This window comes from Bacteroides sp. 14(A) (assembly GCF_000526555.1).
In the GTDB taxonomy this organism is placed as follows: Bacteria; Bacteroidota; Bacteroidia; order Bacteroidales; family Bacteroidaceae; genus Bacteroides; species Bacteroides cellulosilyticus.
On record NZ_JAGH01000001.1, the window covers coordinates 922,746 to 1,153,431 of the forward strand.

The window sequence follows — 230,686 nt, forward strand, 5'->3', positions numbered from 1 at the left end:
GGGTCTACATCTATTTCCGCTACCACTTTTCCCGGTTCATTGTAGTCATAATAAAGGTCGCGTACAATACCTACACGAAAGCCATCGGCAAAGACCGGACTTGATTTGGTCAATCCATTAATGTTATGGAACTTGACGTAGAAATAGTTGGTAGGCTTAAACATATGAATGCCTTTCAGGTAGTTAATACCATATACCAATATGCAGAGAGCAATAATGCCCGCAATTCCTATTCTAACTTCTTTAGTAAGATACTTCATCATGATGTTATAGTCTTATTATTTATTTCTTTTCTTTTTAAATTCTTCGATAGCAGCGCTGACGCTTGTCTTCTTTCCGTTTTTGAAAGCAATGATAAATGCGTCTTTGAATTTTGGTGCTATCTCCCGTTTAGTTCGTAATACCTTATTATAATCGGTCGATGCACCGTATGTGTATTTACAAAGTCCGCCTTCCTGATAATACTCTACACCTTTCAGCCCTTTTAGTCGTTTGTCATTGGCGGCAAGCGGACGGGAAGAAGTAAGTATCTGTATTTTAAACACTGGAGCAGCACTATCGGTTTGCCTGTCAGCTACTTTTTCTGTATTTTGTTTGGTTTCGGTGTTATTGGAAACGGGGGATGCAGGTATCTCTTCTTCTACCCTACCGGCATCCGTATCCTCCGGTAGTAGGGTGCGGCTGCTTCCTGTCATCCGTATTTCATGTTCACGTTTATAAGACAGGAAAGCACGGAATATTCCGTTGGCAAGTGTGGTGGTTCCCGCTTCCGAATTGAGATAACGTTCTTCTTCCGGATTGGATATGAAACCGAGTTCTACCAGGATGCTGGGCATGGCACTTGCTTTCAATACAAGAAACCCCGCCTGGTGTACACCACGGTCTGCACGTTTACAGGTATGGCGGAATTCTTTCTGTACCAATGAGGCAAGGTGTACGCTCTGAGACATGTATTTATCTTGCATGAATTCAAAGATGATATAAGATTCGGCTGAGTTTGGATTGAATCCTGCGTACCGCGTCTTGTAATCACTTTCGTATAAAATTACGGAGTTCTCCCGTTTAGCGACTTCTAAATTGGCATCCGACTTGGCTAAACCGAGCGTCCATGTAGAGGCTCCTTTAACTGTTTTACCGCCCGCTACGGAATTGGTATGAATGGAAATGAATAAATCAGCTTTAGCATTATTGGCTATTTCCGCACGTCTGTCAAGTGGGATAAATACATCTCTTTCACGGGTATATACCACTTTTACATCAGGGCAATTCCTTTTTATCTGTTTGCCTAATTTGAGGGCAACATTCAGGTTGATAGTCTTTTCTTTGGAGATTCGGCCTAAAGCACCAGGGTCATGGCCACCATGTCCGGCGTCAATAACGACAACGAAGTCTTTTGCTTCGATGCTGGTAGTGCAAAAAGGAGAGATGAACAGCCCGAAGCAAATACAGATATATAATATGTGTCGTTTATATAGTTTCATACCCAAAAGTCGTTGCAAATGTAGTGGAAATTTATAGAAAACTCACGTTTTACATGAAGTTTTGTTACTTTTCCCCAGGATTTGTGAGAGATTTCTTTAAAACAGACTAACTTTGCACCCGCAAATTAAATAGAAAAAAGGTATGTTAGTTCGTTTTCTTAAGAACTGGACATTGCCACTGGCGATGCTTTCAGGTACTTTGGGATACTTTATTCTCGCAAATGTCCCTTTCTTGGCGCCTACCAAACCATATATTAATGATTTGATTGCGTATATTACTCCACTGCTGATCTTTGCCCAACTGTTGCTTACTTTTTGTAAAGTGGAAAAACTGAATGAACTGAAACCTAAAGCATGGCATGGCTGGTTGCTGCTGTTTCAGACAATTTCATGTCTGGCAATTGCCGCTTTGCTGGTATGCTGTCCGATGGATGAAATATATCGGGAAGTATTTGAGGGGGCGATGGTTTGTGTGATTTGTCCAACTGCGACTGCAGCGGCTGTCATCACTGGCAAGTTGGGAGGCAGTGCATCTACGTTGACTACTTATACCTTATTGTCTAATTTGCTGGCGGCAGTAGCGGTTCCTTTGGTTTTTCCGTTAGTGGAGCCTCATGCTGACATGACTTTCTTTGCTGCTTTCCTGAAAATCCTGAGTAAAGTGTTCCCGTTGTTGTTGTTCCCTTTCTTCCTGGCGTGGTTTCTGAGAGTGTTTATGCCCCGTGTGCACCATTTTTTATTGGGTTTCCATGATCTTGCTTTTTATTTGTGGGGCGTAGCGCTTGCTATTGTATCCGGGCAAACTGTTCGTTCCCTAGCAATCAGTGATGCACCGGTTTCAGTGGAAATACTGATAGCCTTTGCCGGATTAGTGGCTTGTTGCCTGCAATTCTTTCTGGGTAAGAATATAGGTGGACGTTATAATGACCGTATCAGTGGCGGGCAGGCACTGGGACAGAAAAATACGGTTCTTGCTATCTGGATGGCATATACTTATCTGAATCCACTTTCCTCCGTGGGACCGGGATCTTATGTCTTGTGGCAGAATCTGATCAATAGCTGGCAGCTATGGAAAAAGAGAAAGAGGGAAGAGGAAGAAGCGCAACATTAACGCAACAGCAATTCTTCCTCGTTATATCTTGGCCTGTTCTTTACTTCAATGTAGATTTTACCGATATATTCGCCTACAATTCCCAGGGATACCAATATTGTACCACCTACCAGCCAGAGGGAAATCATCAGAGATGACCATCCGGGCACAGTGTCGTGGAAGTAGTAAGCGCGTAGCGTCCAGATGGTGACGCATACGGCTATCAGTATAAAAATACAGCCCAGCCAGAAAACCATGCGGACAGGTTTGACAGAAAAAGATGTGATTCCGTCGATGGCAAAGTTTAACATCTTCTTGAATGGATATTTCGACTCTCCGGCAAAACGCTTGTCGCGATTATAGTAAACACAGGCGGTTTGGTAACCGATGAGAGGCACCAGCCCGCGCAAATAGAGATTGCGCTCGCGGAAACGGCAAAGTTGTTGGATAGCACGGCAACTCATCAAGCGATAATCCGCATGGTTATAAACCGACTTTACTCCCATTATTTTCATCAACTTGTAGAAAGCGAGGGCAGTGCTACGTTTGAAGAAAGTGTCGGTTTTACGTTCCCGGCGTACACCATAAACAATGTCACATCCCTCTCGGTAGCGTTCGAGCATTTCGGGAATGGCGTTGACGTCATCTTGCAAGTCGGCATCTATGGAAATGGCGACATCACATCGTTCTTTGACGGCATTCAGTCCAGCCATGAGTGCATTTTGGTGTCCCACATTTCCGGCTAGATTCAGCCCACAGGCATAGGGGGTATTTTGGTGTAAATCCTTGATGATAGGCCAAGTCTGATCTGTACTGCCATCATTTACATATAAGATATAACTATCCTGAGAGATGTGTCGTTCTGCTATCAGTTTATCCAATAGGAGACTGAGTCTTTTATGTGTTTCGTGTAATACAGCTTCTTCTTTGTAGCAAGGTACTACGATAGCGAGTACTGGAGATTTTTCCATAATCAATTATTCTTTTTGCAATATTCGTAAGAAATCGGGAGAAAAACAAATTATCTTTCTTTGTATTTGAAAACAAATCTCACTAGCAGGAAGTTTACCGGGATAGCGATGGTAAATACCGGTATGGGGGCGAAGGGTTTGGAAAAGCCTAACCAAAGGAACAGATTCAGTAAACTTATATGTAGGATATAGTTGATCAGATGGGCTCCCCCGAAGCCAAAAGCTTTCTTCCAAGATGGCTTCTTTCCGAAGGTAAAAAGGGCTGTCAGATAAAAATTAGCAATAAAGCTGAGTATGTAGCCTATGCTGTAGGCTATATTTACATTGATGAATCGCTGGAATATAAAATATAAACCATAGTGCAGAGCGGTTGCAAAGACGCCTACCATAATGAAACGAATAAATTCCGGCAGTTTTTTCAGTCTCTTCATATTCATAGAATTGAGAAGGCAAAGTTAGGGATTGTTGCAGAATAATTCGTACTTTTGCGCACAGAAATCACTAAAAACAGAAATATATGTCAGATGATAGGAAGAAAGCGTTCTGGTTTATAGCGCTACTCAGTATGCTTGTGATACTCCCTTTTCTGGGAGAAACCATTTTCTATTCTAAAGGGGAACCACGTGAGGCCATTGTTGCCTTTTCTATGTTAGAGAGTGGTAACTGGATACTTCCGGTGAATTATGGTACCGACATAGCTTATAAGCCTCCTTTCCTCTACTGGGCCATCGCTGCCATCTCTTCCCTTTTTGGAGGAGTGTCAGAGTATTCATCCCGTCTGCCGTCTGCTATTGCATTCCTGGCTATGCAGTTGGTGTTCTTCTCTTTTATAGCAAAACGTAAAGGGGTAAAAACGGCTTTTCTGACTTCTATTCTTCTTCTGTCTTCTTTTGAAGTACACCGGGCAGCGGTGGCGTGCCGTGTAGATATGTTGCAAGTGTCGCTTATTGTTATTTCATTGTGTTTGCTGTTTCGTTGGGATGAGAAGGAGTGCCGCGGTATTCCCTGGCTGGCTGTTTTACTGATGGGCTGTGCCACATTGACCAAAGGACCGGTAGGTTCTATATTCCCATGTGTCTGTATCGGTCTTTACCAATTGTTGCGTGGACGTTCTTTCTGGAAGACATTCTTCTTGTTATTGCTTGTAGGAATCCTTTCTCTGATTCCTTATGCAGCCTGGGCGGGCGCGGCTTATGCACAAGGCGGACAGTCTTTTGTCGATTTAATGTTGGAAGAGAATACCGGTCGCTTCATGGGAAAGATGTCCTACGGATCACATGAGAATCCGATATGGTATAATTTCCTGACTGTTATCTGGGGCTGGATACCCTGGACTTTGGTATTGCTGATCTCTCTCTTTGGACTGAAGTGGAAAAACATGCGTGTGTTACCTGAGGGGACATCTTTCGGCGAACGTATCGGGAAAGCCTGGAAAAAATTCCGTTCACAGTCGCCCTTACAATTGTTCACATGGGTGGTAATTCTCTTTATTTTCATATTTTATTGCATCCCCAAGAGTAAACGTAGCGTTTATCTGCTTCCCATCTATCCATTTATGGCAGTGCTGATAGCTGAATATTTATTGGCTTTGGTGCAGCGTGGGGCAAAAGTGTTTAAAATCTCTGCACATATATTTGCGTCTCTGTGTTTGATACTTACGGTAACTTTCATAGCGGTACGTTTAGGACTGATACCGGATAGTCTTTTTGGAACCGGCCGTCATGCTGCTGAAAATGTATCTTTTATGCATGCTTTGGAAGCGGTTTCTCTGTCTATTCCTAAATGGTGTCTGGTGGCGCTTCCTTTGATAGCGGCTGCCTGCACATGGATGGGAGTAGCGAAGCGGACCGGCGCTTACTCCTTATTATATAGTATTGCCGGATGTATGCTTTGTCTTTTTGTTTCTCTGGATGGGGTCTATCAACCTACAGTGTTGGCAGTTAAATCGGACAAGCACCTGGTTAACCAAATCAGGGAATATGTGCCGCAGGGAACAGTCTACTCATATGATGGCATGAGCTTCTATTGTGCAAACTTTTATATGAATGATCAGATGCGTCATTTTGAGAAGGATTTGCCGTCCGGTGAGGGATATGTTGTTTTGCCGGAGAGAGGAAAAGAACTGTTGTTTGAAGAATTTGGAAATACATACGACTTTGAAGAGATTTTCCTTACGAAGAAGCGCAGTTGCGATTTGCGTGATGAGATTTATATGTATAAGTTTAAAAAGAAATAAATGTCACCCGTTACAATCATCGATAAATATTATCCGGAGGATAATGAACGTAAACACATCTTGTTGGTGCATAGTCGTTTGGTGGCCGAGAAGGCTCTTTCAATTGCTGATCACCATCCGGAGCTTCAGTTGGATAAAGACTTTTTATATGAAGCCGGCATGCTGCATGATATAGGCATCTTTCTGACTAATGCTCCGGGTATCTTCTGTTTTGGAGATCAGCCCTATGTCTGTCATGGCTATTTAGGGGCGGATCTGATGCGTCAGGAAGGATATCCCCGTCATGCATTGGTATGTGAAAGGCATACGGGTGCAGGGCTATCTTTGGACGATATTATTTCGCAAAAGCTGCCAGTACCTCATCGGGATATGCTCCCGGTTAGCCTGGAAGAGCAAGTCGTTTGCTTTGCCGATAAGTTTTATTCCAAGACTCATCTGGAGCGGGAAAAAACAGTGGAGAAAGCCCGAAAAAGTCTTTCTAATTTCGGCAATGAAGGTTTGAAACGTTTTGATCGCTGGTGCGAACAGTTCTTGTAGCAATCTAAATTTCTTTAAAAAGGGAGATTATCCGTATAATTTACGTACTTTTGCCCCTTCAAGCGGAAACTATAAGTTGATTACGCCATTGAAAGCAAATACATTCATATCATTCATACTACTACTTGTCTTACTCCTGCTCTCCGGCGAGGCTTTTTCGCAACGTCGGCGTGGAAGAACTGTTCCCACAGGAAGCGAGCGGACAGATACCTTTAATATAGAAGGTGTACAAAGAGGAGACACTTTGTTGAAGGGAGATACTCTGCAAAACGATACGATACAATTGCAGCCTGCCGGTAAGAAAAAGCAGCCTTTGGATGCTCCGGTGATTTATGAAGCTACTGACTCTATTGTGTTCACTCAGAATGGCATTGCCAATTTATATGGAGATGGGAAGGTGAACTATCAGAAGATAGAGCTGGCTGCCGAGGTGATTACTATGAATATGGACAGTAGTACGGTTTTTGCCCATGGTGTGGAAGACTCATTAAAAGTCATAAAAGGAAGACCGGTCTTCAAAGATGGCGATACACCTTATGAGACGAATACGATTCGGTATAATTTTAAGAGTAAAAAGGGGCTGATCAGTAATGTAGTCAGTCAGCAAGGCGAAGGGTATGTGACTGGTAATAATGCTAAGAAGGGTATGAACGATGAGCTGTACATGAAGAGTGGCCGTTATACTACCTGTGATAATCACGATCATCCTCACTTCTACATGCAGATGACCTATGCCAAAGTACGCCCCAAGAAAAATGTAGTGACGGGCCCTGCTTATCTGGTTATTGAGGACGTCCCGCTACCTCTTGCCGTACCGTTTTTCTTCTTTCCTTTCTCCAGTAGTTATTCATCGGGTTTCATCATGCCAAGTTATATGGATGACTCTACCCGTGGATTTGGTTTGACGGATGGCGGTTACTATTTCGCTATCAGCGATAAGATGGATTTGAAGCTGCGCGGTGATATCTTTACAAAAGGTTCCTGGGCTTTGAATGCGGAAACCAATTATAATGTTCGTTATAAATTCTCCGGTCTGTTTCAAGCTAGTTATCAGGTGACTAAAACCGGTGATAAAGGCTTGGATGACTATGCAGTAGCAAAAGACTTCAAAGTTGTTTGGTCACATCGCCAGGATCCCAAAGCCAGCCCAAATTCGTCATTCTCGGCCAGTGTGAACTTCTCGTCCAGTAGCTATGAGCGTACTAATATCGGTAATATGTACAATTCGCAGGCTATGACGCAGAATACCAAAACATCCAGTGTCAGCTATTCACGTAACTTCCCCGATCAGAAACTTTCTATTGCAGCTACCGGTAATATTGCACAAAACATGAAGGACTCTTCGATTGCCGTAACTTTACCGGATTTGAACATTACCTTGAGTACTATTTTTCCTTTCAAACGGAAAAATGCTGTAGGTAATGAGAAATGGTATGAGAAGATTTCTCTTCGCTATAGTGGCCGCCTTTCTAACAGCATTACTACGAAAGATGATCTTCTGTTCAAATCCAATCTGGTGAAGGACTGGAAGAACGGAATGAAACATGAAATACCTATCAGCGCTACGTTTACATTGTTCAAGTACTTCAATGTAACTCCATCGGTGAGTTATACGGAGCGTTGGTATACACGTAAGGTGATGAAAGACTGGGATCCAAATATAGGTACCAGTGGGCGGGAAGTAGAAACTGATACTATTTATGGTTTCCATCGAGTATATAACTATAGTGCCAGTCTGGGTGTTAATACAAAAATTTATGGTATGTATAAACCTTTGTTTATGAAGAAAAAGGAAATACAGATTCGACATGTCATAACTCCTTCTGTCAGTATCAGTGCAGCTCCTGACTTTGGTTCTTCCCGCTATGGTTACTATGATACTTATATTAAACCCAATGCTGATGGAACACAAGATACGATCACTTATTCTCCATATGCCGGACAAATGTTCGGAGTGCCTGGACAAGGAAAATCTGGAAATATTTCATTCCAGATATCCAATAACTTGGAAATGAAATATAAGGATAAGAATGACTCAATACGCAAGGTCAGCCTGATTGATGAGTTGGGTGCGAGTATTTCTTATAATACGGCTGCTAAGGTGCGTCCATGGAGTAACCTGACATTAAATTTGCGTTTGAAATTGAGTAAGAACTATACCTTTAGTATGAGTTCAGTCTTTGCTACTTATGCTTATACCTTTGATAAAAACGGTAGGGTTGTAACGAGTGACCGCACGGAGTGGTCTTACGGACGTTTTGGACGTTTCCAAGGCTATGGGAACTCTTTCAGTTACACGCTTAATAACGATACATGGAAGAAGTGGAAAGCATTCTTTACCGGAGAGAAGAGTGAGGATGATGGAAAAGGAAACGAACAGACTGATGCGGACAGTGAAAGTAACGAAACTGATGATGCGGGAACAAGTAATACGCCTACCAAGCGGAAGAAGGAAAAAGCTGCTGTAGATGATGACGGTTATCAGGTTTTCAAAATGCCTTGGTCTATAAATCTGAGTACAGGCTTTAATATAACAGAAGATACTTCCAGACCAATCAACAGAGAGAGCATGCGTTATCCGTATAAGTTTAGTCTGAATGCGCTTAATATTAATGGTAATGTTAAGATTTCCAATAAGTGGGCAGTCAGCTTCAACTCCGGTTATGACTTTAATGCTAAAAAGATAGTGCAGACTTCTTTCAATATAACGCGTGACTTGCACTGTTTTAGTATGTCTGCCAGTCTTTCTCCATTTGGTACATGGAAGTACTATAGCTTCGTTATCCGTGCCAATGCCAGCATTCTGCAAGACTTGAAATATGATAAGAAGAGTCAGACACAGACTAATATTAAATGGTATTAAGAATCCATTTGATATTCCTTTTACTGCATTTGCTTTTTCATAAAAAATATCCCCTTCTATACTGTTGAAACGATTTATTTATCGGAATGCTTCAGTGTAGAAGGGGATATCTTTATTTCTGATTAGGAATTGCTTTTTACCATGCTATTTCTTGTTCTCCATGTTCTTTCAAATAGGCATTCGCTCTGCTAAAATGCTTATTTCCAAAGAAACCATTGTAGGCAGACAGGGGAGAGGGATGCGCAGAAGTCAGAACAAGATGCTTGCTCCGGTCAATGAATGCACCCTTACGCTGTGCATAAGATCCCCAGAGGATGAATACGAGGTGTTCACGCTGTTCGGCAAGGACACGTATGGCGGCGTCCGTAAAAGTCTCCCAGCCGCGGTTCTGATGAGAACCTGCCTGATGGGCACGGACAGTTAGGGTTGCATTCAGGAGCAGGACACCTTGCTCGGCCCAACGGGTCAGATTTCCAGTGGTGGGAGCATCTGTACCAATATCATCTTTTATTTCTTTGAATATATTAATCAATGAAGGAGGGAAACGAACTCCATCGTTCACAGAAAAGCATAAACCATGAGCTTGTCCGGGACCATGGTAAGGATCCTGACCGATGATAACTACTTTCACCTTATCGAATGGGCAAAGATTAAAAGCGTTGAATATGAGCTTTCCCGGAGGGTATATCGGATAATGACTGTATTCTTCCCGTACAAAATCCGTTAGTGTATGAAAATAATCTTTTTCAAATTCCGGTTCCAAACGTGCTTTCCAACTTTCTTCTATTTGAACGTTCATAATTTTGTGTGTTAAAAGTTTCGGATGCTAAGATACAATTTTAATCTGATTTCTGTAATAGAGCATTCTTTTTATTTCTTCGAACAGAGATAAACAGAAAAGGCAGAAATCATAAAATCTCTGCCTTTTCTATTTGTACCTGGATATTAAATCAAGTAAATATTGTGTTCTTTACATTCTTCACGCATATCTTCCGGCCAGATACTGGCTTGAATTTCGCCGATATGAGCTTTTCTTAAATAGAACATACAAAGACGTGATTGACCGATACCACCACCTATAGAAAGGGGCAATGTGTCATTCATCAGGCGTTTATGGAAATAGAGTTCCAGTCGTTTTTCTTCTCCCTCTTGTTTCAGCTGGCGTTGCAGGGCTTCCTTATCTACACGGATACCCATGGATGATAGCTCAATGCTGCGCTGCAATACATTATCCCATAATAAAAGGTCACCATTCAAGCCCGGAAGACCATTCAACCCTTCTGTGGTATAGTCATCATAGTCCGGGGCACGTCCGTCGTGTTTCTCTCCATCGCTTAGTTTACAGCCAATACCGATAATGAATACAGCACCATATTTTTTCGTAATGGCATGTTCGCGGCATTTGGGTTCCAGATTCGGATAAAGTTGACGTAACTCTTCCGCATGAATGAAATGTAACTTCTGAGGCAGGCAAGGCTTAATCTGAGGGTACATTTCATACACCATATATTCTGTACGTATCATGGCTGCATAAATACGGGTTACAATTTCTTTCAGGAAGTTCACGTTCCGGTCTTCGGTAGTGATGACACGTTCCCAGTCCCATTGGTCTACATAGAGAGAATGGAGATTTCCCAACTCTTCGTCTGAGCGTATGGCATTCATATCCGTATAAATACCATATCCGGATTCAATATTATAGTCTGCCAATGTCAATCGCTTCCATTTGGCAAGAGAATGTACTACTTCGGCTTGCGCATCTCCCAAATCTTTGATAGGAAATGATACGGCACGTTCTACGCCATTCAAATCATCATTAATACCCATACCTTTCAATACGAAAAGCGGGGCTGTGACGCGGCGCAAACGTAATTCCGATGAAAGGTTCAATTGGAAGAACTCTTTGATCTGTTTGATTCCTAATTCTGTTTGTTTTAAGTCCAATAAGGGTTTATAACCCTCTGGTTTTATCAGATAACTCATAAGTGTGTACTATGTTTTTGTCCGGCAAATATAGGTATAATATTTATATTTGCATCGTATTTGGCTAATTTTATGAGCAATTTGTTTCTTATTAACCAGTTGTGGCTCTCAAAATAATATTCTTATTTATAGGCTTTTACTGTAAAAAAAGACAAATCATTAGGAATGTGCCCGATTTTTTTATACTTTTGTCCCCGCATTTAAGGCTCCGTAGCTTAGTGAATAGAGCGTCAGATTCCGGTTCTGAAGGTCGTGCGTTTGAATCGCACCGGGGTCACACAACAAAAAGGGGGATACCATCACGGTGTCCCCCTTTTTCCCTTTCCAGTTGTAAAGTCAACTCTAATGTCCTACTTCCGTCATTTCTATCGGAAGAGTAGGATATATTCCTTTTAGTCCCTCTAGTTCTGTACCGGTAGCGTAAATAAATACGCATCTGTTTACAGCGGGAATCTGTATTTCTTTTACTTGTTCTTTCCATCTGCGTTTTACGTAAATGGTAGGGAGATAAGTTATCATGCCTTTATTTTCCAAAGTTTCTTTGGTTTTTCTTTCTTTTCGGGGCAATGTCAGTACAATGTACCAGTTTCGCGTTTCGTTAAGGCGGCTTTTAATGTCTTGGAGTATCATAATCAATTTTGATTGGCGTAATGATAAAATTGAAGGTATTGAAGAATTGTGGTTTATTGTCAACAACCATGGGAAGTGGTGAAACTTCCAGCCGTATGCTCTAATATTTCTTTTGGATTTTCATGCCATTTAGAGCTTACACAGCAATTTTTGTCTGTGTATTGAGCTTGTATAGTGGCAGGTAAAGCCAAAAACAATAAAATCAAGAAGCAATTCTGTCTTTTGTACTTTTTATAATCATTGTATATCCATAATAGAATTGTCAAGATACAAACAGGAATCGCTATAAGAATAAGAATCAGTAGAGTCATGGTAATTTGATTATTTATTGTTTATATCATTCTGCGACAAAAGTATCACAATTTATTTGATAAAACAAGTGAATTGTGAATAAATAGGTATTACAGGACAGATAAATTTTTATTTCACTTCCTCTAGGTTTGGATAATAAATCGTACCTTCATGGAAATGGAAAAGACTACTATATACATCGGTGAAGTTATAAAAAATGTCATGGTTGAAAAACTGGTGACAAAGGCTGAACTTGCAAGGAGACTGCAAGTTAAGCCTCAGAGTGTTGACTATATGTTGACACGAAAAAGTATTGATACAGATACTTTATATAATGTTTCAAAAGCTTTAGATTATGATTTTGCCCTGCTCTATTCTATCGATAAAGAACAGATGAATTATGATAGGGAAAATGAAGCTTATAAACTCTCTACTGCCAAGATTTTGATAGAGCTTGAGTTAAAACCTGATGAAATAATAAAGTTAAATTTAAGGAAAAAAATCAGTGAACTATTGAGATAAAATATTTTCTTTTCCATAAATAGTAAAGCGTCCGATTTCTTTATTCGAACGCTTTACGTAAGTTCTCCCAATTGTCGCAAAAATCCTGCATGGACGGGAATAATACATTTGCTCCGGCATCTAGTAAGACCTGTCCGTCAATGGGACCTGTGTTGACAGCTACTGTAAATATACCTGCTGCTGCACCGGCTTGTACGCCCATAGGCGCATTTTCTACTACGATAGCTTCATTGGGGGCTAATCCTCCTTTTTGTAAAGCCATCAGGTAAGGTTCCGGGTGTGGTTTCCCATATTTTACATCGAAGGCAGTTACCATCAGTTCGCGACGGAACATGCCGGGGAAGTTATGCGACAGGCGGTCTAATAGTGAGTGTTGTCCGGAACCAGTGACTACCATCGGTATCAGTCCGTCCGACTTTATTTTCTGTAGTACTTCCCATGCGCCGGGCATACGTTCCGGTTCGGGGTTACTGTTGAATTCTGCACTCTTTTCTGCATAAATGCTCTGTATCATTTCGGGAGTGGCATCTTTTCCATATTGCCGTTGATAGACGATATTGATAGTAGCAGCTCCGGTTCGTCCTTCATGCAGATAAGCTTCTTCACGGCTCAGGTGCAATCCATGGCGTTCCATTACCTTGTGCCAGGCATCGGCATGGTAAGGCATGGAATTGAATAATACACCGTCCATATCGAAAAGGACGGATTTCAATTGAATTCTGGAGTACCCGCTGGACTGAAGATAGCGGGAAATTGCTTCTTGAAACATAATACCTATTGTTTTATATCTGCAAAGATACAACAAAAAAACGAGGTGTGAATGATTAAATTCATCCACACCTCGTTTATCTATGGTTAACTGACTCTTACCTAGAGTCTTGCCTGAATAGCTTTTGACTCTTCTTCATATCCCGGTTTGTTCAGCAATGCAAACATATTCTTTTTGTATGCTTCTACGCCCGGTTGATTGAACGGATTCACGCCCAGCAGATAACCGCTGATACCGCATCCTATTTCAAAGAAGTAAAGTAGCTGACCGATATTGTATTCGTCCAGCTTCTCGATGATAATACGCATGTTGGGCACACCACCATCTACATGAGCCAACTGGGTACCCAGTTCAGCCATTTTGTTTACTTCGTCCACGCGCTTACCTGCAAGGAAGTTCAGACCGTCCAGATTTGCTTCGTCAGAAGGAACTTCCAGTTTATGGTTTACGTTCTCTACAGAAATTACGGTTTCGAAGATGGTGCGTTCACCTTCCTGAATCCATTGTCCCATAGAGTGCAGATCAGTAGAGAAGTCTACAGCTGCCGGGAAAATACCTTTGTTTTCCTTACCTTCAGATTCTCCGTACAATTGCTTCCACCATTCGCTTACATAGTGCAGTTTCGGGCAGAAGTTTACAAGGATTTCGATCTTCTTGCCATTCTTGTACAGCTCGTTACGAGTAGCAGCATATTGCGCAGCCAAATTCTCGGCAAACGGAACATTCACACCGCAAGCCTTTTCCATGTCAGCAGCACCGGCTACTAATTTCTCGATATCGAAACCGGCTATCGCTATCGGCAATAAACCAACCGGAGTCAGTACAGAGAAGCGTCCTCCCACATTATCGGGGATGATGAATGATTTGTAACCTTCCTTATCAGCAGTGATGCGGGCAGCGCCTTTCTTGGCATCTGTGATGGCAACGATAACTTTCTTTGCCATTTCCTTACCACGTTGGTCTTCGCATTGCTTTTTCAACAGACGGAAAGCGAGAGCGGTTTCGGTGGTAGTTCCGGATTTGGAGATATTGATGACGCCGAATTTCTTGTCTTTCAGGAATTCAGTCAGTTCATACAAATAATCTTCGCTGATATTGTGTCCTGCATAGATCATTACAGGAGCAGTTTTCTTTTCCTGCAACCAAGTGAAGCTGTTTGATAAAGCCTCGATGACTGCACGTGCGCCGAGATAGCTTCCGCCGATGCCGGCTACGATTACTACCTCACAGTTGTCGCGCAAAACTTGTGCAGTAGCTTTCAGGTCGGCCAAATGCTCTTGGCTGATAGATGAGGGGAGGTGCAACCAGCCCAGGAAGTCATTACCTTTTCCGGTACCGTTTTCCAATGCTTCCTGCGCAGCTTTTACCTGAGCTTCGTAAGCAGCAACAGATGCTTTGGAGATAAATCCAAAAGTCTTTTCGATGTTCAAACTAATCATAATATTCTAGGTTTTAAAAGCCTCTTACCTGCCTCCTTCCCTGTGGAAAAGGTAGGCTTGAGTTACTTTTGGTTTATAAGATTTATTTATAATATTCTTTTCTTTATATCGCAACTCTGGCTTTATTCTCCTCTTTGCGGAAGAGGAGTTAAGGGAGAGATTATCTTAGCGAATCAGTCAGCAACTTGATTTCTATCATGGGTGAAATGCGTTCGTACAGAATGTTATAGACAGCATCCAGTATCGGCATATTGACATGGTGATGCTTGTTGATTTCCTTGATACACTTTGTACCGTAATATCCTTCGGCAATCATCTCCATTTCTATTTGCGCGCTTTTTACAGAATACCCTTTACCAATCATAGTACCAAACGTGCGATTACGGCTGAAGTTGGAATATCCTGTCACCAACAAATCACCTAAATAAACAGAATCATTCACGTTTCTGTTCAGCGGATGTACTGTTTGTAGGAAACGGTTCATTTCTTGCACAGCGTTGGATATCAATACCGCCTGGAAATTATCACCGTACTTCAGACCGCTACAGATACCGGCGGCAATGGCGTACACGTTTTTCAGTACAGAACTGTATTCTATACCGGCTACGTCATTGCTGACGGATGTTTTGATAAATGAACTGGCCAGGCGGCGGGCGATGGTACATGCCTTGTCTGTGTCCGGACAAGCGATGGTGAGATAAGAGAGACGTTCTAAGGCTACTTCTTCCGCATGGCAGGGACCTGCCAGTACAGCAATATTTTCGGGTGGAACGCCGTATTCTTTTGTGAAGTACTCCGATACGATCAGATTGTCATCGGGTACGATTCCTTTTATAGCAGTAATGATGAATTTATCCCGTATCCGCGTTTTCAGCTTCTTCAGGTGAGCTTTGAGATAGGGGGAGGGGGTGACAAATATCAGCGTGTCAGACTCTTTTACTACATCGTTGATATTAGAGCTGAAGTTGATGCGCTTCATGTCGAATTTGACGCCCGTCAGGTAGGCAGGGTTATGGCCCAGTCGTTTAAAATCGGTTATACGATCATCTCGTCGCATATACCAGTTAATCGACTCAGCCTGAGCAAGTACCATTTTTGCAATGGCTGTAGCCCAGCTTCCTCCGCCCATTATGGCTATCTTTCCGGGTAGTTTCATATCGAAATTAATAATTAATAATTAAAAATTAAAAGGGGGAAAGGAAACTCCTTTCCCTCATTCGATCTTTAATCTTCTTATTTAATTTTTAATTCTTTAATTCTTAATTTTCTCAATCCAGCCTTCTACGTCGTTTACCGACGGGTTGGTCAGTTCCAGTTTGTATTTCTTGTTAATACCGCAAATGTCTTGGTGCAGTTTTTGCGGATTCACATCTTTCATATCTTCTATTGTGTTGTAGCCGGCTTTCTGAATAACGGGTACCCAGTCTTCGGCAATGCCCAGTTCCATATATTTGGCGGGAGCATCTTTCGGAGTGATCTTTTCGGGGCGCATTTGCGGGAAGAACAGTACTTCCTGAATATACGACTTGCCTGTCATCAGCATCGTCAGACGGTCAATACCGATACCGATACCTGATGTGGGAGGCATACCGAATTGCAGGGCACGCAGGAAATCCTGGTCGATGAACATTGCTTCATCGTCTCCTTTTTCACTCAATCGCAATTGATCTTTGAAACGTTCTTCCTGGTCGATGGGATCGTTCAACTCGCTATAAGCATTGGCAAGCTCTTTACCGTTCACCATCAGTTCAAAACGTTCGGTTAGTCCCGGTTTACTGCGGTGCATCTTGGTCAGCGGACTCATTTCAACAGGATAGTCAGTGATGAAAGTAGGCTGAATGAAAGTGCCTTCGCAGAATTCACCGAATATTTCATCTATCAACTTGCCTTTACCCATGGTGTCGTCAATTTCCATTTTCAGTTCTTTGCAGACCTGGCGGATTTCTTCTTCACTTTTACCATTGAGGTCGTAACCTGTCTTTTCCTTGATAGCGTCCAGGATGGGTAAGCGGCGGTATGGTGCCTTGAAGCTGATGGTCTTACCGTCGATGGTAGTTTCTTCGCTGCCGTTCACGGCAATGCAGATACGTTCCAGCAATTTCTCGGTGAAACTCATCATCCAGTTGTAATCCTTATATTGTACGTACAGTTCCATACAGGTGAATTCCGGGTTATGGTTCTTGTCCATACCTTCGTTGCGGAAGTTCTTTCCGATTTCGTACACACCTTCAAAACCACCAACGATCAAACGTTTCAGGTAAAGCTCGGTAGCGATACGCAGATACAGATCCATATTCAGTGAGTTGTGGTGAGTGATGAAAGGACGGGCACTTGCTCCACCTGCGATGGATTGCAGAATCGGAGTTTCCACTTCCGTGTAGCCGGCTTCGTCCAGTACGGCACGCATGGTCTTAATAACCGTGGCACGTTTCAGGAATGTTTCTTTTACGCCGTCATTCACTACAAGGTCAACGTAACGTTGGCGATAGCGGAGTTCGGGGTCTTCAAAGGAGTCATAAGCTACACCATCTTTGTATTTTACAATAGGCAACGGTTTGATGGATTTTGCCAGTACAGTCAGCTTTTGGGCATGGATACTGATTTCGCCCATTTGGGTACGGAATACAAAACCCTCGATTCCAATGAAATCGCCTAAGTCGAGCAGGCGTTTAAATACAGTGTTGTAGAGATCCTTGTCTTCTCCCGGACAGATATCGTCGCGGGTAATATATACCTGAATGCGACCTTTAGAGTCCTGCAATTCAATGAACGAAGCCTTACCCATCACGCGGCGTGTCATCATACGTCCGGCTACGGATACTTTGCGAGGTTCAGCGTCATCTTTGAATTCTGCTTTTATATCAGTGGAGAAAGCATTGGTTACATACTCTGCAGCGGGATAGGGCTCGATGCCCATCGCGCGAAGTTCATTCATACTATTACGTCGAATGATTTCCTGTTCACTTAGTTCTAATACATTCATTTCGTTGTACATTAACACAATTTGGGGGCAAAAATACGAAACATTTTTCATATAATGGCACGAAGGAGGGGAGAATTAGGAAAAGTTTAGGGCTAACGTGTGCGCTGTTATTCAAAAATGTTTTCTGTCTTAATGAACAGAATACACTCCACTGACAGAGTTTATGCGGTCTTGCTGAAGGAGAGGGGCTTATTGTAATACTGTTATAAATCAGATGAGGTAAGGAGTCTGCCGGTATAAGCAAATCGGTGAGCTAAACTTCCCCTACGACAGAGGCTATCATCAATGCCGATGATGCCTACCATCAATGCCATTGATGATAGGCATCAATGGCATTGATGGTAGGATCAGTCTTGAACTGTTTTTCACACACACCGAAGGGTAGCCCGGCTATCGTTTGATTTGTATGTTGCTAATGGGCGAAATCTACTTTGCTGTCAGTTGATGGTATTGATCATAGAACATGGCGGCTATTCCGAAAGCATAAGCTCTTTCGTTTACAATGCCTCTGTTATAATAATAATCTTTATCACCGATACAGGTACCGTCACAAATGTTTTTCATTTTCAGGTACTTCCCTACAGGTTGCAGACTGTTTGCTTCCAAACCGGCATAAGCACGGTCTATCATAGGCATATACTTGTCGGCGGGTAATATTCCCAGTGCAATGCCTTTTGCTGCGGCATAGGCATACATGGCAGTGCTTGAGCTTTCTATAAAGTTCCCTTCTTCTCCCGGATAGATGGGCAATTGATACCAGTGTCCCGTCTTTTCATCCTGCAATGGATATAATGTATTGATTTTCTGTGTGAGAGATGCTTTCAGATACGGATAGTTTTCATCATTTTCGGGAAGAAGTTCCATTAAATCTACCAGAGTCATTAGAATCCAACCATTGCCGCGTCCCCAGAACTCATTGTTTCTGCGGTTGGGATTTTCCGCCCAACCGGGTTGGCAGCAAGGGTCCTGCGAAGGAATTGTATCATTGTCCCAACCGTGATACCAGAGACCGGTTTCCGGATCTTCCAGTTTCTCCGCATGCTTTTTCAATTGGGAGATGGCTTCCAGGAGGAATTCTTTGTTGCCTGTCAGTTTGTACATCTGCATCAGGAACTCGCCTACCATATATACGGTATCATCCCATAATTCAATCACTTCTTCTCTGTGTGACACACCTCCGTTGGTGGCTCTGGGGATATTCTTATATTGTTCGAAAATCTCATAAGCTTTGTCTTTGTATCGGCTTTCACCGGTGGTCTGTGCCAGATAGGCCAGTCCTAATCCGGAGATAACAGCGTTCGGGTGATGACCGTTGGCGTCCCCGAAAGTGGAGTCGACAGCTGTTTGTATGTATGGAAACAGATAGCCTTTATCTATATTATTCTCACAACGTACAACGGCGGATTTCAAGAATACGGCTTCGTTCCAGTTCCAGATATAGTCCTTTGCAGGCATATATTCTTCTACTACATACTGGGTAAGTTTGTCTCCCCATCTATTAAATTCTTTTTCTGACGAACAAGAAAAGAGCGACATAATGCTCAAGAAACTTACACATGTGATGAAATTCTTTTTCATGATACTATTTCTTTTATTTGATATTAAATTTTCCTTCTAAGCGAATATCGGTTGAAGCGGCGCCAATCATGACTTTGAACATTCCCGGTTCTACAACGAATTTATTATTCTTGTCCCATAAACCGAGATCCTGGGGAGTCAGTATGAAAGTTACTTTTTTCGTTTCACCCGGATTTAATGTGATCCGCTCGAAGCCACGCAATACTTTCATATAGGTCGTTACGCTACTCACTTCATCGCGGAGATAGAGTTGCACCACTTCATCACCTGTACGGTCTCCGGTATTGGTTACTTCACAACTAACCGTGATTTCTCCTTGCGGACCTTGCTCTTCGGGTGTTATCTGTAGATTCTTATAACTGAATTTTGTATAGCTCAGTCCATAGCCGAAGGGATACAGCGCACCGTATACGGCTGTTTCACAGGGTTCGTCGGAACCGGGTTTAAAGGGGAAAGCGAATGGTATCTGCCCCACTGATTTCGGGAAGGTCACTGCCAGACGTCCGCCCGGATTATAATCTCCGAACAATGCTTCCGCAATAGCCGTTCCGGCAAATTCTCCCGGGAACCATGCGTGCAGAATGGCGGGTATGTATTGATTGGCATAATTGATGGTGGCAGCACGTCCGTCGAGCAGAACCAGTACAGTGGGCTTTCCGGTTGCGTGTATAGCCTGCATCAGCTCTTGTTGATGTCCCGGAAGATCCAGACTGGTGCGTGAACGGTCTTCGCGGACTGTCAGTTCAGAACCACCCAAAACAAGCACCACCACTTCCGCATTGCGGGCTGCGGCAACTGCCTCGTCCAGCATTTGCTGTTCTTCCGTTGTTTTTTCGAAAGGCAATATCTCACTTTCCGGAAAGTGGCTGTCTATGATTTCGCATCCTTTTCTATAAACGACTTCTGTTTCGGGCAGTAACTCTTTGATGCCTTGATAAACTGTTTTGATCGGTGCATTTGCCGGACCATACCGGCAGATAAGTTGGGTCTGTTCGTTTGCATTCGGCCCGATGACAGCTACGGATTTCACTGTTTTCTTTAGCGGTAGCAGTTGATTCTCATTCTTCAATAAAACCAATGATTGACGGGCTGCCTCAAGAGCGACTTGTTGATGTTCTTTGCAGTGCACTATCTTCTCCGCTTGTTTCTCGTCTCCCCGGTAGGGATTGTCGAACAAGCCCAACCAGAATTTTATTCTCAGGATATCGGCAACCCGACTGTTAATCGTTTCCGGAGATACTTTTCCTTCTTTTATAGCCTGACGTAAAGGGAGTACGAAATCTTCCGGTTTGGTAAAATGAGTACGAATATTCAAACCGGCATTTACGGCTTGTGCCACTCCTTCAACTTCATTTGAGACTACGTGATGCTTAGTCGTTATGAATTCGACAGCCTCACTGTCGGATACTACATAACCTTTAAAGCCATATTCCTGTCGGAGAATCTCAGTCAGAAAGTGGTGGCTGCCTGTAATCGGTTCTCCATCGTAGTCGTTATATGAGCTCATCACTCCCAGCGCTCCGGCTTCGCAGAAGGCACGCCGGAATGGCTCCAGATAAAGCGTACGCATTTCGCGTGGCGACACATGAGGGTCGGTACGTGTCTTCCCGTCTCGTCCTCCTACCGGGATACTATATACCGCAAAATGCTTGACGGTAGAGACTAAGCGGTGTTTTTGCAAGCTTTGAATCATTTGCTTGCCTAATTGTCCTACCAGATAGGGATCTTCACCGTAACATTCCACAGAACGTCCCCAACGGGGATCCTGGCAGATATCCAGAATGGGAGAATAGATATTGGTGTAGCCTAAAGCAACCGCTTCTTTGGCTTCCACTTCGCCGATGCGTGCTATTAATTCTTTATTCCAGGTGCTTCCTTGTCCGCTCTGTGAGGGAAAGAATGTAGCGCGGTCGTGGCACAGTCCTCGTATACCTTCATTGGTGAAGTCAACAGGAATTCCTAAACGGGTTTCTTCTACAAACCAACGTTGGATTTCATGTTTTGCTTTCACGTGCTTATTGTAGGGGAAAGAGTATTCAGAACCGAATGTCCCTAATCCATTATGTTCTTCATCAATGTTTCCGATTCCGTCTTTCCATAATGCCTGTTTCCAGTGTTCCTCCGGCAGTGCATCTTCCAGGACACGTCCCGAACCGTAAAGGGTAGCCATTTGGCAAGTCTTTTCTTCCAGAGTCATTTGCGAAAGCAGGTCTTTAACCCGTTCTTCCATAGGTGCGGAAGGGTCTTCATAGATGTCCATTTTCCCATTTTTGTTGAAGTCGATCCAACCTTTTCGGTATATATCTTTAGGTGGAGCGCTCCATACGGCCATGCTGGTGCATGCCAGGAGTATAAGGCTGTTCAGCCTGTATAAATACAGTTTCTTCATGATAAATATTTATTGATTTACTTGTACTAATAAATAATCCATTGCCTTGACAGAGGCAGATACAGGGTATTTCTTTCCTGTCATGATGTTCAGAACCGGGATCTTGAATTCTATTATCTGGTCTTCATCTGAGAAATTAACGATATAAATATATTGCTTACCGTTGGTATCTTTCAGTCCGGCAATCTCTACCAGCGGATGGTTACATTGAGCTGGAACCTTTATGGAAGAGTTACTGACAACTTCTTTCATAAGTTTGTCTGCAATGCTTTGTTCAGGTACGGTAGCCACGTAGTACACGATTCCTTTTCCATATTTGTTGCAAGTGATGGCAGGATAGCCTTTAAAGTAATTTCCACTGAATGAAGCTGTCGGAGAAGCCGTCTTTACTTCTATTTGGTCGAACCAGAAATGGCATTGACCGGTCTGATCTCCATAAGTTAAAGTATTACTTTTTCGTCCGAACAGTGCTTCCTGCCCTTTCACTTCGATGCCTGCCAGTTGTTGCAGACGGGAGGTGACCAAAGCATCCGTCTTGTGCAGATGAATATCACGTACCCCGCTGATACAAGTTAGAAGAATTGTAGCACCTTGCCGGGCGGCTTCTTCCAGGCGTTGGCAAAAATCAGGAGAAGCAATGGCCAGATAAGGCACTACAATCAAACTATAACCGCTCAAATCTGCCTGAGATGAGATAACATCAGCCATAATTGATTGAGAGCGCAGAGCATGATAGTACTTATATACTTCACGCAGGTATTTAAGGTCGGGGCAGAATGTATAACCATTCTCGAAAGTCCAATCCATTTGGAAATCACGGATTACTGCAGCTTTAGCTATCGGCAACATTTCACCTGTCCGGGCGTAAATCTCTTGTAATTCCTTGGCTATCTGTTGTGCTTCGTAGAATTTACTTCGCTTTACATTATCGGATTCCATGACTCCTGCCATCAGATGCTCGTGTCCGGAATCGAAAGAACGGAAGGGGAAGAAAGTGGATAAACGACATCCGTAAGCTAGTTGCTGATGGTTCCATAAACGGGGATATCCCTCTTTTACGATCTCCTTTTGTGTAAGGGCCGTACGTCCGATCTGTGCTTCCGGCACCCATATAGACCGTGATTTGCCTCCTCGTATTATCTGCATGGCAAAAGATGTCATGGCAGGATCGAAAGGGTGTCCGATGTCATTCCCATAGAGATGTTCCAAAGTTACATTTACAGGATAATTGTCGAACGACAGGACATCGCATTCATCTGCCAGTTCATAGAGATTCATGGTGGTCACAAAGCCACTTCCTCCGATATTAGTTGTCACTGTCATGCCCGGAGCTACGGCTTTAACCACATCCCGTTGCATACGGAAGAATTCTAATGCTACATCCGAATAGAACCGTTGATAATCCAGATAAATACCCGGATTATCCATCCTGCGGGGGAGCCATACCTGTTCGAAGTTATCTAATGTTTCGCTCCAGAAGACGGTTCCCCAGGCTTTATTTAAGGCTTCTACAGTCTGATATTTCTTCTTCAGCCATAACTGGAATTTCTTCAGGCATTCAGGACAATAGCAATAGGGCTCTTCGGTTGCCAGTTCGTTATCTATCTGAAATCCGATGACGGATTTATTGTTTTTATAACGTTCCGCCAAGGTGCGTGTAATGCGTGTGCAGTATTGGCGGTAATCCTCGTTGTTGAGACAGGCATGGCGTCGGCGTCCATAGGGCTTCCTCTGACCGTCTGCTCCCATGATCATGATGTCGGGGTGTGCATCGTGCATCCATTTGGGTATGGCGGCAGTAGGGGTACATAACAGAGATTGTATGCCATGCTGTGACAGTGTCCGGATAGCATGATCTAACCATTCCAGCGTAAAGGCTCCGTCTTTAGGTTCCATACTATGCCAGGCGAAGTCACCCATCCGGGCTATGTTGAAATGCGCTTCCTTCATGAGACGTGCATCCTTTTCAACTTGCTCTTTATCGGTATGTTCCGGATAATAGGCAGCTCCTGTATAAACTTGCCCATGAACTGAAATGAAACCGCCTAAAAAGACCAGACAGCTGATCAGTAACTTCTTCATAGCTCTATTTTTTATAGCTGAATGATAATGGGATGATTGATGCATAATGCCTCATGGGCTATCAGGTTGATGAATGCCTCCCGTTCCCGGAACTGTTTGTCTCTCAACTCCCAGGCTGCATAAGCCCGGTAATTGTAGAGTCCGTTTGCGTCAGGTTTCATTTTGACGCACCAGGTTTTTATAATATTTGCGTTTTCTTCCGGTGTATGGAAGGTTTCTATCAAATTGTCAACAGGTACCAATAAACTCATGCCGAAATAGAAACTTCCGTTTACGGTCTGTTTGTCATGGGTGAGCATGGCATGCTGTTTCCCTTCATATTCTTCTTCCGTGAAAGGTTGCGTATTCAGGTTGTTGACAATACCGGTTACCAGGAAGTAATTTCCGGGTAGGGTAGTGGTGCTGATTTTCTTTTCATACCCGTATTTTCCTGCCCATATACTGATTTCTTCGTAAAGATCTATCTTGTTATTTTCTATTTGCCATCCTTTGTATGTCAAACGAATGATGGAGCGGACCGGTCCTTCTGTAACCAGCTCGTAGTAGGTGGAGTCGATAACATCTTCGGTATAACTTGCGGGGACACCCATGCGTGCCAGGCTGTCCGGAGTCTGCATGGCAAGTCCGCCCAAACCGAATGAGTTGGCTGCACTCAGAATGTCGCATCCCCATTCGCGTACTACCTGGTATGTATTTGCCGGATGTCCTTCCGGACTGATTCCCACTGTATCCAGCACCATTTCAGATATTCTTTTACCGAAAACATCGCAACAGTTACGGCCATCGAAGTACTGGCGGAATCCCATTTTATCATTTTCCCAGACAGGACCATCCATTTGATAAGGATACATCTCACTTCCTCGTGGAAGGTTGTATTTATCGTGTGAGTCGCGGGACAGTTCTTCGATAATTCCGGGGGAGGTCATCTTACCATAGCGGACATTCGTGCGAGGGGCGAATACCGGATATTTCTCCGGAGTAAGCCATTCCACTTTTAACCGGGTCTTTTCGGAAGGGGAAAAAGTATATACGAATGCCAGTTCATCCCATTCTCCGTCTCCGTTGAGGTCGTCCAGCTGACAAGGAATATATTCTCCCTGTCCGTTGGTTATCACAGGTTTGAGCAGCTTGTCTGTCGGATTGAGTTGTGCACGGGTCAATACCAGTGCTTCGTCTTCACGATTTATATCCAAAGGATTCTTCACGGTAAATTCCTTTAAACTCTGCGGAGAGTTACAACCTGTCAGGATTGCCAATCCTCCTGACAGGAGTAAACAACTCGCTATGAAATGATATTTTATATTCATGATTCTTCTGTTATTAATTGCGTATTACTTCCCATTCGTCATGGTTACCCATCTTTATTTCCAACTTGACAGGGCTTTTTCCCTGTTCGTTCCATTGAATATTTACTTGATATCCCTTATCTCCCAGATTGCTTATTTTTATGTTCCGGGATAACTTGATGGCATCCGTATTTTTGGAATGAGGTGCCAGGACAGATAACCAGCGTGTGTTTTTTCCGGCCTCCAGTGGACATTTGCTATAAACCGCATAATCATCATTCTTCCAATGTTTAGGCTGATACTGAATTCCGTTTTCCGATCCTGCCGGTGCATCGAAAGCAATAAAGAGACATTTGTCTCCTTCACCGTATTTATCAGTGAAAGCCCGTGCTTGTGCAGGGTAATGTAGCAGGGAAGCATCAAACCAGTCAGCTGTAGCCCCATCCGAATTTCCGCAACGGGGAGCGGAGGGAACGTGCCATACCGGACCGGCCACCAGCTTATCGGCAGCTTTTCCCGGCAGGAACTCATCCAATACGATTAGAAAACCTTCTTCTGTCAGAAGAGTGCTTCTTGTCCAAGATGAATCGTGGGTCCAGATTCCTTTGTAAGATACGGAACCATAACTGTCACCTGCCTTATTTTCAGCTTTGGCATCAGTCAGAATACCACCTTGCTGACGGTCCAGGCGTAAATTATGTTTCATGTCGTTATCATTGAAGGCTATCAGGATGGGTACTCGTGTCCAGCCCTTGATGGGAGTGACATATTTATATGATAATCCGATGCGGCTATAGTCCTCATTCACATTAACCTGTTCATTCATTTTGATACGGAGAACCGTACGGCCATATTTCGTGCGGATGCGCAATACCTGTTTGCCCGTTTCTGCATCGGTTACAATGGCATAATCCTCTTTGGCTAATTCCGTTTCGGGGAATTGCTGTGTCTTGTCGGGAGCAACGAAGCCAAATGACAGTTTGTCCGTCAGTTTATCAAACGGTACCAGTATTTTCTCTCCTTTATCTCCGGCAATGAACAGGTCACTGATATAAATATCTACGGGAACATCCGAAGGGCATACATTGCGTTTTTCATACCCGCCGAACCAGGTTCTTCCGGGGAATACCTTGCCGACTGATTCTTCTCCTTCGGTAGGGAGCAGTGCAAACTCCAACCTGATTTCATGCAGGTTTATCAAGTCATTATTTCCGGCTACGGCTTCCGGGTTTCCCCACATATAACCATAAGGAGCCTTCTGGTCAGTCAGTGCAAAATGAACATCAGTGGATCTTTGTGAATTGATGGTGTATCGTTTTGAAGGCGTATACCCTCGGGTAACCCGCATATTGGCGGAAGAATGATACCATCGTCCGGAATTCACTCCTGTGGTCTGACGGAAAGGATACTGCGCATCCGGTTCGGAAACCAGTAGCGTATTGTTCCATGCCGGCCATTCGTAGCGTCCTCTGTCGGCAATGATCATGGTGCCGTCTACTTCATAATGTATCAGGTCGCCACGTGTGTCGGAGATTCCACCATGGTAGAGGACATTGCAATCATCCTGAATCCAGAATTGGGCGAACGGAGCGCCTTCTTTGCGTGAAGGTGCCAGTATCAGGCGATCTTTACTTTGGTAAGTGGCAGGGAAAAGAGATTGCACGGAAGCTTGTAGTTCCGGGGCTTTGGCTTCCATACCTGCATATTGGGGATAAGCTTTTTCAAAAGCCTCTTCCGGAAGTCTTCCGGTTTTCATGTTGCCTGCCAGATATGTTTTTTTAAGTGCCCATAAAATAGTAGGATCGGGACAGACTTCCATAATGGCATCAAAAGCCTTTACGTAAGATTCTTGGTCGTACGGTTCTCCATCTCCTGTAGAGCATACCAGACCGGAAGAACTGACATGGTTTCTGAATTTGTAATATACCTGTTTCAGCTTATCCCCTTTTAATTCCTTCTGTTTGCCAAGCTTTACACCTAAAGCTATCAGGCGGGGAATATTATGGGCCACATACGCAGGTTCATAACTGTCTCCCGGTTCATACCAGTCATTCCATACGGCTTCGGCATAAGCTTTCCACAATTTGGCATCTTTGTGTTTCGGAAACAATCTGGCAGCTGCCAAGGCTCCCATGGCATAATTTGCTGCCCGGTTGTTCGGACCGCGTTCTTCGCAAAAACTCATCTGACTGACAAGAGATTCGGACAGTTGTCTGAGTTCCGCGTCCATCAGTTTGTTTTCTTTAAGTATGCGTATGGAATCGAAAAATTTCTCGCGGGCAAAGAAAGATACTTCCAGAGGGCGGGATTGGTTCCGGGTAGACTCGAAGGCATCCAGGATGCCTAACAGAATGGTTTTGCCTTGAAGCATTTTCTCCTTATTGCCGGAACTTACCAGATCATAGACAACGTAGATATCCTTATCGTTACTATGATAAAAAGTAACATGATCCTTGATTCCGGTATGTCGGAGGATTTCCTGTCGGGCTTCACTGCGCGTCATCCGGTCGAGTACTTTTTCTTGTGCACACAGTGGTGGTGTGCACAAGAAAAAGGCTGTCAGTAAAGAATATCCGGTGGTTAATACTATGTTTTTCATGTTTTGTGAGGTTAGTTTTTACTTTGTAAAGAACGTGATTTTATTTGGCAAGTAATGCATAGGCACACCATAAAACCGGAGCTTGTCCATGGAGATCTCCCGTTAAAGCTTTACGGTTACGGTAGTGTTCACTATTGTCTCCCAGCATGGTACCTTCGCATACGGCTTCCACATCTCCTTGTTCATTTACATATTTGGTTAAAGCTATCCAGGCGTTCCGGGCTACCGGCCCGTATTCTTCGGCAGGTAACCAGCCTTTCTTGACACCTGTAATCATGGCGTATGCGAACATGGCCGAACCGGAAGTTTCTTCCCACATGGAAATATCGTCTACTACCTGTTTCCACATACCATTCTCATCCTGTGTATCTTTTAGTTTCTCCATCATTTTCAGATATCCTTTCATGATTTCCGCTCTGTCCGGATTGTCTTGCGGAAGCATCCGGAGCAGTTCGGACATACCGGCTGCCATCCAACCATTACCGCGTCCCCAGCAGAAGGGAGCTGTTGGTGCGTGGTAGAACAGTCCTGAAGGTTGCTGTATTGAATCCAGATAAAGCACCATTTCGCGAGCTGCTCTGTCTATATATTTACGGTCGTTCGTTACCCGATAAGCCTGCGCTTGGATAGTGGTGATCATATACATGTCGTCCAGCCAGAAGCGAGTCTGCCAGGAATAACCTTTGTCGTCCCATTCCTTTTGTTCCGGTTGACAGATATCAGCATCTTTGAAATCCCCATACATACTGCTTTGGCGTTCTTCACCTTCTTCCAGTTTCCAGTTGGCTGGTAATTCCCATTGAGAGTCGGCATACATCATGCCTAATGTTTTATAACGCTCTTCTCCGGTTTGCAGGTAAAGTTCCAGCGGCACGGCTCCGAAGACATTGTTGTCTACATGATTCGGCTTCGGCTGCAAGTAAGCCTCATTGGTGAATAAAGGCTCGAAACGGGCTTTCAGACGTTCTGTCAAATCCTTGTTGTCTGTTTCCTGAGCAAACCAAAGTCCTCCTAACCAAGTGCATACATCCGGATAGGTGATTTGTGTTCTTGGTTCGTTCACACGTAAGGGGCTGCCATATTGCGAATGCCCTTGTTCCAGAAACCGATTTGTAATTTTATTCCCGATTTCTATAGGGCTGGCTTCTTGTGGGAGATTGTCAAAGTACCCGTTCTCTTTAGGAGCACAAGATGCCAGCACCAACGCAGCCAATGCTGCTGTGAATAGTTTACTTTTCATATTTTCTTGTATTTTTTATATTGTTAGTTCGGATAATATTTCTCGGGTGTCATGAATGAAGGTACATAAGGTTCCATCCAGAATGCAGAGGTACGCTTGTATTTCAGTTCGGTATCCGGATACCAGTTAGCCCAGGATGCCGGATGTGTATCGGCGATAGGAGACTGTACGCTTTCGCCATACCCGTTCACAGTGGTAACGGTATATTCATAGACTGTAAACGAACCGGCATCAAGAGTCGGATTGTCTAACTTACCGGGGAATCGGCATGCTTTGATGACTCCGGCAGCTTCCATATCTGTATACTGATTGGCTTTACCTTCAAATATAAGTGTGAAATCTTTGTCACCGGCCTTTCTCCGGTATATACGATATTTCTGTGCACCTAATACTTTTCCCCATGATAAGTCTACCTTCCCCTTGTCTAAATTCAGGTGCAGACCTTCCGGGTAATGTGGTGCTTGGTTAGTGGTATAAACCGGATACTCTTGGGCAAAGACGGCCGTATGCTTTCCGTTTACAGACAGAGCCCGTACATGTATCTTTCCGGCAGGTTGCGGAGCCAGTTTGTATACTGACCGGGTGGTTGTGCCTACCTCCGTCCATGTTTGCCCATTGTCTCGTGATGTTTCTATTTTTACCTTTTTGGCTGATGCAGGTATATCCAGATAAATAAGTGTACCGTTAGGAGTATATTCTGTGTCGATAATATCGGTTGGCATTGGAGTAACTTCACGTGCATACTCTATGTGATGCTCTCCTACGGGCAAAGAGATATTGCTTGTTCCCTGTTGTGCGATACCGTCGATATATAATTTTCCGCCGGACATTCCTTTTAGAGTTAATCTGGCTTTTCCATCACTCTTATAGCGTCCTTTGCAACTGTTGGCGTTTGTGCGGGTCATGGCAATTGCCGTACCGGCGTCCGACAATTCGATCGAAAAACCGTCGGCAGAAAGGAGTGTACCCTTCATTAAAGCAAGTTGCAAGGTTCCATTATCCATCCGGCGGATTACTCCGGCCTCTCCGGTGAATGATTCTTTTTCTGACTGATGGCTTATTCCTGTTCCATCACGGAAGATAACATCAGTACTGTGAGGAGCTTTGATGTACAATATATTAGATGGTTCATTTTGGGATTTGGGTACAAAATCGTAAATGCTTGTATGGGCCAGCAAAGCCGGGTTCACAACTTTCCCATGTAGAACGTTGATATCTCCTTTCTTGTGTGAAACCAATGTCAGCAGCGAACCGTCCGCATCCCGGTAGAAACCTTTGGAATGATTGGTTTCTCCTTTGGTCCAATGATCCGGGCGTGCTTTTTTGCCAAAGAAAACGATTTGCGGAAATTCATCTTCTTTCTGAACGAACCAAGAGAAACGGGCACCTGCTCTCCAATTCGTTCCGGTCTGATCGTAGAGTAGGAAGTAATCTGTACCTACCAGCAGGATGCTGCGTGATAAATATTCCGGCCAGGCAAAACTGTCTTCTCCTTTAGCGGAACGGAGTTCTGCCAGCTGCACTATATCCAGGTCATAAAGTGGAGCCACAAGTTCGTTCATTCCGATGTTACAGAAAGCCCCGTTTTTCATTACTCCGAAGTTAGTGATGCCATCCAGATTATTTTGTACATGGTCACCTACCACTTCGTTTTCATGCCCCGTATATATTTTACCTTTTGCATAGAAGTAAAGTCCGCCGGAGTTACCTTGTCCCTGATGTCCCCAACGATAGTTAGGGCCTTTATCCACCTGGTTTAAGTGAATGGACAATTCTTCGTCTGTGTCTACTCCTGCACGCAGAACAATGCCGTGTCCGGTATATTTCGTACTTCTTAAATGCGGATTGGTTCCCATGTTATGGGAAGGGTATTGTTTCTGATGGACATTCCCCCAATTGGTGTGTGTATCTTTGGTTTCAACACCCGGCCCCATCTTGCCGTTCCAATATAGATTTTCAGCTAAGAGCGGATCGTAGTATTGCATCCAGTCGGCCAACTGGTAAACGGAGCAGTAGCGTGGAACAATCCGTCCCCCTCCGTGAGCACCATGGGGCGGATAACTTCTTTCCATCTTTTCTTTGTATTGAATGGGAGCGGTCATCATGTCCAGCATCCAGTGTCCCCGTTGTACCATGTATTTTCCGGCAAAACGGTTTTTGCCATCGAACTCTTTCAGTGCGATATTGGTAGCTGAGGTGGGACGTAAGAAAGCCCAATTATAGATACCCAGGCTTTCTACCCAACGTCCTCCTTTGGATTCGAAGGCTTTTACTTCAGGACGTGTATAGAAGATACCGTATATTTCCAGTGTTTTTTCAAAGAAATCCGCCCATTCTTTGGCCATCGGGTGTTCGGGGTAGAGGAAAGACATCTGCCCCGGTACTGCCCAGCCGTCTGCTGCCATATTAGCGGTTCCCGCTAATGAAGTGCGGATGGTATTCATCGCTTCCAGTGTATTGATGTAAGCGGATATGAGCATCAGGCCGTCTACGGTCTGCTTTTGTTCCGTGGTCAGTTGTTTGTAAAGTGCCAGGTAATCTTCTATCCAGCTGCCGAAAAGCGGGCGGTGAGAAATGGAATGAATGCCGGGAAATCCATTTAAGCCTGTCATATAATAAGCCATTGGAGAGGTTATTATCTGCTGATAGAATTGTTCGGCAGTGGGTGAACCTGTTTTCCCTGTAAAAGGAGTATCCGGATGTTTTGCATGTGCCGGATACTCCAGAATCCAATCTTTCACCTTATTTAAATTTAATAGCGCATACTGACGGTGTAATAGCATAGCGTAGCGGAAGCCCATCTCATCCGAATGGTCTGCACCACCCTTGACTGCTATTTCGTCAATGCTTTTATTGAATTTGTCAACTATACCCTGTTTCTTTTCAATTGTATATAAAGTTATGGCCGTGGACCGGCTGCCGGAATGGAGCGGATACTTGAAATATAATTTCTGACCTGCATAACGGAAATATACAGATAGATCCGGAGTGGGCTGCCAGATTCCGTATTGCTGATCATCCCAGCGATTATGGTCATATACAAATACGCCTAATTCTCTGGCTGCATCCTGAGTTTCCCAGAAAGAGATTGCCGGAACCTGTTCGCGTGTTGAATTTCCTCCGAAGGGTAAGAGGCGATACAACATTTGCTTATCGGGCTCTTCTATCCAGCCCATTCCTGTCCAGTGCGGATCTTCCTGGCTCCAGTTGGTGTATATGGGTTGGTCGATGGGCAAACCTCCGTCTACTGATACTTCCTTTTGCCTGTCCCAGTTGCCATAACGGCGCGTAGGATGGAAGTTATCCCATTCCATATCTATAAACACCTCATCCTGGTTTGATATATTCTCCATTTGTTCGTCGAGGATGACGAAGGGATAACCTTGTATGACTTTTACCTTGGCATAATAAGAAGCCTGGTTATCTAATATATAATGTATTCCACATTCTATAAACAAGTCGCCTGATTCTAAAACGGATGTTTTTATCTCTTTTACGGTGCGCTGCCCGGTGTGTAGCTTGTTATTGCCTATCTTTTGATGATCGTTCAATATGGAGATTATGGGAGCGGGAATTGTGTGCCCCGGATTGATTCCTCCGGCAGGTATTTCCACACCGAAGTTTCCGTCACTGATCAGCCAGGTTGACGCCTGTTTCTGAAGTGTAACAGGTGAACTTTGCCGGGAGACATTGTTTTTCCGAAGATACAATGTATAGTTGAATTCCCCTCCGCTTGGTAGCTCTGCGAAGAAGTTTATAACGGCAGATTTCAGTTTCCCGTTTTCAATGACTTTGTCTGATAATTGGAATGGAACAGAACGGCTCTGCTTATTATCGGAAAGGCTCAGTTCCGATTCGGACTGTATTCCTTCCGGAAAGTAAACCGGATAGCTTAAAAGAGTACGGGGCCAGTCATATATAGACAGGTTTATACAATCTTTCCGGGAGAAATTCAGCGGTTTCTCCCTAGATACGATGGCCTGTTGTGCAAAGCCTGTATTTGCAAAAAATAGTATTAGTAATAATGCAATCACGTGGTTTCTCATGGTCATAAACTTTACCTGATTTTTTTGCAAACTTAGGCGAAAAGCCTTTGACAGACTATGAAAATAGTGTCAAAGACTTGTATTTTAGACCTGCGACCGATTATTTACCAATATTCTTGATATATTCGGTAGGAGTTTGATTGAATACAGATTTAAAAACCTTACTAAAGTAAGCCGGATCGGAAAAGCCCACTTCATAGGCAACCTCTGCAATGGTCATGCCTCCGGACTGGAATTTTTCCACAGCCATTTTCATCCGGATATTTAGGATCAGTTTGTTGGGTGATAAATCGGATATCGCTTTAATTTTCCGGAAGAATTGTGTACGGCTCATACCTAATTTATTATATAGAACTTCCATGGATAATTCCGGATCCTGTGCATTTTCTGTAATTAATTCTACCAGTTTTTGCATGAATGGGTCCTCTACTGTGATTTCCTCTACAGGAACTTCCGTCCTCTCTAACTTCTGGCAGAACAAGTCTCTCAGTTTTTCTCTGTTTTTGATGAGGCTTTCTATTTTAGCCAGTAGTATTTGCGCATTGAATGGCTTTAATATATAGTCATCAGCTAAAGCCTGATATCCATCTTTTACATGCTCTTCCAGGCTTTTTGCTGTTAGCAGGACTACCGGAATATGAGCTAAAGCCATGTCATTTTTTATAGCCCGGCAGAGCTCCAATCCGTCCATTACGGGCATCATGATGTCGCTGATAATCAGATCGGGCATCTGCTCTCTGGCTATATGTATGGCGCTTTTCCCTTCAGGAGCTTCCTGCACATTGTAGGTCTTGGATAGTTTGGAAACAATGTATTGGCGCATGTCCTCGTCATCTTCCACTACCAGAATCCGCAGGCGATTATCAGAATCTTCGGGTATTTGCTGGTGATATTCCGGATCTACGGACAATACACTGTTCTTTTCTACTTTCAATGTATGGGTAATTGCCTGGTCAGTATAGATTACATTGGAATTGGCGTAGTGTTCCTTTCCCAGTTGCAGGCGTATAAAGAACGTCGTTCCTTGTCCGGGCGTACTTTCCAGCCATATCTTGCCGAAATGCAGTTTAACCACGTATTGCACCAGATTAAGTCCGATGCCACTGCCGAACATTCCACCTTTGTTGCCGTTTCCTATCTGAAAGAAAGGATCGAAAACCTTGCTTTGATTCTCAGGAGATATACCTTCCCCGAAGTCTTTCACGGAAAGAACAACGCTGTTTTCCTCCATATTGGATTCTAACTGGATCTTTCCACCTCTGGAAGAGTGTTTTATTGCATTCGAGAGCAGATTAAACATTACTTTACTCATCAGGTCTACATCTACCCACAAATTGTTGCCATAATAGTTGTTGGAGTACGAAATGGTAAGTTCATGCTTGTTCAGCAATTCGGAGAAACTATCAATCTGTTCGGTAATGAATACAGGTACATTCAGGCTGCTTAGTTTCAGTTGCATGGCTCCATGTTCTAATTTGCGGAAATCCATCAATTGGTTCACCAGAAGTAGCAGGCGGTTTGCGTTCTTTTGTATCTGTTTCATCGGATATTTTAAACCCGAAGGAAGCTGTTCATCATTGATGATATCGTCCACCGGACCGGTTATCAATGTGAGCGGTGTCCGGAGTTCGTGAGAGAAATTAGTGAATAATTCAATCCTCATCTGGTAGTTCTTCTCGATATTCTCTTTTTCTATCTGTTCGATTTGGCGTTTGTACTTGGCTGTTTTCTTTTCATAAAAATAGCGTGCTAATACTGCCAGAAAGACGATGATGAATAAGATGTAGAGGGTCTTTGCCCACCAGGTGGCCCAGAATGCAGGATGTACTGATATGATAATGGTTGTTTCTATTGTGCTCCAGATTCCTTCGTTATTGCATGCCTTGATACTGAAAATATATTTACCTGCCGGGAGATTGGAGTATATTACTTCATTATTTTCAATGTAATGCCACTCTTTATCCAGCCCTTTTAACTGATAAGCATATTTGTATCCCTTGGGAGAGATAAAGTCGAGCGCAGAGTATTTGATTCGTATGGATGAGTTATCATACGGCAGATCAACCTTGTTTCCTTCATTGAAGTTATTGATTTCAATATGGCCGGGTGCATTTTTAGAATTTAGTGATTCCACCAGGGATATCTGTACCAAAGGTGCTGTCTCTCTGTCATGAGACAAACGTGTCGGGTCCAGTTCCGCCAGTCCGTTGTTACCACCTATATAGATGTGTCCGTTACTGGCTTGCAACAGTGACTTGTGCGAAACTTCATTCAAAGGAAAGCCGTTGCCACGGGTAAAATTAACGATGATCCCATCCGGCTTGATCTGTGACAATCCGTTGATGGCAGATACCCATATATCCTTGCTGGTACGATCTTCCAGAATGGCACAGATAGAATTGTGTACTAATCCGTTATCTTTGTTATAATGGTGTATTTCCTGTTTTTCCAGATTACATTTATACAATCCGTTGTCATAAGTGCCGATCCAGATGTTTTTGGCATGGTCCTCATAGAGCACACTTATATTCTTGTCATTCAGTTCCTCGAAGGTGGTCCGTTCACCTTTAAAGTAGTGTTCGGGATTTTCAGGTTGATGCCTGAATATCCATAAACCATTGGTACGAACTCCCACTATCATGTCATCTCCATGTCGCAGAATATCTTGTGTCAACATATACCGGGTAGTGGCATTATAATTGGTCGATAGATTCCGGTCCAGCTTTTGCGTTTTCTCATCCCAGTAAGACAGGTCATCTTCTGCTATCCATAAGTGGTTTTCCGCATCTCTTGCCATTGCACGGATTTGTTCTTCACCGCTCATTGAGGCAATCACTTTGGTTATGGAACGGGTTCTCAGATTGAGCGAATAAACTCCCATATTTAAGAAATAGAGGTAGAGCTCGTCTGGTGAATTTCGGTAAACATAGTATAAGTCCGTATCGTGTTTGGGAGAATTACCTCCGGATATATTTACTTCTTCTATATGCTTCGGATTGTTTACATCCATGGCTATAAGCCCCTTGCTATGTCCGATCCATAATTTACCTTGTGATTCGGATAATGAACCTACTACTTGGATTCCGGTGGTCTGCTGAGAGGAGGATGTTAAAGAATGATGAGTAAAAGTAAACAGCTTGGGATGATAATAAATGGCTCCCTGGCTGAAAGTACCTATCCATAATGCTCCTTGATTATCCTTATAGACTGTCATCAGGCGGTCCCTTATAGCAAGGTGTTGATCTACTTTGGTATAAAAGAAAGAGTGCTTAATGTCATAAGCCACCAATCCCCGGTCGGTTGCAAGCAGCAGGGTGGAATCATTATATTCCGTGATGTCATGAATGTAATTGCTTTCTATCGGAACATCCGGATGAACTGTGTATGAAATTGGCCTGATTTCTTCTTCTTTAGGAAAGTATTGGTAGAAATTCTTTAGCTCTTCTCCGAGCCAGATACGTCCTTTACTATCTGTAAATCCTTTCATTAAGGAGAAACGTTTTTCATTTTTGTGTAAAATCTTGTAGCGTTCAGTCCTTACGTCATAAAGTGCCAGCCCCTGATTCACCACATCCAGCAACAGAGCATACGGGCTCGCGGCAGCCATCATGTGAATATAGGTATCACGCATATCTTTCACATATGAACACGTTCCGTTGCTTTTGAAAACATATAATCCTTGTTTGGTAGCTACCCAGATATTTTTTTTAGGATCTTCGTGCAGGCCTACAACCACGGACGAGGGAAATTCTTTTCCTGTATACCGCTCCTGTAAATCGATAAACTTTTCCTGCATGGGGTCGAAGAGAACGATTCCACTGAAGGTACCGATCCAGAAGAGGCCGTCCGATAGTTGCGTGATACTCACAATATCGTTAGGCTGCTTGACTTCTTTGCTGGGCAGGTGATAATAGTTCTTTATCTCGTAACCGTCCAACCGGTTCAAACCGTTTTTGGTACCGATCCAAATATAACCTTTATCGTCCTGGCAGATAGCTTTTACAGTGCTGTTTGATAATCCATCCTTTACAGAGTAGCTATTCAGCGTAATGTTCTGTGCCGATGCGCTAATATACCCTAATGAGAGTATGAACAAGATAAATAGATGCTTTGCGATATTCTGCATTATCTTCGGAAACATAAAATTCAAGTTATAAATTGAGCCCCTAAAGATAATGCAAAATATGCAATTCATGCAAGCGTCAACGCTTTTTATATGGCTATTTACGGAATACATTCCAACTCCCCTTCATGTTTATTTGAACGGTGATTTCTTCCTTGTTGTTTTTTATTTGAACGGTGCTGCATCCATCCTGGGTCCGTGCGGATAAAGACTGTGCGATATCAGCGGCCTTTTCCTTTATGCTGTAGGGCACGATTACAGTAACAAATGTCAAAGGCTCGAATGGAGTGACACACTGCTTGGAGAAGACTGTGGTGGGTTGTATCGTATATTCTTGTTTCTGAAATCCGTAACTGCGGTCGGGCTGCTTTTCAAAATAGACCAGTAATTGCCTTTTCTCTATTTCATTACCGGATGCGTCTTTCCACGGTTGACCTGCGTTTGGAGTGTCCCTGTATATTTTCTTCCCTCCGTGAGTACTGAACCAGTTTTCACCCCGTTCATCCATTTGATATAACTGCCAGATACTGCCTGCCGTGTATCCTTCGGTATCTTCACCGGGAATCAGATGATCCTGTAATATCAGGATACCTTCGGCTGTCAATACCATGCGTCGTTGCAGAGTAGAACCATCGACACAGTGATTGTCCAGAATCACTTCACCGTATGAGTCTTTACCTTTATTTACAACTTTGGCTGTCCGCACGATATTGGGATTGAACAGCACGCCCACTTCTTCATGTACATAGTCTTCCACTGGTTTTTCTGATCTTGTTGTAGGCTCTAATCTTGAAACTCATGGGAGATTTGATTCTGTCATCAGTCGTGTAATGTTTCCAATCGCAACCAATGTACCGGTAATCATTCAAACTGAAATCTGCCGCCACTTTCAGATTAATAAAATGAATACTGTTATCTTTCAAAGTAATACGTATTATCTTTCCGCCTTTCTCATTGTCTGCAAGCTCTACGCCGTTTCCCCATGCATCCAATGTGTTGCAATCATGCAGAATCTTTTCTCCGGCCTTGCCTCGTAGCCGAACCTTATCAATGCAGATCACTTCGCCCGGCTGTCCATTCTGAAAGCGGAAAGTGATGCTTTGAAATCCCCTCATTTGCGGATCACTTTCTGATATATGTGTGGATGAGCTGAAGTCAATCCAGTCTGTAAACCAACGGTTGGTCAGCCAGCGATTGGAGCCTTCACCGAATGGGAAACCATTGCTTTCTTCTTTCATCAGGATCACGGTGTTGCCATGACGCATATCCGTAGCATGACGTTGTACGCCGTGAAAGTGCGGGCAACAGTCGGTTTCAAAATAATTGATGGTTCCGCGCAGATTCGGATGTTTGTGAGAACCTTCAGCATAAAGATCACTCATGACAAAAGGAGTACCCGGAACGTGTGAAGCTGTTAGCAATAGCTGGTCCGGTATACCACTTTGTCCTTCCCGGTTAGTGCGTGTTGTCACCATGGCACCCCAATCCGGGGTAGAAGTCTTTGGAATGAATGGCGGTAACAGGGCTATTTCCGCAATCGAAGCCCATTCGCAGGCATCCCGTAGAAACCAGCCTCGTTTAGTGTATTTTTCGGGTAAATTGGGAAGTCCTGTTTTATATAATTTGCGGGCAGCTTCCTGATAGCTTGCATTACCTGTCAGGCGAGCCATCTTTTCAAAGACTACGATCCATTCAAAATAGGCAAAGAAGAAGTCATCTCCATATTCCGGCATGTAACCGCTGGGAGCCTGTTGGTGAAGATAGCGTGAAAACCATTGTTCTATTTCGGGAGTCTGTAGCAATTCGGTCCGTCCGCTTTCCTGTGCGATGGTGATAATGTCGTTTAAGTGGATGGCTGAATATAAAGTAGCGGTCTCGTCCACATCCTTATTGGCATACCAGAAATTCCACATCGTATCTGTATAGGCTTTCCACAGGTTTGCATTGGGAGCATCCGGAAAAAGGTTATACATTCTGGTAAAGCCTAAAGCACGTTCCTGTCCCTGATTATGATCGGTAATGAAATGCGGTTCGAAGTGCAGGTCGGCAAAACGAATCACAATTCTCCGGGCTTCGTTTCCTTTCAGGCGTCCTTCTTTTTTAAGTAATTTGTAGGTGGCTGCCACGTTGCGGGTAGAGAAGAAATCATCCCGTCCCCGCATCAACTGTTCGTCCTTTTCCCAGGCAGTGACGGCACACCTGAAAATCTCTTCGGACATATCCAGAAATCGTTTCTGTCCGGTGGCTTCATAGAAAGTACCGGCGGCGGTCATCAGGTGGGTGGTCCAACGGACATTGCGGTTTTGAATTTCCTTTCGGATGCGTTCTTTACTATATGGGTGGGTCTGGTTGTCAAAGGCTTCGACGGCTATGGACAACGGATCTTTGTCTATCACGGGATGCAGGTTTCCATACACCGAAACAATTCCCCAAAGGCAAAGAAAAATGGAGGCAGACAATTTCTGTATCATACTGGATTTCTTTTGATAGGGTTTATTATAAGAGAGTGGGCAAACCGGATTTTCCGGCTTGCCCAACATACGTATACTCCCTTTGTTCTATGACAGAATTTTAATATTCGGGATTTTGCCACATGATTGTTCCGTCACCATAGGCATTGATTTCAGATTGTGGAATCGGTGCCAGCAGATTACGTTTTTCCATTGCATACATTGGTGTTTGGGTAGCTGTGTTGAAGCCTTCGTTTTTGAGAGAGAAGTGTTTCTTCATTGCTTCTTCGGCAAGTCCCCAACGAATCAGGTCGGGCCAACGAAGTCCTTCGTAACAGAACTCGATAAAACGTTCGTGAACGATGTAATCGAATGTAGCTTGCTTGCTGTTCAGTCTGGTAGCATCGATGGCTTCCAGTCCGGCTCTTTTGCGCACTTCGTTAATGATGGATAAGATTGTAGTGATATTCTCTGCATAGCCCACTTCATTCAGAGCTTCGGCATACATCAGCTTGACATCCGTGTAACGCAGAATAGAGATATTATTACCCCATTCGTCATAAGAACCGGGTTTCGTCTGCGTTGCCTTCAGAAACTTACGGGCTGTGTAAGTGTCAGCATGCTGGTAATCTTTATCGTAATAAAGGTTGTTCACCATGGTAGCGGCCCGGCGGATATCGCCTTCTTCATAAACCCCTTCACCCCAGATGGACTCGGAAACTTGAGCGGTACCGGAAGGACCTTTGAACGTAACATTATGTAGGAACGGAGCATCCTTTTCAAGATTGATACTGGAAGCGAGTAGCATACTGTTGAACGTTTGGCTGATACCCAAAGCTTTACCGGTGGAACCGCCCATGTATTGTACTTCCCAGACACGTTCGGATGTGTTGTCGAATTTATCATCGAAACAATCTTCATAGTTGTCGGCCATTTTATATAAAGCGGGTTCTTTGGCAATTATCAGCTCCAACCACTCTACTGCCTTTGCAGGATTATGCATATACAGGTAAGTACGTCCCAGCATACCGGCCATTGCATATTTGGTAATACGTCCCACTTCTGTGCCGCTTCTTTTTTCGGGAAGCAGGTCATAAGCCAGTTCGAAGTCCTTGATTGCTTGTTGGTAAGTCTCTTCCTGTGAAGAACGTTTCACTTTACGCAATTCGGCCAATGAAAGATCCGTAGTGATGAGCGGAGAACCTCCCCAGCACCAGGCGAATTGCAGATAGGCCAGTCCGCGCATGGCATAAGCCTCGCCTTTGATATGATTTTTCTGATCTTCATCAGAGAAGACTACCCGGTCGATGTTGTCCAATATCTTATTGCTGCGTGATACCAGTACCCAGAGCGATTTCCATGCGGTTTCCCAGGTTTTTTCGGTAGAAGTATCCGTGAAGCGGGTGATGTTATTGTTCATGTTTTTAATAGCGTCTTCCCTCAATACGATTGCTTCCAGATAGTTACGATTATAGACAGTCTGTAATTGTGAGTAAACTCCGGCAATGGAGGCTTCACAATCAGCAGGAGTCTTGTATAAGCTCTGGTCTGTGTAAATAGACGGTTGGTTGACGTCCAGATAGCTGTCGCAGGAGGATAGACCCCACAAGCAACATACGGCTACTATTTTAGTTATTATTTTCATGATCGTTACTGATTAAAAGGTTACGTTTACACCAAATATATATTTTCTTGACAACGGATAAGTATTGTAATCTGCACCTCTGAGCATCGGATTGGTACTGTAGCTATTGGTATCCGGGTTGCCGACATAATCGGTAAAGGTATGCAGGTTTTCTACTGTTCCGTAAATTTTGGCTGCTTTGATTCCCAAGGCATTCAGCCATTTCTTGGGCATATTGTAGGCCAGGCTGACATTTTGGATGCGTAAGAAAGTTGCGTCAAAGATTTCCAAATCTGTTCTGTGCAATTGTCCGTCCTGCTCGGAGTTGTCACCCAAACCGTAAGGAGTCGGTGTTTTTCCATCCCATGACATATCTACACCCAGTTCAGTAGGAATGGGGTTACCGTTCGGATAATCTTCTTTGTAGCAGTGCAACCATCTTCTCAGTGTGTTGTTGGCACCATATTTACCGCCGGTATCCAGGTTACGGGCACCAATCCAAAGTACATTACCTCCAATCTGTCCGCGCAGGAATATGCTCAACTCGAAGTCCTTATAAGTAAATCTGTTAGTGAAACCGAACATCACGTCAGGTTCGTTTGAACCGTAAGCTACTCTGTCGTCATTGTCGATAGAACCACTTCCGTCAACGTCTACGTATTTCACGTTACCGGGTCTCTGCTTCTTACCTTTTACGGTAGGAACCAATGGCTTGTTAGGATTATAACGTCCGTCAGCACCTACTTCGAAGTCGGCTTCTGTCAGCAGACCGTCTGTGAGGTAAGTATAGAATTGAGAAATAGGACCTCCTACTTTCGTGATGAACTGTGCATTCCATGCATCAGTGATGATTTCATCGTTTCCACCTAAATCCAGTACCTTATTCTTGTTTCCGGAAAGGTTCAGTGTGCTCGACCATTTGAATGATCTTGTATTAATATTGGTTGTTGTCAGGTCAATTTCCCAACCACGGTTCTCAATAGAAGCCAGATTTGTGCGCATACTGTTGAAGCCGGTAGCAGCGGGGAGTTGCAAATTATACAGCAAGTCGTCCGTGCGGTTGATGTAATAGTCTACGTTCAACTGTATGCGGTTTTTGAACAGGGAGAGGTCGAAACCGAAGTCGAATGCTTTGGTCGTTTCCCATTTCAAATCCGAGTTGGCATAGTTAGTCGGGTAGATGGCTATTTGTGAAGTATTTCCGTAAGCGACATTTCCGGTAGTGAAGGTAGAAACATAGTCACTGTAGCCGATACGGTCGTTACCGGACATACCCCAGGAAGCACGGAGCTTTAACAGGGAGATGAATTCTATGTCTTTCATGAATTCTTCACTGTTGATTTTCCATCCGGCAGATACGGAGGGGAAAGTAGCCCAGCGATTGGAAGGACCGAAACGGGAAGAACCGTCACGACGCATAGATGCAGATACTAAGTATTTATCATCATAGTTGTAGCTTAAACGTCCGAAAAGAGAAGCCGTACGAACAATATTCTTCAGGGTGCTGGCCTGACTCGGAGTGGCTCCCTGGTTCAAGGTAGGAACGTTATCCAGCGGGAAGTCGGTAGCTTTCATATCGGCAGTATAGATGCTGCGGTTTTCTATACTTTGTCCTAACAATACATTCATCTGATGTTTCTTCCAGAGAGTAAAGTCATAGCTCAATGTATTTTGCCATCCGGTGCGACTGCCGGAGATCACTTTGCTTGAAGCAGTAGCGCTCTTTACGGACATTTTCTGTACGTCGAGCGGGAGGAAATATTCATCGATGCGGTTTTCAGAACTATAGTTGAACATAGACTTGAAAGTCAGTCCTTTGATGATATTCGCTTCTACCCATGATGCAACGTCGAAATTCTTGATATTTCTGCTATCGGTAACCTGTCTGAGGCGTTCGTATGGGTTAACGTCATCCTTTCTGAATTTGCTGAAACCCAGCGAGCGGGTACCTTCGTTGATGCCGATAGTAGGAATCATGGTCAGGGCAGTCATGATGACTTTATCCTTACCCTCAGACTCACCTCTGTCCTGTGAAGAAATGGTAGGAGCAAAGTTCACACCGGCCTTGATGTGTTTGTTAATGTTCATTGAGGCGTTGATACGGAAGTTGAAACGTTCGTATCCGGTATGTTTTACGATACCTTCCTGGTTCAAGTATCCGGCAGAAGCATAGATAGAATATCTGTCGCCTTTGCTGGAAACCGATACCTGGTGACTGTGGGTGAAAGCTGTCTGGAGAATGGCGTCAACCCAATCAGTCTGAGGAAGATCGGAACGCAATGTCCAGTCGGCTGTGTCGGAATTAGGGTTCAGCAGCCAGTCCGGGTTCACGCGGTCACCGCTCGGACGGTCTTTATTGGGGGTATCCAGTGTGTTATTGCCGTCTTTTTGCAGCCACATCGCATTTTTCAGATACAGGTTGTATGCCATCCATTCTTTAGGAGACATCATTTCGGGCAGGCCTACGGCGTTCTGGAAACCTAAGTATGATTCCCATTTAACGACAGGAGCACCTTTTTGAGCCTGTTTGGTCTCAATCAGGATTACACCGGCAGAACCGCGTGCACCATAGATAGAAGTGGCTGCCGCATCTTTCAATACTTGGATAGACGCTACATCGGACGGATTCACATTGCTCATATTTTCGGTGATGACTCCATCCACTACAATGAGGGGATTGGAAGAACCGTTGATGGAGCTGACACCACGTACGGTAATTTGCATTTCTTCACCCGGAATACCACTGCTGGTCTGGGTTTGCACACCGGCCAGCTGACCGGAGAGGGCATCACTCAGATTGGTGACCGGACGTCCTTCAATGGCTTCGGAGGTCATCTTGGATACGGAAGTCGTCAGATTGCTTTTCTTCACGGAGCCGTAACCCACTACCACTACTTCATCCAATGACTGAGAATCTTCTTCTAATGTAACTTTCAGGTTTGTACTTCCGTTGAGAGCTACTGTTTTGTCTTTGTAGCCAATGAAAGAGACGGTTACTGTGGCCTTGTTGCTTTTCACATTTAAGGTAAAGTTTCCGTCGATGTCGCTGATCGTGCCGTTTCCCGGTACACCTTTTTCTACGATGTTAGCACCGATAATGGCTTCACCCGACGGGTCTGTTACAACGCCGGTAACTTTTACTTGTGCCCAAGTAAAACTACAGAAGCATAGAAGGAGTAAAGTCACCCAAAGTCGGGATTTTCCTTCCACACGTTTTGAGAGTGTGATTCTGTTTTCCATAAATTAAATTTTTTAGATACTATTAATTTCTTTAAATATGCATAAAGCAAGTTTGTTTTTCATTCGCAAAAGTAGCCGATGGGGTGGGAAGGGATATGGAAAATCGTTTCAAAACCTATAAAAAAGGTCTCAAACGACTGTTTTTCCCAACTTTGGTACGTTATTCCAATTTCCAGGTTTTTGTACCTTCCGGGGTGTGGAACAGAAGAACGTTACTATTGGCTTTTTGCTCCATATATTTGCTTTGAGATATGTATTCGGTATTCAGTTTTACAGGATTTCCGTTCAGTTTATACTGTCCGCTATAGGCTGTTTCGGGGGAAAAGAATGTCAGTTCCAGTGTGTTTCCCTGTAGGTTGGTATATGAAATTCCCGGAGTTTCACTCGTTTCATAGTCGCCGGAACAGTTAAACTTTACCTTTTCGCGGATATCGTTGGCAAAATTCTCCAGTTCAGCTTTCATATCTCCCCGGGCATCTTTGTATTGTTCGGTGATTTCAGTCGTTTCCAGTACCCAGGAGCCTCTGCGACGCTTTTTGTCTTTCAGGATGAGAACATCGTGTGCTTTTATATCATATTTGCCGCCGGAAACCTCAAAAGTCCATTCTTCCGGAGTGGCAAAAGCGAACATCATGGAACCGGTGTGACATAATATCCATTGCAACCCGTTGATTTTCTTCACCATTCTCTTTTTTATGCCCTTGCGGCTGAATGGTACGTACATCTGATAGAAATGGGGGATATTCATATAGTTCTCTGCTACATTATATACGCCAATGGCACTTTTTTCGTATCCGAAGACACGGTGATAAGGATTCTCCCCATACCCCAGCTTGTTGGAGTGTGTCTGATAAATCTGAGGGCGTTCGGGGTTATCATGGCACACACTGAACACGGATGCTTCCGAATTATCCGATTGCCAGACAAGGTGTATGTTCTTAGTCTCTTTAAATGCGTAGGTGTATTGGAAATCTTTCAGTTTTTCAGGAAAAGCTTCTACTGTCTGGGTGGATAAACCGTAATTCGGACTTTGATAAGTGTAGCGGCAATAGTAATGCTTGCTGTCTATCCGTAAAGCTTTGAAATCATAAGGATAGCTTTTCGAGTTGTTCAGAGCTTGCAGAAAAGGGAGTGGTTTTACAGTGCGTTCGTAGGCCAGCCAGAAGTTGAAACAGCCGAAATTGTCTCTGTTTGCAGCTTCACGGAGGATGATACGTTCATCGGGGCTACCGTAGAATAGCCAGGTTAGCTGAACGATCTGTACACCGGTGCTCAAATTACCCGTATATAAATTCTTCCAACCTTTGCAACGGGGAGGATTGGCACAATACAGGCCTTGATTCCAGGGTAACAGTAATTGTGCTATGATATGGTGGTAAGCTGCTAAAGCGCTTTTACGTATCTCCTCGTTTTTAGAGAATTCGGCAAGCATCCTGATATATTGAAGATTAGTTCCCAGATAGGTAAAAGCATCCGCTTCAGGACAGTTATGGGTGATGAATTGCTTTAATGTATGTACGATCCTGTCATGCAGGAATTCTTTTAGCTGGACGGAGGTTTTGCCGTCGGCATCTGTAAAGTCGGGCCATTCTTCGGCGCAGAGCAATCCGCTGGTCTGATGCATGAGTTTCATGTTCAGCGTACCGTTATCTCTGGTATATTTGCCTATTTTCATGAAGGCTTTAATCTTTTCTCGCAGTGAGTCCGGCATTTTTTCTTTGGTGAGCATGTAGCCGTGCATGGTGGCATGGGCAAAGAAATCCATATCTGAGCCGGAGTTATAGAACGCTTCCACATGGTCCAGTTGATATTGATACATTTCGGTTAGTTTTTCTATGGCTTTTTCCTTTTCACAGTCACGCCATAAGCGGGCGAAGTAGAAAGGCGACACATATTTTATGTTACCGTTGTCTACCGGTTGGGTCTGTAACATCTGGTCGATGAGTGAATGACCGCGTTCTTCATAAGTAGAACCGTGCATATAGGCTGTCTGGGCATTTACGGCACTTGCAAAAAGAAGTCCGGCCAACAGAAAAATAAAGTGGTGATAAGATAGAGTTTTCATGTATTTCCGTATTTGAGGGACAAATGTAAGCGCGAATCTTTTCCGGAGGTATGAAAATCGTATTCTATTTTAGTAAAATCATCTCTGAACCGGGACTTTAACACTCTCCGGCGGGCTTCATGGGTATTCATTTACTTCTGCAATAGTTTTGTTCCCTCTTGCTATAATTTTGTTTGCTCTTTTAATAGTTGATTTTTTAGTGGGATAGATGATAGGGGGATGATATTGTATCCATATTCGTTTATTGTAACATCGTTTTACTGTTGCGCAGGGTTCACAGGGGTCAAGGTTCACTATGAACCCTATCTGTCAGTATGAAATTTTTGAAATTTTTATTAATCATCAGATAGTGAGTGTGTTAATTGCTTTTTGATTTTGTGGATAATATGTGTTTTTGGGGGTGTAGGTTCACTCCCATTTATTATGTAATGTACGAAAATAATACTGTATTGCAAATGTTCTGACTATACTCTGTCGGGATACGAAGATGAATGGGTGCGAAGATGGTCTATAAATAGTTCTTATTATATTACAAAAATAGCTTTTTCCCCATATGAATACGTGACACGTAGGGTTCATAGTGAACCTTGAACCCAAATGAACCCGAATGAACCCCATTTTTTTTTATTATTGTATTTGATTGAAATTTATTTGCTTGATATATAGTGTATTAGTTGTTTTGCATAACTTCTTGTATAATCAAATCGGTGATATCTATTGAACCATAATAGCCGAAATTAGCATGATATACCTCTTGAAGAAATAACACTACAAATAATCTATTTCTCGTCTTCTTTTGTTTGCTTGCGGGAAAATGAGTACCTTTGCGCCCTGAAAATAAAGAAATAGGTATGACAGGACAAAAGGCACCCACAGCGTTGGGAACAGAAAAGATTGGAAAACTACTGATGCAATATGCAGTGCCGGCAATTATCGCCATGACGGCATCTTCCTTATATAATATGGTGGACAGCATTTTTATCGGTCACGGAGTGGGCACAATGGCTATTTCGGGACTGGCACTTACTTTTCCTCTGATGAATCTTGCAGCAGCGTTCGGTTCGTTGGTGGGAGTGGGCGCTTCTACGCTGGTTTCTGTAAAGTTAGGGCAGAAAGACTATGATACGGCTCAACGGATATTAGGTAATGTGCTTGTTCTGAATATAGTGCTGGGATTAGCATTTACGGTAGTGACGATGATATTTCTCGATCCCATCCTTTACTTCTTCGGCGGTAGTGATGAGACGGTGAAGTACGCCCGCGAATATATGCAGATCATTTTACTTGGCAATGTCGTCACCCACCTTTATCTGGGCTTGAATGCTGTGTTGCGTTCTTCCGGACATCCGCAGAAAGCGATGTATGCCACTATTGCTACGGTTGTTATCAACACGATACTTGACCCTCTATTTATTTATGGCTTCGGTTGGGGTATCCGTGGAGCCGCTATTGCCACTATCATTGCCCAGGTCATTTCATTACTGTGGCAATTCAAGATATTCAGCAATAAAGACGAACTCTTGCACTTTCACCGCGGCATTTTCCGCTTGCGTCGTAAGATTGTGATAGATTCGCTTGCTATCGGTATGTCTCCTTTCCTCATGAATCTGGCGGCATGTTTTATTGTGATTGTTATCAATCAAGGGCTGAAGCGCTATGGAGGAGATTTATCCATCGGTGCATTCGGTATTGTCAATCGACTGGTATTTATATTTGTGATGATTGTGATGGGACTGAATCAAGGTATGCAGCCCATTGCTGGATATAACTTTGGTGCCCAGCAATACGCGCGCGTTTCCCGGGTGTTGAAACTGACAATCATCTTTGCAACAGTTGTCACTACTTCCGGTTTTCTGATGGGAATGCTTATACCTGAGCTGGTAGTTTCTATATTTACTTCTGATGAGGAATTGATAGCAATCTCGGCACGTGGTTTGCGGGTCGTAGTGATGTTTTTCCCTATTATCGGTTTCCAGATGGTGACATCTAATTTCTTCCAGAGTATCGGAATGGCCAGTAAGGCTATTTTCCTTTCTCTTACGCGCCAGATGCTTTTCCTGCTTCCGGCATTGATAATCCTGCCCCGTTTTTTCGGTGCGGCAGGTGTGTGGTATAGTATGCCATTCTCCGATTTACTTGCCAGCCTGGTAGCGCTGGTAATGTTGGTAAGGCAGTTCCGTAAATTCAAGAGAGCGGAAGAATAGGGCGAAAAACGTGTGACTTTTTTTGTTTCTTTCCTATAAATCCTTACTTTTGCTATCAGTAAACCAATATTTAGATTGAAGCTATGAATAAGAAATTCGTTGTGAACATCGGTCGCCAATTGGGAAGCGGCGGAAAGGAGATAGGGGAGAAGTTGGCAGCCCGCTTGGGCATCGATTTCTATGATAAGGAGTTGATAACTCTGGCTTCCAAGGAGAGTGGCCTCTGTCGTGAATTTTTTGAGAAAGCTGATGAGCGTGCTTCGCAGGGAATCATCGGCGGACTTTTCGGTATGCGTTTCCCTTTTGTGGGAGATGGCGCTTTACCTACCCAAAATTGTCTTAGTAATGACGCGCTTTTCAAAGTGCAGAGTGATGTGATCCGTCAGTTGGCCTCTGAGAAGTCCTGTCTTTTTGTAGGCCGTTGTGCCGATTATATTCTCCGGGAGCATCCCCGTTGCGCCAATATTTTTATTTCTGCCTCGCATGAGGCACGTGTTGCCCGTCTTTGCGCTATGCATCACATTTCGGAAGAAGAGGCGGAAAATATGATGAGCAAGGCAGATAAAAAACGTTCGGAGTATTACAATTATTATAGTTACAAGACATGGGGAGCTGCGGCAACTTATCATCTCTGCATTGATTCTTCGGTGCTGGGAATTGAGAAGACAATAGATTTCGTGGAGGAGTTTGTGAAATTGAAGATAAAAATGGATTTTTCATAAAGACATCTTCAATGTATTCTTTAAGTTCTTGAATCTCACACTGAAGTCCTGAAATTCTGTCAATAGATGGATAGGTTAATAATTGGCGTACAACAACAAAAGCACGCATGATTCCTCTATTTATTTCTATAGCTGTTTTGGAGTTCAATACACTACTAAGCATTGCTATGCCGAGCTCACCAAAAGCAAAAGGCGCATATTTTATGTTATAACCTCTACCCTTGTTCAAGGTCGCAATTTGCGACCTTGAAAGTTCTGTTACTTCTTCTTTAGTTAGTTGAAACATGAAATCATCACCTTCAAATCTATCTATATTACGCCGAACAGCTTCTTTTAGCCGTTTTGTTTCAAGACCATACATTTCCGCTAAATCAAAATCCAGCATGACTTTCTGTCCTCTGATTTCGTATATCTTGCTTTGAATTAATTGCAATTCATTCATAATTGATAGCTCTATATAAAAAACACAGAGATAATAGAATCTATAATCTCTGTGTTTTTATTTTTTTTAATTTATATTGTATTACATCATTGTCAGCAATATCATTTGTCCCGCCAGAATACGCAGGAACATTGTCAGCGGATAGACCGTAGAATAGCCTACTGCCGGAGCATCGTTACCGGATGCCTGGTTGGCATACGCTAGTGCAGGAGGGTCGGTATTACTACCTGCAATTAATCCCATTAAAGTGAAATAGTTCACTTTGCAATAAAAGCGGGCAATCATACCGATAATCAGCAAAGGAATTACGGTAATCAGGAAACCATAGCCTACATATGATAGTCCGGAACCTTCTACTACGGTCTGTACAAAGTGTTCACCAGCTTCGATGCCTACACTGGCAAGGAAAAGTACAATACCGATCTCGCGCAGCATCAGATTAGCACTCATGGTTGTATAAGTCACCAGCTTCAATTTATGTCCGAACCGTCCGATAAGAATAGCAACCACCAACGGACCACCGGCCAAACCGAGTTTTACCGGAGTAGGTATACCCGGGAAAGCGATAGGAAGACTACCTAGCAGAATACCCAGGAAAATACCCACGAAAATAGTCACAATGTTCGGTGTATCCAGCCGCTTCAACTGGTTGCCCAATACACCGGCAACCCGTTCTACAGCATCTTGCTGACCCACGACCATAACGCGGTCACCTACCTGCAATATCAGATTCGGATCGGCAAACAAATCCATACCGGAACGGTTGATGCGGGTTACATTCACTCCATACATGCTACGAAAATGCAGGCTACCCAGTTTCTTACCGTTGATTTCGGACTTAGTCACCAATATGCGGCGTGAAACCATTGGCATATCTTGTTTTTCCCAGTCCACTTGAATTTCTTTACCGATAAAAGCGATTACCGCTTCGGCATCTTCCTCGGAGCATACGATGAATACTTGGTCTCCGATATGAAATTCCGTATCTTGGTTGGGGATGCTGACGTGTCCATCGTGGCGTATGCGTGAACATACAAAAGGACGTCCCATAAACTCTTTGATCTGGAGGAGCTTCTTTCCATCGATAGATTCATTGCGAACTTCCAGATGCAACATGTGCGGCATGTGCTTCATATCAGAAGTCTGTGTAGAGAGTTCGTCTTCTTCCTTTTTCAGGTTCACCCGGCAGATGTAGCGGATAGCAATAATAGAACCGATGATACCGACAACACCGAGCGGATAAGCGCAGGCGTATCCCAATGCGATGGGATCACCCGTGTAGTTCAGTTGATTCAATGCTTCCTGTGCGGCACCCAAACCCGGAGTATTGGTGACTGCACCGTAAAGGATACCTACTATCATGGGGAGGTCGATTCCTCCGTCGATGAAGTAAATGCCCAAAGCTACTGCAATATTTAGTACAACTATACCTACTGCAAGCATATTCAGTGTCATGCCTCCTTTCTTAAAGGAAGAGAAGAACGACGGTCCTACTTGCAGACCGATACAGAATACGAACAGAATTAATCCGAATTCGCGGATGAAGTGCAGAATGTGTGTCTCACCCGTAAAGCCGAAATGTCCCATCAGGATACCAGTGAAAAGTACAAATGTGACTCCCAGCGATATCCCGAAAATCTTGATCTTGCCCAAAAGCACGCCGACAGATATTACGAATGCATACAAGCATACGATATGGGCGACGGAGGCAGGGTCCCATAACAAACTCTCTAACCAATCCATAGTTACTTTTGTTTATCTTTTTTATTTGCTTATTAAATTTCGCGCAAAGGTAGGCATTAAAAGGGAGGTAGCAAAGGGTTTCCGGGAGTTTTTCTTTTGAGTACAGGCATGGGCAGAGGATAATTGAGTAGTATGCTTGAATATAAGTTTTTACTCTAAAATGTAAGGTGCACTTTGCAATCATGCATATACATACGGAAATCATGCTTCCAGAATGTCATATCTTCATGCGAATTTTACTTAAAAAACCTTGTGTTATTAAGTTATTGAGTATATTTGCAAGTCCTATTTTAGACAAATAGGCAAGTGAAGAGATTACTCATTATCTTTTTAATTATAAAATAAACTATGGCAGACAGTAAAGAAAAACTCTTCTCAGACTTTGCTCCCACCACCACCGAACAGTGGATGGACAAAGTTACAGCCGACCTGAAAGGCGCTGATTTTGAGAAGAAACTCGTTTGGAAAACAAACGAAGGATTCAAGGTGAAACCTTTCTATCGCATGGAAGACCTCGAAGGACTGAAAACGACGGATGCACTTCCCGGTGAATTCCCTTATCTCAGAGGCACCAAGAAAGACAACAACGAATGGCTGGTACGCCAGGAAATCAAGGTGGAATGCCCGAAGGAAGCTAACACAAAAGCGCTGGATATTCTGAATAAAGGCGTAGATTCACTGGCGTTCCGTGTGAAGGCGAAAGAACTCAATGCCGAATACATCGAGACATTGCTCGAAGGTATCTGCGTTGATTGTGTAGAGTTGAACTTCTACACGTGCCAGGGACATGTAGTGAAACTTGCGGAAATCCTGGTAGCTTACTTCCGGAAGAAAGAATATGACCTGACGAAATTGCAAGGTTCTATCGGCTATGATTTCTTCGACAAGATGCTGGCCAAAGGTAAAGAAAAGGGCGATATGCTGGCAACAGCCAAAGCCTTGATTGAAGCAACCGATGCTCTGCCGGAATACCGTGTACTGAATGTAACGGCTCTGACACTGAATAATGCCGGTTCTTATATCTATCAGGAATTGGGGTATGCTCTTGCCTGGGGTAATGAATATCTGAATCAACTGACTGAAGCCGGAGTTCCTGCTGCTGTAGTTGCCAGGAAGATTAAATTCAATTTCGGTATCAGTTCCAACTATTTCCTCGAAATAGCTAAGTTCCGTGCTGCCCGTATGTTGTGGGCAAACATTGTGGCTTCTTATGATGCGGAAGCTAAATGTGCTGCTAAGATGCGTGTTCACGCTGAGACTTCTACATTCAACCTTACTTTGTTCGACGCTCATGTGAACTTGCTGCGTACGCAGACAGAAGCTATGAGTGCTGCTTTGGGCGGTGTGGACTCAATGACTGTGAGCCCGTTCGACAAAACGTATGCGGCTCCTGATGAATTCTCTGAACGTATGGCACGCAATCAGCAGTTGTTGCTGAAAGAAGAGTCTCACTTTGATAAGGTGATTGACCCTGCTGCCGGTTCTTATTATATTGAAAACCTGACTGTATCCATCGCTAAACAAGCATGGGAACTCTTCCTTGCGGTAGAAGAAGAAGGCGGTTTCTATGCAGCAGTAAAAGCTGGTAAGGTGCAGGCTGCTGTGAACGAAAGTAACAAGACCCGTCATAAAGCTGTTGCCCAGCGTCGCGAAGTATTGTTGGGTACCAATCAGTTCCCGAACTTCAATGAGAAGGCAGGTGAGAAGAAACCGCTTGAAGCTACTTGCTGCTGCGGTGGTCATGACACTTGCGAAAAAGATGTTCAGACATTGAATTTCGACCGTGCTGCCAGTGAATTTGAAGCGTTGCGTCTCGAAACGGAAGCCTCCGGTAAGCGTCCGAAAGCATTTATGTTGACTATCGGTAACCTGGCTATGCGTCAGGCACGTGCTCAGTTCTCTTGCAACTTCCTGGCTTGTGCCGGATATGAGGTGGTTGACAACCTTGGTTTCCCCACAGTGGAAGCCGGTATAGAGGCCGCTATGGCTGCCAAGGCTGACATCGTGGTATTGTGTTCGAGTGACGATGAATATGCAGAATATGCTGTTCCTGCCTTCAAGGCTTTGGATGGCCGTGCCATATTTATCGTAGCCGGTGCTCCTGCCAACATGGAAGAACTGAAGGCTGTCGGTATCGAGAACTTTATCCATGTTCGCGTTAACGTGCTGGAAACATTAAAGGAATTCAACGCTAAACTTTTGAAGTAAGATGAGAAAAGATTTTAAGAACTTAGATATATATGCCGCATTTCAGCCTGCAAACGGTGCTGAGTGGCAAAAGGCTAACGGCATCCATGCTGATTGGAAAACGCCGGAACACATTGAAGTGAAGCCTGTTTATACAAAGGAAGACCTGGAAGGCATGGAACATCTGGGATATGCTGCCGGTTTGCCTCCTTACCTGCGTGGTCCGTACTCTGTGATGTACACATTGCGTCCCTGGACAATCCGTCAGTATGCCGGATTCTCTACTGCTGAAGAGTCGAATGCATTCTACCGTCGTAACCTGGCTTCCGGACAGAAAGGTTTGTCCGTTGCCTTTGACTTGGCTACACACCGCGGTTACGATCCAGACCACGAACGTGTGGTAGGTGACGTAGGTAAAGCCGGTGTATCTATCTGTTCACTGGAAAACATGAAGGTTCTCTTCGATGGTATTCCTTTGAACAAGATGTCCGTGTCCATGACAATGAATGGTGCTGTGCTTCCGGTTCTTGCGTTTTATATTAATGCCGGCCTGGAACAGGGTGCTAAGTTGGAAGAAATGGCCGGTACTATCCAGAATGATATTCTGAAAGAGTTCATGGTGCGTAATACCTATATTTACCCGCCTGCATTCTCCATGAAGATTATTTCCGATATATTCGAATATACTTCTCAGAAGATGCCGAAGTTCAACTCTATCTCTATCTCCGGTTACCACATGCAGGAAGCGGGAGCTACGGCGGACATCGAGTTGGCTTATACGTTGGCCGACGGTTTGGAATACCTCCGTGCCGGAACAGCTGCGGGTATTGATATTGATGCTTTTGCTCCGCGCCTGTCTTTCTTCTGGGCTATCGGTACAAACCACTTCATGGAAATTGCCAAGATGCGTGCTGCACGTATGCTTTGGGCGAAGATTGTGAAACAGTTCAATCCGAAGAACCCGAAATCTCTGGCTCTGCGTACACACTCTCAGACTTCGGGCTGGTCACTGACCGAGCAAGATCCGTTTAACAATATTGGCCGTACTTGTATCGAGGCCATGGCTGCTGCACTGGGACATACTCAGTCTTTGCACACCAATGCACTTGACGAGGCTATTGCGTTGCCGACGGACTTCTCTGCACGTATCGCACGTAACACTCAGATTTATATTCAGGAAGAAACTTACATCTGCAAGAATGTTGACCCGTGGGGTGGTTCTTACTATGTAGAGTCTCTGACAAACGAGCTGGCTCACAAGGCTTGGGAACTCATTCAGGAAGTTGAAAAATTGGGTGGTATGGCGAAAGCTATCGAAACCGGTATTCCTAAGATGCGTATCGAAGAAGCTGCTGCACGTACGCAGGCCCGTATCGACTCCGGTTCTCAGACTATCGTTGGTGTGAACAAGTATCGCTTGGAGAAAGAAGCTCCGATTGATATCCTTGAAATCGACAATACAGCAGTTCGTCTGGAACAGATTGAGAACCTGAAGCGTCTGAAAGAAGGACGTAATGAGGCTGAAGTGCAGAAAGCATTGGAGGCTATCACCAAATGCGTGGAAACCAAGGAAGGCAACTTGCTGGAATTGGCAGTGGAAGCTGCCCGTGTTCGCGCTACATTGGGAGAAATCTCTTATGCTTGCGAAAAGATTGTAGGACGTTATAAAGCAATAATAAGAACTATATCAGGCGTGTATTCATCAGAAAGTAAGAATGACAGTGACTTCAAGCGTGCTTGCGAGTTGACTGAAAAGTTTGCGAAGAAAGAGGGACGTCAGCCCCGTATTATGGTTGCCAAGATGGGTCAGGACGGTCACGACCGTGGTGCTAAAGTTGTAGCTACCGGATATGCCGACTGTGGTTTCGATGTGGATATGGGACCGTTGTTCCAGACACCTGCCGAAGCAGCCCGCGAGGCTGTTGAAAATGACGTTCACGTAGTGGGCGTATCTTCACTGGCTGCCGGACATAAGACACTGGTTCCGCAGATCATCGAAGAGTTGAAGAAATTAGGTCGTGAGGATATCATCGTAATTGCCGGTGGTGTAATTCCTGCACAGGATTATGATTTCCTCTATAAGGCCGGTGTAGCTGCTATCTTTGGTCCCGGTACTCCGGTTGCCAAGGCTGCTTGCCAGATTCTGGAAATCATGATGGACGAAGAATAAAGCTTTTATTGATAATTTCGATAATTTTAGAGAGGCAGGGTGTTAAAAAACACCCTGCTTTTTTGTTTTTAAGCGGTGTACACGAAAATTAGTTTGTTTTTAATTCCAGATTAATTCTCTTATTAACTGTCCCACCACATCTTTGCGCTATTATTCTTGCTTATAGAAGAACCATAATCTAATAATAATATCGCATGAAGAAATTACTACTTTTTAGTTTGTTAGCCTTATTGGCTTTGGGTGTAAGATCGCAGTCTGCTGATAAACCCGGTAACTGGAAATTAATCGCGTCGGATGAATATCCGGCAGAAGATGTAGGGGTGGCTACCTATACTGTGACTACTGACTTTAATGCCGATCCTACGGGTGTGAAAAATTCGTTGGATGCTTTCCAGACGGCATTGACTAAATTAGGCGAAAATCGCCGTGGTGGTGTATTGTTTGTTCCGGCTGGTCGTTATCGTATTTCCGGAAAGTTGTTCATTCCTACCGGTGTTACGATGCGTGGAGAATGGAAACGGCCGGTGAAAGGCAAGCCAGTGGAAGGAACCATCCTGATGGTGGATACGCAAAGTGGATCTGAGACAGAATCCGGTGCATTTATCACGATGGAACCGTCTACTGCATTGACACACCTTACTATCTGGTATCCGCACCAGGATCCTGATAATATAAAACCTTATCCGCCCACTATCTTGTACGGGCGTGAGGGCGTATGGGGAAACGATTACTGCAATGTGCGTCATGTGACATTGGTGAATTCTTATAGCGGCATCGTGCTGTCGAGGAAAAACGGGGGCGGTTGTCCCAATATCTACGATGTGTATGGCACTCCGCTGTCACGTGGTATCGAGATTGACCATATAGCCGATGTAGGGCGTTTTGAGTGGATACATTTCTCACCCGATTATTGGGCGGACTCCGGCCTGGAAGGAGCGCCGCAGGCAGGTGAAGCCTATGCTGACTGGATCTATAAGCATGGAACAGGCATTGTGATGCGTCGTAACGACTGGTCGTATACATGCTATGTGGATATTGAAGGCTATAATAAAGGTTTTAGTACCGGACTTTGCGTAGGAGGAGACGGTGCACCTAACGGACATAATTATGAGTTCAATTTGCGGAACTGCGAGACGGGTATTTATGTGGATGGTACTTCATCGGCAGGTATCATGTTTACACGGGCCCACATTGAAGATTGCGAAAAAGGTGTGGTAGTGACATCCGCCAGTACTGGACCGGTACAGTTCTATGGGTGTGAAATATCTGCCTCGGATGCGGCAGTATTGCTGGAACAAGGCATTTCTTCTAAATTGATGATGCAGCAGTGTACTGTCAATAAGGGGGAAGTAAAAGGTTTGGGAGGTGATCTCATCGTTTCGGATACAGACTTTAATAATGACGCGCCGCAAGTATATATTGGTTCTGATGCCCGTGCAATCCTTACAGGTAATCGTTTTGCGAAGAAAGCGGATATCAATAATCAATCCCTCTTTGAATGCCGCATTGATCATACGCCTGTAGAGATGAAGCCTTTGCCGGAGTTTCCGGAAATGAAAGTACCGGAAACCAAGCCTTTGCGTATGGCGTTGTATAATGTACTTGACTTTGGAGCCGAACCCTTTGTGGTACCATTTACTGCTAGCTCAACCAGTATGTGGCTTCAAATAGATATCCGTTCGGGACTGGAGATGGCTAAGGATAACACGGAAGCTATTCAGAAGGCATTGGATAAGGCTGCCAGTGAAGGTGGAGGTATTGTATATCTGCCCGGCGGGCGTTATAAAGTGCTGGGGAATCTGACAGTTCCTACAGGTGTGGAACTGCGGGGCGCTTCTGATTTTGCTACTATTCCACGTGGGCATGGCAGTATTCTTGAAGTCTATGCAGGGCGCGGACAGGCACAAGGAGAGGCTTTCCTGAAACTCTCAGCTGGTAGTGGCGTGCGTGGATTGTCGTTTGACTATCCCGAGCAGGTATCTTCCGCATTGCCTACTGTAACTGAATATCCTTATTGTATTCAGGCGCTGGGAAAGGATGTGTATGTAGTGAATGTAGGTTTACGTGCTGCATACAACGGTCTGGATTTGTTTACTTATAAATGTGACAATCATTATGTCGATTATCTGGCAGGACATGTTTTTATGAATGCAATCCGCATCGGTGGCGGTTCAGAAGGTGGGCGGGTCTGCAATATGCAGTTCAATACGATAGTGTATGCTTGTGGAGAAGAAACAAAGTTTGGTTCATGGCCCAACAGTGCAAAAGCAGATCAGGACAAGGCTTATTGGCAGAATCAGACAGAACTACGTTTCATCACCGTGGGCGATTGCCGTAATCAGATTTTGTACAATGACTTCCACTATGGTGGTTTCGAGGGCATCGTCTTTCAAGCCGACCAGGGTAAAGCCGCATCGGGTTGCTCCCTTGGATTGGGTATTGATGGTTCCTGGAATTCCGTGGTTTACGAGGCGCTCGATCCGGCTGGCTTTGATATGATTAATTCTCAGGTTGTAGCCCTTGAGGATCAAAGTAACACATATACAGAAACTCGCTTTTTGACTACTCGTGCAGGCTTTTCGGGTGAGGTAACTCTTTTTGGTGCGGATTTCTGGGGAAGTGCCAAGCATGGTGTCGTTGTGGAAAGTGGAAAAATGAATCTGAATCTGGTGAACTTCAGTACGTCCGGAGGGACTTCCTTCATGAACTTTCCCAAGACTACAGGTACTATCGTTTTACACAATGCTGTCGTAAATATGAAAGACGAGGCTGCCTTCATTAGCGAAGGACACGAGAAGCAGGCTTCTGTTACGTCTACTGTAACCGATGTGGCTGCCGGAACTATTGATAAGATAGCTGTGTGGGAGAATAACTTGACGATTGCACCTGTTTTCACTACTACGGATGCGCTGTTAAATCGTCTGAAATGGAAGATCACGGCCAGTACGAACAATTCAAATGCGGGTAAAGCCATTGATGATGATGCCTCCACACGTTGGGATACAAGCGCTTCGCAGCAAGCCGGACAGTGGGTGATGGTGGACATGGGAGCGGCACAGAAACTGAACCGGATTATTCTGGACACATCGAAGAGTCCGAATGATGGTCCGGCAGGTTATGAGTTGTATTTGAGTACCGGTGAAGGCGACACATGGAAACTTGTTGCTTCGGGTAAGAATGCAGGATCAGTACAAATTATCTCTTTCCCGGCAGAAGAAACTTCAAAATTCAAGATTGTGCAAACGGGAACTAAGGGCAATTACTGGTCGATTCATGAACTTTATGCCGCTTGCGTAGATGATCCTTCAACCGGTATTTTACCGGATGCTTCCTCGTCTGCGGCAGAAATGTTTTACTACAACGGCCAATTGTCCTGGAGTGGCTTAGGGAATGATATGAGTACCCGGATCGAGATCGTTGACTTGTCCGGCCGACGCCTGCTTTTGCAAGATACCAACGCTAATTTTCTGGAATTATCAGGTATGCAAAAAGGTTTCTATATCGTTATTGCAACCAATGGTACAAATGTACTGAGGAAGAAATTATTCTTTAAAGATTAATTCATTTTTTATCATTCATCTCTTTTTTGTACCTTTGCTTCCCGAAAATGGGCTGTATCTTAGCATAGTGCAAATAAATTTGCTTCTGCTTTCGATTTATACTACTTTTGCCCGACTAAAAAAGAGATGAATGATAGTTTGTATTGCCGAAAAGCCCTCTGTGGCGCGTGACATTGCTGATGTATTAGGAGCGAAAGACAGGAGAGACGGATACATCGAAGGGAACGGATACCAGGTTACCTGGACTTTCGGTCACCTCTGTACACTCAAAGAACCGCATGAATATACCCCGAACTGGAAATCATGGAGCCTGGGAAGCCTGCCCATGATACCGCCCCGTTTCGGAATAAAACTAATCAGTAATCCTACTTACGAGAAGCAATTCCATACGATAGAAACCCTCATGCAGAAAGCCGACATGATTATAAATTGTGGTGATGCCGGGCAAGAGGGAGAGTTAATTCAGCGTTGGGTGATGCAGAAAGCCGGTGCACGCTGTCCGGTAAAGCGGTTGTGGATTTCATCGTTGACGGAAGAAGCCATCCGTGAAGGTTTTGCCAAACTGAAGGATCAGAAAGAGTTTCAACCGCTCTATGAAGCCGGACTGAGCCGGGCTATTGGCGACTGGTTGCTCGGAATGAATGCAACCCGTCTCTATACAATGAAGTATGGACAGAATAAACAGGTACTTTCCATTGGTCGTGTGCAGACGCCAACGTTGGCACTCATTGTAAACCGGCAGTTGGAAATAGCGAATTTTGTGCCCAAACAATATTGGGAATTGAAGACTGTATATCGTGATACAACGTTTTCTGCCATAATCCGGAAAAGTGAGGAAGAGCTGATTCTGGAAGCTGAAAAGAATAAGGAAGCTATCGCTGCCGGGAAGAAGCCCAAAAAGGAAGAAGAAAACCGGGGTATTGATCCTATTGCCAGCCAAGAGCAAGGGGCGGCATTGCTGGAACAAATACGGAATTCTCCTTTTGCCATTACCAATGTAACCAAGAAAGAAGGAAAGGAAGCCCCCCCCCGTCTTTTTGATTTGACTTCCCTACAGGTGGAATGTAATAAGAAGTTTGCTTATTCTGCTGATGAAACTCTGAAAATTATTCAGTCATTATATGAGAAGAAGGTGGCTACCTACCCGCGTGTAGATACCACTTACCTAAGTGATGATATCTACCCGAAATGTCCGGGTATTCTGAAAGGACTGCGTGACTACGCTACGTTTACGACACCTTTGGATGGCACTACTTTGCTGAAATCCAAAAAAGTTTTTGATAATTCAAAGGTAACGGATCACCATGCTATTATCCCTACAGGGCAATATCCGCAGAACCTGACGGATATGGAACGTCGAGTTTTCGATCTGATAGCGCGTCGTTTTATTGCAGTATTCTATCCGGATTGTAAGTTTGCCACTACTACGGTGTTGGGGGTAGTTGAAGAGATTGAATTCAAGACTACCGGTAAGCAGATTCTGGAACCGGGATGGAGAGTTATATTCGGAACTCCGGGGGCACAGTCGCAAGAAGAAAAAGACCCGGGAGAGGAAGAGAATGTATTACCTGCTTTTGTGAAAGGTGAAAGCGGACCCCATGTGCCTGATTTATATGAGAAGTGGACGCAGCCGCCTCGTCCTTATACAGAGGCTACCTTGTTGCGTGCCATGGAAACCGCAGGTAAACTGGTGGATAACGATGAATTGCGGGATGCTCTGAAAGAGAATGGTATCGGCAGGCCGTCTACGCGTGCGGCAATTATTGAGACTTTGTTCAAGCGCAATTATATCCGCAAGGAAAAGAAAAACCTGATTGCTACACCTACAGGCGTCGAACTTATTCAGATTATCCATGAAGAACTGCTGAAGTCTGCCGAATTGACGGGTATCTGGGAAAAGAAGCTCCGGGAGATTGAAAAGAAAACATATAATGCTGCACAATTTCTTGAGGAACTGAAACAGATGGTTTCCGAAGTTGTGATGAGCGTGCTTTCGGATAACAGTAACCGGCATATTACAATTGTACAGGCTGTGCAGGAAGCGACTGCCGACGGTAAGAACGGGAAAGCTGCTAAAGAAAAAGATGCTTCGAAGCCTAAGCGTCAGAGTAAACCGCGGAAAAAGGCTGCTGAAGCTAAACCTGTCGCACCGGTTGATGGTGCTTCGCAGACAGGGAATATTCAGACAGATGCAACTCAAACAGATTCTGTTGAGGGACAAGTTTGTCCGTTGTGCGGCAAAGGAACCATTATTAAAGGTAAAACCGCTTATGGTTGCTCTGAATGGAAGAACGGATGTACGTTTCGTCAGGCGTTTGGTTCGGAATGAAAGATACAATAATCTGCCGATTTTTCAGTTTATTAGAATGAGCTATGAAAAGTAATGGAGCATGAGATTATATAGGCGTTTTCTTTTCTTTTTTCTTTCTGTCGGTTTACTTCTCACTTCCTGTGGAGTGGGACGGAGTTTGCGCCATGCAGAGCAAAGCTATGCTCGTGGTGAATACTTTGATGCTGCCCGTCATTATAAAACCGCCTATACCCGTACTTCTCCGAAAGATCGTTCGCAACGGGGCGTACTGGCCTATAAACAAGGCGATTGTTACCGTCGCATCAATTATACATTGAAGGCTAAAGGCGCTTATATGAATGCTGTCCGTTATCGTTATCCGGATACTCTCTCTCATTTTTATCTGGCGGAAATGCTCCGTAAGAATGGTGAGTATGCAGCGGCTATACCTTATTATGAGAATTACCTTGCTTACGCACAGACCTTGCCTACCGGGAAAGAACGTAAAGACTCTCTGACACAAATCGGACTCACCTCTTGTCGTCTGGCGCAGGAATGGAAAAAGAAGCCTACCCGGTATATTGTAAAACGGGTGCCTATTCTTGTTTCCCGCCGTAGCGATTATTCTCCTATGTATGCGGGAGATGATCCCGATATCTTGTATTTCACCTCTACCCGTAATGAAGCGAAAGGTACTGACCTGAACGGTATTACCGGGATGAAGAGTGCTGATATATTTCATTCTAAACGGAATGAAAAGAAACAATGGCAGAAGCCTGAACCGCTTGCTTCGGAAGTGAATAGTGAGTTTGAAGAGGGTGCCTGCTCTTTTTCGTCGGATGGTAAAACAATGTATTTTACTCGCTGCCGGACCTTGCCCAATGCACCAGCTTATGCCGAGATTTATGTTTCTCAGCGTGCCGGAGCAGAGTGGGGAGCTCCTCAGAAATGTGCAATTCTGAATGATACGCTTTCTTCTGTTGCTCATCCGGTGTTGTCTCCTGCGGGTGATTATCTTTATTTTGTATCTGATATGCCCGGTGGGCAAGGAGGGCTGGATTTGTGGCGTATCAACATAACCCGCGATGGTTTCGGCTATGTCGATAATCTGGGACCTGAAATAAACACCTCTGCTGATGAGATGTTTCCTACCTTTTCGCCGGATGGTACTTTGTATTTCTCTTCTACCGGACATCCTGGTATGGGAGGGCTGGATATATTCCGTGCTATAACAGACAGCCTGACGGGGCGATGGCGTATTGAAAATATGCAGTCTCCGGTGAATTCACAGGGTGACGATTTCGGTATGACTTTTGAGCCTGGTGCTCCCAATCGAGGGTTCTTTTCTTCTAACCGTGGAGATGCCCGTGGTTGGGATCATATTTATAGTTTTGAGTTTCCTGAGGTACATCATGTCTTGAAAGGATTGGTGTACGATAAGGAGGGAGATGTGCTCTCTGATGCGCTTGTCACTTTGGTGGGGGATGACGGTACTTATTTAAAGATAAACGTGAAGAAAGACGGTACTTTCACTCAAGAGCTCGCACCGGGATGCCGTTATGCCTTGCTGGCTTCCTGCCGTGGTTATTTGAATGACAAAGAAGAAATGGCAACGGAAAATATTAATGAGGATCGCCTCTATGAACTTGAGTTTCCGCTATCTTCCATTACCCGCCCTGTACTGATAGAGAATATTTTTTATGAGTTTGATAAGGCTGATCTGACACCAGAATCTACAGTGGCTCTAGATGAACTGATAGAGTTGTTGAATGACAATCCGAATGTTACTATCGAACTGTCTGCGCATTGCGATTATAAAGGAAATGATGATTATAATCTTCGTCTTTCGCAACGCCGTGCAGAGTCTGTTGTACGCTATCTTATTAAGGGAGGGATTGATCCGGAACGTCTTACACCGAAAGGATATGGTGAACAGCAACCTAAAACAGTGACCAAGTTTACGCTGAAATCAGCACCTTTCCTGAAAGAGGGAGATGTGTTGACAGAAGAGTTTATAAAAAATCTCCCACCGGAACAGCAGGAGATTTGTAATGCGATTAACCGTCGTACAGAGTTCAAGGTGTTGAGGACGACGTATCAATGAGTTGCAGCTACGAGCTACAAGCTAATATGAAATTCCACCACCGCTTCAATACCTTTTCTGAAAATATCGAGCGGGAAGTTTTCGTTGGGTGAGTGGATGGCATTTGATTCTAATCCAAACCCCATGAGCACTGTCTTAATGCCAAGCACCTGTTCGAACGTTGAAATGATAGGGATACTTCCTCCGCGTCGCACAGCCAGTGGCTTTTTTCCGAATGCTTTTTCAAAACCTTTCTCAGCGGCCTGATAGGCAGGCAGGCTGATAGGACATACATAACCTTGTCCTCCGTGCATCGGTGTTACCTTCACTTGTACCGTATCCGGAGCAATACTCCGAATATAATCGGCAAACATTTGCGAAATCTTGTGGTGGTCCTGATGCGGAACCAGACGGCAGGATATTTTTGCTGTAGCTTTGGATGGAAGTACTGTTTTAGAACCTTCACCGGTATATCCACCCCAGATACCGCAAACGTCGAATGAAGGGCGACAACTGTTACGCTCCAGCGTACTGTAACCTTTTTCTCCGAACAGTTCTTTTACGCCAATAGCGTTTTTGTACTTTTCTTCATTAAACGGAATGTGTGCAATCATATCACGTTCTGCCTGTGGCACTTCTTCTACGTCATCGTAGAAACCGGGTACCGTGATACGTCCATCCGCATCTACCACTTTGGCAATCATGCCGCATAGTACGTTGATAGGATTGGCAACAGCACCGCCGAAATGTCCTGAATGCAGGTCGCGGTTAGGTCCGGTTACTTCTATTTCCCAGTATGCCAGTCCGCGGAGTCCTGTAGTGAGTGAGGGTAAGTCCGCCCCCAGCATACTGGTGTCCGATACGAGAATGACATCGGCTTTTAATAGTTCTTTATGATCTTCACAGAAAGATTCCAGACTGGGTGAGCCTATTTCTTCTTCACCCTCGAAAATGAACTTGACATTGTTCTTCAATATACCGTGCTTCACAAGGTATTCGAAAGCTTTCACTTGGATGAATGCTTGCCCTTTGTCATCATCCGCACCGCGTGCCCAGATGTGTTCATCACGTATTTCCGGTTCAAAAGGTTCACTTTTCCACAGTTCTAACGGCTCTGCGGGCATCACGTCGTAATGCGCATATATTAAAACTGTTTTTGCTGTAGGATCTACTGTCTTCTGTCCGAAAACAATCGGATTGCCTTTTGAGGGCATCACCAATGCTTCGTCTGCACCGGCTTCAATCAGAAGTTGTGCCCAACGCTCTGCACAGGCCAGCATATCATCATGGTGTTCCGGTTTTGCACTGATACTTGGTATACGGATGAGGCTGAACAGGTCTTCCAGCATCTTGGATTCATTCTTTGAAATGTATTTCTGTATTTCGTTCATAAATATATATAATAAGGTGAATTACTTTAACACCCTACCACTTCTATAATTGTGTAGTACGGTCAATAAGATAAAAATCAAGTATGGTCATGGCAGCCATTGCCTCTACGATGGGTACTGCACGTGGCAATACGCATGGGTCATGGCGACCGCGGGCTTTCAGTGTGGTGTCTATCCCATCTATGTTGACCGTATGTTGCTCCATAAGCACGGTGGCTACAGGCTTGAATGCAACGCGGAAGAAGATATCCTGTCCGTTGCTGATGCCGCCTTGAATACCGCCGGAGTGATTGGTTTTCGTTTCAATACGTCCGCAGTTATTGAAGAATACGTCATTTTGTTCCGAACCTTTTTGCTTCAGGCCTTTAAATCCGTCGCCGTATTCGAATGCTTTGGCAGCATTGATACTGAGCATGGCCGAGGCAAGCGAAGCGTGTAATTTGCCGAATACTGGTTGTCCCAGTCCGATAGGACATCCTTTGATGACACACGTCACTACACCTCCGATAGTGTCACCTTCTCCCTTGATCTTGAAAATCAGTTCTTCCATTTCCTTCGCCTTTACAGGGTCCGGACAACGTACAGGATTGGTATCTATAAGATCAAGGTCATAAGCGGTATAATTTTCTTCCAGACGGATGGGGCCTACCTGTGAGGTATATGCCGTAATGCGTACGCCCAGTTGACGGAGTGCTTGTTTGGCAAGCGCACCTGCCACTACGCGTGAAATGGTTTCGCGTGCCGATGAACGTCCGCCGCCACGATAGTCGCGAATGCCGTATTTCACCTTATATGTATAATCCGCATGCGAGGGGCGGTACACTTCCTTCATATTATCATAATCACTGGAATGTTGATTTTCGTTCCATACTATGAATCCTATGGGACATCCTGTCGATTTACCTTCGAAGATACCTGAAAGGAATTCTACTTTATCACCTTCCTTCCGTGCCGTTGTGATGAGGGATTGCCCGGGACGGCGACGATTCAGTTCCGCTTGCACGAAATCCATGTCAATGCGGATACCAGCGGGAAATCCATCAATGACGCCTCCGATGCCTTTACCATGTGACTCCCCAAAGCTGGTAAGGCGGAGAATGTTGCCGAATGAGTTGAACATAATCTTTTGCTTTAATGGTTTATGTATAAGGTTTATTCATGCCAAATCCTTTGAATAAAAGCTTTTGGATGCCTAAAGATAACAAATAGTTATGGATTTTTTCTCATGAAAAGAAAGAAATATTGTTTTTTTATGGAATGAGGTGTTTTTTACCCTGTGTTGAATTGTACCAGGATTGTACCCGAACTGTATCTGAACCGTACTTGCTCCGTACATTCTTCGGTCAGAAGTACCTTTAGACGGAGAAACTGCGGACTTGGTACGGAGCAAGTACGTCCTGGGTGCGGTGAGGGTGGGGAAGAACTGATATGAGAGGTTTATAATCCTGTTGTCTATAAAATAAAGTATAGAAATGCCTATATAAATGGGGGATATTATAGAAAATATTAAAAAAAGGACAAAAATATTAATGTATTGACCTTGTTTGGTGTGACAAAAAACGGTTATTTTGCACCCCGAAAGTGATACAAAGAAAAAGCACGGCTATCCAGTGTTGGGAAGCTATTATTAACTAAACAACAAGGATTATAAAGAACAATTTGCTCTATTTATTTGTATATTGTTCTGGGTAAACGTTCTAATATACTTATATATCTATTGAAGGTAAGTAAAGAGAAACTTAAAAATAGAACATTAAAATGTAGAACTGACCTTTTTTATGTGCATTATAAGCTGTTTCTTTGTGCCCACGTAAACTTGTTTAATAAAAATAGAACATTATCACCTTCGTTGAGAAGGTTTGTATTAACTAAACAACAAAAATTATGAAGAAGAATTTTTTTTATTTGTTTGCATTGATCTGCTCTATGAGTTTGTTTATAGCTTGTAGTGATGATGACCCAGACTATTCTGTTGCGATTGAACAGGAAATAGCGGGTAATTACAAGGGAACATTAGACGTAGAGGTAGACGGTACGACTATCGGAACGGATATTCCCAAAAACATATCTGTTGTAAAGGCTAGTTCCACCGCTATTAACTTGACCATGAAAGATTTTAGTTTTATGGGAATTGCGATAGGTGATGTTGTATTAAGTAATTGTGAATTATCTAAAAAAAATAGTGTTTATACGTTTACGGGAGTTCAGGAACTGGCGGTGACCGGTCTTTCTTGTATCATCAATGCCACAGGTACCGTGACTAATGGGCAAGTGAAGATTGATATGGATATTGATGCCAAAGTAGGCGATATAAGCCAGAAAGTAAAGGTGGTATATAAAGGTAATAAACTTTCCGGTTCCGAAAGCTCGGAGGCAAAGATAACGAGCTTTGTTTTTAAAGATGCTCCCATTGTAACAGAACAGCCCACTATTGATGACGCTACGGGTAAAATATCATTTAAAGTGTTAGAAGAAGCTACAGATGCTGAATTGGCAGCATTAGTACCGACTATTGAAATTTCTCCAAAGGCAGTTGTTTCTCCTGCTACAGGTGTAAAGCAAAATTTTGCTTCAAGCGTTACTTATACAGTGATAGCGGAAGATGGAACAACCAAGGAATATGTAGTTTCAGTAGCTGGTCGTCAGGTAGCGATGAAATTTCCGTTTGACGAATGGAAGTCTGTAGGCACCGGAAAATCTCAGCACGATGAACCTGCAGAAGAAACGTTGGCAACAAGTGCATCAGGAGCTTCTCTATTGTGGCTGTATGGAGTAGAAGGTTTCCCTTTGTATAAAGAAACAGAAGATGTTGTTGCGGGTAATGCCGCAAAATTGGTAACAATGGATACAAGCGCGCAAACAAATGCTTTAGTACCCGCCCTTACATCCGGTTCTGTGTTTACCGGTTTCTTTAATATTAGTAAAGTTTTCGAGGATCGTTTACTAACTACTGAATTTGGTATTGAGTACGACAAGAAACCGGCTTATTTTAGAGGTTGGTATAAGTATACTCCAGGCGAGAAATTCATAAACGGTAAAGGTGCCACTAAGCCGGAAGATGTAACGGAAGAGCCGGACAGTAAGGATGAATGCGCTATCCAAGCAGTGTTGTACGAAGCCACAGATGCTGATGGTAATGAAGTAATCTTAACGGGACATACTATAAATGGTTCTGAGTATCACGTAGCTACAGCTGTATTAGCTGATGGAACAGCAAAAAGTGCATACACCTACTTTGATTTACCTTTCACTTACATCAAAGAGTATGATCCGAGTAAAAAGTATAAGTTGGTTATTTCATGTTCTTCCAGTAAAGAAGGTGATGTTTTCAGGGGTGCCGGCGGAAGCACTTTATGGATTGATGAGTTCGAGGTTATAGGTGAATAAGAAGCGCCCTCATAAATAGGGATATTCTCAAAATAACAAAGTTAAAGCCAACTAATTCATTGCGAGTTAGTTGGTTTTTTGTATCTTTAGATATTTCCCCGAAAACACAGTTTGGTGACTAAATCGGGGATAATCAATATACAAAGACATGGTAAAGATACACAAAATCTCCGAACTTCATCCTACTTTAGGTTTTGCAGAATTTGATATTTTCCAAAAATATCGCATGAGTTTTGAATGCAGTGAACTTGCCCGTCTTCGTCGTGCTTTTCCTTTTTCTGCCTTAGCTGATAGAATGCATCTTTAGGATTCCCATCTGGGTTGTAAGAGTTATTTTTCAGCTAAAGGTAAAATAGCCTTGATTGTTCAAATCCTATACTAATTTTCTGATTTTTAGCTGATTGAATGTTTGAATGATAACATTTACTATCAGCTGTTTTGTGATATTCAGATTGATCCCCTTTATCCTCTTCCTAATTACAAAATTGTTACATCGTAGTCATGGTAATCGCCTCACCTTATCTTGTGATTATCAAAAGCGTCTTTTCATCATTAGGAAAGTTTTGCAACAGGAAAAAGAATTATTTGTAGGAAAGAAAGTATCAGACCGTATCGTAAACATCGACCGTCATTATAATCCATCCTGTTGTTCGTGACAAAGAAACCCAATCTATAGAGTTTGGAGCCAAAATGAATAATATACAAATAGATGATACCTCCCTTATAGAGCATCTTTTTTCAAGACTTTTAATGAAGGCATACGGTTGAAGGATTGTATCCGTTTATAGCAGAGCCTGATGAAAGTCAGAATTAAGGCAGTCGTTGCCGATTCTATCTATGCTAATAATGCCAACCGAAAGTTCTGTACGCATTATGGTATATCCACTTCATTTGTTCGTAAAGGCAGGGTTGCCAAAGACGAGCAAGTTCGTAAAATACTCAGATTGGCACTTAGTCGTGAAAGAGCTACCCGTCTGGAAGGAAGTTTTGGTACGCAGAAGCAACACTATTCGCTTCAAAAGATAAAAGCAAGAAACAGGAAGACAGAAATTCTTTGGATTTCTGTTTGTATGATAGAAAAGATGCAGAAGAAAAAGGCATCATAGATGAATGTCAGATATACAGTAAACAGGGACTGAGAGGACTACCTGTGAATCATTATGTTATGCTAGGGTATTTTTGATGAAATAAGGTATGAAAACATAAAAAATGAAGAGTAAAGCTAACCGAAAGATAGAGTTACTCTTCATTTATATAAAATAGCGATATTTACTGAATATCCCTAAACAAACAAGCCGGAAGTAATTATAAAAACACTTCCGGCTTGTTTGTTTAGGGAATGACTGATCAGGGTAAAGAGGGGATTACTTCATTCGTCCGCCTAATTTTTTGTTCATCCGCATATCCATTATATATCACTTAAAGTAACAGTTTAAAATTAGTTTGATATATAGATGATAATTATGAACGGAACTTATTAGATAAAACAGGTTGTTTTTAGAATGAATATCCAAAGCCTATATTCAGATAAATAGGATACATGGCAAAACTAATGGTATCGAAGTTTTTCTTAAAGATATCATTTAGCCCCCAAGTTAGGTCAGCATAAACATTCAGATGCTTGAAGGCTTTCCATTCCCCACCGAATTGTATGCCCCATTGGAATTTGCGGAGATCATCAGAGAAATCGTAGGTTGCAACGCTTTCACCGCTGAAATCTACACGTGAACCTGTTTCATCGGGAGTACGGAGGTGCCCTTCATAAACATGACCGGAGAAATCACCTTCCAGTAAATAAGAAAAATAAGGTCCGGCTACGAGCTTCCAGCGTTTGCTGACTTTATAGTTAGCAAGGACGGGAACAGTAAGATAGGAGTTCTTTACTTTGGTTTTTACTCCTCCAGTCCATAGACCCTCTAGTTCACCACCATTGGTATTGATAATCTTCATACCATAGTTTTTGACAGTGGCCTCTGTCGTCATGTTTTTAGTTTCTAGGCGTAAACCTAGAGTCAATCCCCATAGTTTTTTCTCGTCGAGCCATTTTGTAGCATTTCCTTCAATCGAAATGGTCATGCTGGGTACATAGCTATCTATTTTACGAATTTCCTCGGGTAAGGGCAGAGGAGCGGTACCACCAACGCTAAATCCTGCTTTCAAAGAATATTCCCATCCGCGAAGGTAGGATTGTGTGATGCTGTGAGTTCTATCCTCTTGCGCTTTTACAGAAATGCTTCCCACTACTGTCAGCAAGAATACAATAAAAATAATGTTATATTTCTTCATAATCATTTTCGTTTTTTAGTTCTCTTCACAAACTAATTCTACTTCGTCTATATAGAGTGTGCTACCAACAGCCCCTTTGAAGCGATCGCCTTCTACGCTTGAAGAGAATATAATGCCAAGTTTATATTTTCCATTCTGAAGTTTCTGTTCATCGATCGACTTGTTGTTTTGGGATTCGAATGGTAAATTGAATTCCTTCCATTGGTCGGTTTCCAGTGCTTCATCGGCTTTTATCTGTGCTAGATATACAAGCTTGTCGGAAGTTTTGGCATTGGTGCCGTCCAGCATGAATGAGTTGTCATCAGCTTCGTACATGATGGCATAGATGTCGAATCTGTCCTTCGGACCACTTTGTGGTTGACCGTTTTCAGTATAAACAGGACCGGCTTTATATTTATAATATCCTTTCAGCGCTTTAGGATGCTTATAGAATTGAAAGCCGAAAGTGGTTGCTTTTAGGGCACCTTCTTGTCCGGCTAATGCTTTGCTTACATCAAAATTACCGATAAACAGATTTCCGGCAGCGATATACATTTTTACCATTGCACCGAAACTGCCTGTATCTTTGGTTTCTAACTTAGCGCATTTGCCACTGTAGCCACTTTCTGAACGTACGGTAGGATAATCAGTAGGACTCTTTGCCATTCCCGTTAGTGCAAAGCCTGGATTGCCACTAGACCACTGTAGAACCTTTGATATTCCCTGTGAGGTACTTGGGGCGAACTCATAAAGAATGTGGTAAGGAGTATTTTCTGCAATCAACAAGTCCTCAAAGTGATAAACTGTTGGTAATTCTGTCGGTTTAATATTTATAGTATAAGTGGGTTTGAATTCACCATTTTCAGAGGTTACGGTAAATGAACGTGAATTGCCAGCTTCACTAAAGTTGTAGAAGTTTCCGGTATCTCCGTCTCTGCTATTATTAGGTTTGATAGTTGCACCTTCTGGTAGAGTGAATTTCAACTCTTGTTTGGCAAGGTCTGCACCTTTATGTACATATACATCGACTATCTTTTCATTCGCATTGATATTGGCCAGTTGCACATCTGCACCCGTACAACCATCAATGGCCGCTTCAGAATTAAGCGCTTCGTCTTGTATACAAGAAGATATGGCAAATGCCAAAAAGAAACACGAGGTTAGCGTTTTAATCTTCATTTAATTCAGTTTTTGGTTATTAATAATGTAAAACTCGGGCGCAAAGTTAAGTTTCTTTTTTGAAATAGAAGACTTTGCGCACGTATTAAAAACATTTTTTCTAAATTTGTGTCCATTAAAATCAGTGAAATAATGATAACGGAAACGGAGAGAAAACGGATAATCGACCTGATACATCAGGAAGTGGTGCCGGCTATTGGGTGTACAGAGCCCATTGCTGTGGCATTGTGCGTAGCTAAAGCAACAGAAACACTGGGGACAAAGCCGGAAAAAATAAATGTGTTGCTAAGTGCTAATATTCTGAAAAACGCTATGGGAGTGGGCATTCCGGGTACCGGAATGATTGGCCTGCCCATTGCTATTGCGCTGGGGGCGTTGATCGGAAAATCGGAATATCAGTTGGAAGTGTTGAAAGACAGTACGCCTGATGTAGTGGAAGAGGGGAAACGTTTCATTGAGGAAAAGCGCATTCATATTTCGTTGAAAGAGAATATTGAAGAGAAATTATATATTGAAGTATGCTGTGAGGCCGGAGATGATAAAGCAACAGCTGTGATTGCCGGAGGGCATACCACCTTTATATATATAGAACATAACGGAGAAGTTCTATTTCAGAAACAACATACGGCAAGCTGTGAAAAAGAAGAAGAATGCCTGGAGCTGACTTTACGTAAAGTTTATGACTTTGCTCTGAATACTCCACTGGATGAGATCAGTTTTATTCTGGAAACAGCCCGTTTGAATAAGGCGGCTGCCGAACGTTCTTTTGAAGGTAATTATGGCCATGGCCTAGGTAAGATGTTGCGTGGCACTTATGAACATAAAGTGATGGGAGATAGTGTCTTCTCACATATCTTGTCTTATACATCGGGTGCCTGTGATGCTCGTATGGCAGGGGCTATGATTCCGGTAATGAGCAATTCCGGTAGTGGAAATCAAGGTATATCTGCCACTTTGCCTGTCCTCGTCTTCGCTGAAGAAAATGATAAATCAGAAGAAGAACTGATACGTGCTCTGATGTTGAGTCATCTGACAGTAATCTATATTAAACAAAGTTTGGGACGTTTGTCTGCTTTATGCGGCTGTGTGGTTGCTGCTACAGGTTCCAGTTGTGGTATTACCTGGTTGATGGGAGGAACTTACGATCAGGTGGCTTATGCCGTTCAGAATATGATAGCCAACCTTACGGGTATGATTTGTGACGGTGCGAAGCCCAGCTGTGCGTTGAAAGTAACAACAGGTGTATCTACCGCTGTTCTTTCTGCCATCATGGCTATGGAAAACCGTTGTGTAACTTCTGTAGAAGGTATTATTGATGAAGACGTGGATCAAAGTATCCGTAATCTGACCAAGATAGGGTCGAAAGGAATGAATGAGACGGATAAATTGGTGCTGGAGATAATGACGGGGAAATAGTGATTAGTGGTGAGTGATTAGTGATTGGAAACTGTGCAGCATAATAGCACAGCATACTAATCACTAATCACTTACCGTTAATCACTATCTTAATGATTGCATCCGCATCCTTGGTGATCGTGATCGCCGCATCCGTCGCCGCAACCGTCACCACAGCTATCGCAACCGCAACTGCATCCACCGCCGCTCATCATACGAGCGATTTCAGCTAATTCTTCATTGGTTGCCGGGCGGCTTTCTATTACTTCACCTACAAAGTTCAGGTCGCAACCTGCCAAGGGGTGGTTCATATCCATTACCACTACGTCTGCCTTAATTTCTTGTACGGTTCCGTTGATACGTTGACCTTCAGAGGTCATTAAAGGCACTACGTTACCGGCTACAATACGTTCGCTATCGAACTTACCATCTACTTCAAAGATTTGTTTCGGAAGGTCGATTACATGTTCTTCGTCGAAGTCACCGTAAGCATCTGCGCAAGCGATTGTGAAATCAAACTTGTCACCTGCTTTCAGACTTTTCACCTGATCTTCGAAAGACTCTAAAGTCAGACCCAGACCGGAAATGAATTGGAAAGGGTGTTCTGCGGTGGCTTCTTCGGTGAAATCTTTTTCACCATCTTCTATAGCGTATAATTTATAAGCTACGGTAATGTACTTGTTTTCTACTGTTTCCATTGATATATTCCTACTGTTTTAAGTTAGTAATTCCTGTTTTTTCTTTTTGGAAGGGACAAAGATACGAATAATTTAGTTGGCGAATGAGTAAGCTCTTGTAATTTTCAGATTATTAAATGCTTCGAACCCTCTTGAATAATTCCTGTTCATGGTAGCGAATTACTCAGATTTGCCTTGAATAAGTGATAAAATAAGATTTTAATGCGGGGTTTTCTTACGATTAATCATAATAATCTCATTTTTTTCTTCAAATTGTTTGGAGTTTATAAAAAAGCCCTTACCTTTGCAGCACGATTAACGAAAACAGTAAAGTAAATAAAGTTATGAACTTACATACATCTATTAACCTGGCAGTCCTGCATATTATTCGCGTCGTGGTCCTGGAATCAAGAGCGTGAGAAAGGTTGTGTATGTATTCGTACGTTAAGATATCAATTTAGGAGCCTTTCTCACCATATGTGAGGAAGGCTTTTTAATTAAAAGGAGATTTGAAGATGAAACACCAATTACGCAGTTCGTTCAGCACGCAAGGCCGCCGCATGGCAGGGGCTCGTGCGTTGTGGATGGCAAATGGCATGAAGAAAGAGCAATTAGGAAAACCTATTATCGCAATTGTCAACTCATTTACACAGTTTGTCCCGGGACATGTGCATCTGCACGAAATCGGACAACAGGTGAAAGCTGAGATTGAGAAGCTGGGATGCTTTGCTGCCGAATTCAACACGATTGCCATTGACGATGGTATTGCGATGGGACACGATGGAATGCTTTATTCGCTTCCTTCACGTGACATCATTGCCGACAGCGTAGAGTATATGGTGAATGCGCATAAAGCGGATGCGATGGTTTGCATCAGTAACTGCGACAAGATTACTCCGGGTATGTTGATGGCAGCAATGCGCCTTAATATCCCTACTGTATTCGTTTCAGGCGGACCGATGGAAGCCGGCGAATGGAACGGTCAGCATCTGGATTTGATCGATGCTATGATTAAGTCGGCTGATGAAAGTGTAAGTGATGCCGATGTGGCTCAGATAGAACAACATGCTTGTCCTTCTTGTGGTTGCTGTTCCGGTATGTTTACCGCTAACTCAATGAACTGTCTGAACGAAGCCATCGGACTGGCATTGCCGGGTAATGGTACGATTGTGGCTACTCATGCCAATCGCACGCAACTGTTCAAGGATGCTGCTAAACTGATTGTTGAAAATGCTTATAAATATTATGAAGATGGGGATGACAGTGTGCTCCCCCGTAGCATCGCTACCCGTCAGGCTTTTCTGAATGCTATGACGCTGGATATTGCGATGGGTGGTTCTACCAACACAGTGCTTCACCTCTTGGCTGTAGCACACGAGGCAGAGGCCGATTTCAGTATGGATGACATCGATATGCTGTCACGTAAGACTCCCTGTCTGTGTAAGGTTGCCCCGAATACTCAGAAGTATCACATTCAAGACGTAAATCGTGCCGGAGGCATCATCGCTATCATGAGCGAGCTTGCCAAAGGCGGATTAGTCGATACGAACGTAAAGCGTGTAGACGGTATGACGCTGGCGGATGTAATCGACAAATACGGTATTGCCAGCCCGAATGTTTGCGAAGAAGCTGTGAAGAAATATAAGAGCGCTGCTGCCGGAAAGTTCAATCTGGTACTGGGTTCGCAAGATGCCTATTATAAAGAATTGGATACTGACCGTGCCGGAGGTTGCATTCGCGATCTGGAACATGCTTATAGCAAAGACGGTGGTCTGGCAGTACTGAAAGGTAATATCGCTCAGGATGGCTGTGTAGTGAAAACGGCAGGTGTGGATGAAAGCATCTGGAAATTTACAGGTCCTGCTAAAGTGTTCGATTCACAAGACGCTGCTTGCGATGGCATCCTTGCCGGGAAAGTGGTCAGCGGTGATGTTGTGGTCATTACACACGAAGGTCCGAAAGGCGGTCCCGGTATGCAAGAAATGCTCTATCCGACTTCTTATATCAAATCGCGCCATCTGGGCAAGGAATGTGCACTGATTACGGACGGTCGTTTCAGTGGCGGTACGTCAGGATTGAGTATCGGACATATTTCTCCTGAAGCGGCTGCCGGAGGTAATATCGGTAAGATTCAGGATGGTGACATCATCGAGATTGATATTCCCGGACGTGCTATCAACGTCAAACTGACGGATGAGGAACTGGCAGCCCGCCCGATGACCCCCGTCACCCGTCAACGCGAAGTCTCAAAGAGCTTGAAGGCATATGCCAGTATGGTAAGTTCTGCCGATAAGGGTGCAGTGAGACTGATTGATTAACCGAGAATTGACAAATGAAATAGAATTCCATTATCCATTAATAGAATGAAAGATATAATAACAGGCGCTGAAGCATTGATGCTTTCCTTGGAACATCAGGGAGTAAAGACCATTTTCGGATATCCGGGTGGCTCCATCATGCCGGTATTTGACGCTTTATACGACCATCGGAAGACATTGAATCACATCTTGGTTCGACACGAACAGGGTGCTACTCATGCCGCGCAGGGCTTTGCCCGCGTATCAGGCGAAGTAGGTGTCTGCCTAGTGACTAGTGGTCCCGGAGCGACGAATACGATAACAGGTATCGCAGATGCTATGATAGACAGTACCCCTTTGGTAGTAATTGCCGGTCAGGTAGGTACGGGATTCCTTGGGACGGATGCTTTCCAGGAAGTTGACCTGGTAGGTATTACGCAGCCTATCACGAAGTGGAGCTATCAGATTCGTAGTGCTGAAGATGTGCCTTGGGCTGTAGCCCGCGCTTTCTATGTTGCAAAAAGCGGTCGTCCCGGTCCTGTTGTATTGGACTTTGCCAAGAATGCACAAGTAGAGAAAAGTGAATATGCTCCTGCCAAGTTGGATTACATCCGTAGTTACCAGCCTGTTCCCGAAATGGATGAAGAGGCTGTGAGCCAGGCTGCTGAACTGATCAATAGCGCTGAACGTCCATTGGTATTGGTGGGACAGGGTGTTGAGTTAGGTGATGCACAACAGGAACTACGCGCTTTCATAGAAAAAGCCGGAATACCTGCCGGTTGTACACTGTTGGGACTTTCTGCTTTGCCTACTGCACATCCTTTAAATAAAGGTATGCTGGGGATGCACGGTAACTTGGGACCGAATATCAATACGAATAAGTGCGATGTACTTATCGCCGTAGGTATGCGCTTTGACGACCGTGTAACCGGAAAGTTGGATACGTATGCCAAACAGGCGAAAATCATTCATTTCGATATAGATCCTGCTGAGATAGACAAGAATGTGAAGACAGATATTGCCGTATTGGGCGATTGCAAGGAAACCCTTGCTGCCGTTACGGCACTTCTGAAACCTGCTACTCACCAAGAATGGTTGGATAGTTTCTTGCCTTACGAGAAAGTAGAGGAAGAAAAGGTGATCCGTCCTGAGTTGCATCCGGCAAGTAAATCTTTGAGTATGGGAGAAGTGATCCGTGCCGTAAGTGAGGCAACGAATCATGAAGCTGTATTGGTTACTGATGTTGGTCAGAATCAGATGATGTCTGCCCGTTACTTTAAGTATAGTAAGGAACGTAGCATTGTAACTTCCGGTGGGTTGGGTACAATGGGCTTCGGACTTCCCGCAGCAATCGGTGCAACTTTCGGACGTCCCGACCGCACTGTATGTGTATTTATGGGTGATGGTGGTCTGCAAATGAACATTCAGGAGATGGGAACCATTATGGAACAGAAGGCTCCCGTTAAGATGATCTTGCTGAATAATAACTTCCTGGGTAATGTACGCCAGTGGCAAGCGATGTTCTTCAATCGTCGCTATTCGTTCACTCCGATGCTGAATCCGGATTATATGAAGATAGCTTCTGCCTACGACATTCCTTCACGTTGTGTAATGACGCGTGAAGAACTGAAAGGTGCAATAGAGGAAATGCTTGCTACGGATGGTCCGTTCCTGTTGGAAGCCTGCGTTATGGAAGAAGGCAATGTGTTGCCGATGACACCTCCGGGTGGTTCGGTAAACCAGATGTTGTTGGAATGCTAATTTTATTCTTCGTTCTTAATTCTTAATTTAGTATGGATAAGACATTATATACGATAATCGTTCATTCGGAGAACTTCGCCGGTTTGCTGAACCAGGTAACCGCAGTGTTTACCCGTCGCCAGATCAATATCGAGAGTCTGAATGTTTCGGCTTCGTCCATCAAGGGTGTACATAAGTACACTATTACCGCATGGACGGATAAAGACACCATTGAGAAAGTGACCAAGCAAATCACCAAGAAGATAGATGTGCTTCAAGCGCACTACTTCACGGATGATGAGATCTATCAGCACGAAATTGCATTGTATAAGATAACAACCCCGATACTGGAAGAAAAACCGGAGGTATCGAAAGTAATCCGCAAGTATAATGCACGTATCGTAGAGGTGAATGCTGTGTTTGCTATCGTAGAGAAGAATGGTATGGGTGAAGAAATCACCAATCTTTATGACGAGCTGCGTGCCCTTGATTGTGTACTTCAGTTTGTTCGTTCAGGGCGTGTGGCTATCACCACGAGTTGCTTCGAGCGTGTGAACGAATACCTTGCCGACCGTGAAACGAAATATCGCTTGAAAAAAGAAAAGGAGCAAAACAATGAGTGAGAATAGTAGTAAGATAGGAAAATATCAGTTTGTAGCGGAGCCTTTTCATGTGGACTTTACCGGGCGTCTTACCATGGGCGTGTTGGGAAACCATTTACTGAATTGCGCCGGTTTCCATGCCAGCGACCGTGGGTTCGGTATAGCCACGCTGAATGAGGACAACTACACATGGGTACTCTCCCGCCTTGCCATCGAACTGGATGAAATGCCTTATCAATATGAGGACTTTACCATCTGGACTTGGGTAGAGAATGTGTACCGCCTTTTCACAGATCGTAACTTTGCCTTGTTGGACAAAGACGGAAAGAAGATTGGTTATGCGCGTTCTGTATGGGCTATGATTAACCTCAATACCCGCAAGCCTGCCGATTTGCTGGCATTGCACGGAGGTAGCATTGTAGATTATGTGTGCGATGAACCTTGCCCTATCGAGAAACCTTCACGCATCAAAGTGACTTCTACCGAACCGGTAGCTACATTGAAAGCTAAATACAGTGATATCGACATCAACGGACACGTGAACAGTATCCGCTACATCGAACATATCATGGACTTGTTTCCGATAGAGATGTATAAGGAAAAGCGTATCCGCCGTTTTGAAATGGCTTACGTAGCTGAGAGTTATTACGGTGATGAACTTACACTCTATAAAGATGAATTGGGTGACGGAGCTTTCGATATTGAAGTGAAAAAGAATGGCAGCGAGGTGGTTTGCCGTTCAAAAGTAATATTTACAGAGAAATAATTTTATTAATCATTAGCTGGCGCAAGCCACAAATAAAAAACTAAAAAAGAAAATGGCACAATTGAATTTTGGCGGTGTTACTGAGAATGTAATGACCCGCGAAGAGTTTCCTTTGGAAAAAGCACGTGAAGTTTTGAAAGATGAAACAATTGCAGTGATCGGTTATGGTGTACAAGGACCGGGACAGGCATGCAACCTGCGCGATAACGGTTTCAACGTAATCGTTGGACAGCGTCCGGGTAAGACTTATGAGAAAGCAATAGCTGACGGATGGGTACCGGGTGAAACACTGTTTGGCATTGAGGAGGCTTGTGAGAAAGGTACTATCATTATGTGCTTGTTGTCTGATGCAGCCGTAATGTCTGTATGGCCTACTATCAAACCTTACCTGACTCCGGGAAAAGCTCTTTACTTCTCTCATGGTTTCGCTATCACTTGGAGCGACCGTACAGGTGTAGTTCCTCAGAAAGATATCGACGTAATCATGGTAGCTCCTAAAGGTTCGGGTACTTCATTGCGTACTATGTTCCTCGAAGGTCGTGGTTTGAACTCTTCTTACGCTATCTATCAGGATGCTACAGGTAAAGCTATGGATCGTACCATTGCATTGGGTATCGGTATAGGTTCAGGATATTTGTTTGAAACTACTTTCCAACGTGAAGCTACTTCTGACCTGACAGGTGAGCGTGGTTCATTGATGGGAGCTATTCAGGGATTGCTGTTGGCTCAGTATGAAGTATTGCGTGAAAACGGTCATACTCCGTCAGAAGCATTCAATGAAACTGTAGAAGAATTAACTCAGTCATTGATGCCGTTGTTCGCAAAGAATGGTATGGACTGGATGTATGCTAACTGTTCAACTACTGCACAACGTGGTGCTCTGGACTGGATGACTCCGTTCCACGATGCTATCAAGCCGGTAGTACAGAAATTGTATGCAAGCGTTAAGTCTGGTAATGAGGCTCAGATTTCTATCGACAGCAATTCTCAACCTGATTATCGTGAGAAACTGAACGAAGAACTTCGTCAGTTGCGCGAAAGCGAAATGTGGCAGACTGCTGTTACGGTTCGTCAGTTGCGTCCGGAAAACAACTAATCCTTCTTGGGGATTAAGAATAAAAATGCCCGAATACTTGATTTCGGTGTTTCAATGTAGTATATTTGTAACCGTAATCCTGATTTAAGTTCGGGAAGAAGACAATGGGAGGAGTAACGTAAGTTGCTCCTCTTTTTTTATAACAAAGCATGAAGTTACCGGGGCCTTCATAAATCTATTATTGACAAAAAAGGATTAGCCGAAATATCCGGTGTTTACATTAAGTTTTCCGATTTCTATAGTTGAATTTAAAGCAAGCCTATTTTTACCCAGTTGAGAAAATATATTTCTCTAACTGGGAAAATATATTATCTCAACTGGGAAAAAGATATTTCAGTATAAGTCGATGAGTTTTTCTTTCGGCGAGTCTATGTGATGGTATGGATGTATTCAATGAGTTCCTTATAGAACTTGTGGCGTTTCATTGTTTCCGCTTCGCCCAATATCACCAGCTTCATGCGGGCACGGGTGATGGCTACGTTCATTCTTCGCAAGTCATTCAAGAAACCTATCTGTCCGTCTTCATTGGCACGGACCAAGCTGATGAAAATGACATCACGTTCCTGTCCTTGGAAGCCGTCTACGGTGTTAACGGTGAGTAGACTCCGGTAGGGCTTAAGTGAGCCGCTTGCTTTAATCTTATTGCGAAGATATTGCACCTGGGCTTTGTAAGGGGAGATTATACCGAAATCGATCCGCTCTTCTAACATGCGTTTTCCACCGATGCGGTCGATATAAGCTTTTAATTCTTGAAGAAGTAAATCTGCTTCTGCTTTATTGATACGCCCGAATGTTTCTCCTATAAACTCTTCTTTAAAATCCATGTCAGAAGTATCTATCCAGTTGATAGGAGTGTCCCAGTCGAGAATACCGCGGTATCGTATCTCAGGAGCCGCTTGTAGTTCTCCATTATAAAACCACTGAGAGGGAAATTTCATGATATCCTCGTGCATACGATATTGTACTTTCAATAGGGAGACGGTGCTGGGTTTATTGGCAACCACTCTTTCCATCAATGTACATTCGAGGCCTCCACGGGCAGCTTCGTAACATTTTATAGTAGGCGGAAGCTGGCAATGATCGCCTGCCAGTACTACACGGTCGGCTTTGCGAATAGCTATCCAACAGGCGGCTTCCAGGGCTTGGGCAGCTTCATCAATAAAAAGTGTACCGAAGTGACGCCCGTTCAGTATACGGTGATTGCTGCTGACAAGGGTGGAGGCTATGACATGGGCATTGTCAAAAAGATCGGCATTGATTTGTATTTCCAATTGTGTGGCACGATCACGCAGGCGACTCATACGATTGCGGGCGCTTTCACGTTCCTCATAACTGCCCCGATGTTTGCCACCCATTTCACGCATGGCTTTACGGATACTCCATAGTTCAGAATAGGCCGGATGTCCTTCGAAGCGGCGCTCATAAGTGAATGAAAGCATTTTGTCGTTTACCCGGGTGGGATTGCCAATGCGCAGGACATTCACACCACGATCTACGAGCTTTTCACAGATCCAGTCGACGGCAGTATTACTTTGGGCGCAAACCAGCACTTGAGGTTCGCGGTGCAATGTTTCATAGATAGCTTCTACGAGAGTAGTTGTTTTCCCTGTTCCCGGAGGCCCGTGTACAATAGAAACATCGCGGGAGTTCAATACTTTGTTCACTGCATTTTCCTGTGTAGAGTTCAGCCAGGGGAAACGGACGGGGTAGAGTTCACGGAATCCGGGTTTTAAAGTTCCCAACATAATATCTCTTAATTCTGCCAATCGATTGCCCTTAGCGCGAATTACATCGGAGAGTGCTTCGAACATAGTGCGGTAGGATGTTTCATCAAAATAAAGCTGCACTCCGAGGTTTTCGGCAGATTGCACTTCCAGTATAGCACCTGCACCGGGCATTGCAACAACCATACGTGTTTCATTGGCATAGCTGATAGTACCAATAGAATTGAAATATGTGATCTTTTCGTCGTATCCTTTACGGAAAAAACAGACAGGACGCCCGAATTCAAAATTATGTTCTATATCAGTATCTTCCGTATGTGTAATTTCTATTACTAATTGATTCAGTGAATTGTAGTAACTTCGTCCGGGAGTGGCAGGATACCAACAGAGTCCCCGTTTTACCTTACGGGCGATGCCCATGGTTTCAGTCTGTCTTTTGAATTCTTCCTTTTCGAATTCATATTCCATGCGCAGGAGCAGTTCTTGTCGCTGAAGATGGTCTGTTGGAGAAAGGAGGTTATTGCTCATATAAACTAATGATGAATAATGATAAATGATAATTTACCAGCGTAGCGCTGGAGCAAGGTTCTCCTTCGGCGTGCAAGTAATCTTTTAGACGCGGATGACACGGATGACGCGGATTCTTTTTTCCTTCGGTGTGATATGCCGGTATGTATAGCGCAGCTTTAAAAATCCGCGTCATCCGTGTCATCCGCGTCTAAAAGATTAAAGTCCGCGTTCGTCCGCCTTATCCGCGTAGTCCGCGTACCCATTCCCTCGCCGCTAAATTATCATTTATCGCATAGTTTTTTCGCAAAGGTAATCATTCTTCGCTTTTGCACGAAGAAAAGCTTTAATTTGTTAAACCTTTAATGATTTTAGTTTGTTTATTATATTAATTTGTAATCTTTACAATATTGGAAAACTAAAAATAAATGTGATTATGGTATATGACGTAACTATGTTAAAGGCCTTTTATGCTTCTTATAAGGGGAAAATGGAACACGTGCGGGCTATACTGCAACGTCCGCTGACATTAGCAGAAAAGATTTTGTACACTCATCTGTTTGATGAGAAGGGGGTAAAAGACTACAAGCGGGGAGAAGATTATGTAAACTTCCGCCCTGACCGTGTAGCAATGCAGGATGCAACCGCCCAAATGGCATTGCTGCAATTTATGAATGCAGGTCGCGAACAAGTTGCCGTACCTTCGACAGTACATTGCGACCATCTGATACAGGCCTATAGAGGAGCCCGGGAAGATATTGCCACTGCTACCAAGACAAACGAAGAAGTATACGATTTTTTGCGTGACGTTTCTTCCCGATACGGTATCGGCTTCTGGCAACCGGGTGCGGGTATCATTCATCAGGTGGTATTGGAAAATTATGCCTTCCCTGGTGGAATGATGGTAGGTACGGATTCGCATACGCCCAATGCAGGTGGTCTGGGTATGGTTGCCATCGGCGTTGGTGGTGCCGATGCAGTAGATGTGATGACTGGTATGGAATGGGAATTGAAAATGCCCCGCTTGATTGGTGTACATCTAAAAGGTGAACTAAGCGGTTGGGCAGCTCCAAAAGATGTGATTCTGAAGTTGGCAGGCATCCTGACGGTTAAAGGTGGCACAAATGCAATCATTGAATATTTTGGACCGGGCACGGCTTCTTTGTCCGCTACCGGTAAGGCGACTATTTGTAATATGGGTGCCGAAGTCGGTGCCACTACGTCACTTTTCCCTTATGATGATCGTATGGCTACTTATCTGAAAGCTACAGGAAGAGAAGAAGTGGCAGAAATGGCTGATTCTGTGGCGGGTGATCTTCGTGCAGATGCCGGCATCATGATTGCCCCGGAGAAGTATTACGACCGGGTAATTGAGATTGATCTTTCAAGGCTGGAACCTTATATTAATGGTCCTTTTACTCCCGATGCCGCTACGCCTATTTCTGAATTTGCAGAAAAAGTATTGGTTAACGGTTATCCGCGCAAGATGGAAGTCGGATTGATAGGTTCGTGCACCAACTCGTCTTATCAGGATTTAAGTCGTGCCGTTTCCCTGGCCCGCCAGGTTGAAGAGAAGCACCTGAAAGTAGCCGCTCCCCTGATTGTGAACCCCGGTTCCGAACGGATACGGGCTACAGCAGAGCGGGATGGTATGATAGGAACTTTTGAAAAAGTCGGTGCTACAATTATGGCAAACGCCTGCGGTCCCTGTATTGGTCAGTGGAAACGTGAGACAGATAACCCTACTCGCAAGAATTCTATCGTAACCTCTTTCAATCGTAATTTTGCTAAACGTGCAGACGGTAATCCGAATACGTACGCCTTTGTCGCTTCCCCCGAATTGACGATGGCACTGACGATTGCCGGAGACCTTTGTTTCAATCCGCTGACAGATGTATTGGTGAATCGTGAAGGTGAAAAGGTAAAACTCTCTGAGCCTGTGGGTGAAGAATTGCCACCGAAAGGATTTGCCGAAGGTAGCGAAGGGTATATAGCCCCCAGCAGTGAAAAGGTGGAAATCAATGTGAATCCCCATTCGCAACGGCTTCAATTACTACAACCATTCCCTGCCTGGGAAGGGACCGACTTACTTAATATGCCGTTGCTGATTAAGGCACAGGGTAAATGTACTACAGACCATATTTCAATGGCGGGTCCGTGGCTTCGTTTCCGTGGACATCTGGAGAATATTTCAGACAATATGCTGATGGGTGCTGTAAATGCTTTCAATGGAGAAACTAACAGTGTCTGGAATCGTTTGACTAATACGTACGGTCCGGTTTCCGGTACGGCAAAGATGTATAAGTCCGAAGAAATTTCTTCCATTGTAGTAGCCGAAGAAAACTATGGTGAAGGTTCCAGTCGTGAACATGCCGCTATGGAGCCCCGTTTCCTGAATGTTCGTGTGATCCTGGCAAAGAGTTTTGCCCGTATACATGAAACGAATCTAAAGAAACAAGGTATGCTGGCATTGACCTTTGTGGATAAAGCCGATTATGATAAGATTCAGGAACATGATTTAATTTCGGTAATCGGATTGATGGACTTTGCTCCCGGCCGTAATCTTAAGATTATCCTTCACCACGAAGATGGTACGAAGGATAGCTTCGAAGCTCAACATACGTATAATGAACAGCAGATAGGCTGGTTCCGTGCCGGTTCTGCTCTTAATGCAAGATAGAAAGATGGATAAAATTACAGTACCTTTTATTACAGGTGATGGGGTAGGAGTTGAAATAACTCCTTCTATGCAAGCTATTGTGAATGCTGCCGTGCAAAAAGCATATAGTGGACAACGGCAAATTGAATGGATGGAAGTGTGGGCAGGCGAACGGGCTTTTGAAAAATGTGGCCTGTGGTTGCCTGATGAAACGATGGAAGCTTTCCGTGATTACAAGGTAGGTATCAAAGGCCCGCTGACGACCCCTGTCGGTGGTGGTATCCGTTCACTGAACGTGGCATTGCGCCAGACATTGGACTTGTATGTATGCCTGCGGCCGGTTCGTTGGTATCAGGGCATTCACTCTCCGGTTCGTCATCCGGAGAAGGTGAACATGTGTGTATTCCGTGAAAATACGGAAGATATTTATGCGGGTATCGAGTGGGAAGCCGGTACACCGGAGGCTGAAAAGTTCTATAAGTTTCTGCACGATGAGATGGGGGTGAAGAAAGTACGGTTCCCCAAGACATCTTCTTTCGGTGTGAAACCTGTTTCAAAAGAAGGAACGGAACGATTGGTGCGTGCTGCCTGCCGGTATGCACTTGAGAATAATCTGCCTTCCGTGACATTGGTACACAAGGGAAATATAATGAAGTTTACCGAAGGAGGTTTCAAAAAGTGGGGCTATGAGTTGGCTGAGCGTGAGTTTGGAGAAGCTCTGGCTGATGGAAGGTTGGTGATAAAAGATTGTATTGCGGATGCTTTCCTGCAAAATACATTATTGATTCCTGAAGAATACTCTGTGATTGCTACCCTTAATCTGAATGGAGATTATGTTTCCGATCAGTTGGCTGCCATGGTGGGCGGTATCGGTATTGCTCCCGGAGCAAATATTAACTACCAGACCGGACATGCCATCTTTGAAGCCACCCATGGTACAGCACCGAATATTGCAGGCAAAGATATTGTGAATCCCTGTTCTATCATTCTGTCTGCCGTAATGATGCTCGAATACTTTGATTGGAAAGAATCTGCTTCCTTGATAGAACATGCCTTGGAACAAAGTTTCCTTGATGCCCGTGCTACCGCCGACCTGGCGCGCTTCATGCCCGGCGGTGTCTCGTTGTCTACTTCTGCTTTTACCCGGGAGATAGTGGAAAGAATTGAAAAATAATACTAACGATTAAAACGATACGAAAATGAAGAAGGAATATTTAGTTTATAAGCTTTCCGAGGATATGAAGGAAGCGGTTCGGATTGATACCGAATTATTCTCCAAATTTGATGTAAAGCGCGGTTTGCGCAATGAAGACGGCACGGGTGTTTTGGTTGGACTCACCAGAATTGGTAATGTAGTGGGTTATGAACGTGTTCCGGGCGGCGGCTTGAAACCTATCCCGGGTAAGCTATTCTATCGTGGTTATGATGTAGAAGATATTGTACATGCTTTTGTTAAAGAGAAACGTTTCGGATTTGAAGAAGTGGCTTATCTGTTACTGTCCGGTAATTTGCCCGATAAGGAAGAGTTGGCTTCTTTCCGTGAACTGATTAATGATAATATGCCGTTGGAGCAGAAGACTAAGATGAATATTATCGAACTGGAAGGGAATAATATTATGAATATCCTGGCACGCAGTGTACTTGAGATGTATCGTTTTGACCCTGCTGCCGATGATACTTCCCGCGACAACCTGATGCGCCAGAGCATAGAATTGATTTCTAAGTTCCCGACCATTATTGCTTATGCATATAATATGTTGCGCCATGCCACTTTCGGTCGTTCATTGCATATTCGCCATCCGCAGGAAAATCTTTCTATTGCCGAAAATTTCCTTTATATGCTGAAACGTAATTATACACAGCTGGATGCTCGTACGCTCGACCTTTTGTTGGTGCTTCAGGCAGAACATGGCGGAGGTAATAACTCCACTTTCACAGTCCGCGTTACTTCTTCTACCGGAACGGATACATACTCATCCATTGCCGCAGGTATTGGTTCGTTGAAAGGCCCGCTTCATGGTGGTGCAAATATTCAGGTGGCTGATATGTTCCATCATTTACAGGAGAATATTCAGGACTGGACAAGTGTGGATGAGATCGACACTTACTTTACCCGTATGCTGAATAAGGAAGTTTATAATAAGACCGGATTAATTTATGGTATCGGACATGCTGTTTATACGATTTCCGATCCACGTGCTATCTTACTGAAAGAACTGGCTCGTGATCTTGCCCGGGAAAAAGGGAAAGAGCGTGAGTTTGCTTTCCTTGAGCTCTTGGAAGAACGTGCTATCGAAACTTTCGGTCGCGTAAAGAACAATGGGAAAACGGTATCGAGCAACGTTGATTTCTATTCCGGCTTTGTTTATGAAATGATTGGATTACCGCAGGAAATTTTTACACCGTTGTTTGCTATGGCTCGTATTGTCGGTTGGTGTGCACACCGTAATGAAGAATTGAACTTTGAAGGTAAGCGTATCATTCGTCCGGCATACAAAAATGTACTCGAAGATACGACTTATGTACCTATCAAGAAGCGATAAATAGGAGTAAAACGGTAATAGGAATGAATAAGACTCACCACAGATTACACAGATTTACACAGATTTATTAATCTAATAATCATTAAAATAGAATCTGTGTCAATCTGTGTAATCTGTGGTGAATTAATTCATAACCCATCAGTAATGAGACCGTTTTTTCTAAACTGTTTGTTCTGATTTATTGATTCTAAAAGCGGTTTTGTAACTAGTTGACTATTAGAGGCGTATAATAACCCTATCTCAGTATGCGACTGAGGTACCCTAAGTATCATACTGAGATACCCTAAGTATGGGACTGAGATACCCTAAATATACGACTATGTCTCATCCTGTTCCCTTTTGTAAGTAACTTTGTACTTATTTCTGACGTAAATTGCGAACTTATCACTTTGATTTAAAGTTCATTGTTTTTTAAATAATTCGCTAACGTCTTTGTAAACTAATTAAGGGGAGGAAGTTTTCTTTTTCCTCCTTTTTATATATCTTTGCCCGTACTTAAATCGAAACAAGTATGGAACAAGGGACTTTTCAGTTATTTCTTGGTGCAATGAGCATCATCGCACTGTTTGTTTTTATCGCACTTTATTTTGTCAAAGCGGGATATGGAATGTTTCGAACTGCATCTTGGGGCATTTCTATCAATAATAAGTTGGCGTGGATGCTGATGGAGGCACCTGTGTTTATTGTGATGTTATTACTTTGGTGGAATTCAGCACGATATAATTCAATTGTTCCTTTAATTTTCTTTCTCTTATTCCAATTGCATTATTTCCAGCGCGCCTTTGTATTTCCTTTCTTGTTGAAGGGAAAGAGCCGTATGCCGCTTGCTATTATGATGATGGGAATGTTGTTCAACCTCCTGAATGGCTTTATGCAAGGAGAATGGCTTTTTTATCTGGCTCCTGAAACTCTTTATACGCTGGACTGGCTGAAGACTCCACAGTTTATTCTTGGAGTATTGCTGTTCTTCACCGGAATGGGAATCAACTGGTATTCGGATTATGTAATTCGCCATCTTCGTAAACCGGGAGATACGCAGCATTATCTGCCGTCGCAGGGGATGTATCGTTATGTCACTTCTGCCAATTACTTTGGTGAAATTATAGAATGGGCAGGATGGGCTATATTGACATGGTCGCTTTCCGGGCTGGTCTTCCTATGGTGGACAGTAGCTAACCTAGTTCCTCGTGCCAATGCTATCTGGCATCGCTATAAAGAAGAATTTGGAGATGCGGTAGGAAACCGGAAACGTGTTTTTCCGTTTCTATATTAATTTATCTCACTTATAAATCACAAATCATTAATAATACTCATGAGCAAGTTATTTACTCCTGTAACTTTTGGCCCGCTGACTTTACGGAATCGTACCATCCGCTCAGCGGCATTTGAAAGTATGTGTCCGGGTAATGCCCCTTCGCAAATGTTGCTTGACTATCATCGTTCAGTTGCGGCTGGTGGTGTTGGAATGACTACTGTGGCCTATGCCGCTGTCACCCAAAGTGGTTTGTCGTTCGACCGCCAATTATGGATGCGGCCTGAAATTATCCCCGGATTAAAAAAGCTGACCGATGCTGTACATGCCGAAGGTGCTGCTGCGGCTATACAGTTGGGACATTGTGGCAATATGTCGCACAAAAGCATCTGTGGTGTTACTCCTGTCGGAGCTTCCAGCGGTTTCAATCTTTACTCACCTACTTTTGTTCGTGGCTTGAAGAAAGAGGAGCTGCCTGAGATGGCACGCGCGTATGGTCATGCTGTAAATCTGGCTCGTGAAGCTGGTTTTGATGCCGTTGAAATACACGCCGGACACGGATATTTGATTTCTCAGTTTCTTTCTCCTTATACCAATCGGCGTAAGGACTGCTTCGGTGGATCCTTGGAGAATCGAATGCGTTTTATGGATATGGTAATGGAGGAGGTAATGAAAGCTGCCGGAACCGACATGGCTGTATTGGTAAAAGTGAATATGCGCGATGGTTTTCGTGGTGGAATGGAAATGGATGAGACTATGCAGGTGGCAAAACGCCTGGAGCAATCAGGAGCTCATGCATTGGTACTAAGTGGAGGTTTTGTAAGTAAGGCTCCTATGTATGTGATGCGTGGTCAGATGCCTATTCATTCTATGACTCATTATATGAATTGCTGGTGGCTGAAGTATGGAGTACGAATGGTAGGGAAGTGGATGATACCTACCGTTCCTTTCAAAGAGGCTTACTTTCTGGAAGATGCGCTGAAATTTCGAGCAGAAATAAAGATGCCGTTGGTATATGTAGGTGGTTTAGTTTCGCGTGAAAAAATAGATGAGGTACTGAATGATGGTTTTGAAGCAGTACAGATGGCACGTGCTTTGCTTAATGAACCGGGCTTTGTCAATCGTATGCGTGAAGAGGAGAAAGCAATCTGTAATTGTAAACATAGTAATTACTGTATTGCACGAATGTATTCCATTGAAATGGCATGCCATCAGCATTTGAACGAAGAACTTCCGGCTGGCTTGAAGCGGGAAATTACAAAAATAGAAGCAAAAGGATAATGAAACAGAAACTTGCAGTTATAACCGGAGCGGATGGCGGTATGGGAATGGAGATTACACGCGCTGTTGCTACCGCCGGATATAAAGTCATTATGGCGTGTCGTGATCCTGAAATCGCAGAAGAGAAACGTCAGTTAATAATGCGGGAAACAGGAAATATAGCATTGGAAATAGTACCGGTCAATCTTGCTTCTTTATCTTCTACGGCTTCTTTTGCCAATGAACTTCTTCAGCGTGGAGAAGTTATCACCTTGTTAATGAACAATGCCGGCACCATGGAAACGAGACGTTGTATCACCGAAGATGGATTGGAACGTACAGTAAGTGTCAATTATGTAGCTCCTTATTTGTTGACCCGTAAATTGCTTCCATTGATGGGAGAGGGAAGCCGGATTGTAAATATGGTGTCCTGTACTTATGCCATTGGTAAACTGGATTTTCCTGACTTCTTTTTACGTGGAAAGAAAGGCGCTTTCTGGCGTATTCCGATTTATAGTAATACAAAATTGGCATTGACTCTGTTTACAATAGCTCTATCGAAGAAGGTGAAAGAAAAAGGAATTATTGTCAATGCAGCTGATCCGGGTATTGTTTCCACAAAAATCATTACGATGCATATGTGGTTTGATCCGTTGACGGATATCTTTTTCCGGCCTTTCATACGTACGCCTCGTCAGGGAGCAGCGACGGCCATCAGTTTGTTACTGGATGAAGATGCGGGAAAACGTACCGGAACATTGAATGTAAGTTGCCATCCTAAACAGCTCTCAGAGAAATTCTTTCATCATGTACAGATGAAGGAACTATGGGATAAGACAGAAGAAATTGTAGCAAAATGGCTATAATACAAGAGGTTGTGTCAAAATGTGAACTGCACCCCAAAAGTTGGACAGGTTAAACATTATCCCGTAATAGAAAGAGTTCGGTATTGTACCGGGCTCTTTCCATTTAACCGGGCTTTGATTCTTTTATTATTATAATATTCAATATAGCTATCTAAAGCCTTTATAAAGGTTTCGGTCGATTCAAATTGCTCGGCATATAGAAGTTCAGACTTCATAATACCGAAAAAGTTCTCCACCATAGCGTTGTCAAGGCAGTTGCCTTTGCGAGACATACTTTGTACTATATGGTGTTCTTCCAAACGCTTACGGTAGCCGTAATGTTGGTATTGCCATCCTTGATCAGAATGGAGTATAAGGCCGTCAAGATTGTCGAACTTTGCAAACGCTTTATCCAACATATCGTATATCTGTTCCAGATTTGGGTTCCGGGAGATATTGTATGATATTATCTCGCCGTTGAACATATCCAATATCGGCGAGAGATAAAGTTTGACGGAACCGATATTTATCTGTGTTACATCTGTCGCCCATTTGCGGTTTGGAGCTTCTGCCGTAAAATCCCTGTCTATTATGTTTGGGGCAATCTTACCGACCTCACCTTTGTATGACCGGTAGCGCACCTGGCGTATTTTGCTTTTAAGCCCCAAGTCACCCATAAGCTTTTGAATGGTCTTGTGGTTTAACATAAAACCACGATTATGCATCTCCGCTGTCACACGGCGATAGCCGTAGCGTCCCTTATGCTCATGAAAAATCAGTTTAATCGATTCCTTTTCATTGGCATATCTGTCAGCGGCTTTAAGGCGATTCAGATGGTAATAGAACACAGAACGAGCCATCTTTCTTAACTCCAATAGCAAGTCAAGAGGATAATCCGACCTTAGTTCGTCGATGGTCCGTGCCCATTCAGAAGTGCTTGGGCTTTCTTTGCCTCGACTAAGGCCTTCGCTTTTTTTAGCAGCGCGTTCTCCGCCTTCAGGCGGAGATTTTCAGCCTGAAGCCTCTCAAGTTCCGTTTGCGGTTCTTTCTTCTTTGGGCGTCCCATAGGATATTTCGGTGGTCTTCCTCGGCGTTTGGACGGCTCAAGAGCCCCATAACCATACTTGCGTACTACGCTGACCCAGCGTTGTAGTGCCGTCTTGCCAATTCTGTATTCTACTCTTACATGGGCCAAAGGTACGCCTTTTTCTAATATTAAACGTACTACTTCTTCCTTTAATTTAACCGTAGGACGGCAATGGGATTGTTGTTCCAGTCCGGAACGACCATAGTGGTCCCACATTCTCACCCATGCCAATATCTCAGTCGCACTGATATGATACTCTTTCGACAAGTGCGCTATTGCTTCTCCTTGTTTTACTCGGCTAACGATGATGAGCCTTTGTTCATAACTGTACTTCATAAAAAACACCCCAAAAGTTTTATGTCTAACTTTTGGGGTGCAGTTCAAATGCTGGCACAACCTTTTTTTATGCGCAAAGCCCGGACTTTCCCAAGCCCGGGCTTTGTTATTACCCAAAGTTTATGTAACTTTAGGCATCAGTTTTTTCGTTATGGCAAAGTTACATTTTCGTCCTTACATTCCCAACCAAACCGTTCTTTTTCCACAAAGAATTGATGAAAACATAGCTGCGGACGATCCTGTCCGCATAGTCAATGCAGTTGTTGATAATCTCAATCTTGATAATTTCAAGAAGCTTTATAAAGAAACGGGGCGCTCAGCTTATCATCCCAAAATGATGCTCAAGGTAATTATCTACGCTTATATGAATAATATCTATTCCTGTCGTAAAATAGAGAAGCTTCTTTTGCGTGATATCCATTATATCTGGCTTGCCGGTCATGAGCATCCGGATTTCATAACCATCAACCGTTTCCGTAACCGTGTAAAGGAGGAAATAAACAACGTCTTCACGCAGCTGGTTCTTGTCCTTGCCGACAAGGGTTTCATCAGTCTTGACGTGGAGTATATCGACGGCACCAAGATTGAGTCCAAGGCCAACAAATATACTTTTGTCTGGCGCAAGACAGTCGAAAAGAACCGTACAAGGTTGCTGAATAAGATTCGCATCCTTCTGGAGCAGGTGGATGAAGCCATTATACAGGAGAACTCTGTAAAAGACACATCCGTGGAGTTGACTCCCTCCATGCTCTCTAATATAGTGGATGAACTCAAAGAAGTGCTGGAACACCAAGTAACACAGGACAAGGAACAAAAGAAAGCTCTGCGTGAAAAGAAAAAACAGGTCAGGGAACTTGAAGGGTATCGTGACAAGCTGATGGAATACGACAATCACCTTGAAGTCCTTGGAGAACGTAATTCCTATTCCAAGACCGATCCTGATGCCACATTCATGCGTATGAAAGAAGACGCCATGAAGAACGGGCAGACCAAGCCCGGGTATAATTTACAAATAGGTACTGAAAACCAGTTCATCATAGACTTCCGGCTGTTTCCCAACCCCACCGATACGCTGACCCTGATCCCTTTCTTCCACTCCTTCCAGCACCGCTATAACCGCTTACCGGGTATCGGTGTGGCAGACTCCGGTTACGGCTCGGAAGAAAATTACCGGTTCATGCAGGAAAATGGGATAGAGGCCTTTGTCAAGTACAACTACTTCCATAAAGAGCAGCGTCCCCGTTATACTCCCAACCCGTTCCATGCGGAAAGTCTCCATTACAATGCGGGGGAGGATTATTACGTTTGTCCGATGGGGCAACACATGAACCGCATAGGAACCAGACGTGACAAAACAGCGAGCGGATACATCACCGAAAGTGCCCGGTATAAAGCACAAAGATGCGAAGGTTGTCCTTTGCATGGAAGTTGTTTTAAAGCACAGGGGAACCGTATTATAGAAGTCAACCACCGGTTAAACCAATATAAACGGCAGGCACGGGAAAGGTTAGTTTCAGAAGAAGGAGTCAGGCATAGGGGCAGGCGGTGTATAGAACCGGAAGCTGTTTTCGGACAAATGAAATACAACATGGCATACAGGAGGTTCCGGCATGTGGGAGAAGACAAGGTGAAAATGGACTTTGCCTTCTTTGCCATAGCTTTTAATATCAAAAAGATGTGTGCAAAACTGAGAAAAGCAGGAAAGGAGCTCATTACACTTGCTAAATCTATATTTATTGGACTATTTATAACCCGATACAACGGGAAGATAGCAACTTGTTACCAAATGAATGAGAAAAAAGCGGCGTAGACAAAAGAAAAGATAACAGGACTATAAATTATAGAAAAAGGTTGTGCCAACGTTTTGACACAACCTCTTGTATATTTCACTATATTCTAATTAAATAGAGAGTTCTCTCAATACATTTACCAAGTCTTTCTTGATTGGCTTATCATTCTTGATAGCTTTTGTGAAAGGAACGTATACTACTTCGTCATGTTCGATACCGACCATTACATTGCGTTGTCCATCCATGATGGCATCAATAGCTGCCGCACCGAGTCGGCTGGCAAGGATACGATCGTGAGCAGTAGGACTTCCACCGCGCTGCAAGTGTCCAAGGATAGTAACACGTACATCGTATTGAGGATATTCATTCTTTACACGCTCTGCAAAGTGCATGGCTCCACCTGTCAGTTCGCTTTCCGCAACAATTACAATACTACTGTTCTTGGATTTGCGGAAACCGTTTTTGATGAATTCTTCCAGTTGATCGACTTCCGTACTGAACTCTGGAATGATAGCGGCCTCTGCACCTGAGGCAATAGCACCGTTCAAAGCTAGGAAGCCGGCATCACGTCCCATTACTTCAACAAAGAACAAGCGTTCGTGAGAAGTTGCCGTATCGCGAATTTTATCCACAGCGTCCAGAATGGTATTCAAAGCTGTATCATAACCGATAGTCGTATCTGTTCCGTACAGGTCATTGTCGATAGTGCCGGGTAATCCGATACAAGGTACATCAAACTCTTGTGCGAAAATACGTGCCCCCGTCAATGAACCGTCACCACCAATGATAACCAAGGCGTCAATACCTTCCTTTTTCATATTATCATATGCAATCTGGCGTCCTTCGGGAGTAGTGAACTCCTGACAACGAGCTGTTTTCAGGATCGTACCACCTAATTGTATAATATTACTTACGTTCTGGCTTTTGAATTCTTTGATTTCACCGGTTACCAGACCTCTGTAACCTCTATATATACCTTTTACTTGTAATCCGTTGTAAATAGCAGCACGTGTTACCGCACGAATAGCAGCGTTCATTCCCGGTGCATCGCCACCGGATGTCAAAATACCTATGCACTTAACTGTTCCCATAACAATCTTTTAGTTTGGTTTAAATAATTGCCGCAAAAATAGTGCAAGTTGAGAGCAAAAGCAAAATGTTTTTTTGATTTTGCCGAAACGCAGCCTATTTTCGCTCGGCAAAGATAGCAAAAAGCTGAGGGTGTGATTCATATTTAACGTTAATTTGTTGTTTCAAAACGATGACTTATTGTCCTGTAAGTCGTGATTGAATGGCCTTAGAAATTTCTTCCATCAGCCATTTGGGAGTGGAGGTTGCTCCACATACTCCGATAGAGGAAGCTCCGGTAAGCAGAGAACTGTCTATCTCTTCAGCGCTGTCTATCAAGTGGGAATTTGGGTTGACTTTTTTGCATTCGCTGAACAACATTTTTCCGTTGGAACTTTTCTTGCCACTCACAAAGAATACCAGGTCGTGCGAAGCGGCAAATTTCCGTATGTTTGGAATGCGATTGGCTACTTGTCGGCAGATGGTATCATAATATTCGAATGTGACATCAGGCGAGATATGTTCTTTGATATATTCTACGATTTTCTGGAATTCGTCCAATGACTTTGTTGTCTGCGAATATAAACGGATGCTTCTGGTGAAATCCAGTTTTTTAGCTTCTTCCAACTTTTCTATGACAATTGCTTCTCCGGTAGTTTGTCCTACTAAACCAAGGACTTCGGCATGACCGGTTTTTCCATAGATAACGATTTGTTTGTCCTCGGTATCTTTTTGAGTATATTCTTGCTTGATTTTCTTTTGTAGGCGGAGTACTACCGGGCAAGTGGCATCAATGATTTCAATATTATTGCGACGGGCAATTTCATAGGTTTCGGGCGGTTCTCCATGGGCACGCAGCAAAACTTTGGCATCGTGCAAATGATTAAAGTCATCATGATTGATAGTGATGAGGCCCATCTCTTTCAGGCGCTCCACTTCACGGCTATTGTGCACGATGTCTCCCAGGCAATATAAAGTGCCTCCATTGGCTAGCTCTTCTTCAGCTTTATTTATTGCAGTGACTACACCGAAGCAGAAGCCGGAACCTTCATCTATTTCTACTTTTACCATAATATAATATGTTGATATAGAGATTGTAAACAGACCTTCGGAAGGGCTACACCCTTTTTCCTTTATCTTTTAACGATCTTATTGAATTGCTCTTGCAACCATTCCTTTTGTTGAGGAATAGTCATGTCAGTATTGTCCAACAGCAATGCGTCATCTGCTTTGCGAAGCGGGCTTACTTCTCTATTCTGATCGATATAATCCCGTTGCTTTACATTCTCAAGTATTTCATCAAAACTGGCTTCTTGTCCTTTGGCCTTTAATTCATCATAGCGACGTTGTGCACGGATTTCGGGCGTGGCAGTTACGAATATTTTTAGTTCAGCATCTGGAAAAACCGTAGTTCCGATATCACGTCCATCCATGACAATACCTTTGGAATTGCCCATTGCTTGTTGCTGTGCTACCATTGCTTCGCGTACAAACCCTAAAGTTGCAATGGGACTAACATGGGAAGAAACTTCCATGCTGCGGATTTTATTTTCTACATTTACTCCGTTCAGATAAGTATCCGGACGCCCGGTCTCAGGGTTTAATTGAAAGGAAATATGGATATTATCTATTTCTTTTCGAAGTCTTTCCGTATCGATGTCATTTCCCTGAAAGATGCCGTTTTCTATACTGTATAAAGTGACTGCACGGTACATGGCACCACTATCGATGTAGATGTAGCCTATTTCACGGGCAAGGTCTTTTGCCATAGTACTTTTTCCGCAAGAGGAAAAGCCGTCGATTGCAATAGTTATCTTTTTCATATTTGAGTTATGCTATTATATATTATAAGGTATATGATAAATTAAAAATAAGTGAGGATGAACTCACATGATATTTGGCGTATGCCATTCCCAGTTTCAACCGTTTTAATTGAATACCTGTACCACAGGTGAAACCTGCCCAATGACTGGAACCGTTTATTTTCATTTCTTCTCCGCGGCGGAAATTATATCCGGCTGCCAGATAAAAGTTGTTGGTTGGTAGGAAGTCAATACCAAGGGCAATATGATTTAACAATTTCTTTCCGAAATTGTTTGCCGCTGTGGTTGAGGCACTCCAGTGTGTGAGGTCATGTAGGGTAAGGGAAAGCCGGAACGGAGCATGTGACAATCGTTTGCTGAATCCCAGTTGTACATCAACTGGTAATTTCTCATGCCGTTCCTCAAAAGCTTTAAGCTGTCCTCCCAGGTTGCGTGCAACGAGCGAGGCGGAAAAATCGGACTCCTGATGATAGTAGTTTAATCCCAGATCGACACCGATAGCAAATGAAGAATATTTATCATAGTGGGAGTAAATGAAATTGGTGCGTACACCTCCACTCCAATAATCACTTAAATCATAGGTATAAATACCCGATATAGAGATATCTTTGGCGGAGAAAGTTCCGGTTTCAATATTTTCTTCAGTCGTTTCTTTAAGCTCCCCATAGTCTACATATTGTGCGGTTATTGCCCAGGTGGAACGCTCCCCGGCAGTACGTGCAAATGCGGCTCCACCAACGTTGACACCATCCATGTAAAGCATGTAATTCAAGTTGAGAGTCTTATCCGCTACGCAGGAAAGAAGAGCCGGATTCTGGACAGCCATAGTCAAATCATCTTCTATAATAGAAATGTTTTCTCCACCCAATGCTGATGCATGGGCAGAAAAAGGGAGTTTTAGAAATTGAAAGGCGCTGGTTCCGTCTTGTGCATGTAAAACGGAGAAAATCAGGAGTAGTAGCGCCGTTATAAATGACTTTTTCAACATTTCATTTAAAATTATTGCCAAAGATACGGTATTTTTAAAATATCTCGTTACATTTGTGGCACAAAAGCACAGGTGTGCTTTCTGAAGGATAAAAAAAACAAAAATGGGTGCATATTGTCTTAAAAAAGATAGTACGGCTGAACGTTTTGCGGAAAAAGTACTATATTTGCCCAAAATGAGAAACACGTTAAAATAATATTATAATTATGGAAATTAAGAAAACACCTAAAGCAGATTTGGAGAACAAGAAATCGACTTGGATGCTTATTGGTTATGTTATTGTGCTTGCCTTTATGTTTATAGCATTTGAATGGACGAAGCGCGATATCAAGATTGATACAAGCCAGGCACTTACTGATCTCTATTTTGAAGAAGAAATGGTTCCTATCACTGAACAGGAAGAAAAAGTAGCTCCTCCTCCTCCTGAAGTAGCTCCGATTAACGAAACGTTGGAAATCGTAGCGGATGATGCTGATGTGGAAGAAACAGTTATCGCCTCTTCAGAAGAAACAGGTAAGGCAGTAGAAGTAAAATATGTGCCTGTAACTGTTGTAGAAGAAGAACCGGAAGAACAAACCATTTTTGAGGTTGTAGAACAAATGCCTGAATTCCCGAATGGTGGTATGGCTGGTTTGATGCAATTCTTGAGCAAGAACATCAAATATCCGACTATCGCCCAGGAAAATGGTACGCAAGGTCGTGTAACAGTACAGTTCGTTGTTAACAAGGACGGTAGTATTGTAGATGCCAAAGTCATAAGAGGTGTTGACCCGTATCTGGATAAAGAAGCACTTCGTGTGATTGGTACCATGCCGAAATGGAAACCTGGTATGCAGCGCGGTAAACCGGTACGCGTTAAATATACGGTGCCTGTAATGTTTAGATTGCAGTAATACGTTATCTATATAAAAAGGAGGCTGCTTTTGGGCAGCCTCTTTTTATTCCTACTATTCTCCTAAATTTACTATCATTATGTTTACAGCTTCCGAGCTTCTCGAAAATTTTAATTCTCATATTGCTGGCTTACAATTTACGCGTACTCCGAAAGGATTGTATGCTCCGGTAGAATATGTATTATCTATGGGTGGAAAAAGAATTCGCCCGGTGTTAATGTTACTGGCTTATAATTTGTACAAGGAAGATGTGACCCGTATCTATGCTCCGGCCACAGGTATCGAAGTTTATCATAATTATACTCTTTTGCATGATGATTTGATGGATCGTGCGGATCGCCGTAGAGGAAAAGAAACTGTCCACAAAGTTTGGAATGATAATACTGCTATCCTTTCGGGAGATGCGATGTTGGTGCTTGCCTATCAGTTTATGGCAGAATGTCCTTCGACTTTTCTGAAAGAGGTTATGGATCTTTTCAGTTTGACGGCACTTGAAATTTGTGAAGGTCAGCAAATGGATATGGAGTTTGAGCAGAGGAATGATGTAACTGCAGAAGAATATCTGGAGATGATTCGTCTGAAAACTGCCGTGTTGTTGGCGGCAAGTCTGAAGATTGGAGCTCGTTTGGGGGGCGCTTCGGTAGAAGACGCTGATCGTTTATATGATTTTGGTATGCATATAGGTGTTGCCTTCCAGTTGAAAGATGATTTGCTGGATGTATATGGCAATGCTAAAGTGTTTGGAAAAAATATAGGTGGGGATATTCTCTGTAATAAAAAAACATATATGCTGATTAAAGCATTGGAGCATGCGAATGCGGATCAGCATAACCAGTTGAATAGCTGGATAAACGCAGAGACTTTCCAGCCGGCAGAGAAAATTGCAGCTGTGACGGAACTGTATGACCGGATTGGTGTAAAAGCAGTTTGCGAAAATAAGATATTGGAATATAGCAACCGGGCAATGGAAAGCCTTGCAGCTGTCAGTATTGCAGAAGAAAAAAAAGAAGAACTGAAAAAGATAATAGAAAATTTGATACACAGAGAAGTTTAACTGTGCTTTTTTGTAACTATGCCTTATAGAAGATTACCAAATACAGACCAGGCGAGAATACGGGCACTGAAAGCAGTGGTTGCAAAAGCTGATACCCATAACCTCTATGATTTGGCAGTTTCTTTAAAGACGTTGACTGAAGCCCGGAATTTCTTGATGAGATTTGAAGCCGCCCAATCGTATTATGTCCAATGCTTTGAACGTCAGTCGCAAGCAGGGCGTAAGCATCAGGCCAATGTAAAGATGGCTCGTTTGTATATTTCTCATTTCATTCAGGTATTGAACTTGGCTGTTATTCGTTCGGAAGTGCGTGCAGCCCATAAATCTTATTATGGTTTGCCGACTGATAGTTCAAATGTACCGGATTTATCGACGGAGGCAGCCTTGGTGGAGTGGGGGCGAAAAATTATAGATGGAGAAACCAAACGAACTTCTCAAGGGGGGATTCCTATTTATAATCCTACTATTGCGAAGGTTAGAGTTCATTATGATATTTTTACAGATAGTTATGACCGACAGAAAAATTTGCAGGCTTTAACTGCCCGTAGTTTAGATTCTCTTTCTACTATGCGAACTACTGCCGATGAATTGATCTTGGATATATGGAATCAAGTGGAAAAAAAGTTTGAAGATGTTTCTCCCAATGAAAAACGATTGGAATTATGTCGTGATTACGGGCTGATTTATTATTATCGTACTGGTGAGAAACGAATAGAAAAAGTAAACGAATGAGATTGATAGATACACATTCCCATCTTTTTTTGGAGGAGTTTTCAGAGGATTTCCCACAGGTTATTGAGCGTGCACGTGCTGCCGGAGTAACTCATATATTTATGCCCAATATTGACAGTACGACTATTGAAGCAATGCTGTCAGCCTGTAGCGTCTATAAAGGATACTGTTTTCCTATGATTGGTTTGCATCCTACTTCTGTCAATGCCAATTATGAAAAAGAATTGGAAATAGTTGCTCGCGAATTGAAGTTTTCTAAGGAATATGTTGCTATAGGGGAGATCGGCATGGATCTTTATTGGGATAAAACTTACCTGAAAGAGCAGCAAATAGTACTGGATAAACAAGTCAACTGGGCTTTGGAATATGATCTTCCTATAGTAATCCATTGCCGGGATGCCTTTGATTATATATATAAGGTGCTGGAACCTTACAAAAAGACTCCTTTAAGAGGAATATTCCATAGCTTTACAGGAACGGCAGAGGAAGCTACCCGTGTATTGGAGTTTTCCGATTTCTTCATTGGAATTAATGGTGTGGTTACTTTTAAGAAGTCCCACCTTCCGGAAATTTTGGCAGGAATACCATTAGAAAAAATTGTTCTTGAAACAGATTCTCCTTATCTGACTCCAGTCCCGAATCGTGGTAAGAGGAATGAAAGCGCCTATGTGAAGGATACTTTGATGAAGGTCTCTGAAATTTACGGGATGTCTCCTGAGGCTGTTGGAGACGTTACTTCGGAAAACGCTTTAAAAGTGTTTGGAATGCTCAAATAACATCGGAAAGATTTTAAAGTTTATTAATTTTGAGATTTTATTAAAGATAAAACGGGGAGAATGAAGGGCAAGAACGAAAAAAAGAATACATTTGTAGCTGAAAACGCTTGTGGTTCGCATTTTTTTTGTAATTTGCAGCCGTTTTTGAAAGAGGCCTCTATTGGAGAGATGCTCGAGTGGTTGAAGAGGCACGCCTGGAAAGCGTGTATACCTCTAAAGGGTATCCGGGGTTCGAATCCCCGTCTCTCCGCAGGATGAAAGAAAAAACAAAAACAATAAATGAATATAATAAACAAATTAATTAATTAATCTTAAAAATTAGACACACAATGAAAAAGTTATTTGCAATTGTTGCTGTGATGGGAGTCTTAACATTTGGCTCAACTCAACTTGCTCAGGCTCAAGATGCTCCTGCAGCGGAACAAACAGAACAAGCTGCTCCTGCAGCTCAGGCGGCTCCTGCCGGTGATGCTACTGTAGAAGCAGAAGAAGGTGGTATTCACAAGGAAATTAAAACTAAGTTTATTGAAGGTACTGCATCTTTCATGAGTTTGGTTGCTATTGCTTTGGTTATCGGTCTTGCATTCTGTATTGAACGTATCATTTATTTGAGCTTAGCTGAAATCAACACAAAGAAGTTCTTGGCTGCTATTGAAGCTGCTTTGGAAAAAGGCGACGTAGAAGCTGCTAAAGACATCGCACGTAGTACAAGAGGTCCTATCGCTTCTATTTATTACCAAGGCTTATTGAGAATCGATCAAGGTCTTGACGTAGTTGAGAAGTCTGTAGTATCTTACGGTGGTGTACAAGCTGGTTACCTGGAAAAAGGTTGCTCTTGGATTACACTGTTCATCGCAATGGCTCCGTCTTTGGGATTCTTGGGTACTGTAATCGGTATGGTGCAGGCATTTGATAAGATTCAACAAGTAGGTGATATTTCTCCGACGGTTGTAGCAGGTGGTATGAAAGTTGCCTTGATTACAACTATCTTCGGTTTGATCGTTGCTTTGATCCTGCAGGTATTCTACAACTATATCCTGTCTAAGATCGAGGCTTTGACCAGCGAAATGGAAGATTCTTCTATCACTCTGTTGGACATGGTTATCAAATATAACTTGAAATACAAAAAATAAGAGAAATGGCTAAATTATCATATAGAGTATCATATTATGTACTGTATGTTTTATTCGCCGCTATTTTAGTGGTATTGGGCTTATTCTACTTTGGTGGAGATGCTCAGGGCGATGCAGTACTGACGGGCGTTGATCCCGAGATGTGGCAGCCTGCACAGACAGAAAGTCTGCTGTACTTAATGTATGGTTTGTTTGCTTTGACTGTTGTTGCAATGGTAGCTGCGTTTATCCTACAATTTGGTAGCGCATTAAAAGATAATCCTGTAAAAGCTTTGAAATCACTGTTAGGTGTTATTTTGCTGGTTGTTGTAATGATCGTTGCTTGGTCTATGGGTAGTGGAGAACAGATGAATATACCAGGTTATAGTGGAACTGATAATGTTCCGTTTTGGTTGAAGGTAACTGATATGTTCTTGTATACTATTTATTTCTTACTAGGAGCAACTGTTCTTGCAATGCTTTTCAGTAGTATTAAAAAGAAATTATCATAATCGATTGAGGGAACTCAATCTAATGGAGTAATTACAATGGCAAAAGGAAAAAGAAAAGTTCCTGATATAAACTCAAGTTCTACAGCGGATATTGCTTTCCTATTGTTGATCTTCTTCTTGATTACGACTTCTATGGATACGGACCGTGGTTTGGCAAGACGTTTGCCACCACCACCCGAGCAAGACCAAAAGAAAGACGATTCAGATAAGGTTAAGGAGCGTAACGTCATGACAGTCTTCCTGAACATGAACGACCAGTTGATGTGTAGTGGAGAATATGTTAATGTAGATCAGTTGAGAGATAAGGCAAAAGAATTCATTGCCAACCCGTATAATGATGAGTCTAAACCGGAAAAGCATGCGAAAGACATTCCTTTCTTCGGGACTATGCAGATTACGGAAAAGCATGTAATTTCTTTGCGTTGTGACCGTGGTTCTTCCTATAAAGCATACTTAGCTGTTCAGAATGAGCTGGTAGCTGCTTACAATGAGTTGAGAGATGAATTGGCTCAGGAGAAATGGGGAAAGGACTATGCTGCTTTGGACGAAGACCAACAAAAAGCAATTCGTGATATTTATCCTCAGAAGATCTCTGAGGCAGAACCTAAAAAGTACGGAGAAAAGAAGTAATGGGAAAATTTAATAAGACTGGTAAACGCGAAATGCCTGCGTTGAATACTTCTTCTCTGCCTGACCTTATCTTTACTTTGTTGTTCTTCTTTATGATTGTAACAACAATGCGTGAGGTAACATTAAAGGTTGAGTTTAAGGTTCCGCAAGCTACTGAGTTGGAAAAACTGGAAAAGAAATCTTTGGTTACGTTTATCTATGTAGGAAAGCCTACAGCTGAGTTCCGTAAGAAACTGGGTAATGAAAGCCGTATCCAATTGAACGACAGCTATGCTGAAGTTGCTGAAATCCAAGATTATATTATTGGTGAACGTGCCAGTATGAAGGAAGAAGATCAACCGCAGATGACTGTTTCTTTGAAAGTGGATCAAGATACGAAAATGGGTATCGTAACAGATATCAAAGAAGCTCTTCGTAAAGCTTATGCATTGAAACTTAACTATTCTGCGCAGCCGCGTCAGTAAGAAGTTAAATCAAACTATATAAATAAAGGGTGCTTATTTCGAATAGGCACCCTTTATTTTTTTATTTTTGTACGTTATATACTTCCCGATATATAGAGTTTTTTACTGTTTCAAAATCTCTTTCACACTCTAAATTTCCGTGTGCCATAAGTAGCATGGGTAAATAATCATCCCCGGGTCTGTATGGAGGCTGAAGATATGGTTTCTCCCAAAGAACAAATCCTTGGCGCTTGTAGAAATTAATACGCCTTTGAGCCATTTCTTCTTCCGGCATTTCCACTTCCAGAACAATAGGGTGTTGAAGCAACTCGCATAAATGATTTAAAACGTTCTTTCCATGTCCGCCATTACGCTGGGCCGGATCAACAGCAAAGTGTTCTACGTAATAGAATTTGCCGAAATCCCAATAGGTAATGAATCCTACAGGAGTATCATGGTGGAAAATAATATTGTTATAGAAATGAGGTTTGCTATCAGTGTACAGGCGCAGTTCTTCTAACGGTCGGTATTCTTCAGGCGGAAAGGCGGCAGTTATTAACTGTTCCATGTACTCATACAAAAATTCATCAGCGGTGCTGATACGTTGAAGTCTGATCATAATGTTGGTCTTTAAAGTTTAGTTTCTCTTATTATTTGGTATAAAAATCAATGAGTCTTTGCAGTGATCGTTGGCATACCGGGCAGAATGTTGGATATTCATTGGTGCGCATGCGGCAGTTATCAGCGGGACGGAATATGCCTTTGGCTGAATATCCACCTCCTTCATATACTCCTACCGGATACTTTGCCTGTTCGTTGACAGGGGTAGGAATAGGAGTACCTTTAATGAGCATATCTTCCCATTTAGAAGCGAAATCGATACGGGTACTTATATTTTGTTCCCAAGGTTCTATATCCAATGGGTAGGTATCTGTCATGACATCATCGTCGTAGAAATATTCATCGGCCAACCCTCCGAAACTGTGTCCGAACTCGTGTACAACTACCGGACGGAACATTGGGTGATGAGCTGTAGTCAGGGTATAAGCATTATAGATGCCACCACCTCCATACTCTTCAGTATTGGCAAGAATAATAATGTGTTCATATGGTATTCCTGCCAAAGCATCGTGTATGGATTTGACACGACGGGTAGTCAGATAACGGTCAGAATAGAATGTACTGAAATGGGAACTAAAGGCTGTATGTTTCCATTCTCCCAAACGGGGAACACTTACCCCTGTGTCATCAGATGGGCTGGCAACAGCTACAATATTGAAGCGATCTTTCATACTCTTGAACGGTTCGTGTGAGAATAGGCTTTCACAGGCGATTTCCGCATCCTGATAGAATACGTTCATTTCTGCAGGAGTATATCCTTCGGCAAGAATGGCCACGTCGATGCACTTGTCAGTTTCACCATTCTTTAGCAGATATTTATGTGGAGTGATGTGTGCAGTTCCTTTCTGATGAATAAGTATATCATCGGGGCGTACAGTGTGCGTCAGATGTGTACGCACTTCTTTTCTCGGGCTTAACAGGGTGATCTCTATTTCCACAGGACGGAGCGGGTAAGGCAGTAAGAAGGTATTTTCAAATCCTTTGGTGACAGCCTTGGCTTCGTCCGTTTCCAGCCACTCTTGAAAGAGGGAAGAGAAAGAAGTAGTATAGATTGTCTTTCCACTTTCCAAATCCTTCATGATGATTTGTCCATTACCTTGCAAAGGTAATTCAGCTAAATGATGACGCCTTCCGGCCCATGATGGAAGTACGGACAGTTCATCCAGACATACATTCTGGCGGGCGGCATTTCCTGTAAAGATATAATCAATACGCAATGTTTTATCGGCAAAATACTCAGTGTAGTTTTGCGCATGGCCTATTGTAACCATCAGTAAGCACAATGCAAGTACAAGATATTTTTTCATAACAATCTAATTTTGTAGTTATAGGCAAAGATAATGCAAATTGAGCGCAGAACTTTCATGCTCGCATGAAAAAGTTATGCCGAGATGCAGCTTATCTTCTTTTCACCCTGTTTATCGTAACTGTGGGTTTATTCATTTTTTAGCAAGAAAAGTAATAAATCGTATTTTTATTGGGAAAAATTTCGCTAACTTTGCACATTATCGTATGAGAATACGGTGAAGCAATCGTTATTTATTAATCATAAAATTAGAAATGGGACATCATCAATTGGATACTTTAGACGAGCAAATACTGAAATTGATTGCAGATAATGCCCGTATTCCTTTCCTGGAAGTGGCGAGAGCTTGCAATGTTTCCGGTGCAGCCATACATCAACGCATACAAAAATTGACGAATTTAGGTATCTTGAAAGGTTCGGAGTACGTCATCGATCCGGAAAAAATAGGTTATGAGACTTGTGCCTATATTGGCATTTATCTGAAAGATCCGGAATCTTTTGACGCAGTGACAAAGGCACTTGAAGCTATTCCCGAAGTTGTGGAATGTCACTTTACGACGGGTAAATATGATATGTTTATTAAACTTTACGCACGCAATAACCACCATTTGCTGAGCATTATCCACGATAAATTACAGCCGTTGGGGTTAGCGCGCACAGAAACACTAATATCCTTCCATGAAGCCATAAAACGGCAGATGCCAATCATGGTGGAGATGGATGAAGATTAGGAATTACTTACGGATATAATCCACAAATGCATAAGGGCAGGGATGTTTCTCGTCAACAAGATGAGATTCCCTGCTTTTTTCATGCCATATTGCGGACTCTACGGCAGGGAAGTAAGCATCTACCTGAGGTGCTTCGGCATCGATTTCCGTCAGGCAAAGCATGTCTGCCAATGGCATTGCCTGTTTATATACACTTGCTCCGCCGATAATATATACTTGTTCCTCAGGCTGACAGCTTTGCAAAGCTGCTTCAAGGGTAGGGAATACTTCTGCACCGGGACATTGAGTCGCAGGATTAGATGAAAGCACCACATTCCTTCGGTTGGGCAGTGCGCCTTTAGGCAGGGACTCGAATGTTTTTCTTCCCATGATGATGGTGTTTCCTGTGGTCAATGCCTTGAAACGTTTTAAGTCATTGGGAAGCCAGAATAATAATTTATTTTGGAAACCGATTCCTAAGTTGCGATCTACGGCGGCGATGATACTAATCATGATTGGATATATGATTTGTTAAACAGAAACTTTACCTGCTATATGCGGATGCGGATCGTAATTTACCAATTCGAAATCTTCATATTGGAAGTCGAAGATGCTCTTCACATCCGGGTTTATCTTCATTTGCGGCAACGGACGTGGTTCGCGGGAAAGTTGCAGTTTGACCTGCTCCAGATGATTCAGATAAATGTGCGCATCACCGAGTGTATGAATGAAATCCCCTGCTTTCAGTCCGGTCACTTGTGCCATCATCTGCAACAGCAGAGCATAAGATGCAATGTTGAAAGGTACACCGAGAAAAATATCCGCACTTCGTTGATAGAGTTGGAGACTCAACCGTCCGTTTGCCACATAGAATTGAAAGAAAGCATGACAGGGAGGAAGATTCATATTGTTAATATCTCCCACATTCCAAGCGCTGACAATGATGCGGCGGGAATCCGGATTATGAAGAATTGTTTCTACAGCCTCACTGATCTGATCGATGGAACCACCTTTGTAATCAGGCCAGGAACGCCATTGATAACCGTAAATATGTCCCAGATCACCGTTCTCATCCGCCCATTCGTTCCAAATGCGAACACCATGATCTTGCAGATACTTGGCATTGGTATCTCCATTCAGGAACCATAGCAATTCATATATAATCGATTTCAGATGCAGTTTTTTGGTGGTGAGGCAGGGAAAGCCATCCTCCATATTGAAGCGCATTTGATGTCCGAATACGCTGATTGTACCGGTTCCGGTACGGTCTTCCTTGTGTACGCCCTCGGTTAATACCCGATTGAGCAAGTCTAAATATTGTTTCATGATTGCAGATTACGAATTAAAAACAACAAAAGGGACAATCTTTTTTTTGCCTCGCCAAAGGTAACTAAACTTCGGCAGATAGCATAGAATAATTTTCAATTAAAAATTAGAGGAACGGTGGTATAATTAAAGGAACGGTGTCATTAAGTTACCCACCCAACCTACAAACTTCTTCCATCCTGAACGCTTTTTCCAAACTTCGGGAGTCAATAGCGTACTATTCTTTTTATCCCGTTCAAACATATCATTCAACTGGTGAGTGATTGTAGGATCGAAAATAAACGCATTCGTTTCAAAGTCATATCGCAGACTGCGGCTATTCAGATTGGCTGTACCCACAGTACAGAAATTCCGGTCTACCATCATAATCTTGGAATGGTGGAAGCCTCCGTTAAAGAGATAAACTTTTGCCCCTTTCTTCATCAGCTTGTGTACGATATAGAAGGATGCTTCCGGGGTGAAAGGAATATCAGAAACGGCAGGTATCATGATTTCCACTTCAGTACCTTTTTTTAATGCATATTTAATGGCCTTCCGGATGGATTTGGTCGGTACAAAGTAGGGGTTCACAATCTGTATGCTGTGTTGCGCAGCTCCAATGGATGCTGCATAAGCGTGACTGATGGAGCGGGGAGTTTCCCTCGGTGTACGGTCTACTATGGCTATTTCTTCGGCTATACTGTCGGGGAGTTGCGATATATCCGGAAAGTAAACAGGGCCACCGACGTGCTGTTTAGTCTCCTGGTTCCACATCGTGAGGAAAATACCTTGCAGATAGCGCACGGCATCTCCTTCAATACGCATGTGCATGTCGTGCCATTGACCGATTTTGGGCAGTCCCGTAATGTAATAGTCGGCTATATTCATACCACCGGTATATCCTATTTTGCCGTCAATCACTACGATTTTCCTATGATCTCGATGCATGGCATGATTGATCCATGGGAAGGTGATCGGGTCAAATTTCACTATTTCAATGCCCCGGTCACGGATTGCTTTCAGGTGATGTTTCTTTAATGGTTTGTTATTAGACCAGTTACCGAAAGCGTCGAAGAGAGCACGGACTTCCACACCTTCCTGTACTTTTTCAGCCAGTAAGTCGAATAGGGCATTGGCTATGGAGTCATTGCGGAAATTGAAGTATTCCAGATGAATGTGATGTTTGGCGTGGCGTATTTCTTCGAAGAGATCCAGAAACTTCTCCCGTCCGCTCATCAGAAGCTTTACTTCATTGTTGGCGGTAACCGGAATGCCTTGTTGTTGTAGATAATGCATCACGAGCGAGTCACTGGTGGCGACTTGCGCGTGAATATTTCCTATAAAGAATAATGCAGATGATAATATGATGAATAATATTCTTCTCAAAACTTCTTACGCTTAGTTAGTTTTTCTAATTGAGTCGACAAAGATACAATTTATTGATGAGAAATGTTTGCTCAGTTAAAAAAAATTAGCCCTTGACCTGCAAAATGCAGGCAAGGGCTAACTAAATTATTATAAGGGCAAACGGATTTATTGCAAGAATAAATGAGCTTTATGCTAAAGAACAAATCTTGCGATATCCTAAGTAGACCAATACTACTGCCACTATAATCAGTGATTTGGGATCGAGTTCCGCTGCACCGCTTTGTATGGCGCTGGTGAAAGTTTCGCGTAAGGCCCCCAGCACAAGCTGCAAGCCGTCGAGAACAAAGAACAACACTACGGCAAGCGTAAAACAGAACAAGCTCCACAACTGCGAAATCCGGTAATACCGGTTGGGTAGGTGGTGCATCACGCGGCGGCTGAAGCCGTTATCTTCTATCTCTTTCCGATTGTCAGAGAAGAACTGCTGCAAAAGTTTATCATCAGTTGTTTCCGTCATAACCATTTTGTTTTAAGTAGGTAGCCATTTTTTCTTTCGCCCGCGAGAGGTGGCTTTTGACTGTTCCCGCCGGGCATCCCGTGATACCTGCAATCTTTTCGATGCTCTGATCTTCCATGTAGAACAAGGTGATACAGGTTCGTTCCATTTCTTTTAGTGTCGCTAGCGCCCGGTAAACGTCCATCTGTTGTCCTACGTCATCTTGGCTGGTGTTCCAGCGGGTATCCACTTCCCGGGTGTCGAGGTCGGCTGTCTCTTTCCGACTGCGAAGATAATCATAAAATACATTATATGCAATACGGTAGAGCCAGGTGGAGAAATTGGACAGGTTTTTGAATGAAGCCAGGTTGGTGTAGGCTTTGATAAACGTGTCCTGCGCCAGGTCGTCACTCAACTCGTTGTCGCCGCAAGTCAGGTTGAGGAAGAACCGTCGCACGGGCGACTGGTACTTTTTCACCAACTGGTCGAAGGCCCTGGTGTTGCGAAACACCACGACCTGTGCGACTAACGATATGTCATTGAGTTGGCTCATCTCTCCCGGTTGTTCTTTTTATTAGAGTCTTGCGTATAATAGATAACTAATTGTCCGAATCCGGTGAACATGATCAGCAGCCCGACACAACCTACTCCAAAGTTCTCGGTAATGGCCCAGAGGAAGATGAATAATCCGATGCCAATGAAGATGTTTTTGATACCTTTGGTACGGATATCTTCTGTTTTCTCCGCATTCTTGAAGAAGTCTTCAGGCAGTTGTTGCCCACTCGAAAGTGCTTGTTCTGCAAGGCGGTATTTGGCTTTTCGATTTTTGTAATTGAAGAAGAATACCGTAAAGACGATGAGTAGCGGCAGACCGAAGATGAAGACGATGGCAGTAACTGAAATGATGGTTTCAGAGGTTTTGCCATCTAAATCGAAGTCCCAGTCCCAACCACTGCCGTTGTGGCGTTTCCATCCTTTATCACTTTTGCTGTCTGAACTACTGCCTTCGTAGGTCATGATGCTGAGCGTATCGGTTACTGTCTTTCCGTCGATGGTAGTATCGCGCAGTTCGATCACGCGCTTTTTGTTCCCCAGACTGTCGTTTTCTGTAACCGTTCTGTTTTTTGCCTGTACCAGTGAACATAATGTCATGGCGGCGATGAGTGCTAAAATTATCCGTTTCATAATCATATTTTGTTTTATCTTTTATTGTTTCTTTGTGTATTAGACGTATCATGCCAGTTAGAAAGTTGCAAAGAGACGATATTTTTTTTAGAAAATCGGTATTATCTGAAAATATTTGCAGATATTTTAGATGTAAAGGGGGGATGGTGGGATTGATTCATTCATAACCGAAAAAAATGGATCACTTTTATTTAATAATAATGTAATATCAGACTTCTTGTACTCATAAGATGTAGGTATTTTGCTCTATATCCGGTTAAAACAACTAAATCCGGTTGCTTCTTATTGTAATTAGTGCTACTTTCGCAAATCTATATTAAAACGCTTTTGGAGAAGTTACGGAATATATTGAAATGGTTCCTTCCTTTATTATTTATCGCATATTTAGGAGGTATTACACTATTTACTCACTCGCATGTGGTAAATGGGGTAATTATTGTACATTCCCACCCGTTCAAAGGTGAACATAGCCATACGGAAGCGCAGGTTGAAACGATATTCTTCCTTTCTTCTTTTGTAGCTTCTTCTCTACCGGCTATTCTTTTTGTCGCATCGGCTTTCCTTATTTTATTGCGTGTACTGAGTGTTCCAGCTGTAGAACATACCAAGTGCGTGCGAGTTCGTTGCGGCATCAGTCTGCGTGCACCACCTGTAGTTCATTGACAATAGAAATTCCCCTTATTAAAATCCATTAAAAATTAGAACTACATGAAAAAATATATCTTTTTCGTGGTGGGAGTGATGTGTACATTGCTCTCCCACACCGCTTATGCAATTGATTTAAATAAATCTGACGCCAATATTATTGGCCACGTATTAGAGAAAAAAACAGGAGAACACCTTCCTTATATGACAGTAGCCCTGAAAGGGACCACTATCGGAACTATGACCGATGGTACCGGACATTATTTTCTGAAGAACCTTCCGGAAGGTGAGTTCATACTCTCCGTCAGTGCCGTAGGTTATAAACCACAAGAACGAAAAGTAACCCTTAAACGAGGCAAGACGCTGGAAGAAAACTTCGAACTGGAAGAAGATATGGTAGCCTTGGACGGCGTAGTTGTTACAGCCAATCGTAATGAAACCGCTCGCCGACTGGCACCTACCTTGGTAAAAGTTGTTACTCCGAAACTATTCGACATGACCAATTCGCATACCTTGTCGCAAGGTCTCGTCTTCCAGCCGGGCGTGCGTGTAGAAAACGATTGCCAGAATTGTGGTTACTCACAGGTACGTATCAATGGTATGGACGGGAAATATACACAGATACTGATTGATTCCCGTCCCATTTTTTCTGCACTGGCGGGTGTTTACGGTTTGGAGCAGATTCCCGCTAATATGATAGAGCGTGTGGAAGTGGTACGTGGAGGCGGTTCGGCTCTTTTCGGCTCTTCGGCCATTGCCGGAACAGTGAATATCATTACGAAAGAACCTCTCCGCAACTCAGGTTCGTTTGCCCACTCTATCTCCAATTTTGATGGCTCCGGTTCGTTTGACAATAATACTACGCTTAACCTTTCCCTGGTATCTTCGGATAACAAAATGGGAGCTTACATCTACGGGCAGAACCGCCACCGTTCGGCATGGGATTCCAACGGTGACAGTTTTTCCGAATTACCCAAATTGAAGAACCAGACAGTAGGCGTGAACGCTTATTATAGGCTGAGCCCCTATTCCAAGTTAAATCTGGAATATCATCACATGGAAGAATTCCGTCGTGGCGGTAACCGCTTTGATCTGCCGCCTCACATTGCCGAAGATGCCAATCTGAATGGTTCCGGCGAACCCGGACTGGTGGAGCAGATCGAACATTCCATCAATACGGGCGGCTTGAAGTTCAGTGCCTTCTCCAAGGATCAGAAGCATGCGTTCAATGCATACGCCTCTGCCCAGCATATCGTGCGCGACAGTTATTACAGTGCCTATGGGCATACCACTGATTTCACCGGTGTATTGGGCGTTCAGTATATCTATCATTTTGATAAGCTCTTTTTTATGCCTTCCGACTTGACGGGTGGGGTAGAATTTAATCATGATAATCTGGACGACAAAGCAACGGATATGCAAAAATACCGGGATGCCGCTTTGGCGGAAGATCCCACCGCAACAGGAGACCGTCTGCAACAGTTGATTGATAAATATACACCCGATCCCTTGAAACAGATTGTGAACATTGCGAGTGCTTATGTGCAGAATGAATGGAAAAGCGAGCAGTGGAGTTTTCTGATAGGCGGACGTCTGGACAAGAATAGCATTATGAGCAAAGCCATTTTCAGTCCCCGTGCCAATATCCGCTACAACCCTACGCAGGACATAAATATCCGTTTCAGTTATGCTGAGGGTTTCCGTGCTCCGCAGGCTTTCGACGAAGATTTACATATAAGTAATGTGGGAGGCGAGTTGATTTCCATCGTTCGTGCTAAGGATCTGAAAGAAGAACGTTCGCGCAGTGTGAACGCTTCGATGGACTGGTATCATTACTTCGGTGATTTCCAGGCAAATTTGCTGATAGAAGGTTTCTTCACGAAACTCTCCGATCCGTTTGTACTGACAGCACCGGTAGAAGATCCGAACGGTAGTGGATATCTGATACAAACCCGTGTCAACGGTTCCGGTGCAAAGGTGTATGGTGGTACATTGGAAGGAAAGATCGCCTGGCGTGATAAAATCCAGTTGCAGGCGGGACTGACCGTGCAACGCAGTCTGTACGATTCTCCCGAGGAGTGGAGTGCAGACAAGGAACATTTGTCGGATGAAGAACGCCATAGCGACCGGATATTGCGTACTCCCGATGTTTATGGTTACTTTACTGCCACTTTCAATCCTACAAAAGCATTGTCGGTAGCCCTGAACGGTAATTATACCGGGCGAATGTATGTGCCTCATCTGATGTCTGAAGTAGATGGTACGGCAGACCTGTTGGTGAAGAGCCCGGATTTCTTCGAACTGGGTGCCAAGGTAGCTTATGATATAGATTTTTCCGGTATGTGCCTGCAATTCAATGTGGGAGTACAGAATATCTTCAACTCCTATCAGAAAGATTTTGATAAAGGAGCCACCCGCGATTCCGGTTACATTTATGGTCCGGGAGCGCCTCGTTCCTACTTTGCGGGAGTCAAGCTTAGTTTTTAGTGCCCGGCGGGTTTGCCTTGTATTGCCTTTTTATGTTACCTTTGAAGAAGATAAGCTGCATCTCAGCATAACTTTTTCATGCAAGCATGAAAGTTATGCATTCGATTTGCATTACCTTTGCGGACATAAAATAATTTGGCACATGGATTTACCCGTATCTTTTGCAGACCGTACCCGTCTCCTCCTGGGAGATGAAGAATATAATAAACTGGCTGACGCCTTAAATGGCGAACAGCCCGTAAGCATACGACTGAATGAAGAAAAACTACCCGATTCTTCATTCAGTCTTTTTCATACCTCTTCCGGGCGTGTGCCCTGGTCTTCCACAGGATTTTATCTCGACCGTCGGTTGACGTTTACCTTCGATCCGTTGTTTCATGCCGGATGCTATTATGTACAGGAGGCATCTTCCATGTTTGTGGAGCAAGCATTAAAGCAATATATCGGTGAAACGCCTTCCGTGATGCTTGACCTTTGCGCCGCTCCCGGTGGAAAATCTACCCATGCCCGCAGTGTATTGCCTGCAGGCAGCCTGTTGGTAGCAAATGAAGTGATCCGTAACCGTTCGCAAATCTTGGCGGAGAATCTGACGAAGTGGGGGCATCCCGGTGTCGTGGTAACCAATAACGATCCGGCAGACTTTGCTGATCTGGAAGGCTTCTTCGATGTCATATTGACCGATGTTCCCTGTTCCGGTGAAGGTATGTTCCGTAAAGATCCCGTTGCCGTCAGCGAATGGAGTCCGGAGAATGTGGAAATCTGCTGGCAACGTCAGCGACGTATCATCTCCGATATATGGCCCAGTCTGAAACCCGGTGGATTGCTTATCTATAGCACTTGCACGTATAATACGCAGGAAGATGAAGAAAATATCCGCTGGATGCGTGATGAATTCGGTGCAGAGATACTTCCGGTAGATGCTCCGGCAGCGTGGAACATTACCGGAAACTTGCTTGCTGGTGAAGATTTTCCTGTATATCGTTTTCTGCCTCACCGTACAAAGGGTGAGGGCTTTTTCCTTGCCGTACTTCGTAAACCGGAAGGAGAGACGGTACGAATCCGTTACAAATCCACTGTTTCCCAAGGAAAGAAGAAAGCTGGTGCCTCAGCATCTAAAACTAATGCCGGAGCATCTAAGGAACAATTATTGGCCGCCCGTGCCTGGCTCCTTTCGGCAGACGACTATGAGATTTCTGCAAATGGAATGAATATTGTGGCTTTCCCTAAAGAATATATATCCGGATTGTCCGTCCTCCAACAATCTCTTCGTGTCATTCAGGCAGGCGTTACCCTTGCCGAAGTGAAAGGCAAGGACCTGATTCCCAATCATGCCCTTGCTATGAGCACTGTGCAGGTTTCCGATGTTTTTCCTCGTGAAGAAATTTCGTATGAACAGGCTATTGCCTATTTGCGTAAGGAAGCGATTGTGCTTCCCGATACTGCTCCACGCGGTTATGTGCTGTTGACGTATAAGGATGTTCCTTTAGGTTTTGTGAAAAATATCGGTAACCGGGCTAATAATCTTTATCCGCAGGAGTGGCGTATCCGGAGTGGATACCTGCCGGATGAGATACTGGTGATGAAATAAAGAAATCATCCGGAATTTCAGTTGCGTGAGTTGGAAGTAGCAAATGCCCTTCCTCACTCTGTGTTTTTAGCATCTATATATCGGTGGTGTTGGATATATAGATGCAATACATTGGATATATAGATACAACACGTTGGACATATAGATGTTGCACATCCAATATATAGATACTCCCCGTCCGATATATACAGCTAATTCCCGGGAAAGTTTTAACTCATGCACTGGAAGTTTCAGATGAACCAAGTTTAAATACCTTTTGGGGCTTCCAGATCTTTCAGCCCTCACCGGATTTTCCTCGTTCATTGGTCTTTCGGCTGAAACTTCTTTTTACTTTTTTGTAAGATAATAGAAAAACATCATCTTTTCAGCTTACAAGAAGTTGGGAGTTTGTCAACAGGAAGTTAACTTCTTGTCGGCAAATTCCCAACTTCTTGTAAACAAAGAATTAATATTTTGTATTCTTTTGATTATCAGAAATAAAGCGTTAGTTGAAATCAGTGCGTTTGTATATAAATATCATTTCTTTTGTCAGACATTGGCAAGTAGTTGTTCGAAAGAGTGGAATTTGTATTCCTTTTCTTTATGCAGTCTGAAATCTTCGGCAGACAATACCTGTAAGTATGGCAAATCGACCGTCCCTGACGTAGAAATGGGAGAACAAGCATAGCCATGCCGGTTGAGTGCATTTGTTGTCCAGTGCAGCAATACTTCATCATTGGCTTCCACAATGATACAGCGGTTACTATCCACTTTGGGATAATATACTCCGTGCGCATAATCAAACCGGATATCGTTGCGGGAAAACAAGCCGTCCATCCGGTGACTTAGAATCATATCTTCCGTTACTCCACATTGCAGTCCGTTTTCTTTTGAAAGTAACCAAAGTTTATCTGCCAGTACCAATGCCTGCTCTATGTCATGGGTGGAAAGCAGGATTGCTTTCTTTTGTTCCACTGCCAGGCGATGAAGCAAAGTCATAATTTCGATGCGACTCACTACATCTAGGAAAGCTGTCGGTTCATCCAGCAGAATGAGCGGACATTCCTGTACCAATGCTTTGGCAATCATGACCTTCTGTCGTTCCCCATCTGATAGCTCTGCAGTATAACTGTGTGCTTTATGACTGATGCTTACAGCTTCCAGAGCCTCTTCAATGATGGAGTGATCCGTTTTGTTCAATCTGCCGAAGAATCCCGTATGAGGTTGTCGTCCCAGAGCTACCAACTCATATACAGTCAGTCCGCCTGCTTGTGTCTTGTCTGTCAGTACTACTCCGATGGTACGTGAACGTTCTTTTTCGGAATAGGCAGACAATGGCTTTTCCTGTACAAATAATTCTCCTGACAAGGCCGGTTGCGAAGCCGCCAAAGTGCGGAGCAGAGTTGATTTACCAGTTCCATTAGCTCCCAGAAGGCAGGTCAGTTCTCCGGGATAGAGCCAGAAGGAGAGATGTTCATGTATCCGTTTCTCTTGCTTTCCCTGGCGGTAGCCGATGCATAAATCGTTTGCGGTGATAACAGCTTTCTCCATCAGTTGAAGTATTGTATTTTACGTTGGTTGACAATGACATAAATGATAACAGGCGCCCCCAGCACAGGGGTTACCGCATTGAGGGGAATAATACCTGCTTCACCCGGAAGGATGCAGATCAGATTGCAGAGCAAGGCAATTACACCACCTGTCAGCAAAGTGACGGGAAGCAGTGAATTGTGATTGGACGTACCCAGCATCAGGCGGGAGATATGTGGAACGGCTAGGCCGATGAAAGCAACAGGTCCGCAGAAGGCGGTGGTGACGGCTGTCAGTAGTCCGGTGGCAATCAGTAACAGATTTCTTGTGCGACGGATGTTTACTCCTAAGTTTTCAGCATAGCGCGTACCCAACAGCAAGGCATTCAAGGGTTTGATAAGAAGGATGGAAAGTAACAAACCTGCCAGACAGAAAATGGAGAAATAGGGGAGTTGTTGCAATGAGACACCTCCGAAGTTCCCCATGCCCCATATCATATAAGAATGTACCCCTTCGGCAGTAGCAAAGAAATTAAGTAATGAAATAGCGGACGAAGTGATATAACCGATCATGATACCCGTAATCAGCAGCATGATGTTGCTTTTTATCAGTGTCGAAAAGAAAAGGATAAGTCCCATTACCACCATCGACCCGATGAAGGCACCGAGTATCACGGAAAAGAAACCGGATAAGGTAAATACTCCTGTAGCAATGCTTCCTCCACCGGCCAGCATCACCAATGCGACACCAAGACTTGCTCCTGAGTTAATGCCCAGGATGGATGGACCTGCCAGTGGGTTGTTGAATGCCGTTTGTAGCATCAGTCCCGAAGCTGCGAGTGCGGCACCACATAGTAATGCCGTGACGGCTTGCGGCAGACGGGACTCCCAGATAATAAAAACCCAGCTGGTTTTTTCTACTTCATTTCCTATGAGAGTATTCCACACAGCTCCGGCGGGGATATTGATTGAACCGAACCAGAGATTCGCAGCCATCAATACGAGAATGAGGACCGACAGTGCTATGCCATATATATATCCTTTTGCTTTCGTTCTTATCATCAGTTCTATTCTGATAGTTTTTTGTAATACCTCAGCTCATAGCCTTCCAACAGTGAAGGGTGAAATATTTTTATCAAATCTTTCAATAACCAGTCCGGATGGAAAGGCGTTTCTTCGTAAAAAGGAACCCGGTTGGTATTACATCCGTAGATGTTCCGTTCCTTGAAAGCACGGAAACCTGCATAAGGGGCAAATTCTTTTTCCAGTTCCTTGTATGTTTTATCTATAGGTTGGTTATAGCGTATCAGCCAGAAATCCGTTTGCTGACCTTTCTCAAAGATAACTTCGAAAGGATAGGGGAGCGAGCCGCTATGTGTATCTTCTCTGAAAATATAGTTGGCGCCTGCATCAGCGTATAGCCTGGCAATGGTGCTGTTGCCACCCGGAGTGTACCAGGTAGAGCTTGTTTTCAAATCACACATCACGGAGGGAGCAAAGGAGATGGGTTTTACTAATTCCTGCAAATCCTTATAGCTTCTTTCGACCGAAGCAAACATAGCATCTGCTTCCGCTTTTTTACCAAATAGTAGACCGTAGAAACGCATCCATTCGGCACGTCCCAATGAAGAGGTTTCCATATAGTCAGCACATTCAATGATGGGTACATTCAACTTTTCCACACGCCCGTATCCGCCGCTGTTTTCAAAAGGAGAAAGTAGGATGGCATCGGGGTGCAGGTCTATGATTCTTTCGATATTGGGGTTCATGCCATCACCTACATCGGTGATGGTTCCGTTTCGGCATCCTTCCTCGATTTCCGGTAGTTTGATGTACTTCAAGTCGCATACGCCACCAATACTATTTAAAGCACCGAGGTCTTTTAGCAAGCTGCAATGAACGGATGAGTAGATGACTACTTTACTAAGTGGGGTGCGGACAAGAGTACCTTGAGGCAGTTCTTGGGGTAACGGCTGCTTTTTGTCTACTAATACATAGGTGTGTAGTATCTTTGTTGTATCCCAGGGATTGCGTAGCTGTGCAACGATGTAATTTTCGTAATCTATCAGAGAGAGATTAGAAGAATAGTGCAGCGGGATGCTGTCTCCTTGTGCAGAGCCGGAAACAGTGCTGCTCTTTCCGCCGCAGGCGGAAAGAAGTAGTACTGTCATCCAAAGGGCATTGTATAGACTAATTTGTATATGAATACGTTTGAGTAGAAGCATTGTTTTAATATTACTTGTTTACAACAAGGTTTTTAGCATATGTTATAGCTAAATATTTATATAATTATAAGAATACTATGTTATTGGGATTTTGACCGCCACAATCGAATTTTTCTACAAATGTTCCATCCTTTTTGAAACGGTAAATATCTCCGTTACCATCTACGTAATGAGTGGTTCCGATATAAATATCACCATTTTTTTCATTTATTTCCATTACATAAATGCTTGCGCTGGATAGTTCTTCAGGTGCATTCTTCAGGAAATTGACCTCACTTAATTGTTTGGTGGATATGTTATAAGTGAAAAATGTATTTACTGTCGTGTAAGGATAGCTGGAATAGTCAGTATCCGAGTTGATTAAATACAATGTGTTTTCTGATGCTGCCATGTGTGTCGCGGCGGTGATACTTGTTACTTGATTGTTATTCTTAGGGTCTATTACTTGGAGTTCGTTTCCTTCATCTCCACCCCATATTAAAGAAGCCAATAGGAATATTTTGTCGTTTTTCTCTAACAGTTTATTCGGATTCCTTCTCACAGTAAGTGTATTTTTCAATTCCATAGTGTTGGCATCAATAACGAATACTTCATTAAAATATTCATAGGCACCTGTTTCTGTTACAGTATAGCAATTGGCAACATAAAGCAGTCCATCTTCTTCAGCAATACCTTCTAGATTTTTTCCTCCTTCAAAAGTTTTCACTCGTTCTAAAGTATTTGCATTCAGTTTGGATACTTTGCCGCCATATTGGGTCACATAAATATAACCATCGTCAGCAGTCATATAGCGCGGACTTCCTTCACTGCTGGAAAAAGCGAAGCGTTGTTGTTCCACACCGGCTGCATTTAATCTTGTAATATATTTGGAGCCGGAAACAATCACATAAATATAATCATTGTACACGATCATGTCTTGTCCTGTGTCTCCTAATTTTGCATTATTTTGTTTTTGAAAAATATCTGCGATAAAGTCTATTGTTTTATCCGGATCATAGAAAGAAATATTAGCGTTATTTAGGTTTAGACTTCCTTCATTTAAAATGAACACTCGATTCTGGGAAAGAGCTACTTTAGAGCCACTGTCATCTCGTTTTGAATCATTATCGTCGTCGCTGCAAGAGATAAAACTTGTACCGAGTGCCAATAGGCAGATAGCACTGAATAATAAAGATCTGATTTTCATAATTAATGGTATTTAATAGTGAATAATAATATTGTTAGAGTTGAACACTTACTGTTAATTTCCATGAACGTCCCGGCATAGGGTAGTATTTAATTACCTCATACTGTTTATTGGTTAAGTTAGTTACATCTGCTTGCAATCTTAGTTTGCAGTTACTTATTTTGAAGTTACGTGAGATAGTGAGAGTATGTTCTAAATACCCGTCAATTTCGTTTTCGGGTATATTTTGTGAAAGATAATAACGTTTCCCTACTCCCATCAGAGTATAACCTGCATTAAGCCATGGGGTCTCAATTGTAGCGGAGGCGTTTCCACTATGTTTCGGAGTATAAGGTAGCTGGTCTTTGTAATTTTTTGCTTCCGGATTGGTTAAGTCTATTGCTTCTTGTAGAGTATATCCACAGGAAAAATGTATTTCTGATCGATGAGTAAGCGGAAACTCTGTGGAAAGAGTAGCGTCCATACCTATGATACGTACTTTACCATAATTCTGCATTCTCCACACATAAGTGCTGGGGAAAGCAACTATTTTATCTGTAACCCTATTATAATATCCATCCAGTGTGATAGAACAATAATTCAGGAAAGTGAAAGGGGAACCACCGTAAGTGATGCCTATATTATATTCCTGCGCTTTTTCTGGTTTTAAATCCTTGTTACCACTTCGGAAATAGTAAAGGTCGTTGAAAGTTGGGGTACGGAAACAGCCCTTATACATGGCGCGGATGAAGAACAAATGTTCTTTCCATGGACGATAGTTCATACTAATGCTAGGACTAAGGCGATGCAGATCAGCGGGAGCACTTCCTTTTTTTACATGTTCTGAAATGTAAGTTCCAAGTATATGAGCCTGAACGGTCAGATGAGGGAAGGTGTATTTGCTGCTGAGTACTGTCAATGAGGTGTAGCGTGTGGGATAAGGGCAATCAGGCAAGGTATTATCTAAGGTGTTGATAACGCCATCCTGAGATAGAGAAAATGTCCAATTTTGTATTGGTTGATATAATAAGCTTGCAGAGAGATAATATTCTTTTTGAGTGTGTCGGTCAGTCACCTTGCCACTGTCATATTGGGAACCTTTATCTTGATAACGGTTATAAGCATAGTTATATTTTCCTTGTACCTGTAATGTCCACTCAGGTGAGAACGTTTTCTTCCATTGCGTCTGTAGGAAGAGATTTTCATCTACTAATCGTTCATTAGATTCCGGATTATATAAGATGACTGCACCGGGAAGCCCTCGTTTGGAATGATAGTAATAAGCTTTGGTATTCCAATGGTTACTGTCAGAGAATTGATGGAAAAAGTTTATTTCACCTTGGTAGGAAAAAATGTCTGAATTGTATCGCTTTTCTGTAGCAGTATGTTTCCCATTCTCTATTGTAAAAGGATACGTTCCATCTGAACGCAGGAAATTCCCATCAATAGTAAAGGCTGAGTTAGTTCCCACTTGTTGTTCCCAACGTGCGATGCTATTGAACAAACCGAAAGAACCTCCTTTAATTTGTCCGTGGAAATTGTGTTTTTTATTTGAAATGAATTTGGGTTGTTCTGTGACAATATGAAGTATCCCTGCGGAAGCATACATACGGGCTGATTGTAGAAGATTATCACTTTGTCCAATACTGAGTGAGAGTGTGGATATGTTATCAGTTGCAAAACGCCCAATATCAATTTGGCCTGCTTGGCTGTTGCTAACGGCTATTCCATCATAACTAACGGCTGTATGTGCTGCACCGAGATTACGAATAGAAATAGTCTTTAATCCTCCTAATCCACCATAGTCTTTCACGTTCACTCCACTAAAACGTTTTACGGCATCTGCTATACCTTGTAAGCCAAGTGCCTCAAAATCTTTGCGACTGAAAGATTGCGTTGGAGTTGCAGAAGTGATGCGGCTTGATATTTTTCGTCCTTTTACTGAAACTTCCGGAATGGCATGTACCTTTCCCGTAATGGAGTCTCCCGCCTGCTGTGCCTGTAAATTGACACAAAGGCAGCATGTGAAACAATATAAACAAAACTGTAGCCAGATGCATCGGCATGGATTATCCTTGATCATAACAAATAGCTGTAAAAATATAAGTATCTCATGCCCTTTCCTCGAAGGCATAAAATTTGATAGGTTTTGCAGGTCTTCTGACTTACTCCGGATTTACCGCCTTCCCACCGTGCGAATACCGGCAGTGGCATAGGTGATTGGTAAATCCTTGACAATGAGTTTACAGCAGCGGGACTGTTTGGGAGTTACACCCAATTCCCTTTTCATGAAGCATACCGAAAGGCATACTTCAACAAAACCGAAGGGCAAAGATAGGAAAGATTTATGTTTTATTTATTATAGGATGCAGTATTTCATAAATTTATGCATTTATTCTAACAGAGTAACTTAATAGAAAACTAATACTATAATGCTTATGCTAAAGAAAACTATTGCTGCGCTAAGCCTACTCAGTATCCTTGCAGCCTGTCAGAATGATGAGAATCCTTCTCAACCGGAACCTAAACCACGTCAAGACATCAATCTTACCCGTGCGGAACAAGAGTTTATGGACAAAGGTACAGACTTTGCTTTCCGTTTCTTCGATCAGGTGTGCAGTACCGAAAAAGAAAAACCGAATGTTTTTGTGTCTCCATTGAGTGCATCACTTTGTTTATCCATGATTACGAACGGGGCTACTGATAATACGCTTGCTGAGATGCAGGATGTATTAGGATTCCCTGCCAATACTTTCTCTCTTGATGATCTGAACAACTATAATCAAAAGTTAACTTCAGCTTTGTTGGATTTGGACAATACAACTCAACTCGGAATAGCTAATTCTATCTGGATAGAGGAAGGTTTTAAGGTTTATGACTCTTTTGTTGATGTAAATAAGAAAATGTACGATGCTCAGGTGCAAGAACTTGATTTCACATCTCCGACCGCCAAAGATGTGATAAACCAATGGTGCGCCACTCAGACTAATAATTGCATAAAAGAGGTTATTCAGGAAATACCTGCGGATGCTCGTATGTATCTGATTAATGCACTCTATTTTAAAGGTATCTGGAAAAGCCAGTTTGATAAGTCGGCTACTGGACAGGATAACTTTACCAATGTTGACGGCAGTCAGCAGAAAGTAGCTATGATGAACCAGACCGCAACGTTCAATTACACCCAGACTGATGATTTCTCTATTGCGGAATTACCCTATGGCAATGAAGCTTTTAGTATGGTGATACTGTTGCCATCTGGAGATAAGACCTTGGATGAAAGCTTACCCAGCCTGAATTATGAGAACTGGAAACAGTGGAGTAAGAATATGGCAGGAAAAGAACTACAAATTAAACTTCCTCGTTTTAAAGTAGAATATGACAAAGAGCTGGAAGAGGACATGATAGCTATGGGGATGAAAGATGCTTTCGATGCTTATAAAGCAAAGTTTGCCAATATGTCCGGTGCAGAATTATATATTGGCCTTCTGCAACAGTTTACTTATATAAATGTGGATGAGGAAGGTACCGAAGCGGCTGCGGTTACAGTAGGAGGAATGTTTGATAATGCTGTCGGTTTTCCTTCTCCTGTTCCCTTCTTTGTGAATCGTCCTTTTGCCTTTATGGTTAAGGAAAAGAGTACGGGAGCCATCCTCTTTATGGGAAAGATTACAGAACTATAGTTTGATATTTATAAAGAAAGCGAAGAATCAACTCCTTCAATTGTGGGAGCCGATTCTTCGCTTTACTTTTATGATACAAGAATAATATTTTTATAGCTTACTCTTGTATATCTGTGCCATTACCTTCTGATACTGATTTTCCAATTGAAGTAGATTCTGCTTACTTTGATAAATCACAGAAACTTCTACAAAATATTCTATCACACTGATTTGTCCACCGGTGAGAGCTTGCTTCAGTAATGCAAGATCTTGTTGTGAACTGAATGCCTCCCTGTACTCCTGGATGGAAGTCTGCAATGATTGTGCTTCGCTGTATAGTTTTGCCAAGGTTGCTTCGGCTTGGAAAGCAGCGTTCTCTTTCTGATAATCGAGGTTCAGAGATTGCGCTTTGGCTATTTTAACCTTATTACGATTCTCAAACAGCGGGAAGGAAAAGCCTACTACCACTCCATTAAATGGAGTACCGGACTCTGTATTACGGCGATATCCAAGTTCCAATTTAGGTAACCAACCTTGTTTGCTTGCAGAAATCTGTTTGCGGGCGGCAGCACTTTCACTGCTTAATGACAGCAAAGTCTGATCGGCTGCCAACACTTCCGAACGTAACTGTTCATAGTTGGTAGGAAGAAGGGGCAATGGATAGTCGTTGATGGAGCGGAAACTGCTCAGCTCATTATCTTGCAAAGACTGGTCTCCGTTGAGTGCAAAGAGAGATTTCCAGGCGTTATCAAGCGCAGTCTGATTGGTACGGAATTCTGTGCGTACATTCAGTAACTCCAGATTGATCTTATTTGTTTCCAATACATTGGCATCACCTGTCTCCAGACGTTTCTTATAGTATGCAGAGAGTTCCTCAGCCTGTTTCATACGTTCATTCAGAATCACTTGCTGGTGCTGCAACATGATGATGTCGAAACAAAGCTCTTTAGCTTGCAACAACAGTTGTTGACGGAAGGCGGCAGACTGCGCATCAAGCGCACCGGTTTTGAGCCGGTTTACTTTTCCGCGTGTAGCATACAAGGTCGGGAAATCAAAGCTCTGAGAAACAACAAGTTCACCTATCGTCTCACTCTTATCTTCCGATCCCCACAGATGGGCATACGAGAGAGTGGGATCAGGCAAATTGTTCTCCGACTTGTTCTCCAATTTCTGTGAAGTGATGAGTTGCGCATTGGCCTGCAACTCCTTATTGTTTGCTTCAATACGGTGCAGCACTTCGTCTATGCCGACCGATTGGGCACGCATTCCCGCATATAGGAAAAAAGTGATAAAACTAAATATGAGAATTCGTTTCATTGTTTGATATTGTTAATGGTTGTTTTTTAGGGTGCATCATCAGATAAACAATCGGAATGATGAAACCGTTCAGGAACGTGGAAGTTAAAAGACCACCAAGGATAACTTTCGCCATCGGACTTTGAATTTCATTACCCGGCAAATCTCCTCCCAGTGCCAATGGAATAAGAGCGAGAGCCGAAGACAATGCTGTCATCAAAATCGGATTCAAACGGTCCATTGAGCCACGGATTACGCTATCGTACACGTTTATTCCCTCTTCCTGTTGTAAATGGTTGTAGTGGCTGATCAGTAACATACCGTTTCGGGTGGCGATACCGAATAGTGAAATAAAACCGATAATAGCCGGAATACTCACCTCTCCCGTTGTCATCAACAAAGCAAACACACCACCGATCAATGCAAGTGGCAGGTTGATAAGTATGATTGCACTCTCTTTTACACTACGGAATTCATGATAAAGCAGTAAGAAGATCACCGCAATACTCATTAATGATGTGAGTAACAAAGTGCGGCTTGCTGCCTGTTCACTCTCAAATTGGCCACCGTATTCCAGATGATACCCTTCGGGCAATTTAATATCCTTGTCCACACGGGCCTGAATATCATTCACTACACTGCGCAGGTCGCGGTCGGCAACATTGGCAGAGATTACGATTTTTCGCTTCACGTTCTCGCGGCTGATCGTATTCGGTCCCATGGCAGAACGCACTTCTGCGATGTAGTTCAAAGGTATTTTCTTTCCGTCACTGGTATCTATCATCAAGTTGCGTATCTTCTCCATTTCGTCGCGAAGATCATCACGTACACGTACGGTAAGGTCGAAGCTTTTACCTTTCTCGTATACCTGTGATACGGTTTCACCAGCAAGACATACATTCACGAACTCAGAGAATTCCGGTAATGAGATACCGAACTTAGCCAGCATTTCCCGCTTGGGCGAAATGATAAGCTGAGGACGTTCTATTTGTTGTTCCACATTCAGGTCGGCAATACCCGGAATATCCTGGATGGCACCTTTGATTTCATTACCCAAGGTAAACATACGGTTCAGATCGTCACCAAACAGTTTAATTGCAATGTTGGCTTTCGTACCACTGAGCATAGCATCGATACGGTGGCTGATAGGCTGGCCGATTTCCACATTTGCTCCTACGATAGTACCTAACTTCTCGCGTACTTCGGCAACCAACTCACTACGTGAACGTTCTTTCAATTCGAACGGAGCTTCTATTTCCGAAACATTCACACCAAGTGCATGCTCGTCCAGTTCGGCACGTCCGGTCTTGCGGGCAACGGTTTGTATTTCGGGAATGCTGAGTAGCAATTCCTCTGCACGGTGTCCCATCTTGTCACTTTCTTCTAATGAGATGCCTGGTAAAGAAGATATGTTAATCGTAAACGAACCTTCGTTGAAAGGTGGCAGGAACGAACGTCCCAATGTGAAGAAACATACCAGAGCAACTACGAACAAACCGATTGTACTGCCCAGTACGATCTTCTTATGTCCCAGTACAAATGCCAATGCAGCACCATACCACTGTTTCATCTTGCGTGCTACGAACGAGTCGCTGCTCTCTTTCTGTTCCTTCTTCTTGTCTCTTCCTAAAAGATAGGAGCAAAGTACTGGTGTAACTGTCAATGCCACTACCGTAGAAGCTGCCAGTGCTACAATGAATGCAATACCCAGTGGAACCAGCATGCGGCCTTCCATACCGGTGAGGAAGAACAGTGGTACGAAACTGACTACGATAATCAGCGTAGAATTCAGAATAGGCATACGTACTTCTTTCGATGCGTTGAATACTACTTCCAGTATGGAAAGGCGTTCTTCCACAGGCTTCAACTTATTCTCGTGGAGTCGTTTATATACATTCTCCACGTCCACAATGGCATCATCCACCAGCGAACCGATAGCGATGGCAAGACCACCGAGGCTCATTGTATTAATTGTGAAGCCCATATAATGCAGCGTTACCAGTGAAGTAATCAATGAAAGCGGTAGTGTAACCAATGAGATCACCGTTGTACGTACATTCGCAAGGAATAGGAATAGGACAATCACAACGAAGATACCTCCTTCAAACAAGGACTTCTGTACGTTTCCGATAGAGCTTTCGATAAAGCGGCTCTGGCGGAAGATGTCTGTGCTGACTTTTACATCCGGTGGCAGGTTCTTCTGCAAGTCTTTTAAAGATGCTTCTAATTTATCCGTTAATTCCAGTGTGCTGGTGGCTGGTTGCTTGGTTACTGTTAACAGTACGGCGGATTTACCCCGTTCAGATGCTGTACCCAGTTTGGGTAACTTTGCTCCGATATGTACATCTGCAATGTCTTCCAGTAAGATAGGAGCATTCCCCGAAGCGGTTCCACCACGTACTACGGCACGTGCCAGTTGATCTACACGGTCGGTAGAAAGTACTCCACGCACAATGTATTCGTTACCATATTCATATAACACGCCACCGTTTGCGTTCAGATTCATTTCGCGGGTTACAGTCATGATTTCATTCAGCGTAACGCCGTAATGCCGCATCCGTTCCGGGTCTAATTGTATCTGATATTCCTTTATATCACCGCCAAGTACTGCTACCTGTGCCACACCGCCCGTAGAGAGCAAACGCGGTCGGATGGTCCAGTCGGCTATTGTACGCAGGTCGAGCATGGAGGTAGAGTCGGCCGTCAATCCGATAATCAGCATTTCACCCAGAATGGATGATTGTGGGCCCAGCGTCGGTTTACCTACACCGGTAGGCAGGCTTTCACTTACGACGGCCAACTTTTCGCTGACAATCTGCCGGGCCAGATAAATATCCGTATCCCAATCGAATTCTACCCATACTACAGAGAAGCCGTTGGTAGATGAAGAACGTACGCGGCGCACACCTGTTGCACCGTTCACTGCTGTTTCTACAGGAAATGTAACGAGTTGTTCCACTTCTTCTGCTGCCATACCGTTTGCTTCGGTCATGATAACAACCGTAGGTGCATTGAGGTCAGGGAATACGTCCACTTCCGTGTTCATGGCGGTGTAGGTTCCGCCTATCAGTAACAACACCGAGGCTACAAGTACCAGGATGCGGTTATGAAGTGAGAAATGTATGATCTTATTTAACACGATGATATATTTACTATTTTACTATTTACTATTTACTATTTACTATTTACTATTTGATACACCTTGTCTTTTACCATTTGACATTTACTATTCTTATCATCAGCTTCACGCATTGCGCAGCCAAATAGTAAATAGTAACTTGTCAAATAGTAAATAAGTTTAGTGTTCGTGACTGTGTGCCGGTATCGCATTCGTAGCGCTTGCCAGTTTCACTTGATAAGCACCTTCGGTTACCACGCGGTCTCCGGCTTTTACACCTGAGAGAATCTGTACGCTTTCACCGTTATCGGCTCCGAGAGTCACAAGTTGTTTCTTATATCCTTCTTCATCCAGTTGCAGGTAGACAAAGAAACTGCCTTGTTCTTCGGTCAATGCTGAATGGGGCAGGGATATTACGTTTTCTATAGGGGAAGACAATAAGAAGATTTCTACAAACGAACCGGGGATAATATCACCTTTGTTGTCGAACTCAAAGGTTACAGGTACGTAATATCCACCATCACCACCGGAAGCTTTGCCATAAGAGAGAAGACGCCCGTCTAAGTCTTTCAATGTATATACCTTATTATTATAAGGAGTGCAGAAGTTAGCAGAACCAATAGTACGCAGATATTGGTAATATTTCTCAGATACATCAGCACGCAGGAACAATTTGCGGTTTTGCGTAATGCTGACTAACGGTTGCCCTACGGCTACATAATCACCTTCTTTCACTAACAGGCTTTTTACATATCCGCTGATAGGAGAAATTACCGCTTGTCCACTTGCTGAACTATTTTTAGCTACGGCTTCATAGCTGATACGTGCATTTTCGTATGCTTGTTCCGCTTGAGCGAAATCTTTTTCAGAAACAATTTTATTTCCTACGAGGGCTTTCATGCGCTCATATTCTTTCTTGGAAACTTCATAAGCGATACGTGCCCGTTCTACGGGGTCACCATCCGCCATGTTCTTGGAAGATAATGTCACCAGTGGTGTACCTTTACTGACACTCATACCTTCGATTACCTTTCCACGGAAAGATACTACACCAGCTACGGTTGCTACAGCCACGCTCTCATCTCCTTGTGCTGCCATTACCTGACCGCTGGTTTTTATAACCTGATGGAAAATCCCCGGTTCTACAACATTGGATTTTACTCCGGCAGCCTGTGCTTTGGCAGTAGGCAGAATGATTTCGTCACTATGTCCGGCCGCTGTTTGTTCATCGTGGCTATGTTCATCGTGGCTATGTCCATCGTGGTTATGTTCGTCACCTTCGTGATTGTGGTCTTCGCCTTCATGATCATGATCACAACCTTCGTGCTCATGTTTTTCTGTTTCATGATTATGACCTTCGTGTCCGTCGCCGGATTTACTATTGCAAGAGCCTAACAGGAATAATCCCATGACTCCCATAAAAAGAATTTTTTTCATGATGATATTTTAATGTTCTTACTTTTATCTGTGTGCAAAATTAGAGATAAAAGCCTGCAATAAAGTTGCAGACTTTACGATAAAGTAAGAACACACGGAGGTGCGCGAAGTCCTGTGGCACGTGTGAGATACGTGCCATGAAGTGACTCCTGGTATATGCAGTCCTGTCTTTGCCCGCTTTCTTCGGGGAGGACCAATAGTCTGAGAAGGGGTTCGGAGAATAATGTGATAACCAGTGGAAAATCCGGATGTGTCCATCCGTTGTCCGAGCTGGGAGTTTGCTGGAAAAAGTGAGTAGTAACACATCCCGTATCGCAACAGCAATGTTCGCTATCCGGGGTGTGTTGTTGTCCGCAACAATTGGGAGTTATGTCATTCTTCATACATATCAACCCATTATTGTGATGGTGGTGAGGAATAACCGGTACCACCAGCATGACCATGCTGATGAATATAAAAAAGAGTGTTATGTACCGTTTTCTCTGCATCCTTATTTTTTTTATTGCGGACAAAGATAGAAGTTAACGGCTTAATTACCAAATGTTAGTTATTAAAAAGCCTTGAATAATTCATTTAAACCTTCACTCATACTGGGATGGGTGAATATGAAGTTACGTAAAGCCGAAGATTTCTGTCCGGTTTTCATGACAAATGCTACCAGATTGATAAGTTCCGGTGCATCCACGCAGAAGAGTGAGCAGCCCAGTATTTTCTCTGTATCCGTATTTACAATAGCTTTTAGCATCCCATCCATATTCTGCAAAGTACGTGCACGAGGGATGGCGGAGGCGGGCAGACGTGAAATCTTGATGGGATATCCACGTTTCATAGCTTCTTCTTCCGTCAGACCGATATGTGCCATAGGTGGATCTGTGAAGATGGCGTAAGGTACGGGATTGCGGTCATCAACAGAACGTTCCTTATTACCGAAAAGATGATTTAAGATGATACGGGAATCGTCAATTGAAAGGTAATCATACATTTCCCCACCTTTGACGTCTCCCAAAGCCCAGACGTGTGGTGCAGTAGTACGTAATTGCTCATTGACAATGATCCCTCCTTGTACATTAACCTGTATTTTTGCTTTTTCCAGATTCAGATCATCTATCATAGGTTTACGTCCTGTTGCAATGAGTAGGGCATCGCCTTCAAGAAAGTAAGGTGTGCCGTCCGAGGCATCCGTATAGGCGGCGGTAATGCCGTCCGCTGTATCATGTAAGGATTGTACGCGTGCATTCAGACGTATCTCTATATTTTTTCTTTTCAGACTTTCCTGCATATATTCGGCAATCTCCCGATCAGCTTTCGGCAATAAGCGTTTACCGGCTTCCAGAATAGTGACCTTGCTGCCGAATCCGGCATACATGGTGGCAAATTCCAGCCCGATGGCTCCGCTTCCTATTATCAGCAAGTGTTGGGGAAGAATCTCGCTATGCAGCAATGTCTCACTTGTATATATGTATCGGCTGTTTTTTAATCCATCAATATCGGGTAGGATAGGTGTAGAACCGGTATTGATAAAGATTTCTTTTCCTTCCAGTTCAAAGTAATCTTCACTTTCCGGTGAAGGAACTACCTTTACTGTGTCCGGACAGAGAAAAGATGCAGTTCCGTCATACAATGTTATATTAGGGTTATTCGTCAGATTTTCGACGTTCTTTTCTCGAAGAAAGGTGACTAACTTATCCTTGCGCCTTAGGGCGAGGGAATATAACTTGGATTGTTTCTTATAATCGTCTTGATAGATACGTTCGGCGAATTCCGATTCGTTTATCATGGTTTTAGTAGGGATACATCCTACATTTATACAGGTTCCACCGTACATGTCCGGGGAACGTTCGATGACCGCCACTTTCCAGTTGCGGTTGGCTAATTCGACCGCCAGTAGCTTGCCACCTTTGCCGAAGCCTATTATTATAGCGTCATATCGTTTCATTGTTCTCGTAATTAGAGTTTTATAAAAATGAAACAATATGACGCAAGAAAAGTTGCGGAAGCCCTGTTAAGGAACGTTTACCTTTCCAGTTCGCGGAGTGACTCCATCTTCTTCTTTTCCAGGAATTCGTAGATGCCGCTTAAGTGTTCCTTTACTTGTTTATTACCGAATTCGTAGACCTTGGTAACCAGTCCGTCCAAGAAGTCACGGTCATGGCTTACTACAATCAGTGTACCATCGAAATCCAACAGCGCTTGCTTCAGAATGTCCTTGGTCTTCAGGTCGAGGTGGTTCGTCGGTTCATCCAGAATCAGTAGGTTTACCGGTTCCAACAACAGTTTAATCATGGCGAGTCGTGTGCGCTCTCCACCGGAAAGCACTTTCACTTTCTTCATGGATTGCTCTGGTCCACCGAACATGAAAGCACCCAGCAGGTCACGTATCTTATTACGTATTTCTCCCTTTGCCACATCATCAATCGTTTGGAATACCGTTAGGTTTTCGTCCAGCAGGGAAGCTTGGTTTTGTGCGAAATAACCGATCTGCACATTATGTCCGAGTGTCAGCGTGCCATCGTGTTCAATCTCTTTCATGATACATTTTACCAAGGTGGATTTACCTTCGCCGTTTTTGCCGACAAATGCTAATTTGTCTCCCCGTTCCACGGTCAGTGTAGCGTTTTTGAATACTACATGATCGCCATAGGTTTTACCTACGTTTTCCATGATTACAGGATAATTGCCGGAACGTGGGGATGGCGGAAATTTCAACCGTAGTGCCGAAGTATCTTCCTCATCCACTTCCAAAATTTCCAACTTTTCCAACATTTTTACGCGGCTTTGTACTTGCAGGGTTTTGGAGTAAGTGCCTTTGAAGCGTTCAATGAATTCTTTGGTTTCGGCAATGAACTTCTGTTGTTCGTCGTAAGCCTTTTGTTGTTGTTCACGACGTTCTTTGCGGAGTTCCAGATATTTGGAATAATTTACTTTATAATCATAGATACGTCCCATCGTCACTTCAATGGTACGGGTAGTGATATTATCTACAAACTTGCGGTCGTGGCTGATGACAATAACAGCTTTACCATTATTGATAAGGAAATCTTCCAACCACTGAATACTTTCGATGTCGAGGTGGTTGGTAGGCTCATCCAGTAACAGTACATCCGGCTTTTGCAACAGTAGTTTGGCAAGCTCGATGCGCATACGCCATCCGCCGCTGAAGTCACTGGTCTGGCGGTTGAAATCTTCGCGGCTGAAGCCGAGCCCTAACAGAGCTTTCTCTACATCTTCCTCATAGTTGGTAGCATCGATAGAGTAGAATTTTTCACTCAGGGCGGAAACCGTTTCAATCAGTTCCATATAACTGTCGCTTTCATAATCGGTACGTGTTTCCAGTTCTTTGTTGAGGCGTTCTATTTCTGCTTCCATCTCATGCAGGTGTGAGAAAGCCTGTGCGGTTTCCTGGAATACGGTTCGTCCGTCTTCCGTCATCAGATGTTGCGGCAGGTAAGCGATAACACTGTCTTTAGGTGCCGAGATTTTGCCCCGGGTAGGTTGGCGTACTCCTGCCAGAATTTTCAGTAAGGTACTTTTTCCCGCTCCGTTCTTTCCCATCAGGGCGATGCGGTCTTTTTCATTAATAACGAAGGAAACGTCACTGAATAAGGTGGTGCCGCCGAATTCTACGGCCAGTCCGTCTATTGAAATCATACTCTATTTTTAAATTGAGGCGCAAAGATAGTGCAAACCGAGTACAGAATAAAATGAACTCGTTCATTTTTTATGCCGAGATGCAGCATATCTTCTCCAAAGATAATATATTTATATTATTTTTTATATCTTTGCCTCATTAAACAAAAATACATTGGTCATGGAAACAGGGAATTTATCAGAAGATTACCGTCCGCTGATACTGGTAGCGGAAGACGATGATAGTAACTTTAAGTTGATAAAGGCTATTATTGGCAAAAAATGCGAGATATTGTGGGCGAAGAACGGTGAAGAGATGGTTAATCTGTTCAAAGAGAACCGTGGAAAGACAGCTGCTATTCTTATGGATATTAAAATGCCTATCATGAATGGCTTGGAAGCAACAAAGATTATCCGTGAAGAGGAGAAAGAACTTCCTATTATCATGCAGACTGCTTATGCTTTTACGGCTGACCGTGAAAATGCAATGGCTGCCGGTGCTTCGGAAGTATTGGTAAAGCCTATTACCTTGAGTGCATTACGTACTTGCTTGAGTAAGTTCTTGCCACGGTTGCAGTGGTAATAGAATTTTCATGGCATAAATTATATTATAACGAACGCGGGATGACTTCTTAATGTAGTTGTCCCGCGTTCGTTTTTATATTTAGGAAGATATTTCTTTTTATTCTCTATAAGAATGCTTCTTAGCGCATATTATTGGTACAATGGAAAAGAACCTTGTTTTCGGGACTTTAACGATTTCATCTCGTGCGATAAATATGTTTCAGCCAATGTTCAAATACGGGGTCTTGTAGTTCTATCCGGTTTCCCGGTAAAATATCAACCAAATCTTTTTCAGTTGCTGCCTTTTTTAGATTTTTGATATTAGCAGATGTCCCCAACTGATATTTAATGAGTACTTCTTTTGATGAGAAGTTTGTAACCCCATCGGCTACTGCCAGTAGAAAATTTATTTGCCGTGGTGTCAATGTATCGATGATATTGGCGAAAAGCAAACTAAGTTGCCCGATAATATCACTGAAAGCCTCATCAACTACTTCGGCTGAGGCAACTGTCGCGGTTCTAAACCACACTTGCTGACTTAATTGTTGGGTATAATAGGGGTGATTCTTTATCAGGTCGGTAATCATGCTGCATAATTCTCCTGAAATTTCCTTTCCGGTTTCAGAGAACTTTCTTCCGATAAATTCGATCCAATCCTTTTTGGGTATCTTTTCCAGAAATAAGATGTCCCCGAATTTATAGAAAGGCATGTTGTAATTATGAAAAATATCCAGTAGCATATGTCTTTTGCTGCCGTACAGGCAATAGCATACGTCCGTATGTTTCTGCCAGTGCGAGCGTAGCTTCCGCTGAAATGCCAAAGGGTCGTCATACTCGTTGATATTTTGAAATTCGTTGATACAAACCACCATCTTTTTGCCGGAATCCCTACTGATGGCTTGTGGCAAATCCAAGATTTCATCAAATGTCATTTTATTGTCTTTGAAATCAAGTCCGAAAGATAATTCGCATGTTTGAGCCATATCTGAGAATGTGACAGAAGGTAGTAGTCGCCCCAAATATTCTCGGACGGAAGCGGCGAAATCATCCCATACGGAATGGCTTATTTTCAGTACGGCAGTTGCGCTTGAGCAGTTCAACTTCTTTTTTTCTATTCGTGAAATTGTTCTTATCGGCTATTCGTCCATATACAAAAGGTGTTCCCATAATGAATGACATTGTTTTTCAGTACAAAGATAGAAATAAAGATCAAAAGGCATAAAGGTTGCTATCCTACATCGTATATATAGTATGTGAAATCTGAAAAATAAATAGATGTTGGACTCTTAAATCAAACTTACAAAGAATTTGCAAAACTCTTATTTTTGCTTTCGATTATAGATATTATTCCGAATGTAGTTTTAACAATCTTGAGTTTTAATGGTTTCTTTAATTTGTTTATTTTCCTTGTTCCGTCTCTTTTTCTTCCCTTTCCTGCATCTTCCGTTTCACAAACTCTATTTTCAGATTTGCTTCTTCCATCTCTTTCTTAATTTCAGTGATAGATGAAAGTAACTGTGCCAGTTCATAAACACTGGCTACTGCCTGGCGGTCGGCCGGAGTCATCGTAGTGGAGTAGGGGCGTTCACCCTGATAGTTCACTTTAATATTCTTGTCTTTATTCAGATAAAGGAAACCGATAACATTGCCGTCTTCTCCTATTTTATAATCAGCTTTTTCTATCTTTTCCCCCAGGTCAGTTGTTTCATAGCTATCTTTGGAGGCGGGTGTTTCAGCAAAACTACCATCGGGTGCGATAACCTTTACGCTGATGTGATGAATATTGCTTGGACCACAATAAATGGAAGTCATGCTCATTTGTCCGGTTTCGTTTACTTGAAAGCGGAGATATGAACGATGCAGATTTTTTTCTATTACTTGTGAGGGGTGCAGATAGTTGCCTATTTTCTGATATTCGGCATCTTTTTCGAGGGTGAATTTCCCTTTTATGGCATCCAATTCGCTTTGTTTCTTTTGAAGCAGGCTATCCAGGTAAACAAGTGTTTTTTCCTGTTCTTTCAGTTCTACCTGCTGCATCAGACTGATGCCTTCACGACGAGTTTCAAAAGCTTTTGGGTATAATATCTTAATGCTGTCAATCTGCATTTTTGCTTCACTGAAGTCTCCCCGTTCAAAAGCTTCACGGGCGGTTTGCAATTTTTCACCGGCTTTTTTCTCCACATTCTCGCAAGAGAAGAGCGTGCAACAGAGGCACGCAAGAAGTATCATTGTCTTCATAACTGTTGTTCTTCTGTTAGTGAGGACAAAATTATAAATAATATCCGTATCTTTGCAGCCTCAAATATAGATAAATTGTATTTTAGTTTTCTTAAGATATCGGATGTTTGGAACAATTATTTGTCCTCACTGTACCCGGTCCGTATCAAAGCCGTACCTGGTCCGTACCAAGTCCAAGCGTATAGGTACGGAGCAAATACGAGGATGACACGGTTCGGATACATGGAAGGTGGAAAAATAGACCAAGAGACTTTCTACTCTCCGGAATGAAAACTATATGATTATTTTTTAAAGATGTATTATGGTTGAGTTGACAACAGAAGAATTGAAACAACATTTTAGTGACGACATATTTAAACGGATATCCGAGACGGCAGATGAATTGGGATTGGAATGCTATGTGGTCGGTGGATATGTACGCGATATTTTCCTGCAACGCCCTTCTAAGGATATTGATCTCGTAGTGGTTGGCAGTGGTATAGAAATGGCTGAAGCATTGGGCAAATGTTTGGGGCGTGGAGCGCACGTAGCTGTATTTAAGAATTTCGGTACTGCACAGGTGAAATATCGTGGGACAGAAGTGGAGTTTGTAGGTGCGCGTAAGGAATCATATCAACGTGATTCGCGTAAACCTATTGTTGAAGATGGTACGTTGGAAGATGATCAGAATCGTCGTGATTTTACTATTAATGCACTGGCTGTCTGTTTGAACCAAAGCCGTTTCGGGGAATTGGTAGATCCTTTTGGTGGCATAGAGGATTTAAAAGAAAAGACTATCCGTACGCCGCTTGATCCGGATATCACATTCAGTGATGATCCGTTGCGTATGATGCGTTGCATCCGTTTTGCTACCCAATTGAATTTCTATATTGATGATGCTACGTTCGAGTCTTTGTGTCGCAATTGTGAACGTATTTCTATTATCTCTAAGGAACGTATTGCGGAGGAACTAAATAAGATATTGCTCTCTCCAGTTCCTTCCAAAGGCTTTATTGATTTGGATCGTTCCGGACTGTTGCCGCTGATTTTTCCGGAATTTGCTGCATTGCAAGGTGTGGAAACCCGCAACGGACGGGCTCATAAGGACAACTTCTATCATACTTTGGAAGTACTTGATAATATCAGTCGCAAAACCGATAATCTTTGGTTGCGCTGGGCTGCCCTGTTGCATGACATAGCAAAACCTGTTACCAAACGTTGGGAACCTCGTGCAGGCTGGACATTCCACAATCATAATTTCATTGGTGAGAAGATGGTACCGGAGATTTTTCGGAGAATGAAATTGCCGATGAATGAAAAAATGAAGTATGTACAGAAGCTGGTAAGTTTGCACATGCGTCCTATTGTCATTGCTGATGATGTGGTAACCGACTCTGCAGTACGTCGTCTTCTCTTTGAAGCCGGAGATGATATTGATGATCTGATGACATTGTGTGAAGCTGATATCACGTCCAAGAATATGGAGCGCAAACAACGTTTTCTTAATAATTTCCAACTGGTGCGTCAGAAACTGAAGGATCTTGAAGAGCGCGACCGCGTTCGCAATTTCCAGCCACCTATCAGTGGAGAAGAAATCATGAAAACTTTCAATCTGGAACCCTGCCAGCAAGTAGGAACTCTGAAAAGCGCCATTAAAGATGCTATTTTGGATGGAGTGATACCCAATGAATACGAGGCTGCACGCACTTTTATGTTGCAGCGTGCTGAAAAGATGGGATTGAAACATTCTTAATATTTGTCACTGATTTCCGTGACAAATAAATATTCCGCATAGTTATCTTTTTGATCCTCTTAATCTTGTTTTTTACCTGTTTATCCTGTTAAAAGCCTCCTTAAACAAAAAAAACAGGAATTTGTTGACCGCTTGATAGGAATTTAATGTTTATATTTGCAAATAGTATGAAACATAAACTATTATAAACATTAAAGATATGGATGAAATGAGAATGTGGTTCCGCCCGGTCAAGGGTATTGCATTTTGTATTGTGGCTGCTTTCTTTGGCAGTCAGGCAATGGCGCAGGTACAGGTGAAAAGGAGTTTTCCTTCAGCGAAACGTATTTCGGCATTTGACAATACAACGTTTTGTACAGCTTTCCTGTCGGATGGTTCTTTACTTACGATTCGCGATATCCCTATTGTCGATCTGAGAGATGTTGATAAAATAGCCTTTAACCCTACGGGTAGCTCACTGGCTTTGATGCGGGGGAAGAAACCTGTTAGTATTTATTCTTTCCGTGACCGGAACAAAAAGCTTTTTGAACTGAAAGAGCAGCGTAAGAGTAAGGAACTGAAGGGCAGGAAGAATCTGAATTTCTTTGTGCCCGGACCTGTAGGCGCTGAGTTGATGAAAGATGCATCAAAGGGAGACATTGTCCCTGTTGCCATGTGCTATGGTGCTGATGCACGCAATTTTTTGGTTTCCAATTCTTTAGGAGAAATCATAGTTTACGACACAAAAGCATATTTGCCTCAGGCTTATATTCAGGGAAAAGCTGTCGCAACGGCTATTACTATGAGTCCCAACAACTATTTTATCGCTGCCGGAACCGGTAAGAATATCGATATCTGGAATTTCCAGACAAAAGAACTGCGTACTTCTCTTCCGATGCCTGCCGAAGTAACTGAATTGGTCTTTTCTGCCGATGCTTCTCAAATGGCTGTTGTGACGGCAGACAAGCGTCTGACTATTTTCGACACAAAGACATGGGATAAGGTGGATATCTTTGATAAGATAGGTGGAACACTGACTTCTCCGTCCTTTCATCCGGATGGCAAATATATCAGTGTGGTTAAAGATGGTAACGCTATTGTCATCATGAACTTGAAAAACAGTGTGCCTGAACAGACATTGGATGAAAATCCGGGTGGTGTGACGGGTAGTCGCTTCTTTGTAAACAAGCAAACGAGCGATGTATTCATGCTTTCCAATCGCGCCAAAGGACTTGTGTTTTGGGATGCTAATGGTTTGAATCCTTTCTTTGGTAAATTGATGAGTAAGGAAGTGGATGCTAAGATGAACGAGTGGGTGAAGATGATGCAGGGTGAGTCCATGGAAGATTATGCTATCCGTGTGAATGACGAGACTCGCCTGAAGCAACAACAATTATTTGCTCAGGAAGTGGCAACGGAGTTGGCAGGCGACCGCATCTCTATTGATAATCCTTTCGTGGGAGAATATGACGCTTCCAAGAATATGCTGAACATCGGATTTAATGCATTGCCCGCGATTGCTTTGGAAGTGCCTTCAAATGAAGTAGGCGACTTTAAGGATGGTAAGAACCTGAAATTTGATAATGCGGTTTATGTATTGAATGATAAGGACGAATTTGAGTTGGCTTATGTAGAAGTGCGTAATGAGACTACAAATAAGGTCTATATTTATGATAATATCGGTCGCACCAAGTTGACCGCACTGGAAGCAGATGAAAACTTTGTTCCGCTGGAAATTATGCAGCAGGCAAGTCGTGAAGAAATTCAGCTGAAGGAGATCAAAGAAGCTGTAATCGAAGAAAAGAAGCAGGATAAGCTGATTACGGAAAATACACAGATTGATGTGAGGACAGAAGTAATTCCGGGTGTGGATGCTAATGGTAATAAGATTCTGAACTACAAAGTGGGCTACCAGTATGAGGTGATCAATAAAGAGTTTTCTGCAAAGGAGGACTTCCCGTCAGGTGGTTATGATATTGAACGTTCCAATGCCGCAATGTCTCTGATGAAGATAATCAAGAATGCTTTTGAAGGCGATTTCTCCAAGTATCTGTCTGAAGGTAAACAAGTGAAGGTCATTGTTACCGGTTCTGCCGATGCAAGTCCTATTCGCGGACGCATTGCCTATAACGGACAATATGGCGAATTTATCGATGAACCTTATTATAAGGATGGTAATCTTGATAATATTACCGTAACAAAGGCTTCGGGCATTACTGCTAATGAACAGTTGGCTTTGATGCGTGCGGCAGGTGTGAAGAATTATATAGAAAAGAATGTAACCACACTGGATAACACCAAGAACGAATATGAATATCATGTGGAAGTAGCCAAGGAACGCGGTGGTGAATTCCGTAAGATTAACGTAGAGTTTGTAATCATGGATGCTTTTCCTGCAAAATAATTTAGTGAGGAGCTAATAAATAAATATGAAGAATTTTTTAGTACTGACAATCATTTTAATGTTGGGAGCATATGGGAGAGTAGTGGCACAGGATGCCGCTGCTGCTTCTAAGCGTGCTAACCAACAATATGTGCTTTTTGAAAGTGAGCGCGATAAAGGAACGAACGTGACGGGTATGTATAGCTATTTGCTGGACAGTTACGAGAATTTCATGAAAGTTGTGGAAGCACCGGATAACGGTCAGTATTTGAGTGGTGCCAAGAATCGTTTGCGTGCTATGTATCCTTATCTGTTGAATGGTGCAGTGTATTATTCCGAACAGAAGCAACCCTCTAAGGCGCTGGATTTTGCGGCAGCTTATATTGAGATGCCCCGGCTGAAGATTTTTCAGAGCGAGTTGCTTCCCAAAGATAACCGCTATGCTTCTGTAGTATATTATGCGGCGGTATCTGCCTACAATCTCCAAAAGTATTCGCAGGCGTTGAAGTATTTCCAGGAGTATTTAAGCACGGGAACGGATACACAGCAGAAAGACTGCTATGTATATATGAATATGATTTATCAGTCGCAGAAGAATTATTCTGAACAGGAACGTGTTTTGGAGGAAGCCATAGCCAAGTATCCTGTTTCGCTTGATTTCCTTTATAATCTGGTGAATGTGCATATTGCCACGAACAATATGCCGAAGTTACTGTCGGCCATCGATCGTATTCTTGAAGTTGATCCCAATAATGATAAGGTATTGCCCATCAAGGCACGTATTTTGGAACGCCAGGGAAAGAATCAGGAAGCGCTTGATATCTACAAACGTTTGTATGCTCTCCATCCCGATAGTTTTGAGTTGCTCACCGGATTGGCACGTGTTAATTTCAATGTAGCTACTGAAATTGTGAATAACGGTGCTACTATTGCTAATGATACCGAATATGCGTTGGTACGTCAGCGTGCTTCCGGTTATCTGCTGGATGCTAAAGACCTGTTCCTGAAAATTCTGGAAAAAGAGCCTTCATCTAAAATGTATATGCAGGGGTTGGCGGGTGTATATCAGTATATGGATATGAAATCTGAGTATGAAGTCTTGATGAAAATTATTACTGACGGTGCTTCATATACTTCTTTTCCATCCCGTTTGCTGGCCTATAATGAGGCATTGAAGAAGACTGAAGGGGTGGCACAGCAACAGGAATCTGCTCCTGTGCCGGTGGAACCTGCTATGTTGGTCATCCATGTGGATAGTTTTATTGATGGTAATAATAATAAGGTAATAGATGCCGGTGAAAGTTTTGCTGTTCAATTTTCTGTTGAGAATAAGGGACAGGGGGATGCTTATAACATCCGCCTCCGTCTTTCCGAACAACAGGGATATGATGAATATTTCGACGGTCCCCGTGAGTTGGATGGTGGTAATATTCCCGCAGGAACATCGAAGCAATACACTTTCCGTTATCTGGTAAAGAAAGAAATGCCGTCAGCACTGGCCAAGATCAATATCTATGCATTCGAAGCGAATGGTTTTGATGCTGATCCGTCGGAATTGATTGTTAATACACAGGAATATGCTATGCCGCGCCTGCGTGTGGCGGATCATCAGTTCTTTGCTTCCGAAGGTTCTTCTATCACTTTAGGTAAGAATGGTAAGCTGACGCTTGCTTTGCAGAATTTCGGTTCGAAGACAGCACGTAATGTGAAATTGAACTTCAAGTTGCCGAATAATGTGTTTACAACTGATGTACCTGAAATGACGATTGATAGTATTGCTCCGGGTGATGTAGCAACACTGGATTATGGTTTCCTGGTGAACAAGCGTTTCGATGGTGATTCAATCGCTGTGATGGTAAGCGTGAGTGAAGATTCCCGTTCTTCTTATCTGAGTGAAGCCTATAAGGTGAAGGTGGGTGAATACTTAACGGCATCCAGCACAATCAAGATTGACGGAGCTGTTCGTAAGGCTGTTGATCTTAAGAATGTTAGTTTAGGACTCAATACTGAGTTGCTGCAAGATATTCCTGTGGGTGCTGTGAATCGTCACCGTTATGCATTGATCATTGGTAACGAAGATTATAGCATAACCGGTGCCAATGCAGAGATAAATGTGCCTTATGCCGTGAATGATGCTATGGTATTCCGTGAATATTGTGTACGTACATTTGGTGTACCTGATGGACAACTGAAAGTTGTTCCGAATGCTACGGCTGGTATGATGCACGAACAGCTTGACTGGTTGGTGAATATGGCAAGTACTGATCCTGAAGCGGAATTGATATTCTATTATTCCGGTCATGGTAATAATGATGAGGCAACGAAAGAACCTTATCTGCTGCCGGTAGATATTACGGGTAAGAACATTCGTCTGGGGATTTCTCTGGCGGATTTATATAAACGTCTGGCAACCTATCCTATCAAGGGAGCTTATGTTTTCCTGGATGCTTGCTTTAGTGGTGGCTACAAGAGTGCTGCTCCGTTGCTGGCCCAAAAAGGGGTACGTGTAGTACCGAAGGTGGGTTTGCCACAGGGACATACCTTGAGTTTCTCATCCAGTAGCGGTGACCAGACTTCCAGTGTTTATCATGATAAGAAGCAGGGATATTATACTTATTTCCTGGTTAAATGTATCAAGGATGCAAAGGGAGATTTAACCATGAAAGAACTGTTTGAAAAGACCAATGCAGAGGTGAAGAAAGCTACTGCTTTGATTGGCAAGATGCAGGAACCTCAGTATATGGTTTCTCCTACATGGTCTGATTGGGCAGATGTGAAGCTGAAGACACCGGCGACAATGAATTAGTTTATTGGCAATATAGAAAAAGGGACTCTGTCGACATAAATGTTGCAGAGTCCCTTTTTCTTTTTCATGCTTCTTTTCATAAGCGCATGTAAAAGTTCCATAAAAAAGAACTCGAATACTGCCTGGAATAAGGGCAATGCATAACTTTGTGAAAGCAACAATAAAGACATAGAGTTATGGAGACAATGAACATATGCTGCGAATAGGTGTAAAGACTTCGATGTGGAATCCCTGGCATGGCTGTCATAAGTTTAGTACAGGCTGTCAGCATTGCTATGTTTATCGTACAGATGGTAAATATGGTAAGGATAGTTCCGTTGTGGCAAAGACAGAGAAGTTCAATCTGCCTGTGCAGCAAAAGAAAAACAAAACTTACAAGATACCTTCCGGTAACCTGGTCTATACATGTTTCACTTCTGATTTTCTGGTGGAAGATGCTGATGAATGGCGTCCTGAAGCATGGGAGATGATGCGGTTGAGACAAGATCTCCACTTTCTGTTTATCACTAAGCGTATTGACCGACTGAAGGATTGTTTACCCTCAGATTGGGGAGAAGGATATGATAATGTAACAATCTGTTGTACGATGGAGAATCAGGATCGGATTGACTATCGCCTGCCTATTTATAAGGCAGCTCCCATAAAGCATAAAATTATTATTTGCGAACCGCTTCTCAGCCGGATAGATTTCAGGGGAGAGTTAGGTGAGTGGGTTGAGCAGGTTGTAGCCGGAGGAGAATCTGGACGGGAGGCGCGTGTATGCGATTATGACTGGGTTTTGGAGATTCGTCGTCAATGTATAGAAGCTAATGTGGGCTTCTGGTTTAAGCAGACAGGTTCTTATTTATTGAAAGAAGGGAAGGAGTTTAAAGTAGCCCGACAATTTCAGCACTCGCAGGCCCGGAAGGCGGAGATAAACTATGAGCCGGATCGCACCTCTTTTATAGAAGAGAATACAGGCAGCGCTATATTGTAGTTTCTTGTGTTCAACTATCCTATCGGTTTGATTGTTATATATTCATATATCAATAGCATAAGATTTGTTGGAAAGCTGAAGATATGAAACAACTTATATTTGTATTGTTAATAAGTTGTCTGGCTTGTGCCAATAATCAGGCAGGGCAGGCAGAAAGGAAAAAAGATATGGAATCAACCAAGGAAATTTATCTGGCAGGAGGCTGTTTCTGGGGAACCGAGCATTTCCTGAAACTAATTGATGGCGTAGAAGCTACGCAAGTCGGCTATGCAAACGGCAATATTGCCAATCCGACTTATAAACAAGTATGTACCGGAACTACGGACTTTGCAGAAACCGTGAAAGTGCAGTATGATCCCCTCAAAGTGGACCTGCCTTTTCTCATAGATCTTTATTTCAAAACCATCGACCCTACCAGCGTAAACAGGCAGGGTAATGACAAGGGTACCCAATATCGTACGGGTATTTATTATACTGACCCGGCTGATTTAGCGGTTATTCAAGAAACTGTGTACCGTCTGGCAACAGCTTACCCCCGTCCGCTGGCAGTAGAAATAAAGCCTTTGAAGAATTTCTATCCGGCGGAAGACTATCACCAGGATTATCTGGATAAGAATCCGGGTGGATATTGTCATATCCATCCTGAACTATTTGACTTGGCGCGTAAGGCTAAAATGCCGAAAAAATCTGTTTATAGTAAACCGGATGATACGGTGTTGCGTTCCAAACTCACCCCGGAGCAATATGCCGTGACTCAAAAGAATGCAACCGAGCTGGCTTTTCATAATGATTATTGGAATGAACACCGTCCCGGTATTTATGTAGATATCACTACGGGTGAGCCTTTGTTCGTTTCAACTGATAAGTTTGATTCCGGCTGTGGCTGGCCCAGTTTCTCAAAACCGATTGACCGTAAACTTATTCATGAGAAGATGGATACTTCTCATGGTATGGTACGCACAGAGGTTCGAAGTGCTACGGGTGATGCCCATTTAGGACATGTCTTCACTGATGGTCCGGCAGATAAAGGTGGTTTGCGTTATTGCATCAACAGTGCTTCGTTGAGATTCATTCCTAAAGAGAAGATGCAGGCTGAAGGATATGGGGAGTATATCAGTTTAGTAAAGTAATTTTTCGTATCCGGAAAACTTTCGTATCTTTAGCAAAAACGGAATTATGATTGAATTTAAAGCTGTACCATTGGCATCACTTCTGAATCTGAGAAATCAATATCTGGATTCTTTGCGTTACCCCCAGGAGTTACACTGCGAGTGGCTTGTTGCAAAAGGCACTTGTTTCTGTATCGAACAGGATGAAGAAAGAGTGGGGTATTTCATTCAGTCGGAAGAAGGAGAGCTGATTGAATTCTATCTGTCTGATGAACTGTTTTCACGAAAAGAAGAAATATTCGGAAGAGCGTTGAAAGAATTTCAGATTAAAAGTGCTTTCTGCAAGTCATTTGATGATTCCGCAGGCAGGGGTATGCAACGATGATTATTTCACATCTTAAAGAATCATGCTTAAAAGCGGGATATACTCCTATTGCAGGGTGTGCAGCTGATAATGTTGCTTCACGCAGGACGCTGGAGCGGTGTGGTTTTATGACAAAACATTGTGCCATTGCATTTGATTTCTATCGGAAGTAACATTAAACGGGTCGGGAACTTAAAGTCAAAAAACAGTAAATCATCGAATAGAGGAAGAGGTGTTTCCTCCTATTCGATGATTTACTGTTTTTTTATTTTAGTCATCAATGTCAATTACTCTCATCTTAGAGTCGAACTTGATTTCCCAACGGTTAGACAGCTTTACTTCATATTCTTTTTTATCCCGTTCAATCTGTAAGATTTTAACATCCGGATAGTTTGTCTTTACATAAGTACGGATTGCTTCCGGGATGATCTGTGCAGGGACTTCACTTTGCTGACATTTAACTTCTGTCCATTCTCCCGCCTTATCGAATTCTACTTTTTCTCCATTAGTGAAGACCACATCGTAGCTTTTATAGAATAATTCTGTTTCCTGTTTTGCCAATGCCACTTTATGATCTTTAAAGTAGGTATTGAGGAAAGTTTGAGCCTTTGCAGGGAGTTGATTTACCTGGATCGGTTTGTCATTATCTGCCATTACCATTGTGTGCATTGTGAACATACATACTAATAATAAAACTAACTTTTTCATATTCTTCTATTTTTAATAATTAATACTTTGGTTTATTCTGATATTGCAAAGGTAAAGGGAGATTCTGGAAAGAAACTGGAATCCTTTATCGAATGATTTGTTTCTCGGTGTGAAACTGTCAGTTTCATTACTTGGAACTGCTTGTTTCATTACTTGAAACTATCGGTTTCATTGTTTGAAACTGGAGGTTCCATTGCTTGAAACACTTCGTCCGGTCTGCTGAAACAGAACAGAGGGGCATTCGGCAGGTGGTAATAGGTTCTTGCCGGTGTTAGCGAGGATGTGATATCAATAAACTTTAGCTTTATTGAAATGACATCCTATTCTTTTTTTCCATAAATTTGTCGTCGATTTTAAAAGTAAGACTGCTATGCTTGAAGATATTCTGAAATTCAATAAGGAGTTCGTGCAGAACAGAGGATATGAGAAATACCTCACTAATAAATACCCAGACAAGAAGATTGCCATCATTTCCTGTATGGATACCCGTTTGCTTGAACTGATACCTGCCGCGCTCGGACTAAAGAACGGTGACGTAAAGATGATAAAGAATGCGGGAGGTGTCATATCCCATCCGTTTGGTAGTGCGGTGAGAAGTCTGCTGATAGCCATTTATGAACTTGGCGTGGAACAGGTGATGGTGATCGGGCATACCGATTGTGGTGCGCAAAGCCTGAATAGCAAAAGAGTGCTTGCACACATGAAGGAAAGAGGCATTGCAGACAAGAACATTGATATGCTGAAATTCTGCGGTCTGGATGTTGAGTCCTGGTTGAATGGATTTGACAGTGTGGAGGAAGCGATTAAAAGTTCCGTGGAGTTAATCAGGAAACACCCGCTTATCCCATCGGATATTAAGATAAACGGGTTTATTATTGATTCCATAACCGGAGAACTAAAAATTCTGATCTGATGAGGCAGGAATAAATTCACTTGGTCGTCCGTTGTAGGTTAGTGCCAGTCTATGCATAGCCCTTGTTACAGCTACATAAAGCATACTTTTGTCAATGGCTGAGTTATAATTCTTGCCGTTGACATAGGGAACGATTACTTCGTCAAACTCCAATCCTTTTGCCATGTGAGATGAGGTAACGATAATACCTTTCATAAAAGCAGAGTTTTGATTGGACAGGAAATGGATATCACCGGTATGCACCCGGAGGCTTTCTGATAGTTCTCTTGCTTGTGTTTCGGTTTTGCATACTATCCCGAGTGACGTATAACCGGATTTTTTAAAAGAAGAAATTATACTGAAAATACCCAGTATTTCCTGTTTTACATCTTCAAACCGTAGGATTGCAGGAGGTTCACCATGGCGTATGATAGGTTCTAATTCATGATTGGTCTGAATCTTTTGCGAGAAATCCGTGATTTCAAACGTAGAGCGGTAACTTTTGCATAGTTTCATTATTTCGCCTATAGTGAATGCTTTCCGAATCATATCGGCTGTTGACGAACCATAAGGGTTGACAGATTGTGATGCATCTCCGAGAATAGTCTTCCGGCAGGGGTAAAGTTTCTGAATTACTTTGTACTGAATAGGAGAATAATCCTGCATTTCGTCTATCAAAAGATGTTTGACACCGGGCGAAGCAATATTTCCGTCTAAAGCCAGATGCAGGTATGCCAAAGGTGCCAGGTCAGCGTATTCCAACATCCGGTTCTTGCGTAATTTGAATAGTTCGGGTTTACCTATCCATACGAAAAACTCTTTATAAATCTGAAGATCGTTGTTACCTGCAAACATCTTCTTTATTTCTTTCTTCAACAGATTTTTCTCTGAAGTGGTAATTGTAAAGTAGTATTGCACCTTCATCATTTCCAGGATATAATCCGTCATAGCTTCAGAACGCTGGCGCATGGGATAACGGTTGAAGCGCCTGAATTGCTCTTCAATATATTCGGCTGGAATTGTGATGTGCCTGGTGAGTTTTACTTCTGCTGCTTTGAAGTAGTTGTTTTCCATATAGAGGATGAACTTATCGAGCTGTGAAATAAACTCGAAGGAAGATTTGTATTTGATCCGTTCAATGAAGTCCGAGGACGTTTTTTCGAGTAATTCCGTTACCTGTTCAAAGAAGTTCTGGTATTTGTATTTGTTTTCAAGAACTCCCGAAAGAATCTGCTCCATACTGGTTTCGGGCACACTTTCTTCGCCAAGCTCGGGAAGTACGTTCGAGATATAATCACCGAAAACTTTATTGGGTGAAATAATAAGTATATCTTTTGAGGAAATATTCCCTTTCAACGTATAGAGCAGGTAGGCGATGCGGTGTAAGGCAATGGATGTCTTGCCCGATCCGGCAACTCCCTGGATAATGAGCACGTGGGCTTCTTCATTACGAATGATCCGGTTTTGTTCCCGCTGGATGGTGGTGACAATATTCTTCATTTTATCATCGGCATTGCTGCTGAATTCCTTCTGAAGAATTTCATCATGTACAGTCAGCGAGCTTTCTATCATATATTCCATTTTGCCTTTACGGATGCGGTATTGGCGTTTAAGTGAAATATCTCCGCTGATTTCACCGGTAGGGGAGGTATAAACCGCTTTCCCCAGTTCGTAATCGTAGAACATACCGGAAATGGGAGCCCGCCAATCGTATATCAGGTTCGTCTTACTTTGTGAATCATAGAACGTATGTATGCCTATATAAATAGGTAAAACACTACTGCCGTTTTTCTTTTCCTCGAAATCTATCCGTCCGAAATAGGGGATATCCAATATTTTGCCCAACCGCCTGCGTTTGTCAATTACGCTTTCACCCAGTGCGAAATGATTGAGGATGCTTTCGCGCATGGATCGGATTTCATGCGGATCGATATCTTTGTTTGACCAGATATAATCTTTGTATTCCTGTAAGGTTTCTACATGTTCTTTGACTGATGTATCGGTGTTCTGAATCGTATCGTTAATGATGCCGATGACCTGTTGCAAGTACTTTTTTTCCTGTTGTTCTGATAGATTGAATGTCATAACTCTTTTAATTTTTTATCTGGGAAGTTTGGAAAGGGTGGCAAAGTTAGTCCGAATTATCAGGTTATTAAATAGTTATTTATAGCTATATATCCGTCCTTTTTTCTACATTTGCACGTCATTACAAAAGAAAAACAATGGATATTCTTGATCTTGCCAGACGGAATCAACAGAAAGCCCGGAAAATTATAGAAGACACAAAGATCATCCCTATTTGGGAAAGTATAGGTGCCAGAGTGAATTTAGTAGGTTCTTTAAGTACAGGATTGCTGATGAAGCATCTTGACATTGATTTTCATATTTATACCTCACAATTTAGTCTGTGTGATAGCTTTCAGGCAATGGTGAAGTTTACGGAGAACAAGTCTTTCATGAAGATGGAGCATAAGAATCTGCTGGATACAGAGGAAGCATGTGTGGAGTGGCATGCTTGGTATCGGGATGCAGATAATGCGCTTTGGCAGATAGATATGATCCATATTTTGGAAGGTTCCCGGTATGATGGCTATTTTGAGAAGTTTGCCGAACGGCTTTCCGCTGTTTTGACTGATGAAACAAGGTATGCCATTTTAAAATTGAAATATGATACGCCCGAGTCGGAAAAGATTATGGGAATAGAGTATTATAAAGCTGTTATCCGGGATGGCATACGCAGTTATGAGGACTTTATGGAATGGAGAAGTCTGCATCCGGTTACGGGAATTATGGACTGGATGCCGTAACTTGCATATTTCTTTCGCAGAGCGGTTAGCTTAGTATTCCTGACTTTAATCCTGCATTGATAGCTTCGATAGAATTCTGTACCCCTAATTTGTGCAATAGGTTTTGCCGGTGAATATTGACCGTATGAATACTGATGCAGAGATTGTGAGCTATTTCTTTACTTAATAATCCTTTTTGAATAAGCTGTAAAATCTCCAGTTCACGCTGTGTCAGATGAATCCGTGGAATAGATACTAAAGTAGGCGAGAACATTTCTCCATTTTTGAGATTCAATACAGTGCATTCCACTTGATCAGTTTCTGTCTGATTGGGTGCAATCTCTATATTTCCAAGTATCAGCCATGCTTTTCCGTTGAGGCTTTGTTCTAAAACCTGTTGCCGGCTGATTACCCGTATGTACTGTTGTTTGGCATTCATCAGCCGGAAACTATATATATTACAATAATCATTTCTTTGTTCGTGAGGCAGGCTATAGATGAACTTGCTAAGGTTAATCTGCAATTGCTCCAGTCGGGCGAAATCGTCCGGATGAAAGCGTGATTCCAAATAATCTCCCTGCTTCTCCAGAGTAGCTATTTTCCGGCTGTCATATCCCAGTATATCTGCAAAGTTAGAAGATGCGAAAGCATATCTGTATTTATAAACATCAACTACAAATGAGCAACTTCTGCTGATTTTGGACATCTGTTGTAGCACAACTTTATCCTGTTCCCATATGGCATAGTCGATTTCATTTGCAGACAAATGTTGCTTTGCCCACATCTCTTCTCTTGTGATTTCAGTTGATTTCATGCAGTGGAGTAATTTCACGCAAAAATATAATAACCGTTGATTTATCCGGGTAAGATCACTTGCTTTTTTATTATTTTTCCTACATTTGCTGTGTAGAATTCACATAAAACGATTGTTCAACTCATGAAACATCAACTCTGTATATAGCTACGCTCCACGAATAGTACTTTCCAATAAAAGCTATTCGGCTATCCTGACGGATTTTTGTAATTCGTCACAGAGTTTTCCTATCTGATTATTTATATCGAGTGGCACGCAGCTATGCGCATAGCTGTGTGCCATGCGTTTATTTTAGTTGAACAATGAATTATACGTATAAGCAAATATGGCTCATCAACTTTCCTGTGATGATGAGCATCCTGATGGAGCAATTAATCAATATTACTGATGCTATTTTTCTGGGACATGTAGGCGAAGTGGAGTTAGGTGCTTCTGTGCTTGCAAGTGTTTATTATCTGGCCATTTATATGCTTGGTTTTGGCTTTAGTTTGGGTTTACAGGTTATGATTGCCCGCAGAAACGGGGAACAAAGATACGAAGAAACAGGGAAGACTTTCTTCCAGGGATTATTGTTCCTGAGTGGACTGGCTATGTTTTTAAGTCTTGCGTCCTATATACTGTCACCTGTTATCCTGAGGTATTTCATCCGTTCACCGGAGATTTATAATGCTGCGGTTGATTATCTGACATGGAGATGTTTCGGTCTGCTATTCTCTTTTCCATTTCTGGCATTCCGCTCTTTCTTCGTGGGAATTACGAAAACGAGAGTTTTGTCGTGGGCGGCTATAATGGCGGTTCTTATCAATATCCCTTGTAATTACTTGTTTATTTTCAGTCTCAATCTGGGTATATCCGGGGCAGCAATGGCTTCTTCACTGGCTGAAGCCGGTTCTTTATTAATTCTGGTTATCTATACTTTTCTGAAAATGGATAAGGAGAATTTAGGGTTAAAACCTGTTTATGATAGGAAATTGCTAAATTCACTTTTTCACTTATCCGTATGGAGTATGATGCATGCTTTCATTAGTGTTGCTCCGTGGTTTTTATTCTTCGTGGCTATCGAGCGGTTGGGAGAAAAAGAACTGGCAGTGTCGAATATTATAAGAAGTGTTTCTACCGTTTTCTTTGTAATAGTCAATTCGTTTGCGGCTACTATCGGTTCACTGGTCAGTAATCTGATAGGTGCGGGTGAGGGGAGAAGTATGTTCCGGCTCTGTGGTAAAATTCTCAGATTGGGATATGCAATCGGTCTTCCTTTGATAATTATTGCTATGTTATTTAATCAACAGATTATCGGATTTTATACGGATAATGCAGAATTAATCGAACTTGCTCAGTATCCGTTTATCGTGATGTTGCTGAATTACACATTTGCTTTGCCTGGTTATGTTTTTATGAATGCAGTAACAGGTACAGGTAATACCCGGATTGCATTTATCTTTCAGATTTCCACTATTGTCGTCTATCTGGCTTATTTGTATCTATTGAGTTATTGTTTCACAACGACTTTACCGGTCTATTTGACGGCTGAGTATTTGTTTGTGATTCTATTAGGTGTTCAATCTTGCGCTTACCTGAAGATAAGCGGTATTAGTAAGGGAATAAAGTAGTATAGCCGATACCTTTATTTTATTGGTAAAGTGACGATCATTCGTATTCCTTCCTTATATGCAGGATCTATTTTTATCTCTCCGGCAAGTCGTTTTGTGATGAGCCGGCAGAGATATAATCCCAGTCCATTACCGGGAATAAAAGTGTCAAGTTTGGAGAAGCGGTTGAATACTTCTTCATGTTTCTCCTGAGGAATACCGCAACCGGTATCGGTGACGTATATCAGGATTTTCTCTTTGGATTTATCCACTCCATATCCTAAAGTGATCTGACCTTTTTCTGTGAATTTATTAGCATTACTCAGCAAGTGTTCGATTACTTGGGTCAGGTATTGGGCATTGCTTGGAATCATCATACTTTCTTCTGTAATCTCCAGCTTATATTCTATGCCCTCCTTTTTCTTGAGTTGCTCCATTTCATGTACACAGATGTTCTTCAAATCTGTAGGCTGACAGGGAAGTTTTTCTTCGGAAACATCCAGATTGGCAACTTCCAGCATACTGTTGATAAGACTTGTTAGTAATACAGTATTCTTTTGAATTTCCGGTGGAAACTCTTTGCGCATCTCCGCATCGATTTCTTCATTCATGATCAGATCGGAGAATCCGACGATAGCGTTGAGTGGAGTACGTATCTCATGGCAGATTGAGTTGATAAATGATTGTTTCATCTTTTCGCTTTCCTGTGCTTTGAGATGCAAGGCTTTTAATTCCATTTTCATCCTTTTCTCCTTCTTCCAGGAAAAATATAAATAGGTGCAGATAAGTGCTACGATTATCAATAAAATGCTGAGAGAAATGAGCATCGTTTTCTTATTTTTTATCTCCAGCATAGTCTTTTCATTATTGAGAGTATTCAGATCATACTTTACTTGTAATTCATTGAGCTGCTTATGTGTAGCTTCTGTACTTAATGAATCCTGAATCTGATGTGAAATCTTCAAATATTTCAGAGCATTCTGATAATCTTTGATTGCTTCATAAGTCATGGAATTGATGTTGTATAATCCGGGCAGATTCTGTGGTGCTAATGTTTCTGCAAATTTAATCAGACTGTCGTTGGCTGCTATTGCCTTGCGAAAATCTCTTTCGGTACGGTTATTGGAATAATAGTTGTTGGCGCAAAGATAATAATTGTATTTGTCCAGATCATTAGTCAAACTCTTACCAATTTCCTGAATACGCTTCCAGTAATATTTTTCTTGTTCTAATGTCAGATATGGCAAACTGCTAATCATAAATGAATAGTACTGAAGGAGATATAAATCTATATTATAGAAAGGACGCTGTTTTTGGTAATCATTTTTGTATTTTTGCTCTACCATATTAATAAGCTGTTCCATGATTTTCACAGCTTCTTTGTTCTTACCTGCTTGGGCGTATGTAAAACATACTCTCCAGGTAATGAATTTTTTGTAGATGTATTTTTCTTTTTCCGGGAGTGTTTCTGTAAGTTGCATGGCTTTATCCAAATAAGGTATTGCCTTTTTGAATTGATCACTCATATAGAAACTCGTTCCCATATTATAGGCTGATGCTATTTGTTTGTATACATTGTCTTCTTTATCTGTCTCTACATTCTTGGAATCTAATTCTTCTTTGATAGCTTCCGTTCTCTCTCCGGAGTAGCATCGTGAGTCAAAAGTTCGCATATGATAAAAAGGTAATAAACTTTTGAGTTCATCCTCGGTCGCTATCTTTTTAAAATATTCGGTGTATTTGGCTATTGTATCTTTATTGTATTCGCTGATTCCGGCGATAAGAATATCGTCGAGTGCATTCAGCATATTTTTTCTGTCATCGATTGTGGCTGCTTCCTGATACATCTTTAATAGATAAAGATGGGCTTCAGGATTTTCCTGATAGAGGTCTGCCAGATTTCTGTATATTTGAATTCTTTTCTCGGAAGACTGGGTATTTTTTAAAACACCTAGGAGGCTATCTGCTGCCTGTGTTTGGTTTGAGGCAAGCACTGTCGAATTGATAAGTATAAATATAGCAGTTAGTAAATGTCGCATAATATGTTGCTACTTTGTAATGGCGCAAATCTACTGCTTTTTTTCGTGATTTTGTGTTGTTTGAGAAAAATATTTTCGGAGGTTTATCTTTGGTATTTTTTACCTTTCTGATTTGCTTTCTGAATTTATCCGATTTAGTGATAAATACTTGTTTAACTGCAATTTCCAGAAGTGTAATTCTTGTGGATCAGAAAGAAAACCTTATATTTGTAAAATGACGATAAATGTCATATAAATCTTTATAGACTTAATACTTAAAAGCGTAACTAAATGGCAAAAATCAATTTTTACCTTCTCTTTAATGGCAATTGCGAAGAGGCATTCAATTTTTATAAATCAGCTTTTGGTATAGATTTTACTTTTATAGGCAGATATGGGGATATTCCTCCGCAGAATGGGATGCCTCCGATTTCTGAGGATGAAAAAAATAAAATAGAGAATATCTGTTTGCCTATTGCTGAAGAGACTGTTTTGATGGGAGCGGATGTTTGCGGCTATATGGCGCAAAATACTGTATTCGGTAATAATTTCTCTCTTTATATAGAAGCTGATAGTAGAGGAGAGGCAGATCGATTGTTTGCCGGGTTGTCAACAGAGGGACGTGTAACGATGCCTATGAGTGAAGCACATTGGGGGGATTATTTTGGAATGTTTACTGATAAGTTTGGTGTGAATTGGCTGATAAATGTCCGCAAGAATATAGGGTAATTATATAGTGATAAATTAAAAGAATAATAGTTTTACTATGGAAGAAATGTATTGTCAGAGTTGTGGTATGCCACTTGTAAAGGCAGAAGATTTTGCAACAAATAAAGACGGAACTCCTATGAGTGAGTATTGCATCTATTGTTTTAAAGATGGAGATTTTACAGGGGATATCACTATGGAGGATATGATCAATATCAGCCTGAAGCATATGAGGGAACTCTTCAAAGGTGATCCTGATTTCAACGAGCAGGCAGCATTGACTAAAATGAGAGATTTTTTCCCGGAGTTAAAGAGGTGGAAGAAGTCTCTATAATCTTTTCTTTTGGAAATGCATTAGGTAACATTCTATAGAAAAAGAAAAGCGTTGTAAATAAGTTATTTACAACGCTTTTCTTACAAGTGGTGCCACCAGCAAGAGAACTTTTGTCTTCTATCTGTTGATTATCACCATTTTATAGTTTTTTCCATTTGGAAATCCACATGATTTAGCACACGATTATGTTTTATCGTTTTGCTCGCTATAAGAACGATCCTATTTTCAAATATCTCATTGTTTCAATATCGTCTGGGATTCTCCAAAGAGAGTTACCACGCTGATATTTAAAACTTTATATTTTTTTGCTTCAAGCATATCTCATGAATTATCCCACTAATTTGCTACATGCTTTTGCAGTAGTTTGCTAATGGAGAATACTAAGGGCAAAGATAAGAATTTTCTCTTTACTTTATTATTATGCCACTACTGTGTGTTCAGAAAGTATCCTGCTGATAAACAGTAAATTACAATATGTTATTTAAAAAGGTAATAGCTTAGCAACGTGCTATCTACTTTATTATTCTTAAGACTGCATCATTTTATAACCTGTTACAAAGATAATGCTTAATTCAACAAGGACAAAGAATTCGGTAAATTAAGCATTCGTTACTTAGAATATTCTGCTTCAAATATATTCAATAATTTAGCTTCCTGATTTTCCATGTGTCTTTGAAGCAGTTTTTTAATTCAAAATATTCAAAGCAAAAAATAGAGAATCGTTTTAATAACATTCTGGTGTTTTGGATTACTAGCTATTTTTACCAAATACACCAAATCTCTATTCTTTAATTTTTATAAATTCAAGGTATCATATTATTTTTTCAGATAGCAGTGGATGTATGGGTGAAATATTTATATACGCAACTTTTTATTTCGTTTTAATGCTTGTGTACAGCAAAATAAGATATAAATACTCTATTCGCGAAATAAAATATTTCTTTTTCGTTTGTATTGTCAAAAACAAGTGTTATATTTGCATCGAACATTAAAAGTAATAAGCATGAAAATAGATAGAATAACATTAGGTGGCATTTCCAACATAGAGAAGGTTTCTCTCTCTTTATCGGGCATAGACGCTTTAATCGCACCTAATAATTACGGGAAAAGTAATGTTCTCCATGCGATTGATTTTGGATTACGCTTCATTTGCGCATCTTCAAATCAAAAAAAGAAACAGATGCATAATAGTTCTTTCATTCCTATAAATAAAAAGACAGAAGGAAGTTCATTTGATTTTGAGCTGGAAGGCACATTAGAATGGGATAGAAAAACATATTCTTATATGTATGGATATTCATTTGATTGGGTAAAGACTGAAAAAAAACAAAAAGGTGCTCGCATAACTAAAGAATATCTAAAATTGAAAGGTGAGGAAGATACTAAATTTAAGAGTTATATCAATCGTACTCCGGATTTTTCTTTCTATTTAGCATCTCCAACTGGTAGGTGCGCAAAGAACTTACTCCTGACAGAAGATCAATTGGCACTCGATAAACTTCAGAACTATGATGAATTATTTTATCTTGATGTTTTAAAATCCTTTGCAAGGTTAGAAACAAGCACCGTTGACACCCTTCAGAGCCCGGATAATTATTTTGGCTCTATTTCTATTATAGATGGTGAAAGCCTTAATGGATATAGCCTCTCTATGCCTGAACATCATGCCAGAATTAGCTATTTTATAAAAAGTTTGGAGCAAGAAGATATTGAAAAATATAATCTTTTCAAGAGTGCAGTGCTTCAATTATTACCCAATATTGAGGAGTTCAAACCTATTCAGGTCGATTTAAAGAAAGAGTTTGAAGAAAACGACAATAAGTTACCTTTTCGTTTACCGGATGTTTTTTACGATATTCAAGTAAAAGAAAGATGTAATAACCAATATACCTCGATTAGGCGTATGTCTACAGGATGTAAAAAGATATTTTGTGTATTAGCTTTGGCTATTGCTGCAAATATGAACAAGTTACCACTTTTAACTTTTGAAGAGTTAGAAAACTCTGTTCATACATATTTGTTACGTCATATGCTTGAAATTTTATCTGAATTAGCAGGGGAAACTAAAATTGTCTTAACAAGCCATTCTCCATATCTAGTTAGATATTTAAATCCAGAACAAGTGAAAATAGGTATACCAAATAGAGATTGTGTGGCAGACTTTAAAGAAATAAGATCATCAAAATTGAAAAAGATATTGAAAAATGCATCATTGGAAGAAGAGACATTGGGCGAATATCTATTTAATTTAATGCTGGAAGAAGATATTGAAAGTGATTTTATAACCGAGTATTTTATATGATGAATGAAAATAACGTCCATATTATAGTACTTGTAGGTAACGAAGCCGATGAATCTTTCCTTATCTGGATGTTGACTTATTATCAGGAAGTATTATCTAAATCAGCGAGGAATTGGGAAGTTTATAATGTAAAAGGTATAAGGCATCGAATTCAGAGAGTAAATAAAAAAATTGCTTCTATTTTAAATTCTGAAAATGTTCAATTAGTTGTATTTGCATTTTGTTCTGATATGTCTCTATATCCTTTTGCAGAAAAGCCTGTGATAGATTGGGATGATCTAAAAAGAAATCTATTAATACAAAATATTGCAGGTTTTTATGAGGTAAAAGTAGATAAAATTATTGAAGACTGGATTTTAGATGATTTAAGTGGTATCTGTGAATATCTCAACATCAAGATACCAAATACAATTGAAGGAGAAAATGGTTATAAAAAAATATCATCTCTTTTCAGAAAAGCTTCTAAGCAGTATATAACAGATTACAGTATTCTTGATTTACTACCTTATTTGAGTTTAGATAGAATAAGGAAATGTAGGCAATCTTGTTTACTGGATTTGGAGAAAAAAATGGGTGTTGAATTTTAATTTTAGCAAATTATGATATAGAGAAAATTTAATCAAACGACTATAACAGAAAAAAAGAGAGCTACTTGGCGGCTGCTCTCTATTTCAGAATTTGTTTTTGTGGGTTGTAGCAACTTCCTTAGAAGATAGTCACTTTTAAGAAATCCTGTTTTTTGATGTGCAAAGCTAAAACAAAAATTGGTAATTCCAAAGTCCTTTTGATGTTTTTAAGCTATAACAACCCTCGTTCGCTTATTGTTTAGTAATAACTTCAATTTGATTTTTATGAAGAAAAATCAACACGTTGTGCCTTCTGGTAATCAGTGGGCTGTAAGAGGTGAGGGTAATAGTAAAAAGACAAAAATTACTCATACTCAGAGAGATGCAATAGAAATTGCACGGGAGATTGCCCGGAATCAGCAATCGGAGTTAGTAATTCATCGAAAGAATGGAGCAATCCGAGACAAAGACAGTTATGGGAATGATCCATGTCCCCCAAAGGATGAAAAGTATTAATCTAAAAAACGTAAATTGTCATGACTGAATTTTGTATTAATAGCGTATCGAAGTCAAAATTAGCAGATGAAGGAATATCTGTTAAAGAGTTATTGGAGTTGCTTGATGTGAACGATGAATTAAATAAAGCTTTACTAAAGGCTTTAGGTATTGATCGTCTAAAAGACGACTTTATAAACATTGCTGGAGCTAAAGAATTAGTTACCATCCAAAAAGCTATAAACAAAAGATTCTATAAAGAAGATTTTGTAAGCTCATTGGATAATATTTCTGTTTATAGCAATGATAGTAAGTTAACATTCTGCTTTACAGATTTGAGTAAAAGTGAATATTTTTCGCAGCTAAATTTATCTTCAATGGACTCAACTCCGTTGTACTCATCTAAGAGTGATTTTTTCTCTTGGCTCTATGGGATGGATAAATATGCTAACGAATTAATTAAAGAAGGATTAGATGATATACTGTCTCATAATCTCGATTTGTTAAGAAAAAAAGAGATAGGTAGTAGAGAACGTAAATATCGAATACTTCAAGACCTAAACAACAAACAGTTCTATGTTCGAGCAATTATATCTTTAGATAGATATAATAATTATGATAACAATATAGCGATAGTTATTGCATTGATATCTCTTCACAAGAAAACTAAAGAGTTAGGAGTCGAATATGCATTAAACAGAATCGAATATAATGAATCTCACATGAGAATCTTTTTTGAAGAAAAAGGTGAAAAAAAATTAGAAGAATTGGGATTTGTAAAAAATCTTATTGAAATTTCAAATGATGAAGTTAAACGTGAAGCTTTAAAGTTTGAGGCGGTAAGTATTATTGAGTTTATTGATTCAGAGAATAATCTGCAAGAATTAATAATTCAACCTTCTTCTTCTCCGCGTCCTAAAATTAAGACAAAAATTTTAGCAGTAGCTCATAGTATGAGTCCAAAGACATTTGTGGAGAAACTAGTGGAAATTGATAATTCCGTAAAAATACATAATGAATTGTTTGAATTGATAAGCGCGATATCAAAGATACAGAATCCACGACAAATAATGTTTTTAGTTAAAGATATAGTTAAAAATGCAAGAAGCGAGAGTTTTAAAAAACATCGAGATGTGATACAGAAAATTATAGACACTCACGTCGTCGATAATATGATTCAGTTACTAACTCTATTTAAAAAACTAGAATTGGTAACAGAAAACGATATTGAGGCTAGCGAATATGTGCGCTATATAATATATCAGTCGTTAATTGAGAGGAAGAAACAATCGCTATAAATTAAAATCTTTATTTGCAAATTTATCTTTAGATTTTGTATCTTGGATATATAAATATGATAGGTGCTTTTCTGCCGAGATTAGCACCTACCTTTATAGGATTTCGTATTTTACTAAAGTATCATGAAAAGATAACTATTTGATTAATAAAATTTATCTCAGCATTAGATCTAACGATTTCGATAGGTATAATGCCAGATAATTAGGGGGAAATCGGCTTTCAATTCTCCTAATAAGCAAATATAAATCTACCCACCTACTTCTGGGTAGTAATAATGTTATCCACTGTCAGACAGACAAGAGATTTATGATATTTGAAACGCTCCATCAAGTAGCGGTCTATATTGACTCTTAGTTCCTCATATTCAATCATCGTCTAATCCCTTTCTTCTTGCGTTTCTGTGCCTGTAAATCTCCTGCTTGTGTAGCGTTGTAGTTATTGCCATCTCCCAATGAGAAGATAGATAATAGAGAATCACCACTACTATTATTTTGCTGATTGAAAGTGGGTTTCTCATCCTGCTTGCTATCAAGATTGCAAGAAATCATGTTTTCTTTTTCATTGGATTGGAATACGTCTTTTTTCTTTTTGCCAGTAAAATTTTGCTCCTGTAATTCAATCTGTTCGGAGATAGAACCGTTCTTCATGGTATTGGCATACTCAAACGATTCTGAGAATTGGCGGTCGTAGCTGAACAGTTTATCAAAGCCCTGTTCTGCCTGTTGGAATAGGTTCACACGGTCATAACCACCTGTTACCATTCCTTTCCTGGTGTTCTTGTGGTTGGTAAGCGGTGATAGCTTCTTTTTATTGGCTTGGTCTTTACGACTGACAATCAAATGACAGTGCATATTCAGCTCGTTATTGGAACGACTACGGTCAAAATGTATTTTCCCATAAAATTTTATATCCGCTTCGGATAGTCCTTTGTTGAAATTCTTGGCATATTCAGGAATAAATACTTCCCGAATATACCGCTTCATGGCTTCGGCTTTCTCCTGTTCGGTGTTCCCCATTATCCAAAGTTCGTTTTCCGATGGGCTGACATGGATAGCGAAAAACTTAGCATCTGTTTTCTGTAATTGCCCGATATTGGTATCTATGTCTTTTATGACGGTTGATTTATAGATATTATCCTCTGTTAGACTAAAGAAACCTTCGGTATAGATTCCCTTTTCCATACGTTCTAAATCCTCATGTTCCATGTATGAGGCTAACTGTCGGCTACTCCCTGCATTGTTATATGTTCCGCCCGATGGTGGGGCAAAATCTATGTGCATGGTTCTATGTATTTATTAGATTAGTAATTTCAGCCTTTAGGCTCTCTTTCCTTTTGCTATCCATCACACCGCAAGCAGAGAGTTCCGAATAGAGTTGTATCAGTTGAAGTAACTTTTTGTAATCTCGTTGGTGTATCTGATAAAGTGCGGTAAGTTGTTTCCCCTGCTGGTTGATTACATCGGCGTGCTTGCCGAACTGTTCACTTACCTTTTGCAGTACAGCTGTTTGTTTACCTTGACTGGATTCTAATTGGGAAAGAATAAGCGTTTCCAATGTCTTGCCAATACTATCAAACCGAACCGCAATAGAATTAGCAGTTCGTATCATGGGATTTAGTTGTTCTTCCTCGTAGTGTCGGATGAATCGGATAATATCATCCTGCCGTTTGTTTATCTTCGCCAGTTCCGATTTTACGGATTCCGGTGCTTCCGATGGATTGATACACGCTTTATCAATATAGACAAATGCTAATCGGACTATTTCCCCTTTTTTCAGCGAATAGCGTTTGCAGAGTTTATCTATCAGCTTTCCTGTCTGTCGGTCTATCCCGATGGTGGTAAGCGTGGATATATTACTGGTCTTATCCATGATTATAAGTTTTTTATAAAGAAAACGACATTCATTCAGTTGATTATAAGCGAAATAGATTTTCGACTTATAATCACTGTTATAAACTATTACGAATGTAACCCATTAAAGCCGAAGGCTTTGCCCCGCAGGGCAAGAGGGAAGAACAGGACTTGTCCAGTTCCCTCTTGCTCAATTTAGCGAAATGAGCGAAGCTGGAAGACGTAGCTGTTTCTGCTAAATTAGGATGGTAGCACAAGGAAGGAGCAGCAATACTTCATTCCTAAATTTGCTACCTTTTGCTTTCAAGGCTGATTCTTTAATTGATTGGCTTCTTCAAACTGTTTGTAGGTTTGGAAATCGGCACGTTCACGAATGAAAGACCGGATATCACCAGCACGATAATAAGTTTTCTTTCCGATGGTAAAGAAAGGTAGTAGCCCGCTTACCCTATAACGTTGAAGAGTTCGGAAAGATACTTTCAGAAGAAAGGCTAAATCCTGATTATCAAGTATCTTTTCATTATCATCTAATACTTTATCGGTATTGATTAGGGATTTTAAGTCTTTCACTATTTCAGTGAGTTTCTTGGATAGCTTCTCCATCCATTTATCAAAGTTTTCGTTGTCTATATACATTTTGCTTCATTTTTTGGTGATACATCATGAATGTCAATCGATTGATGATGCAAAAATCGGCAGAATGGAGAATCAGAAAAAGAGGAGTAGGTAACTACTCCCCTGAAAATAAAATTCAAATAGTTGTAAATAAGAGAATTATAAAACCATTTTGTCTAATGTTTATTAGATCGTTTACGGGCTTCTTTGTTAATTGCATTCTTTAAAGCATCTAATGTTTTGGTCAGATTGAATGGTTTACGCATAAAAATAGCATCCAGTTTATCGTATATACTTCCAAATCTCAAATTGAAAAGGACTTCAAAACCGTGAGCTAAACGAACTAATGGGACGGGCTTTCCGTCTTTTCCGACTACTTCGCCTAAAAAAGATAACCCTATTACTATTTCAGCAATACCAATAATCCCCAAGTCCTTTGACTTAGGGATTACGTATAGATCTGATTCGAATGTTGGTGAGATAGGTGAAACAAATGATTCAGGATGCTTAATTTTTAGACTTAATAGTTCCAATTCTACATTGATAATAGCTAGCACTTTATGCAGATAAGAATTTTTAAGCGCATTTTTCCCCCTGCTCGCACTGATATAGCTCTTTTAAGGGTGCTATCTCAATACGAGTGAGATTCAGCATCCGAAAGATGTTGGAGTTATCTTTTGAATTGCCAATTGTTGCTATGCACCTGATAAATTCGTCATAAGCGTCTTGCATTTCTGTGTCAGTTACTTTTTGTGAGGAATCAGTCAATAAGATGGTAATCCTCGTTTTTGATAAATCATTCATAAGCATGAAGTGTTTAATAATTAATGAGTATTAATAATCAGACTAAAGTCTGTTACATGTTGCTGAATGATTTCTGTATATCTTTAAAACATGAATCCAATCTTTATTGAAATAGCATTATGACTTAGTTTCTCTGCAAACTCGGCAGTAAACAATGATTGCTTTTGCGTTTTCAGTCGTTCAAGTTTCTGGGATTCATATCCTAAAGCCAAGAATAACTTCTTACTTTTACAAATAGAATATTCTACCCCCGCAGATGGATTCAGATAAAAACCTCCATTAGCATTTTTATTCGGTGCAAAACTATATCCAGCGCCACATTCTATATAAGGAGTGAATTTTCTAGGTTTTATGATTAAAAATTTTGCATCGGCAAATAACGGGATCAGAGCTTTTTCATAAATGGATAATCCTGTCCCGACACCGACAGAGAACCGTTTGTTGATAGCATAATAACCCAGAATCTGCCATGAAAAAGGGGTAGCTGCTGGCTCGCTCATGTCAATCCCTGTTCCTGCACTTGTTGCAAAAGTGAAGTGTTCTTTCTTTTGTGCTGTCGCCATAGCAATAGTACAGCTTGCTATAATTAGTAGAATAATCTTTTTCATTGGATTGTTACAATTATGCGTTTTACAATGTGTAAAGCTGTTGTAAGTCCGGATGTATCTTTATTAATCTCTCCCGAACTTCCATCTGGACTACTATGCCCGATCAAATTTGCTTCAAATGATTTTTCTCCTGATAATAAATCGACATTGGCAGTATATACGATCGCTGGTTGTCCACTTCCTTCTTTACCACCAGAATAGTTGGTTTCTCCTTCTTTGGCTAATTTGGGAAAGGCTTCATTGAAATCGGTAGAGTGATTGATTTCTATTTTTACCACAAATTTCTTTAGTGCTGTTGTCGGACTTAATTTGATATTAAAACTTCCATGTGGGGTTGCCCCTGATATGCCATCTGTTAATGGTTCTTTCTTTGTGGGCAAATAAAGTCCATCATCGTATTTTATTCCACGTGAATAACACCAATGAGGTAGAGCTTCTTTTCGTCGGTTTCCTCCCGATGCTTGCCAAGATTGAGTGGCGATCTTATGAGTTACATAGACCGTTGAAAGATAATTCCCTTGTGTATCTTCCAACCAGACAGCAATTTGAGGTGGGTTCTTTTTGTTGATACCTAAGAACAAAGGAAAGTCATGCAGCCATTGTTCACCCTGTTCGATACATACCTTTACATCTCCTTTCTCATACTCAATCAATTCCTGTTGGCAGGAACAAAGGCTGACAAGCCATAAATAAATCAATGTCAATCCCATTTTATTCATATTAGTTTTATTAAATTGTTATTTTATTATTGTTACTAATCGGGAACATAGTAAGCAAAAAAATATTAGACTAGTAATGTTTCAATCTTTTTACGGGGAGAATAAGGGATTTGCTTTGCATAACCAATTCTCATTATTAATGTTGGGTGTTCCTTATTGACAGGTAATTTCTCTCGTAAGTCAAAAGCTAATGCCGCAACTTCGCACGGCTGATTCAAAAAAGCATAAGAAATCCCGATCTCAGTTACTTTTAACAGAAAGCGTTGGAGTGTTCGCCCCAAGTTAATCCACTCTTCGATTGTATCCCGTTGTGTGGTGCATACAACAAAATGCGAGGAAGAATCTATTTTCTTTCTATCCGATTTGTTTTGCGCATTAGGTTTTAAGAATAAGCTAACTATGGGACGTGCTAATATTCTAGGAAGTGGTGGATTTCCGAAAACCAAATAACTTAGCCCGTTATGTGTAGCCTCAACTTGTTTTTTATTAAACCTCATCCACGAAAGCAATTCATTTTTGAAAGCAATATCAGCCATTTGAATTTCATTCCCTTTCATTATGTATTGGGTTATTGTATTTGCAAATGGCGTATTTATTTCAGTAAAGTAGAATTGAATACCATTTTCTTTTGGAATGGATTGAAGTTGTTGTAGAATTCCATCTGATATTTTATTGCCATTATAGATATTGCGGTTTGTCTGTCGTTTCTCAATTTGGTGGAATAGGGAATCTTCAATTGTGAGATCATTTTTCGTTAATTCAAGAATAATCGCTTCTATACTGCATTCTATTATATGGGTAGTGTAATCAAAATAGCTGGCAGCGATGCATAAGTTTTCAACAGCACAGCCTAAGCTAATAAATAACTCACGATTGTTTCTATCAACGACAGGTAACGCTACATCTAAGTTGGGGAGAACCGTAATAGTACTGTCCGTAATATGAAACTTCCAAGGCTGTGTGTTATGTCCCGAAGGAGCTTTGGAAGCATAACTGGCTATTTGTATGAAATCAGTTTTCATCTTGAAATACCTTATTTATTAAAACTTCAATTCCTTCGTTTATCTGTTCCCAGCCTGAATTCTCATTCAGAGGAATGCCATTGTAAACCGGACAAAAATCTTCCAGCATTACCAAATAAGTAATTGATGCTGTCAGCATAGAGGCTATTGCTGCAATTTCCTTTTGGGGATGTCCTGTTAGTTCGCTTACTTTCTTTACAAGGTCTATTCCTACTTTTTCCCGTTGCTCTCTTAGCTTTACAATCATATCATTATTACAAGATAATTCCCAGCGATAAAGCCTTTTCAAAGTAGGATTATTCCTTAATTGCTCAATCTGTCCTTGAAACATACTTTTCACGAATGCAGGTAGTTTTTCACGGCTGGGATATTCAAGAGGGAAATTGATCCAAAAATCATGTTGCCGTATGTAAGCAGCCATAAGTCCCTCTACCGAACCGAAATAACGGTATATCAATATCTTTGAAACACCTGATTGGGTAGCTATAGCGTTAATGCCGATTTTCTCGAAGCCATCTTCGGCAATCATTTTACCGATAGTATCTAGCAACCGCTTTTCGGTAGCTTCCCGATCTCTTTCTCCTGTTATGCTTTTTCCTTTCATTTTACGCATTGTTACTATTTGGGAACAAATATATGTTACTTGTGGGAAACATGCAAATAATCTGCTTGGTAAATTTGCAGTGGTAGAAAGTTTTTTGCTATCAAGCCAATGCTGAACTTACTATGCCGTCCTTAGACAGTTTAGAAAACGTCTCTTGATTCTTCTTTCATTTGCTGGTGAAAATAGAATCAACATGTTTTATGAACCATTAAAAGTAAAAGTATGGAGGTAGTAACCATTGAAAAAAGAACATTCTTGTATATCTGCGAGAGGTTCACGGAGTTTGCTAAACGGATTGAGAGTTTGTACAGCACTCATACGCAGAAAGTCGAAAACTGGCTGGATAGTCAGGAAGTATGCCTGTTGTTAGGCTTTAGTAAGCGAACTTTGCAGTATTATAGAAGTAGCGGAAGATTGGCTTATTCTCAAATCGGTAGCAAGATTTATTATAAATCTGCTGATATTGAAAAGATTATTTCAAACTGTGAAATAAAGAATCAATCACCCAAACAAATCATGCCTTATGAAAAGAACTAAAGAAGATTATCTGTCCTTCAACCTGTTTTCTATTATCGGCACATGGGAAAGTATTAATCTGAATCCTACGGTTATCATTTATCGGAACGACAAAGATTATCTTCTCTCTATTATCTATGTATCGGAAATCACCAAACAGGCTTCACCCGCCACATATGAAATACATAAAGAAGGTAGCCTGTATTTTATCGCTCCTGCTCCTAAACGGATTTACATAGATTATGATCCGGTGAAAGATGTGCTTAACCTTTCATCGTTAGGCGATTATCTGCGTAACTAATCAATCAACCAGCTAGTCATTTTACTGATTAGCCACTTAGCAATCTTGAAATCACTATTTCAATAAAACAATCTTTCAATCATGGAATTAATAAATAAAGATACACCACAAGTCAAAGAGTTTATTTCTTCGCTCGATTCAATGCTGAACGGTATTGAATCAATTGTCAAGCACTGTAAACCTCACCTGAACGGAGAACGTTTTCTTTCCAATCATGAGGTTTCTAAAAAACTGAATGTCAGTCTACGAACTTTGCAAGAATGGCGAAATACGAGATTAATTTCCTTCATTCAGATAAAGGGTAAAATCATCTATCGGCAAAGTGATATTGACAATTTACTGCAAAAGCACTACTTTGAAAGCTGGAAGGAATAACCTACCACCTTCGAAAACATTGTTTTTCGGAATTTAATTTGAATCATTGACTTTTCCAGTGAAGTATTTAGTCTGTGCAAGTCTTTAGATAAAAATACGCTCGAATGTAAATGAGAGGAAGATTTTTATCTAAACCGAAGGCTTGGACTTGAACAGGCTAAATACGGAACTTATCTTTGTCAATGCTTCATATTGGGTTCTGGAAAACTTACTTTAAAAAAAAGGATTGAGATAATGAATTTTGAAAAGTAATTTATATATGGATATAGTAGCAATAGAAAGAGTTTCCTTCGATTCTTTTAGAAAGAAGTTGGGACAGATTATATCATTGGCAGATAATATTTCTTTGTCTCCTTTTGATATGTATATTGAGAAAGAATGGATAGAGGGTAGGACATTGGCAACTTCCTTAAATATTCCTTTACGGACATTACAGTCTTTACGTGAGAGTGGTAAACTTTCTTTTTCGACTGTTGGCAAGAAGGTATATTATAAGGTTGCCGAAGTACAAAAACTATTGGATTCAGGTAGAATAAAAGTAACCACTAAAGAATAATTGCTTATGGATTTATATACGGATGATGATAGCCAAGAATTATTGCAATCGTTAGATAGGGTTTTACCTTATATAGAATATGCATTGAAGAATAATAAGCCCATGTTTGATGGTGAACGGTATTTGACAAGCGAAGAACTTTGTTCTATACTCAAAATCAGCCGTAGAACTTTGCAGTATTATCGGGATGATGGCATTTTCCCTTTTATTCAACTTCCAGGCAAAGTGCTGTTTCGTGAATCGGATATTAGGAAGGTGTTGGAAGATAGATTTCGTTCTGCCTATAATATAGAAGATTATTCTCTTTAGTTTTTAATAGAATGAATATAGAGAAACGGCTACTCAATCCATTAGGACGGTAGCCGTTTTCATCTTTAGATGGTTTTAGTAGAGAAGTTTTCTCGTACATTCTGCATGTCTCGGAGAATGCTTTGATCCAATACTTTTGCGTATCGCTGTGTCATTTTTGTATTCGTATGACCGAGCATTTTGGCTACATTTTCCAATGATACATTGTTGGCTAAAGCGACAATGGTTGAAAATGTATGCCGTCCGGTATGCGTGGTTAAATTCTTTTTAATACCGCATAAATCAGCAATTTCTTTCAAGTAACTGTTTAGCTTTTGGTTGCATGGAACGGGTAACAATGTTCCTTTCTTTTTCGCCAGTGGATGCCCTTCGTATTTCTCCAATATGGCTAAAGGTATATCCAAAAGAGGAATGTTGCACATAACTTTCGTTTTCTGTCTTGCTTTTCTAATCCATAAATTCCCCTGATTATCAGATACAAGATGTTCTGCCTTTAATTCAGATACATCTATGAAAGCTAACCCCGTGAAGCATTGGAATAGAAAAATATCACGCACTAAATCCAGTCGAGGAACATCAAATACTTTGTTTTGCATAATTTCTAATTCTTCTTTGGTAAGAAACTCTTTGTGTACTTCTTGCTCATGGAAACGGATATTGATAAACGGATCTTTTTCCATCCAATCATTCGCTAATGCCATGTTTGTGATTTTCTTCACTACCTTCATATAACGGATTACTGTATTCTCCTGCAAGTCCTTCCTTGTTTTCAGGAAATGAATATAGTCCTGAATGATGGCATGGCTTATTTCTTTCATGGGAATATCCTTTAGGTGATACTTTTTCAAAGCCATCTCTTTGAAATACCGTAGGCAAGTATCAAACCGGGAGATAGTTACTTTTGCATAATCCTTGCCAATCAACTCACGACATTTGTCATTATGTTCCTGAAAAACTTCAAAGAACATTAGATGCTTTTCATCCAGTCCGAGAAAGCGTCTTTTAATCTCCATCGGATTGATAAGTTTATTTTCATCTTCCAAAGTTCGATGAATATCGTACAGGCGCAGTTTAACTGATTCTAGATAACGGTTTATCTCTACTGATTTAGCGTCTTTGCCTGTACACCGTTCCTTAGCTTGCGACCAAAGTTCAGGCTTAACGGTTCTTTTTAGCTGCATTTCAGCTAATTGCCCTTGAATTGTTATCCGCAACATGATAGGTGTCTCACCTGACTTTACTGTTCTTGTTTTGCGGATGAAGAACAGCACGTTGAAAGTCTGTCGTTTCATACTTCAAAAAATTAATGTTTAAAGTTACTGAATCGTGCAGAATAGCAGGAATTAAACGATAAGACAATCAACGACTTATGGTACAATTCGTGGACACTTTTTTCGAGACTAAAATTGGGGTCAGTCCGAAAACCCTGTGGGTATGTTATGTTAATACGCGAAAGTGAACTATCTTTGTGTTCAAATTAAAATAATCTGTCCAATGCCTTCCAATCGCAACCTACATAAGTTACTACGAGTCATCTTCCCCGAAGTTTTAATGACGTATTTCGAGATCTCCGGTTGGCATGACGACTCCGTCAAAATCGAAGTTTGGCTTGATGAAAAAAACTACATGGAACGTTCTGATTACAAGAGTGGGACTGTGATATCACATGGTTTCACAGATGAGAAAGTGATTCAGGACTTTCCTCTGCGTGGCAAACCTGTTTATCTCCACGTAAGACGTCGTCGCTGGTATGACAAAGCTACAGGGGAAACGTTTTCCTATACCTACGATGATCTTACGGCCGAAGGGACGAAACTCACTCCTGAGTTCGTTGCTTTTTTAAAAGAAGAAGATTGAAACTACCGCGGCTAGCATAAGCTCCATAGCAGATGCTTATGGGGTAAACGGTAAACTGTTGACTTCACAGTACAAGGAGTTTATCAGCGCATACAGACAGTGGGACCAGTTAGATCATGCCTCAGAATATGTCCTGTTCAAACATAACATAGGTCCTAGCCTTTGTATTGACGAGACTTCTTTGAGCTGCGGAGAATTATATACTGTTGTCACTAACCGTGCGGGACGTGGTGGCAAAGGTACACTTGTGGCCATGATACGTGGTACGAAGTCTGAAGACGTCATAAAGGTGCTTGAAATGATTCATGTCTCCAAGCGCAAGACAGTCAAAGAGGTCACTTTAGATCTTTCGCCGACCATGATGCGAATTGTCCGAACGGCTTTTCCAAACGCCACTATGACAAATGACCGGTTTCATGTACAGAAGCTCTTTTATGAGGCAATTGATGAACTCAGGATTACTTATCGCTGGCTGGCACGGGATTTAGAGAACGATGAAATTCAGAGGTGCAGAGAGCAACATATAGAGTATGTTCCGTTTCGATATACCAATGGCGATACCCGTAGGCAGCTGCTGGCAAGGGCTAAACATGTACTTGTCAAGCATTTTAGTAAATGGACTGAATCTCAAAGAATACGTGCGGAAATCATATTCGAACATTATCCGGAATTGAAATCAGTTTACGACTTAGCTATAGAATTGACCAACGTGTATAATAAGCACTATGACAAGGATGTGGCACGTGGAAAGCTTGCCTTGTGGTACAATAAAATAGAAAAGCTTGGATATGGATGTTTCAGAACCGTAACAAATACCATGCAGAACTATTATGAAACGATACTAAACTATTTCGTTAACAGGGAAACGAATGCATTTGCAGAATCATTCAATGCAAAAATTAAAGCGTTCAGGGCACAGTTTAGGGGAGTCGGAGATATACCATTCTTTATTTTTAGATTATGCAAACTAACAGTGTAAATTTAACATACCCACAGGGTTTTCGGACTGACCCTAAAATTGTCCACGATTTAGCACAGCGAAAGTGCGTAATTCTGCCCAAAATATGCGGATTAGGGGAAAAAGAAAATCCCTGAAATGTTTAATTTTCAGGGATTTACCAAATTTGAAGTCTTTTAAAAGTGGTGCCACCAGGAATCGAACCGGGGACACAAGGATTTTCAGTCCTTTGCTCTCAAGACCTTTAAAAGCCTCGCCTACGGCTCGACTTTCAAAGGCAACCAACTGAGCTATTGTACCTTAGCAGTTATCTTATGATTTCTTTATATTCTTCTATTTCTTCTTTGGTTTAACTCACGGTTTAACTTTCAAAGAAAACTAAGATAGATTCAACATTAAATAAATAATCTCTTTGCAGCATTGAACTGCACCACAAAGTTAGTAAATATCATGCTGTTATGCAATAATTCTTTCTAATAGTTTTGTTATTGGTTATCAGTTTTTTACCTATCTAATGATATAGTATATAATAGGATAACGTAGCTTTTCCTCTGTTGAAAAAGTATTCATATATTGTATTGCCATTGCATAATATCGTATAGGTATAGAAAACTGTAATAGATATATAAAGCTATATCTCCTCAAAAATCTACCTGCTGAAAAATCTACTCCTATTGTTTTGTGTTCTCTGCATCTATAAATATGCTTGTGAAACACATAGTTTTGTAGTTAATAGATGTTTGTTTAGAACTGAAAAAGCCAACTTATCCGTAATTGGGTAGGTTGGCTTTTTTCTTAATTATTTTGCTCTTACATAAGTATCTAAAGTGTACCAGTTTTCATTTCCATCATCACCGACACATTCCAATACTAATTTTGTTTTATCTAAAGATTTTATTTCGGCAGTATCCCAGCAATCCATTATATGAGGGGTAACGGTCAATGTTGTTCCTGATAGTGTAGGATAGTATGTAAAAGGGTCATTCTCCCATGAGCTTGAGCCATCTTGAAAATAATACTCTTTGAAAGTATATTTTCCATTTGAATTTTTAGTAATTTCTAATTTGGTTTCTTGCAAATCTGGATAACTTTCATCCCAAGTGTTTTTGTCGTTACTATTTTCAATGTAACCTTTTGAACTTTGCAATAGCCAAGTACCTTCAATACTGTAAGTTTCTCCTTGTTCTTCTTCATCATCACTGCAAGAAGTAAAGTTCATGCACATTACTACGGCTAATAAAGCCATTCCAATAAATCTAAATGTTTTCATTTCGTTTGATTTTAAAATAGTTATTCTGATTGTACTAATTCAAATTTTCTGTCTTTTAGTTGGTAGGTATGATTGATTGGATTGTTCCAACCATTAGAGCCAAAAACAGTAATAGTCTTGTTCTCTGAATCAAACTTACATTGTCCGTTTTCCAACTCTGTAAATGGTGCTTCTGTTTTCTGTATAAAGTAACCGTATGGGCTGACATCGTACACGTCATAAGCATTGGAATCCCTTGAACCACTTTTATAGCGGTTGATAATGAACTCATCTTCTCCGTCAAAATCAACATCGGAAAAGAAGAAAGGAGAATCATCCGAAAGGTATTCTTCGCTCTCTAATTTAGCTGTGTAGTCCAACTCTATAACTGTGCTGTTCGGATATGTGTTACCCTTATCATACAGAATCTTATCAGTCCATTTTTCCGCAAAGTAGTAATATTGTACTCCTTGTTTCTTTAAACAGAATAGAGCATTACCTACTTCACCATTTTGCAGCCACATTACTTTTATTGTATATCCGTTTATAGGCTGTTTGTACTTTATGTAGATATGTGGCTGATTGAAACATTCAAAATCCTGCGGAACAGATGTTTTGTCTGTATTGCAAGCTGCTAAACTAAATAATCCAATAATGGTAAATAGCAATCTTCTCATTACCTTTCATTCATAATATCAACAATCTGCCTAAACACATCACCTGCCATCAGTCCACCACTTGCAGGTAATCCTTTCTTGTTAATGGAAACAATGATACTGTATTTCGGATTATCGGCAGGGAAGTAACCGCAAAATTCTACGGCATATTCACCGTTTGGAAGTTGAATAGTTCCCGTTGCTCCTGCTGCTTTAACCTTATCGGATTGGGCAGGCTTGGCTAATCCATCAGAAACAGAGTATTCCAATGCTTGCTTAATGGCTGTCTTGCTTGCTGCATTAAAGAAAGTCAAGTTCTGTAATGGAGTAGTGGGTATGCCATATCCTAAAGAATTATAAACCAAACTTGTATCTTTCATTTGATAACCGTATTTTGCAAGTGCTTTCGCAAAGGCTTGTTCATTATCAAATGCCTTTTTTACCGCTTTGTAATTGGCGATATTGGATGCAAGTCCGAAACCTTGCTTCACTGTGATTTTCCCATATCCACCTCTATGCCAATTATGGTCGCACAATGTATCTTTTCCAATAGCTAAAACCCCATCCGCAACGTCTATCGTATCGGATAGCTTGACTGCCTTTGTTTCCAATGCCGCCAAAAGTGAAGCGGTACGCACTAATCCCGATTCTTGTAGAATAGAATCAGAACCAACAGAAGCCTTAATTTCTCCCGTCTGCACTTTCATTACAATAACTTGCCCAATTGCCGCATCAAGTTCGGATAACTTGTTTTGCAGGATAGAATCAACACTTACTTGTAAAGTGCTGTCTATGGTAGAAACTTGTTCCGCTTTTTGTTTGGCGCAAGCTATGAATGTAGCTATGCTAATTAAAAGGATAATAGTATTTTTCATGGTAGTTTATGTAAATAGAAATGTTATTCATTGCTCTTATAAAAACAGTATGCCATTACCGTAACGTTTATAATATTGTATAAAATGGTTAGGATAACAGCGACACTATCCCACATACTTTCCCAATGATTAGCCATAAATGCAAGAAACCCAGTGACAAATAGAATTGTACATGCGCCATCCATATCACGCCCATTTTTTATTCCAGCTCTTATTTCAGCTATAATTGCGGAAATAAAGGCAATCCCAGAGTATGTGTATATTCTATAATTACTAATTTCCACCAATGTACAAGATGATATATCAACCCATGAACATACAATATTCCAAGCGATAAGCCCAACTATAAAATAAATGATAACCGCAATAATTAGGCATACAATAGATTTGAAAATATCCATAATCATCAAGATGTTATTTGCTATTAATCCGCTTATAAACAAGTATAACGGTTTGTCCTCTAAAAGTACCTCCTATGGTAATTCTGCTTAATACACCATTTACTTTATTAGAAACGATAACCACTCCACTTTCACCAAAACCTTTGTATTCGTAACCATCTTTAGATGTCAGAGTAACAGTTTCATTTTTATAAGTTACAGTGGCTTTAGATTCACTAACAAGATGGGCTGTAATATTTGAAGCACTTACAGTAGTTACTTTCTCGTTGTCAATAACTGCATAATCAAACTTGTATTCATCAGCATATAGATTAATACTGAATATGATTAATGTAAATGCGAATATTAGGACTTTGAATTTCATACCATACTTCTATTTAATGTGAACACATAGATACTAAAACCAATAATCCAACAACAGCAACAAGTATTGACATACACCCAGTTTTGTTCAGTTCCTTATCTTTGAATCCATTCTTCAAACCATCTTTAATAAAGATATATGCAAAGAATCCTCCTGCGATAATACCCAAAAGTACCCATAAGGACATTCCAAAATTAGAAGTTCCACCGTTATCCCATCTACCACGATTACCAATGTCTGCAAATAGATAAGTAGTATTGAGGAATAGCATGATAAAAAGCAATATACACTTATTTAACTTGTTCATACTTAATACTATTTACATGTTGTGTGAATATCTTCTGTTTACTATTGCTTTGGCAATTTCATTGAAATATGTAGCAACCTCTTTATTGGCATAAAAAGCCCGATACTTCTTTTGTTTGCGTACACTTAAAGCTCTGTACTCCGCACCACTTATTCTATTTCCTTTATTATCGTACCAATAATCATCCCCATCAACATTGCCCAATTCTCCTTTAGAATCTGTTATGTTTCCAAAATCATCAGCTGAAAGTCTGTCTTTTTTCAATGCGTCCATATACCTTTCATACGCATTTCTAAATTCCTCACGTTTATATTCATTCCAATTCTTACTTGCAACATAGGATTGAACATTAGTTCCTAAATTGTGTATATATAATTCTTTGTCAATTTTGCGCATACCATATTTATATGAAAAATTGCCTTGAAATTCTTGGTTTACAGATAATCTGTTCATAAAAATATCACTGTCATTTCCCATATTTACACTATATATGGGAGCAAAGTATAAGGTAAGCAGTAGTAAAACAAAAGTTCTCATAATTTCAACAATTAGTAGTTAAAGTAAATAGTACCCAACGTTGTATGCTCTACTTTCCATTCAAAGTTATTCACTATAATTTCTTTGTCTAATAAAGCATTGACCCTAACGGCTCTGTTATTACAATCTCTCCAACTTTCTCTATATAAAGAACGGTCTAATACAGCCCGAACATAGATTTCAGTTTCTCCCGAATAAGATTCTCCTAAATTGATTTTGATTTTTGTTCTTTTGAAATTTTGTGAACTTGCATTAAAGAAGTATGCTCCTACAGTCTGATAGCTTTGTGTGGTAGAACGGTTAGGAGTAGAATATGAAGGCACATTCGGAAAATACCCGTTACTATTGCCACGGTTATGTTCGTTGCTACTGTTGTTATTGCTTTTGCTAACTATTACGGGTTTGTATTCAACTAATGGAAGTTGTGAATAAGCAATTGTTGGCAGTACTGTAAAAGCTAAAATTGAAATAATCTTTTTCATTGCTCACTAATATTGTACTTCCCAATTCCCCGAAGAAGTGGATATAAAATAAAGGTGTGGGAACTATATTTGTCTTATCCTTAGATTAGGTCTTCGCAATACCTTTGGAATGGATAAAACAATAGCCCCACACCAAAAGGTATATAACTCATTTACAAGATGAATATATATCAAATGTGTGGGTGCTATTGCTATCATCTTCATTCCAAAATTAAAGTTGCGAAGTTTAATCTAAGAAGATAATCTCAATAACACCTTTTCGTTAAATATGTCCTTTCAGTGCCTTAACGCATTAAGACCTCTGAAATTGCTGCAAAGTTAGCGAAAGGTTTTGAATGTCTAAAGATAAAACACTGATAAATGTAGTTCCAAGTGTTCCAAAACATATCTGTAGTAAGGTATTAGACAATATTGCCCCTTTTTCTTCGTAGCTTCAAGGGTAGGTACTTTTTTTGATTGGGGTCTATAAAAAGATTTCTTCCCGAAAAAAGTACCCGTAGATTCTGCGGATTGGAAAATGCAATTCTATTAGAGATAATAAGGTATATAGATTTGTAGCCTAACTAAGTAATGAATGAAAGAAGTATCTAATCTTCATAATAGGCATAAAAAAAGAGTTCACGTTTCCGCAAACTCTGATTTTGATATATGGATGAAATTACTCTGATTTTATTGCTTCTATGTTGCGTTTCAGAATCTTAAAATTTTCGTAGATAAAATATTTTTTCCCTTTTAGTGTATTTGCGGTGAAAATAATAGGATGTATATCATCATTTGATACAGCATAGACAATATCTTCGTATTTCAATTTCAGAACAACAGAGCCTAAAACTTTTGAAACAAATAATTCTGCAATCTCTCCGTCTGTAGCACCATCAGTACCACACTGTATATTATTCCATAATATAACACTTCCTAAAGAGAACATATCTTCCATATCTATTGTGTTTTTAGTTAATTAGTCCACAAAATTAATGATTCATTTTCAATTATAGTGCCATTCGTGAGGATAAATTTGCCCCAAAATCGCACATATCATAAACTACAAGCCATATCATGCCTTTTTAAAAAGATAATTTTCTTACACTTGCATCAATGCGGAATTAGCTACGTTATCGCTATCTGTTCCGCTTGAAACTATGCCCTACCATATTTATATATAGCCATTATTTGCAGTTTCTCTTACATTGCAGTTTTTGAAAGTTGCTGTATATTAGGGAACGGGACAAAGTTCTCTTTCTCTGAAAATTGTATGATAACAACAGAAATTTCAAACTTTGTCCCACCAATTAGAAACTCAAACAGTCATAAGTGTTTAACAGTTCTTCTTGTCTAAGCCCCAAGTATCTTTTAGTTATGCTTACAGAACTGTGATTAAACAATTCCATCAGTTTAACTAAAGCCAATTCAGCATTTTCAGAGGATTCAAACACTTTCCTGCCAAAAGTCTTTCTAAGAGAATGGGTAGAAAAGTGGTCTATCTTTAAATTGTACTTGTTTTTTAACTCTTTAAGTACAATGTTTATCCATTGGATAGAATAGACCTTGTTCTTACCTTTTCCCGATAAAAAACAAAACTCATTCAAGTTCTGAATATCCAAAGCTGTATAACAGTCTTTAATGTGCTTCTGAAACTCCTTATTAATTCTCACTTCCCTACGTTTGCTTGTTTTCTTTTCAGTGATGGTAAATTTTGCATCCTTATTCAGAAGCATTTCCCAAGTAAGTTGCAACAGGTCAGAAATGCGTAAACCAAAGAATATGCCGCACCCAACAAGCAGGCTTATTCTATAATTCTTATCCCTATATAACTTTCTTACCAAGTTTGTGGCACTGTCCCATTGCAGGCAGTCACTTGTTGTATAGCTGTTCTTCAAACTCATGTTGTTTCAATTTTGTAGATTTAACAATAAAAGTGAAAGTAAATTCGGGAGTCATTTTGTAATAGTCTGATTGTCAAATTACTTTCACTTCTATTAGAAAGTGTAACTATGATTGTATATAAATAAAGATGGATAAAATCAGTATCAGCAAAAAAGGATTGATAATACCAATTATTATCAGTAGGAGAACTACCAATGTTCCCCATAGTATCAATTTTCCATCATCTTCCATTTTGTAGTATTTTTAAGTTATTAAAAAGAAAGGACACCCAATAAATAGATGTCCTCTCATTAATTAGTCAATAAACCATTTGTAATGCTCATCCCCATGCAGGGCTGCATTGATTCCAACAGCCATTTCAGTGGCATTCAAAGAGCGGTCTAAGAATGAATCTATATAGCTACTCTTATTTGCACCCGTTAATAGGTTGTAGAACTTCCACATATTCAAGTCATTTCCAAAGCTGCCAAAGTTCTCATCATTAATGTAGGCTTTTGCAACACTGTTAATCTGTGTATCAGTAAGCAACATTCTTGGCAGTCTCTTTTGGTAGCCATTGGGCAAACACTGATAAAGTCTCATTTTGCCCAATATTTGTGCAAATTGGTGTTCACTCATTGAAGTATTGCCCAACTGTTGCATCAAATGCAGATGTTTGGCAGGATTGTAGTTGTTGAACAGTTCCAAGGCAGAACGGTAAAGTTCACTTGTATTGCTCACCCTTAAATCATCCTTGTAACCATCTGTAAAGATGCACATGTTGCAGCATACTTGGTTTTTAAAGCCTATTGCCAACCTAAACAACTCTGGAACTTTCTTGCTGTATAAGTTCATTTGATTATAGGCTCTGACCCCTACTATTGAAAGGTTCAACTTGTTTCCCTCAACCGTTTCATAGATTGTAGGAATGTCAATACTGAAAGCTGCCCTCTCATAGTAGATTGTTTTGTCTGATTCCAACAACTGATTGGCAGGTTTGTGGATAGCTTCGGGAATGCGACCCTTAATCACATGAGAGACACGAATATCGGGTGTTCCAATAGTCTCACCATTGTAATAGGAGTTTGCAGCTTCCCAAACAGTTTCAATAAATGCAGCATGGTTTACTGTAAGCTCATTGTCTTTTGCAAAAACGGGAGTAATACAGTCATTTTTCAAATGTTGCAAGGTAGCTTCTTGGGTGTTTGCCTCAATGAAATGATTTACCCTTTTAGGTGTTGCAGTTTCTTCAATAATGGTTGCTTCTTCTGCAAACTCACCTAAATTCATTCTCTCTCTGTTCTCTGTTGGCATGATAACTAAATTTCTCATATTGATAAAAGTTTAAATGATTAATAATTCTTTTTTATATCAATATACAGAGGGGGACTAAAGGGGTAGTATGCCGTAAAGACAGCCACTCTTATATATTTTAGGTCACTGGCTGAATGGGGAGGGGGATTTCTGTATTAAGTACCTTATATATCTGTTCTCTTGACTTTTAGCTAAACTGAATATGGGTGATTCTTTAATTATGTAGTCTTTTTAATGTCATTGGCTGTATGTGGCATATTATAAAGTATAGGCTATATAACTCTTATTAAAGTGGAAATTTTCAGAAAGTCAGAATCGGAAAAATGTACGTCTGTGGTTCTGCGCCAAAAATAAAAGCCGCAAGAATTTCCTGCGGCTGTCTGTTATCAGTTGGTAAGAAAATTACTCTGTTTCATTAGTTATTGAGGTAGCTTCCAACATTTCTTTCAATTTCTGTATCGGGTATAGAAAGACAAGATTTTCAAGTTTTGTTGGTAATAGTCAGACTATCTCACTAATTAATTGATAACCTCTCTTTTTACCAACCCAACAAGAGGAAGCTCGGTAATAGAGCATAATAAGTTTAGGTTCTATATCTTCTTCGGGGTGCATGTTCAACATCTCGAATATTCTCGTTAATTCATTAACTATTTTCTCATTGGAATATCTGTTGCCAACCTTGAATATATTCTTAACCAGTCTGACAACTTTATTCCCCTTACGTTGTTTGAGAATCATTTCCTCTCTGATTTTCTTTTCAACATATTTAAGTTCCTCTATTCTCTCTTTGCCCAGAGTTTCAAATGCTTCCACAATGAACTGGTCAATCTTCCGCATATCATTAATGAAATCTAAGGCGTATTCCGAATCAGGGTTTTCCATTTCATCAAGAAGTTGCACCATTTTTCTGCGCTTGTCTTTTACTGAGCGTGCAGCCTTGACAATCTTCAATTTCTCGTCATTCTCATTATATTCGCAATTCTCAAATGTGGGATTGAAGAAATGGCAGTCATTGTACCAATTCATTATTTCTTGCTTGGATTGGTATCTGTTGTTCACCAATACGGAGTTTATCTCATTGTCTATGGCAAACCAGTTCTTTGTAAAGTCGGGATATAGGTATTTGCGGAACGGTGCAGTTTCAAGAATCTCACCGAAAGCATTTCTGTATTCTTTGTAATCAGCACTATTATATAATGTCTGAATTAAGTTGTAGGCAAATTCTTGTTCTGAAATTTGCTTTTCTATTTGCTCTTTGGATTGAATTACCATTTCGGGATTCACCCTATAGATGTGTGTTGCCGATTTTATGCCATTACGGAATCTTCCGCAAATCTGTATGCAGTCCGTATCTATGTCAAGTATGGTATATTCGGAATTATAAGGGTCTGTAACCATTACCAAATCGGGCTGATAAGGCAAATCCAAGTCGAATGCCGTAAAAAATCTGCCAGTGAAGAAGTTATATTTCTTCATGGTATCTGCGTTCCAATCATTATAAGCATTATCAAAGGGGTATTCATTTTTCAGTTTCAAACGGCTTTTTGGCGCACAGTAAACAGTAGAATCCTCCAATATGCCGAATTGTTTCATTATGGAGTAAATCATTACCACAGAATTGACGAAAAAGCAGACTGTTCCCTCTGTGTGATTGTCTAAATATTCACTTATTGCCTTGTGTATATTATAAGTATGTGTAACCGCAATTTCTTGTCTGTAATCATAATCGGCACTTACTTCCACTGTTTCAAACTCTTTAAATCTTGGGTCACTGAATCCGATAGGAGTGGCGGAAACAAGTGCCTTGCCTTTGAAGTTGAAAAAATCATTCATGGGCAGCACTATGTCTGTTCTGTAGTCCACGTCCTTGATTAATTGGTGACATTCGTCCATCAGCAGGAAGAAATGATTATAAATGTCAATACCGCTGCAAGCCGTTTTCACCTTACCGAAACTTTCGGGAGTGGTCATTATCTTATGCAGTCTGTTATTAGTTAGATAATTGCAAATCTTATCTGTTGTAACATCTTCATAAACGCCTAACAGATTGCTGTATTTGCCGCACTTGCTTTTGACAACGGGCACATTAGGCACTACGATAATGGAATTTCTTTGGGTTTCAAGCTCCAAAGTAGTAGCACCACAGCCGGGTATTCTTTTGGAAAGTATGCAGTCTGACGGAATCTCACTCATTACGTCAGACAGGTATTGACCTTTATGTAGGGTAATCATAATCCTTTGCTGTTTAGATAATCTATAAATTCATCGCTTCTCCTTATGCTGAAAAAGAGTTTTCCAAAGCGGAACAGTCCCCGAAGTTTTATATAGGCTTCGGTTTCCCGTAGAAAAGGGATTCTTACAATATTGTATTTCTGTTCTATCAGCCCTTTTACCACATCCTCTTGGAACTCGCTGCATAGCTTGGACTGTTTAGATGGGAATACTCCAAAATCTTCATAATCTCCCGTTTGCAGATAGTTAAGAATCCACTGCCAGCCTTGTGCATTGAGTTGGTATCTTATACCCGTTACTCCTTGGCTGCTTATCCATGCTTCACCGTTCACTTGGATATAAAGCTGCTTGTGTTGTTTCATTAGTAGCTTCACTTGTCTGTGTGTGACTTCATTGTTATATGTTTGAGTAAACTGTATCTGTTTCATTTTCTCTGTTCCGATTAAAAAAGAAAGCCGAGAGAGGTTGTTCCCTCGACTTTCTTCAAAGCTGATTGTTTAGGCTACTTCATTCTGTTCGGGAACTTGTTGTTTGGCTTCCGCTTCTGATTTCTTCATCCATTCGGGTTTGCAGGCTTCACAGATAAGGCTGTTCACTTCATCCGTTGCTTTCATGCAGAACTTTACATTCCCGTTGAATGTGGAAGAAAATCTCACGCAACGGTAACGCTCACCGCTGTTGTTGTACCAGTCCGCTTCAATATAGCCCCTCATGGTGGAGTTCATGTATTGCTTGAATAGCTCCATTACCAAATTTTCACCATCTTGGGCAATATCCACCTCATGTTCCTCCGCTTTGTAGTCGTGCAAACCGTTTATTATTTTAGCCATGCCGAAATGTATTGCCGATATAAGGTCTGCATCTCCTGCACCCTCAAAATGTTGTGTCATGCCAGTAGCGTAAACAACCGTAACCGATATAATCAGTTCACCTTTTGAAGATTGTTTGAAACGCATATCTGTTCTGACGGGAAACATAAGGAATGCTTCTTTCAGTTCCTGCACGAATGCTGCACTGACTTTAGTGTTCTCTACTACGTTTTCTACTTCACTATTTAATGCTTCTGTAAATTTAATATTCTTCATAATTTCTAATTCTAAATGTTTCACATATTAATTATTAAGCCATTAAAGAACTACTAAAGCTATGCGCACTCACTCGTTTGTTCCCTTTTGACATTGCAAAATTAGGGCAGAAATAAGGGGTAACAAAGGAATTTGCCGAATGCCCATGTGTGTAGAAAACGTGCCCATTCCAGTACGCAAAAAAAGTGCGTACCAAAAAGGACAGCCCTTTCAGTACGCATTTCTACTATGGTTTTATGTATGTTGTTTAAGAAACTACCATGTAGTTATTAGCTATGACAGACGGAAATTTCTCGTTCTTGTATCTTCTAAGGAGATTGGATAACATTCTGTTCTTGTTGCCCTCCGAATCGTATTCTTCATTGTATCTCTTGCCATCATAGCCCACTGTATAGATAAGTCTTGAAACAAGCATCATCTTGTCTTTAGATACCTTTACCTTTTTGTTGGATATGGTGGTAGCCTTTCTTCTTTCAATGAAGAAAAGAAACATATCCGTAAACTTCCACTTCTTATAAGATATGTCAAGACTGGACTTGTCCGTAAAGTTGATTTTTGACGATAAGTCATTTCTGATAAAGCCCTCCAAACCTATGTCCTTTAATTGTTTAATCATAGTTTCTCTATCTTGTTCGCTATGTATAATATCACTGTATGTATTGACAAAATGTTGCAAGGCTGTTTGAATGATTTTGATTGTGTCCTCCCTTTCAACGACATAGCTTTTCTTGTTATTCTTCTTTAGGGTGATACTGGTAGTTTCCGATAGGTTGGTATGAAAATAGCTAAAATCCTCCAATACGGACTTATTTAATGCAGGTGCGTTTGTACCAATATCCTCTATAAAATCATATATGAACAGAAGTAGATACCAAAACTTGCTAACGTCCAATTTATACGCTTCAATGGTATTCTGTAAATCTTCATTAGTTAGAAACTTCTCTTTGAAAGAATCGTCCAACTTTCTGTATTCTCGTTTCTTGTATTCTTCCAAAGTTCCTTTGAAAGTTCTCATTTCTTGTGTTCTCTCGTATCTTTCTTCAACGGATAAGTTTCTTTCTGCATATCTGTTGGCGAATATAGCAGGTGCGGAAGATTCTACGGGTATCATTCCCATATCTGTTTCTGCATAATCGGGCAGGAAGTGATTGGCTACTTCCCACACATATTCTAATAGTGGCTCATTAAAGCATTTATAGCTTTCATGCCAAGCCACTTTTAAATCGGGCAATTCTTCTATCTGATACATAGTGTATTCATATTAGTTATACTGCAAAATAAAAGAAAAGTCTGCAATCTTTAGCGGATTACAGACTTCTTTTTCGTTATAGCAGATTCTTCATTGCATTGTTTATCTGCTCATTGTCGAAACTATCTAAATAAACTTGTGTTACTCGTTCCGAACTGTGTCCCATAATCTGCCCTATGATAGCGGTTGATATACCTGCCTTCTTCATAATGGTAGCTTGGCTATGTCTTGCAACGTATGTGGTGATTGGAATAGGTATGCCCAATTCTTCGCCAATCTGTTTTAAGCGTTTATTTACTTTGGTGATAACTTTATGCAGTCTGTTGGCTTTCTCTTGTTCCGTTGTATGTCTGTTAGAAAATATCGGGAACAGATAAGGGTTGTTCTTGCTGTGATACTTCTTAATAAGTTCAACTGCTTGTGGAACTAACGGTAATTTGATGAGCTTACCCGTTTTGCTTCTTTTATAGACAAGTCTGTTGTCTATGATGTTCTTCTGTGTGAGATTGGCTATATCCACAAAGTTAATGCCACCCATGTAATAGGTGAAAGCAAACAAGTCTATGGGTAGGCGCATAAATCTGTTGTCTGTCTGATATTGCAACACTCTGTTTATGTCCTCTTTGCTTAACGCTCTTTTGGCTGTTTCTTGGTTCAACTTAGATACTTTGTATTTCTTGAAAGGGTAGTGTTCCGCTTTTACCATATCTTCTTGTATGGCATAATTATAGATGGTGCGCAATGTTCTGAATCGTATGCCGATGGTATTCTCCGCAAGTCCGTTGTTTCTAAGCCATGTCTCGTATTTCTTTAGCCAAGCAACATCTATATCTGTGAAATGAATATTCAGATGTTTATTGTACTTGATGAGTGAATTGTACACTTGTTTAACAGAAAGCATATATCCACGTCTGTTTTCTTCTTGAAGAAGTCGGAGATACTCATTAAATGCTTCTTCTACCGTTTTCGGTTTAACTGAATTGGAAATTTGTTCGCTTAATGTATTGGCAGTAAACAGTTTATCTTCTGATTTTAGTTTAATTATTTCCGTTTCGTACTCTTTTTTCTTGTTAGCTATGAGTATGTTAATATGCTCTCTGTCAGGGTAATTCGATTTTGGAACATTCTTTTCAAAGTTCCAGTGTTCTGCTCTTACAGACACGCCAAGACTGACATACTTCTTTTTGCCATCCTTGCAGATACGAATCATAAGCGGATGTTCACCATTACTAAGAGTTTTTGACTTGTAACACAGTACATTAACCGTTGTAGCCATATTGATTTCCGGTTTAACTCTTGGTTTAACTCTGATAGCGAAAAGTGGCTAAATCCGTGGAAAAACAAGGTAGTATATAAAGAAAAAAGCACTACTTTAATTAGTAACTGCTTGATAATTAATCTTTTAAAAGTGGTGCCACCAGGAATCGAACCGGGGACACAAGGATTTTCAGTCCTTTGCTCTACCAACTGAGCTATGGCACCATTGTTTCTCTTTTGCGGTTGCAAAGGTAGTGAAACTTTTGGACTATGCAAGCGCTTTGGAGATAAAAAACGCTGATATTTGCCTATGTGGCTAAGTATCAGCGCTTATGTTTTAAGAAAAAAATGAATTCAGCTGTTTATTTGTTCTCACAAATCTTTATCTGCTCTTACAAATCTTTATTCGCCAGCTTTTTCGCCTTCACTCTCGGTAGTTTCCTCTTTCAGTGGATTCCATCCTTGTGCTTTCAGTTCAAACTCTTGACCATCGCGAGTGATCAGTGCACAACCTAATTCCGGTTTAGTGATGTGTCCTATTAACTTCACACCTTCCATTTCAGAAATCTTCTCGTGATCGGCAATGGGAACGGTGAAAAGCAGTTCGTAGTCTTCGCCACCATTAAGAGCGCATGTTGTCAGATTCATATTGAACTCTTCAGCCATGACGGCAGTCTGATAGTCAATGGGGATATGTTCCTCATAAATGCGGCAGCCTACTTTACTTTGCGTGCAGATATGCAACAATTCAGAAGATAGACCATCTGAAATATCCATCATAGAAGTGGGTTGAATACCTTCTTCCGCCAGTTTCTCAATGATGTCGCGGCGAGCTTCCGGTTTTAATTGACGTTCCAGCAGATATTCCTTTCCGGAGAAATCAGGTTGCATATCAGCCTTACCTTTCAAAGCCACTTTCTCGCGTTCCAATAATTGTAAGCCCATATATGCGGCACCCAGATCACCGGTTACGCAAATCAAATCTGTTTCTTTCGCACCATTTCGGTAGACAACCTTATCTTTGTCTGCCTCACCTATACAAGTGATACTGATTGCCAGTCCCGTAAGAGAAGAAGAGGTGTCGCCTCCTATGATATCCACATCATATTCTTCGCACGCCAGACGGATGCCCGCATACAACTCTTCCATATCTTCCACGGAGAAACGCTTGGAAAGAGCCAGAGAAACGGTGATCTGTTTGGGCGTACCATTCATGGCGTAGATATCGGAGAAGTTCACGACAGCCGCTTTATAGCCTAAGTGCTTCAGCGGGACATAAATCAAATCGAAATGCACACCTTCCATTAGCAAGTCAGTGGTAATCAAGACTTGTTTTTCGGTAGGATAGGAGAGTACGGCAGCATCATCGCCTACACCGTACCGGCTGGATTCATTCTTCAGTTCAATACCATCGGTAAGGCGGCGGATGAGGCCGAACTCACCGAGGCTTGATATTTCTGTTCTCATGATTATGCTCTGTTTATCAATTCTCTCATAATTTCTGTCATCTTCGGCTGGGCGGCATCAGCAGCTTTCTGCACTTCCTCGTGTGTCACCTCTACGATCTTACCTTCCACACCAAGGTCGGTAATTACCGAAATACCGAATACCTTGATACCGCAATGATTGGCAACAATCACTTCCGGCACTGTAGACATACCCACTGCATCGGCACCGAGGATATGGAATAATTTATATTCAGACGGTGTCTCAAATGTCGGACCTTGCGTACCGATATATACACCATGCTGTACTTTGATACCCTTTTCCGCTGCAATTGCATTAGCCTTACGAATTAACTCTTTATCGTACGCTTCACTCATATCCGGGAAACGCGGGCCATATGGAATATTCTTGCCACGCAACGGGTGCTCCGGGAAGTAATTGATGTGATCTGTAATAATCATCAGGTCGCCGATTTCAAAATCCGGATTTGTACCACCGCTGGCATTCGAAACAAATAGGGTTTTGATACCCAGTTCGCGCATTACACGTACCGGAAACGTTACCTCCTTCATTGAGTAACCTTCATAATAATGGAAACGTCCCTGCATTGCCATGATATCCTTGTTTCCCAATTTTCCGAATATCAGTTTTCCGCTATGTCCTTCTACCGTCGATACGGGGAAGTTCGGAATTTCCTCATATTTTATTTCGTACTTCTCGGTGATTTCGGTGGCAAGACTGCCTAAACCGGTTCCGAGGATAATTGCTGTCTCAGGTTGTGTGTGCATCCTACCTTTCAGGTAAGCTGCTGTTTCTTGAATGAGCTCTAACATAGCCAATAATATTTTGGTTAAATATATGTTGTTGATTTTGTAAAAATTCTATCTCAATCGGTAAAATGTACAAATACGGCTTTAACGTTTCGGCGAGTGCCGGATGGTGTTGCAACCTTGTCGCATCCTTTTCCGTGGTGATAATCAGCTTCTTCTTTCCTTCCAGACGTTCGAAGCGTTCTTTTATAGCTTGCAAATCCTTGCTGCTGAAATCATGATGGTCGTCAAACTGACATAAGTTTACGTGCGGTGTGTGCACTTTTAGCTTTTCCACCAGCGGTACAGGCGAAGCGATTCCTGTTACCAGTAATACTTGTTCGTCTTTTTCCAGTGATGCGAGGGTTCGGCGTTTTTCTCCGAAGAGCGGTGTTAATGCTCCATATCGGAACGAGGAAAAATAAAGTTGCTGATACGGATACAGCTTTAGTCTTTTCGTGATGATATTGAAATCTATAGGTTTGATATCTTCCGGGCATTTTGTCACGATCACGATGTGCGCCCTGTTTTTGCCACTTTCAGGTTCGCGTAATCGTCCTGCCGGAAGTAGGGTATCGTCTGAAAAAAGCCTGTGGAAATCTGTCAGTAGAATGTTCAGCCCGGCTTTCACGTACCGGTGTTGGTAAGCGTCATCTAGTAACACTACATCTACTTTGGGGTGGTCCAATTTCATCAGTTGTTCAATGCCGTGACAGCGGTTCTCATCTACAGCTACCCGGATAGCCGGGAATTTGGTTTTTATCTGATAGGGTTCGTCACCAATGCGCTTTACATCCGTTTCTTCCGTAGCAAGTACATACCCCTTGCTTTTTCGTTTATATCCGCGGCTCAGCATGGCAACGTTTGTTCCCGTTTGTTGTAACAGCTTGATAAGATACTCCGTGTGTGGTGTCTTGCCTGTCCCGCCTACAGCGAGGTTGCCGACGCATACCACAGGTACGTCAAAACTCTTTGACCGGTAATATCCCCAATCAAAGAGTTTATTTCTTAGGCGTACTCCCATCCCGTAAATCCACGAGATGGGGTATAGCCAATAGTGTATCTTAACCAGCGGTTCTTCCATCCACTCCTTTCTTTAATTGATGTTCAACTCAAACGGAACGCGTGCCTGAATTTTATCGCAGTTCTCAAAATTATTCAGCCAGTCGAATTGGTTGTAAAGTTCACCGACTTTGCCTTTCAGTATCCGAGATTGGATATATCCACCGGGTTTCGTATCCGTCAGCATATCGAAGAAACTTTTCTTGCCCGGATAAGACATTACTGTGTAGGCATCCAGTCCGGCCTTTTCGATAGCTATTTCCAAAGCCTTGTCCAGTCCACCCAGTTCGTCTACCAAGCCCAGTTCTTTGGCTTTGGTGCCTGTCCATACACGCCCTTCGGCAATCTTCTTGATTTCATCCGTGGTCATGCCCCGGCCTTCTGCACAACGTTTCACGAACAGTTCATAGCCCTCATTCACCATATTTTGCATCAATGCCTTCTCACCGTCATTCAGCGGACGTCCCATTGCTCCGAAGTCAGCGTATGTATTGGTCTTTACTACATCGAATGACAGACCGATTTTATCCGTCAATCCTTTCACGTTGGGGAACATTCCGAAGATACCGATAGATCCTGTCAGTGTAGTCGGATCAGCTACAATACTGTCCGCGTTGCAAGAGATATAGTAACCGCCAGATGCTGCATAGTCACCCATGGAAACAATCACCGGTTTTTCTTTTTTCAGTTCGGTGACAGCGTACCATATTTGTTCCGAACCGAAAGCGCTACCGCCCGGAGAATTCACACGCAGCACTACAGCTTTCACGTCCTTATCATCTTTCAGTTTGCGCAAGTCGCGGATTACCTTATCAGAATTAATTCCATCTTCACTACCTGCATACGAACTTCCGCTGTCAATGGCTCCATATGCGTAGTACACAGCGACAATATTTCCGCTCTTATCTTTCGGAACGTTCTTCTTCACGTTCACCATGTCTTTTAAGCTTAATATTGGCATACTGTCATCCTTATCTATTCCCACCATTGTTTTCAGGTAGTTACGTACGTCATTTTTGTATACCAGAGTATCTGCCAGGCCATATTCCACGCAGTCATTGGCGGGATAGAACATCAGCATTTTGTCGGCAGCCTCGTTCAGTTTTTCTTTGCTTACGCCTCTTGATTCTGAAATATCACTCAGCATTTGTCCCCAGATACCATCCAGGAATACGGTTACCTGTTCACGATTGGCCGGACTCATTTCTGTAGAAATGAATGGTTCCACAGCCGATTTGTAAGTACCTACTTTGAATACCTGCATTTCAACGCCAATCTTTGACAATAAATCTTTGTAGAAGGTCGGGGTAGAAGCCAAACCGTACCAGCCGATTGCGCCTTGAGGATTCAGCAACACTTTATCCGCTACACTTGCCAGATAATACAGGCGTTGTGAGTATTGGTCACCGTAAGCTACCACGAATTTACCGCTGGTTTTGAAGTCAGCCAGCGCTTTGCGTATTTCTTCCAGAGAGGCAAATCCTATGCCCATTGAACCGGCTTGCAAGTAAATTCCCTTGATGTTTTCATTTTCCTTGGCTTTCTGGATAGACGAAAGAATGTCATCCAGTCCGTACGTAGTTTCATCTTCGCTCAGGAAGATGTCGAAAGGGTTGTCCTGGCTCCGTTCTGAGAGCATACCTCTCATGTCGAGCATCATCACAGAGTTTTTGCGTACCTGAGTTTCAGACTCTGACGAGGACAGCATACTAAACAGTATCAGGATGCTGACGAAAAACAACACGACGCTTGACACGATAATACCTGTGATGGTGGCCAGCGTAAATTTAAAAAAATCTTTCATTGTAGTTATTGTTTTTTGTATGCTAACTTATAAAAGCTAACAAAGATAAATAATTGAATTGATATTTACTCTATCTGTCGCAAGGTTTTTCATTTTGTCACACTGTTCATCACAAAACATTATTATCTTTGTGTCGTTTAATGTGAGAAGGAGAACGAACCATGAGTAATAAAATATATCCGATTGGCATACAGAGTTTTGAAAAGATTCGTAGAAACGGATACTTTTATATTGATAAGACAGCGCTTATCTACAGGTTGGTGAAGACTGGCAGCTATTATTTTCTGAGTCGTCCGCGTCGTTTTGGCAAGAGTTTGCTTATATCTACTTTGGAGGCTTATTTCTCGGGGGTACGCGCACTTTTCGAAGGACTTGCTTTGGAACAGTTGGAGAAAGAGTGGAAAAAACATCCTGTTTTGCATTTGGACCTCAACATTGGGAAATATGATACACCTCACAGTCTTGACGATATTCTGAATAAGGCATTGCTAGAGTGGGAAGCTATATATGGTACCGGTGTAGGTGAAGTTACTCTCGCCTTGCGCTTTGCCGGTGTGGTGGAACGTGCTTATAAGAAAACCGGAGAAGGTGTTGTTATTCTTGTTGACGAATATGACAAACCTATGTTGCAGGCTATTGGAGAAAGAAAACTACAGGTCGAGTTTCGTAGCACCTTGAAATCTTTTTATAGTGTGCTCAAAACAATGGATAGATATATCCGGTTCGCCTTATTGACCGGAGTAACTAAATTCGGTAAAGTCAGTGTTTTTAGTGACTTGAATAATTTGAATGATATTTCTATGTATGAGCCGTTCGTCTCCATTTGTGGAATGACGGAGAAAGAAATACATGATAATTTGGAAGAAGACCTGTACGAACTGGCAGCTATGCAGAAGATGACTTACGAGCGGGTTTGTGCCGAATTGAAAGATTGTTATGACGGTTATCATTTTGTAGAAGAGTCTGAAGGCATTTACAATCCTTTCAGTGTGTTGAACACCTTTTATAAAATGAAGTTCGGCAATTATTGGTTTGAGACGGGTACGCCTACTTATCTCGTAGAACTGTTGAAACATAATAATTATGATCTGGAACGAATGGCCCACGAAGAAACCAGTGTGGATGTACTGAATAGCATTTATGATGACGATAGTCCCATACCTGTGATTTATCAGAGTGGATATTTGACTATCAAAGGATATAATTCTCGCTTTGGCATCTATAGTTTAGGCTTCCCGAACAGAGAAGTTGAAGAAGGATTTATTAGATTTTTAATGCCATTTTATACCCGGGTAAACAAAGCGGAAGCTCCGTTTGAGATACAGAAATTTGTTCGTGAGATAGAGAATGGGCAGCCTGATGCTTTCTTCCGTCGCTTGCAAAGTTTCTTTGCCGATACTCCTTATGAACTGATTAGTGATTTGGAGCTCCATTATCAAAACGTCCTGTTTATCATTTTCAAGTTGGTAGGTTTCTATACGGAAGTTGAGTATCACACATCCGAAGGGCGTATTGATCTGATTTTAAAGACTGAAAAGTACGTTTATGTAATGGAATTCAAGCTTGAAGGTACTGCTGAGGAGGCTTTGCGGCAGATTGAAGAAAAGCATTACGCTCTTCCTTTTGAGTCTGATTTCCGTCAATTGTTTAAGATCGGTGTAAATTTCAGTAATCGTACCAGAAATATAGAACGATGGATTGTGAAATGACATTCTAATATAAAAAGATTAAGATCATAGACAGATAGAGTCTGGCATTTTAAATATAGCACTACACGACGTTGTTCGTGTGGTGCTTTTTTCTTTTAATACTATTAATTATGAAGCAAAACAGTTTAACCGACATACAGAAAAGCTGTGCGATGACGAAGGGAGATGTGAAACATGTGATTGAAGCGCTTGTAGAGGAGGTTCAGGAAAATCTGGCTAACGGAAACAAGGTGAAACTGAATCAGTTTAGTACGTTTTACATGACATTCTGTTGTCCGGGAGTAGCTACTTCGGCAGAGTGTACGGTGAAGAATATCAAGCGGGTGAATATCCGTTTTGTACCGGATAAGGAGCTGAAACTGGTAAACAATAGCCATGCTGCTACGCGAAGTCCGGCAAATGTAACCTTTGCCTTAGAGAAATTGGAAGATAAGGAAGGCGGATTATCGGATGGAGGTAATTCCGGCGGCAACTCCGGTGGTGACGGTGGCCTGAATGAAAATCCTCTGGGATAGCTGATTCGCATTAATAACTAACCTAAACTATAATAATCATGAAAAAATTATCTTTGGATACTGTATTGAAGATTGCCATCGCTATTGCCTCTGCCGTCCTGGGTGCCTTGAGCGCTCATGCCATGACGGCGATGAAGTGTATTTAACGTGACCTTTATTTAATATCTTATGAGAAAGATTGATCTAATCGTCCTTCATCGCAGCGCCACCCGCGCTGACCGTTGCTATACGGAATATGACTTGATCACAGATCACCTGCGCCGGGGGGGCTCCGGTGCAGGCTATCACTATTATATACGTAAGGACGGAAGCATCAAGAGCCTCCGTCCCGTTGATAAATCCGGTGCGCATACCCGTGGCTAAAATGCTCACTCGATTGGTGTTTGTTATGAAGGCGGGTTGGACGCAAATGGTCATTCCTGTGATACTCGAACTGCCTTTCAGAAACATTCCCTGCGTGTCCTGGTAATGCTTTTGCTGAAAGAATATCCAGGCAGTAGGGTAGTGGGACACCGTGATCTGAGTCCGGATCTGAACCATAACGGTGAGATCGAACCTGAAGAATGGATCAAAGAATGTCCCTGCTTTGATGCTGCTACAATTCTGCAAGAACCTCCTCCTTCGAATCCAGCTTACCTATAATACCTTTAATAATGCGAATCGGTGGCCCTTTCTCCTCCTCCCGGGAGGAGGAGTACCCCGTAGGGGGGAGGTGGTAGGTGAGTTAATCTACTCTCCCTACACGCGCACGCATATATAATAATGTACCCCCTTCCAGCTCCTTTCCCCCTCCCCTTTAAACTTATGTTCTACAACATCCTTATCAATCAGCCATTTACGAAATTGTTTCAAAAAAGTTTCGAAAAAAAGACAGATATGTTTGGAGTGAATAGATATATCGGCTACTTTTGCACCCGCTAACCAAGAGACGGTCAGCCTTGAAATTGACATTCTGACAGAAACGGTGTAGGAACTCCAACGTTTTTCTTTCCTTTTAGGCTTTATTCTAACCAGGAATACAGCGTTCTAAAAGAAAAAAGAAAAAAAAACTTCCGGAAACATTTGGAAGATATGCTTAAAAGTTCTTACCTTTGCACCCGCTTTCCGAGAAGAGGCTGACACAGAGTCGGCTTCCTTGATAGAGGCGGTGCTAAGAACTTCTTCTTCTTTTATCTCCCTTTCGCAAAGAGAGACGACGAGAAAAAGAAAAAAAGAAAAAAAAACTTTCGAAATTATTTGGAAGATATACTTAAAAGTTCTTACCTTTGCATCCGCTTTCTGAAAAGAAAAGCAGTTTTAAAAAGAAGCGATCTTTGAAGAATTTACATAAACAATACAAGTAGTACAAGAGCAGGTGCTTCGCAAATTAATGATTAAAAATTAATAATTAAAGCGCAGCATCTGGGTATAAAAAAAGAACCGTCAAGTAACTTATATATATAGGTGATTTGAAGACTTTTAATAAACCGAGCGTCCTGAACAGAGCAAAAACACTGTCGCTTTTTAATAATTAATTATTAATTTGCGCAGTCACAATACTTTTACAATGAAGAGTTTGATCCTGGCTCAGGATGAACGCTAGCTACAGGCTTAACACATGCAAGTCGAGGGGCAGCATGACCTAGCAATAGGTTGATGGCGACCGGCGCACGGGTGAGTAACACGTATCCAACCTACCGGTTATTCCGGGATAGCCTTTCGAAAGAAAGATTAATACCGGATAGTATAACGAGAAGGCATCTTCTTGTTATTAAAGAATTTCGATAACCGATGGGGATGCGTTCCATTAGTTTGTTGGCGGGGTAACGGCCCACCAAGACATCGATGGATAGGGGTTCTGAGAGGAAGGTCCCCCACATTGGAACTGAGACACGGTCCAAACTCCTACGGGAGGCAGCAGTGAGGAATATTGGTCAATGGACGAGAGTCTGAACCAGCCAAGTAGCGTGAAGGATGACTGCCCTATGGGTTGTAAACTTCTTTTATATGGGAATAAAGTGAGCCACGTGTGGCTTTTTGTATGTACCATACGAATAAGGATCGGCTAACTCCGTGCCAGCAGCCGCGGTAATACGGAGGATCCGAGCGTTATCCGGATTTATTGGGTTTAAAGGGAGCGTAGGCGGACTATTAAGTCAGCTGTGAAAGTTTGCGGCTCAACCGTAAAATTGCAGTTGATACTGGTCGTCTTGAGTGCAGTAGAGGTAGGCGGAATTCGTGGTGTAGCGGTGAAATGCTTAGATATCACGAAGAACTCCGATTGCGAAGGCAGCTTACTGGACTGTAACTGACGCTGATGCTCGAAAGTGTGGGTATCAAACAGGATTAGATACCCTGGTAGTCCACACAGTAAACGATGAATACTCGCTGTTTGCGATATACAGCAAGCGGCCAAGCGAAAGCATTAAGTATTCCACCTGGGGAGTACGCCGGCAACGGTGAAACTCAAAGGAATTGACGGGGGCCCGCACAAGCGGAGGAACATGTGGTTTAATTCGATGATACGCGAGGAACCTTACCCGGGCTTAAATTGCATCTGAATAATTTGGAAACAGATTAGCCGCAAGGCAGATGTGAAGGTGCTGCATGGTTGTCGTCAGCTCGTGCCGTGAGGTGTCGGCTTAAGTGCCATAACGAGCGCAACCCTTATCTTTAGTTACTAACAGGTCATGCTGAGGACTCTAGAGAGACTGCCGTCGTAAGATGTGAGGAAGGTGGGGATGACGTCAAATCAGCACGGCCCTTACGTCCGGGGCTACACACGTGTTACAATGGGGGGTACAGAAGGCAGCTACACAGCGATGTGATGCTAATCCCAAAAGCCTCTCTCAGTTCGGATTGGAGTCTGCAACCCGACTCCATGAAGCTGGATTCGCTAGTAATCGCGCATCAGCCACGGCGCGGTGAATACGTTCCCGGGCCTTGTACACACCGCCCGTCAAGCCATGAAAGCCGGGGGTACCTGAAGTCCGTAACCGCAAGGAGCGGCCTAGGGTAAAACTGGTAATTGGGGCTAAGTCGTAACAAGGTAGCCGTACCGGAAGGTGCGGCTGGAACACCTCCTTTCTGGAGCGACGCTCAGTCAAAATGAGAGATTTTGAAATTAATAATTAACAATTATAAATTAAGAACTCTCTGTACTAACAAATTAAAAGTTGGTTCTTTTGACATGCTACATAAGAACCTCTTGCACTACGCGTAGTTGTTTATATAATATATATTGAGAAAGAAGAAGCCGAGCCGCAAGGCGAGGTTGAACTCGACAGTCCTATAGCTCAGTTGGTTAGAGCGCTACACTGATAATGTAGAGGTCGGCAGTTCAACTCTGCCTGGGACTACTTCTTAAATTAAAAATTATAAATTATAAATTAAAACGCGATGTCGTAAATTTAATTTTTAATTTTAAGTTTTTAATTAATGAAGGGGGATTAGCTCAGCTGGCTAGAGCACCTGCTTTGCACGCAGGGGGTCAACGGTTCGAATCCGTTATTCTCCACTCTGGTGACGATTTAATTTTTAATTATTAATTATTAATTTGCTTGCCAACCGTTCTTTGACATGATGTACAAAAAAAGTAAAGTTATAACAAGCTGAAAGTATATATCGAGCCATACGGCTAGGTAAGACTAAAAGTAAGTAAGGGCGCATGGCGGATGCCTTGGCTCTCGGAGGCGATGAAGGACGTGATAAGCTGCGATAAGCTGCGGGTAGGTGCAAATGACCTTTGATCCGCGGATTTCCGAATGGGACAACCCAATATCTTGAAGAGATATTATCCATCTTACGATGGAGGCGAACGCAGGGAACTGAAACATCTTAGTACCTGTAGGAATAGAAAATAAATAATGATTCCCCAAGTAGTGGCGAGCGAACGGGGAATAGCCCAAACCATATGTGTTACGGCATGTATGGGGTTGTAGGACCACGTCGTGGGACGAAAGTTAGTGAGTAGAATGATCTGGAAAGTTCAGTCATAGACGGTGATAACCCGGTATACTAAGCTAATTGAACCCTAGTGGTATCCTGAGTAGCGCGGGACACGAGGAATCTTGCGTGAATCTGCCGGGACCATCCGGTAAGGCTAAATACTCCCGAGAGACCGATAGCGAACCAGTACTGTGAAGGAAAGGTGAAAAGCACTTCGAACAGAAGAGTGAAATAGTCCCTGAAACCATGCGCCTACAAGCGGTCGGAGCAGTTTAAACTGTGACGGCGTGCCTTTTGCATAATGAACCTACGAGTTACTTTTTCCGGCAAGGTTAAGGATCTTGAGATCTGCAGCCGAAGCGAAAGCGAGTCTTAATAGGGCGGATAGTCGGAAGGAGTAGACGCGAAACCAAGTGATCTACCCTTGGCCAGGTTGAAGGACAGGTAACACTGTCTGGAGGACCGAACCGATAAGCGTTGAAAAGCTTCCGGATGAGCTGAGGGTGGGGGTGAAAGGCTAATCAAACTTGGAGATAGCTCGTACTCCCCGAAATGCATTTAGGTGCAGCCTTGATTTATACTAATATGAGGTAGAGCGACTGATAAGATGCGAGGGCTTCGCCGCCTATCAAGTCTTGACAAACTCCGAATGCGTATTAGTTCTATATCAGGAGTGAGGGCATGGGTGCTAAGGTCCATGTCCTAAAGGAGAACAATCCGGACCATCAGCTAAGGTCCCGAAATAATTGCTAAGTTGATCTAACGAAGTCAGATTGCTAAGACAGCTAGGATGTTGGCTTGGAAGCAGCCATTCATTTAAAGAGTGCGTAACAGCTCACTAGTCGAGGAGTTTGGCGTGGATAATAATCGGGCATAAGCAATTTACCGAAGCTATGGGATGTGCAAACATCGGTAGGGGAGCATTCTACTCAGCGTCGAAGGTGAAGCGTAAGCTTTGCTGGAGCGTGTAGAAAAGCAAATGTAGGTATAAGTAACGATAAAGGGGGTGAGAAACCCCCTCGCCGAAAGACTAAGGTTTCCTGATCAACGCTAATCGGATCAGGGTTAGTCGGGTCCTAAGGCTCAGCCGAACGGTGAGGCCGATGGCAGAACAGGTTAATATTCCTGTACTACCTTAAAGAGTGACGTGGAGACGGAGGCGTGACAGTGCCGCGAACTGACGGAATAGTTCGTTGAAGGGTGTAGATGTTGATCGGGGCAGGCAAATCCGCTCCGAGAGTCGAACCTGATAGTATGGAGCGTTCTTCGGAACAATCCAATAGTGCATGTAAACATACTCCCAAGAAAATCCGCTAAACTTAATCTTTAAGGTACCCGTACCGTAAACGGACACACGTAGTCGGGTTGAATATACTAAGGCGCTTGAGTGATTCACGGTTAAGGAACTAGGCAAATTGACCCTGTAACTTCGGGATAAAGGGTCCCCACTGCGAGGTGGGGCGCAGAGAATCGGTCCAGGCAACTGTTTAACAAAAACACAGGGCTATGCCAAATTGAAAGATGAAGTATATAGCCTGACACCTGCCCGGTGCTGGAAGGTTAAGAGGAGATGTCATCGCAAGAGAAGCATTGAATTGAAGCCCCAGTAAACGGCGGCCGTAACTATAACGGTCCTAAGGTAGCGAAATTCCTTGTCGGGTAAGTTCCGACCTGCACGAATGGTGTAATGATCTGGACACTGTCTCAACCGTGAGCTCAGTGAAATTGTAGTATCGGTGAAGATGCCGATTACCCGCGATGGGACGAAAAGACCCCGTGAACCTTTACTATAGCTTAACATTGAATTTGGGTAATTGATGTGTAGGATAGGCCGGAGGCTTTGAAGCAGGTACGCCAGTATTTGTGGAGCCGCTGTTGAAATACGGCCCTTTGGTTATTTGAGTTCTAACTCGCTGTTGCGAGGACACTGTTTGGTGGGTAGTTTGACTGGGGTGGTCGCCTCCAAAAATGTAACGGAGGCTTCTAAAGGTGCCCTCACGCCGATTGGTAACCGGCGGCAGAGTGTAATGGCATAAGGGCGCTTGACTGGGAGACTTACAAGTCGATCAGGTAGGAAACTAGAGCATAGTGATCCGGTGTTTCTGTATGGAAAGGACATCGCTCAAAGGATAAAAGGTACTCCGGGGATAACAGGCTGATCCCTCCCAAGAGCTCATATCGACGGAGGGGTTTGGCACCTCGATGTCGGCTCGTCACATCCTGGGGCTGGAGAAGGTCCCAAGGGTTGGGCTGTTCGCCCATTAAAGTGGCACGCGAGCTGGGTTCAGAACGTCGTGAGACAGTTCGGTCTCTATCTATCGTGGGCGTATGAAATTTGCGTGGCTCTGACACTAGTACGAGAGGACCGTGTTGGACTGACCTCTGGTTTACCAGTTGTGCCGCCAGGTGCATTGCTGGGTATCTAAGTCGGGATTGGATAAGTGCTGAAAGCATCTAAGTACGAAGCCAGCCACAAGATTAGATTTCTTAGGGTCGTTGAAGACTACAACGTTGATAGGATGCAGGTGTACAGGTGGTAACATCATAGCCGAGCATTACTAATTGCCCGTTCACTTTTGGTCCTTGCCTTGTATGGCAGGTATATACGTTCAGTTTAAAATCTTTGCTTTTTTGCATCATGTCTAACTTATTTAGGTGACTATAGCATCAGGGTTCCACCTCTTCCCATTCCGAACAGAGAAGTTAAGCCTGATCACGCCGATGGTACTGCGTCAAGTGGGAGAGTAGGTAGTTGCCGTTTTAGAGAGAAGCCTCCATATCGAAATGATATGGAGGCTTTTTGTGTTTGTATAATTCTAATTTTTTGCTTATATTTGCACCGCACTATTTATTATTAATGTTTAAAGCAAAATTAGAGATGAAGACAAAGTTATTTTTGGCAGCTGTTGCAGTTGCATTTTCTTTCGCCGTGACTTCTTGTGGTAACAAAAAAGCTGCTAATACTGAAGTGGAAGCTACCGAAGTTGAAGTTGTAGAAGAAGCACAGGCATGTGATTCAGTACAGGCTTGCTGCAAGGCAGATTCTGCTGCTTGTGATAGCACAAAAGCTTGCTGCAAAGAGAAAAAAGAATGTGATAAAGCTTGCGACAAGAAGTAATTCTTATCACATAGGAGCATATAAAAAGGGGATACATCATGTATCCCCTTTTTTGTTATACTTTATAGAGTTATTTAATAGCAAACTTATAAAATGATGCTTTTTTAGATAAAAAAGTAACGAATTTGTTTGTGTGCTACGAAATTATCTATACCTTTGCACCGTTATAATAAAAACAAGAAGATAAAAATGATACAGAACTTTACATATATTCTACTGTGTGGTATTATTATTCTACTGGCAAGGTTTAGTGGAAGTGAGTGCTGTGCGTGAATATATGTAACGATTAGAATATTCGAAAGCCTTTCTCACTTCCAAGTGTGAAAGGCTTTTTTTAATGGCAATAATTTATAAAAACTATAAGAAATGAGTGACAAGTTATTTATTTTCGACACAACGCTCCGCGATGGCGAGCAGGTTCCGGGATGCCAATTGAACACAGTGGAAAAGATTCAGGTAGCAAAGGCATTGGAACTGCTGGGCGTGGATGTTATTGAAGCCGGATTCCCGATTTCCAGTCCGGGAGATTTCAACTCTGTTATTGAAATATCCAAAGCGGTGACATGGCCTACTATTTGCGCATTAACCCGTGCGGTACAAAAAGATATAGATGTAGCTGCGGATGCTCTGAAGTTTGCCAAGCACAAACGTATTCATACAGGTATCGGTACATCGGATTCGCATATCAAGTATAAATTCAATTCCAATCGTGAGGAAATCATCGAGCGTGCAGTAGCTGCCGTGAAGTATGCCCGTCGTTATGTGGATGATGTGGAGTTCTATGCAGAAGATGCAGGTCGTACGGACAATGAATATCTGGCTCGTGTGGTGGAAGCTGTAATTAAAGCGGGTGCTACAGTAGTGAACATTCCGGATACGACCGGTTACTGTCTGCCGGATGAATATGGAGCGAAGATCAAGTATTTGATGGAGCATGTGAGTGGTATTGAGAAAGCGATTCTTTCTACGCACTGTCATAATGACTTGGGAATGGCTACTGCAAATACGATGGCCGGTGTACTGAATGGTGCCCGCCAGGTAGAGGTTACTATCAATGGTATCGGTGAACGCGCAGGTAATACTTCGCTTGAGGAAGTGGCTATGATTATCAAATGTCATAAAGATATTGAAATTGAAACGAACATCAATACACAGAAGATTTATCCGACAAGCCGCATGGTTTCAAGCTTGATGAACATGCCGGTGCAGCCTAACAAGGCTATCGTAGGTCGCAATGCCTTTGCGCATTCATCGGGTATCCATCAGGATGGTGTGTTGAAGAATGTGCAGACTTACGAAATTATCGACCCGCACGATGTGGGTATCGACGATAATTCTATCGTATTGACTGCCCGTAGCGGACGTGCTGCTTTGAAGAATCGTTTGCAGGTATTAGGCGTGGAGCTTGAACAGGAACAACTGGACAAAGTATATGAAGCTTTCCTGAAATTGGCGGATAAGAAGAAAGATATTAATGATGATGATATCCTGGTGCTTGCCGGTGCAGACCGCACACAGAACCACCGCGTGAAACTGGAATATCTGCAAGTGACCAGTGGAGTAGGTGTGCGTTCGGTTGCCAGTCTGGGACTGAATATCTCCGGTGAAAAGTTTGAAGCGGCTGCCAGTGGAAACGGTCCGGTAGATGCAGCGATAAAGGCTTTAAAGAAGATCATCGACCGCCACATGACACTGAAGGAATTTACTATTCAGGCTATCAGCAAAGGTAGTGACGATATGGGTAAGGTGCACATGCAGGTGGAATATGATAATCATATCTATTATGGTTTCGGTGCGAATACGGATATTATTGCCGCATCGGTAGAAGCTTATATCGATTGTATCAATAAGTTCAAATCATAAGACTAACCTCAATTATAAATCGTAAAATCGTAATAAATCTGATGAATACATTATTTGATAAAATCTGGGATGCCCACGTGGTTCAGCAAGTGGAAGATGGTCCCACACAGTTATATATAGATCGCCTTTATTGCCATGAAGTAACCAGTCCGCAGGCTTTTGCGGGAATGCGTGCACGCGGTATCCAATGTTTCCGTCCGGAAAAGATTGTTTGTATGCCCGACCATAATACGCCGACCCACGATCAGGACAAGCCGATTGAAGATCCGATCTCCAAAACACAGGTGGATACACTGGCCAAGAATGCGGAAGATTTCGGATTGACACATTTCGGCATGTTGCATAAGAAGAATGGTATCATCCATGTGGTAGGTCCGGAAAGAGGCTTGACATTGCCGGGAATGACGATTGTGTGTGGTGACTCGCATACTTCAACGCACGGTGCGATGGGAGCAGTAGCTTTTGGTATCGGTACAAGTGAGGTTGAAATGGTAATGGCTTCACAATGTATCTTGCAGACACGCCCCAAGACAATGCGCATCACAGTGGACGGAAAATTGGGTAAAGGTGTGACGGCAAAAGATATTGCTCTTTATATGATGTCTAAAATGACAACGAGTGGTGCAACCGGTTATTTTGTGGAATATGCCGGAGAAGCAGTTCGCAGTCTGACCATGGAAGGACGCCTGACGCTGTGCAACCTGAGTATAGAAATGGGTGCACGTGGTGGTATGGTGGCACCGGATGAAGTGACATTCGAATATATCAAAGGCCGTGAATATGCTCCGGCGGGTGAGGAATGGGAGAAGGCGTTGGCATACTGGAAGACGTTGAAGAGCGATGAGAATGCTACGTTTGATAAAGAAGTGCATTTTGATGCGGCAGATATCGAACCGATGATTACGTACGGAACAAATCCGGGTATGGGTATGGGTATCACGCAGCACATTCCTACGACTGATGGAATGGGAGAGGCTGCAAAAGCTTCATTCCTGAAATCAATGGATTATATGGGCTTCCAACCCGGTGAGGGAGTATTGGGAAAGAAGATCGATTATGTGTTTTTGGGTGCTTGTACGAATGGACGTATTGAAGATTTCCGTGCTTTCGCCTCGTTAGTGAAAGGCCATAAGAAGGCGGAACATGTGGTTGCTTGGTTGGTACCTGGTTCGTGGATGGTAGATGCACAGATTCGTGAAGAAGGTCTGGATAAGGTATTGGAGGAAGCAGGTTTTGCTATCCGCCAGCCGGGATGTTCGGCTTGTCTGGCAATGAATGATGATAAGGTGCCTGCCGGAATGTATGCGGTTTCTACAAGTAACCGTAACTTTGAAGGTCGTCAGGGACCGGGTTCACGCACATTGCTTGCCAGTCCGCTGGTAGCAGCTGCGGCAGCAGTAACGGGAGTGATTACGGACCCGAGAGAACTGATGTAATTTCAGTCCTCCTGGCAGAAGTCATTAATAATAAGTATTTCAAAATCAAAGATAAGAAACAATGAAACAGAAATTCAATATCATCACCAGTACTTGTGTGCCTCTCCCGTTGGAGAATGTAGATACAGACCAGATCATTCCTGCACGTTTTCTGAAAGCTACGACTAAAGAGGGCTTTGGCGAGAATCTGTTCCGCGACTGGCGGTATGACAAACAAGGAAACAAAATCGACTCTTTCGTTCTGAACGATCCGACCTATAGCGGACAGGTGCTTGTAGCCGGAAAGAACTTCGGTTCGGGCAGTAGCCGCGAGCATGCAGCATGGGCCATTGCAGATTATGGTTTCCGCGTGGTGGTCAGCAGTTTCTTTGCAGATATCCACAAGAATAATGAACTGAATAATTTCGTATTGCCTGTAGTGGTGAGCGAACCGTTCCTGAAAGAATTGTTTGATTCCATTGCCGCCGATCCGAAAACGGAGGTAGTGGTGAACCTGCCGGAACAGACAATCACCAACAAGGCAACAGGCAAAAGTGAGACTTTCGAAATCAATGCTTACAAGAAACATTGCCTGATGAATGGCCTGGATGACATCGATTTCCTGGTAGAGAATAAAGATAAAATAGAAGCGTGGGAAAATAAAAATGAAGTATAAACAGCCCCAAATAGAAATCATGGACACCACGCTCCGCGACGGTGAGCAAACCAGCGGTGTGTCGTTCGTCCCCCATGAAAAGCTGATGATAGCACGTCTGCTACTGGAAGAACTGAAAGTAGACAGGGTGGAAGTGGCTTCGGCACGGGTTTCGGACGGTGAGTTCGACGCAGTCAAGATGATATGTGACTGGGCGGCGCGGCGTAATTTATTGCCCCGGGTGGAGGTGTTGGGTTTCGTAGACGGGCATACGTCGGTAGACTGGATACACGCTACCGGCTGCCGCGTCATTAATCTTCTGTGCAAAGGTTCGCTGAAGCATTGCACCTGTCAGTTGAGAAAGACCCCTGAAGAACATATCGAGGATATTATTGGCGTAGTGAATTATGCCAATGAGCAGGATATGGAGGTGAATATTTATCTGGAAGACTGGAGCAACGGGATGAAAGATTCTCCGGAGTATGTCTTCCAGATGGTGGATGCACTGATGCACACAAATATCAAACGGTATATGTTGCCTGATACATTGGGTGTGCTGAATCCTTTGCAGGTCATCGAATATATGCGGAAGATGGTGAAGCGCTATCCGCATGCTCACTTCGATTTCCATCCGCATAATGACTACGACCTGGCAGTGAGCAATGTGCTGGCTGCCGTGCTGAGTGGTGCGAAGGGACTTCATACTACGATCAACGGTCTGGGCGAACGTGCCGGTAATGCACCGTTGTCCAGTGTGCAGGCTATTCTGAAAGACCATTTCAATGCTATCACTAACATTGACGAAGGTCGTCTGAATGAAGTCAGCCGGGTGGTTGAATCTTATTCCGGTATTGCCATACCCGCCAATAAACCGATTGTAGGTGAAAATGTATTCACGCAGGTAGCGGGGGTACATGCAGATGGAGACAATAAGAGTAACCTTTATTGCAATGACCTGTTACCCGAGCGTTTCGGACGTAAGCGTGAGTATGCACTGGGTAAGAACAGTGGTAAGGCGAACATCCGTAAGAATCTGGAAGATCTGGGACTGACACTGGATGAGGATTCCATGCGTAAGGTGACGGAACGGATTATCGAGTTGGGTGACAAGAAAGAGCTGGTTACCCAGGAAGATTTGCCTTATATCGTTTCGGATGTACTGAAGCACGGAGTGATGAATGAGAAAGTGAAACTGAAGACATACATCGTGAACCTTGCTTACGGTTTGAAGCCGATGGCTACGCTGAAGATTGAAATCAACGGACAGGAGTTTGAAGAAAGTTCCAGCGGTGACGGTCAGTATGATGCTTTTGTACGTGCTCTGCGTAAGATTTATAAGGTGACGTTAGGACGCAAATTCCCCATGCTGACGAACTATGCCGTAACCATCCCTCCCGGTGGGCGTACCGATGCTTTTGTGCAGACAGTGATTACCTGGAGCTATGACGGCACAGTGTTCCGTACACGCGGACTGGATGCCGACCAGACGGAGGCAGCGATTAAGGCGACAATGAAAATGCTGAATATCATTGAGGATGACTATGAACTTAAAAAATCAGAATGATGAACCCAGTTGAGGGAAAGAAAATAGAAGAATACCTAAAAAATAAAGAAAACAATGGATTTTAAAATTGCAGTATTAGCCGGTGACGGCATTGGCCCGGAGATTTCCACCGTAGGTGTGGACGTAATGACCGCCGTATGTGAGAAGTTTGGACATAAAGTAAACTACGAATATGCCATCTGCGGTGCAGATGCTATCGACAAAGTGGGCGATCCGTTCCCCGAAGCTACTTATGAAGTTTGTAAAAACGCGGATGCCGTTTTGTTCTCGGCTGTAGGCGATCCGAAATTTGACAATGATCCTACTGCCAAAGTACGTCCCGAACAGGGTCTACTGGCTATGCGTAAGAAACTGGGATTGTTTGCCAATATCCGTCCGGTACAAACTTTCAAATGTCTGCTCCATAAATCACCGCTTCGTGCAGAATTGGTGGATGGTGCAGATTTTCTTTGTATCCGCGAGCTGACCGGTGGTATGTATTTCGGCGAGAAGTATCAGGACAACGACAAAGCGTATGATACCAATATGTACACTCGTCCGGAGATTGAACGTATTCTGAAAGTTGGTTTCGAGTATGCCATGAAACGTAATAAGCACCTCACGGTGGTAGATAAAGCCAATGTGCTCGCATCTTCACGCCTGTGGAGACAGATTGCCCAGGAAATGGCACCGCAATATCCTGAAGTGACTACGGACTATATGTTCGTGGACAATGCAGCCATGAAGATGATTCAGGAGCCTAAATTCTTTGATGTAATGGTTACCGAAAATACATTCGGTGATATCCTTACGGATGAAGGTTCTGTAATCAGTGGCTCTATGGGATTGCTTCCTTCGGCTTCTACAGGCGAAAGCACTCCTGTATTCGAACCGATCCACGGTTCATGGCCACAAGCTAAAGGTTTGAATATTGCTAACCCGTTGGCGCAAATCCTTTCGGCTGCCATGTTATTCGAATATTTCAATTTGCTGGAAGAAGGCGCATTGATTCGCAAAGCTGTAGATGCTTCTTTGGATGCTAACGTCCGTACACCGGAAATTCAGGTAGAAGGTGGTGCGAAGTATGGTACCAAAGAAGTAGGAGCATGGGTGGTAGATTATATCAAACGTAGCTAATCTTCGGCAAATACGGCTTCGCAATGTTCGCCCGGAACTTCAAACTCCAGGGTGGCATGACCGATACCGAAATCTTCAAGCCGGTGGCGAATAAGGTGTTTCACCTCTTGCATACCTTCCGGTTGCTTTAAAACAATATGGGCTGTCAGTGCATTCTCTGTGGTGCTGATGGCCCATATATGTATATGGTGAACGTCATCAACACCGGGAAGGGCACGGATGGCTTTTACTACTTTTTGACTGTCTATACTTGTGGGTACGCCGTCCAGCGTCAGACGAAGACTGTCATGCAGTAAATTCCACGTAGAGATGAGAATGACAACAGCCACAATCAGACCGATAATCGGGTCGATAATATACCAGCCGGTCCGGCTGATAACGATACCTGCCACTAATACTCCCACTGATACCAAAGCATCTGCCGCCATATGCAGATAAGCTCCTTTTACGTTCAGGTCTTTTTCCTTATCTTTCATAAAGAGGAAAGCCGTGAATGCATTGATAAGTACCCCCACACCTGCTACCCAGGCAATGGCTCCACCGGGAACAACTGCCGGATTATTCAGCTTATGAATACTTTCGATGACAATGGCGCCTACAGCTACCAGCAAAATGACTGCATTAAGCAAGGATACCAGGATTGTACTTTTTTTATAACCATACGTATATCGTTCATTGGCTTTGACTTTGGCCAGACGGAAAGCCAGCAATGCCAGCACGAGACTGACTACATCGCTTAAATTGTGTCCTGCATCGGAAAGCAGCGCGAGGGAATCGAACCAGAAACCGGCTGCAAACTCTATGACGACAAAAGCTAAATTGAGAACAATGCCTATAATAAATGCCTTGTTCAGCGACTCTGCGTTGATGGCATGGCTATGCTGATGTGAATGTTCGTGTGACATATATTTAATAAGGTGTAAGAGTTATATAAATTTTATTATGCAAATTTACGTGATAGAAATGTAACACTTGAGCAGCGAAATAGTTTTTTATCTATCTTTGCTTAGAAACGAAGATAAGCTGTACCTCTGCATAAAAAATGAACGAGTTCATTTTATTCTGCTTTCGGTTTGCATTATCTTTGTACAAAGATACCTGCAAGTGAGGATATTTAATAATTAGATTGTTATGGCAAAAATAGCAAAGAACCTGACGGAACTTATCGGTCGCACTCCGCTTATGGAATTAGCGGAATACAGTCGTAAATATGGACTGAAACAGAATATTATCGCAAAGTTGGAAGCGTTCAATCCGGCTGGGAGTGTGAAAGATCGTGTGGCGCTTGCCATGATCGAAGATGCAGAAGCGCGCGGAGCACTGAAGCCCGGTGCGACGATTATAGAGCCTACCAGTGGAAATACCGGTGTGGGACTGGCGATGGTTGCTACAATCAAAGGATATCACCTGATGCTCACGATGCCCGAAACCATGAGTATAGAGCGTCGTAATCTGCTGAAAGCACTGGGTGCTGAAATTGTACTGACAGATGGATTGACCGGTATGGCAGGCTCCATTGCAAAAGCGCAGGAGTTGAGGGCGTCTATTCCTGGTTCAATCATCCTTCAACAATTTGAAAATCCTTCTAACGCACAGATTCATACGCTCACTACAGGTGAAGAAATCTGGACGGATACGGACGGAAAAGTGGATGTCTTTGTAGCCGGAGTGGGAACAGGCGGAACCATCTGTGGAGTGGCACGTGCCTTGAAAAAACATAATCCGGATGTGTATATTGTTGCTGTAGAACCGGAATCATCTCCTGTATTGGAAGGCGGAGTGGAAGGGCCACATCGTATTCAGGGAATCGGAGCCAATTTTATTCCTGCTATTTATGATGCCTCCGTTGTAGATGAAGTGCTTCCTGTGCCCGATGATGAAGCAATTCGTGGCGGACGCGAGTTGGCGTCTACCGAAGGATTACTGGCGGGCATATCTTCCGGTGCGGCTGTATATGCAGCGCGCTTGCTGGCACAACGTCCGGATTTTGCGGATAAGAAGATTGTAGTTCTTCTGCCTGATACGGGAGAGCGTTATCTGTCGACAGAGCTGTTTGCATTTGAAACTTATCCGTTGGATTAGTCATCCTTATTAAACGTTTCGTTGCATATTAGGGAACAAAATATTTCCTCGTGTGGAACAAATAGTTTCAAGCGATGAAACAAGCAGTTTCTCGGTGTGAAACCAGGAGTTTCAAGCAATGAAACTAATAGTTCCAAGTAATGAAACTAACGGTTTCAAGTAATGAAACAAATGATTCCCTTCCTTGAAACATAATCTTTAAATAAATTAAAAATGAAGAAGTCTATTCTTTCTTTCTTTGTATATATAATAGGTGTATCTCCTGTGTTTGCCCAAACTTACCAGGAACTTTCGGACCGTGCCATTGCTTGTACGGAACAAGATAGTCTGGCACAGGCGGAAAATTATATCCGCCAGGCTTTGAAACTGGAACCTGCTAATCCTCATAATGCCTTATTGTTTTCTAATCTCGGTACTATCCAACGTCGGCAACGGGATTATGATCAGGCTTTAGAATCTTACACGTATGCCTTGAACATTGCTCCACGGGCTGTTCCCATTCTCTTGAATCGTGCCGCACTGAATCTCGAAATGGGACGGAATGAGCAGGCACGTGTAGACTATTCTTTAGTGCTGGATCTGGAAAAGGATAACCGGGAAGCACTCTTGATGCGTGCCTATATTTATGTGACTCAGCGCGATCTCAAATTTGCCCGGGCAGATTATGAACGATTACTGAAGCTCGATCCTCAGAATTATAATGCCCGTTTAGGACTCGCCACTCTGGAGCAAAAAGATGGAAACTTACAGAAAGCCTTGGAGATATTGAATAAGATGCTGGTAGAAGATCCGCAGGATGCAGCCTTATACGTAGCACGTGCGGGGATAGAACAGGATATGCAGCATGTTGATCTGGCAATGATTGATCTGGAAGAAGCTCTAAAATTGAATCCTTCGCAGACGGAAGCCTATCTGATGCGCGGACAGATTTATCTGTCCCAGAAGAAGAAAAATTTGGCAAAGCAGGATTTTGAGAAAGCAATGTCTCTTGGAGTGCCGCAGGCGGATCTCAGGGGATTGCTACAGCAATGCAAATGATAAGTGGTTTACATCTTTAGTATATTATTTATACCATAAGAAATTCCGCAAACGGGTTGTTAAACGTATTTCTTGATTAACTCGACAAAATCCTTCCCGTATTTCTTCTTTTTATATTCACCGATTCCGCTGATATTTCCGAATGCTTCCATTGTAATAGGGCGGGCGGTGCTGAGTAAATGCAATACCTTGTCGGACAGTACAATATAGGCCGGTAGTGCTTCTTGATCTGCAAGCCTTTTCCGTAATGCACGCAGGGCTTCGAAAAGTTCTTCACTTTCCGTGTTCGGTAACCCCAATGGTAGCTCTCTGACCGGAATGGTTGATTTTTTCTTTCGCCCTTTGGCGGGTGCGAACTCTTCACGCCGGATTACTGCCAACCGTGCTTGTGCCCGCCCGAAGAGAACATCATTACCGCTACTTGTTATTTTCAGATGGTTGTTTTCGTTGTATGCTATTTCAAAATAACCCAGTTGTAGCATTTGTAACAAGTAGTCCTGCCAGTCACGGGCAGGAACTTCACGTCCGGCACCGAAAGTTTTCAGTTGCTGGTAGCCTTTCTCCGATACATCCGGAGTATTATTTCCGCGCAAGATATCTACAAGAATACTCGTGCCGATTTGCTGTTCCGTACGGACGATAGCACTTAGAGCTTTTTGTACAATCACAGTTCCGTCAAAACGTTGGGGGGGATTCTTGCAGACATCACAGTTCCCGCAATCCTCTGTAGTGGCTTCACCGAAATAACTCAACAGGATGCGACGCCGGCAAACATCAGCTTCAGCATATTGTTGCATACGTTGTAACTTCTCTAGGTTGATACCTTGTTGACCGCTTTCCGTCGCAAACTTGGTTAATAGAATGAGGTCGGCCAGAGAATAAAATAAGAGAGTATCACTTGGCAACCCATCTCGTCCGGCACGCCCGATCTCCTGGTAAAAACTCTCTATACTCTTAGGCAGATTGTAATGGATGACCCAGCGCACATTACTTTTATCAATTCCCATACCGAAAGCAATCGTGGCACAAACTATTTGTACACGGTCGTTGATGAAATCATCCTGTGCTTCATCCCTTCGGGCGGAGGATAATCCGGCATGATAAACGGCTACACGGAGCCCTTGTTTTTGCAGCATCTGTGCTACTGTCTCCGTTTTGCTGCGACTCATGCAATAGATGATGCCGCTTTCACCGCGATGGCGATCAATGAAATCCAGTATGGCTTTACTCTTTTCTTTCTGTTGGTATCCCCGTTTTACGGTAAGACTCAGGTTGGGGCGGTCGAAAGAAGAGATGAAAACCTTCGGCTGGTTGAGGTGTAACTGCCGTACAATATCTTCACGTGTAATTTTATCTGCTGTAGCTGTAAGAGCTATGACTGGAATATTTGGAAACATCTCGCGTATGAATCCCATTTGTGCATATTCCGGACGGAAATCATGTCCCCATTGTGAAATACAATGCGCTTCATCTATGGCAAATAATGAGATGTGCATATCTCTTAAAAGATAGTTGGCTTCTGCTATTAATTTCTCAGGCGAAATGTAGAGTAATTTCAGCTTTCCTTCCATGCAAGAACGGCGTAGGGCGGCATTTTCCGTCTCGTCGTTACTGCTGTTCAGAGCACCCGCAGCTACACCGTTGGCACAAAGTGATTCCACCTGATCTTTCATCAGGGAAATTAAAGGGGAAACTACGACGGCAGTTCCTTCGCATAACAGGGCCGGAAGCTGGTAACAAATGGACTTTCCACCTCCGGTAGGCATCAATACCAAGGAATCTTTTCCGGCCAGTAATGTGCGGATAATCTCTTCTTGTAAGGGGCGGAAACTATCGTAACCAAAATATCGTTTAAGCGTCTGTATCATTTTCGTTGATAAAGTTTTATCCTGCAAAGGTACATTAATTATTGTATATAAAACAAGCTGATAAACGTATTCATTTTATATCATAACCTCTTTTGCAAAAGTTAAAGTTTCTTATTAAATCGGCTTAAAGACTACTTTTCAACCTTTTTCGTTGTTTATAGATCAAAAATATGTACGAGAAAAGTTGCGTATTAGAAAAAAATGTCAGACTTTTGTAAAGTCTAAAGGAAAATCCTTCGGGCTTTCATTTTTTAACAAACCCTAACCAGTTAATTCAAATGAGTGATTTAGAAAACAAGAATCAGGAAGCGGCTACAAAGAAGCGCCCCTATAACCTGAGAGAGAAAAAAGAGAAGAATGCTGCTTACCGCTCGTTGATTCGTCCGGAATTGGCAGATGAATTGTATGACAAGATATTGAATATCGTGGTTGTGCAGAAGAAGTACAAAGATCCCGATTACTCGGCTAAAGACTTGGCGAAAGAGTTGAAAACCAACACTCGCTATTTGTCTGCTGTAGTAAATTCTCGTTTTGGTATGAACTATTCATGCCTATTGAATGAGTACAGAGTAAAAGATGCTAAGCATTTATTGACGGACAAGAGATATGCCGACAAGAATGTAGAGGAAATTAGCACGATGGTAGGTTTTGCCAACCGTCAGTCTTTCTACGCTGCATTTTACAAAAATGTAGGTGAAACTCCTAACGGATATCGCAAAAAACACGCAGATAAAAAACAATAATTCTGCGTAGAACAATGTATAAAAAGGAAATATTCCGGAGCAACTGTTTCGGAATACTTCCTTTTCGTCTTTTCTAAATACCAACTCACATATCTCCCGACACATGAAGAAACAACTAATAGCATGTGCCGCTTTTGCATTGCTGACAGCTTGTAGCGGCTCGAAGACAACAACTGCCGAGGCAGATAAATTTGATTATACAGTGGAACAATTTGCAGACTTACAAATATTACGTTACCGGGTTCCCGGTTTCGAGAACTTGTCGCTCCAACAGAAAGAGCTGGTGTATTACCTTACGGAAGCTGCTTTGCAGGGCCGTGACATTCTCTTCGATCAGAATGGAAAATATAACCTGCGTATTCGGAGAACGTTGGAAGCTGTTTATACAGGATATAAAGGAGACAAAAATACGCCTGATTTTAAGGCGATGGAAGTGTACCTTAAACGTGTGTGGTTCTCTAATGGCATTCACCATCATTATGGCTCTGAGAAGTTCGTGCCTGGTTTTGCTCCCGAATTTTTCAAAGAGGCTATGCTGAGTGTAGATGCCTCTACATTGCCGCTGGCTGAAGGACAAACCGCAGAACAATTATGCGATGAGCTGTCTCCGGTTATTTTTGATCCAGCTGTGATGCCGAAACGCGTGAACCAGGCAGCAGGAGAGGACTTAGTGTTGACTTCTGCTTGCAACTATTATGACGGTGTGACGCAGAAAGAAGCTGAAGACTTCTATAATGCAATGAAAGACCCGAAAGATGAAACGCCTGTTTCTTACGGTCTGAACAGTCGTCTGGTGAAGGAAAACGGCAAGATTCAGGAAAAGATCTGGAAAGTGGGTGGTCTGTACGGACAGGCTATCGATAAGATTGTATACTGGCTGAAGAAAGCGGAAGGCGTAGCTGAAAATCCGGAACAGAAGGCTGTGATTGCCGAACTGATAAAGTTTTATGAGACCGGTGATCTGAAGACTTTTGATGAATATGCTATCCTTTGGGTGAAAGATTTGAATTCCCTTGTGGACTTTGTGAATGGATTTACTGAAAGCTATGGTGATCCGTTGGGTATGAAGGCAAGCTGGGAATCATTGGTAAACTTTAAGGATATGGAAGCTACGCATCGTACTGAGATTATCAGTGGCAATGCGCAATGGTTTGAAGATCACTCTCCGGTAGATAAACAATTCAAGAAAGATGAAGTGAAAGGTGTTTCTGCCAAGGTGATTACTGCTGCTATTCTGGCCGGTGACCTTTATCCGGCAACGGCTATCGGTATCAATTTACCTAACTCCAACTGGATACGTAGCCATCATGGTTCTAAATCTGTGACTATCGGTAATATTACGGATGCATATAATAAGGCGGCTCATGGCAACGGATTCAATGAAGAGTTTGTATATAGCGATGCCGAATTGCAGTTGATAGATAAATATGCCGATCTGACAGGCGAACTCCATACGGACTTGCATGAATGTTTGGGACATGGTTCCGGAAAGTTGCTTCCGGGAGTTGATCCGGATGCTTTGAAAGCCTATGGCTCCACGATTGAGGAAGCACGTGCGGACTTGTTCGGTCTGTATTATGTAGCTGATCCTAAGTTGGTAGAATTGGGGCTGACACCCAATGAAGATGCTTACAAAGCAGAATATTATACTTATCTGATGAACGGCCTGATGACACAGTTGGTTCGCATTGAACCGGGGAATAATGTGGAAGAAGCCCACATGCGTAATCGTCAGCTCATTGCCCGCTGGGTGTTTGAGAAAGGTGCGGCGGATAAAGTAGTAGAGCTGGTGAAGAAAGATGGTAAGACTTATGTAGTAGTGAACGATTACGAAAAGTTGCGTGAACTCTTCGGTGAGTTACTGTCCGAAATCCAACGTATTAAATCGACGGGCGACTATCAGGGCGCTCACGATTTGGTGGAAAATTATGCTGTAAAGGTAGATCCGGCTTTGCATGCCGAAGTTCTGGAACGTTATAAAAAACTGAATCTGGCTCCGTACAAGGGATTTGTGAATCCGAAATATGAAGCAGTGGTAGATGCAGCCGGTAAGATAACCGACGTAAAAGTGACTTATGACGAGGGCTATGCAGAACAAATGTTGCGTTACAGTAAGGATTATTCCAATCTGCCTTCTATTAATAATTAACTATAAATCATTGTTTTGTGGATTTACATGAACAACTGAAAGAAATAAAGACACAGTTCCGCCTCTCTATGAACGGGGCTGTGTCTCAAAGTATGCGTGAAAAGGGACTGGTCTACAAATTGAATTTCGGTGTAGAACTTCCCCGCATCAAGGCAATTGCCGAAGGATATGAAAAAGATCACTCATTGGCGCAAGCCTTGTGGAAAGAAGAAATTCGTGAATGTAAGATTCTGGCAGGGCTGTTGCAGCCGGTAGACAGCTTCTTTCCGGAGATTGCTGATATCTGGGTGGAAAGCATTCAGAATATTGAAATAGCGGAACTTACTTCTATGAATCTGTTCCAGCATCTTCCTTATGCTCCTGCGAAGTCTTTTCAATGGATTGCCGATGAGCGGGAGTATGTACAGACGTGCGGTTTTCTCACCATTGCCCGCTTGCTGATGAAGAAGGGGGATATGAATGAACGTACTGCGAACGAATTTCTCGACCAGGCGGTTTGCGCTTTTATTTCCGGTTCCTACCATGTGCGCAATGCAGCTATGGCGGCCATTCGCCGCTTCATGCAGCATAGTGAAGAACATGCTTTCCAAGTGTGCCGTCGGGTGGAAGAGATGGAACATTCCGAATCGGAAGCCGAACAGTTGCTATATAATCTTGTAAGAGAAGAAATAGAATAAAGTGATAGGGTGATTACTCTATCACTCTTTTTTTGTTTTTTTTCCCCTTTCTCATTTGCTTTCCGCAAAAAAGGCTTAACTTTGTTGGCTGTAAAAAACTGCGCCGCCAAAATGGAAAGTCAGAATGTGAAAGATACGGTAAAGCAGATATTCACTGAATATCTCAACGCGAACGGGCATCGCAAGACTCCCGAACGCTATGCCATACTCGATACTATCTATTCCATTGATGGTCATTTTGATATCGATACGCTTTATTCGCTGATGGCTGACCAGGAGAATTTCCGTGTGAGCCGTGCGACTCTTTACAATACTATTATCCTTCTCATCAATGCACGACTGGTAATCAAACATCAGTTCGGAAATTCCTCCCAATACGAAAAGAGCTATAACCGTGATACGCATCACCATCAAATCTGCACGCAGTGTGGCAAGGTGACTGAATTTCAGAACGAAGAGTTACAGCAGGCGATTGGGAATACTAAGTTGAGTCGGTTCAGTCTGTCACATTATTCGCTTTATCTGTATGGATTGTGCAGTAAGTGCGACCGCGCTAACAAACGTAAGAAGAAAAATAATAACCATAAGAAAGAAAAATGAAAGTAGATGTTCTATTAGGATTACAATGGGGCGACGAAGGCAAAGGCAAAGTCGTTGACGTATTAACTCCGAGATACGATGTTGTGGCTCGCTTCCAAGGCGGACCGAATGCCGGACATACACTCGAGTTCGAAGGGCAGAAGTATGTGCTCCGTTCTATTCCCTCGGGAATTTTCCAAGGTGACAAGGTGAATATCATTGGTAATGGCGTAGTGCTCGATCCGGCTCTCTTCAAGGCAGAGGCTGAAGCGTTGGAAGCATCCGGTCATAACCTGAAAGCGCGCTTGCATATCTCTAAGAAGGCGCATCTCATCTTGCCGACCCACCGTATATTGGACGCCGCTTACGAAGCTGCGAAAGGTGATGCTAAAGTAGGCACGACGGGTAAAGGTATCGGTCCGACTTATACCGATAAGATTAGCCGTAACGGTCTGCGTGTAGGTGATATCCTGCATAACTTCGAACAGAAATATGCTGAAGCCAAAGCTCGTCATGAGCAAATTCTGAAAGGTTTGAATTATGAGTATGACCTGACAGAGATTGAAAAGGCCTGGATGGAGGGTATTGAGTACCTGAAGCAATTCCCGTTGGTAGACAGCGAGCATGAGATTAATAACCTGCTGAACGATAATAAGTCAGTACTTTGTGAAGGTGCTCAGGGTACGATGTTGGATATCGACTTTGGTTCATATCCGTTCGTTACTTCTTCCAATACTATTTGTGCAGGTGCATGTACCGGTTTGGGTGTGGCTCCTAATAAGATTGGTGAAGTCTATGGTATCTTCAAAGCATACTGTACACGTGTAGGTGCAGGTCCGTTCCCTACGGAGCTGTTTGATAAGACAGGTGACCAGATTTGTACACTGGGACATGAGTTCGGTTCGGTAACAGGTCGTAAACGTCGTTGCGGTTGGATTGACTTGGTGGCGTTGAAGTATGCCATTATGGTAGACGGTGTTACCAAATTGATCATGATGAAGAGCGATGTACTCGATTCATTCGAAACAATCAAAGCCTGTGTAGCTTATAAAGTAAACGGTGAAGAAATTGATTATTTTCCGTATGACATCAGCGAAGGTCTTGAGCCGGTTTATGTTGAGTTGCCCGGTTGGGAAACTGACATGACAAGAATGCAGAGCGAAGATGAATTCCCAGAAGAATTCAATGCTTACCTGACATTCCTGGAAGAACAACTTGGTGTGCCCATCAAGATTGTTTCCGTAGGTCCTGATCGTGGACAGACGATTGAACGTTATACAGAAGAGTAAGTCTAACTATATTATAATGAGATTACATCAGATATACATGCTGATGTAATCTCATTTTTTATTAACCCATCCGCATACTTTATGATGAAAACACACCTTTTTTTATCCCTTTTGTTTGCAGCATCCTTTTTGCCTGCAAAGGCGCAGACTTATCAACCGTCTGCCGAGAACCTGAAAGCCCGTCAGGAGTTTCAAGACAATAAGTTTGGAATATTCCTGCACTGGGGACTATACTGTATGTTGGCTACCGGTGAGTGGACGATGACCAATAAAGATTTGAACTATAAAGAATATGCCAAACTTGCCGGAGGTTTCTATCCTTCCAAGTTTAGTGCGGCTGAATGGGTAAGTGCCATTAAGGCATCGGGAGCCAAATATATCTGCTTTACAAGTCGCCACCATGAAGGGTTCTCTATGTTTCATACCAAGTATTCCGATTATAATATTGTAGATGCAACCCCTTTCAAGCGCGATGTAGTAAAAGAATTGGCAGACGAATGTCATAAACAAGGTATTCGGCTTCATTTCTATTATTCCCATATCGACTGGTATCGTGAAGACGCACCTTGGGGACGTACAGGGCGTGGAACCGGAAGGCCTAATCCGAAAGGAGACTGGAAAAGCTATTATACTTTTATAAATAACCAGTTGACGGAGTTGTTGACGAACTACGGTCCGATAGGTGCTATCTGGTTCGATGGCTGGTGGGACCAGGATGCTAATCCGGATTTTGACTGGCAGCTACCGGAACAATATGCGCTGATACATCGCCTGCAACCTGCTTGTCTGGTAGGGAACAACCATCATCAGGTACCTTTCCCAGGGGAAGATATACAAATCTTCGAGCGTGATCTGCCGGGGGAAAACAGTGCCGGACTATCTGGGCAAGATGTCAGTCACCTGCCTCTGGAAACTTGTGAAACCATGAACGGGATGTGGGGATATAAGATTACCGATCAAGATTATAAGTCAACGAAAACATTGATACATTATCTGGTGAAGGCTGCCGGAAAGAATGCAAATCTTCTGATGAATATCGGCCCTCAGCCGGACGGGTGTCTGCCAGAAGTGGCAGTTCAGAGGCTGAAGGAAGTGGGAGAGTGGATGAAAGTGTATGGTGAAACGATTTATGGCACTCGTGGCGGTATTATTCCTCCACATGATTGGGGAGTGACAACACAAAAAGGAAACCGACTTTTTGTTCACATCTTGAATTTGAAGGATAATGCGCTTTATCTTCCATTGGATGGAAAAATGGTGAAGAAGGGTTTTCTGTTTAAAGATCAATCCCCGATACGAATTACCCGTACCGGACAGGGAGTGGTGTTGCAATTACCGGAAGTTCCCGCAGATACGGATTACGTGATAGAGTTACAACTTGTTGGGCAATAGTCGGTTTTCGCTAATTCTTCCTAAAATATAAGGGAAACTGTAGTAAAGCTCACGGTTTCCCTTTATTTTTGGCAAACAATTTGTATTATATATAACAAACGACACATTTTTAATTACTAAAAACAGAAAAAGATTATGGAAGGAATGATAGGAATACAATGGATTATCTTTATTGGTATAGCTGTAGTTAGCTGGCTGGTGCAAATGAACTTGCAGAACAAGTTCAAGAAGTACTCCAAGATCCCTACCGGTAATGGAATGACGGGCCGTGATGTTGCCCTTCAGATGTTACATGACAATGGAATTTATGATGTTCAGGTGACACATACGCCGGGACAACTGACAGACCACTATAACCCTGCCAATAAGACAGTAAACCTGAGTGAAGGTGTATATGAAAGTAACAGTATCATGGCTGCTGCCGTTGCCGCTCACGAGTGTGGACATGCAGTGCAACACGCACGGGCTTATGCTCCGCTGACTATGCGTAGCAAGTTGGTGCCGGTGGTATCGTTTGCTTCACAGTGGATGACTTGGTTGTTGCTGGGTGGTATCTTGCTGTTGAACACGTTCCCGCAGTTATTGCTGGCAGGTATTATCCTGTTTGCTATGACCACACTGTTCAGTTTCGTCACTTTGCCGGTGGAAATAGACGCAAGTAAGCGTGCATTGGTATGGTTGAGCCGTTCGGGCATTACGAACTCTTACAATCATAAGCAAGCCGAAGATGCACTTCGTTCCGCTGCTTATACCTATGTGGTGGCTGCATTGGGTTCATTGGCAACGCTGATTTACTACATTATGATATTTATGGGACGCAGAGACTAAATTTTGTTTCTCACCACAGAGTAAAAGAGGAGTCCCACAGAGTTTAATCAATTTGAAATTAAACTCTGTGGGACTCCTCTTTTACTCTGTGGTGAAATCTTATTCCGTCAATTGGAACTTACGACTGACTTTCATCAGGTTGATTGTATAAGTGACAACGTTTTGGGCTTCCTGTATCATTGTCAGATAAACCATGCTGACTTTGATGCTGCCGGCTTGGCTTTGAATGCGCTGTAACTCTTCACGCTTCAGGTGCGATAATTGTCCGTTCAGATCATTTGCTTTCCGGAGTTCATTCTCAAACTCATCATAATCATTGTTTTCCATCTTGTGGCGGCAAACTTGTAATAAGTAGATAATATCTTCCGTAACGTCAGAGAACTCACCTTTCTGAATGGTATCCAATGGCTTGAAGTTATTGTCGATATGTTCGAGACAAGGTTCACAGAGACGTCCGATGCTGTATACCAGTTCGCTGGCGAAATCATTGCCTTGATAGTAGTAAAGACCTTTTTCCAATACCGTATTGTTGTCCAGGCGACACATGGCGAGGGTGCCGGTACGTTTCATCTGCTTAATGAGTTGTTTTTCAAATTTTACTGAACCCATGGAACGACGTAATCCGCGAAGGTTTTCGTGCAGGAATGCCGTTACGGTACGTTCTAAGTTTTCTTCGGTAAATGCCAGTACCTTCACTAACTCTTCACGGGTATGTTTACGCAGCAGTTCCAGAATTTCTGCATTGTTGCTACTCTGCATCAGCTGTTTGATGGTTTCATTCCCTTTTTCTTTAGCTTTGCGTTTCTTGTACATCACCTGGCTACGAATCAGTGAGAATATTGCCAAGCCAATCAGCGCGATGATGGCAAATGTACCACCGAAGTGGATTATCATGGCAACGAAGAAACAGATGGTAAATGCGGCACCGGCTGTAATAAACCAGCCACCAATCACACTAAGTACACCTGTGATGCGGAATACGGCAGAGTCACGTCCCCAGGCACGGTCGGCGAGGGAAGTACCCATGGCAACCATGAAAGTCACATAAGTGGTGGAAAGAGGTAATTTTAATGAAGTACCCAATGCAATGAGCAGACCTGCCAATACCAAGTTTACTGAAGCGCGAACCAGATCGAATGCAGCACCATCAGCAAGGATGGCCTCGTCTTTGCGGAAGCGGGTGTCGAGCCAACTCTTCATACCTTCAGGCATCACTTTAGAAATATTATTGGACATTGTCATACTTAAACGTACCAGTGTGCGGGCAATCGGCGTGCTTCCGAAGTTCTCTTCTCCTTCATCCTGGCGGGCAAGGTCGACGGAAGTCTTGATTACATTATGTGCTTTTTTAGAAGTGCAGAGAGCGTATACCATGATGATACCTGCTCCGAAGAGAAAATACCAGGGTGTTTTGGCGGGACCGAGAAGTGAGGACATCAGGAAACCGTCCGGCGAACTGCCTGCTCCATTAGTGGTAAAGTCGATGAAAGAAGAATATCCGGCTAAAGGTACACCTATGAAGTTTACAAGGTCATTGCCAGCAAAGGCGAGAGCCAGGGCGAAAGTACCCAGCAAAACCACTACTTTGAATACATTGATTTTGAGCCAGTGCAGTACTTGCATGAGTATCGTGAAAAATATAAAACAGAAACCGATCAGCATAACTGTGTTGTCCTGTATCCATTGTTTGTTGTCGGGGGTCATGAATGAGCTGTCCTTCAAACCTTTTATCAGCATGAAATAGATGATGGACGTAACGGCGATACCTCCGAATATCCCGATGCTGTATTTCATTTTCTTCTTGTAGTTGAAAGTGAACACCACGCGTGCCAGCCATTGTACCAGCATACCGAAGAAGAAAGCGATAGCGACAGAAACGAAGATTGCCATAATGACGGATAGTGCTTTGTCTGTATTGATGAGATCGCCAAGTCCCAGCGTATCACTGCCTTGCACCTTGATCAGTGCCAATGCGAATGTACCTCCGAGTAACTCGAATACCATGGATACGGTAGTGGAAGTCGGCATACCCATTGTGTTGAAGACGTCCAGCAGCACAACGTCCGTCAGCATTACGGCAAGTAGGATGCACATGATTTCGGCAAAGTAGAAATGCTGTGGTTGATAGATACCGTGCCGGGCGATGTCCATCATTCCATTGGACAACGCTGCACCGATGAATACGCCTAAACCGGCGATAAACAGTACGGTTTTGAAAGAAGCAGCCTTTGCTCCGACTGACGATTGAAGAAAATTGACTGCATCATTACTGACGCCCACAATGAGGTCGAACACCGCAAGGACGAACAGGAAGATGACAATGCATAGATAAATAGTTTCCATAATAATGTATTTTATTTCTGGCTGCAAAGGAACGTAAATCGTGTTGCAGAGAAATGTCATACATATTACATAGATGTTACAAAACTATTCAGTCTTCTCCTTCAGGTATTCATAAAAAGTATATTGTGAACGTACTTTTTCCTTTTGTGGATGAGCTGATTTCCAACAGTTACGCAGATTCTCATCTACAAAACAGGCTTTACGCTTATCTGAGAGCTGGATAGAAAGCATATCTATCAGTTCCTGCTTTGCATCCGGGTCCAGTATGGGGGTGACGGCCTCGATGCGACGGTACAGGTTACGCCGCATCCAGTCCGGTGAGCCGAGGAATAGTTTCGGATTTCCTCCATTACCGAAATACCATATACGTGCGTGTTCCAGAAATGTATCCACAATACGTGTGACACGAATGTTACGACTGTATGTTTGCCCCGGTATCAGGCAGCAGATGCCACGGACGATCAGGTCTATTTCTACACCGGCTTGCGAGGCTTCATACAGACGGTTTATCATGGTAGGATCTTGCAGTGCATTCATCTTTAGTATGATGCGACCGGCTTTTCCTTTTTTCGCCAGCTCCATTTCATGATCAATCAGACGGTTCAGTTCCGGTATCAGGTTAAAACGGGCTACCAGTAAGCGGTGGAACTTCAGATTCTCTTTACCTTGCAGGGTACGGAACAAGTTGTACAGATCGTTCACGATGATCCGGTTACAGGTAAATAGACCACTGTCTGCGTAGAGCGTAGCAGTCTTTTCATTGAAGTTACCGGTGCTGATATAGGCATAACTGGTTAGTTTTTTCCCTTCTGCGTCGCGCCGAAGAACGAGGGCAACCTTGGCATGTACCTTTAATTTAGGAATACTATATATGATATTAATGCCCGAAGCTTTCATCATTTCAGCAGTGGCAAGGTTGTTTTCTTCGTCGAAGCGGGCTTTCAGTTCCACAAAAACAGTAACCTTTTTGCCATTCTGTGCGGCGGCTATCAGAGTGTTGATTACAGCTGAGTTCTCGGCAACCCGGTATTGTGTTACCATGATTTCACGTACGGTAGGTTCGTGTACGGCTTCGTACAGGAAGTGGATGAAATGTTCGAATGAATGGTAAGGATAATGTAGTAGCAAATCCTTTTTCTCCACATAGCGGAATATGGATTCCCGTTCATCAAGGCAGGTCAGTTTCATCGGTTGCGGCTTCCGTATAGGGTGTATATTGGGGTTGGGATTAGGCAAATGGCGTAAGTCTTCCAGGTTGAGGTGTTTGTCTCCCGGAACCAACTCGCGGCGGTCGATATGGAAAGCGTCTACCAGGAAATCAAGAAAATCCTGCGGCATGGCACGGTCGTACACAAAGCGGCATACATCTCCTATCTTGCGTTTCTTTACTTTAGTCTTTACCTGTTCGATGATTTCGGAAGTGTTGGCGGCATCGTCTATCAGTATATCCGCATCGCGAGAAATTTTGATGCAATAACTGCTTTCTACATCATAGCCCGGGAAGATAACATCCAGATTAGCCTTGATGATATCCTCTATGAACATCAGATAATAGTTGTTTCCTACTTTGGGCAACTCTATGAAACGTGGAACTTTGCTGTACGGCTGTTTCATTACGAAATATTGCGTACGTCCCGGAGCACCGGGCGGCAATCCTTTCTGTTGAAGACGGACGGCAAGATACAGACGATTATCGCGCAGAAATGAAATGACCTTGTCCTTGGACACCGGCACAGGTTGCAGGAACGGGAAAATCTCTTCCCGGAAGAAACGACGTACGAAGTCGTGATGGAAGGGTTCCACATTTCGGCTCTGATAGAAAATGATATGATTTTTCTTCAGGGCAGGAAGTATCTTTTGCTCGTAGATACGGATACGATCCTCCATTTGGCGGTTTACTTCAAGGTTTATCGCATCCACCAGTTCGATGGTAGACTGTACGGTTTCCTCGTCACTTTGTGCAGCACCGGTAGCTATAGCTTTATGGTCGGCAACGCGTATTTTGTAGAATTCTTCCAGGTTGGAAGAATAAATGGATATAAAGTTAATGCGTTCATACAGAGGCAAGGTGTCATCTTCCGCTTCCAACAGAACACGGTAATTGAATGACAGCCAACTAATGTCCCGTTTAAAATATTGATATTGGTTTTCCATACTCATCAAGATTTTCCCAAATATAGTTACCTTTGCACAGATAAACAAAAGAAAGATGACAAAAGTTGGTTTATTATCCGATACACACGGATATTGGGATGAAAAGTATCTGCAATATTTCGAAACGTGTGATGAAATCTGGCATGCCGGTGACATCGGTTCGCTGGAAGTGGCGCAGAAGTTGGCGGCATTCCGTCCTTTCCGTGCCGTGTATGGCAACATTGACGGGCAAGACATCCGTCAGGTCTATCCGCAAATCAATCGTTTTACTATTGACGGTGCCGAAGTGTTGATAAAACATATTGGCGGCTATCCGGGCAATTACGATCCTTCCATACGGGGAAGCATTCTGGTGCGTCCGCCCAAACTTTTCATTAGCGGACATTCTCATATATTGAAGGTGAAGTATGACAAAACACTGGATATGCTGCACATCAATCCGGGTGCCGCAGGTATTTCCGGATTCCATAAGGTACGCACAATGGTCCGTTTCATTGTTGACAATGGAGTGTTCAAGGATCTTGAAGTAATAGAGTTGGCAGGTTGAGAAAGCTCCTAAAAATAAATTAAATTATTTTGTACTACATTTGCTTTGCATTATCTTTGCGACTTGAATAGCAAATTGAGAGCCGTGGGGCTTGGTCCTCCTTCTTATTTTATTCTATATTTGTATCAACCGAAAAAAGAACTGAAATATGAAAGGAATTATTCTTGCCGGTGGTAGCGCCACCCGCCTTTACCCCTTATCAAAGGCTATTTCCAAGCAGATTATGCCGGTTTATGACAAGCCGATGATTTACTATCCGCTTTCCACGCTTATGTTGGCGGGGATACGCGAAGTGTTGATTATTTCCACTCCACGTGACTTACCCATGTTTTGCGAATTGCTCGGTACGGGTGAAGAGCTCGGAATGTCCTTCTCTTATAAGATACAGGAGAAACCTAACGGACTGGCACAGGCTTTTGTCCTGGGTGCCGAGTTTTTGAACGGTGAACCGGGATGTCTTATCCTAGGTGATAATATGTTCTACGGTCAGGGCTTCTCTGCTATGTTGAAGCGTGCCGCTTCGATAGAAAAAGGCGCATGTATCTTCGGCTATTATGTAAAGGACCCACGTGCCTATGGCGTGGTGGAATTCGATGCCGACGGCAAAGCCATTTCGCTCGAAGAGAAGCCTGCGCAACCCAAAAGCAACTATGCCGTGCCCGGTCTTTATTTCTATGACTCTACTGTCACTGCCAAGGCTGCCGCTTTGAAACCATCTGCCCGTGGCGAATATGAAATCACCGATCTTAACCGCTTGTATCTGGATGAAGGCACACTGAAAGTAGAAATCTTCGGCCGTGGTTTCGCATGGCTCGATACGGGTAACTGCGACAGTCTGCTGGAAGCAAGCAACTTTGTGGCTACCATACAGAACCGACAAGGTTTCCGCGTCAGCTGTATCGAAGAAATAGCCTGGCGCAAAGGTTGGATAGATGCCGATCAGTTATATCGTCTTGGTGAACAACTCGGCAAAACGGAATACGGTACATACCTGATGGAACTTGCCAATTCTCACCGTTGAGAAAAACATAAATTATAAATTATAAATCATAAATCAATGAAGACTTATCTCGTAACCGGTGCAGCCGGGTTTATCGGCGCGAATTATATCAAGCACATTCTGGCAAAGCATGATGATGTCAAGCTTGTGATACTGGATGCTTTGACTTATGCCGGCAACCTCGGTACCATCGCCAAAGACATTGATGATGAACGTTGTATCTTTGTGAAGGGTGACATTTGCGACCGTGTATTGGCTGACGAACTGTTTGCCAAGTTCAAATTCGACTATGTGGTGAACTTTGCCGCTGAAAGTCATGTAGACCGCAGTATTGAAAATCCGCAGCTTTTCCTGGTTACTAACATTCTGGGTACGCAGAACCTGCTGGATGCAGCGCGTCGTGCCTGGGTGACGGGTAAGGATGAAAATGGTTATCCTACCTGGCGCAAGGGTGTACGCTATCATCAGGTTTCTACCGATGAAGTGTATGGCTCATTGGGTGCCGAAGGATACTTCACAGAGCAAACTCCGCTTTGTCCGCACAGTCCTTACAGTGCTTCCAAAACAAGTGCCGATATGGTGGTTATGGCTTATCATGATACGTATAAGATGCCGGTAACCATTACCCGCTGCTCCAATAACTACGGTCCGTATCATTTCCCCGAAAAGTTGATTCCGCTGATTATCAAGAATATTCTGGAAGGAAAGAAGCTTCCTGTTTATGGTGACGGTAGCAATGTGCGCGACTGGTTGTATGTGGAAGACCACTGCAAAGCTATCGACCTGGTAGTTCGCGAAGGCGTAGAAGGTGAAGTCTACAATGTAGGCGGTCATAATGAAAAGACCAACCTCGAAATCGTGAAGTTAACTATTGCCACTATCCACCGATTGATGACGGAGAAACCGGAATATCGTGAAGTTCTGAAGAAGAAAGTGAAGGATGAAGACGGTCAGATTGATATCAGCTGGATTAATGAAGACCTGATAACCTTCGTGAAAGACCGTCTCGGCCATGACCAGCGATATGCCATTGATCCGGCAAAGATCACTGCCGCTTTAGGCTGGTATCCCGAAACGAAATTCGAAGACGGTATCGTGAAGACTATCGAGTGGTATCTGAATAATCAGGACTGGGTGGAAGAAGTAACCAGCGGTGATTATCAGCACTATTACGAGAAGATGTATGGAAAGAGATGATGTTAGTGATTAACGGTTAGTGATTGCTATTATAACACTAAGAAGAATCCCCATAAACAGCATATTGCGCGAAGTCTCGCCCAGTATGCTGTTTAATTTTTTACCGCTTCGTATCTTTACCATGCGTTTCCAGGTAGTTACGTGGAAATAAAGGTAGGTGAAAGGCATGAAGATACCTGCATAGTTCCAGCCTTGGGCAAACCAGAAGGAAAGCAATGTCGCGATGATGCCGAGCCAGAGGTAAAGGTATCTGCCGAAAGGTTCTCCGAAACGGACGATGAGCGTACGTTTTCCGCTGAGGGCATCCTGATCGCGGTCGCGATAATTGTTCACAACTAATAAGGTATCTATTACCAGTCCGCTGATGAGCGAAGCAATGATGACGTTTGGGGTGAATGTATATGCCTGCACATAGTATGTGCCGCCTACCGGAACAAAGCCGAAGAATATCAGCACCAGTAAGTCGCCCCAACCTTGATAGGAGAGGACGGTGGTATAAAGGAAGGCAAATATTACGCAGAATACTCCCAGCACAATGAGTTCCCATCCTCCGTGAGGCAGTTCTTCCCAACTTGTGTATAGCAATCCAAGACCGGAAATGCAGGATAGAATGACGATGACACCGATTCCCACTTTCATGGCTCCCGGTGTAATCCAGCCTTGTGCGCAGGCACGTTCCGGACCCAGGCGGTCGGTACGGTCGGTACCTTTCAGGAAGTCGAAGAGGTCGTTGATGAAGTTGGCGGCGATCTGCATACCGCAGGCAAAGAGCATACACAGCAGAGCGGGAACAATTTTGAATTGTCCGTCGGCAAATGCCAGTGAAGTACCTATCATCACAGGAATGATAGCTCCCGTCAAGGTTTTGGGACGGGCTGCAAAGAGCCATGCATGGGGGGAATTCTGTTTGATCTCTTTCATATTCCGGTTTTAGAAGTAAGTTATCATTTACCAATTTTGTAGCAAAGATACAGAAAATGCCTATCTTTGTATTCGTTTATGATGAATAATGTGCTCACTTGCGATGAATAATATACTTGCCTATGATGAAGAATTTATTTTATATATGTATCCTTTCCTTACTATTCTTTTCTTCCTGTAAGTCGGGTAGCAGTATGTTTTCGTCTTCCAAGTCCGGCTCCGGATATAAAGGCATCAGTCGGGTAAGGACTTATGAATTTACCCATCCCGATGTACCAACTGCTTTCGATGGTTTTCGTATTGCCTTTATATCCGACTTGCATTATAGAAGTCTTTTCAAAGAGAAGGGATTGGCTAATTTAGTCAAGTTGCTCAATAACCAGCATGCAGATGCATTGTTGATAGGTGGTGACTTGCATGAAGGTTGCGAATATGTTCAGCCCCTTTTGGCTGCCCTGTCCGGGGTGAAAACACCAATGGGGACGTATGTCGTACTGGGCAATAATGACTATGAAGCCTGTTATGATGATATTGTACGTGGATTGCAGAAGTACGGTATGCACTTACTGGAACATAAAGTAGATACTTTGAGACGGGACGGAGAAGAAATTTTGATTGCCGGCGTGCGCAATCCTTTCAATTTAAAGAAGAATGGCACATCTCCCACACTTGGACTTTCACCTGATGATTTTGTCATTCTGCTGACGCATACGCCTGACTATGCGGAAGATGTTCCCATTACGAATACCGATCTCGTACTTGCCGGACATACTCATGGAGGACAGGTCACTCTATTTGGCTTGTACGCACCAATCATTCCATCCCATTATGGTAAGCGTTTCCGCACCGGATTGAAATACAACTCGCATCACATACCGATGATTATAACCAATGGCATCGGTACATCCAATAAGAACATCCGGCTCTTTGCGCCCAGCGAAGTGGTGATGATCATACTGCATCAGCAGAAAGACTAATACCTACTGATGCAGATGGCATCTTTTGCATGTTCACTCACCGGGTAAGAGCACAATACCCAGCTTCTTCTTGCCATCCATCTTTACTGTTACAGGTTGTTCGAAGTGGACATGCCGCAGATACTTGCTTTCGTGTACGGCCGGTTGTGCATTCAGGAAGTCCTGATCATACACGCCATCATTCATAAAGGCATTAATAGTGAAGTAGCCTACACCGAAAGAAGTCAGGTTCTGGAAGAAGTGAGTCCCTTGGCTGGGATCTACGCGATAATTCGTCAATCCGGCTTCCACAATGACGCGGGCAGCACTGATATGTGGCCATTTTACAGGAATACCCAGCCATGTGTCACTGCTACCCCAACGTCCGGGACCAACGAGAACATAGTTCCTGCCTTCATCAAGGAATTGTTGGTTCAGTTTCTCTATTTCCCAGGCAATCTCTTGATTGTGTGATGCGCTGTAATCATCCGTCTTCACATAGATGACATCATAGATATCATTCATAATTCCATGTCCCAGGGAATTGTTGGAGCGAAGCAGTACTTTATCGTCAGGTATGGCTGTCAGATCTTCGTCCAGCATCTCTTTCGTATCTACGATGGGGCGTATCTGCAACAGGTAGAAAGTACCCGATTTGTCCTGTTCCCGACTCATGGTGGCGGCAAATTCTATTTCAACGGGGCGGCGCATTTCCTGTTCACCGTATTTCAGTACCAGTTGCAGTATGCGTGCCAACGGGAAAACGTCGTGTTGCAGGATATTGGCGAAGGTGATGACTTTGCGCCCGCCGGGATATAGACCGTCGCGAATAATCTGGTCGTAGGGATCGTAGGTAGAGGCTATATAATTCAGTGCTCCGTCCTTTTCCGCCTCTTTCACGTGCAGTTTCAACAGGTTGAAGCCGTCGTCCATAGAGAAATCGTGTCCGGCATTACGCAGGTCGAGAGCGTAGAAACGGGTTTGCGTCTCTTTCAGTGCTATTTCCATTTCGCTGGTCTGCAATATCTGGTGGGGATGATAGGGAGAGAAGCGGAGTGTCATACCACCGTCTACGATATATTTTCCCAAGCCGAGGGCGAGGTTCACAGTACCTTCTTCGGCTTTTTCATCACCGATAGGATAATAGTTCAGCGAGCGTGCCACACCGGACATACTGGGGTAGTAACGGTCACCATATTGGTTGCCGACTACCTCTTGCAGAATGACCGCCATCTTTTCCTGGTCGATGACATTGCTTGTGGCCTGCATATATGCTTTACTGTCGCGGAAGTAGACCGAAGCGTACACGCCTTTTATGGCATCGGACAGCATACGGAGCATTTCGTATTTATCATCCAGATAGGGGATCATATACGTATTGTATATTCCGGCAAAAGGTTGATAGTGTGAATCTTCCAGCAAAGAAGACGAACGGATGGCAAGCGGAGACTTCACTACATCAAAGAAGGTAAAGAAGTCTTCTACCAGTCGGTCGGGTAACTTCGCTTTCAGGAAGTATCGCAGGATCACATCGTCCTCCGCATCCGAAAGGGCTACCTGATACAGATTGTTTGTCTCCATAAACTCGTCGAAGACATCAGTACAGAGCACTACGGTCTTGGGAATGGCAACGCGGGCGTTATCGAATTCTTCGAATTCAGGGTGATGCTTCACCATATTGTCGATGAAAGCGAGGCCGCGCCCTTTACCTCCCAATGAGCCGTCACCGATGCGGGCGAAGTTGGAGTAGCGGTCGAAACGGTCACGCTTGAACACGGCTACCACACCCTGGTTCTTCAT

181 protein-coding genes, 6 tRNA genes, 3 rRNA genes, 5 pseudogenes and 1 riboswitch (2 of these 196 only partly in view) are annotated in these 230,686 nt (G+C 42.3%); of the genes and pseudogenes, 94 read left to right on the plus strand and 101 right to left on the minus strand.

The window, feature by feature from the left end; genetic code table 11:
* Positions 1 to 260, minus strand: the 5' end (the start) of a protein-coding gene (locus K429_RS0103145) for an MlaD family protein (RefSeq protein WP_025726019.1). 634 nt of this gene lie to the left of the window's left edge; only the first 260 of its 894 coding nucleotides appear in the window; its start codon is at positions 258 to 260; its stop codon lies beyond the left edge, outside the window.
* A gap of 18 nt (positions 261 to 278) precedes the next feature.
* Complete coding sequence (locus K429_RS0103150; protein WP_007210312.1) at positions 279 to 1,481, minus strand: N-acetylmuramoyl-L-alanine amidase; 1,203 nt, start codon at positions 1,479 to 1,481, stop codon at positions 279 to 281.
* 142 nt (positions 1,482 to 1,623) lie between these two features.
* Between K429_RS0103150 and K429_RS0103155 the strand changes: the two genes are divergently transcribed.
* Positions 1,624 to 2,592, plus strand: a complete 969-nt coding sequence (locus K429_RS0103155; protein WP_007210313.1) for a hypothetical protein — start codon at positions 1,624 to 1,626, stop codon at positions 2,590 to 2,592.
* Here K429_RS0103155 and K429_RS0103160 read toward each other — a convergent pair.
* Positions 2,589 to 3,542: a glycosyltransferase family 2 protein gene (locus K429_RS0103160; protein WP_007210314.1), complete on the minus strand. Its 954-nt coding sequence runs from the start codon at positions 3,540 to 3,542 to the stop codon at positions 2,589 to 2,591. The two genes, K429_RS0103155 and K429_RS0103160, sit on opposite strands and share 4 nt — an antisense overlap.
* A gap of 50 nt (positions 3,543 to 3,592) precedes the next feature.
* Complete coding sequence (locus K429_RS0103165) at positions 3,593 to 3,973, minus strand: GtrA family protein (protein WP_025726020.1); 381 nt, start codon at positions 3,971 to 3,973, stop codon at positions 3,593 to 3,595.
* An 86-nt stretch (positions 3,974 to 4,059) separates the two neighbouring features.
* On the opposite strand from K429_RS0103165, the gene K429_RS0103170 reads away from it, so the two are divergent.
* From K429_RS0103170 to K429_RS0103180, 3 genes are all read left to right on the plus strand, one after another.
* A complete protein-coding gene (locus K429_RS0103170; protein ID WP_025726021.1) occupies positions 4,060 to 5,778 on the plus strand; it encodes a glycosyltransferase family 39 protein in 1,719 nt (572 codons plus the stop codon).
* A complete protein-coding gene (locus tag K429_RS0103175; protein WP_025726022.1) occupies positions 5,779 to 6,315 on the plus strand; it encodes an HD domain-containing protein in 537 nt (178 codons plus the stop codon). It begins immediately after the preceding gene.
* A gap of 79 nt (positions 6,316 to 6,394) precedes the next feature.
* Positions 6,395 to 9,178, plus strand: coding sequence for a putative LPS assembly protein LptD (locus K429_RS0103180; RefSeq protein ID WP_025726023.1), 2,784 nt, complete (start codon positions 6,395 to 6,397; stop codon positions 9,176 to 9,178).
* Between the two features lie 136 nt (positions 9,179 to 9,314).
* On the opposite strand, the gene K429_RS0103185 is transcribed toward K429_RS0103180, so the two are convergent.
* Positions 9,315 to 9,977, minus strand: coding sequence for a uracil-DNA glycosylase (locus K429_RS0103185; protein WP_007218939.1), 663 nt, complete (start codon positions 9,975 to 9,977; stop codon positions 9,315 to 9,317).
* A gap of 146 nt (positions 9,978 to 10,123) precedes the next feature.
* Positions 10,124 to 11,161 carry an aspartate--ammonia ligase gene (gene asnA, locus K429_RS0103190; RefSeq protein WP_022210140.1) on the minus strand — a complete coding sequence of 346 codons (1,038 nt, stop codon included), beginning with the start codon at positions 11,159 to 11,161 and terminating at the stop codon, positions 10,124 to 10,126.
* 204 nt (positions 11,162 to 11,365) lie between these two features.
* Between asnA and K429_RS0103195 the strand changes: the two genes are divergently transcribed.
* Positions 11,366 to 11,438: transfer RNA gene (locus K429_RS0103195), tRNA-Arg, on the plus strand.
* A 65-nt stretch (positions 11,439 to 11,503) separates the two neighbouring features.
* Here K429_RS0103195 and K429_RS0103200 read toward each other — a convergent pair.
* On the minus strand, positions 11,504 to 11,791 hold the full coding sequence (locus tag K429_RS0103200) for a UpxY family transcription antiterminator (RefSeq protein ID WP_007210331.1): 288 nt from the start codon (positions 11,789 to 11,791) through the stop codon (positions 11,504 to 11,506).
* A 468-nt stretch (positions 11,792 to 12,259) separates the two neighbouring features.
* On the opposite strand from K429_RS0103200, the gene K429_RS0103205 reads away from it, so the two are divergent.
* Entirely contained in the window at positions 12,260 to 12,604 is a 345-nt protein-coding gene (locus K429_RS0103205) for a helix-turn-helix domain-containing protein (RefSeq protein WP_025726024.1), read from the plus strand.
* A 40-nt stretch (positions 12,605 to 12,644) separates the two neighbouring features.
* Here K429_RS0103205 and K429_RS0103210 read toward each other — a convergent pair whose 3' ends face one another.
* From K429_RS0103210 to K429_RS0103285, 17 genes are all read right to left on the minus strand, one after another.
* Positions 12,645 to 13,373 (minus strand): HAD family hydrolase, encoded by a 729-nt coding sequence (locus K429_RS0103210; protein ID WP_025726025.1) that lies wholly within the window; start codon positions 13,371 to 13,373, stop codon positions 12,645 to 12,647.
* A 101-nt stretch (positions 13,374 to 13,474) separates the two neighbouring features.
* Entirely contained in the window at positions 13,475 to 14,812 is a 1,338-nt protein-coding gene (locus tag K429_RS0103215) for a glucose-6-phosphate isomerase (RefSeq protein WP_007210335.1), read from the minus strand.
* A gap of 160 nt (positions 14,813 to 14,972) precedes the next feature.
* Entirely contained in the window at positions 14,973 to 15,968 is a 996-nt protein-coding gene (locus K429_RS0103220) for an NAD(P)H-dependent glycerol-3-phosphate dehydrogenase (RefSeq protein ID WP_007210337.1), read from the minus strand.
* Positions 15,969 to 16,064: 96 nt separating this feature from the next.
* A complete protein-coding gene (gene lysS / locus K429_RS0103225; RefSeq protein WP_025726026.1) occupies positions 16,065 to 17,795 on the minus strand; it encodes a lysine--tRNA ligase in 1,731 nt (576 codons plus the stop codon).
* 426 nt (positions 17,796 to 18,221) lie between these two features.
* A complete protein-coding gene (locus tag K429_RS0103230) occupies positions 18,222 to 19,373 on the minus strand; it encodes a glycoside hydrolase family 105 protein (RefSeq protein ID WP_025726027.1) in 1,152 nt (383 codons plus the stop codon).
* A 13-nt stretch (positions 19,374 to 19,386) separates the two neighbouring features.
* Entirely contained in the window at positions 19,387 to 21,705 is a 2,319-nt protein-coding gene (locus tag K429_RS0103235) for a glycoside hydrolase family 3 N-terminal domain-containing protein (protein ID WP_044096452.1), read from the minus strand.
* Positions 21,706 to 21,771: 66 nt separating this feature from the next.
* On the minus strand, positions 21,772 to 23,844 hold the full coding sequence (locus K429_RS0103240; protein ID WP_025726029.1) for a beta-galactosidase: 2,073 nt from the start codon (positions 23,842 to 23,844) through the stop codon (positions 21,772 to 21,774).
* 11 nt (positions 23,845 to 23,855) lie between these two features.
* On the minus strand, positions 23,856 to 25,151 hold the full coding sequence (locus K429_RS0103245; protein WP_025726030.1) for a DUF4861 domain-containing protein: 1,296 nt from the start codon (positions 25,149 to 25,151) through the stop codon (positions 23,856 to 23,858).
* A 13-nt stretch (positions 25,152 to 25,164) separates the two neighbouring features.
* Complete coding sequence (locus K429_RS0103250; RefSeq protein WP_025726031.1) at positions 25,165 to 27,729, minus strand: hypothetical protein; 2,565 nt, start codon at positions 27,727 to 27,729, stop codon at positions 25,165 to 25,167.
* Positions 27,730 to 27,769: 40 nt separating this feature from the next.
* Positions 27,770 to 28,969, minus strand: coding sequence for a glycoside hydrolase family 105 protein (locus K429_RS0103255; protein WP_025726032.1), 1,200 nt, complete (start codon positions 28,967 to 28,969; stop codon positions 27,770 to 27,772).
* Positions 28,970 to 28,992: 23 nt separating this feature from the next.
* Positions 28,993 to 33,015 (minus strand): hypothetical protein, encoded by a 4,023-nt coding sequence (locus K429_RS0103260; protein ID WP_025726033.1) that lies wholly within the window; start codon positions 33,013 to 33,015, stop codon positions 28,993 to 28,995.
* A gap of 100 nt (positions 33,016 to 33,115) precedes the next feature.
* Positions 33,116 to 37,156 carry a two-component regulator propeller domain-containing protein gene (locus K429_RS0103265; RefSeq protein ID WP_052340638.1) on the minus strand — a complete coding sequence of 1,347 codons (4,041 nt, stop codon included), beginning with the start codon at positions 37,154 to 37,156 and terminating at the stop codon, positions 33,116 to 33,118.
* 79 nt (positions 37,157 to 37,235) lie between these two features.
* Positions 37,236 to 37,895 carry a hypothetical protein gene (locus K429_RS30785; RefSeq protein WP_052340622.1) on the minus strand — a complete coding sequence of 220 codons (660 nt, stop codon included), beginning with the start codon at positions 37,893 to 37,895 and terminating at the stop codon, positions 37,236 to 37,238.
* A complete protein-coding gene (locus K429_RS28375) occupies positions 37,876 to 39,609 on the minus strand; it encodes a hypothetical protein (protein WP_231501801.1) in 1,734 nt (577 codons plus the stop codon). Before K429_RS28375 ends, K429_RS30785 begins: the two co-directional genes overlap by 20 nt.
* 100 nt (positions 39,610 to 39,709) lie before the next feature.
* Positions 39,710 to 41,233, minus strand: coding sequence for a RagB/SusD family nutrient uptake outer membrane protein (locus K429_RS0103275; protein WP_007210348.1), 1,524 nt, complete (start codon positions 41,231 to 41,233; stop codon positions 39,710 to 39,712).
* Positions 41,234 to 41,245: 12 nt separating this feature from the next.
* A complete protein-coding gene (locus tag K429_RS0103280; RefSeq protein WP_025726035.1) occupies positions 41,246 to 44,452 on the minus strand; it encodes a TonB-dependent receptor in 3,207 nt (1,068 codons plus the stop codon).
* Positions 44,453 to 44,612: 160 nt separating this feature from the next.
* Entirely contained in the window at positions 44,613 to 46,517 is a 1,905-nt protein-coding gene (locus K429_RS0103285; RefSeq protein WP_052340624.1) for a hypothetical protein, read from the minus strand.
* A gap of 851 nt (positions 46,518 to 47,368) precedes the next feature.
* Here K429_RS0103285 and K429_RS0103290 point away from each other — a divergent pair.
* Positions 47,369 to 48,721 (plus strand): MATE family efflux transporter, encoded by a 1,353-nt coding sequence (locus tag K429_RS0103290; protein WP_025726037.1) that lies wholly within the window; start codon positions 47,369 to 47,371, stop codon positions 48,719 to 48,721.
* Between the two features lie 83 nt (positions 48,722 to 48,804).
* Positions 48,805 to 49,443, plus strand: coding sequence for an AAA family ATPase (locus K429_RS0103295; protein WP_025726038.1), 639 nt, complete (start codon positions 48,805 to 48,807; stop codon positions 49,441 to 49,443).
* Here the strand turns inward: K429_RS0103295 and K429_RS31130 are convergent.
* Positions 49,442 to 49,885: pseudogene (locus K429_RS31130) on the minus strand (ORF6N domain-containing protein); the annotation flags it as partial. The gene K429_RS0103295 and the pseudogene K429_RS31130 overlap by 2 nt on opposite strands.
* An 81-nt stretch (positions 49,886 to 49,966) precedes the next feature.
* A complete protein-coding gene (locus tag K429_RS0103300) occupies positions 49,967 to 51,628 on the minus strand; it encodes a putative transporter (RefSeq protein WP_007210356.1) in 1,662 nt (553 codons plus the stop codon).
* A gap of 348 nt (positions 51,629 to 51,976) precedes the next feature.
* On the opposite strand from K429_RS0103300, the gene mutA reads away from it, so the two are divergent.
* The 5 genes from mutA (at position 51,977) to K429_RS0103325 (ending at position 63,939) form a co-directional block, all read left to right on the plus strand.
* Positions 51,977 to 53,836, plus strand: coding sequence for a methylmalonyl-CoA mutase small subunit (gene mutA / locus K429_RS0103305; RefSeq protein WP_025726039.1), 1,860 nt, complete (start codon positions 51,977 to 51,979; stop codon positions 53,834 to 53,836).
* A gap of 1 nt (position 53,837) precedes the next feature.
* Positions 53,838 to 55,985: a methylmalonyl-CoA mutase gene (gene scpA / locus K429_RS0103310; RefSeq protein ID WP_007210358.1), complete on the plus strand. Its 2,148-nt coding sequence runs from the start codon at positions 53,838 to 53,840 to the stop codon at positions 55,983 to 55,985.
* A 194-nt stretch (positions 55,986 to 56,179) separates the two neighbouring features.
* On the plus strand, positions 56,180 to 59,545 hold the full coding sequence (locus tag K429_RS0103315) for a glycosyl hydrolase family 28-related protein (RefSeq protein ID WP_025726040.1): 3,366 nt from the start codon (positions 56,180 to 56,182) through the stop codon (positions 59,543 to 59,545).
* A gap of 130 nt (positions 59,546 to 59,675) precedes the next feature.
* Positions 59,676 to 61,874, plus strand: a complete 2,199-nt coding sequence (locus K429_RS0103320; protein WP_025726041.1) for a DNA topoisomerase 3 — start codon at positions 59,676 to 59,678, stop codon at positions 61,872 to 61,874.
* A gap of 61 nt (positions 61,875 to 61,935) precedes the next feature.
* Positions 61,936 to 63,939 (plus strand): OmpA family protein, encoded by a 2,004-nt coding sequence (locus K429_RS0103325; RefSeq protein ID WP_025726042.1) that lies wholly within the window; start codon positions 61,936 to 61,938, stop codon positions 63,937 to 63,939.
* Between the two features lie 14 nt (positions 63,940 to 63,953).
* On the opposite strand, the gene K429_RS0103330 is transcribed toward K429_RS0103325, so the two are convergent.
* Positions 63,954 to 65,309: a dipeptidase gene (locus K429_RS0103330; RefSeq protein WP_025726043.1), complete on the minus strand. Its 1,356-nt coding sequence runs from the start codon at positions 65,307 to 65,309 to the stop codon at positions 63,954 to 63,956.
* A gap of 43 nt (positions 65,310 to 65,352) precedes the next feature.
* Positions 65,353 to 66,429 (minus strand): chorismate synthase, encoded by a 1,077-nt coding sequence (gene aroC, locus K429_RS0103335; RefSeq protein ID WP_007210363.1) that lies wholly within the window; start codon positions 66,427 to 66,429, stop codon positions 65,353 to 65,355.
* Positions 66,430 to 67,193: 764 nt separating this feature from the next.
* Here aroC and K429_RS0103340 point away from each other — a divergent pair.
* Together K429_RS0103340 and K429_RS29680 are read left to right on the plus strand one after the other, a co-directional pair.
* The gene (locus K429_RS0103340) at positions 67,194 to 68,696 is read left to right on the plus strand and encodes a PCMD domain-containing protein (RefSeq protein ID WP_025726044.1); all 1,503 of its coding nucleotides are present in this window, start codon (positions 67,194 to 67,196) and stop codon (positions 68,694 to 68,696) included.
* A 148-nt stretch (positions 68,697 to 68,844) separates the two neighbouring features.
* A pseudogene (locus K429_RS29680) lies at positions 68,845 to 69,802 on the plus strand (transposase).
* A gap of 391 nt (positions 69,803 to 70,193) precedes the next feature.
* Here the strand turns inward: K429_RS29680 and K429_RS0103360 are convergent.
* A complete protein-coding gene (locus K429_RS0103360) occupies positions 70,194 to 70,982 on the minus strand; it encodes a porin family protein (protein ID WP_025726047.1) in 789 nt (262 codons plus the stop codon).
* A gap of 15 nt (positions 70,983 to 70,997) precedes the next feature.
* On the minus strand, positions 70,998 to 72,140 hold the full coding sequence (locus K429_RS0103365; RefSeq protein ID WP_025726048.1) for a PCMD domain-containing protein: 1,143 nt from the start codon (positions 72,138 to 72,140) through the stop codon (positions 70,998 to 71,000).
* A gap of 132 nt (positions 72,141 to 72,272) precedes the next feature.
* On the opposite strand from K429_RS0103365, the gene K429_RS0103370 reads away from it, so the two are divergent.
* Entirely contained in the window at positions 72,273 to 73,556 is a 1,284-nt protein-coding gene (locus tag K429_RS0103370) for a serine dehydratase subunit alpha family protein (RefSeq protein ID WP_044096327.1), read from the plus strand.
* Positions 73,557 to 73,645: 89 nt separating this feature from the next.
* On the opposite strand, the gene K429_RS0103375 is transcribed toward K429_RS0103370, so the two are convergent.
* Positions 73,646 to 74,233, minus strand: coding sequence for a peptidylprolyl isomerase (locus K429_RS0103375; RefSeq protein ID WP_025726050.1), 588 nt, complete (start codon positions 74,231 to 74,233; stop codon positions 73,646 to 73,648).
* Positions 74,234 to 74,727: 494 nt separating this feature from the next.
* Here K429_RS0103375 and ilvD point away from each other — a divergent pair, with 494 nt between their 5' ends.
* Genes ilvD through ilvC form a run of 5 tightly spaced genes read left to right on the plus strand, consistent with a single transcriptional unit; the run spans position 74,728 to position 80,713 of the window.
* Positions 74,728 to 76,530 (plus strand): dihydroxy-acid dehydratase, encoded by a 1,803-nt coding sequence (gene ilvD / locus K429_RS0103380; protein ID WP_025726051.1) that lies wholly within the window; start codon positions 74,728 to 74,730, stop codon positions 76,528 to 76,530.
* A 45-nt stretch (positions 76,531 to 76,575) separates the two neighbouring features.
* A complete protein-coding gene (ilvB, locus tag K429_RS0103385) occupies positions 76,576 to 78,270 on the plus strand; it encodes a biosynthetic-type acetolactate synthase large subunit (protein ID WP_025726052.1) in 1,695 nt (564 codons plus the stop codon).
* Between the two features lie 32 nt (positions 78,271 to 78,302).
* Entirely contained in the window at positions 78,303 to 78,872 is a 570-nt protein-coding gene (gene ilvN / locus K429_RS0103390; protein WP_007210376.1) for an acetolactate synthase small subunit, read from the plus strand.
* Positions 78,865 to 79,617 (plus strand): acyl-[acyl-carrier-protein] thioesterase, encoded by a 753-nt coding sequence (locus K429_RS0103395; protein ID WP_007210377.1) that lies wholly within the window; start codon positions 78,865 to 78,867, stop codon positions 79,615 to 79,617. The genes ilvN and K429_RS0103395 overlap by 8 nt, the downstream gene beginning before the upstream one ends.
* 52 nt (positions 79,618 to 79,669) lie before the next feature.
* On the plus strand, positions 79,670 to 80,713 hold the full coding sequence (gene ilvC / locus K429_RS0103400) for a ketol-acid reductoisomerase (protein ID WP_007210378.1): 1,044 nt from the start codon (positions 79,670 to 79,672) through the stop codon (positions 80,711 to 80,713).
* Positions 80,714 to 81,081: 368 nt separating this feature from the next.
* On the opposite strand, the gene K429_RS0103405 is transcribed toward ilvC, so the two are convergent.
* Complete coding sequence (locus K429_RS0103405; protein ID WP_007218966.1) at positions 81,082 to 82,965, minus strand: AAA domain-containing protein; 1,884 nt, start codon at positions 82,963 to 82,965, stop codon at positions 81,082 to 81,084.
* 415 nt (positions 82,966 to 83,380) lie between these two features.
* Between K429_RS0103405 and K429_RS0103410 the strand changes: the two genes are divergently transcribed.
* The 6 genes from K429_RS0103410 to K429_RS0103435 all read left to right on the plus strand — a co-directional run bounded on the left by K429_RS0103410 (position 83,381) and on the right by K429_RS0103435 (position 91,524).
* Positions 83,381 to 85,624, plus strand: a complete 2,244-nt coding sequence (locus K429_RS0103410) for an aconitate hydratase (RefSeq protein WP_025726053.1) — start codon at positions 83,381 to 83,383, stop codon at positions 85,622 to 85,624.
* A gap of 4 nt (positions 85,625 to 85,628) precedes the next feature.
* Positions 85,629 to 86,777, plus strand: coding sequence for an NADP-dependent isocitrate dehydrogenase (gene icd / locus K429_RS0103415; RefSeq protein WP_022210331.1), 1,149 nt, complete (start codon positions 85,629 to 85,631; stop codon positions 86,775 to 86,777).
* Positions 86,778 to 86,802: 25 nt separating this feature from the next.
* On the plus strand, positions 86,803 to 88,146 hold the full coding sequence (locus tag K429_RS0103420; protein ID WP_007210383.1) for a citrate/2-methylcitrate synthase: 1,344 nt from the start codon (positions 86,803 to 86,805) through the stop codon (positions 88,144 to 88,146).
* A 511-nt stretch (positions 88,147 to 88,657) separates the two neighbouring features.
* On the plus strand, positions 88,658 to 89,419 hold the full coding sequence (locus K429_RS0103425) for a methyltransferase (RefSeq protein WP_025726054.1): 762 nt from the start codon (positions 88,658 to 88,660) through the stop codon (positions 89,417 to 89,419).
* Positions 89,420 to 89,458: 39 nt separating this feature from the next.
* Entirely contained in the window at positions 89,459 to 90,679 is a 1,221-nt protein-coding gene (locus K429_RS0103430; RefSeq protein WP_007218971.1) for an NADH:flavin oxidoreductase, read from the plus strand.
* Positions 90,679 to 91,524 carry an SDR family oxidoreductase gene (locus tag K429_RS0103435; protein ID WP_007218972.1) on the plus strand — a complete coding sequence of 282 codons (846 nt, stop codon included), beginning with the start codon at positions 90,679 to 90,681 and terminating at the stop codon, positions 91,522 to 91,524. The genes K429_RS0103430 and K429_RS0103435 overlap by 1 nt, the downstream gene beginning before the upstream one ends.
* Before the next feature lie 56 nt (positions 91,525 to 91,580).
* On the opposite strand, the pseudogene K429_RS0103440 reads toward K429_RS0103435, so the two are convergent.
* Positions 91,581 to 92,420: pseudogene (locus K429_RS0103440) on the minus strand (IS3 family transposase); the annotation flags it as partial.
* Entirely contained in the window at positions 92,405 to 92,926 is a 522-nt protein-coding gene (locus K429_RS0103445; protein ID WP_025726501.1) for a helix-turn-helix domain-containing protein, read from the minus strand. The pseudogene K429_RS0103440 and the gene K429_RS0103445, both read right to left, overlap by 16 nt.
* Positions 92,927 to 93,077: 151 nt before the next feature.
* Between K429_RS0103445 and K429_RS0103450 the strand changes: the two genes are divergently transcribed.
* On the plus strand, positions 93,078 to 94,736 hold the full coding sequence (locus K429_RS0103450) for an IS1182 family transposase (protein ID WP_025726057.1): 1,659 nt from the start codon (positions 93,078 to 93,080) through the stop codon (positions 94,734 to 94,736).
* A gap of 90 nt (positions 94,737 to 94,826) precedes the next feature.
* On the opposite strand, the gene pfkA is transcribed toward K429_RS0103450, so the two are convergent.
* The 4 genes from pfkA to porQ all read right to left on the minus strand — a co-directional run bounded on the left by pfkA (position 94,827) and on the right by porQ (position 98,595).
* Positions 94,827 to 95,807 (minus strand): 6-phosphofructokinase, encoded by a 981-nt coding sequence (pfkA, locus tag K429_RS0103455; RefSeq protein ID WP_007210387.1) that lies wholly within the window; start codon positions 95,805 to 95,807, stop codon positions 94,827 to 94,829.
* Positions 95,808 to 95,982: 175 nt separating this feature from the next.
* The gene (locus K429_RS0103460; RefSeq protein ID WP_007210389.1) at positions 95,983 to 96,855 is read right to left on the minus strand and encodes a 4-hydroxy-3-methylbut-2-enyl diphosphate reductase; all 873 of its coding nucleotides are present in this window, start codon (positions 96,853 to 96,855) and stop codon (positions 95,983 to 95,985) included.
* Positions 96,856 to 96,917: 62 nt separating this feature from the next.
* Positions 96,918 to 97,607, minus strand: coding sequence for a (d)CMP kinase (gene cmk, locus K429_RS0103465; RefSeq protein WP_007210390.1), 690 nt, complete (start codon positions 97,605 to 97,607; stop codon positions 96,918 to 96,920).
* Between the two features lie 22 nt (positions 97,608 to 97,629).
* Positions 97,630 to 98,595 carry a type IX secretion system protein PorQ gene (gene porQ / locus K429_RS0103470; protein ID WP_044096330.1) on the minus strand — a complete coding sequence of 322 codons (966 nt, stop codon included), beginning with the start codon at positions 98,593 to 98,595 and terminating at the stop codon, positions 97,630 to 97,632.
* Positions 98,596 to 98,801: 206 nt separating this feature from the next.
* Here porQ and K429_RS0103475 point away from each other — a divergent pair, with 206 nt between their 5' ends.
* The 9 genes from K429_RS0103475 to K429_RS0103515 all read left to right on the plus strand — a co-directional run bounded on the left by K429_RS0103475 (position 98,802) and on the right by K429_RS0103515 (position 104,768).
* On the plus strand, positions 98,802 to 99,488 hold the full coding sequence (locus K429_RS0103475) for an energy transducer TonB (RefSeq protein WP_007210393.1): 687 nt from the start codon (positions 98,802 to 98,804) through the stop codon (positions 99,486 to 99,488).
* 79 nt (positions 99,489 to 99,567) lie between these two features.
* Positions 99,568 to 100,542, plus strand: coding sequence for a polyprenyl synthetase family protein (locus tag K429_RS0103480; RefSeq protein ID WP_007210394.1), 975 nt, complete (start codon positions 99,568 to 99,570; stop codon positions 100,540 to 100,542).
* An 18-nt stretch (positions 100,543 to 100,560) separates the two neighbouring features.
* On the plus strand, positions 100,561 to 101,274 hold the full coding sequence (locus K429_RS0103485; RefSeq protein ID WP_007210395.1) for a hypothetical protein: 714 nt from the start codon (positions 100,561 to 100,563) through the stop codon (positions 101,272 to 101,274).
* The gene (locus tag K429_RS0103490) at positions 101,271 to 102,050 is read left to right on the plus strand and encodes a TatD family hydrolase (RefSeq protein ID WP_025726059.1); all 780 of its coding nucleotides are present in this window, start codon (positions 101,271 to 101,273) and stop codon (positions 102,048 to 102,050) included. Before K429_RS0103485 ends, K429_RS0103490 begins: the two co-directional genes overlap by 4 nt.
* Positions 102,051 to 102,212: 162 nt before the next feature.
* A tRNA-Ser gene (locus tag K429_RS0103495) sits at positions 102,213 to 102,300 on the plus strand.
* 79 nt (positions 102,301 to 102,379) lie between these two features.
* Positions 102,380 to 103,183 (plus strand): MotA/TolQ/ExbB proton channel family protein, encoded by an 804-nt coding sequence (locus tag K429_RS0103500; RefSeq protein WP_007210397.1) that lies wholly within the window; start codon positions 102,380 to 102,382, stop codon positions 103,181 to 103,183.
* A 5-nt stretch (positions 103,184 to 103,188) separates the two neighbouring features.
* Positions 103,189 to 103,674: a hypothetical protein gene (locus K429_RS0103505; protein ID WP_007218977.1), complete on the plus strand. Its 486-nt coding sequence runs from the start codon at positions 103,189 to 103,191 to the stop codon at positions 103,672 to 103,674.
* 36 nt (positions 103,675 to 103,710) lie between these two features.
* A complete protein-coding gene (locus K429_RS0103510; RefSeq protein WP_007218978.1) occupies positions 103,711 to 104,304 on the plus strand; it encodes a biopolymer transporter ExbD in 594 nt (197 codons plus the stop codon).
* Complete coding sequence (locus K429_RS0103515) at positions 104,304 to 104,768, plus strand: biopolymer transporter ExbD (protein ID WP_007210400.1); 465 nt, start codon at positions 104,304 to 104,306, stop codon at positions 104,766 to 104,768. The genes K429_RS0103510 and K429_RS0103515 overlap by 1 nt, the downstream gene beginning before the upstream one ends.
* A 61-nt stretch (positions 104,769 to 104,829) precedes the next feature.
* On the opposite strand, the gene K429_RS0103520 is transcribed toward K429_RS0103515, so the two are convergent.
* Positions 104,830 to 105,366 (minus strand): GNAT family N-acetyltransferase, encoded by a 537-nt coding sequence (locus K429_RS0103520; RefSeq protein WP_025726060.1) that lies wholly within the window; start codon positions 105,364 to 105,366, stop codon positions 104,830 to 104,832.
* 31 nt (positions 105,367 to 105,397) lie between these two features.
* The gene (locus tag K429_RS0103525; protein ID WP_007218980.1) at positions 105,398 to 106,675 is read right to left on the minus strand and encodes an IgA Peptidase M64; all 1,278 of its coding nucleotides are present in this window, start codon (positions 106,673 to 106,675) and stop codon (positions 105,398 to 105,400) included.
* 253 nt (positions 106,676 to 106,928) lie between these two features.
* Here K429_RS0103525 and K429_RS0103530 point away from each other — a divergent pair, with 253 nt between their 5' ends.
* Positions 106,929 to 107,405 carry an Lrp/AsnC family transcriptional regulator gene (locus tag K429_RS0103530; protein ID WP_007210403.1) on the plus strand — a complete coding sequence of 159 codons (477 nt, stop codon included), beginning with the start codon at positions 106,929 to 106,931 and terminating at the stop codon, positions 107,403 to 107,405.
* Positions 107,406 to 107,408: 3 nt separating this feature from the next.
* On the opposite strand, the gene K429_RS0103535 is transcribed toward K429_RS0103530, so the two are convergent.
* From K429_RS0103535 to K429_RS0103560, 6 genes are all read right to left on the minus strand, one after another.
* Complete coding sequence (locus K429_RS0103535; RefSeq protein WP_025726061.1) at positions 107,409 to 107,897, minus strand: dihydrofolate reductase; 489 nt, start codon at positions 107,895 to 107,897, stop codon at positions 107,409 to 107,411.
* Positions 107,898 to 107,915: 18 nt separating this feature from the next.
* Positions 107,916 to 108,710, minus strand: a complete 795-nt coding sequence (locus tag K429_RS0103540; protein WP_007210405.1) for a thymidylate synthase — start codon at positions 108,708 to 108,710, stop codon at positions 107,916 to 107,918.
* A 126-nt stretch (positions 108,711 to 108,836) separates the two neighbouring features.
* On the minus strand, positions 108,837 to 110,021 hold the full coding sequence (gene cls / locus K429_RS0103545) for a cardiolipin synthase (RefSeq protein ID WP_255347626.1): 1,185 nt from the start codon (positions 110,019 to 110,021) through the stop codon (positions 108,837 to 108,839).
* Positions 110,022 to 110,244: 223 nt separating this feature from the next.
* Positions 110,245 to 110,574: a DUF5056 domain-containing protein gene (locus tag K429_RS0103550; RefSeq protein ID WP_007218983.1), complete on the minus strand. Its 330-nt coding sequence runs from the start codon at positions 110,572 to 110,574 to the stop codon at positions 110,245 to 110,247.
* Entirely contained in the window at positions 110,558 to 111,106 is a 549-nt protein-coding gene (locus tag K429_RS0103555) for an RNA polymerase sigma factor (protein ID WP_007210408.1), read from the minus strand. Before K429_RS0103555 ends, K429_RS0103550 begins: the two co-directional genes overlap by 17 nt.
* On the minus strand, positions 111,103 to 111,738 hold the full coding sequence (locus tag K429_RS0103560) for a DUF6249 domain-containing protein (RefSeq protein ID WP_007218984.1): 636 nt from the start codon (positions 111,736 to 111,738) through the stop codon (positions 111,103 to 111,105). Before K429_RS0103560 ends, K429_RS0103555 begins: the two co-directional genes overlap by 4 nt.
* Before the next feature lie 327 nt (positions 111,739 to 112,065).
* On the opposite strand from K429_RS0103560, the gene K429_RS0103565 reads away from it, so the two are divergent.
* The 3 genes from K429_RS0103565 to K429_RS0103575 all read left to right on the plus strand — a co-directional run bounded on the left by K429_RS0103565 (position 112,066) and on the right by K429_RS0103575 (position 116,458).
* On the plus strand, positions 112,066 to 112,401 hold the full coding sequence (locus tag K429_RS0103565; protein WP_007210410.1) for a hypothetical protein: 336 nt from the start codon (positions 112,066 to 112,068) through the stop codon (positions 112,399 to 112,401).
* A gap of 45 nt (positions 112,402 to 112,446) precedes the next feature.
* On the plus strand, positions 112,447 to 114,870 hold the full coding sequence (locus K429_RS0103570) for a TonB-dependent receptor (protein ID WP_025726063.1): 2,424 nt from the start codon (positions 112,447 to 112,449) through the stop codon (positions 114,868 to 114,870).
* Positions 114,871 to 115,012: 142 nt separating this feature from the next.
* The gene (locus K429_RS0103575; protein ID WP_025726064.1) at positions 115,013 to 116,458 is read left to right on the plus strand and encodes an rRNA cytosine-C5-methyltransferase; all 1,446 of its coding nucleotides are present in this window, start codon (positions 115,013 to 115,015) and stop codon (positions 116,456 to 116,458) included.
* Between the two features lie 528 nt (positions 116,459 to 116,986).
* Here the strand turns inward: K429_RS0103575 and K429_RS0103580 are convergent.
* The 5 genes from K429_RS0103580 to K429_RS0103600 all read right to left on the minus strand — a co-directional run bounded on the left by K429_RS0103580 (position 116,987) and on the right by K429_RS0103600 (position 123,439).
* The gene (locus tag K429_RS0103580) at positions 116,987 to 117,988 is read right to left on the minus strand and encodes an ABC transporter ATP-binding protein (protein WP_025726065.1); all 1,002 of its coding nucleotides are present in this window, start codon (positions 117,986 to 117,988) and stop codon (positions 116,987 to 116,989) included.
* Entirely contained in the window at positions 117,988 to 119,028 is a 1,041-nt protein-coding gene (locus K429_RS0103585; RefSeq protein ID WP_025726066.1) for an iron ABC transporter permease, read from the minus strand. The genes K429_RS0103580 and K429_RS0103585 overlap by 1 nt, the downstream gene beginning before the upstream one ends.
* A gap of 5 nt (positions 119,029 to 119,033) precedes the next feature.
* Positions 119,034 to 120,137 (minus strand): ABC transporter substrate-binding protein, encoded by a 1,104-nt coding sequence (locus K429_RS0103590; RefSeq protein WP_231501803.1) that lies wholly within the window; start codon positions 120,135 to 120,137, stop codon positions 119,034 to 119,036.
* Between the two features lie 118 nt (positions 120,138 to 120,255).
* Positions 120,256 to 121,377, minus strand: a complete 1,122-nt coding sequence (locus tag K429_RS0103595) for a DUF5074 domain-containing protein (protein ID WP_007210416.1) — start codon at positions 121,375 to 121,377, stop codon at positions 120,256 to 120,258.
* Between the two features lie 34 nt (positions 121,378 to 121,411).
* Complete coding sequence (locus K429_RS0103600) at positions 121,412 to 123,439, minus strand: TonB-dependent receptor domain-containing protein (RefSeq protein ID WP_052340626.1); 2,028 nt, start codon at positions 123,437 to 123,439, stop codon at positions 121,412 to 121,414.
* Positions 123,440 to 123,488: 49 nt separating this feature from the next.
* A riboswitch (cobalamin riboswitch) is annotated at positions 123,489 to 123,692 on the minus strand.
* Positions 123,693 to 123,794: 102 nt separating this feature from the next.
* Between K429_RS0103600 and K429_RS0103605 the strand changes: the two genes are divergently transcribed.
* Positions 123,795 to 125,036, plus strand: a complete 1,242-nt coding sequence (locus K429_RS0103605; protein WP_025726069.1) for a serpin family protein — start codon at positions 123,795 to 123,797, stop codon at positions 125,034 to 125,036.
* A gap of 90 nt (positions 125,037 to 125,126) precedes the next feature.
* On the opposite strand, the gene K429_RS0103610 is transcribed toward K429_RS0103605, so the two are convergent.
* The 6 genes from K429_RS0103610 to K429_RS0103635 all read right to left on the minus strand — a co-directional run bounded on the left by K429_RS0103610 (position 125,127) and on the right by K429_RS0103635 (position 134,514).
* Positions 125,127 to 126,332, minus strand: a complete 1,206-nt coding sequence (locus K429_RS0103610) for a TolC family protein (protein WP_025726070.1) — start codon at positions 126,330 to 126,332, stop codon at positions 125,127 to 125,129.
* Positions 126,310 to 129,450 carry an efflux RND transporter permease subunit gene (locus tag K429_RS0103615; protein ID WP_025726071.1) on the minus strand — a complete coding sequence of 1,047 codons (3,141 nt, stop codon included), beginning with the start codon at positions 129,448 to 129,450 and terminating at the stop codon, positions 126,310 to 126,312. The genes K429_RS0103610 and K429_RS0103615 overlap by 23 nt, the downstream gene beginning before the upstream one ends.
* A gap of 159 nt (positions 129,451 to 129,609) precedes the next feature.
* Positions 129,610 to 130,866 (minus strand): efflux RND transporter periplasmic adaptor subunit, encoded by a 1,257-nt coding sequence (locus K429_RS0103620; protein WP_025726072.1) that lies wholly within the window; start codon positions 130,864 to 130,866, stop codon positions 129,610 to 129,612.
* A 74-nt stretch (positions 130,867 to 130,940) separates the two neighbouring features.
* Positions 130,941 to 131,354, minus strand: a complete 414-nt coding sequence (locus K429_RS29690; RefSeq protein WP_081750826.1) for a DUF6769 family protein — start codon at positions 131,352 to 131,354, stop codon at positions 130,941 to 130,943.
* Between the two features lie 62 nt (positions 131,355 to 131,416).
* Complete coding sequence (locus tag K429_RS0103630) at positions 131,417 to 132,802, minus strand: FAD-dependent oxidoreductase (RefSeq protein WP_025726074.1); 1,386 nt, start codon at positions 132,800 to 132,802, stop codon at positions 131,417 to 131,419.
* 77 nt (positions 132,803 to 132,879) lie between these two features.
* Entirely contained in the window at positions 132,880 to 134,514 is a 1,635-nt protein-coding gene (locus K429_RS0103635; protein WP_007210433.1) for an ABC-F family ATP-binding cassette domain-containing protein, read from the minus strand.
* A 160-nt stretch (positions 134,515 to 134,674) separates the two neighbouring features.
* Between K429_RS0103635 and K429_RS0103640 the strand changes: the two genes are divergently transcribed.
* Positions 134,675 to 135,076: a response regulator gene (locus tag K429_RS0103640; RefSeq protein ID WP_007210435.1), complete on the plus strand. Its 402-nt coding sequence runs from the start codon at positions 134,675 to 134,677 to the stop codon at positions 135,074 to 135,076.
* A 178-nt stretch (positions 135,077 to 135,254) separates the two neighbouring features.
* On the opposite strand, the pseudogene K429_RS28380 reads toward K429_RS0103640, so the two are convergent.
* Positions 135,255 to 136,224, minus strand: a pseudogene (locus K429_RS28380) (ATP-binding protein).
* A 231-nt stretch (positions 136,225 to 136,455) separates the two neighbouring features.
* On the minus strand, positions 136,456 to 137,295 hold the full coding sequence (locus tag K429_RS0103650) for a hypothetical protein (protein WP_025726075.1): 840 nt from the start codon (positions 137,293 to 137,295) through the stop codon (positions 136,456 to 136,458).
* Positions 137,296 to 137,596: 301 nt separating this feature from the next.
* Here K429_RS0103650 and K429_RS0103655 point away from each other — a divergent pair, with 301 nt between their 5' ends.
* From K429_RS0103655 to K429_RS31255, 7 genes are all read left to right on the plus strand, one after another.
* Positions 137,597 to 139,027 carry a CCA tRNA nucleotidyltransferase gene (locus tag K429_RS0103655; RefSeq protein ID WP_025726076.1) on the plus strand — a complete coding sequence of 477 codons (1,431 nt, stop codon included), beginning with the start codon at positions 137,597 to 137,599 and terminating at the stop codon, positions 139,025 to 139,027.
* Between the two features lie 199 nt (positions 139,028 to 139,226).
* On the plus strand, positions 139,227 to 141,410 hold the full coding sequence (locus K429_RS0103660) for a WD40 repeat domain-containing protein (RefSeq protein WP_007210439.1): 2,184 nt from the start codon (positions 139,227 to 139,229) through the stop codon (positions 141,408 to 141,410).
* 25 nt (positions 141,411 to 141,435) lie between these two features.
* Positions 141,436 to 144,195 (plus strand): caspase family protein, encoded by a 2,760-nt coding sequence (locus K429_RS0103665; RefSeq protein ID WP_007219012.1) that lies wholly within the window; start codon positions 141,436 to 141,438, stop codon positions 144,193 to 144,195.
* A gap of 202 nt (positions 144,196 to 144,397) precedes the next feature.
* Entirely contained in the window at positions 144,398 to 145,171 is a 774-nt protein-coding gene (locus K429_RS0103675; protein ID WP_025726077.1) for a DUF5131 family protein, read from the plus strand.
* A gap of 83 nt (positions 145,172 to 145,254) precedes the next feature.
* Positions 145,255 to 146,301 (plus strand): peptide-methionine (R)-S-oxide reductase MsrB, encoded by a 1,047-nt coding sequence (gene msrB / locus K429_RS0103680; RefSeq protein ID WP_025726078.1) that lies wholly within the window; start codon positions 145,255 to 145,257, stop codon positions 146,299 to 146,301.
* Between the two features lie 46 nt (positions 146,302 to 146,347).
* A complete protein-coding gene (locus tag K429_RS0103685; RefSeq protein ID WP_025726079.1) occupies positions 146,348 to 146,665 on the plus strand; it encodes a hypothetical protein in 318 nt (105 codons plus the stop codon).
* Entirely contained in the window at positions 146,662 to 146,817 is a 156-nt protein-coding gene (locus K429_RS31255; protein WP_081679895.1) for a hypothetical protein, read from the plus strand. Before K429_RS0103685 ends, K429_RS31255 begins: the two co-directional genes overlap by 4 nt.
* A gap of 97 nt (positions 146,818 to 146,914) precedes the next feature.
* Here the strand turns inward: K429_RS31255 and K429_RS0103690 are convergent, their stop codons facing one another.
* Positions 146,915 to 147,352, minus strand: coding sequence for a PepSY-like domain-containing protein (locus K429_RS0103690; RefSeq protein ID WP_007219015.1), 438 nt, complete (start codon positions 147,350 to 147,352; stop codon positions 146,915 to 146,917).
* Between the two features lie 370 nt (positions 147,353 to 147,722).
* On the opposite strand from K429_RS0103690, the gene K429_RS0103695 reads away from it, so the two are divergent.
* Positions 147,723 to 148,265, plus strand: a complete 543-nt coding sequence (locus K429_RS0103695) for a carbonic anhydrase (RefSeq protein WP_007219016.1) — start codon at positions 147,723 to 147,725, stop codon at positions 148,263 to 148,265.
* Here the strand turns inward: K429_RS0103695 and K429_RS0103700 are convergent.
* On the minus strand, positions 148,248 to 150,329 hold the full coding sequence (locus K429_RS0103700; RefSeq protein WP_025726080.1) for a UvrD-helicase domain-containing protein: 2,082 nt from the start codon (positions 150,327 to 150,329) through the stop codon (positions 148,248 to 148,250). The two genes, K429_RS0103695 and K429_RS0103700, sit on opposite strands and share 18 nt — an antisense overlap.
* A gap of 137 nt (positions 150,330 to 150,466) precedes the next feature.
* Between K429_RS0103700 and K429_RS0103705 the strand changes: the two genes are divergently transcribed.
* Entirely contained in the window at positions 150,467 to 151,051 is a 585-nt protein-coding gene (locus tag K429_RS0103705; RefSeq protein WP_007210449.1) for a hypothetical protein, read from the plus strand.
* A 25-nt stretch (positions 151,052 to 151,076) separates the two neighbouring features.
* Here K429_RS0103705 and K429_RS0103710 read toward each other — a convergent pair whose 3' ends face one another.
* Positions 151,077 to 151,844, minus strand: a complete 768-nt coding sequence (locus tag K429_RS0103710; protein ID WP_025726081.1) for a LuxR C-terminal-related transcriptional regulator — start codon at positions 151,842 to 151,844, stop codon at positions 151,077 to 151,079.
* A gap of 302 nt (positions 151,845 to 152,146) precedes the next feature.
* Here K429_RS0103710 and K429_RS0103715 point away from each other — a divergent pair, with 302 nt between their 5' ends.
* Complete coding sequence (locus tag K429_RS0103715) at positions 152,147 to 153,454, plus strand: MATE family efflux transporter (protein ID WP_025726082.1); 1,308 nt, start codon at positions 152,147 to 152,149, stop codon at positions 153,452 to 153,454.
* 14 nt (positions 153,455 to 153,468) lie between these two features.
* Here the strand turns inward: K429_RS0103715 and K429_RS0103720 are convergent, their stop codons facing one another.
* Positions 153,469 to 155,472, minus strand: coding sequence for a HAMP domain-containing sensor histidine kinase (locus K429_RS0103720; RefSeq protein ID WP_025726083.1), 2,004 nt, complete (start codon positions 155,470 to 155,472; stop codon positions 153,469 to 153,471).
* Between the two features lie 270 nt (positions 155,473 to 155,742).
* Between K429_RS0103720 and K429_RS0103725 the strand changes: the two genes are divergently transcribed.
* The 6 genes from K429_RS0103725 to K429_RS0103750 all read left to right on the plus strand — a co-directional run bounded on the left by K429_RS0103725 (position 155,743) and on the right by K429_RS0103750 (position 161,154).
* Positions 155,743 to 156,180, plus strand: a complete 438-nt coding sequence (locus tag K429_RS0103725; protein WP_007210453.1) for a VOC family protein — start codon at positions 155,743 to 155,745, stop codon at positions 156,178 to 156,180.
* Positions 156,181 to 156,217: 37 nt separating this feature from the next.
* On the plus strand, positions 156,218 to 156,493 hold the full coding sequence (locus K429_RS0103730) for a zinc ribbon domain-containing protein (RefSeq protein WP_025726084.1): 276 nt from the start codon (positions 156,218 to 156,220) through the stop codon (positions 156,491 to 156,493).
* 1,003 nt (positions 156,494 to 157,496) lie between these two features.
* Positions 157,497 to 158,795, plus strand: a complete 1,299-nt coding sequence (locus K429_RS0103735) for an AAA family ATPase (protein ID WP_025726085.1) — start codon at positions 157,497 to 157,499, stop codon at positions 158,793 to 158,795.
* The gene (locus K429_RS29340; RefSeq protein ID WP_025726086.1) at positions 158,792 to 159,382 is read left to right on the plus strand and encodes a hypothetical protein; all 591 of its coding nucleotides are present in this window, start codon (positions 158,792 to 158,794) and stop codon (positions 159,380 to 159,382) included. The genes K429_RS0103735 and K429_RS29340 overlap by 4 nt, the downstream gene beginning before the upstream one ends.
* A gap of 264 nt (positions 159,383 to 159,646) precedes the next feature.
* Positions 159,647 to 159,877, plus strand: a complete 231-nt coding sequence (locus K429_RS0103745) for a DUF2188 domain-containing protein (protein WP_025726087.1) — start codon at positions 159,647 to 159,649, stop codon at positions 159,875 to 159,877.
* Between the two features lie 20 nt (positions 159,878 to 159,897).
* On the plus strand, positions 159,898 to 161,154 hold the full coding sequence (locus tag K429_RS0103750) for a hypothetical protein (protein ID WP_025726088.1): 1,257 nt from the start codon (positions 159,898 to 159,900) through the stop codon (positions 161,152 to 161,154).
* Positions 161,155 to 161,523: 369 nt separating this feature from the next.
* Here K429_RS0103750 and K429_RS0103760 read toward each other — a convergent pair whose 3' ends face one another.
* From K429_RS0103760 to K429_RS0103800, 9 genes are all read right to left on the minus strand, one after another.
* Positions 161,524 to 162,435 (minus strand): DUF5712 family protein, encoded by a 912-nt coding sequence (locus K429_RS0103760; protein ID WP_025726089.1) that lies wholly within the window; start codon positions 162,433 to 162,435, stop codon positions 161,524 to 161,526.
* Positions 162,436 to 162,439: 4 nt separating this feature from the next.
* Positions 162,440 to 163,024 carry a BfmA/BtgA family mobilization protein gene (locus tag K429_RS0103765; RefSeq protein ID WP_025726090.1) on the minus strand — a complete coding sequence of 195 codons (585 nt, stop codon included), beginning with the start codon at positions 163,022 to 163,024 and terminating at the stop codon, positions 162,440 to 162,442.
* A gap of 284 nt (positions 163,025 to 163,308) precedes the next feature.
* Positions 163,309 to 163,641 (minus strand): helix-turn-helix domain-containing protein, encoded by a 333-nt coding sequence (locus tag K429_RS0103770; protein ID WP_025726091.1) that lies wholly within the window; start codon positions 163,639 to 163,641, stop codon positions 163,309 to 163,311.
* 155 nt (positions 163,642 to 163,796) lie between these two features.
* A complete protein-coding gene (locus K429_RS0103775) occupies positions 163,797 to 164,177 on the minus strand; it encodes a hypothetical protein (RefSeq protein ID WP_008657164.1) in 381 nt (126 codons plus the stop codon).
* Positions 164,178 to 164,196: 19 nt separating this feature from the next.
* The gene (locus tag K429_RS0103780) at positions 164,197 to 164,424 is read right to left on the minus strand and encodes a hypothetical protein (RefSeq protein WP_044096460.1); all 228 of its coding nucleotides are present in this window, start codon (positions 164,422 to 164,424) and stop codon (positions 164,197 to 164,199) included.
* Between the two features lie 83 nt (positions 164,425 to 164,507).
* Positions 164,508 to 165,032 carry a hypothetical protein gene (locus tag K429_RS0103785; RefSeq protein WP_025726093.1) on the minus strand — a complete coding sequence of 175 codons (525 nt, stop codon included), beginning with the start codon at positions 165,030 to 165,032 and terminating at the stop codon, positions 164,508 to 164,510.
* Positions 165,029 to 165,751, minus strand: a complete 723-nt coding sequence (locus K429_RS0103790; protein WP_025726094.1) for a hypothetical protein — start codon at positions 165,749 to 165,751, stop codon at positions 165,029 to 165,031. The genes K429_RS0103785 and K429_RS0103790 overlap by 4 nt, the downstream gene beginning before the upstream one ends.
* Positions 165,752 to 165,816: 65 nt before the next feature.
* On the minus strand, positions 165,817 to 166,773 hold the full coding sequence (locus K429_RS0103795; RefSeq protein WP_025726095.1) for a nitroreductase: 957 nt from the start codon (positions 166,771 to 166,773) through the stop codon (positions 165,817 to 165,819).
* Positions 166,763 to 167,377 carry a TetR/AcrR family transcriptional regulator gene (locus K429_RS0103800; protein ID WP_008657154.1) on the minus strand — a complete coding sequence of 205 codons (615 nt, stop codon included), beginning with the start codon at positions 167,375 to 167,377 and terminating at the stop codon, positions 166,763 to 166,765. The genes K429_RS0103795 and K429_RS0103800 overlap by 11 nt, the downstream gene beginning before the upstream one ends.
* A gap of 222 nt (positions 167,378 to 167,599) precedes the next feature.
* Between K429_RS0103800 and K429_RS0103805 the strand changes: the two genes are divergently transcribed.
* From K429_RS0103805 to K429_RS0103825, 5 genes are all read left to right on the plus strand, one after another.
* Positions 167,600 to 167,914 carry a helix-turn-helix domain-containing protein gene (locus K429_RS0103805; protein WP_021936964.1) on the plus strand — a complete coding sequence of 105 codons (315 nt, stop codon included), beginning with the start codon at positions 167,600 to 167,602 and terminating at the stop codon, positions 167,912 to 167,914.
* Entirely contained in the window at positions 167,901 to 168,194 is a 294-nt protein-coding gene (locus tag K429_RS0103810; RefSeq protein WP_025726096.1) for a DUF3876 domain-containing protein, read from the plus strand. The genes K429_RS0103805 and K429_RS0103810 overlap by 14 nt, the downstream gene beginning before the upstream one ends.
* A gap of 81 nt (positions 168,195 to 168,275) precedes the next feature.
* On the plus strand, positions 168,276 to 168,569 hold the full coding sequence (locus K429_RS0103815; RefSeq protein ID WP_025726097.1) for a helix-turn-helix domain-containing protein: 294 nt from the start codon (positions 168,276 to 168,278) through the stop codon (positions 168,567 to 168,569).
* A gap of 259 nt (positions 168,570 to 168,828) precedes the next feature.
* Positions 168,829 to 169,125: a helix-turn-helix domain-containing protein gene (locus tag K429_RS0103820; protein ID WP_025726098.1), complete on the plus strand. Its 297-nt coding sequence runs from the start codon at positions 168,829 to 168,831 to the stop codon at positions 169,123 to 169,125.
* 6 nt (positions 169,126 to 169,131) lie between these two features.
* The gene (locus K429_RS0103825; protein WP_025726099.1) at positions 169,132 to 169,434 is read left to right on the plus strand and encodes a helix-turn-helix domain-containing protein; all 303 of its coding nucleotides are present in this window, start codon (positions 169,132 to 169,134) and stop codon (positions 169,432 to 169,434) included.
* 65 nt (positions 169,435 to 169,499) lie between these two features.
* On the opposite strand, the gene K429_RS0103830 is transcribed toward K429_RS0103825, so the two are convergent.
* A complete protein-coding gene (locus K429_RS0103830) occupies positions 169,500 to 170,726 on the minus strand; it encodes a site-specific integrase (RefSeq protein WP_025726100.1) in 1,227 nt (408 codons plus the stop codon).
* 202 nt (positions 170,727 to 170,928) lie between these two features.
* Here K429_RS0103830 and K429_RS0103835 point away from each other — a divergent pair, with 202 nt between their 5' ends.
* Complete coding sequence (locus K429_RS0103835) at positions 170,929 to 171,291, plus strand: transposase family protein (protein WP_044096339.1); 363 nt, start codon at positions 170,929 to 170,931, stop codon at positions 171,289 to 171,291.
* A gap of 133 nt (positions 171,292 to 171,424) precedes the next feature.
* Positions 171,425 to 172,270 carry a transposase gene (locus tag K429_RS0103840; RefSeq protein WP_025726102.1) on the plus strand — a complete coding sequence of 282 codons (846 nt, stop codon included), beginning with the start codon at positions 171,425 to 171,427 and terminating at the stop codon, positions 172,268 to 172,270.
* Between the two features lie 162 nt (positions 172,271 to 172,432).
* Here K429_RS0103840 and K429_RS30170 read toward each other — a convergent pair.
* The 22 genes from K429_RS30170 to sppA form a co-directional block, all read right to left on the minus strand.
* Positions 172,433 to 172,549 (minus strand) — tRNA-Phe (locus K429_RS30170).
* 499 nt (positions 172,550 to 173,048) lie between these two features.
* On the minus strand, positions 173,049 to 173,519 hold the full coding sequence (locus K429_RS0103850) for a hypothetical protein (protein WP_025726104.1): 471 nt from the start codon (positions 173,517 to 173,519) through the stop codon (positions 173,049 to 173,051).
* Positions 173,520 to 173,539: 20 nt separating this feature from the next.
* Positions 173,540 to 174,175 (minus strand): hypothetical protein, encoded by a 636-nt coding sequence (locus K429_RS0103855; protein ID WP_025726105.1) that lies wholly within the window; start codon positions 174,173 to 174,175, stop codon positions 173,540 to 173,542.
* Positions 174,175 to 175,029 (minus strand): penicillin-binding transpeptidase domain-containing protein, encoded by an 855-nt coding sequence (locus K429_RS0103860; RefSeq protein ID WP_025726106.1) that lies wholly within the window; start codon positions 175,027 to 175,029, stop codon positions 174,175 to 174,177. Before K429_RS0103860 ends, K429_RS0103855 begins: the two co-directional genes overlap by 1 nt.
* 23 nt (positions 175,030 to 175,052) lie before the next feature.
* Positions 175,053 to 175,430, minus strand: coding sequence for a hypothetical protein (locus K429_RS0103865; protein ID WP_025726107.1), 378 nt, complete (start codon positions 175,428 to 175,430; stop codon positions 175,053 to 175,055).
* A gap of 13 nt (positions 175,431 to 175,443) precedes the next feature.
* Positions 175,444 to 175,794, minus strand: a complete 351-nt coding sequence (locus tag K429_RS0103870; protein WP_025726108.1) for a hypothetical protein — start codon at positions 175,792 to 175,794, stop codon at positions 175,444 to 175,446.
* Between the two features lie 13 nt (positions 175,795 to 175,807).
* Positions 175,808 to 176,101, minus strand: coding sequence for a hypothetical protein (locus K429_RS0103875; protein ID WP_011203308.1), 294 nt, complete (start codon positions 176,099 to 176,101; stop codon positions 175,808 to 175,810).
* A 12-nt stretch (positions 176,102 to 176,113) separates the two neighbouring features.
* Positions 176,114 to 176,638: a hypothetical protein gene (locus K429_RS0103880; protein ID WP_025726109.1), complete on the minus strand. Its 525-nt coding sequence runs from the start codon at positions 176,636 to 176,638 to the stop codon at positions 176,114 to 176,116.
* Positions 176,639 to 176,649: 11 nt separating this feature from the next.
* Positions 176,650 to 177,120 carry a hypothetical protein gene (locus K429_RS0103885; RefSeq protein WP_025726110.1) on the minus strand — a complete coding sequence of 157 codons (471 nt, stop codon included), beginning with the start codon at positions 177,118 to 177,120 and terminating at the stop codon, positions 176,650 to 176,652.
* A 658-nt stretch (positions 177,121 to 177,778) separates the two neighbouring features.
* Positions 177,779 to 178,057: a hypothetical protein gene (locus K429_RS0103890; RefSeq protein WP_025726111.1), complete on the minus strand. Its 279-nt coding sequence runs from the start codon at positions 178,055 to 178,057 to the stop codon at positions 177,779 to 177,781.
* Positions 178,058 to 178,409: 352 nt separating this feature from the next.
* Positions 178,410 to 179,003, minus strand: a complete 594-nt coding sequence (locus tag K429_RS0103895; protein WP_025726112.1) for a tyrosine-type recombinase/integrase — start codon at positions 179,001 to 179,003, stop codon at positions 178,410 to 178,412.
* A 295-nt stretch (positions 179,004 to 179,298) separates the two neighbouring features.
* The gene (locus K429_RS0103905; RefSeq protein ID WP_016272341.1) at positions 179,299 to 180,315 is read right to left on the minus strand and encodes a DUF3871 family protein; all 1,017 of its coding nucleotides are present in this window, start codon (positions 180,313 to 180,315) and stop codon (positions 179,299 to 179,301) included.
* 483 nt (positions 180,316 to 180,798) lie between these two features.
* Positions 180,799 to 182,529, minus strand: a complete 1,731-nt coding sequence (locus K429_RS0103910) for a hypothetical protein (protein WP_025726113.1) — start codon at positions 182,527 to 182,529, stop codon at positions 180,799 to 180,801.
* Positions 182,526 to 182,891 (minus strand): hypothetical protein, encoded by a 366-nt coding sequence (locus K429_RS0103915; protein ID WP_231501804.1) that lies wholly within the window; start codon positions 182,889 to 182,891, stop codon positions 182,526 to 182,528. Before K429_RS0103915 ends, K429_RS0103910 begins: the two co-directional genes overlap by 4 nt.
* 135 nt (positions 182,892 to 183,026) lie before the next feature.
* Positions 183,027 to 183,614 (minus strand): hypothetical protein, encoded by a 588-nt coding sequence (locus K429_RS0103920; RefSeq protein ID WP_025726115.1) that lies wholly within the window; start codon positions 183,612 to 183,614, stop codon positions 183,027 to 183,029.
* A 247-nt stretch (positions 183,615 to 183,861) separates the two neighbouring features.
* Entirely contained in the window at positions 183,862 to 184,863 is a 1,002-nt protein-coding gene (locus tag K429_RS0103925) for a hypothetical protein (protein WP_025726116.1), read from the minus strand.
* A 76-nt stretch (positions 184,864 to 184,939) separates the two neighbouring features.
* Positions 184,940 to 186,139 (minus strand): site-specific integrase, encoded by a 1,200-nt coding sequence (locus K429_RS0103930; RefSeq protein ID WP_025726117.1) that lies wholly within the window; start codon positions 186,137 to 186,139, stop codon positions 184,940 to 184,942.
* 133 nt (positions 186,140 to 186,272) lie between these two features.
* Positions 186,273 to 186,345: transfer RNA gene (locus tag K429_RS0103935), tRNA-Phe, on the minus strand.
* Between the two features lie 177 nt (positions 186,346 to 186,522).
* Entirely contained in the window at positions 186,523 to 187,587 is a 1,065-nt protein-coding gene (gene thiL, locus K429_RS0103940; protein ID WP_007210455.1) for a thiamine-phosphate kinase, read from the minus strand.
* A gap of 2 nt (positions 187,588 to 187,589) precedes the next feature.
* Positions 187,590 to 188,399 (minus strand): purine-nucleoside phosphorylase, encoded by an 810-nt coding sequence (locus K429_RS0103945; RefSeq protein WP_007210456.1) that lies wholly within the window; start codon positions 188,397 to 188,399, stop codon positions 187,590 to 187,592.
* Positions 188,356 to 189,459 (minus strand): tetraacyldisaccharide 4'-kinase, encoded by a 1,104-nt coding sequence (lpxK, locus tag K429_RS0103950; RefSeq protein WP_007210457.1) that lies wholly within the window; start codon positions 189,457 to 189,459, stop codon positions 188,356 to 188,358. The genes K429_RS0103945 and lpxK overlap by 44 nt, the downstream gene beginning before the upstream one ends.
* Positions 189,460 to 189,471: 12 nt before the next feature.
* Complete coding sequence (gene sppA, locus K429_RS0103955) at positions 189,472 to 191,241, minus strand: signal peptide peptidase SppA (RefSeq protein ID WP_007219090.1); 1,770 nt, start codon at positions 191,239 to 191,241, stop codon at positions 189,472 to 189,474.
* Positions 191,242 to 191,402: 161 nt separating this feature from the next.
* On the opposite strand from sppA, the gene K429_RS0103960 reads away from it, so the two are divergent.
* From K429_RS0103960 to leuB, 15 genes and pseudogenes are all read left to right on the plus strand, one after another.
* The gene (locus K429_RS0103960; protein WP_025726118.1) at positions 191,403 to 192,950 is read left to right on the plus strand and encodes an ATP-binding protein; all 1,548 of its coding nucleotides are present in this window, start codon (positions 191,403 to 191,405) and stop codon (positions 192,948 to 192,950) included.
* 110 nt (positions 192,951 to 193,060) lie between these two features.
* Positions 193,061 to 193,465: an HU family DNA-binding protein gene (locus tag K429_RS28395; RefSeq protein ID WP_081750827.1), complete on the plus strand. Its 405-nt coding sequence runs from the start codon at positions 193,061 to 193,063 to the stop codon at positions 193,463 to 193,465.
* Positions 193,466 to 193,503: 38 nt separating this feature from the next.
* The gene (locus K429_RS30175; RefSeq protein ID WP_149950811.1) at positions 193,504 to 193,611 is read left to right on the plus strand and encodes a smalltalk protein; all 108 of its coding nucleotides are present in this window, start codon (positions 193,504 to 193,506) and stop codon (positions 193,609 to 193,611) included.
* Positions 193,612 to 193,633: 22 nt separating this feature from the next.
* Positions 193,634 to 194,107: pseudogene (locus K429_RS30790) on the plus strand (N-acetylmuramoyl-L-alanine amidase).
* Between the two features lie 901 nt (positions 194,108 to 195,008).
* A 16S ribosomal RNA gene (locus K429_RS0103985) occupies positions 195,009 to 196,531 on the plus strand.
* 198 nt (positions 196,532 to 196,729) lie between these two features.
* Positions 196,730 to 196,803, plus strand: a tRNA-Ile gene (locus K429_RS0103990).
* 84 nt (positions 196,804 to 196,887) lie between these two features.
* Positions 196,888 to 196,961 (plus strand) — tRNA-Ala (locus K429_RS0103995).
* 130 nt (positions 196,962 to 197,091) lie between these two features.
* Positions 197,092 to 199,974, plus strand: a 23S ribosomal RNA gene (locus K429_RS0104000).
* A 69-nt stretch (positions 199,975 to 200,043) separates the two neighbouring features.
* Positions 200,044 to 200,153, plus strand: a 5S ribosomal RNA gene (gene rrf, locus K429_RS0104005).
* The 16S, 23S and 5S rRNA genes sit together here with 2 tRNA genes alongside, the layout of an rRNA operon.
* 117 nt (positions 200,154 to 200,270) lie before the next feature.
* Positions 200,271 to 200,510, plus strand: a complete 240-nt coding sequence (locus K429_RS0104010; protein WP_007217257.1) for a hypothetical protein — start codon at positions 200,271 to 200,273, stop codon at positions 200,508 to 200,510.
* 366 nt (positions 200,511 to 200,876) lie between these two features.
* Positions 200,877 to 202,373, plus strand: coding sequence for a 2-isopropylmalate synthase (locus K429_RS0104015; RefSeq protein WP_007217258.1), 1,497 nt, complete (start codon positions 200,877 to 200,879; stop codon positions 202,371 to 202,373).
* Positions 202,374 to 202,414: 41 nt separating this feature from the next.
* On the plus strand, positions 202,415 to 203,809 hold the full coding sequence (gene leuC / locus K429_RS0104020; protein ID WP_022208083.1) for a 3-isopropylmalate dehydratase large subunit: 1,395 nt from the start codon (positions 202,415 to 202,417) through the stop codon (positions 203,807 to 203,809).
* 61 nt (positions 203,810 to 203,870) lie between these two features.
* Entirely contained in the window at positions 203,871 to 204,464 is a 594-nt protein-coding gene (leuD, locus tag K429_RS0104025; RefSeq protein ID WP_007214991.1) for a 3-isopropylmalate dehydratase small subunit, read from the plus strand.
* Positions 204,454 to 206,007, plus strand: a complete 1,554-nt coding sequence (locus tag K429_RS0104030) for an alpha-isopropylmalate synthase regulatory domain-containing protein (RefSeq protein WP_007214990.1) — start codon at positions 204,454 to 204,456, stop codon at positions 206,005 to 206,007. The genes leuD and K429_RS0104030 overlap by 11 nt, the downstream gene beginning before the upstream one ends.
* A gap of 54 nt (positions 206,008 to 206,061) precedes the next feature.
* Positions 206,062 to 207,123: a 3-isopropylmalate dehydrogenase gene (leuB, locus tag K429_RS0104035; RefSeq protein WP_007214989.1), complete on the plus strand. Its 1,062-nt coding sequence runs from the start codon at positions 206,062 to 206,064 to the stop codon at positions 207,121 to 207,123.
* Here leuB and K429_RS0104040 read toward each other — a convergent pair.
* Positions 207,120 to 208,028 carry a cation diffusion facilitator family transporter gene (locus K429_RS0104040; protein ID WP_007214988.1) on the minus strand — a complete coding sequence of 303 codons (909 nt, stop codon included), beginning with the start codon at positions 208,026 to 208,028 and terminating at the stop codon, positions 207,120 to 207,122. The genes leuB and K429_RS0104040 overlap by 4 nt on opposite strands.
* A gap of 226 nt (positions 208,029 to 208,254) precedes the next feature.
* On the opposite strand from K429_RS0104040, the gene cysK reads away from it, so the two are divergent.
* Positions 208,255 to 209,205, plus strand: coding sequence for a cysteine synthase A (gene cysK, locus K429_RS0104045; protein WP_007214987.1), 951 nt, complete (start codon positions 208,255 to 208,257; stop codon positions 209,203 to 209,205).
* A 213-nt stretch (positions 209,206 to 209,418) separates the two neighbouring features.
* Complete coding sequence (locus tag K429_RS0104050; RefSeq protein WP_025726120.1) at positions 209,419 to 210,243, plus strand: lipopolysaccharide assembly protein LapB; 825 nt, start codon at positions 209,419 to 209,421, stop codon at positions 210,241 to 210,243.
* A gap of 59 nt (positions 210,244 to 210,302) precedes the next feature.
* Here K429_RS0104050 and recQ read toward each other — a convergent pair whose 3' ends face one another.
* A complete protein-coding gene (gene recQ / locus K429_RS0104055) occupies positions 210,303 to 212,111 on the minus strand; it encodes a DNA helicase RecQ (protein WP_025726121.1) in 1,809 nt (602 codons plus the stop codon).
* Between the two features lie 278 nt (positions 212,112 to 212,389).
* Between recQ and K429_RS0104060 the strand changes: the two genes are divergently transcribed.
* The 7 genes from K429_RS0104060 (at position 212,390) to K429_RS0104090 (ending at position 219,768) form a co-directional block, all read left to right on the plus strand.
* Positions 212,390 to 212,854, plus strand: a complete 465-nt coding sequence (locus K429_RS0104060; protein WP_007214984.1) for an AraC family transcriptional regulator — start codon at positions 212,390 to 212,392, stop codon at positions 212,852 to 212,854.
* Positions 212,855 to 212,957: 103 nt separating this feature from the next.
* Positions 212,958 to 215,003 carry a dihydrofolate reductase gene (locus K429_RS0104065; protein ID WP_025726122.1) on the plus strand — a complete coding sequence of 682 codons (2,046 nt, stop codon included), beginning with the start codon at positions 212,958 to 212,960 and terminating at the stop codon, positions 215,001 to 215,003.
* Between the two features lie 17 nt (positions 215,004 to 215,020).
* Entirely contained in the window at positions 215,021 to 215,680 is a 660-nt protein-coding gene (locus K429_RS0104070) for a DNA alkylation repair protein (RefSeq protein ID WP_025726123.1), read from the plus strand.
* A gap of 111 nt (positions 215,681 to 215,791) precedes the next feature.
* Entirely contained in the window at positions 215,792 to 216,280 is a 489-nt protein-coding gene (locus tag K429_RS0104075) for a Fur family transcriptional regulator (RefSeq protein WP_007214981.1), read from the plus strand.
* Positions 216,277 to 217,548: an adenylosuccinate synthase gene (locus tag K429_RS0104080; protein WP_007214980.1), complete on the plus strand. Its 1,272-nt coding sequence runs from the start codon at positions 216,277 to 216,279 to the stop codon at positions 217,546 to 217,548. Before K429_RS0104075 ends, K429_RS0104080 begins: the two co-directional genes overlap by 4 nt.
* 84 nt (positions 217,549 to 217,632) lie before the next feature.
* Positions 217,633 to 218,940: an alpha-L-fucosidase gene (locus K429_RS0104085; RefSeq protein WP_025726124.1), complete on the plus strand. Its 1,308-nt coding sequence runs from the start codon at positions 217,633 to 217,635 to the stop codon at positions 218,938 to 218,940.
* Between the two features lie 135 nt (positions 218,941 to 219,075).
* Positions 219,076 to 219,768 (plus strand): zinc metallopeptidase, encoded by a 693-nt coding sequence (locus K429_RS0104090; protein ID WP_007214977.1) that lies wholly within the window; start codon positions 219,076 to 219,078, stop codon positions 219,766 to 219,768.
* A gap of 99 nt (positions 219,769 to 219,867) precedes the next feature.
* Here K429_RS0104090 and K429_RS0104095 read toward each other — a convergent pair whose 3' ends face one another.
* Both K429_RS0104095 and K429_RS0104100 read right to left on the minus strand, forming a co-directional pair.
* On the minus strand, positions 219,868 to 222,111 hold the full coding sequence (locus K429_RS0104095; RefSeq protein WP_022208177.1) for an inorganic phosphate transporter: 2,244 nt from the start codon (positions 222,109 to 222,111) through the stop codon (positions 219,868 to 219,870).
* 84 nt (positions 222,112 to 222,195) lie between these two features.
* Positions 222,196 to 224,265, minus strand: a complete 2,070-nt coding sequence (locus K429_RS0104100) for an RNA degradosome polyphosphate kinase (RefSeq protein WP_022208178.1) — start codon at positions 224,263 to 224,265, stop codon at positions 222,196 to 222,198.
* A gap of 55 nt (positions 224,266 to 224,320) precedes the next feature.
* Here K429_RS0104100 and K429_RS0104105 point away from each other — a divergent pair, with 55 nt between their 5' ends.
* The 3 genes from K429_RS0104105 to rfbB all read left to right on the plus strand — a co-directional run bounded on the left by K429_RS0104105 (position 224,321) and on the right by rfbB (position 227,009).
* Complete coding sequence (locus K429_RS0104105) at positions 224,321 to 224,812, plus strand: metallophosphoesterase (protein ID WP_007214973.1); 492 nt, start codon at positions 224,321 to 224,323, stop codon at positions 224,810 to 224,812.
* Between the two features lie 148 nt (positions 224,813 to 224,960).
* Positions 224,961 to 225,833 (plus strand): glucose-1-phosphate thymidylyltransferase RfbA, encoded by an 873-nt coding sequence (gene rfbA, locus K429_RS0104110; RefSeq protein ID WP_025726126.1) that lies wholly within the window; start codon positions 224,961 to 224,963, stop codon positions 225,831 to 225,833.
* Between the two features lie 36 nt (positions 225,834 to 225,869).
* A complete protein-coding gene (gene rfbB, locus K429_RS0104115; RefSeq protein ID WP_007214971.1) occupies positions 225,870 to 227,009 on the plus strand; it encodes a dTDP-glucose 4,6-dehydratase in 1,140 nt (379 codons plus the stop codon).
* Between the two features lie 9 nt (positions 227,010 to 227,018).
* Here the strand turns inward: rfbB and menA are convergent, their stop codons facing one another.
* Entirely contained in the window at positions 227,019 to 227,930 is a 912-nt protein-coding gene (gene menA / locus K429_RS0104120; RefSeq protein WP_025726127.1) for a 1,4-dihydroxy-2-naphthoate octaprenyltransferase, read from the minus strand.
* A gap of 125 nt (positions 227,931 to 228,055) precedes the next feature.
* Here menA and K429_RS0104125 point away from each other — a divergent pair, with 125 nt between their 5' ends.
* Positions 228,056 to 228,907, plus strand: coding sequence for a metallophosphoesterase (locus tag K429_RS0104125; protein ID WP_369796071.1), 852 nt, complete (start codon positions 228,056 to 228,058; stop codon positions 228,905 to 228,907).
* 33 nt (positions 228,908 to 228,940) lie between these two features.
* On the opposite strand, the gene K429_RS0104130 is transcribed toward K429_RS0104125, so the two are convergent.
* Positions 228,941 to 230,686, minus strand: partial view of a PEP/pyruvate-binding domain-containing protein gene (locus K429_RS0104130; RefSeq protein WP_007217272.1) — the 3' portion only. 1,224 nt of this gene lie beyond the right edge of the window; 1,746 of the gene's 2,970 nt are visible here — the last part of the coding sequence; the start codon falls outside the window, past its right edge; its stop codon occupies positions 228,941 to 228,943.

Coding starts and splice junctions, on each gene's coding strand:
- scpA (WP_007210358.1), top strand. CDS start 53,838: ATGAGAAAAGATTTTAAGAACTTAGATATATATGCCGCATTTCAGCCT.
- K429_RS0103530 (WP_007210403.1), top strand. CDS start 106,929: ATGGGACATCATCAATTGGATACTTTAGACGAGCAAATACTGAAATTG.
- K429_RS0103660 (WP_007210439.1), top strand. CDS start 139,227: ATGGATGAAATGAGAATGTGGTTCCGCCCGGTCAAGGGTATTGCATTT.
- K429_RS0103925 (WP_025726116.1), bottom strand. CDS start 184,863: ATGTATCAGATAGAAGAATTGCCCGATTTAAAAGTGGCTTGGCATGAA.
- K429_RS0103620 (WP_025726072.1), bottom strand. CDS start 130,866: ATGAAAAAAATTCTTTTTATGGGAGTCATGGGATTATTCCTGTTAGGC.
- K429_RS0103240 (WP_025726029.1), bottom strand. CDS start 23,844: ATGAAGAAGTTACTGATCAGCTGTCTGGTCTTTTTAGGCGGTTTCATT.
- rfbB (WP_007214971.1), top strand. CDS start 225,870: ATGAAGACTTATCTCGTAACCGGTGCAGCCGGGTTTATCGGCGCGAAT.
- K429_RS0104015 (WP_007217258.1), top strand. CDS start 200,877: ATGAGTGACAAGTTATTTATTTTCGACACAACGCTCCGCGATGGCGAG.
- K429_RS0103870 (WP_025726108.1), bottom strand. CDS start 175,794: ATGAAATTCAAAGTCCTAATATTCGCATTTACATTAATCATATTCAGT.
- K429_RS0103960 (WP_025726118.1), top strand. CDS start 191,403: ATGAGTAATAAAATATATCCGATTGGCATACAGAGTTTTGAAAAGATT.
- K429_RS0103865 (WP_025726107.1), bottom strand. CDS start 175,430: ATGGATATTTTCAAATCTATTGTATGCCTAATTATTGCGGTTATCATT.
- K429_RS0103485 (WP_007210395.1), top strand. CDS start 100,561: ATGCCTTATAGAAGATTACCAAATACAGACCAGGCGAGAATACGGGCA.
- K429_RS0103705 (WP_007210449.1), top strand. CDS start 150,467: ATGGATATTCTTGATCTTGCCAGACGGAATCAACAGAAAGCCCGGAAA.
- K429_RS0103450 (WP_025726057.1), top strand. CDS start 93,078: ATGGCAAAGTTACATTTTCGTCCTTACATTCCCAACCAAACCGTTCTT.
- K429_RS0103510 (WP_007218978.1), top strand. CDS start 103,711: ATGGCAAAAGGAAAAAGAAAAGTTCCTGATATAAACTCAAGTTCTACA.
- K429_RS0103555 (WP_007210408.1), bottom strand. CDS start 111,106: ATGAGCCAACTCAATGACATATCGTTAGTCGCACAGGTCGTGGTGTTT.
- K429_RS0104010 (WP_007217257.1), top strand. CDS start 200,271: ATGAAGACAAAGTTATTTTTGGCAGCTGTTGCAGTTGCATTTTCTTTC.
- K429_RS28395 (WP_081750827.1), top strand. CDS start 193,061: ATGAAGCAAAACAGTTTAACCGACATACAGAAAAGCTGTGCGATGACG.
- K429_RS0103340 (WP_025726044.1), top strand. CDS start 67,194: ATGAAGAAGAATTTTTTTTATTTGTTTGCATTGATCTGCTCTATGAGT.
- K429_RS0103590 (WP_231501803.1), bottom strand. CDS start 120,137: ATGACAGTACTACTTCTTTCCGCCTGCGGCGGAAAGAGCAGCACTGTT.
- K429_RS0103890 (WP_025726111.1), bottom strand. CDS start 178,057: ATGGAAGATATGTTCTCTTTAGGAAGTGTTATATTATGGAATAATATA.
- cmk (WP_007210390.1), bottom strand. CDS start 97,607: ATGAAAAAGATAACTATTGCAATCGACGGCTTTTCCTCTTGCGGAAAA.
- K429_RS0103480 (WP_007210394.1), top strand. CDS start 99,568: ATGTTTACAGCTTCCGAGCTTCTCGAAAATTTTAATTCTCATATTGCT.
- K429_RS0103360 (WP_025726047.1), bottom strand. CDS start 70,982: ATGAAGAAATATAACATTATTTTTATTGTATTCTTGCTGACAGTAGTG.
- lpxK (WP_007210457.1), bottom strand. CDS start 189,459: ATGGAAGAACCGCTGGTTAAGATACACTATTGGCTATACCCCATCTCG.
- thiL (WP_007210455.1), bottom strand. CDS start 187,587: ATGAGAACAGAAATATCAAGCCTCGGTGAGTTCGGCCTCATCCGCCGC.
- asnA (WP_022210140.1), bottom strand. CDS start 11,161: ATGAGTTATCTGATAAAACCAGAGGGTTATAAACCCTTATTGGACTTA.
- K429_RS0103605 (WP_025726069.1), top strand. CDS start 123,795: ATGCTAAAGAAAACTATTGCTGCGCTAAGCCTACTCAGTATCCTTGCA.
- K429_RS0103535 (WP_025726061.1), bottom strand. CDS start 107,897: ATGATTAGTATCATCGCCGCCGTAGATCGCAACTTAGGAATCGGTTTC.
- msrB (WP_025726078.1), top strand. CDS start 145,255: ATGAAACAACTTATATTTGTATTGTTAATAAGTTGTCTGGCTTGTGCC.
- K429_RS0104090 (WP_007214977.1), top strand. CDS start 219,076: ATGGAAGGAATGATAGGAATACAATGGATTATCTTTATTGGTATAGCT.
- mutA (WP_025726039.1), top strand. CDS start 51,977: ATGGCAGACAGTAAAGAAAAACTCTTCTCAGACTTTGCTCCCACCACC.
- K429_RS0103855 (WP_025726105.1), bottom strand. CDS start 174,175: ATGAGAAGATTGCTATTTACCATTATTGGATTATTTAGTTTAGCAGCT.
- K429_RS0103170 (WP_025726021.1), top strand. CDS start 4,060: ATGTCAGATGATAGGAAGAAAGCGTTCTGGTTTATAGCGCTACTCAGT.
- K429_RS0103735 (WP_025726085.1), top strand. CDS start 157,497: ATGAAAATAGATAGAATAACATTAGGTGGCATTTCCAACATAGAGAAG.
- K429_RS0103580 (WP_025726065.1), bottom strand. CDS start 117,988: ATGGAGAAAGCTGTTATCACCGCAAACGATTTATGCATCGGCTACCGC.
- K429_RS0103330 (WP_025726043.1), bottom strand. CDS start 65,309: ATGAACGAAATACAGAAATACATTTCAAAGAATGAATCCAAGATGCTG.
- K429_RS0103205 (WP_025726024.1), top strand. CDS start 12,260: ATGGAAAAGACTACTATATACATCGGTGAAGTTATAAAAAATGTCATG.
- K429_RS0103295 (WP_025726038.1), top strand. CDS start 48,805: ATGAATAAGAAATTCGTTGTGAACATCGGTCGCCAATTGGGAAGCGGC.
- K429_RS0103540 (WP_007210405.1), bottom strand. CDS start 108,710: ATGAAACAATATTTAGACTTGCTCAATCGGGTATTAACCGAGGGCGTA.
- K429_RS0103885 (WP_025726110.1), bottom strand. CDS start 177,120: ATGAAAAAGATTATTTCAATTTTAGCTTTTACAGTACTGCCAACAATT.
- K429_RS0103850 (WP_025726104.1), bottom strand. CDS start 173,519: ATGAAAACATTTAGATTTATTGGAATGGCTTTATTAGCCGTAGTAATG.
- K429_RS0103575 (WP_025726064.1), top strand. CDS start 115,013: ATGGATTTACCCGTATCTTTTGCAGACCGTACCCGTCTCCTCCTGGGA.
- pfkA (WP_007210387.1), bottom strand. CDS start 95,807: ATGGGAACAGTTAAGTGCATAGGTATTTTGACATCCGGTGGCGATGCA.
- K429_RS0103835 (WP_044096339.1), top strand. CDS start 170,929: ATGCCTTCCAATCGCAACCTACATAAGTTACTACGAGTCATCTTCCCC.
- K429_RS0103175 (WP_025726022.1), top strand. CDS start 5,779: ATGTCACCCGTTACAATCATCGATAAATATTATCCGGAGGATAATGAA.
- K429_RS0104065 (WP_025726122.1), top strand. CDS start 212,958: ATGAAGAAACAACTAATAGCATGTGCCGCTTTTGCATTGCTGACAGCT.
- K429_RS0103515 (WP_007210400.1), top strand. CDS start 104,304: ATGGGAAAATTTAATAAGACTGGTAAACGCGAAATGCCTGCGTTGAAT.
- K429_RS0103810 (WP_025726096.1), top strand. CDS start 167,901: ATGAAAAGAACTAAAGAAGATTATCTGTCCTTCAACCTGTTTTCTATT.
- K429_RS0103320 (WP_025726041.1), top strand. CDS start 59,676: ATGATAGTTTGTATTGCCGAAAAGCCCTCTGTGGCGCGTGACATTGCT.
- K429_RS0103410 (WP_025726053.1), top strand. CDS start 83,381: ATGGTATATGACGTAACTATGTTAAAGGCCTTTTATGCTTCTTATAAG.
- K429_RS30175 (WP_149950811.1), top strand. CDS start 193,504: ATGAAAAAATTATCTTTGGATACTGTATTGAAGATTGCCATCGCTATT.
- K429_RS0103585 (WP_025726066.1), bottom strand. CDS start 119,028: ATGATAAGAACGAAAGCAAAAGGATATATATATGGCATAGCACTGTCG.
- cysK (WP_007214987.1), top strand. CDS start 208,255: ATGGCAAAAATAGCAAAGAACCTGACGGAACTTATCGGTCGCACTCCG.
- leuC (WP_022208083.1), top strand. CDS start 202,415: ATGAATACATTATTTGATAAAATCTGGGATGCCCACGTGGTTCAGCAA.
- K429_RS0103155 (WP_007210313.1), top strand. CDS start 1,624: ATGTTAGTTCGTTTTCTTAAGAACTGGACATTGCCACTGGCGATGCTT.
- ilvD (WP_025726051.1), top strand. CDS start 74,728: ATGAAACACCAATTACGCAGTTCGTTCAGCACGCAAGGCCGCCGCATG.
- K429_RS0103420 (WP_007210383.1), top strand. CDS start 86,803: ATGAAGAAGGAATATTTAGTTTATAAGCTTTCCGAGGATATGAAGGAA.
- K429_RS0103630 (WP_025726074.1), bottom strand. CDS start 132,802: ATGAAACGATATGACGCTATAATAATAGGCTTCGGCAAAGGTGGCAAG.
- K429_RS0103780 (WP_044096460.1), bottom strand. CDS start 164,424: ATGAATGATTTATCAAAAACGAGGATTACCATCTTATTGACTGATTCC.
- K429_RS0103685 (WP_025726079.1), top strand. CDS start 146,348: ATGATTGAATTTAAAGCTGTACCATTGGCATCACTTCTGAATCTGAGA.
- K429_RS0103215 (WP_007210335.1), bottom strand. CDS start 14,812: ATGATTAGTTTGAACATCGAAAAGACTTTTGGATTTATCTCCAAAGCA.
- K429_RS0103785 (WP_025726093.1), bottom strand. CDS start 165,032: ATGAAAAAGATTATTCTACTAATTATAGCAAGCTGTACTATTGCTATG.
- K429_RS0103710 (WP_025726081.1), bottom strand. CDS start 151,844: ATGAAATCAACTGAAATCACAAGAGAAGAGATGTGGGCAAAGCAACAT.
- K429_RS0103825 (WP_025726099.1), top strand. CDS start 169,132: ATGGATTTATATACGGATGATGATAGCCAAGAATTATTGCAATCGTTA.
- K429_RS0103570 (WP_025726063.1), top strand. CDS start 112,447: ATGAAAAAATATATCTTTTTCGTGGTGGGAGTGATGTGTACATTGCTC.
- K429_RS0103745 (WP_025726087.1), top strand. CDS start 159,647: ATGAAGAAAAATCAACACGTTGTGCCTTCTGGTAATCAGTGGGCTGTA.
- K429_RS0103895 (WP_025726112.1), bottom strand. CDS start 179,003: ATGAGTTTGAAGAACAGCTATACAACAAGTGACTGCCTGCAATGGGAC.
- K429_RS0103715 (WP_025726082.1), top strand. CDS start 152,147: ATGAATTATACGTATAAGCAAATATGGCTCATCAACTTTCCTGTGATG.
- K429_RS0103820 (WP_025726098.1), top strand. CDS start 168,829: ATGGATATAGTAGCAATAGAAAGAGTTTCCTTCGATTCTTTTAGAAAG.
- ilvC (WP_007210378.1), top strand. CDS start 79,670: ATGGCACAATTGAATTTTGGCGGTGTTACTGAGAATGTAATGACCCGC.
- K429_RS0103525 (WP_007218980.1), bottom strand. CDS start 106,675: ATGAAAAAATATCTTGTACTTGCATTGTGCTTACTGATGGTTACAATA.
- K429_RS0103430 (WP_007218971.1), top strand. CDS start 89,459: ATGAGCAAGTTATTTACTCCTGTAACTTTTGGCCCGCTGACTTTACGG.
- K429_RS0103425 (WP_025726054.1), top strand. CDS start 88,658: ATGGAACAAGGGACTTTTCAGTTATTTCTTGGTGCAATGAGCATCATC.
- K429_RS0103640 (WP_007210435.1), top strand. CDS start 134,675: ATGGAAACAGGGAATTTATCAGAAGATTACCGTCCGCTGATACTGGTA.
- K429_RS0104100 (WP_022208178.1), bottom strand. CDS start 224,265: ATGGAAAACCAATATCAATATTTTAAACGGGACATTAGTTGGCTGTCA.
- K429_RS0104060 (WP_007214984.1), top strand. CDS start 212,390: ATGAGTGATTTAGAAAACAAGAATCAGGAAGCGGCTACAAAGAAGCGC.
- K429_RS0103235 (WP_044096452.1), bottom strand. CDS start 21,705: ATGGCCGTATGGAGCGCTCCACCTAAAGATATATACCGAAAAGGTTGG.
- K429_RS0103285 (WP_052340624.1), bottom strand. CDS start 46,517: ATGAAAACTCTATCTTATCACCACTTTATTTTTCTGTTGGCCGGACTT.
- K429_RS0103460 (WP_007210389.1), bottom strand. CDS start 96,855: ATGGTAAAAGTAGAAATAGATGAAGGTTCCGGCTTCTGCTTCGGTGTA.
- K429_RS0103700 (WP_025726080.1), bottom strand. CDS start 150,329: ATGACATTCAATCTATCAGAACAACAGGAAAAAAAGTACTTGCAACAG.
- K429_RS0103905 (WP_016272341.1), bottom strand. CDS start 180,315: ATGAGAAATTTAGTTATCATGCCAACAGAGAACAGAGAGAGAATGAAT.
- K429_RS0103595 (WP_007210416.1), bottom strand. CDS start 121,377: ATGAAAATCAGATCTTTATTATTCAGTGCTATCTGCCTATTGGCACTC.
- K429_RS0103910 (WP_025726113.1), bottom strand. CDS start 182,529: ATGATTACCCTACATAAAGGTCAATACCTGTCTGACGTAATGAGTGAG.
- K429_RS0103650 (WP_025726075.1), bottom strand. CDS start 137,295: ATGAAGACAATGATACTTCTTGCGTGCCTCTGTTGCACGCTCTTCTCT.
- K429_RS0103875 (WP_011203308.1), bottom strand. CDS start 176,101: ATGAACAAGTTAAATAAGTGTATATTGCTTTTTATCATGCTATTCCTC.
- K429_RS0103695 (WP_007219016.1), top strand. CDS start 147,723: ATGCTTGAAGATATTCTGAAATTCAATAAGGAGTTCGTGCAGAACAGA.
- K429_RS0103915 (WP_231501804.1), bottom strand. CDS start 182,891: ATGAAACAACACAAGCAGCTTTATATCCAAGTGAACGGTGAAGCATGG.
- K429_RS0103665 (WP_007219012.1), top strand. CDS start 141,436: ATGAAGAATTTTTTAGTACTGACAATCATTTTAATGTTGGGAGCATAT.
- K429_RS0103765 (WP_025726090.1), bottom strand. CDS start 163,024: ATGGATAAGACCAGTAATATATCCACGCTTACCACCATCGGGATAGAC.
- K429_RS0103375 (WP_025726050.1), bottom strand. CDS start 74,233: ATGGAAACAGTAGAAAACAAGTACATTACCGTAGCTTATAAATTATAC.
- K429_RS29340 (WP_025726086.1), top strand. CDS start 158,792: ATGATGAATGAAAATAACGTCCATATTATAGTACTTGTAGGTAACGAA.
- K429_RS0103365 (WP_025726048.1), bottom strand. CDS start 72,140: ATGAAGATTAAAACGCTAACCTCGTGTTTCTTTTTGGCATTTGCCATA.
- K429_RS31255 (WP_081679895.1), top strand. CDS start 146,662: ATGATTATTTCACATCTTAAAGAATCATGCTTAAAAGCGGGATATACT.
- K429_RS0103690 (WP_007219015.1), bottom strand. CDS start 147,352: ATGAAAAAGTTAGTTTTATTATTAGTATGTATGTTCACAATGCACACA.
- K429_RS0103635 (WP_007210433.1), bottom strand. CDS start 134,514: ATGATTTCAATAGACGGACTGGCCGTAGAATTCGGCGGCACCACCTTA.
- icd (WP_022210331.1), top strand. CDS start 85,629: ATGGATAAAATTACAGTACCTTTTATTACAGGTGATGGGGTAGGAGTT.
- K429_RS0103815 (WP_025726097.1), top strand. CDS start 168,276: ATGGAATTAATAAATAAAGATACACCACAAGTCAAAGAGTTTATTTCT.
- leuB (WP_007214989.1), top strand. CDS start 206,062: ATGGATTTTAAAATTGCAGTATTAGCCGGTGACGGCATTGGCCCGGAG.
- K429_RS0103210 (WP_025726025.1), bottom strand. CDS start 13,373: ATGTTTCAAGAAGCAATTTCCCGCTATCTTCAGTCCAGCGGGTACTCC.
- K429_RS0103880 (WP_025726109.1), bottom strand. CDS start 176,638: ATGAGAACTTTTGTTTTACTACTGCTTACCTTATACTTTGCTCCCATA.
- K429_RS0103405 (WP_007218966.1), bottom strand. CDS start 82,965: ATGAGCAATAACCTCCTTTCTCCAACAGACCATCTTCAGCGACAAGAA.
- K429_RS0104125 (WP_369796071.1), top strand. CDS start 228,056: ATGAAGAATTTATTTTATATATGTATCCTTTCCTTACTATTCTTTTCT.
- K429_RS0104080 (WP_007214980.1), top strand. CDS start 216,277: ATGAAAGTAGATGTTCTATTAGGATTACAATGGGGCGACGAAGGCAAA.
- ilvN (WP_007210376.1), top strand. CDS start 78,303: ATGGATAAGACATTATATACGATAATCGTTCATTCGGAGAACTTCGCC.
- K429_RS0104095 (WP_022208177.1), bottom strand. CDS start 222,111: ATGGAAACTATTTATCTATGCATTGTCATCTTCCTGTTCGTCCTTGCG.
- K429_RS0103800 (WP_008657154.1), bottom strand. CDS start 167,377: ATGAAAGGAAAAAGCATAACAGGAGAAAGAGATCGGGAAGCTACCGAA.
- K429_RS0103750 (WP_025726088.1), top strand. CDS start 159,898: ATGACTGAATTTTGTATTAATAGCGTATCGAAGTCAAAATTAGCAGAT.
- K429_RS0103325 (WP_025726042.1), top strand. CDS start 61,936: ATGAGATTATATAGGCGTTTTCTTTTCTTTTTTCTTTCTGTCGGTTTA.
- K429_RS0103200 (WP_007210331.1), bottom strand. CDS start 11,791: ATGATACTCCAAGACATTAAAAGCCGCCTTAACGAAACGCGAAACTGG.
- ilvB (WP_025726052.1), top strand. CDS start 76,576: ATGAAAGATATAATAACAGGCGCTGAAGCATTGATGCTTTCCTTGGAA.
- porQ (WP_044096330.1), bottom strand. CDS start 98,595: ATGTTGAAAAAGTCATTTATAACGGCGCTACTACTCCTGATTTTCTCC.
- K429_RS0103505 (WP_007218977.1), top strand. CDS start 103,189: ATGGCTAAATTATCATATAGAGTATCATATTATGTACTGTATGTTTTA.
- K429_RS0103610 (WP_025726070.1), bottom strand. CDS start 126,332: ATGAAACGAATTCTCATATTTAGTTTTATCACTTTTTTCCTATATGCG.
- K429_RS0103945 (WP_007210456.1), bottom strand. CDS start 188,399: ATGTTAGAGCTCATTCAAGAAACAGCAGCTTACCTGAAAGGTAGGATG.
- leuD (WP_007214991.1), top strand. CDS start 203,871: ATGAAACAGAAATTCAATATCATCACCAGTACTTGTGTGCCTCTCCCG.
- K429_RS0103230 (WP_025726027.1), bottom strand. CDS start 19,373: ATGAAAAAGAATTTCATCACATGTGTAAGTTTCTTGAGCATTATGTCG.
- K429_RS0103300 (WP_007210356.1), bottom strand. CDS start 51,628: ATGGATTGGTTAGAGAGTTTGTTATGGGACCCTGCCTCCGTCGCCCAT.
- K429_RS0103830 (WP_025726100.1), bottom strand. CDS start 170,726: ATGAAACGACAGACTTTCAACGTGCTGTTCTTCATCCGCAAAACAAGA.
- K429_RS0103165 (WP_025726020.1), bottom strand. CDS start 3,973: ATGAAGAGACTGAAAAAACTGCCGGAATTTATTCGTTTCATTATGGTA.
- K429_RS0103770 (WP_025726091.1), bottom strand. CDS start 163,641: ATGTATATAGACAACGAAAACTTTGATAAATGGATGGAGAAGCTATCC.
- K429_RS0104030 (WP_007214990.1), top strand. CDS start 204,454: ATGAAGTATAAACAGCCCCAAATAGAAATCATGGACACCACGCTCCGC.
- K429_RS0104085 (WP_025726124.1), top strand. CDS start 217,633: ATGAAAACACACCTTTTTTTATCCCTTTTGTTTGCAGCATCCTTTTTG.
- sppA (WP_007219090.1), bottom strand. CDS start 191,241: ATGAAAGATTTTTTTAAATTTACGCTGGCCACCATCACAGGTATTATC.
- K429_RS0103760 (WP_025726089.1), bottom strand. CDS start 162,435: ATGCACATAGATTTTGCCCCACCATCGGGCGGAACATATAACAATGCA.
- K429_RS0103160 (WP_007210314.1), bottom strand. CDS start 3,542: ATGGAAAAATCTCCAGTACTCGCTATCGTAGTACCTTGCTACAAAGAA.
- K429_RS0103860 (WP_025726106.1), bottom strand. CDS start 175,029: ATGAAAAATACTATTATCCTTTTAATTAGCATAGCTACATTCATAGCT.
- K429_RS0103275 (WP_007210348.1), bottom strand. CDS start 41,233: ATGAAAATAATAACTAAAATAGTAGCCGTATGTTGCTTGTGGGGTCTA.
- K429_RS0103250 (WP_025726031.1), bottom strand. CDS start 27,729: ATGAAAAACATAGTATTAACCACCGGATATTCTTTACTGACAGCCTTT.
- K429_RS0103795 (WP_025726095.1), bottom strand. CDS start 166,773: ATGAAAACTGATTTCATACAAATAGCCAGTTATGCTTCCAAAGCTCCT.
- K429_RS0103520 (WP_025726060.1), bottom strand. CDS start 105,366: ATGATCAGACTTCAACGTATCAGCACCGCTGATGAATTTTTGTATGAG.
- K429_RS0103370 (WP_044096327.1), top strand. CDS start 72,273: ATGATAACGGAAACGGAGAGAAAACGGATAATCGACCTGATACATCAG.
- K429_RS0103730 (WP_025726084.1), top strand. CDS start 156,218: ATGGAAGAAATGTATTGTCAGAGTTGTGGTATGCCACTTGTAAAGGCA.
- lysS (WP_025726026.1), bottom strand. CDS start 17,795: ATGAATGTATTAGAACTAAGTGAACAGGAAATCATTCGACGTAATAGT.
- K429_RS0103220 (WP_007210337.1), bottom strand. CDS start 15,968: ATGAAACTACCCGGAAAGATAGCCATAATGGGCGGAGGAAGCTGGGCT.
- K429_RS0103490 (WP_025726059.1), top strand. CDS start 101,271: ATGAGATTGATAGATACACATTCCCATCTTTTTTTGGAGGAGTTTTCA.
- K429_RS0103315 (WP_025726040.1), top strand. CDS start 56,180: ATGAAGAAATTACTACTTTTTAGTTTGTTAGCCTTATTGGCTTTGGGT.
- K429_RS0103720 (WP_025726083.1), bottom strand. CDS start 155,472: ATGCGACATTTACTAACTGCTATATTTATACTTATCAATTCGACAGTG.
- K429_RS0104050 (WP_025726120.1), top strand. CDS start 209,419: ATGAAGAAGTCTATTCTTTCTTTCTTTGTATATATAATAGGTGTATCT.
- K429_RS0103550 (WP_007218983.1), bottom strand. CDS start 110,574: ATGACGGAAACAACTGATGATAAACTTTTGCAGCAGTTCTTCTCTGAC.
- K429_RS0103435 (WP_007218972.1), top strand. CDS start 90,679: ATGAAACAGAAACTTGCAGTTATAACCGGAGCGGATGGCGGTATGGGA.
- K429_RS0103445 (WP_025726501.1), bottom strand. CDS start 92,926: ATGAAGTACAGTTATGAACAAAGGCTCATCATCGTTAGCCGAGTAAAA.
- K429_RS0103260 (WP_025726033.1), bottom strand. CDS start 33,015: ATGAGAAACCACGTGATTGCATTATTACTAATACTATTTTTTGCAAAT.
- aroC (WP_007210363.1), bottom strand. CDS start 66,429: ATGTTCAACTCATTCGGCAACATTCTCCGCCTTACCAGCTTTGGGGAG.
- K429_RS0104040 (WP_007214988.1), bottom strand. CDS start 208,028: ATGTCACACGAACATTCACATCAGCATAGCCATGCCATCAACGCAGAG.
- rfbA (WP_025726126.1), top strand. CDS start 224,961: ATGAAAGGAATTATTCTTGCCGGTGGTAGCGCCACCCGCCTTTACCCC.
- K429_RS0103255 (WP_025726032.1), bottom strand. CDS start 28,969: ATGAAAAGTAAACTATTCACAGCAGCATTGGCTGCGTTGGTGCTGGCA.
- K429_RS0103150 (WP_007210312.1), bottom strand. CDS start 1,481: ATGAAACTATATAAACGACACATATTATATATCTGTATTTGCTTCGGG.
- K429_RS0103290 (WP_025726037.1), top strand. CDS start 47,369: ATGACAGGACAAAAGGCACCCACAGCGTTGGGAACAGAAAAGATTGGA.
- K429_RS0103725 (WP_007210453.1), top strand. CDS start 155,743: ATGGCAAAAATCAATTTTTACCTTCTCTTTAATGGCAATTGCGAAGAG.
- menA (WP_025726127.1), bottom strand. CDS start 227,930: ATGAAAGAGATCAAACAGAATTCCCCCCATGCATGGCTCTTTGCAGCC.
- K429_RS0104105 (WP_007214973.1), top strand. CDS start 224,321: ATGACAAAAGTTGGTTTATTATCCGATACACACGGATATTGGGATGAA.
- K429_RS29690 (WP_081750826.1), bottom strand. CDS start 131,354: ATGCAGAGAAAACGGTACATAACACTCTTTTTTATATTCATCAGCATG.
- K429_RS0103600 (WP_052340626.1), bottom strand. CDS start 123,439: ATGATCAAGGATAATCCATGCCGATGCATCTGGCTACAGTTTTGTTTA.
- K429_RS0103185 (WP_007218939.1), bottom strand. CDS start 9,977: ATGAACGTTCAAATAGAAGAAAGTTGGAAAGCACGTTTGGAACCGGAA.
- K429_RS0103475 (WP_007210393.1), top strand. CDS start 98,802: ATGGAAATTAAGAAAACACCTAAAGCAGATTTGGAGAACAAGAAATCG.
- K429_RS0103395 (WP_007210377.1), top strand. CDS start 78,865: ATGAGTGAGAATAGTAGTAAGATAGGAAAATATCAGTTTGTAGCGGAG.
- K429_RS0103805 (WP_021936964.1), top strand. CDS start 167,600: ATGGAGGTAGTAACCATTGAAAAAAGAACATTCTTGTATATCTGCGAG.
- K429_RS0103280 (WP_025726035.1), bottom strand. CDS start 44,452: ATGGAAAACAGAATCACACTCTCAAAACGTGTGGAAGGAAAATCCCGA.
- K429_RS0104075 (WP_007214981.1), top strand. CDS start 215,792: ATGGAAAGTCAGAATGTGAAAGATACGGTAAAGCAGATATTCACTGAA.
- K429_RS0103245 (WP_025726030.1), bottom strand. CDS start 25,151: ATGAATATAAAATATCATTTCATAGCGAGTTGTTTACTCCTGTCAGGA.
- recQ (WP_025726121.1), bottom strand. CDS start 212,111: ATGATACAGACGCTTAAACGATATTTTGGTTACGATAGTTTCCGCCCC.
- K429_RS0103500 (WP_007210397.1), top strand. CDS start 102,380: ATGAAAAAGTTATTTGCAATTGTTGCTGTGATGGGAGTCTTAACATTT.
- K429_RS0103265 (WP_052340638.1), bottom strand. CDS start 37,156: ATGTTTCCGAAGATAATGCAGAATATCGCAAAGCATCTATTTATCTTG.
- K429_RS0103560 (WP_007218984.1), bottom strand. CDS start 111,738: ATGAAACGGATAATTTTAGCACTCATCGCCGCCATGACATTATGTTCA.
- K429_RS0103920 (WP_025726115.1), bottom strand. CDS start 183,614: ATGAAGAATATTAAATTTACAGAAGCATTAAATAGTGAAGTAGAAAAC.
- K429_RS0103655 (WP_025726076.1), top strand. CDS start 137,597: ATGGTTGAGTTGACAACAGAAGAATTGAAACAACATTTTAGTGACGAC.
- K429_RS0103930 (WP_025726117.1), bottom strand. CDS start 186,139: ATGGCTACAACGGTTAATGTACTGTGTTACAAGTCAAAAACTCTTAGT.
- K429_RS28375 (WP_231501801.1), bottom strand. CDS start 39,609: ATGATACAGAAATTGTCTGCCTCCATTTTTCTTTGCCTTTGGGGAATT.
- K429_RS0103790 (WP_025726094.1), bottom strand. CDS start 165,751: ATGAATAAAATGGGATTGACATTGATTTATTTATGGCTTGTCAGCCTT.